The sequence below is a fragment of the Caballeronia sp. LZ024 genome, from assembly GCF_031451455.1.
In the GTDB taxonomy this organism is placed as follows: domain Bacteria; phylum Pseudomonadota; class Gammaproteobacteria; order Burkholderiales; family Burkholderiaceae; genus Caballeronia; species Caballeronia telluris.
Map to the genome: position 1 here is coordinate 54,901 of NZ_JARUXL010000004.1, position 230,008 is coordinate 284,908.

Annotated in this window: 205 protein-coding genes and 1 pseudogene (2 of these 206 running past the window's edge); 124 read left to right on the plus strand and 82 right to left on the minus strand. The window is 65.2% G+C overall.

Annotation, left to right across the window (positions count from 1 at the left end; all coding sequences use genetic code 11):
* Positions 1-16: the 3' end of an IclR family transcriptional regulator gene (locus tag QCE48_RS22435; protein WP_309782217.1), read on the plus strand. Its footprint begins 767 nt before the window's first position; 16 of the gene's 783 nt are visible here — the last part of the coding sequence; its start codon lies beyond the left edge, outside the window; its stop codon occupies positions 14-16.
* On the opposite strand, the gene QCE48_RS22440 is transcribed toward QCE48_RS22435, so the two are convergent.
* Positions 1-856 carry the 5' portion of a LysR family transcriptional regulator gene (locus tag QCE48_RS22440; protein WP_309782219.1) on the minus strand. The gene continues 5 nt to the left of window position 1, outside the view, so 856 of the gene's 861 nt are visible here — the first part of the coding sequence; the start codon lies at positions 854-856; its stop codon lies beyond the left edge, outside the window. The two genes, QCE48_RS22435 and QCE48_RS22440, sit on opposite strands and share 21 nt — an antisense overlap.
* Positions 857-970: 114 nt before the next feature.
* On the opposite strand from QCE48_RS22440, the gene QCE48_RS22445 reads away from it, so the two are divergent.
* Together QCE48_RS22445 and QCE48_RS22450 are read left to right on the plus strand one after the other, a co-directional pair.
* On the plus strand, positions 971-1,675 hold the full coding sequence (locus QCE48_RS22445) for a haloacid dehalogenase type II (protein ID WP_309782222.1): 705 nt from the start codon (positions 971-973) through the stop codon (positions 1,673-1,675).
* An 18-nt stretch (positions 1,676-1,693) separates the two neighbouring features.
* Positions 1,694-2,482, plus strand: coding sequence for an aldolase (locus tag QCE48_RS22450; RefSeq protein ID WP_309782224.1), 789 nt, complete (start codon positions 1,694-1,696; stop codon positions 2,480-2,482).
* Positions 2,483-2,491: 9 nt separating this feature from the next.
* On the opposite strand, the gene QCE48_RS22455 is transcribed toward QCE48_RS22450, so the two are convergent.
* From QCE48_RS22455 to QCE48_RS22465, 3 genes are all read right to left on the minus strand, one after another.
* Positions 2,492-3,790: an SUMF1/EgtB/PvdO family nonheme iron enzyme gene (locus tag QCE48_RS22455; protein ID WP_309782226.1), complete on the minus strand. Its 1,299-nt coding sequence runs from the start codon at positions 3,788-3,790 to the stop codon at positions 2,492-2,494.
* 142 nt (positions 3,791-3,932) lie between these two features.
* The gene (gene fnr / locus QCE48_RS22460; protein WP_309782227.1) at positions 3,933-4,643 is read right to left on the minus strand and encodes a fumarate/nitrate reduction transcriptional regulator Fnr; all 711 of its coding nucleotides are present in this window, start codon (positions 4,641-4,643) and stop codon (positions 3,933-3,935) included.
* A gap of 87 nt (positions 4,644-4,730) precedes the next feature.
* The gene (locus QCE48_RS22465) at positions 4,731-5,201 is read right to left on the minus strand and encodes a universal stress protein (RefSeq protein ID WP_309782229.1); all 471 of its coding nucleotides are present in this window, start codon (positions 5,199-5,201) and stop codon (positions 4,731-4,733) included.
* A gap of 246 nt (positions 5,202-5,447) precedes the next feature.
* Here QCE48_RS22465 and QCE48_RS22470 point away from each other — a divergent pair, with 246 nt between their 5' ends.
* The 3 genes from QCE48_RS22470 (at position 5,448) to QCE48_RS22480 (ending at position 9,881) form a co-directional block, all read left to right on the plus strand.
* A complete protein-coding gene (locus QCE48_RS22470) occupies positions 5,448-6,998 on the plus strand; it encodes an MFS transporter (protein WP_309783753.1) in 1,551 nt (516 codons plus the stop codon).
* A 306-nt stretch (positions 6,999-7,304) separates the two neighbouring features.
* The gene (locus tag QCE48_RS22475; protein ID WP_309782230.1) at positions 7,305-8,882 is read left to right on the plus strand and encodes an aldehyde dehydrogenase (NADP(+)); all 1,578 of its coding nucleotides are present in this window, start codon (positions 7,305-7,307) and stop codon (positions 8,880-8,882) included.
* Positions 8,883-8,942: 60 nt separating this feature from the next.
* Positions 8,943-9,881: an SMP-30/gluconolactonase/LRE family protein gene (locus QCE48_RS22480; RefSeq protein WP_309783755.1), complete on the plus strand. Its 939-nt coding sequence runs from the start codon at positions 8,943-8,945 to the stop codon at positions 9,879-9,881.
* A gap of 6 nt (positions 9,882-9,887) precedes the next feature.
* Here the strand turns inward: QCE48_RS22480 and QCE48_RS22485 are convergent, their stop codons facing one another.
* Complete coding sequence (locus QCE48_RS22485; protein WP_309782232.1) at positions 9,888-10,910, minus strand: DUF2891 domain-containing protein; 1,023 nt, start codon at positions 10,908-10,910, stop codon at positions 9,888-9,890.
* Between the two features lie 263 nt (positions 10,911-11,173).
* Here QCE48_RS22485 and QCE48_RS22490 point away from each other — a divergent pair, with 263 nt between their 5' ends.
* Positions 11,174-12,469 (plus strand): MFS family transporter, encoded by a 1,296-nt coding sequence (locus QCE48_RS22490; RefSeq protein WP_309782234.1) that lies wholly within the window; start codon positions 11,174-11,176, stop codon positions 12,467-12,469.
* A 290-nt stretch (positions 12,470-12,759) separates the two neighbouring features.
* Positions 12,760-13,419 (plus strand): hypothetical protein, encoded by a 660-nt coding sequence (locus tag QCE48_RS22495; protein WP_309782235.1) that lies wholly within the window; start codon positions 12,760-12,762, stop codon positions 13,417-13,419.
* A gap of 7 nt (positions 13,420-13,426) precedes the next feature.
* On the opposite strand, the gene QCE48_RS22500 is transcribed toward QCE48_RS22495, so the two are convergent.
* Together QCE48_RS22500 and QCE48_RS22505 are read right to left on the minus strand one after the other, a co-directional pair.
* Complete coding sequence (locus QCE48_RS22500) at positions 13,427-13,588, minus strand: hypothetical protein (RefSeq protein WP_309782238.1); 162 nt, start codon at positions 13,586-13,588, stop codon at positions 13,427-13,429.
* Positions 13,589-13,663: 75 nt separating this feature from the next.
* Complete coding sequence (locus QCE48_RS22505; protein ID WP_309782240.1) at positions 13,664-14,686, minus strand: AraC family transcriptional regulator; 1,023 nt, start codon at positions 14,684-14,686, stop codon at positions 13,664-13,666.
* Between the two features lie 179 nt (positions 14,687-14,865).
* On the opposite strand from QCE48_RS22505, the gene QCE48_RS22510 reads away from it, so the two are divergent.
* The 4 genes from QCE48_RS22510 (at position 14,866) to QCE48_RS22525 (ending at position 19,688) form a co-directional block, all read left to right on the plus strand.
* Positions 14,866-15,999, plus strand: coding sequence for an acyl-CoA dehydrogenase family protein (locus tag QCE48_RS22510; protein ID WP_309783757.1), 1,134 nt, complete (start codon positions 14,866-14,868; stop codon positions 15,997-15,999).
* A 25-nt stretch (positions 16,000-16,024) separates the two neighbouring features.
* The gene (locus QCE48_RS22515) at positions 16,025-17,731 is read left to right on the plus strand and encodes an AMP-binding protein (RefSeq protein ID WP_309782242.1); all 1,707 of its coding nucleotides are present in this window, start codon (positions 16,025-16,027) and stop codon (positions 17,729-17,731) included.
* 14 nt (positions 17,732-17,745) lie between these two features.
* The gene (locus QCE48_RS22520; RefSeq protein ID WP_309782244.1) at positions 17,746-18,867 is read left to right on the plus strand and encodes an enoyl-CoA hydratase/isomerase family protein; all 1,122 of its coding nucleotides are present in this window, start codon (positions 17,746-17,748) and stop codon (positions 18,865-18,867) included.
* Positions 18,868-18,968: 101 nt separating this feature from the next.
* A complete protein-coding gene (locus QCE48_RS22525) occupies positions 18,969-19,688 on the plus strand; it encodes a hypothetical protein (protein WP_309782247.1) in 720 nt (239 codons plus the stop codon).
* A gap of 95 nt (positions 19,689-19,783) precedes the next feature.
* Here QCE48_RS22525 and QCE48_RS22530 read toward each other — a convergent pair whose 3' ends face one another.
* Both QCE48_RS22530 and ydiK read right to left on the minus strand, forming a co-directional pair.
* Positions 19,784-20,359 (minus strand): DUF6572 domain-containing protein, encoded by a 576-nt coding sequence (locus tag QCE48_RS22530; protein ID WP_309782249.1) that lies wholly within the window; start codon positions 20,357-20,359, stop codon positions 19,784-19,786.
* Positions 20,360-20,577: 218 nt separating this feature from the next.
* Positions 20,578-21,729, minus strand: a complete 1,152-nt coding sequence (gene ydiK / locus QCE48_RS22535) for an AI-2E family transporter YdiK (RefSeq protein ID WP_309782251.1) — start codon at positions 21,727-21,729, stop codon at positions 20,578-20,580.
* Between the two features lie 401 nt (positions 21,730-22,130).
* On the opposite strand from ydiK, the gene QCE48_RS22540 reads away from it, so the two are divergent.
* The 3 genes from QCE48_RS22540 (at position 22,131) to QCE48_RS22550 (ending at position 25,090) form a co-directional block, all read left to right on the plus strand.
* Positions 22,131-23,807, plus strand: coding sequence for a PQQ-dependent dehydrogenase, methanol/ethanol family (locus QCE48_RS22540; protein ID WP_309783758.1), 1,677 nt, complete (start codon positions 22,131-22,133; stop codon positions 23,805-23,807).
* Positions 23,808-23,868: 61 nt separating this feature from the next.
* On the plus strand, positions 23,869-24,426 hold the full coding sequence (locus QCE48_RS22545; RefSeq protein WP_309783759.1) for a c-type cytochrome: 558 nt from the start codon (positions 23,869-23,871) through the stop codon (positions 24,424-24,426).
* A 7-nt stretch (positions 24,427-24,433) separates the two neighbouring features.
* The gene (locus QCE48_RS22550) at positions 24,434-25,090 is read left to right on the plus strand and encodes an ankyrin repeat domain-containing protein (protein ID WP_309782252.1); all 657 of its coding nucleotides are present in this window, start codon (positions 24,434-24,436) and stop codon (positions 25,088-25,090) included.
* A gap of 30 nt (positions 25,091-25,120) precedes the next feature.
* Here QCE48_RS22550 and QCE48_RS22555 read toward each other — a convergent pair whose 3' ends face one another.
* From QCE48_RS22555 to QCE48_RS22575, 5 genes are all read right to left on the minus strand, one after another.
* Positions 25,121-26,026 carry a DMT family transporter gene (locus tag QCE48_RS22555; RefSeq protein WP_309782255.1) on the minus strand — a complete coding sequence of 302 codons (906 nt, stop codon included), beginning with the start codon at positions 26,024-26,026 and terminating at the stop codon, positions 25,121-25,123.
* A gap of 210 nt (positions 26,027-26,236) precedes the next feature.
* Positions 26,237-27,154 (minus strand): LysR family transcriptional regulator, encoded by a 918-nt coding sequence (locus QCE48_RS22560; RefSeq protein WP_309782256.1) that lies wholly within the window; start codon positions 27,152-27,154, stop codon positions 26,237-26,239.
* A gap of 71 nt (positions 27,155-27,225) precedes the next feature.
* Complete coding sequence (locus QCE48_RS22565; RefSeq protein ID WP_309782259.1) at positions 27,226-28,518, minus strand: FAD-binding oxidoreductase; 1,293 nt, start codon at positions 28,516-28,518, stop codon at positions 27,226-27,228.
* 6 nt (positions 28,519-28,524) lie between these two features.
* A complete protein-coding gene (locus QCE48_RS22570; protein WP_309782262.1) occupies positions 28,525-29,376 on the minus strand; it encodes a 3-hydroxybutyryl-CoA dehydrogenase in 852 nt (283 codons plus the stop codon).
* Between the two features lie 71 nt (positions 29,377-29,447).
* Entirely contained in the window at positions 29,448-31,238 is a 1,791-nt protein-coding gene (locus tag QCE48_RS22575) for an acyl-CoA dehydrogenase (protein WP_309782263.1), read from the minus strand.
* A gap of 306 nt (positions 31,239-31,544) precedes the next feature.
* Here QCE48_RS22575 and QCE48_RS22580 point away from each other — a divergent pair, with 306 nt between their 5' ends.
* Entirely contained in the window at positions 31,545-33,164 is a 1,620-nt protein-coding gene (locus QCE48_RS22580) for a 3-(methylthio)propionyl-CoA ligase (protein ID WP_309782264.1), read from the plus strand.
* A gap of 16 nt (positions 33,165-33,180) precedes the next feature.
* On the opposite strand, the gene QCE48_RS22585 is transcribed toward QCE48_RS22580, so the two are convergent.
* Positions 33,181-34,152 carry an AraC family transcriptional regulator gene (locus tag QCE48_RS22585; protein WP_404982292.1) on the minus strand — a complete coding sequence of 324 codons (972 nt, stop codon included), beginning with the start codon at positions 34,150-34,152 and terminating at the stop codon, positions 33,181-33,183.
* Positions 34,153-34,242: 90 nt separating this feature from the next.
* The gene (locus tag QCE48_RS22590; RefSeq protein WP_309782268.1) at positions 34,243-34,713 is read right to left on the minus strand and encodes a 2,4'-dihydroxyacetophenone dioxygenase family protein; all 471 of its coding nucleotides are present in this window, start codon (positions 34,711-34,713) and stop codon (positions 34,243-34,245) included.
* Between the two features lie 104 nt (positions 34,714-34,817).
* Here QCE48_RS22590 and QCE48_RS22595 point away from each other — a divergent pair, with 104 nt between their 5' ends.
* From QCE48_RS22595 to QCE48_RS22610, 4 genes are all read left to right on the plus strand, one after another.
* The gene (locus QCE48_RS22595) at positions 34,818-35,744 is read left to right on the plus strand and encodes an ABC transporter ATP-binding protein (protein ID WP_309782269.1); all 927 of its coding nucleotides are present in this window, start codon (positions 34,818-34,820) and stop codon (positions 35,742-35,744) included.
* Positions 35,741-36,502 (plus strand): ABC transporter permease, encoded by a 762-nt coding sequence (locus tag QCE48_RS22600; protein ID WP_116562170.1) that lies wholly within the window; start codon positions 35,741-35,743, stop codon positions 36,500-36,502. Before QCE48_RS22595 ends, QCE48_RS22600 begins: the two co-directional genes overlap by 4 nt.
* A gap of 76 nt (positions 36,503-36,578) precedes the next feature.
* A complete protein-coding gene (gene msrB, locus QCE48_RS22605) occupies positions 36,579-37,088 on the plus strand; it encodes a peptide-methionine (R)-S-oxide reductase MsrB (RefSeq protein WP_309782271.1) in 510 nt (169 codons plus the stop codon).
* A 38-nt stretch (positions 37,089-37,126) separates the two neighbouring features.
* Complete coding sequence (locus QCE48_RS22610; RefSeq protein ID WP_309782273.1) at positions 37,127-37,708, plus strand: hydrolase; 582 nt, start codon at positions 37,127-37,129, stop codon at positions 37,706-37,708.
* Between the two features lie 24 nt (positions 37,709-37,732).
* On the opposite strand, the gene QCE48_RS22615 is transcribed toward QCE48_RS22610, so the two are convergent.
* From QCE48_RS22615 to QCE48_RS22630, 4 genes are all read right to left on the minus strand, one after another.
* Positions 37,733-39,076, minus strand: a complete 1,344-nt coding sequence (locus tag QCE48_RS22615) for an MFS transporter (RefSeq protein ID WP_309782274.1) — start codon at positions 39,074-39,076, stop codon at positions 37,733-37,735.
* A 148-nt stretch (positions 39,077-39,224) separates the two neighbouring features.
* Positions 39,225-40,157: a 3-keto-5-aminohexanoate cleavage protein gene (locus QCE48_RS22620; protein WP_309782275.1), complete on the minus strand. Its 933-nt coding sequence runs from the start codon at positions 40,155-40,157 to the stop codon at positions 39,225-39,227.
* Between the two features lie 21 nt (positions 40,158-40,178).
* The gene (locus QCE48_RS22625; RefSeq protein WP_309782277.1) at positions 40,179-40,970 is read right to left on the minus strand and encodes an SDR family oxidoreductase; all 792 of its coding nucleotides are present in this window, start codon (positions 40,968-40,970) and stop codon (positions 40,179-40,181) included.
* An 81-nt stretch (positions 40,971-41,051) separates the two neighbouring features.
* Positions 41,052-41,771: a GntR family transcriptional regulator gene (locus QCE48_RS22630; protein ID WP_309782279.1), complete on the minus strand. Its 720-nt coding sequence runs from the start codon at positions 41,769-41,771 to the stop codon at positions 41,052-41,054.
* Positions 41,772-42,078: 307 nt separating this feature from the next.
* Between QCE48_RS22630 and QCE48_RS22635 the strand changes: the two genes are divergently transcribed.
* Positions 42,079-42,552 carry a hypothetical protein gene (locus QCE48_RS22635; protein ID WP_309782280.1) on the plus strand — a complete coding sequence of 158 codons (474 nt, stop codon included), beginning with the start codon at positions 42,079-42,081 and terminating at the stop codon, positions 42,550-42,552.
* A 264-nt stretch (positions 42,553-42,816) separates the two neighbouring features.
* Here the strand turns inward: QCE48_RS22635 and QCE48_RS22640 are convergent, their stop codons facing one another.
* Positions 42,817-43,983 (minus strand): metallophosphoesterase, encoded by a 1,167-nt coding sequence (locus tag QCE48_RS22640; protein WP_309782282.1) that lies wholly within the window; start codon positions 43,981-43,983, stop codon positions 42,817-42,819.
* A 294-nt stretch (positions 43,984-44,277) separates the two neighbouring features.
* Here QCE48_RS22640 and QCE48_RS22645 point away from each other — a divergent pair, with 294 nt between their 5' ends.
* Positions 44,278-44,850, plus strand: coding sequence for a hypothetical protein (locus tag QCE48_RS22645; protein ID WP_309794326.1), 573 nt, complete (start codon positions 44,278-44,280; stop codon positions 44,848-44,850).
* Positions 44,851-44,901: 51 nt separating this feature from the next.
* On the opposite strand, the gene QCE48_RS22650 is transcribed toward QCE48_RS22645, so the two are convergent.
* A complete protein-coding gene (locus QCE48_RS22650; RefSeq protein ID WP_309782285.1) occupies positions 44,902-46,356 on the minus strand; it encodes an NAD-dependent succinate-semialdehyde dehydrogenase in 1,455 nt (484 codons plus the stop codon).
* A 16-nt stretch (positions 46,357-46,372) separates the two neighbouring features.
* A complete protein-coding gene (locus QCE48_RS22655) occupies positions 46,373-47,656 on the minus strand; it encodes a 4-aminobutyrate--2-oxoglutarate transaminase (protein WP_309783760.1) in 1,284 nt (427 codons plus the stop codon).
* Positions 47,657-47,785: 129 nt separating this feature from the next.
* Between QCE48_RS22655 and QCE48_RS22660 the strand changes: the two genes are divergently transcribed.
* Together QCE48_RS22660 and QCE48_RS22665 are read left to right on the plus strand one after the other, a co-directional pair.
* Positions 47,786-49,258 (plus strand): PLP-dependent aminotransferase family protein, encoded by a 1,473-nt coding sequence (locus tag QCE48_RS22660; RefSeq protein WP_309782286.1) that lies wholly within the window; start codon positions 47,786-47,788, stop codon positions 49,256-49,258.
* A gap of 92 nt (positions 49,259-49,350) precedes the next feature.
* Positions 49,351-50,541, plus strand: a complete 1,191-nt coding sequence (locus QCE48_RS22665; RefSeq protein ID WP_309782287.1) for a M20 aminoacylase family protein — start codon at positions 49,351-49,353, stop codon at positions 50,539-50,541.
* A gap of 61 nt (positions 50,542-50,602) precedes the next feature.
* On the opposite strand, the gene QCE48_RS22670 is transcribed toward QCE48_RS22665, so the two are convergent.
* From QCE48_RS22670 to QCE48_RS22695, 6 genes are all read right to left on the minus strand, one after another.
* On the minus strand, positions 50,603-52,144 hold the full coding sequence (locus QCE48_RS22670) for a methyl-accepting chemotaxis protein (RefSeq protein ID WP_309783761.1): 1,542 nt from the start codon (positions 52,142-52,144) through the stop codon (positions 50,603-50,605).
* Positions 52,145-52,304: 160 nt separating this feature from the next.
* Complete coding sequence (locus QCE48_RS22675) at positions 52,305-52,457, minus strand: hypothetical protein (RefSeq protein ID WP_165829924.1); 153 nt, start codon at positions 52,455-52,457, stop codon at positions 52,305-52,307.
* A 39-nt stretch (positions 52,458-52,496) separates the two neighbouring features.
* Entirely contained in the window at positions 52,497-53,087 is a 591-nt protein-coding gene (locus QCE48_RS22680; RefSeq protein ID WP_309782289.1) for a glycosyltransferase family 9 protein, read from the minus strand.
* Positions 53,088-53,207: 120 nt separating this feature from the next.
* Positions 53,208-55,511, minus strand: coding sequence for an FdhF/YdeP family oxidoreductase (locus QCE48_RS22685; protein WP_309782290.1), 2,304 nt, complete (start codon positions 55,509-55,511; stop codon positions 53,208-53,210).
* Between the two features lie 155 nt (positions 55,512-55,666).
* Entirely contained in the window at positions 55,667-56,161 is a 495-nt protein-coding gene (locus tag QCE48_RS22690) for a hypothetical protein (protein ID WP_309782291.1), read from the minus strand.
* Positions 56,162-56,268: 107 nt separating this feature from the next.
* A complete protein-coding gene (locus QCE48_RS22695; RefSeq protein WP_309782292.1) occupies positions 56,269-57,735 on the minus strand; it encodes a UdgX family uracil-DNA binding protein in 1,467 nt (488 codons plus the stop codon).
* A 234-nt stretch (positions 57,736-57,969) separates the two neighbouring features.
* Here QCE48_RS22695 and QCE48_RS22700 point away from each other — a divergent pair, with 234 nt between their 5' ends.
* Positions 57,970-58,677, plus strand: coding sequence for a glycosyltransferase (locus tag QCE48_RS22700; RefSeq protein ID WP_309782293.1), 708 nt, complete (start codon positions 57,970-57,972; stop codon positions 58,675-58,677).
* Positions 58,678-58,681: 4 nt separating this feature from the next.
* Here QCE48_RS22700 and QCE48_RS22705 read toward each other — a convergent pair whose 3' ends face one another.
* From QCE48_RS22705 to QCE48_RS22740, 8 genes are all read right to left on the minus strand, one after another.
* Positions 58,682-59,269, minus strand: coding sequence for a nucleotidyltransferase family protein (locus QCE48_RS22705; protein WP_309782295.1), 588 nt, complete (start codon positions 59,267-59,269; stop codon positions 58,682-58,684).
* Between the two features lie 81 nt (positions 59,270-59,350).
* Positions 59,351-61,573 carry a xanthine dehydrogenase family protein molybdopterin-binding subunit gene (locus QCE48_RS22710; RefSeq protein WP_309782297.1) on the minus strand — a complete coding sequence of 741 codons (2,223 nt, stop codon included), beginning with the start codon at positions 61,571-61,573 and terminating at the stop codon, positions 59,351-59,353.
* Complete coding sequence (locus QCE48_RS22715; RefSeq protein WP_309782298.1) at positions 61,570-62,568, minus strand: xanthine dehydrogenase family protein subunit M; 999 nt, start codon at positions 62,566-62,568, stop codon at positions 61,570-61,572. Before QCE48_RS22715 ends, QCE48_RS22710 begins: the two co-directional genes overlap by 4 nt.
* An 8-nt stretch (positions 62,569-62,576) precedes the next feature.
* Positions 62,577-63,269 carry a 2Fe-2S iron-sulfur cluster-binding protein gene (locus tag QCE48_RS22720; RefSeq protein ID WP_309782299.1) on the minus strand — a complete coding sequence of 231 codons (693 nt, stop codon included), beginning with the start codon at positions 63,267-63,269 and terminating at the stop codon, positions 62,577-62,579.
* A gap of 352 nt (positions 63,270-63,621) precedes the next feature.
* Complete coding sequence (locus QCE48_RS22725) at positions 63,622-63,915, minus strand: DUF4148 domain-containing protein (RefSeq protein ID WP_309782301.1); 294 nt, start codon at positions 63,913-63,915, stop codon at positions 63,622-63,624.
* A 221-nt stretch (positions 63,916-64,136) separates the two neighbouring features.
* Positions 64,137-64,937: a transporter substrate-binding domain-containing protein gene (locus QCE48_RS22730; protein WP_309782303.1), complete on the minus strand. Its 801-nt coding sequence runs from the start codon at positions 64,935-64,937 to the stop codon at positions 64,137-64,139.
* A gap of 111 nt (positions 64,938-65,048) precedes the next feature.
* On the minus strand, positions 65,049-65,576 hold the full coding sequence (locus QCE48_RS22735; RefSeq protein WP_309782306.1) for an isochorismatase family protein: 528 nt from the start codon (positions 65,574-65,576) through the stop codon (positions 65,049-65,051).
* Entirely contained in the window at positions 65,566-66,855 is a 1,290-nt protein-coding gene (locus QCE48_RS22740) for an inositol monophosphatase (RefSeq protein WP_309782307.1), read from the minus strand. Before QCE48_RS22740 ends, QCE48_RS22735 begins: the two co-directional genes overlap by 11 nt.
* 148 nt (positions 66,856-67,003) lie before the next feature.
* On the opposite strand from QCE48_RS22740, the gene QCE48_RS22745 reads away from it, so the two are divergent.
* The 13 genes from QCE48_RS22745 to QCE48_RS22805 all read left to right on the plus strand — a co-directional run bounded on the left by QCE48_RS22745 (position 67,004) and on the right by QCE48_RS22805 (position 81,700).
* Positions 67,004-67,396: a GFA family protein gene (locus QCE48_RS22745; protein WP_309783763.1), complete on the plus strand. Its 393-nt coding sequence runs from the start codon at positions 67,004-67,006 to the stop codon at positions 67,394-67,396.
* Between the two features lie 16 nt (positions 67,397-67,412).
* On the plus strand, positions 67,413-68,291 hold the full coding sequence (locus tag QCE48_RS22750) for a DUF72 domain-containing protein (RefSeq protein ID WP_309782309.1): 879 nt from the start codon (positions 67,413-67,415) through the stop codon (positions 68,289-68,291).
* A 219-nt stretch (positions 68,292-68,510) separates the two neighbouring features.
* On the plus strand, positions 68,511-70,070 hold the full coding sequence (locus QCE48_RS22755; RefSeq protein WP_309782311.1) for a S53 family peptidase: 1,560 nt from the start codon (positions 68,511-68,513) through the stop codon (positions 70,068-70,070).
* A 79-nt stretch (positions 70,071-70,149) separates the two neighbouring features.
* Positions 70,150-71,832: a S10 family serine carboxypeptidase-like protein gene (locus QCE48_RS22760; RefSeq protein ID WP_309782313.1), complete on the plus strand. Its 1,683-nt coding sequence runs from the start codon at positions 70,150-70,152 to the stop codon at positions 71,830-71,832.
* 83 nt (positions 71,833-71,915) lie between these two features.
* Complete coding sequence (gene katE / locus QCE48_RS22765) at positions 71,916-74,039, plus strand: catalase HPII (RefSeq protein ID WP_309782315.1); 2,124 nt, start codon at positions 71,916-71,918, stop codon at positions 74,037-74,039.
* 334 nt (positions 74,040-74,373) lie between these two features.
* Positions 74,374-75,405, plus strand: coding sequence for a fimbrial protein (locus tag QCE48_RS22770; RefSeq protein WP_309782317.1), 1,032 nt, complete (start codon positions 74,374-74,376; stop codon positions 75,403-75,405).
* An 80-nt stretch (positions 75,406-75,485) separates the two neighbouring features.
* Positions 75,486-76,922 (plus strand): transporter substrate-binding domain-containing protein, encoded by a 1,437-nt coding sequence (locus QCE48_RS22775; protein WP_409014737.1) that lies wholly within the window; start codon positions 75,486-75,488, stop codon positions 76,920-76,922.
* Between the two features lie 304 nt (positions 76,923-77,226).
* The gene (locus tag QCE48_RS22780) at positions 77,227-78,744 is read left to right on the plus strand and encodes an ATP-binding protein (protein WP_404982295.1); all 1,518 of its coding nucleotides are present in this window, start codon (positions 77,227-77,229) and stop codon (positions 78,742-78,744) included.
* A gap of 106 nt (positions 78,745-78,850) precedes the next feature.
* Entirely contained in the window at positions 78,851-79,366 is a 516-nt protein-coding gene (locus QCE48_RS22785) for a hypothetical protein (RefSeq protein ID WP_309782320.1), read from the plus strand.
* Positions 79,367-79,394: 28 nt separating this feature from the next.
* Positions 79,395-79,802: a hypothetical protein gene (locus QCE48_RS22790; protein ID WP_309782324.1), complete on the plus strand. Its 408-nt coding sequence runs from the start codon at positions 79,395-79,397 to the stop codon at positions 79,800-79,802.
* A gap of 129 nt (positions 79,803-79,931) precedes the next feature.
* On the plus strand, positions 79,932-80,057 hold the full coding sequence (locus QCE48_RS22795) for a hypothetical protein (protein WP_309782325.1): 126 nt from the start codon (positions 79,932-79,934) through the stop codon (positions 80,055-80,057).
* A gap of 5 nt (positions 80,058-80,062) precedes the next feature.
* Positions 80,063-80,329: an RNA-binding protein gene (locus QCE48_RS22800; protein ID WP_309782327.1), complete on the plus strand. Its 267-nt coding sequence runs from the start codon at positions 80,063-80,065 to the stop codon at positions 80,327-80,329.
* A gap of 204 nt (positions 80,330-80,533) precedes the next feature.
* On the plus strand, positions 80,534-81,700 hold the full coding sequence (locus tag QCE48_RS22805; RefSeq protein ID WP_309782330.1) for a L,D-transpeptidase: 1,167 nt from the start codon (positions 80,534-80,536) through the stop codon (positions 81,698-81,700).
* Between the two features lie 13 nt (positions 81,701-81,713).
* On the opposite strand, the gene QCE48_RS22810 is transcribed toward QCE48_RS22805, so the two are convergent.
* Positions 81,714-81,899, minus strand: a complete 186-nt coding sequence (locus QCE48_RS22810) for a hypothetical protein (RefSeq protein ID WP_309782332.1) — start codon at positions 81,897-81,899, stop codon at positions 81,714-81,716.
* A 224-nt stretch (positions 81,900-82,123) separates the two neighbouring features.
* On the opposite strand from QCE48_RS22810, the gene phnS reads away from it, so the two are divergent.
* The 5 genes from phnS (at position 82,124) to QCE48_RS22835 (ending at position 88,721) form a co-directional block, all read left to right on the plus strand.
* Positions 82,124-83,197: a 2-aminoethylphosphonate ABC transporter substrate-binding protein gene (gene phnS, locus QCE48_RS22815; RefSeq protein ID WP_309782333.1), complete on the plus strand. Its 1,074-nt coding sequence runs from the start codon at positions 82,124-82,126 to the stop codon at positions 83,195-83,197.
* 68 nt (positions 83,198-83,265) lie between these two features.
* On the plus strand, positions 83,266-84,279 hold the full coding sequence (gene phnT, locus QCE48_RS22820) for a 2-aminoethylphosphonate ABC transport system ATP-binding subunit PhnT (protein ID WP_309783764.1): 1,014 nt from the start codon (positions 83,266-83,268) through the stop codon (positions 84,277-84,279).
* Positions 84,257-85,177, plus strand: a complete 921-nt coding sequence (gene phnU / locus QCE48_RS22825) for a 2-aminoethylphosphonate ABC transporter permease subunit (RefSeq protein ID WP_309782334.1) — start codon at positions 84,257-84,259, stop codon at positions 85,175-85,177. Before phnT ends, phnU begins: the two co-directional genes overlap by 23 nt.
* Positions 85,167-85,988: a 2-aminoethylphosphonate ABC transport system, membrane component PhnV gene (phnV, locus tag QCE48_RS22830; RefSeq protein ID WP_309782337.1), complete on the plus strand. Its 822-nt coding sequence runs from the start codon at positions 85,167-85,169 to the stop codon at positions 85,986-85,988. Before phnU ends, phnV begins: the two co-directional genes overlap by 11 nt.
* Before the next feature lie 279 nt (positions 85,989-86,267).
* On the plus strand, positions 86,268-88,721 hold the full coding sequence (locus QCE48_RS22835) for a glycogen/starch/alpha-glucan phosphorylase (RefSeq protein ID WP_309782339.1): 2,454 nt from the start codon (positions 86,268-86,270) through the stop codon (positions 88,719-88,721).
* Between the two features lie 27 nt (positions 88,722-88,748).
* Here the strand turns inward: QCE48_RS22835 and QCE48_RS22840 are convergent, their stop codons facing one another.
* Complete coding sequence (locus tag QCE48_RS22840; protein WP_309782340.1) at positions 88,749-89,156, minus strand: DUF6232 family protein; 408 nt, start codon at positions 89,154-89,156, stop codon at positions 88,749-88,751.
* Between the two features lie 185 nt (positions 89,157-89,341).
* Here QCE48_RS22840 and QCE48_RS22845 point away from each other — a divergent pair, with 185 nt between their 5' ends.
* Both QCE48_RS22845 and QCE48_RS22850 read left to right on the plus strand, forming a co-directional pair.
* The gene (locus QCE48_RS22845; RefSeq protein WP_309782342.1) at positions 89,342-89,710 is read left to right on the plus strand and encodes a YciI family protein; all 369 of its coding nucleotides are present in this window, start codon (positions 89,342-89,344) and stop codon (positions 89,708-89,710) included.
* 51 nt (positions 89,711-89,761) lie between these two features.
* Entirely contained in the window at positions 89,762-90,154 is a 393-nt protein-coding gene (locus QCE48_RS22850) for a VOC family protein (RefSeq protein ID WP_309782344.1), read from the plus strand.
* 66 nt (positions 90,155-90,220) lie between these two features.
* On the opposite strand, the gene QCE48_RS22855 is transcribed toward QCE48_RS22850, so the two are convergent.
* The gene (locus QCE48_RS22855) at positions 90,221-90,478 is read right to left on the minus strand and encodes a hypothetical protein (RefSeq protein WP_309782345.1); all 258 of its coding nucleotides are present in this window, start codon (positions 90,476-90,478) and stop codon (positions 90,221-90,223) included.
* A gap of 442 nt (positions 90,479-90,920) precedes the next feature.
* Here QCE48_RS22855 and QCE48_RS22860 point away from each other — a divergent pair, with 442 nt between their 5' ends.
* Positions 90,921-91,217, plus strand: coding sequence for a metalloregulator ArsR/SmtB family transcription factor (locus QCE48_RS22860; RefSeq protein WP_309782346.1), 297 nt, complete (start codon positions 90,921-90,923; stop codon positions 91,215-91,217).
* A gap of 71 nt (positions 91,218-91,288) precedes the next feature.
* Positions 91,289-92,350: an alkene reductase gene (locus QCE48_RS22865; RefSeq protein WP_309782348.1), complete on the plus strand. Its 1,062-nt coding sequence runs from the start codon at positions 91,289-91,291 to the stop codon at positions 92,348-92,350.
* Positions 92,351-92,393: 43 nt separating this feature from the next.
* Here the strand turns inward: QCE48_RS22865 and QCE48_RS22870 are convergent, their stop codons facing one another.
* The gene (locus QCE48_RS22870) at positions 92,394-95,036 is read right to left on the minus strand and encodes an excinuclease ABC subunit UvrA (RefSeq protein WP_309782350.1); all 2,643 of its coding nucleotides are present in this window, start codon (positions 95,034-95,036) and stop codon (positions 92,394-92,396) included.
* Positions 95,037-95,203: 167 nt separating this feature from the next.
* Here QCE48_RS22870 and QCE48_RS22875 point away from each other — a divergent pair, with 167 nt between their 5' ends.
* Positions 95,204-95,866 carry a MarC family protein gene (locus QCE48_RS22875; RefSeq protein ID WP_309782352.1) on the plus strand — a complete coding sequence of 221 codons (663 nt, stop codon included), beginning with the start codon at positions 95,204-95,206 and terminating at the stop codon, positions 95,864-95,866.
* Positions 95,867-95,926: 60 nt separating this feature from the next.
* On the opposite strand, the gene QCE48_RS22880 is transcribed toward QCE48_RS22875, so the two are convergent.
* Entirely contained in the window at positions 95,927-97,099 is a 1,173-nt protein-coding gene (locus tag QCE48_RS22880) for a porin (protein WP_309782354.1), read from the minus strand.
* A 210-nt stretch (positions 97,100-97,309) separates the two neighbouring features.
* Here QCE48_RS22880 and QCE48_RS22885 point away from each other — a divergent pair, with 210 nt between their 5' ends.
* Positions 97,310-97,678: a nuclear transport factor 2 family protein gene (locus QCE48_RS22885; RefSeq protein WP_309782356.1), complete on the plus strand. Its 369-nt coding sequence runs from the start codon at positions 97,310-97,312 to the stop codon at positions 97,676-97,678.
* Positions 97,679-97,696: 18 nt separating this feature from the next.
* Here QCE48_RS22885 and QCE48_RS22890 read toward each other — a convergent pair whose 3' ends face one another.
* The 4 genes from QCE48_RS22890 to QCE48_RS22905 form a co-directional block, all read right to left on the minus strand.
* On the minus strand, positions 97,697-98,911 hold the full coding sequence (locus QCE48_RS22890; RefSeq protein WP_309782358.1) for an NAD(P)/FAD-dependent oxidoreductase: 1,215 nt from the start codon (positions 98,909-98,911) through the stop codon (positions 97,697-97,699).
* Positions 98,912-98,992: 81 nt separating this feature from the next.
* A complete protein-coding gene (locus QCE48_RS22895; protein WP_309782360.1) occupies positions 98,993-100,108 on the minus strand; it encodes a M14 family metallopeptidase in 1,116 nt (371 codons plus the stop codon).
* Between the two features lie 226 nt (positions 100,109-100,334).
* Positions 100,335-101,129 (minus strand): ABC transporter substrate-binding protein, encoded by a 795-nt coding sequence (locus tag QCE48_RS22900; protein WP_309782362.1) that lies wholly within the window; start codon positions 101,127-101,129, stop codon positions 100,335-100,337.
* A 243-nt stretch (positions 101,130-101,372) separates the two neighbouring features.
* A complete protein-coding gene (locus QCE48_RS22905; RefSeq protein ID WP_309782364.1) occupies positions 101,373-102,848 on the minus strand; it encodes a mannitol dehydrogenase family protein in 1,476 nt (491 codons plus the stop codon).
* Between the two features lie 95 nt (positions 102,849-102,943).
* Between QCE48_RS22905 and manD the strand changes: the two genes are divergently transcribed.
* From manD to QCE48_RS22935, 6 genes are all read left to right on the plus strand, one after another.
* Entirely contained in the window at positions 102,944-104,152 is a 1,209-nt protein-coding gene (manD, locus tag QCE48_RS22910; protein ID WP_309782366.1) for a D-mannonate dehydratase ManD, read from the plus strand.
* 34 nt (positions 104,153-104,186) lie between these two features.
* On the plus strand, positions 104,187-105,224 hold the full coding sequence (locus QCE48_RS22915) for an L-idonate 5-dehydrogenase (protein WP_309782367.1): 1,038 nt from the start codon (positions 104,187-104,189) through the stop codon (positions 105,222-105,224).
* 49 nt (positions 105,225-105,273) lie between these two features.
* Entirely contained in the window at positions 105,274-106,572 is a 1,299-nt protein-coding gene (locus QCE48_RS22920; protein ID WP_309782369.1) for an MFS transporter, read from the plus strand.
* A gap of 25 nt (positions 106,573-106,597) precedes the next feature.
* Positions 106,598-107,434 carry a GntR family transcriptional regulator gene (locus QCE48_RS22925; protein WP_309782370.1) on the plus strand — a complete coding sequence of 279 codons (837 nt, stop codon included), beginning with the start codon at positions 106,598-106,600 and terminating at the stop codon, positions 107,432-107,434.
* A 215-nt stretch (positions 107,435-107,649) separates the two neighbouring features.
* Entirely contained in the window at positions 107,650-108,027 is a 378-nt protein-coding gene (locus QCE48_RS22930; protein ID WP_309782371.1) for a type II toxin-antitoxin system RelE/ParE family toxin, read from the plus strand.
* Positions 108,008-108,343, plus strand: coding sequence for a helix-turn-helix transcriptional regulator (locus QCE48_RS22935; protein ID WP_309782372.1), 336 nt, complete (start codon positions 108,008-108,010; stop codon positions 108,341-108,343). Before QCE48_RS22930 ends, QCE48_RS22935 begins: the two co-directional genes overlap by 20 nt.
* Positions 108,344-108,346: 3 nt before the next feature.
* On the opposite strand, the gene QCE48_RS22940 is transcribed toward QCE48_RS22935, so the two are convergent.
* Positions 108,347-108,571 (minus strand): hypothetical protein, encoded by a 225-nt coding sequence (locus QCE48_RS22940; protein ID WP_309782373.1) that lies wholly within the window; start codon positions 108,569-108,571, stop codon positions 108,347-108,349.
* Between the two features lie 68 nt (positions 108,572-108,639).
* Positions 108,640-110,160: an MDR family MFS transporter gene (locus QCE48_RS22945; RefSeq protein ID WP_309782375.1), complete on the minus strand. Its 1,521-nt coding sequence runs from the start codon at positions 110,158-110,160 to the stop codon at positions 108,640-108,642.
* Between the two features lie 74 nt (positions 110,161-110,234).
* Between QCE48_RS22945 and QCE48_RS22950 the strand changes: the two genes are divergently transcribed.
* Positions 110,235-110,900, plus strand: coding sequence for a TetR/AcrR family transcriptional regulator (locus tag QCE48_RS22950; protein WP_404982001.1), 666 nt, complete (start codon positions 110,235-110,237; stop codon positions 110,898-110,900).
* A gap of 69 nt (positions 110,901-110,969) precedes the next feature.
* On the opposite strand, the gene QCE48_RS22955 is transcribed toward QCE48_RS22950, so the two are convergent.
* The gene (locus QCE48_RS22955) at positions 110,970-111,695 is read right to left on the minus strand and encodes a TetR/AcrR family transcriptional regulator (protein WP_309782377.1); all 726 of its coding nucleotides are present in this window, start codon (positions 111,693-111,695) and stop codon (positions 110,970-110,972) included.
* Between the two features lie 159 nt (positions 111,696-111,854).
* Here QCE48_RS22955 and QCE48_RS22960 point away from each other — a divergent pair, with 159 nt between their 5' ends.
* The 3 genes from QCE48_RS22960 to QCE48_RS22970 are packed head-to-tail and all read left to right on the plus strand — an operon-like array spanning position 111,855 to position 116,691.
* Entirely contained in the window at positions 111,855-113,036 is a 1,182-nt protein-coding gene (locus QCE48_RS22960) for an isovaleryl-CoA dehydrogenase (RefSeq protein WP_309782378.1), read from the plus strand.
* 9 nt (positions 113,037-113,045) lie between these two features.
* The gene (locus tag QCE48_RS22965) at positions 113,046-114,653 is read left to right on the plus strand and encodes a carboxyl transferase domain-containing protein (protein ID WP_309782380.1); all 1,608 of its coding nucleotides are present in this window, start codon (positions 113,046-113,048) and stop codon (positions 114,651-114,653) included.
* A 28-nt stretch (positions 114,654-114,681) separates the two neighbouring features.
* Positions 114,682-116,691 carry an acetyl/propionyl/methylcrotonyl-CoA carboxylase subunit alpha gene (locus tag QCE48_RS22970; protein WP_309782381.1) on the plus strand — a complete coding sequence of 670 codons (2,010 nt, stop codon included), beginning with the start codon at positions 114,682-114,684 and terminating at the stop codon, positions 116,689-116,691.
* Here QCE48_RS22970 and QCE48_RS22975 read toward each other — a convergent pair.
* Positions 116,675-117,055, minus strand: coding sequence for an OmpA family protein (locus QCE48_RS22975; RefSeq protein ID WP_309794328.1), 381 nt, complete (start codon positions 117,053-117,055; stop codon positions 116,675-116,677). The two genes, QCE48_RS22970 and QCE48_RS22975, sit on opposite strands and share 17 nt — an antisense overlap.
* Before the next feature lie 356 nt (positions 117,056-117,411).
* Here QCE48_RS22975 and QCE48_RS22980 point away from each other — a divergent pair, with 356 nt between their 5' ends.
* Both QCE48_RS22980 and QCE48_RS22985 read left to right on the plus strand, forming a co-directional pair.
* Positions 117,412-118,485: an AI-2E family transporter gene (locus tag QCE48_RS22980; protein ID WP_309782385.1), complete on the plus strand. Its 1,074-nt coding sequence runs from the start codon at positions 117,412-117,414 to the stop codon at positions 118,483-118,485.
* Positions 118,486-118,607: 122 nt separating this feature from the next.
* Positions 118,608-119,654: a potassium channel family protein gene (locus QCE48_RS22985; RefSeq protein ID WP_309782386.1), complete on the plus strand. Its 1,047-nt coding sequence runs from the start codon at positions 118,608-118,610 to the stop codon at positions 119,652-119,654.
* Here the strand turns inward: QCE48_RS22985 and QCE48_RS22990 are convergent.
* From QCE48_RS22990 to pcaH, 3 genes are all read right to left on the minus strand, one after another.
* Positions 119,651-119,980: a DUF2288 domain-containing protein gene (locus QCE48_RS22990; RefSeq protein WP_309782388.1), complete on the minus strand. Its 330-nt coding sequence runs from the start codon at positions 119,978-119,980 to the stop codon at positions 119,651-119,653. The genes QCE48_RS22985 and QCE48_RS22990 overlap by 4 nt on opposite strands.
* Positions 119,981-120,072: 92 nt before the next feature.
* The gene (gene pcaG, locus QCE48_RS22995) at positions 120,073-120,663 is read right to left on the minus strand and encodes a protocatechuate 3,4-dioxygenase subunit alpha (RefSeq protein ID WP_309782390.1); all 591 of its coding nucleotides are present in this window, start codon (positions 120,661-120,663) and stop codon (positions 120,073-120,075) included.
* A 3-nt stretch (positions 120,664-120,666) separates the two neighbouring features.
* Positions 120,667-121,371 (minus strand): protocatechuate 3,4-dioxygenase subunit beta, encoded by a 705-nt coding sequence (gene pcaH / locus QCE48_RS23000; protein ID WP_309782391.1) that lies wholly within the window; start codon positions 121,369-121,371, stop codon positions 120,667-120,669.
* 112 nt (positions 121,372-121,483) lie between these two features.
* On the opposite strand from pcaH, the gene pcaQ reads away from it, so the two are divergent.
* Together pcaQ and QCE48_RS23010 are read left to right on the plus strand one after the other, a co-directional pair.
* A complete protein-coding gene (gene pcaQ / locus QCE48_RS23005) occupies positions 121,484-122,422 on the plus strand; it encodes a pca operon transcription factor PcaQ (RefSeq protein WP_309782393.1) in 939 nt (312 codons plus the stop codon).
* 202 nt (positions 122,423-122,624) lie between these two features.
* Entirely contained in the window at positions 122,625-122,993 is a 369-nt protein-coding gene (locus QCE48_RS23010) for a response regulator (protein ID WP_309782395.1), read from the plus strand.
* Between the two features lie 11 nt (positions 122,994-123,004).
* Here QCE48_RS23010 and QCE48_RS23015 read toward each other — a convergent pair whose 3' ends face one another.
* The gene (locus tag QCE48_RS23015) at positions 123,005-123,718 is read right to left on the minus strand and encodes a lysophospholipid acyltransferase family protein (protein WP_309782398.1); all 714 of its coding nucleotides are present in this window, start codon (positions 123,716-123,718) and stop codon (positions 123,005-123,007) included.
* Between the two features lie 142 nt (positions 123,719-123,860).
* Between QCE48_RS23015 and pip the strand changes: the two genes are divergently transcribed.
* Positions 123,861-124,841, plus strand: coding sequence for a prolyl aminopeptidase (gene pip / locus QCE48_RS23020; RefSeq protein WP_309794331.1), 981 nt, complete (start codon positions 123,861-123,863; stop codon positions 124,839-124,841).
* On the opposite strand, the gene QCE48_RS23025 is transcribed toward pip, so the two are convergent.
* Positions 124,838-126,052, minus strand: a complete 1,215-nt coding sequence (locus QCE48_RS23025) for an EAL domain-containing protein (RefSeq protein WP_309782402.1) — start codon at positions 126,050-126,052, stop codon at positions 124,838-124,840. The two genes, pip and QCE48_RS23025, sit on opposite strands and share 4 nt — an antisense overlap.
* 353 nt (positions 126,053-126,405) lie before the next feature.
* On the opposite strand from QCE48_RS23025, the gene QCE48_RS23030 reads away from it, so the two are divergent.
* From QCE48_RS23030 to QCE48_RS23040, 3 genes are all read left to right on the plus strand, one after another.
* Positions 126,406-126,828 carry a hypothetical protein gene (locus QCE48_RS23030; RefSeq protein ID WP_062633005.1) on the plus strand — a complete coding sequence of 141 codons (423 nt, stop codon included), beginning with the start codon at positions 126,406-126,408 and terminating at the stop codon, positions 126,826-126,828.
* 517 nt (positions 126,829-127,345) lie between these two features.
* Positions 127,346-128,125, plus strand: a complete 780-nt coding sequence (locus tag QCE48_RS23035) for an N-acyl amino acid synthase FeeM domain-containing protein (RefSeq protein ID WP_309782406.1) — start codon at positions 127,346-127,348, stop codon at positions 128,123-128,125.
* A gap of 118 nt (positions 128,126-128,243) precedes the next feature.
* Positions 128,244-131,213, plus strand: coding sequence for an EAL domain-containing protein (locus QCE48_RS23040; RefSeq protein WP_309782408.1), 2,970 nt, complete (start codon positions 128,244-128,246; stop codon positions 131,211-131,213).
* 21 nt (positions 131,214-131,234) lie between these two features.
* Here the strand turns inward: QCE48_RS23040 and QCE48_RS23045 are convergent, their stop codons facing one another.
* The gene (locus QCE48_RS23045) at positions 131,235-131,444 is read right to left on the minus strand and encodes a hypothetical protein (RefSeq protein ID WP_309782410.1); all 210 of its coding nucleotides are present in this window, start codon (positions 131,442-131,444) and stop codon (positions 131,235-131,237) included.
* Positions 131,445-131,705: 261 nt separating this feature from the next.
* On the opposite strand from QCE48_RS23045, the gene hutU reads away from it, so the two are divergent.
* Together hutU and hutI are read left to right on the plus strand one after the other, a co-directional pair.
* Positions 131,706-133,406: a urocanate hydratase gene (gene hutU / locus QCE48_RS23050; RefSeq protein WP_309782411.1), complete on the plus strand. Its 1,701-nt coding sequence runs from the start codon at positions 131,706-131,708 to the stop codon at positions 133,404-133,406.
* A gap of 3 nt (positions 133,407-133,409) precedes the next feature.
* Positions 133,410-134,615, plus strand: coding sequence for an imidazolonepropionase (gene hutI, locus QCE48_RS23055; RefSeq protein ID WP_309782413.1), 1,206 nt, complete (start codon positions 133,410-133,412; stop codon positions 134,613-134,615).
* An 88-nt stretch (positions 134,616-134,703) separates the two neighbouring features.
* On the opposite strand, the gene QCE48_RS23060 is transcribed toward hutI, so the two are convergent.
* Positions 134,704-134,958, minus strand: a complete 255-nt coding sequence (locus tag QCE48_RS23060) for a GlsB/YeaQ/YmgE family stress response membrane protein (RefSeq protein ID WP_309782414.1) — start codon at positions 134,956-134,958, stop codon at positions 134,704-134,706.
* A gap of 204 nt (positions 134,959-135,162) precedes the next feature.
* Between QCE48_RS23060 and QCE48_RS23065 the strand changes: the two genes are divergently transcribed.
* Together QCE48_RS23065 and QCE48_RS23070 are read left to right on the plus strand one after the other, a co-directional pair.
* On the plus strand, positions 135,163-135,651 hold the full coding sequence (locus tag QCE48_RS23065; protein ID WP_309782415.1) for a hypothetical protein: 489 nt from the start codon (positions 135,163-135,165) through the stop codon (positions 135,649-135,651).
* 78 nt (positions 135,652-135,729) lie between these two features.
* The gene (locus QCE48_RS23070; protein ID WP_309782417.1) at positions 135,730-136,026 is read left to right on the plus strand and encodes a YciI-like protein; all 297 of its coding nucleotides are present in this window, start codon (positions 135,730-135,732) and stop codon (positions 136,024-136,026) included.
* Here QCE48_RS23070 and QCE48_RS23075 read toward each other — a convergent pair whose 3' ends face one another.
* Together QCE48_RS23075 and QCE48_RS23080 are read right to left on the minus strand one after the other, a co-directional pair.
* A complete protein-coding gene (locus QCE48_RS23075) occupies positions 136,027-137,022 on the minus strand; it encodes a LysR substrate-binding domain-containing protein (protein ID WP_309782419.1) in 996 nt (331 codons plus the stop codon). It lies immediately after the preceding gene.
* Positions 137,023-137,201: 179 nt separating this feature from the next.
* On the minus strand, positions 137,202-138,467 hold the full coding sequence (locus tag QCE48_RS23080; RefSeq protein WP_309782421.1) for a mechanosensitive ion channel domain-containing protein: 1,266 nt from the start codon (positions 138,465-138,467) through the stop codon (positions 137,202-137,204).
* 195 nt (positions 138,468-138,662) lie between these two features.
* Here QCE48_RS23080 and QCE48_RS23085 point away from each other — a divergent pair, with 195 nt between their 5' ends.
* Genes QCE48_RS23085 through QCE48_RS23135 form a run of 11 tightly spaced genes read left to right on the plus strand, consistent with a single transcriptional unit; the run spans position 138,663 to position 148,988 of the window.
* On the plus strand, positions 138,663-139,598 hold the full coding sequence (locus QCE48_RS23085; protein ID WP_309782423.1) for a MurR/RpiR family transcriptional regulator: 936 nt from the start codon (positions 138,663-138,665) through the stop codon (positions 139,596-139,598).
* Positions 139,595-140,569, plus strand: coding sequence for an isoaspartyl peptidase/L-asparaginase (locus QCE48_RS23090; protein ID WP_309782425.1), 975 nt, complete (start codon positions 139,595-139,597; stop codon positions 140,567-140,569). Before QCE48_RS23085 ends, QCE48_RS23090 begins: the two co-directional genes overlap by 4 nt.
* 11 nt (positions 140,570-140,580) lie before the next feature.
* Entirely contained in the window at positions 140,581-142,482 is a 1,902-nt protein-coding gene (locus QCE48_RS23095) for a dipeptide ABC transporter ATP-binding protein (RefSeq protein ID WP_309782427.1), read from the plus strand.
* A gap of 56 nt (positions 142,483-142,538) precedes the next feature.
* Positions 142,539-144,116, plus strand: coding sequence for a glutathione ABC transporter substrate-binding protein GsiB (gene gsiB, locus QCE48_RS23100; protein ID WP_309782429.1), 1,578 nt, complete (start codon positions 142,539-142,541; stop codon positions 144,114-144,116).
* Positions 144,117-144,171: 55 nt separating this feature from the next.
* Positions 144,172-145,092 (plus strand): glutathione ABC transporter permease GsiC, encoded by a 921-nt coding sequence (gene gsiC / locus QCE48_RS23105; protein WP_309782430.1) that lies wholly within the window; start codon positions 144,172-144,174, stop codon positions 145,090-145,092.
* A 7-nt stretch (positions 145,093-145,099) separates the two neighbouring features.
* Positions 145,100-145,999: a glutathione ABC transporter permease GsiD gene (gene gsiD / locus QCE48_RS23110; RefSeq protein ID WP_309782431.1), complete on the plus strand. Its 900-nt coding sequence runs from the start codon at positions 145,100-145,102 to the stop codon at positions 145,997-145,999.
* Positions 145,996-147,006 carry a P1 family peptidase gene (locus QCE48_RS23115; RefSeq protein ID WP_309782432.1) on the plus strand — a complete coding sequence of 337 codons (1,011 nt, stop codon included), beginning with the start codon at positions 145,996-145,998 and terminating at the stop codon, positions 147,004-147,006. The genes gsiD and QCE48_RS23115 overlap by 4 nt, the downstream gene beginning before the upstream one ends.
* Complete coding sequence (locus QCE48_RS23120; RefSeq protein ID WP_309782433.1) at positions 147,003-147,821, plus strand: M55 family metallopeptidase; 819 nt, start codon at positions 147,003-147,005, stop codon at positions 147,819-147,821. Before QCE48_RS23115 ends, QCE48_RS23120 begins: the two co-directional genes overlap by 4 nt.
* 59 nt (positions 147,822-147,880) lie before the next feature.
* Positions 147,881-148,099, plus strand: a complete 219-nt coding sequence (locus QCE48_RS23125; protein ID WP_309782435.1) for a hypothetical protein — start codon at positions 147,881-147,883, stop codon at positions 148,097-148,099.
* 28 nt (positions 148,100-148,127) lie between these two features.
* Positions 148,128-148,505 (plus strand): fluoride efflux transporter CrcB, encoded by a 378-nt coding sequence (gene crcB, locus QCE48_RS23130; protein ID WP_309782437.1) that lies wholly within the window; start codon positions 148,128-148,130, stop codon positions 148,503-148,505.
* Positions 148,506-148,508: 3 nt separating this feature from the next.
* A complete protein-coding gene (locus tag QCE48_RS23135; protein ID WP_309782439.1) occupies positions 148,509-148,988 on the plus strand; it encodes a GNAT family N-acetyltransferase in 480 nt (159 codons plus the stop codon).
* Here the strand turns inward: QCE48_RS23135 and QCE48_RS23140 are convergent.
* Both QCE48_RS23140 and QCE48_RS23145 read right to left on the minus strand, forming a co-directional pair.
* On the minus strand, positions 148,963-150,351 hold the full coding sequence (locus QCE48_RS23140) for a sensor histidine kinase N-terminal domain-containing protein (RefSeq protein WP_309782441.1): 1,389 nt from the start codon (positions 150,349-150,351) through the stop codon (positions 148,963-148,965). The two genes, QCE48_RS23135 and QCE48_RS23140, sit on opposite strands and share 26 nt — an antisense overlap.
* Entirely contained in the window at positions 150,344-151,021 is a 678-nt protein-coding gene (locus QCE48_RS23145; protein ID WP_309782443.1) for a response regulator, read from the minus strand. Before QCE48_RS23145 ends, QCE48_RS23140 begins: the two co-directional genes overlap by 8 nt.
* Positions 151,022-151,167: 146 nt before the next feature.
* Here QCE48_RS23145 and QCE48_RS23150 point away from each other — a divergent pair, with 146 nt between their 5' ends.
* From QCE48_RS23150 to QCE48_RS23190, 9 genes are all read left to right on the plus strand, one after another.
* Positions 151,168-152,268 (plus strand): ABC transporter substrate-binding protein, encoded by a 1,101-nt coding sequence (locus QCE48_RS23150; protein WP_309782445.1) that lies wholly within the window; start codon positions 151,168-151,170, stop codon positions 152,266-152,268.
* 80 nt (positions 152,269-152,348) lie between these two features.
* The gene (locus QCE48_RS23155; protein ID WP_309782446.1) at positions 152,349-154,115 is read left to right on the plus strand and encodes an iron ABC transporter permease; all 1,767 of its coding nucleotides are present in this window, start codon (positions 152,349-152,351) and stop codon (positions 154,113-154,115) included.
* Positions 154,108-155,175, plus strand: a complete 1,068-nt coding sequence (locus QCE48_RS23160) for an ABC transporter ATP-binding protein (RefSeq protein ID WP_309782448.1) — start codon at positions 154,108-154,110, stop codon at positions 155,173-155,175. Before QCE48_RS23155 ends, QCE48_RS23160 begins: the two co-directional genes overlap by 8 nt.
* Positions 155,176-155,330: 155 nt before the next feature.
* Positions 155,331-156,860, plus strand: a complete 1,530-nt coding sequence (hutH, locus tag QCE48_RS23165) for a histidine ammonia-lyase (protein WP_309782449.1) — start codon at positions 155,331-155,333, stop codon at positions 156,858-156,860.
* Positions 156,857-157,552 (plus strand): histidine utilization repressor, encoded by a 696-nt coding sequence (gene hutC, locus QCE48_RS23170; protein ID WP_309782451.1) that lies wholly within the window; start codon positions 156,857-156,859, stop codon positions 157,550-157,552. Before hutH ends, hutC begins: the two co-directional genes overlap by 4 nt.
* The gene (locus QCE48_RS23175; protein ID WP_309782453.1) at positions 157,552-158,145 is read left to right on the plus strand and encodes a HutD family protein; all 594 of its coding nucleotides are present in this window, start codon (positions 157,552-157,554) and stop codon (positions 158,143-158,145) included. The genes hutC and QCE48_RS23175 overlap by 1 nt, the downstream gene beginning before the upstream one ends.
* Positions 158,142-159,521 carry a formimidoylglutamate deiminase gene (locus tag QCE48_RS23180; RefSeq protein WP_309782454.1) on the plus strand — a complete coding sequence of 460 codons (1,380 nt, stop codon included), beginning with the start codon at positions 158,142-158,144 and terminating at the stop codon, positions 159,519-159,521. Before QCE48_RS23175 ends, QCE48_RS23180 begins: the two co-directional genes overlap by 4 nt.
* Before the next feature lie 29 nt (positions 159,522-159,550).
* Complete coding sequence (hutG, locus tag QCE48_RS23185) at positions 159,551-160,354, plus strand: N-formylglutamate deformylase (protein ID WP_309782456.1); 804 nt, start codon at positions 159,551-159,553, stop codon at positions 160,352-160,354.
* A 188-nt stretch (positions 160,355-160,542) separates the two neighbouring features.
* Positions 160,543-160,854: a DUF4148 domain-containing protein gene (locus tag QCE48_RS23190; RefSeq protein ID WP_087631279.1), complete on the plus strand. Its 312-nt coding sequence runs from the start codon at positions 160,543-160,545 to the stop codon at positions 160,852-160,854.
* An 85-nt stretch (positions 160,855-160,939) separates the two neighbouring features.
* Here the strand turns inward: QCE48_RS23190 and QCE48_RS23195 are convergent, their stop codons facing one another.
* Positions 160,940-161,644, minus strand: coding sequence for a TetR/AcrR family transcriptional regulator (locus QCE48_RS23195; protein ID WP_309782459.1), 705 nt, complete (start codon positions 161,642-161,644; stop codon positions 160,940-160,942).
* 349 nt (positions 161,645-161,993) lie between these two features.
* Here QCE48_RS23195 and QCE48_RS23200 point away from each other — a divergent pair, with 349 nt between their 5' ends.
* The 5 genes from QCE48_RS23200 to hydA all read left to right on the plus strand — a co-directional run bounded on the left by QCE48_RS23200 (position 161,994) and on the right by hydA (position 169,093).
* Positions 161,994-163,286 carry a Zn-dependent hydrolase gene (locus tag QCE48_RS23200; RefSeq protein WP_309782460.1) on the plus strand — a complete coding sequence of 431 codons (1,293 nt, stop codon included), beginning with the start codon at positions 161,994-161,996 and terminating at the stop codon, positions 163,284-163,286.
* A 97-nt stretch (positions 163,287-163,383) separates the two neighbouring features.
* Positions 163,384-164,718 carry an NAD(P)-dependent oxidoreductase gene (locus tag QCE48_RS23205; RefSeq protein WP_309782462.1) on the plus strand — a complete coding sequence of 445 codons (1,335 nt, stop codon included), beginning with the start codon at positions 163,384-163,386 and terminating at the stop codon, positions 164,716-164,718.
* Between the two features lie 38 nt (positions 164,719-164,756).
* Positions 164,757-166,043, plus strand: coding sequence for an NAD-dependent dihydropyrimidine dehydrogenase subunit PreA (gene preA, locus QCE48_RS23210; protein ID WP_309782465.1), 1,287 nt, complete (start codon positions 164,757-164,759; stop codon positions 166,041-166,043).
* 42 nt (positions 166,044-166,085) lie between these two features.
* Complete coding sequence (locus tag QCE48_RS23215; RefSeq protein ID WP_309782466.1) at positions 166,086-167,597, plus strand: NCS1 family nucleobase:cation symporter-1; 1,512 nt, start codon at positions 166,086-166,088, stop codon at positions 167,595-167,597.
* A 20-nt stretch (positions 167,598-167,617) separates the two neighbouring features.
* The gene (hydA, locus tag QCE48_RS23220) at positions 167,618-169,093 is read left to right on the plus strand and encodes a dihydropyrimidinase (RefSeq protein WP_309782469.1); all 1,476 of its coding nucleotides are present in this window, start codon (positions 167,618-167,620) and stop codon (positions 169,091-169,093) included.
* A gap of 52 nt (positions 169,094-169,145) precedes the next feature.
* Here hydA and QCE48_RS23225 read toward each other — a convergent pair whose 3' ends face one another.
* From QCE48_RS23225 to QCE48_RS23240, 4 genes are all read right to left on the minus strand, one after another.
* The gene (locus tag QCE48_RS23225; protein ID WP_309782470.1) at positions 169,146-171,464 is read right to left on the minus strand and encodes an EAL domain-containing protein; all 2,319 of its coding nucleotides are present in this window, start codon (positions 171,462-171,464) and stop codon (positions 169,146-169,148) included.
* A gap of 8 nt (positions 171,465-171,472) precedes the next feature.
* Complete coding sequence (locus tag QCE48_RS23230; protein WP_309782472.1) at positions 171,473-172,039, minus strand: methylamine utilization protein; 567 nt, start codon at positions 172,037-172,039, stop codon at positions 171,473-171,475.
* A gap of 146 nt (positions 172,040-172,185) precedes the next feature.
* Positions 172,186-172,620 carry a group 1 truncated hemoglobin gene (locus tag QCE48_RS23235; RefSeq protein ID WP_309782473.1) on the minus strand — a complete coding sequence of 145 codons (435 nt, stop codon included), beginning with the start codon at positions 172,618-172,620 and terminating at the stop codon, positions 172,186-172,188.
* A 2-nt stretch (positions 172,621-172,622) separates the two neighbouring features.
* Positions 172,623-173,459, minus strand: a complete 837-nt coding sequence (locus QCE48_RS23240; RefSeq protein ID WP_309782475.1) for a DUF3034 family protein — start codon at positions 173,457-173,459, stop codon at positions 172,623-172,625.
* 246 nt (positions 173,460-173,705) lie between these two features.
* On the opposite strand from QCE48_RS23240, the gene QCE48_RS23245 reads away from it, so the two are divergent.
* Positions 173,706-174,485, plus strand: coding sequence for a CDP-diacylglycerol diphosphatase (locus QCE48_RS23245; RefSeq protein ID WP_309782477.1), 780 nt, complete (start codon positions 173,706-173,708; stop codon positions 174,483-174,485).
* 58 nt (positions 174,486-174,543) lie between these two features.
* On the opposite strand, the gene QCE48_RS23250 is transcribed toward QCE48_RS23245, so the two are convergent.
* On the minus strand, positions 174,544-175,824 hold the full coding sequence (locus QCE48_RS23250) for an aspartate carbamoyltransferase (RefSeq protein WP_309782479.1): 1,281 nt from the start codon (positions 175,822-175,824) through the stop codon (positions 174,544-174,546).
* A 37-nt stretch (positions 175,825-175,861) separates the two neighbouring features.
* Positions 175,862-176,281: a secondary thiamine-phosphate synthase enzyme YjbQ gene (locus QCE48_RS23255; RefSeq protein ID WP_309782481.1), complete on the minus strand. Its 420-nt coding sequence runs from the start codon at positions 176,279-176,281 to the stop codon at positions 175,862-175,864.
* A gap of 126 nt (positions 176,282-176,407) precedes the next feature.
* Here QCE48_RS23255 and QCE48_RS23260 point away from each other — a divergent pair, with 126 nt between their 5' ends.
* From QCE48_RS23260 to QCE48_RS23270, 3 genes are all read left to right on the plus strand, one after another.
* A complete protein-coding gene (locus tag QCE48_RS23260) occupies positions 176,408-176,878 on the plus strand; it encodes a BON domain-containing protein (RefSeq protein ID WP_309782483.1) in 471 nt (156 codons plus the stop codon).
* A 127-nt stretch (positions 176,879-177,005) separates the two neighbouring features.
* Positions 177,006-178,457 carry a nodulation protein NfeD gene (locus QCE48_RS23265; RefSeq protein WP_309782485.1) on the plus strand — a complete coding sequence of 484 codons (1,452 nt, stop codon included), beginning with the start codon at positions 177,006-177,008 and terminating at the stop codon, positions 178,455-178,457.
* Positions 178,454-179,218, plus strand: a complete 765-nt coding sequence (locus tag QCE48_RS23270) for a slipin family protein (RefSeq protein WP_309782487.1) — start codon at positions 178,454-178,456, stop codon at positions 179,216-179,218. The genes QCE48_RS23265 and QCE48_RS23270 overlap by 4 nt, the downstream gene beginning before the upstream one ends.
* A 1-nt stretch (position 179,219) precedes the next feature.
* On the opposite strand, the gene QCE48_RS23275 is transcribed toward QCE48_RS23270, so the two are convergent.
* Positions 179,220-179,756 carry a carboxymuconolactone decarboxylase family protein gene (locus QCE48_RS23275; RefSeq protein ID WP_309782489.1) on the minus strand — a complete coding sequence of 179 codons (537 nt, stop codon included), beginning with the start codon at positions 179,754-179,756 and terminating at the stop codon, positions 179,220-179,222.
* A gap of 150 nt (positions 179,757-179,906) precedes the next feature.
* On the opposite strand from QCE48_RS23275, the gene QCE48_RS23280 reads away from it, so the two are divergent.
* The 5 genes from QCE48_RS23280 to QCE48_RS23300 all read left to right on the plus strand — a co-directional run bounded on the left by QCE48_RS23280 (position 179,907) and on the right by QCE48_RS23300 (position 185,607).
* Positions 179,907-180,812 (plus strand): LysR family transcriptional regulator, encoded by a 906-nt coding sequence (locus tag QCE48_RS23280; protein WP_309782491.1) that lies wholly within the window; start codon positions 179,907-179,909, stop codon positions 180,810-180,812.
* A 178-nt stretch (positions 180,813-180,990) separates the two neighbouring features.
* Positions 180,991-182,076, plus strand: coding sequence for an HlyD family secretion protein (locus QCE48_RS23285; RefSeq protein ID WP_309782494.1), 1,086 nt, complete (start codon positions 180,991-180,993; stop codon positions 182,074-182,076).
* 1 nt (position 182,077) lies between these two features.
* Positions 182,078-183,652 (plus strand): DHA2 family efflux MFS transporter permease subunit, encoded by a 1,575-nt coding sequence (locus QCE48_RS23290; protein ID WP_309782496.1) that lies wholly within the window; start codon positions 182,078-182,080, stop codon positions 183,650-183,652.
* A gap of 23 nt (positions 183,653-183,675) precedes the next feature.
* Positions 183,676-185,145, plus strand: a complete 1,470-nt coding sequence (locus tag QCE48_RS23295) for an efflux transporter outer membrane subunit (protein WP_309782497.1) — start codon at positions 183,676-183,678, stop codon at positions 185,143-185,145.
* A 12-nt stretch (positions 185,146-185,157) separates the two neighbouring features.
* Positions 185,158-185,607 carry a PaaI family thioesterase gene (locus tag QCE48_RS23300; RefSeq protein WP_309782499.1) on the plus strand — a complete coding sequence of 150 codons (450 nt, stop codon included), beginning with the start codon at positions 185,158-185,160 and terminating at the stop codon, positions 185,605-185,607.
* A gap of 54 nt (positions 185,608-185,661) precedes the next feature.
* On the opposite strand, the gene QCE48_RS23305 is transcribed toward QCE48_RS23300, so the two are convergent.
* Together QCE48_RS23305 and QCE48_RS23310 are read right to left on the minus strand one after the other, a co-directional pair.
* Entirely contained in the window at positions 185,662-185,970 is a 309-nt protein-coding gene (locus QCE48_RS23305; RefSeq protein WP_309782501.1) for a HigA family addiction module antitoxin, read from the minus strand.
* A 12-nt stretch (positions 185,971-185,982) separates the two neighbouring features.
* Entirely contained in the window at positions 185,983-186,261 is a 279-nt protein-coding gene (locus tag QCE48_RS23310; RefSeq protein WP_309782503.1) for a type II toxin-antitoxin system RelE/ParE family toxin, read from the minus strand.
* 230 nt (positions 186,262-186,491) lie between these two features.
* Between QCE48_RS23310 and uvrA the strand changes: the two genes are divergently transcribed.
* From uvrA to QCE48_RS23345, 7 genes are all read left to right on the plus strand, one after another.
* Positions 186,492-192,308: an excinuclease ABC subunit UvrA gene (gene uvrA / locus QCE48_RS23315; protein ID WP_309782505.1), complete on the plus strand. Its 5,817-nt coding sequence runs from the start codon at positions 186,492-186,494 to the stop codon at positions 192,306-192,308.
* A 123-nt stretch (positions 192,309-192,431) separates the two neighbouring features.
* A complete protein-coding gene (locus QCE48_RS23320) occupies positions 192,432-193,676 on the plus strand; it encodes a DUF445 domain-containing protein (protein WP_309794367.1) in 1,245 nt (414 codons plus the stop codon).
* Positions 193,677-193,769: 93 nt separating this feature from the next.
* Positions 193,770-194,246, plus strand: coding sequence for a nuclear transport factor 2 family protein (locus tag QCE48_RS23325; RefSeq protein WP_309782509.1), 477 nt, complete (start codon positions 193,770-193,772; stop codon positions 194,244-194,246).
* Positions 194,243-196,171 (plus strand): amylo-alpha-1,6-glucosidase, encoded by a 1,929-nt coding sequence (locus QCE48_RS23330; protein ID WP_309782511.1) that lies wholly within the window; start codon positions 194,243-194,245, stop codon positions 196,169-196,171. Before QCE48_RS23325 ends, QCE48_RS23330 begins: the two co-directional genes overlap by 4 nt.
* A 299-nt stretch (positions 196,172-196,470) precedes the next feature.
* Positions 196,471-199,197, plus strand: a complete 2,727-nt coding sequence (locus QCE48_RS23335) for an MGH1-like glycoside hydrolase domain-containing protein (protein ID WP_309782514.1) — start codon at positions 196,471-196,473, stop codon at positions 199,195-199,197.
* A gap of 160 nt (positions 199,198-199,357) precedes the next feature.
* Positions 199,358-199,561, plus strand: a complete 204-nt coding sequence (locus tag QCE48_RS23340; RefSeq protein WP_087631265.1) for a cold-shock protein — start codon at positions 199,358-199,360, stop codon at positions 199,559-199,561.
* Positions 199,562-199,751: 190 nt separating this feature from the next.
* Complete coding sequence (locus tag QCE48_RS23345) at positions 199,752-200,006, plus strand: hypothetical protein (RefSeq protein ID WP_309782516.1); 255 nt, start codon at positions 199,752-199,754, stop codon at positions 200,004-200,006.
* Here QCE48_RS23345 and QCE48_RS23350 read toward each other — a convergent pair.
* The 5 genes from QCE48_RS23350 to QCE48_RS23370 form a co-directional block, all read right to left on the minus strand.
* Positions 200,003-200,206 (minus strand): hypothetical protein, encoded by a 204-nt coding sequence (locus tag QCE48_RS23350; protein WP_116562047.1) that lies wholly within the window; start codon positions 200,204-200,206, stop codon positions 200,003-200,005. The genes QCE48_RS23345 and QCE48_RS23350 overlap by 4 nt on opposite strands.
* A 50-nt stretch (positions 200,207-200,256) precedes the next feature.
* Positions 200,257-200,859, minus strand: coding sequence for a ParB/Srx family N-terminal domain-containing protein (locus QCE48_RS23355; protein WP_309782518.1), 603 nt, complete (start codon positions 200,857-200,859; stop codon positions 200,257-200,259).
* A 30-nt stretch (positions 200,860-200,889) separates the two neighbouring features.
* The gene (locus tag QCE48_RS23360; RefSeq protein WP_309782520.1) at positions 200,890-201,390 is read right to left on the minus strand and encodes a YetF domain-containing protein; all 501 of its coding nucleotides are present in this window, start codon (positions 201,388-201,390) and stop codon (positions 200,890-200,892) included.
* Between the two features lie 186 nt (positions 201,391-201,576).
* Positions 201,577-201,945: a hypothetical protein gene (locus QCE48_RS23365; protein WP_309782522.1), complete on the minus strand. Its 369-nt coding sequence runs from the start codon at positions 201,943-201,945 to the stop codon at positions 201,577-201,579.
* A 156-nt stretch (positions 201,946-202,101) separates the two neighbouring features.
* Positions 202,102-204,414: an FdhF/YdeP family oxidoreductase gene (locus QCE48_RS23370; protein WP_309782523.1), complete on the minus strand. Its 2,313-nt coding sequence runs from the start codon at positions 204,412-204,414 to the stop codon at positions 202,102-202,104.
* Positions 204,415-204,565: 151 nt separating this feature from the next.
* On the opposite strand from QCE48_RS23370, the gene QCE48_RS23375 reads away from it, so the two are divergent.
* The 7 genes and pseudogenes from QCE48_RS23375 to QCE48_RS23405 all read left to right on the plus strand — a co-directional run bounded on the left by QCE48_RS23375 (position 204,566) and on the right by QCE48_RS23405 (position 213,028).
* Entirely contained in the window at positions 204,566-205,975 is a 1,410-nt protein-coding gene (locus QCE48_RS23375) for a PLP-dependent aminotransferase family protein (RefSeq protein ID WP_309782525.1), read from the plus strand.
* Between the two features lie 13 nt (positions 205,976-205,988).
* Positions 205,989-206,273 carry a helix-turn-helix domain-containing protein gene (locus tag QCE48_RS23380; protein ID WP_309782527.1) on the plus strand — a complete coding sequence of 95 codons (285 nt, stop codon included), beginning with the start codon at positions 205,989-205,991 and terminating at the stop codon, positions 206,271-206,273.
* A gap of 504 nt (positions 206,274-206,777) precedes the next feature.
* Positions 206,778-209,187 (plus strand): annotated as a pseudogene (locus QCE48_RS23385) (type VI secretion system Vgr family protein).
* Positions 209,187-209,945, plus strand: a complete 759-nt coding sequence (locus QCE48_RS23390; RefSeq protein WP_309782529.1) for a hypothetical protein — start codon at positions 209,187-209,189, stop codon at positions 209,943-209,945. Before QCE48_RS23385 ends, QCE48_RS23390 begins: the two are co-directional and overlap by 1 nt.
* Positions 209,942-210,385 carry a hypothetical protein gene (locus QCE48_RS23395; protein WP_309782530.1) on the plus strand — a complete coding sequence of 148 codons (444 nt, stop codon included), beginning with the start codon at positions 209,942-209,944 and terminating at the stop codon, positions 210,383-210,385. Before QCE48_RS23390 ends, QCE48_RS23395 begins: the two co-directional genes overlap by 4 nt.
* Positions 210,386-210,785: 400 nt before the next feature.
* Complete coding sequence (locus QCE48_RS23400) at positions 210,786-211,370, plus strand: Imm52 family immunity protein (protein WP_309794333.1); 585 nt, start codon at positions 210,786-210,788, stop codon at positions 211,368-211,370.
* 206 nt (positions 211,371-211,576) lie between these two features.
* Complete coding sequence (locus QCE48_RS23405; RefSeq protein WP_309782534.1) at positions 211,577-213,028, plus strand: PLP-dependent aminotransferase family protein; 1,452 nt, start codon at positions 211,577-211,579, stop codon at positions 213,026-213,028.
* Between the two features lie 24 nt (positions 213,029-213,052).
* Here QCE48_RS23405 and QCE48_RS23410 read toward each other — a convergent pair whose 3' ends face one another.
* Both QCE48_RS23410 and QCE48_RS23415 read right to left on the minus strand, forming a co-directional pair.
* Entirely contained in the window at positions 213,053-214,171 is a 1,119-nt protein-coding gene (locus QCE48_RS23410; protein WP_309782537.1) for a TAXI family TRAP transporter solute-binding subunit, read from the minus strand.
* A gap of 108 nt (positions 214,172-214,279) precedes the next feature.
* Positions 214,280-216,097, minus strand: coding sequence for a zinc ribbon domain-containing protein (locus QCE48_RS23415; RefSeq protein WP_309782540.1), 1,818 nt, complete (start codon positions 216,095-216,097; stop codon positions 214,280-214,282).
* A 432-nt stretch (positions 216,098-216,529) separates the two neighbouring features.
* Here QCE48_RS23415 and QCE48_RS23420 point away from each other — a divergent pair, with 432 nt between their 5' ends.
* Together QCE48_RS23420 and QCE48_RS23425 are read left to right on the plus strand one after the other, a co-directional pair.
* On the plus strand, positions 216,530-218,065 hold the full coding sequence (locus tag QCE48_RS23420) for a sensor domain-containing diguanylate cyclase (protein WP_309782542.1): 1,536 nt from the start codon (positions 216,530-216,532) through the stop codon (positions 218,063-218,065).
* Between the two features lie 272 nt (positions 218,066-218,337).
* The gene (locus QCE48_RS23425; protein WP_309782544.1) at positions 218,338-220,770 is read left to right on the plus strand and encodes an EAL domain-containing protein; all 2,433 of its coding nucleotides are present in this window, start codon (positions 218,338-218,340) and stop codon (positions 220,768-220,770) included.
* 36 nt (positions 220,771-220,806) lie between these two features.
* Here QCE48_RS23425 and QCE48_RS23430 read toward each other — a convergent pair whose 3' ends face one another.
* Positions 220,807-221,727, minus strand: coding sequence for a dihydrodipicolinate synthase family protein (locus QCE48_RS23430; protein WP_309782546.1), 921 nt, complete (start codon positions 221,725-221,727; stop codon positions 220,807-220,809).
* Positions 221,728-221,836: 109 nt separating this feature from the next.
* On the opposite strand from QCE48_RS23430, the gene QCE48_RS23435 reads away from it, so the two are divergent.
* The 3 genes from QCE48_RS23435 (at position 221,837) to QCE48_RS23445 (ending at position 225,913) form a co-directional block, all read left to right on the plus strand.
* A complete protein-coding gene (locus QCE48_RS23435; protein ID WP_309782548.1) occupies positions 221,837-222,790 on the plus strand; it encodes a LysR family transcriptional regulator in 954 nt (317 codons plus the stop codon).
* 181 nt (positions 222,791-222,971) lie between these two features.
* Positions 222,972-224,225: a HAMP domain-containing sensor histidine kinase gene (locus tag QCE48_RS23440; protein WP_309782550.1), complete on the plus strand. Its 1,254-nt coding sequence runs from the start codon at positions 222,972-222,974 to the stop codon at positions 224,223-224,225.
* A 71-nt stretch (positions 224,226-224,296) separates the two neighbouring features.
* Positions 224,297-225,913, plus strand: a complete 1,617-nt coding sequence (locus QCE48_RS23445; RefSeq protein ID WP_309782552.1) for an alkaline phosphatase D family protein — start codon at positions 224,297-224,299, stop codon at positions 225,911-225,913.
* Between the two features lie 7 nt (positions 225,914-225,920).
* On the opposite strand, the gene QCE48_RS23450 is transcribed toward QCE48_RS23445, so the two are convergent.
* The 3 genes from QCE48_RS23450 to ahpC all read right to left on the minus strand — a co-directional run bounded on the left by QCE48_RS23450 (position 225,921) and on the right by ahpC (position 228,815).
* Positions 225,921-226,166: a hypothetical protein gene (locus tag QCE48_RS23450; RefSeq protein ID WP_309782554.1), complete on the minus strand. Its 246-nt coding sequence runs from the start codon at positions 226,164-226,166 to the stop codon at positions 225,921-225,923.
* A 416-nt stretch (positions 226,167-226,582) separates the two neighbouring features.
* Positions 226,583-228,166, minus strand: a complete 1,584-nt coding sequence (gene ahpF / locus QCE48_RS23455) for an alkyl hydroperoxide reductase subunit F (RefSeq protein WP_309782556.1) — start codon at positions 228,164-228,166, stop codon at positions 226,583-226,585.
* An 85-nt stretch (positions 228,167-228,251) separates the two neighbouring features.
* Positions 228,252-228,815 (minus strand): alkyl hydroperoxide reductase subunit C, encoded by a 564-nt coding sequence (gene ahpC, locus QCE48_RS23460; RefSeq protein ID WP_116562034.1) that lies wholly within the window; start codon positions 228,813-228,815, stop codon positions 228,252-228,254.
* Positions 228,816-230,008: the final 1,193 nt, after the last annotated feature.

Here is a 230,008-nt window from a genome sequence, read left to right on the forward strand (position 1 = left end):
CAACGGAAGTCGCTAGTTCCGCGCGCAGGAAATCGACGAGCGCCTTCTGCAGCGCGTTGAGCACGCCGCCTGAGGTCACGAGCGCGAGTTCCGTCGGCGGAAGAGGCGGCAATCCGGTGCACACGCGATGCTCGGGCAGCACCGCGGTGGTGGGCAGTACGGAAATCCCCAGTCCCGACGACACCGCCGCCTGAATCCCGGTGAGACTCTGGCTCCCGAACGCAATGCGCCAGCGCCGCCCGGCCTTGTCGAGGCTGCGGATCGCGCGTTGCCTGTACACGCAGCCCTGCGGAAACAGCGCCAGCGGGATGGGGTCGTCCGCCGGTTCGTCGGGCGGTTCCGCACGGTCGCCTCCCACCCAGACAAGCGATTCCGGCCAGGACGCGAGGCATTCGCCGCTGCCCGGCTCGCGTTTGACCAGCGCGATCTCGATTTCGCCGCCAGCAAGTTTGCGTTGCAGATCGACGCTCATTCCCGCGACCGTCTCCAGCCGCACGCCGGGTTTCGCCCTGACGAAGCCCGACAGCATCGCCGACATGCGCCGCGCGTCGAAATCCTCCGGCACGCCGATGCGCACTGGCGTCAGTTTGACCTCGCTCGCGAGCGCGTCCTGCGCTTCCTGTGACAGCGCCAGCAGCCGCCGCGCGTAATGCGCGAGCATCTCGCCGTGCTCGGTCGCCGTGACCTGGTTGCCGGTGCGGTCGCGCAGAAGCAGCGTGCGCCCGACGGACGCCTCAAGCTTGCGCACCTGTTGGCTGACCGTTGACTGCGTGCGGTGCACGCGCTCGCCCGCGCGCGTAAAGCTGCCTTCGTCGACGACGCAGATCAGCGTGTTCAGGAGTTCGAGATCCAGCATGGTCGGCTCGCTTCGATATTTGCGTTTCAACTGATGCCGAGAGTTTAATTTAATTTTCAAATGCTGGCTGATTTCCGTACGCTTCAGGCCTACGACACCTCAACGGAGTACGCCATGTCCTTGAACAACACGAGCCGTCCGCTGTGGCTCACCTTCGATTGCTACGGAACGCTGATCCAGTGGGACGAAGGTTTGCAGTCGGCGGTGCGCGACATTCTGCGCACCAAGCCCGGCCACGATGTCGATCCGGCGAGGCTCATCGAGGTCTATGACCGTCACGAGCACGCGTTGGAACAGACGCCGCCTCATCGCTCGTTTCGCGAAGTGGCTGGCGACGGCCTGCGTCTCGCGCTGGAGGAACTCGGCCTGCCGGGCAGCGAAGACGACGCGGGCGTGCTCACGCGCCGCATTTCCGCGATGCCGCCGTTTCCCGAAGTGGTCGACACGTTGCGCCGGCTGAAGGAAGACGGCTATCGTCTGTGCATCGTGTCGAATACCGACGACGACATCATCGCGGGCAACGTCGCGCAGCTCGGCGGCTTCATCGACCGCGTGATTACCGCGCAGCAGGCGGGGGCGTACAAGCCGGCGCGAAAATTGTTCGATTACGCTCACGAACAACTCGGCGTGACGAAGGACGACGTCGTGCACATCTGCGCGAGTCCGCATCTGGATCACGCGGCGGCGCGCGATATCGGCTTTCGCTGCGTCTGGATCGATCGCGGCACGGGCCGCACGCTGCTCCCCGACTACACGCCCGACGCGACGCTCGCCACACTCAACCCGGTGCCGGCGCTTTTCGCATCGCTCGGCTGGTAACTTTCAGGAACCACGATCATGGCGCATACGTTTTTGTCCGGCCGTTCGACTGCGTCGCCGCGCGGCGTGAGCCTCGATTCCGACGCCGTGAGCGAGGCGCGTGCCGAACTGGCGGCGTGCTTTCAGCTTGCGGCGCAGAAGGGCTTCGAGGAAGGCGTCTGCAATCACTTCTCGGCGGTCGTTCCGGGGCACGACGATCTGTTCTTCGTCAATCCGTACGGTTACGCGTTCTCCGAGATCACCGCGTCGCGGCTCTTGATCTGCGATTTCGACGGGCACGTGATCGAAGGCGAGGGCCAGCCCGAAGCGACGGCTTTCTATATCCACGCGCGGCTGCATCGCCTGATGCCGCGCGTGAAGGCCGCGTTTCACACGCACATGCCGAACGCGACGGCGCTCTGTCTGCTGGAAGGGCCGCCGCTCTTGTGGCTCGGGCAGACGGCGTTGAAGTTCTATGGACGCACCGCCGTCGATGAGAACTACAACGGCTTGGCGCTGGATGCATCGGAAGGCGACCGGATCGCGCAGGCAATGGGCGATGCCGACATCCTGTTCCTGAAGAACCACGGCGTGATGGTCGCGGGCGCGAGCATCGCGGAGGCGTGGGACGATCTTTACTACCTGGAGCGGGCGGCGGAAGTCCAGTTGAAGGCGATGAGCAGGAACCGGCCGCTCAAGCCGGTGCCGCACGACATCGCGCAGCGTGCCTACGAGCAAATGCGTCTCGGCGACAAGGAGAGCGCCCGCGCGCACCTCGACAGCGCGATGCGGGAACTGCACAGGCAAGGCGTGCCGTTCGACGTTTGAGCGGCCGCTTCACGCGCCGCGTTCCACGCACCGAAATCCCGCGTACACGTACTGATAGTGCGCCTGAAACCAGTTGCGAAAGCTCGGCCGCAGCATGCACGCGGCCGTGCGCGGCGATCCGCCTTTCAGCACGAAGTGCTTGTCGTCGTAGAAATTCGCGGAATAGCCGAGATAGAACGGAAACGGCTCGAAGCCCGGCAGCGGTCCGAACGTCGTCGACGTCCATTCCCAGCCGTTGCCGTATTGCCCCTGCACGCCGAACGCGCTGCGATTGCCGGGATGCGCGCGCACCGACGAGGGCTCCCAGCGACGGAAGTCGAAATTTCCGTCCGCCGCGAGCGGCGCGCCCTCGGCGGCGCGTTGCCATTGCGCTTCGCTCGGCAGCGCCTTGCCTGCCCAGCGCGCGTACGCGCTTGCTTCCGCGTGGCTCACGTACACCGGCCAGTCGAGCGGCAGCGCGACTTCGTCGAACATCGTGCGCAGCGTCCAGGCGCCGCGCGCTTCGTCGCGCACCCAGAACGCCGGATGCGCGATGCCTTCGCTTTCCTTCCACGCCCAGTCGGCGTCGTTCCAGTACGCGCGATTCGCATAACCGCCCGCATCGACGAACGCAAGGTATTCGCCGTTCGTCACCATGTAGCGGTCGATCGCGAACGCGGGCACTTCGATGCGCTGTTGACCGAACTCGTTGTCCCAGCCGAACGCGCCCGACGCGCGATCGAGACCGAGCGTCACGGTTCCGGCGGGCACGCGCACCATGTCCGGCTCGGCTGCGGCCGGCGGCACGGCTTCCTCGGTCGGCGACGGCCCGGTCTTATGATCGAGCGGCAACTGATGCAGCATGTAGGCGAGCGTCTCGGCGTGCATCAGCCGATGTTCGATCGCGACTTCGAGCAGCGTCGCCGGATCGGCTTCCGCGCTCGACGCCGCGGTTTTCGCCAGTTCCGCAGGATCGAGCCGCGAATCGATTTCGTCGCGGATGCGCTTCGTGTACGCGCGCACCTCATCGAGCGACGGCCACTCGTGCGGCTGATCGGTCGGCAGGCCGCCGTCGACCGGATCGATCCCGAACGCGAACAGCCGGTCGTACTCGAGATTCGCGCTCGGCAGGTCGAACAGGCGCTGGTCGAAGAGGTTGTGGTCGAACGCTTCGAGATGCCCGATGTAGAACACGATCCGATGCCGCTCGGCAATCGGACGCTCATAGAGATACTCGGGCTTGACGGTATCGAAGAGGGAATCGGTGATGCGGCGCGCGTCGGCGAGGCGGGCCAGCAGCGGATGGCGCGGGGCGGGGTCGCGATTCATGTCGCCTTGTCTCCGTGGCGGGACGATCGAAAGATTGTCGAGTAGCAGACGCTGTGCCACCGATAATCCGAGTATCCCGCCATGATCCCACGCTCCGGCGAATTCGTCAGAACGCGCCGCCACCGTGCGGCGCGAGCGGCGTTCAGACTGCGCGCAGCCCGTCGAAGTCGCGGATGCGGATGAACTTGCCGTGGGCGTCGATCAGGCCGCGCTGCTGGAAGCGCGAGAGCGTGCGGCTCACGGTTTCGAGCGTGATGCCGAGATAGCTGCCGATGTCGTCGCGCGTCATGCGCAGCGTGAATTCCGCCGCCGCGTAGCCGCGCCGCGTGAAGCGCGCGGACAAATCGAGCAACAGGCGCGCGACGCGCTCGTCGGCGCGCAGCGTGCCGAGCGTCGTCAACTGATTGGTTTCGCGGATGATTTCGCGGCTCATCATCTGATGCAGGCGCCGCTGGATCGAACTGGTTTCGCGGCACACACGCTCGAAACGCGCATACGGCACGATGCACACGGAACTGTCTTCGAGCGCGATCGCCGTGGACATGTGCCGGTTTTCGCCGATGCCGTCGAGCCCGAGCGCATCGCCGCCGAGATAGAGGCCCGTGACCTGTTCGCGTCCGCCGTCACGCGACACGACCGACTTGATCGAGCCCGAGCGGATCGCATAGAGCGAGTCGAACGGATCGCCGGTGCGAAAGAGCGCCTCGCCGCGCCGCACGGCGCGCGTCGCGGAGATGACGTCTTCGACCTTCTCCGTTTCCTCGGGCGTCAGGCCTTCGGGCATGCACAAATGACGCATCGCGCAGTTCGAGCAATGGGCAGCGTGGCGACGGGGATGGATGGCGGTTTGCATGGCGCGCTCGGTTTGACAAATGACAAACGATTGTCCCATCGAACGCGCGCGAGCCAGTGTGACGCAATGTCACATCTACCGACTGGATCAGTCTTCGGTCATTTTTCCCTCGCGGGCCGCCGAAGGAATTAACAGCACGGGCAAGGTCGCCTGCCTGAGACAGCGTTCCGCGACGCTGCCCAGAATCAGCCGTTGAAAACCTTTCCGGCCGTGCGTGCCCATCACGAGCAGGTCGGCGTTGAACGCGCGGGCGGCGTCGAGCACGAGCGACGAGACGTCGTCGAGCGAAGACGCCTCGGCGGTCGCCACCTCGCCCTCGACGCCGCGCGCCTTCATCGCGTCGAGCGCGTCGCGCCCGAGCGTCGTGCCTTCCTCGACGAGCTTCGTGCGCAGCGACGACGGATCGTAGCCCGGTACGTCGAAGTAGAGCGGCGTGCTTTCCACCACGTAGAACGGCTGAAGGACGGCGCGGTGCGTCGCGGCGAGTTCGAGCGCGGCTTCGAACGCACGGCGGGACGTCTGGCTTCCGTCGATCGCGACGACGATTCGTTGGAACATGCGAACCTCCTTTTTCGGCGTGGAAATAAGGACAAGGTGAATCAATCTGACCGGTGCCGTATTGACGAGTGCCATGTTTCGGAGATTTTGGCGCGGACCGGCGCGCGGAAAAGTTGCCTTACAATTCAGGCTGAGTCATTTGCGGCGAGCGCTTAAACGCGCGGTCCGCAAGCGGCGCCCACAGCCTCCCTCCCGACCGTGACCCAGCCCAATCCCGCCCTGCCGTTCCGGAACGCCCTTTTCGCGATGCTCGGCATCGGTTTGGTCAACATGCTGGTCGCGCTCGATCAGACGGTCGTCAGCACGGCGCTGCCCTCGATCGTCGCCGAACTGCACGGATTCGAGTACTACGCGTGGATCGCGAGCGCGTATCTGCTGGCGTCGGTGGTCACGGTGCCGGTGTTCGGGCGGCTTGGCGACTACTTCGGCCGCAAGCGCTTCGTGATCGCGGCCGTGATCACGTTCACGGTGGCGTCGGTGCTGTGCGGCGTCGCGAACGACATGCTCTTTCTCGTGATCGCGCGCGGCCTGCAGGGCGTCGGCGGCGGGATGATGGTCGGCACCGCGTTCGCGTCGATTCCCGATCTCTTTCCCGATCCGCGCGCCCGCGTGCGCTGGCAGGTCGTGATGGCGGCGGCCTACGGCATCGGCACAGCGGCGGGGCCGTCGCTCGGCGGCTGGATGAGCCAGCACTGGGGCTGGCGTTCGACGTTTCTCGTCAACCTGCCGGTCGGCGTCGCGGCGCTGTATTTCATCTGGGCGCATCTGCCGACTTTCCAGCGGCCGCGTCAGGGTGAGGTGCGCATCGACTGGCTCGGCGCCGCGCTCGTCGCTGTGACGCTCGGCTGTCTGCAGGCGCTGATCGAAGCGGTGCCGAAGGACGGCCTGACGACGGGCAATCTCGCGCTTGGCGCGTGCGTGATCGCGGGCGCAGCGGCGCTCTTCGTCTGCGAAAAGCGCGCAACGCATCCGATCATCCCGCTCGACATCTTCCGCGACTCGCAGCTCGTGACGCTCTTCACGCTGTCGTTCCTCGCTGGTTTCGTGATGTTCTCGCTGATCTTCTTCGCGCCGCTCTTGCTGCAAGGCGGTTTCGGCCTGACGCCGCAGGAGGCCGGCCTGCTCGCGACGCCGATCGCCGCCTGCATCGCGCTCGGCAGCGTGATCAACACGCGCATCGTGATCCATCTGCCGAAACCGACGCTGATCCTGTCGATCGGTTTCACGCTGCTCTTCGCGGCCTCGGTCGCGCTGTCGTTCGCGCGCGCCTCGACGCCGCACGTCTGGATCGAGATTCCGATGGCGGGCATCGGCATCGGGCTCGGTTTCATCCTGAACAATCTGAACGTGTTCGGGCAGGAGATCGCGGGCCGCGAGCGCTTTGGGATCACGACCGCGCTGCTGCAATCGACGCGCATGGTCGGCGGCATGCTGGGAACGAGCATCGTCGCGACGATCGTGGCGCATCATTACGCGAACGTCGTCGCGCGCACGATCCGCGTGATCGGCGAGCCGGCGGCCTCGACCTGGCTGCCGCGCGTGGCCGACCCGCGCATCCTGATCGACGACGGCCTGCGGCAACGCCTTATCGCCGATTTGCGTCCGACCGGGCTCGACGCGCAGGCGATCGTCGATGCCGCGCGCGACGCGCTCGTGCAGTCGATCCACATCGGCGTGATGCTGACGGCGGTCGCCGCGCTCGCCGCCGCGCTGATCGTGCGGCGGATCGCTCATATCACTTTCCGCCGGGCGGGAACCGTGCCGGCCGCGGCGGCCGCGCCCGCATCGACGGAATGAAGTTGCTCGTCGACTGCGCTTAGTTGTTTGACAAGTCATTAAAGAGCATGCTCCGGCCGATGCCCTTGTCGGACACCGCGCATCGACCTTGCTTGCGTTCGCGGGATCGGCTCGCCGGACCAGCCGATCGCGCCGCGGCATGAAAGCGAGCGGAACGCTTCGGCGCCGCGCGAGTCACTCGAAGGGACGGCGGCCTCGAAACATCCGGCCGCGCAATGCCGAGGCGGCGGGCAAACGGTCCAGCCATCCACTCATAGAAGCTCGCGGGCGCTTTAGCGTCACGCCGGCGCCTTGAAGGAGCAAGAGATGAAGATCACCGGAGAAATGCTGATCGGCGCGAGCGCGCTGCGAGGCTCCGACGCCACGCTCCGGGCGTTCGACCCGGCCCGCAACACCGAACTCGAGCCCGCGTTCGGCGGCGGCGGCGCGGCGGAAGTCGCGCGCGCCTGCGAACTGGCGGAGGAAGCGTTCGATCCGTTTCGCCGCGCGTCGCTCGAAACCCGCGCGGAGTTTCTCGAAGCCATCGCGGACAACCTCCTCGCGCTCGGCGACGCGCTGATCGAGCGCGCGAGCGCCGAGTCCGCGCTGCCGAAGGCGCGCATCGAAGGCGAGCGCGCCCGCACGATCGGCCAGTTGAAGCTGTTTGCGTCGCTCGTGCGCGAGGGGCGCTGGATCGGCGCGACGCTCGATTCCGCGCAACCGGATCGCAAGCCGCTGCCGCGTCCCGATCTGCGTCTGCAGAAGATTCCGGTCGGGCCGGTCGCCGTGTTCGGCGCGAGCAACTTTCCGCTCGCGTTTTCGGTGGCGGGGGGCGACACGGCGTCGGCGTTCGCGGCGGGCTGTCCCGTCGTCGTGAAGGCGCATCCGGCGCATCTCGGCACTTCCGAACTCGTCGGGCGCGCGATCCAGAAAGCGGTCGCCGACAGCGGCCTGCACGAAGGCGTGTTCTCGCTCGTCGTCGGCGCGGGCAACGCGATCGGCGAGGCGCTCGTCGCGCATCCGGCGATCCGCGCGGTCGGTTTCACCGGCTCGCGGCGCGGCGGCCTGGCGCTCGTCGACATCGCCGCGAAACGCGCCGAGCCGATTCCCGTGTTCGCCGAAATGAGCAGCGTCAATCCGCTCTTCGCGCTGCCGGGCGCGCTCGCCGCGCGCGCGGACACGCTCGCCACCGGTTTCGTCGATTCCGTGACGCTCGGCGTCGGCCAGTTCTGCACGAATCCGGGTCTCGTGATCGCGCTGGAAGGGCCGCATTTGCAAGAATTCATCGACGCCGCGTCGGCCGCGCTGGAGAAAAAGGGCGCGCAGACGATGCTCACGGCGGGCATCGCCGCCGCCTACGCGGACGGCGTGAAAGCGCGCGACAAGACGGGCGTCGAGCGCGTGGCGACGGGCGCCAAGACCGACGCGTCGTGCGGCGCGCTGCCCGCGCTCTATCAGGCGAGCGCCGAGCAGTTTCTCGCGACGCCGCCGCTCGAAGACGAGATTTTCGGGCCGACTTCGCTGATCGTCGTGTGTGCGGACGAGGACGAGATGCTCGCGGTCGCACGCCATCTCGAAGGCCAGTTGACGGCGACGCTGCATCTCGAAAGCGACGACTTCGAGTTCGCGAAGCGCCTTTTGCCGATCCTCGAACGCAAGGTAGGGCGGATTCTCGCGAATGGCTTTCCGACGGGCGTCGAGGTGTCGTACGCGATGGTCCACGGCGGGCCGTTTCCCGCGACCTCCGACAGCCGCTCGACCTCGGTCGGCGCGCTGGCGATCGAGCGGTTCCTGCGGCCGGTCTGCTATCAGGACCTGCCGGCGGCCTTGCTGCCGCAAGCGCTTTCCGACGACAATCCGCTCAACCTGTGGCGCCTGCGGGACGGCGAACTCGGGCCGAACTGAAGTTCATAACAGCAAAGAGCGGGCGCACGGCGCCCGCTTTTCATTTGAGGAGACGACATGATGATGGGCCAGGAACGCCGCTATCCCGATCCCGCCGTGCGCGTGCTCGATCCGCGCTTCAAGGCGCTCACGATCGCGTCGGCGTCGGTGGAATGCCTGTATCAGGGCGCACGCTGGTCGGAAGGGCCGGTCTGGTTCGGCGATGGGCGCTATCTTTTGTGGAGCGACATCCCGAACAACCGCATCCTGCGCTGGGACGAAGCGACGGGCGAAACCGGCACGTTCCGGCAGCCGTCGAACAACGCGAACGGCCACACGCGCGACCGCGAAGGCCGGCTCGTTTCCTGCGAGCATCTGACGCGGCGCGTCACGCGCACCGAATACGACGGGTCGATCACCGTGCTCGCCGACCGCTTCGACGGCAAGCCGCTCAATTCGCCGAACGACGTGGTCGTGAAATCCGACGGCTCGATCTGGTTCAGCGATCCGACCTTTGGCATCGACGGCTTTTACGAGGGCGAACAGGCGGAGCCGCAACTGAGGCCGGGCGTGTATCGCGTCGATGGGCAGAATGGCGAGGTGAGCCTGATGATTGACGACTTCGTCGGGCCGAACGGCCTCGCGTTTTCGCCGGACGAGTCGGTGCTGTACGTGGTCGAGTCCCGTTCGGTGCCGCGCAAGATCTACGCGTTCGATGTCGTCGACGGCGGACGGCGGCTCGCGAACCGGCGCGAGGCGATCGATGCCGGGCCGGGCACGCCGGACGGCTTTCGTGTCGATGTGCACGGCAATCTCTGGTGCGGCTGGGGCATGGGCACCGAGGAACTCGACGGCGTGCGGGTCTTCACGCCGCAAGGCGAGCCGATCGGACATATCGCGCTGCCCGAGCGGTGCGCGAACGTGTGCTTCGGCGGGCGGCATCGGAATCGGTTGTTCATGGCCGCGAGCCACGGACTCTACGCGCTCTATGTCAATACGCAGGGCGTTCGGGGCGGGTAAGACGCTTCACGCTTCCAGCGCCAGCAGCGCAAACGTCGCGAGCCAATGCTCGCCCATGTAGTCCCCCGCGACGTGCGCGATGCCCGACGCCAGATGCTCGTCGGCGGCGGCGTCGAGCAGCGCGATGCGCGCGTCGCCCGCCGGCAGCGCCCGCGCAATCGACCGCTGGCACCACGCGCGGCTCAGGTTCAGCCCGTCGAGATGCGCGAGCTTGCCGTCGCTGCGATCGGTGACGGTCGCCGGCACGAAGAGCGTCGCGGGCTCGCGCGCGGCGAGCTTCGGCAGGAACCGGTCGAACCAGCCGACGAATTCGTCCGCCGGCAGCACGCGCCGCATCAGTTCCGCCTCCATCAGCGCGGGCGACAGGAATTCGTCGCCGGCCGGCTCCCACGCCTGGCATGCCTCATCGTGCAGATACCAGCGCTTCGCCGTATCGACGAGCAGCGTCTCGAATGCGGTATCGCGCATCTGCCGCGCATAGCCGATCGCCAGCGACAGCGCAAACGCCATGTTGAAATGCGTCCCGACCCGCAGCGGATAGGTCGATTTCGGCAGGAATTCGGTGAAGCGCGCGACGAACGCGTCGGCGAGCGGCTGCATCGTCGATGCCCAGCGCTTGCCCTCCGCCGACGACATCGACTGCAACTGGCCGGCAAGCGCGAGCAGCCACGCCCAGCCGTAGGGCCGCTCGAAGCCGCGCGCGGCCGGGCGCTCCAGATACGCGACTTCCCGCGCGACGTTGGCCTCGGTGAAGTGTTCGTCGATGACCGCGCGGATCGACGGCGCCTCGGGCAAGTGCGCAAAGCGCGCATGAAGCCGGGCGATCAGCCAGTAGCCGTGCACGCAGGAATGCCAGTCGTAGCTGCCATAGAAGACGGGATGCAGCGCGCGCGGGCTCTCGACGTCGGCGGCGCTCGCCATCACGTGATCGAGCTTGTTCGGATATTCGCGCGTCAGGTGTCCGAGCGCGACGCGCGCGAATTTCGACGCGAGCGCTTCGTCCAGTGCGATGGGGGATCGGGTGTTCATGGCGTCTCGTCGTTCCGGTGAAAAAGGAAGTGTCGCGCAAAATCTAAAGCCAACACTTTATCGATAAGAAGTCGATAAATAAGCAATAAATCGCTTGAATAGGGGTAATCACCTATCAATGCTTTCAATGCCCTTTGCCTCTGTCGTCGTAAACTTCCGCCCGAACGCCAAGAGAGCGCCCGACCCGGTCCTTTTCCGTCAACGACCGGCAACGATCGCGGCCCAACCCGCTATTCCAACAAGCGACAAGGAACGACTACAGCATGACCGACCTTACCGTTTCACAGGCAGCAGACACCCGGCGGCGCGTCTTCGCGATCGTCGGCGCTTCGTCGGGGAATCTCGTCGAATGGTTCGACTTCTATATCTACTCGTTCCTCGCGCTGTACTTCTCGGCCGCGTTCTTCCCGAGCGGCAATGCCACCACGCAGTTGCTCAATACCGCCGGCGTGTTCGCGGCGGGCTTCCTGATGCGCCCGATCGGCGGCTGGCTCTTCGGCCGCATCGCCGACAAGCACGGCCGCCGCAACGCGATGATGATCTCCGTGCTGATGATGTGCGGCGGCTCGCTCGTGATCTGTTTCCTGCCGACCTACGCGACGATCGGCGCATGGGCGCCGTTCTTCCTCCTGCTCGCGCGTCTGTTCCAGGGTCTTTCCGTGGGCGGCGAATACGGCACGAGCGCGACCTACATGAGTGAAGTCGCGCTCAAGGGCCGCCGGGGCTTCTTCGCGTCGTTCCAGTACGTGACGCTGATCGGCGGCCAGCTCGCCGCGCTGCTCGTGCTGGTCGTGCTGCAACTGTTCCTCTCGACGGAAGAGCTGAAGGCGTGGGGCTGGCGCATTCCATTCTTCATCGGCGCGTGCGCGGCGCTCGTCTCGCTCTACTTGCGCAAGTCGCTCGACGAGACGACGACCGCCGAGACGCGCCAGCGCAAGGAAGCCGGCACGCTGCGCGGCCTGATGATGCACAAGCGCGCGTTCCTGACCGTGGTCGGCTTCACGGCGGGCGGCTCGCTCATCTTCTATACGTTCACGACCTACATGCAGAAGTACCTCGTGAACACGGCCGGCATGCCCGCGAAGACGGCCAGCAACGTGATGACCGCGGCGCTCTTCGTCTACATGATCATGCAGCCGCTGTTCGGCGCGCTGTCGGACCGCATCGGGCGCCGCACCTCGATGCTCTTCTTCGGCGGCCTGGCGACCATTGGCACGGTGCCGCTCCTGCACGCGCTCAAGGACGTGAAGAGCCCGGTGACGGCGTTCGTGCTCGTGATCGTCGCGCTCGCGATCGTCAGCTTCTATACGTCGATCAGCGGCCTCATCAAGGCGGAAATGTTCCCGCCGGAAGTGCGCGCGCTGGGCGTGGGGCTGTCGTATGCGGTGGCGAACGCGGTGTTCGGCGGATCGGCGGAATACGTGGCGCTCTACATGAAATCGATCGGCAGCGAATCGACGTTCTACTGGTACGTCACGGTTTTGTGCTTCATCTCCTTCCTCGTGTCGTTCCGAATGCGCGATCCGAGCAAGGAAGGGTATCTGCGTAACGAACCCTGATGACGGATTCGTCCGCTTGCATCGACGACGCACGGCCTTCGCGCCGTGCGTTGTCGTTTTTATGCGGTGCGCACGGGGCTTCGCGCCACGCGGACGTTGTTGCGACGGCAGGAAAGGCGGATGATCTCCGCAACATCGTGAGCGGGCGCGTGCGCGATGACGGTAAGATTGTGTCGCAGGGCCCGCCAGCGGCGCGCGGGCCCGACCTGGACACGGATGTGCGCGGCTTCGCCCATCGTGCGAGCCTGCGGAGTGCACCTGCAAGTGTCCGTCTGCTTGGAGACTAGCCCATGGAAGATTTCGACGAATCGCTGTATCACGTGTGGCAGGCGAACCTGGACGTGCTGACCGGATCGGCGGGCGGCGCGTCGCGGCTTGCGCGGATGATGACCTTTTCGCCGTCGCACATGAAGCTGATTGTGGCGGGCCGGCGGGATTTCAGCGAGGAATTCGTGCGCGGCGTGGAAACGGTCACGGGCTTGCCGCCGCACTGGATGGACCAGCGCCACGGCCCCGCCGACATTCCCGCCGCCGCCCAGCGCGCCCTGGACGAGGAAACGCCCGTCGCGGTGTTTCGCGGCACCGCTCACCCGGCGCCGAAGCGCCCGGTGCTGCGCGGCCCGGAGCCGCTCCTGTCGCAGACGGAAGCGACGCGCCGTATCGCGGATCAGGCTTTGCAGCAGGCGGAAACGCATCGAAGGGATCTGGTGTTCCGGCGCAATCGCGAACTGCTCGTGCAGGATTTGCGGCGCGTGGAACGGCAACTGACGCTCGTCCAGCTGGACAACATGACGCCCAAGGCAGAAGAACTGCTCGCCTCGGAGCGCCTTTCCGATGCCGCCCGGGCCGATCTCTCCGGCCGTCTCGAACAGATCGACAAACACAAGAAACTGCTGCTTCAGCACGTCGAGAAACTGGCGGCGCTGCTCTCCGGTCTCGACGACGGCTGAAAGCGGCTTATCGCTCGGCGGGTTTGTCTTTGCGCTCCGGATGAACCGCGATCGGATCGCTTGCCGGAAAGGTTTCTTCCAGCGCTTCGTCGAGCAGATCGTCGTCGGTGGGCGGCGCGTCGGATGCGGGCGCCTCGTTCGTTGGGCTAGCACGATTCGGCTTCGTCATGATGCGCTCCTGACTGAAAAGTGACGATTCACTATAGCAGCGCGTTCCAGCGCCCGCAGTCGCCGCGCGTGCGCGCTATCCCGCGCGCCGGTAGTCGGCGGGCCGCACGCCCGTCCACTTGCGAAACGCGCGGCGAAACGCGCTCGGTTCGGCGAAGCCGAGCGCATCGGCGATCTCGGCGATGGTTTCGCTCGTATCCGCGAGACGCGAGATCGCGAGGTCGCGTCGCAAGCCGTCCTTGATCGCCTGATAAGTCACGCCTTCCTGCTTCAGATGACGCCTGAGCGTCGCCTCGGCCATGTTCAGCGCGGCCGCGACGCGGTCGCTGTCGGGCCAGTCGGCGGGCGGAAGCTGGCGCAGGCGGCGCCGCACGCGCGCCGCGAGCGAATCCGGATTGCGGTACTTGACGAGAAAGTTCGCGGGCGCTTCGCGCAGGAACGTCTTCAGCGACGCCACCGTCTGCACCACCGGCAGCCCGGCGCATTCCGGCGCGAGGTCGACATAGGATCGCGGCTCGTCGAAGACGAGATCGTCGCAGAACATCAGGCGGTATTCGTCGCTCGCGGCCGGCTCCGGGCAGCGCAGATGCGCCGAAAGCACCGGAATGCGCCGCCCGACCAGCCAGCACAACAGACCATAGATCAGGATGAACGCCGTCGCATACGCGAACATGCTTTTCGGCTCGTCGCGGTCGATCAGGCGAATGCGCACGCGCGTCGCGTCGATGTCGGGTTCGAAGGCGAGGTCGTCGAGCACGAGGCGCAGGAAGTTCGCGATGCGCGAAAGCGCCTGCGCGCCGTCGCGCGAACTGAGCGCCGCGTGGCACAGCAGCACGAAGCTGCCGCGGCGCATCGGGTGGGGGTCCTGGCCGAAGAATTCGTCGTCGAGCGCATCGGCGATGGCGTTCCACAGCTTGGCGTACTGTGCCGGCGACACCCGCGCGCGCGGCGACGCCAGCGTGGCCGGCGCGATGTCGGCGGCCGCGAGCAGCGACTCGCGCGAGACGCCGCGCGCCTCGGCGCATCGCAACGCTTCGGCGACGAGGCTCACCGAAATCGATCCGCGTTCGCGCGCGGGCGTGTGGGTTGGGGTTGTCACTAGGTGGCGAAAGGGTGGCGAAAGCGCTCAGATAGCATGATCGTTTTGGGCATCGGCTAATGCGCCGCGATTGCCTAGACTCGTTCGCACGAGCGTCGCCGCGCGGTCGCGCCGACATTGGGGCAAAAGTGTAAACCATCGACCTCCGGCGCCTTCATCCTCTCAGCGAGCCATCCATGATCGACAGTTTTCTCACCGAAGAGCAGCGCATGATCCGCGACGCCGCTCGCGAATTCGCGAGCGATGTGCTCGCGCCGAACGCGGCTCAATGGGATCGCGATAAGAAGATTCCCGATTCGGTCATCCGCCAGATGGGCGAACTCGGCCTGCTCGGCATGATCGTGCCGGCGGAACTCGGCGGCACTTACAGCGACTACACCGCCTACGCGCTCGCGATGGAAGAGATCGCGGCGGGCTGCGCCTCCTGCGCGACGCTGATGAGCGTGCACAACTCGGTCGGCTGCGGGCCGATCCTCAAATTCGGCACCGACGCGCAAAAAGCCGAGTATCTGCCGACACTCGCGAGCGGCGAGGTGATCGGCGCGTTCTGCCTGACCGAGCCGCAGGCGGGATCGGAGGCGAACAATCTGCGCACGCGCGCGATCGAGCGCGACGGCAAGTGGGTCATCTCCGGCAGCAAGCAGTTCGTGACGAACGGCGCGCGTGCGGGGCTGGCGATCGTGTTCGCCGTCACCGATCCGGAACTCGGCAAGAAGGGGATTTCGGCGTTCATCGTGCCGACCGGCACGCCAGGGTTCAACGTCGGCCCGCCGGAGCACAAGCTCGGCATCCGCGCATCGGATACGTGCCCGATCACCTTCGACGACTGCGCGATTCCCGCCGGGAACCTGCTCGGCGCACGCGGCGAGGGCTTGAAGATCGCGCTGTCGAATCTGGAAGGCGGGCGCATCGGCATCGCGGCGCAGGCGCTCGGCATCGCGCGCGCGGCGTTCGACGCGGCGCGCGCTTATTCGCACGAGCGCGTGCAGTTCGGGCGGCCGATCCACGAGCATCAGTCGGTGGCGAACATGCTCGCCGACATGCACACGCAACTGAACGCCGCGCGCCTGCTCGTGCTGCACGCGGCGCGCATGCGCACCGAGGGCATCGCGTGTCTGTCGGAGGCGTCGCAGGCGAAGCTCTATGCGTCGGAGATGGCCGAGCGCGTCTGTTCGGACGCCATCCAGATCCACGGTGGATATGGCTTTCTGGAGGACTATCCGGTCGCGCGGCATTATCGCGATGCGCGCATCACGCAGATTTATGAAGGCACGAGCGAAGTGCAAAGGATGGTGATCGCGCGGCAGCTGTAAGGGTTTTACAAATAATGGAGACAAGATGACTTCGGCCGACGCCTTTATCGACGCAAGAGACTTCCTGCTGCGCCACCGCACCGACTACGACACCGCGTACCGCGACTTCCGCTGGCCGGTGCTCGACCGCTTCAACTGGGCACTCGACTACTTCGACCCGATGGCGCAGCGCAACGACGCGCCCGCACTCGCGATCGTCGACGAAAGCGGCGGCGAGACGCGCTATTCGTTCGCGCAGATGAGCGAGCGCTCGGCGCGCGTCGCGAATCATCTGCGCGGCCTGGGCGTCGCGCGCGGCGACCGGATTCTGCTGATGCTGCCGAACCGCGTCGAACTGTGGGACACGATGCTCGGCGCGATGAAGCTCGGCGCGGTCGTGTTGCCCGCGACCACGCAACTCGCGAGCGCCGATCTGCGCGACCGGATCGCGCTCGGACGCGTGCAGCACGTGATCGTCGATGGCAACGAATTGCCGAAATTCGACGATGTCGACGTGCCCGCGCTGCGCATCGCCGTGGGCGTAACACGCGAAGGATGGCTTGACTTCGACGCAGCGTATGAAGCGTCGCCCACGTTCGTTGCGGATGCCGAAACGAACGCCGCCGATCCCTATCTGCTGTACTTCACCTCGGGCACGACGTCGAAGCCGAAGCTCGTCGCGCATACGCATCAGAGCTATCCGGCCGGCCACTTGTCGACGATGTACTGGATCGGCCTGCAACCCGGCGACGTCCACTGGAACATCAGTTCCCCCGGCTGGGCGAAGCACGCGTGGAGCTGCTTTTTCGCGCCGTGGAACGCGCGCGCGTGCGTGTTCATCTATAACTTCGCGCGCTTCGACGCCGCGAAGACGCTCGACGTTCTCGTGCGCCACGAAGTCAGCACGCTCTGCGCGCCGCCGACCGTCTGGCGCATGCTCGTGCAAGAACCGCTCGCGTCGTACAAAGTGAAGCTGCGCGAGATCGTCGGCGCGGGCGAGCCGCTGAACCCCGAGGTGGTCGAGCGCGTGCAGGCGGCGTGGGGCGTGCCGATCCGCGACGGCTACGGCCAGACCGAAACCACCGCGCAGATCGCGAATTCGCCGGGACAGCGCCTCGTGCCCGGGTCGATGGGACGGCCGCTGCCGGGTTATCGCGTGACGCTCCTCGATCCTGACGGCCATCCCGCCGACGAAGGCGAAATCGCGCTGCCCGTCGACGAACCGCCGCTCGGCCTGATGACGGGTTACGCCGACAATCCCGCCGCCACCGCGAACGCGATGCGCGACGGCCACTACCGCACGTCGGACGTTGCCGCGCGCACGCCGGACGGCTATTTCACCTACATCGGCCGCGCGGACGACGTGTTCAAGTCGTCCGATTACCGGCTGAGTCCGTTCGAACTCGAAAGCGTGCTGATCGAGCACGAAGCGATCGCGGAAGCGGCGGTCGTGCCGAGTCCCGACACGCTGCGCCTCTCGGTGCCGAAGGCGTTCGTCACGGTGCGGCACGGCTTCACGATCGGACCGGACGTGGCGCGCAGCGTCTTCGCGTTTTCGCGCGAACGGCTCGCGCCCTACAAGCGCATTCGGCGCATCGAGTTCGCGGAATTGCCCAAGACGATTTCCGGGAAAATCCGCCGCGTGGAACTGCGGCGCCAGGAAGCGGCGCGCGTCGAAGGCGCGGCGCGGGGCGAATTCGAATTCTGGGAAGAAGACTTCCCCGAACTGCGTCAGAACGCAAAAGCAGAATAAGGAATCTTGAACGCATGAGCACACAGAGCGTGGTGCAGGACGAGCCGGAAATCGGCTTCGAGATCGTCAATCGCGTGGCCGTCGTCACGCTGAACCGGCCGCGCGCGCTGAACGCGCTGTCGCACGACATGATCCGGTTGCTGACCGAAGCCTTCGAACGCTGCCGGAGCGACGACGCGATCGCCGCCGTCGTGCTGCGCGGCGCGGGCGAAAAGGCATTTTGCGCGGGCGGCGACATCCGCGCGCTCTACGATTCGGCGCGCAACGACACCGCGCACGACACGCCGTGGCTGCGCTTTTTCGTCGACGAATACCGGCTTGATTACGCGATTCATCATTTTACGAAGCCGGTCGTCGCGCTGATGGACGGCATCGTGATGGGCGGCGGCATGGGGCTCGCGCAGGGCGCGGCGTTGCGCGTCGTCACCGAGCGCACGAAGATGGCGATGCCCGAGACGCGCATCGGCATGCTGCCCGACGTCGGCGCGACGCATTTCATGCGCCGGATGCCGCTCGACGTCGAACTGTACGCGGGCCTGACGAGTGCGATGCTCGCGGGTGCGGACGCGCTCGCGTATGGTCTCGCGGATGTCTGCGTGCCGTCGGCGTGGCTGCACGGGTTCGCCGCGCGGCTCGACGCGCTGCGCTGGGACGCATCGGAAAGCGCGCTCGACGGATTGCGCCGCGTGTTCGTGCCGCCCGCGAACGTCGAACGCGACGCGCCGCTCGAAGCGCATCGCGCGCAGATCAGGCGCTATTTCGGCGCGGCGGGTGGCGTCGAGCAAATCGTTGCCGCTTTGCGGCAGGCGAGCGCGTCGGAGTGGACGGACGCTGCGCTCGGCGCGCTCGCGAGCCACTCGCCGACGATGCTCGAAGTCACGTATCACGCGCTGTTGCGCGGCCGCCAGATGACGCTCGCCGACTGCTTCCGGATGGAACTTGGCATCGTGTACCGCACGATCCGCGACGGCGATTTTTGCGAAGGCGTGCGCGCGCTGATCGTCGACCGTGACCAGCGGCCGCGCTGGGCGCCCGCGACGCTCGCCGAAGTCCGCGCCGAACGCGTGCAGCAGGTTCTCGCTTCGCCGTGGCGGCGCGACGCGCATCCGCTTGCGGACTTAGGCGCAATCGACTAAAGGAATTCGCAAGCAAATGTAAACGGGACGAACCGCGGATTGGTCCTCCGGTCGAACGGGCACTCAATCGATCATCGGACAAATCAAGGGAGATTCCGAACATGGCGAAGCGTTCATCCTGGGTCGCAATGCTGGTCGCTGGCGCGCTGATCGCGCCCGCAGCCTCGCAGGCGCAACTCAACCTCCAGCAGTTCGGCTTCGGCGGCAACAAGGCCGAGCCGGCCGCGAACGGGGCGAACGGGACGGCGCAACCGTCCGCGCTCAACTCGCTCGTGCAGAACTATCTGGGCGCGAACCAGCAGGTGCTCGCGGGCCAGTCGGGCCTGGCTTCGTCGATGGGCATGACGGGCGTTGCGAGCCAGGCGCAATCGGCCGCGGGCATGCTCGCGAACGCGACGGGCGGTTCAGGCGCCACGGGCGCGCTGCCGAGCGCGAGCGTGCTGTCGCAACTCGGCGGGACGCAGCAGACCGTGTCGCAGTCGCTGATGCAGGCGTTCGCGGGCGGATCGGCGGCGCCTGCGGCCGGCAGCGTGAACAAGCAGGCGTTCAGCGACGGCCTCGCGTCGCTTGGCAAGGGCGTGAGCCAGTACGCGGGGCTGCAATCCGATCTCGGCGCAGTGAGCAATACGATGAACCTCTCGTCGCTCGTGCAGGCGGGTTCGAATCCGGCGACGGCGCAGGCCGCGACCTATATCGCGCAATCGGCGCCGGGGCAATTGCAGTCGCTCGTCGCGACGCTGTCGCAGGCCGTGCAGTACGCGAAGGCGAATGGCATCGCGGTGCCGGGCAGCGCGGCCTCGGCGCTTAGCGCGGTGCGATAAGCGCCGGCCGCGGGCCGTCGAATGTGCGCGGACGTAAAAAAACGGCGAAACCCGCAGGGTTTCGCCGTTTTTCGTGCTTCGCTTCCCGGAAACGCTCACCTGCGCATCGATGCCAGCAGGGGCAGCGACATCGGCGCGCGGCCGAGCCCGGTGGGCCCGGCGATCGCCGGCGCCGGCAACGACAGCAACGGCGCAATGCGCGGCATCGCGGTGACTTCGGCGTCGACTTTGGCTACATCAAGCGATTCGGCCGTCTCTTCTTCCGCGTCCGGCTGCGTCGGCGTGTCGCGCGACGCTTCGCCGCGCAGCACCGGCCGGACGTCGACGGTGCGGCTGCGCACCTCGTAACCGGCGCTGCGAATGATCTGTTCGCGCGATGTCCAGAACCGCTTGGCCGATGCCGTCATGGGCCACGTCGCGACGTATTCGAAGACGATGCCGTAGCCGCGCACTCCCGGGTAGGCGGCCAACAGCTGGCCGGAGCGAATGTACTGTGTGTACCGATCGATTTTCTTCGTCAGCAACGCGAAATGCGTGCTTTCGTCGTCCCAGTCAAGATCGTCGAAAATCCCGACGTAGACGCGCTTGAAAAGAATATTGACGCCGATGTAATCGATGGAGTCCACGTCGTGCAAAGACATGGCGATTCTCCCGCGCCCGCGAACGGGCAAATAAGCAAGGCGCGTATTGTAATGGACTACGCCATCCTAAATATGCCGCGCGGGCGTGAATGCGACATCTCGTTAAGCACTTGAATCGATGCGGGAAACGATCCATGGGACAACTCTTAAATCGGCCCGGTAGATTGCAAAATCTTGATATCGGGTTTGCGATTCGTTCCCTTGTTTCGCGCCGATTCGCCTGTTAGCGATCGGCGCTTCATGCGTCGTCACGCGTCGCGCGGATGACGGGGCGGACTCGCGGTGTCGTTCGCCCCGAGCGCTGTAGGAGAAGAAACCGGGCCGATCGCCGGCTCGACTTGCGCGAGCGGCGGTTGCTCGTTGATCCACGCGTTGAGGATCGTCGAGGTGACCGCGAGAATCACCGGCCCGATGAACAGCCCGACGATGCCGAACGCGAACATGCCGCCGAGCACGCCCGAAAGGATCAGCAGCATCGAGAGGTTCACGCCGCGCTTGATGAGCAGCGGGCGCAGCACGTTGTCGAGCATCGCGATCATGATCGACCAGATCAGCAGCAGGATCGCGGCCACGTGCGCGTCGTGCCAGAAGAGCCACGCGACGCTGCCGAGCAGCGGCAGGAGTGGCCCGATCTGCGCGAGGCAGAACATCAGCATCAGGGCCGTCAGGATGCCCGCCGCCGGCACGCCCGCGATCCACAGCCCGATGCCGCCGAGCGCCGACTGCGTCACCGCCGTCACGACGATGCCGAGCGCCACCGCGCGGATCGACAGCCCGGCGAGCTTGACGGCTTCGGCGCCGCGCTGCGCGGCAATGCGCATGGCGAAACGCGTGATGAAGTGGCCGGCGTGTTCGCCCTGCATATACAGAATGCCCGCGATGATCACGGTTATGAACATGTGAATGACGAACACGCCGACGACGGCCGCATGCTGCAGCATCCAGCGCGCGGCGATCGTCACGTAGGGTTCGACCTTGGCGAGCAGGCCGCCGGGGCCGGCGTCGGAGAGCGTCTGCCATTCTCGCGCGATGCGCGCGCCCGCGAGCGGCACTTCGTGGATCCAGCCGGGCGGCGGCGGCAACGCGTAGGAGGGCAGGCCCTTGATGGCCGCCATGATCTCGCCGCCATGCAGCGCGAGTGTCGAGATCGCCTGATAGAGCGGCAGCACGATCACGATCAGCAGCATCAACAGCATGACCGTGGTGGCGATCCAGCGGCGGTTGCCGCAGCGGCGCTGGATCGCTTTCATCATCGGCCAGGTGGCGACGACGATGGTGGTCGCCCAGATGAGGCCCGGCAGGAACGGCCGCAGGACGTAGAGGCTGCCGATCGTCAGCGCGGAGAGGATCACGATGACGAGCAGGATGCGGGCGATGTCGACGGGCTGGCGTGGATTCAATTTGGATACCTTCAAGGACAGCGCTGCATTGTGCCGTACCCGATGTGCGCTTTGCGTGAAATGCGGCGAATCAGGCGTCGGCGCTTCCAATCCATACTACTAAAAATCGGGGGAAATGCATGACAACCAACAGGTGGCTTACGCTTGCGTGCTTTTTTGCCGGGTATAGGTCCGAGCATTAACTACGTCTGGAAAAGCCGGTTCAAATTGCCTATTCTCTAACGCGAGTCTCGCGCGAGCCTGGAAAATTGCCGCGCACTCGACACACCGCCGCACCGCCGTCGCATACCGTCGTCAGACCGATGTAAAACAATAGCGATCGGGAGACTGTCATGGCCGGGTTCCGCACTACACTTTTCCCCCTGTTCCTCTGCGGCGCTTGCGCTGGCGCCGGCAGCCTGATGTGGACCACGCCCGCGCGGGCGGCCGACGAAATTCAGAACACGGCGACCACGCAAGCCGCGCCGATGCCCGACATGCTACGCCCGATCACGCAGCGGCAACTCGATGCCGCAGCCGGCGACGCGTCGTCGTGGCTGCACTCGAACGGCTCCTACGCCGAGACGCGCTATGCACCCGCCTCGCAGATCAACACGACGAACGTCGCGAAGCTGCGGCCCGCTTTCATCTTCCAGACCGCGGTGATGGAATCGATGGAGACGGCGCCGATCGTTTCGAACGGCGTGATGTTCCTCACGACGTCTTACAACCACGTCTACGCGATCGATGCCGTCACCGGCAAGGAGTTCTGGCATTACAAGCACAAGATGGGGCCCGTCACGACCTTCTGCTGCGGCCCGAACAACCGCGGCGTCGCGATTCTCGGCGACCGCCTCTTCATGGGCACGCTGGATTCAAAGCTCGTCGCGCTCGATGCGAAGACGGGCAAGGTGCTCTGGCAGACGCAGATCGCGGACCCCGAACTCGGCTACTCGGAGACGATGGCGCCGGTCGTCGTCGACGACAAGGTGCTGATCGGCACGAACGGCGGCGAGTACGGCATTCGCGGCTTCGTGAAGGCGTTCGATGCGAACTCCGGCCAGTTGCTCTGGACCTTCTACACGATCCCGGAAACGGGCCACGAAGGCGTCTGGGCCGAAAACGACGCCGTCGGCCGCAACATGAAGCGCGACATCGCGGCGGAGAAACAGCAGCTCGCCTCGAAGGGCGGCGACTTCTACAAGACGCTCGGCGGCGGCGTGTGGATGGCGCCCGCAGTCGACCGGCAGACGCACACCGTGTACTTCGTGGTCGGCAATCCATCGCCGGACCTGCATGGCGCGATTCGTCCCGGCGACAATCTCTATACCGATTCGCTCGTCGCCATCGATCTCGACAGCGGCAAGTACAAGTGGCACTACCAGTACATCGCGCACGACGTGTGGGACCTCGACGCGGTGAGCCCGCCGATCCTGGTCGACGTGCGCGACAAGAACGGCCAGACGATTCCCGGCATCATCCACGGCGGCAAAACGGGTTTCGTCTACGTCCACGACCGCCGCGACGGGCGGCTGATCCGCGTGTCGGAGGCGATGATTCCGCAGGAGGGCGTCTGGACCCTGCCGACGGCGAACGGCGCGCGGATGCTGCCGGGCGCGAACGGCGGCGTCGAATGGTCGCCGATGGCGTTCAGCCCGAAGACGCGCATGGCTTACGCGGCGAACCTGCATCAGCCGATGACGTATCAGGTCGAAAGCGTCGACTATCCCGGCGGCAAGCTGTGGCTCGGCGGCGCGTTCAAGACGATTCCGTCCGAAGAGCAGTGGGGCCGGCTCGTTGCCGTGAACGTCGATACGGGCAAGATCGCGTGGGGATTCAAGACGGACCAGCCGCTGATCGGCGGCGTGCTCGCGACCGCGGGCGGGCTCGTGTTCAACGGCGAGGGCAACGGTCTCTTTCGCGCCTTCGATGCCGCGACCGGCAAGATGCTCTGGGAGTACCAGTGCGGCGCGGGCGTGAACGCGCCGGCGGTGTCCTACACCGTGCGCGGCAAGCAGTACATCGCGGTGGCGGCGGGCGGCAACACCCAGCTCGACTTCAAGCGCGGCAACGCGCTCGTCGTGTTTGCGCTGCCCTGAGCCTGCGTTGACCTTGCGTCCGAAGCGATTGCCTTCCGCCGGTGCGCGCGCGCTCGCGTGCGTGCTCGCCGCCGCGTGCCTCGCGCTGCCGGCCGCCGCACGTGCCGATGCCGAGGCGGGCAAGGCGAAGGCCGTCGTCTGCGCGGCGTGCCACGGTCCCGAGGGCCATTCGACGAATCCCGAATATCCGGTCCTCGCCGGGCAGACCGCGCGCTATCTCTACCTCGAATTGCGCGACTTCAAGGCCGGACGGCGTAGCGATCCGCGCATGAGCCCGATGGCCGCGAACCTCTCGCCCGACGACATGCACGATCTCGCCGATTACTTCGCCGCGCAACCGCCCGCAGCGATCGCGTTCAAGGCCGATCCGGTGAAAGTCGACGCGGGGCGGAAGAAGTCGGAGGAAGTGCTGTGCACGATGTGCCATCTCGGCGGCTTCTCGGGGCAGAACGAGATTCCGCGTATCGCGGGCCAGCACTATCAGTACATCGTCAAGCAACTGGAGGACTTCCGCGCGCGGCGGCGCACCAACGACGCGGGCAGCATGACGAGCGTCACCAAGACGCTTTCGGACAGCGACATCGAAAATCTGGCGAACTACATTGCCAATATTCAGTGACTTCGACATGAGCCTTCGACATAGCGGGTGCGTCGCCGTTTTGCTGCTGGCGGCGTGGAGCGCGAGCGGCGCGTCGGCGGCGCAGGATGCGTACAGCCTGAACGAGCAGTTGCTCGGCGCGGTCCGCGCGGGCGACCAGACGGGCGTCGCGCGGGCGCTGGAGCAGGGCGCGTCGATCGATTCGCGTAACCGCATCGGCGATACGGCGCTCATCAGCGCGTGCAAGAAGGGACTCACGCCGATGGCGCGGATGCTGATCGAACGCGGCGCGAACGTGAGCCAGGCCGACGTGCAGGGCATCACGCCGCTGATGGCCGCCGCCTTCGACGGCAACGAGGAAATCGTCCGCTTGCTGCTTGCGCGTCACGCGGAAGTGAGCGCGACCGACCGGGTCGGCAAGACGGCGATCGAGTATGCGTCGGGGAAGGGGCATACCGCAGTGGTGCAGCAACTGCTCGATGCGGGCATCGACGTGAACGCGGCCTATCACAATCATCTGACCGCGCTGATGTGGGCCGCGGGTTACGACCAGGCGCAGACGGTGTCGATGCTGCTTGCGCGCGGTGCCAATCGCGACCTGCGCGACGATCGCGGGATGACCGCGAAGGACATCGCCGTGCAGACGGGGTCGGCGCATGCGGCGGTGGTCCTGTCCGACCGATGATGGCGCCCGGGCGATGTGTCAGCGGCCCGCTCACGCACGCCTGACGCCGCTTCGCATCACGAGCAAAATTCCGAGCGCAGCGAGCGCCATGCCGGCCCACGCGAGCGGTGGAATCGGCTCGCCGAGCACGAGAAACGCGATGACAGCCGTCGAAGGCGGCACGAGAAAGAACAGCGCCGACACGCGCGACGCCTCGCCGTGGCGGATCATCGCGAGAAAGAGCGAGATCGCGACGATCGAATTCGCCAGCACGAGATACGCCAGCGAGCCGAACAGTCCCGGGCTCCACTCGATGCGCATCGGTTCGAGCAAAAAGGCCAGCGGTGCCGACACCGCCAGCCCGACCGAATACTGCACGAGGTTGGCCGTCACCGGATGCGTCGCCTGGCCGAAGCGCTTTTCGTAGAGCGTGCCGGCCGCCATCGAGAGCAGGGCCAGCACGGCGAACAGGACGCCGAGCGGTGCGCTTGCATGCACCGACGAGCGCGACAGAATCACGATGGCCGCGCCCGCGACGCCCAGCGCGAGGCCCGTCCAGCGCACCGCATCGACGCGCTCGCCGGCAATCGCGGGCGCCAGCAGGCCGATCAGGATCGGCTGCTGCGACGTGATGAGCGCCACTTCGGCGGCCGAACTGCCTGCCTTCAGGCTCAGGTACGTGAACGCGAAATAGGCCGCCTGGATCAGCAGCCCGACCATCGCCAGATGCAGCCACGCCGCGCGGGTGGCGGGCAGCGGCGCCTTCATCGCGATGAACGGCACCACAAGAATCGCGACCACGCACGCGTAGCGCAGCGCGAGAAACGTCAGCGGATCGGCGTAGGCGAGTCCGAGCTTGAGGAACACGAACCCGCTCGACCACAGCAGCAGGAACAGGGCGGGCGCGATCTTCAGCCATGGCGGGGCGGCGCTGGCGGGCGCGGTGCTCGGAGACATGTCGGCGGCGGGGAGGAACGGACGCCTACTATAAGGGCCACGGCGGGCGCGTGTCTGGTTCGCGCTGACATCGAGCAGTCGACGGTTGCTGTTCGCGCGCCGTCGAAGCGACAGCCGCGCGTTAGAATCGCCGACAAAACGTCTTTGCGCGCAAGAAGATTCTAGCGCCAGACGGAAACGCCGTATTTTTAGCAGGGTGGCGCGCCCGGCTCAGGCAAACATGTCGAGTCCCTGCACGAGCAACTTCGCGAGCCGCGGTTGCCGCAACTGTTCGAGCCACCATTGAAGCGCCCGGCCCTCGTGGTCGCCGCGCCACGCGACGTACAGCACGTTGGGCTCGCGCGGATCGGCCGTCGGTTTTTCGACGAGTTCGCCGCTTGCAAGGAGCGACGCCACGCGCTGTTTCGGCAGCCACCCGACACCAAGCCCGGTGCGCTGCGCAAGCGCCTTCGCGCGCATGCTCGGCACGGCGAGCGCCGCCTGTCCGCCGAGCAGTCCGTAGGCGCGCCCGGCCGACAGACGCGACGAATCCGCGACCACGACCGCCCGGTGCGCCGAAATCTGCTCGCGCCTGAGCGCGCCCGCGACGCCGGCGAGCGGATGACGCGGCGACACCGCGAACACCCATTCCATCACGCCGAGTTCGAACCAGCGCAGCCCGGGAATGGCGGGCGGCTCGTTGGTCGCGCCGACGATCAGGTCCGCGCGGCCATCGCGCAACGCTTCCCAGGTGCCGCTCAGGACTTCGTGCGTGAAGCGCAGCGTGACGCCCGAATCGAGCGCGTCAAACGCCCGGATCACCGGCAGCAGCGAGTCGAATTCGAGGATTTCGTCGGAGACGATCCACAGGCGGTCCTCCCAGCCGCTCGCGATCTGGCGCACGCGCTGCGTCATCCGCGACACGTCGAGCATCAGCCGCGACGCCTCGTCCGCGAGCAGTTGCCCGGCCGGTGTCAGTTGCAGACGGTAGCGACGGCGGTCGAAGAGCAGCGCGTCGAAGCGCGTCTCCAGTTGCCGCGCGGCATGGGAAATCGTCGACGGCGCCTTGCCGAGACGCGCCGCCGCGCGCGACAGGCTCCCCGTTTCGCGGATGGCATCGAGTAACGCGAGTTCGTCCTCGGACAACATGTTCGACTCCATCGAACGAGATCATCGGGCGATCGTATCGCAAGGCGGAGTGGCTTAGGCGCGCGTTGCGCTCAAAAGAGCGCTTCGATGAACTCGCTGTAGCGGTCCTTGAATTGCGCGCGTGAATAGCTCAACTGCGCGGCGATCAATCCGGCCGGTTTGAACGCCGATACGAGCCCGTAGCGGCTGAACGCTTTCCAGCCGGCATCGCCTTGTGCGATGGCCGAGGCGAGCGTTTCGCCCGCGAGGGTCGTCGGCGCGACGCCGTGCCCGCCGAAGCCCTGAGCGAACCAGAGGTTCGTGTCGCTCTGGCCGATCTGCGGCATCTGATGCCGTGCGTAGCTCATGAGTCCGGACCACGCATAGTCGATGCGCACGTCGCGTAACGCCGGAAACACCTTCAGCAGGTCCGCCGTCAGCAGCGATTTGACCTGCGCCGGCGAGCGGTCGCGCACCGAGATGCGTCCGCCCCAGAGAATGCGCGTGTCGGCGAGCGGGCGATAGTAGTCGAAGGCGAAGCGCGTGTCGTACACCGCCGCGCGCGTGCCGAAGCAGTCGCGCAGCCGGTCGCCGAGCGGCTCCGTGACGAGGATGTACGTGGCGATCGGCAAGATGCTCGCGTCGATCTCGCGGCGCAGTCCGGCGAGATAGCCGCCGCACGACAGCACCACGTGTTCCGCGCGAACGCTGCCGCCCGCCGTGCGCACGATCCAGCCGGCGCCGTCGCGTGCGAGCGAAACGACCGGCGACGTATCGTGCAATCGCACGCCGCGCGCTTCTGCGGCGCGCGCCAGTCCGCGCAGATAATCGAGCGGATGAAAATGCAGCGCGTTGGGTTCGAAAAGGCCCGAGTGATAGCGTTCGCTGCGAATGCGTTCGCGCATTTCGCCGCGGCTCAGATAGTCCCACTCGATGCCGAACTGTTCTTTCAGCACGCGCTGACGGCGCAGCATCGCGGATTCGTCGCGAAACCAGTTCGCGAGGATCACGCCGCTGTCCTCCACGCCGCATTCGATGCCGTAGCGCGCGATCCGCTCGCGGATCAGTTCGACCGATGCCACCGTGCCCGCATAGAGCGCGCGCGCTTTGTCGGCGCCGAGTTCGTCGATCAGCGTCTCTTCGCCGAGCGAAAAGCCGCCGAACACGAAGCCGCCGTTCCTGCCCGACGCGCCGCGCCCCACGTCATGCGATTCCAGCAGCACGACATCGCCGACGCCGCGCTCGGCCAGTCCGAGCGCGGTGTTGATGCCCGCGAACCCGCCGCCGACGATGCACACTTTCGCATCGACACGGCCCGCAAGCGGCGGCCGCGCGGTCCGGTCGCGCGCGGTGGCGTGATAGTAGTTGTGCGGCTCGGCGAGCATCGGGCGTTAGTCGTACTGATACACGCCGCGTTTGGTCTTGCGTCCGAGATGCCCCGCCGCGACGAGCTCGCGCAACAGCGGACACGCGCGATATTTCGAGTCGCCGAAGTCCTTGAGGAACACGTCCATCACCGAGAGACACACGTCCAGTCCGATCAGATCCGCGAGCGCGAGCGGCCCGATTGGATGATTGGCGCCGAGGCGCATGCCCGCGTCGATTTCCTCGGGCGTCGCGATGCCTTCCGCGAGCACGAAGAACGCTTCGTTGATCATCGGCACGAGAATGCGGTTGACGACGAAGCCCGGCGCGTTCTTCACGCCGATCGGCGACTTGCCGAGCTGTTCGGTCAGTTCGCGCACGGCATTGGCGGTAGCTTCGCTCGTCTGCACGCCGCGAATCACCTCGACGAGCGGCAAAAGCGGCACCGGATTGAAGAAGTGCATGCCGATGAAGCGCTCGGGATGGTCGAGCGTCGCGGCGAGCGCCGTGATCGAAATCGACGACGTGTTCGACGCGATGATCGCATCGGGCCGCGCGACGTCCTGAATCTGCCGAAGGATGCGTATCTTGAGATCGGTGTTTTCGGTGGCCGCTTCGATCACGATGTCGGCGCCGGCGAGGCGCTGATAGTCCGTCGACGTTTCGATGCGCGCGAGCGCGGCGTCGCGCGTCGCCGCATCGAGCTTGTCCTTCGAGACGAGGCGATCGAGGCTGCCGGTCAGCGTGGCGACGCCCTTGGCGAGCGCCGCGTCGGTGACGTCGATCATGATGGTCTTCAGGCCCGCGACGGCCGCGATCTGCGCGATGCCGTTGCCCATCGTCCCGGCGCCGACGATGCCGACTGTTTCGATTTTCATGCGTTGCTCCTTTGCGGATGCCTGTGAATGTGGCTGGTCATTGTACCCAGCGAAATTCACGCAGCGCGGCTTCAGAACTGGTCGACGTCGAGCGCGAGCATGCCCTGATCGCCCTTCGCGCTGACGATCGACGCTTCGAGCGCGACGGCTTGCGGCAGGATGTGGTCGGCGAAGAAATGCGCGGTCGCGATCTTCGCGCCGTAGAACGCTTCGTCTTCACTGCGCTTCTCGCTTGCGACGATCAACGCGCGCGCCATCTGCCAGCCCGACAGCACGATGCCCGCGAGTTTCAGATACGGCACGCTGCCGGCGAACACGGCGTTCGGATCGCGCTTCGTGTTCTGAACCATGAACTCGACCACGTTCGCGAACGCTTCGCGGCCCGCTTTCAGGTGCCGGTGCATCGCATCGAATGCGGCGCCGTCGTGGCGTTCGAGCGCCGCGATCGTCTGATCGACCTGCGCGAGCAACGCCTGCGCGGTCGCGCCGCCGTCGCGAACCGTCTTGCGGCCGATCAGGTCGTTGGCCTGGATCGCGGTCGTGCCCTCGTAGATCGTCAGGATGCGCGCGTCGCGGTAGTACTGCGCGGCGCCCGTTTCCTCGATGAAGCCCATGCCGCCATGCACCTGCACGCCGAGACTCGCGACGTCGATCGACATCTCCGTGCTCCAGCCCTTCACGATCGGCACCAGGAATTCGTAGAGCGCCTGATGGCTTGCGCGGACCTGCTCGTCGGGATGATGGTGTGCGAAGTCGCTGTGCGCGGCGGCGACGTAAGCGAGCGCGCGGGCGCCTTCGGTCAGCGAGCGCATCGTCGCGAGCATGCGGCGCACGTCCGGATGCTGGATGATCGCGACCGACTGCTTCGCCGAACCATCGACGGGGCGGCTTTGCACGCGATCCTTCGCGTAAGCGACCGCCTTCTGATACGCCTGATCGGCGATCGCGACGCCCTGCATGCCGACCGCGAACCGCGCCGCGTTCATCATGATGAACATGTATTCGAGGCCGCGATTCTCCTCGCCGATCAGATAGCCGATCGCGCCGCCGTGGTCGCCGTATTGCAGCACGGCAGTCGGGCTCGCCTTGATGCCGAGCTTGTGCTCGATCGACACGCAGTGCACGTCGTTGCGGTCGCCGAGCGAGCCGTCTTCGTTCACCATGAACTTCGGCACGAGGAAGAGCGAGATGCCCTTGACGCCTTCGGGCGCGCTCGGCGTGCGCGCGAGCACGAGATGGACGATGTTGTCCGCCATGTCGTGTTCGCCATAAGTGATGAAGATCTTCGTGCCGAAGACCTTGAACGTGCCGTCGCCCTGCGGCTCGGCGCGCGTGCGAACGAGCGCGAGATCGGAGCCTGCTTGCGGCTCGGTGAGGTTCATCGTGCCGGTCCATTCGCCTGAAATCAGCTTCGGCACGTAGCGTTGCTTTTGCGCGTCCGTGCCGGCCGTCAACAGCGCTTCGATCGCGCCATCGGTCAGCAGCGGACACAACGCAAACGACATGTTCGCCGCGTTCATCATCTCGATGCAGGGCGTCGCGATCAGCTTCGGCAGGCCTTGTCCGTCGTATTCGACAGGATGCATCACGCCTTGCCAGCCGCCTTCGCCGAACTGACGAAACGCGTCCTTGAAACCGGGCGTCGTCGTGACTTCGCCGTTTGCCCACGTGCTCGGATGCCTGTCGCCTTCGATATTGAGCGGGGACAGCACTTCGCCGTTGAACTTCGCGGCTTCGTCGAGGACGGCCTGGGCGGTGTCTAGGTTTGCGTCTTCGAAACCCGGAAGCGTGGCGACTTTTGTCATGTCGGCGAGGTCGCGCATGACGAACAACATTTCTTTCAGCGGGGCGGTATAGCTCATTGTGTGTCTCCAATTGGGGGCTGCCGCACGACTCCTGACCCATGTCATGCGATGCGGATATCCCATCCTAGCCTCATACGGCGCGATCCCGGATATCCGAACCTGCCCATTGATTGACAAAACCTGCCGCGCGCCATTTCCCTAGGGGATCACCCGGATGTGCCAACGGCGTGCGGCGTCGCTTGGCTGGTTTTGTCAATCAATCGGCCGGGACTGCAACTTCGGTTTGCGTCGCGTTCCTTAGAATCGGCACGCACAAGTCATGCACACAAGGGCGGTCGCCGCCCGAGAGAACGGAGACGAGCCATGGAACTGCTGGGCCAGATGATGAATACGCCGATGCTGCTGTCGTCGATACTCGAACAGGCGGCGCGCCACTCCGCCGACGTTGAGATCGTGTCGCGGCGTGTCGAAGGCGACATTCACCGCTATACGTACCGCGATTGCCACGCGCGCTCGATGCAGCTCGCGCACGCGCTGCTCGCAAGCGGTATCGAAGCGGGCGACCGTATCGGTACGCTCGCCTGGAACGGCTATCGGCACATGGAGCTGTACTACGGCGCGAGCGGGATCGGCGCGGTGTGCCACACGATCAACCCGCGGCTCTTTCCCGAGCAGATCGTCTTCATCGTCAATCATGCGCGCGACCGCTTCGTGTTCTTCGACGCCTCGTTCCTGCCGCTCGTCGAGCAGATCGCCGCGCTTTGTCCGCATGTCGAAAAGTGGATCATGCTGTGCGACGAAACGGCGCTGCCGCGCGACGGTGCCGTGCCGCTCGCGAGCTACGAGACGCTGATCGCGCCGTCTGCGGACGGCTTCGCGTGGCCGCGTTTCAGCGAAGATCGCGCTGCGCTCCTGTGCTACACGTCGGGCACGACGGGCGAGCCCAAAGGCGTGCTCTATTCGCACCGTTCGATCACGCTGATGTGCTACGGATCGGCGCTGCCCGATTCGCTCGCGCTCTCGGCCACCGAAACCATCTCGCCTGTCGTGCCGATGTTCCATGTGAACGCGTGGGGCATTCCGTTCTCGGCGACGCTCGTCGGCGCGAAGCTCGTGCTGCCCGGCGCGAAGCTCGACGGCGAGTCGCTGGCGACGCTCTTCGAAGAGGAAGGCGTGACGATGTCGGCGGGCGTTCCGACGGTATGGCTCGGCTTCGTCGACTACATGCGGCGCGCGGGCAGGACGAGCACGACGTTCAGGCGCGCGGTCGTCGGCGGCGCGGCGTGTCCGCCGCATCTCGCGGGGGCGCTGCGCGAAGTCGGCGTCCAGGCGGTGCATGCGTGGGGCATGACGGAACTGTCGCCGCTCGGCACCGTGTGCGCGCCGTCGCGCGGCTACGGCGCGAAGAGCGAGGCGGCGCGCGCCGCGATCGACATTAAGCAGGGCCGCGCGGTGCCTGGCATCGACCTGAAGATCGTCGGCGGCGACGGCGCCGAGCTGCCGTGGGACGGCACGTCGGCGGGCGATCTGATGGCGCGCGGCCACTGGGTCGCCGAGCGCTATTTCGGCCGCGACGAGTCGCCGCTCGTGGACGGCTGGTTCCCGACCGGCGACGTCGCCACCATCGACCCCGACGGCTACATGCACATCACGGACCGCAGCAAGGACGTGATCAAGTCGGGCGGCGAATGGATCTCGTCGATCGAGCTGGAGAACATCGCGATGTCCCATCCGGAGATCGCGAAGGCGGCGTGCATCGCGTGCGCGCATCCGAAGTGGGACGAGCGGCCGCTGATCGTCGCCGTGCGCCGCGAGGGTAGCGCGGTGGATGCGCGGCAGTTCCTCGATTTCTATGCGGGGAAGGTGGCGAAGTGGTGCATTCCGGACGATGTCGTGTTCGTCGATGACCTGCCGCTCACCGCGACGGGCAAGCTGCAAAAGATGGCGCTGCGGCGGCGCTTCGGCAGCCATTTCACGGCGTGACGGGCCGGCGCGCCGCTTAAGCCGTCCGGCGATACGTATTCGGCGTGCTCCCGGTCCAGTGCCGGAACGCGCGATGAAACGCGGTCGGGTTATCGAACCCGACGTCGTAAGCGATCTCCGCGATCGCGTCGCCGGAGCGCGTGAGCCGCTGGATCGCGATGTCGCGCCGCACTTCGTCCTTGATCGCCTGAAAGGTCGTGGCTTCGGCAGCCAGCCGCCGGCACAGCGTGCGCACCGAAAAGTGCAGATGCTGCGCGACGTCGTCGATGGTCGGCGAGCCCGGCAGGCAGTCCGCCACATATTGCCGCACGCGATGGCAGACGAGCTGCTCCGCGAACGACACGAAGATCCAGTCCTCCGGCGCGCGCGCGAGGAACTTCTTCAGGTCGGGCTTGCGCTGGCGGATCGGCATGTCGAGCCAGGCGGCGTCGAAGCCGATGCGCGTCGCTCCGCAGCCGAAGCGGATCGGCCCCGGAAAGAGATAGAGGTGATCGCTCGCCTGCGCCGGCCGCGCGAAATGGAAGTTCACTTCGACGAGCGGAATCTTCTGTCCGATGAGCCACGACGCGACGCCATGCACGAGCTTGAGCATCAGTTCGTGCCCGAGCGCGCTGACGGCCGGACCCTGCGGATTCGCCGCCATCTCCACGTAGCCAAGCGCGCCGTCGCGGTCCGACTGCAGCCGGAAGTCGTCGAGGATCAGATGGAAGAACTGGCCGAAGCGGTGCAGCGCGATCTCCAGCTTCGATGCATCGAGCAGGCTCAGGCACAGATATTTCAGCGTGCCATTGCGTAAGGGGCGGCTGAAGATGCCGGGCATTTCGTCGTCGAGTTCCATCGCGAGCAGGCGATAGAGCGTCGAGAACTGCTCCTGCGTCACGCGCGCAGCCGGCTCGCGCAGCAACTCGTGAGCAATGCCCGAGCGCTCGGCGAGCCGCGCGACGGCGTTGGGGTCGGCGCCGGACAGAAAGCCGTTGACGACCGAGATCGGGACAGTGGCGGATAGCGGGTTCAAGCGCGCGACAGGGTGGCGGAAGGTGGCCTATTTTGTCACAGTCGCGGCGTGAGAAACGCGCGCTCAGGCAAACGCGGTCAGGTCGCGCGGCGCGATGCCGCTCGCCTCGCAATGCGCGGCATAGCGGTCCCAGCCGCTCTTCCAGCTTTCGATGGCGATCACCTGCGCGCGCTCGTTCATGAACAGCAGGTCGCCCTGGATGATGTTGAGCGTCACGATATCCTCGTCGCCGGGAAGCGCCTGCGGCGTATGCGTCGATCCCGCCGTCTCGTAGACGACGCTTCCGCGCTCGGCGATCCAGTCGTGCTCGCGGTATTTCCAGCGCCCCTGAACCGTATAGACGATCACGGTGCCCGTGTGGCGATGGATCGGCATCTGTCCGGCGGCGGGCGCCTTGAGGAGCGCGATGACCTCGCCGCGTACCGGATCGAGCTTGAAGTACTTGACGAGCACCTTCTCGCTATACGGCGTGAACGGCACCCACGGAACGTCGGCATCGTTGATGCAGGCGGTTTCGATCTGTTCGAACAGCATGGTTGTGACTCCCTCGTCGAGCCGGTTTTGGGTGTTGCAACGCGTCATTACGACAGCGGCAGCGGCTTGAGCCGGTTTCGGCGGTATCTGATATTGTCCACGCCATGCAAACAATCATCACCGTATCGAAGCTCGGCAAGACCTATGCGGGCGGCTTTCAGGCGCTGAAAGGGATCGATCTCGCGATTCGCCGTGGCGAGATCTTCGCGTTGCTCGGCCCGAACGGAGCGGGCAAGACGACGCTCATCAGCACGATCTGCGGCATCGTCAATCCGAGCGAAGGCAGCATTCACGTCGACGGACACGACATCATTACCGATTACCGCGCCGCACGCTCGCGCATCGGGCTCGTGCCGCAGGAACTGACCACCGACGCCTTCGAAACCGTCTGGGCGACCGTCTCGTTCAGCCGTGGCCTTTTCGGCAAGCCGCCGAATCCGGCGCATATCGAGAAAGTTCTGAAGTCGCTCTCGCTCTGGAGCAAGAAGGACAACAAGATCATTACGCTGTCGGGCGGCATGAAGCGGCGCGTGCTGATCGCGAAGGCGCTTTCGCACGAGCCGGACATCCTCTTTCTCGACGAACCCACCGCCGGCGTCGACGTCGAATTGCGGCGCGACATGTGGCAACTCGTGCGCTCGCTGAAGGCGAACGGCGTGACCATCATCCTGACGACGCACTATATCGACGAAGCCGAGGAGATGGCCGACCGCATCGGCGTGATCAGCCGCGGCGAGATCATTCTCGTCGAGGAGAAGGCGGAACTGATGAGGAAGCTCGGCAAGAAGAAGCTCACGCTGCAACTCGATCATCCGCTGGAACGCGTGCCCGACGCGCTCGAACGTTATGGCATGGAACTGTCGGCGCAGAAGTCGGAGCTGATCTATACCTACGACGCGCACGACGAACCCGGCCGCATCATCGCGCTCCTGCGCCACATCGACGAGGCGGGCGTCAAGTTCAAGGACCTTCAGACGACGCAGAGTTCGCTCGAAGACATTTTTGTGAGCCTGGTCAAGGAAACACGATGAATCTCCACGCAGTGCGCGCGATCTATCGCTTCGAAATGGCACGCACGGCGCGCACGCTGATGCAAAGCATCGTGTCGCCGGTCATTTCGACGTCGCTTTACTTCGTCGTCTTCGGCGCCGCGATCGGCTCGCGCATTCCGCAGGTCGACGGCATCAGCTACGGCGCGTTCATCGTGCCGGGGCTCGTGATGCTGTCGCTGCTCACGCAGAGCATCTCGAACGCGTCGTTCGGCATCTATTTCCCGAAATTCACCGGGACCATCTACGAGCTGCTGTCCGCGCCCATTTCCTATCTGGAGATCGTCGTGAGCTACGTCGGCGCGGCGGCGACCAAATCGGTCATTCTGGGCCTCATCATCCTCGTGACCGCGCGGCTTTTCGTGCCGCTCAGGATCGACCATCCGGTCTGGATGATCGTGTTCCTGCTGCTGACTTCGGTGACGTTCAGCCTGCTCGGGTTCATCATCGGCATCTGGGCCGACGGCTTCGAGAAACTTCAGGTGATTCCGCTTCTGATCGTGACGCCGCTCACGTTCCTCGGCGGCAGCTTCTATTCGATCGAGATCCTGCCGCCGTTCTGGAAGACAGTCGCGCTGTTCAATCCGGTCGTGTATCTGATCAGCGGCTTCCGGTGGAGCTTCTACGGACTCGCGGACGTCTCCGTCGGCGTGAGCCTTGCGATGACGCTCGTATTCCTCGGATTATTCACGGTGATCGTCGCGTGGATCTTTCGCACGGGCTATCGACTCAAAACGTAGGCGCGGCCGCTTTGCGGGCAAGTATCTTGAGGGCGGCACTAATGACAGCAGCCGGCCAGCATAGCGGGGTGGCACCATGAAAGGCACGAAACGCAGTTTTCTCGGCGCGCTGGCCGCGACGGTCGCGGGCGGCGTCGACGCGTGGCGCGGGAAGGGCGCGGGCAGCGCGCGGGCGGCGGACGCCGCGCCTGTCTACGAGGTCAGCCGCAGCGACGCCGAATGGCGCAAGCAACTGACGCCCGCACAGTTCAAGGTGATGCGCCAGGAAGGCACCGAGCGGCCGTTCACGAGCGCGCTCAACGACGAGCATCGCGCGGGCGTGTTTGCCTGCGCCGGTTGCCGGCTCGATCTGTTTTCATCGAAGACGAAATTCGACAGCGGGACCGGCTGGCCGAGCTTCTGGCAGCCGCTCGACGGCGCCGTGTCGACGCGCACGGATACCTCGTTCGGCATGGAGCGCAACGAGGTGCACTGCCGGCGCTGCGGCGGCCATCTCGGCCACGTTTTCGACGACGGCCCCAAACCCACCGGACTGCGCTACTGCATGAACGGCGTCGCGCTGGTCTTCACGCCGACGGCGGTCTGAGCGGCGCCGTCACGGCCCCAACGCGAGGCAGTTTCCCAATGACCATCGGCGAATTCAAGCTGCAAAGCCATACCACCGCGCTCGTGCTGATCGATTTGCAGGCGGGCATCGCCGCGCTGCCGGTGCAGCCGAACAGCGCCGCCGACGTGCTCGCCAACGCACGCCTGCTCGCCGACCGTTTCCGCGCGCTCGACGCGCCCGTGGTGCTCGTGAAGGTCGCGTTCCCGGCCGCGCCCGGCGGCCTGCGTCCGATCACCGATTCGGGTCAGGCCGCGCCCGCCGCCGAACCCGCCGGATGGAGCGAGTTGTGTCCCGAGGTCGGCGTGGCGGCGTCGGATATCGTCATCACGAAGCGGCAATGGGGCGCGTTCTACGGCACCGAACTCGACTTGCAACTGCGCCGGCGCGGTATCGACACGATCGTGCTCGGCGGCATCGCGACGCACGTCGGCGTGGAATCGACGGCGCGGTCCGCGTTCGAGCACGGCTATCAGCAAATCTTCGTCGAGGACGCGATGAGCGATCTGCACGCCGACACGCACGAATCCACCTTCCGCTATGTGTTTCCGCGCATCGGGCGGATTCGCTCGACCGCAGAGGTGCTGGCGGCGCTGGCGTGACATCCCGACCGGCGCCGCCCGCGCTCACACCGTCTTGTGAGCCGGCGACGCGACGGTCTGCGCGCGCTCTTCCGCGCCGTGCCGCAGCCGCACGCTGACGAGCGCCGCGACCACCAGCGCGGCGGCGAGCAGGATCAGGCCGTTCATCGCGCGGCCGGTCGACTGCTCGATCATGCCCATGACCGTCGGTCCGACGAATCCGCCGAGCAGCCCGCACGAATTGACGAGCCCGAGGCCGCCCGCGAGCGCGCTGCCCGAGAGCCGCGACGACGGAAACGTGAAGATGATCGACTGCACGACGAAGAACATCGACGCCGAGAGGCACACGCCGAGCAGTCCGATCGCGGGCGTCGCATAGGCTGCGAGCAAAAGGCCCGAGGCCATCACCACCAGTCCGCCGATCAGGATGCGCCGGCTTCGCACGGAATTGCTCGCGAAGCGCGGCAGCGTCGCGGCGCCGGCGGCCGCCGCAATCCAGGGCGTCGCGGAAAGCAGGCCGATCGTGAACGGCGAGAATTTCCCCGACGCGCCGATGATCCCCGGCAGGAAGAAGATCACCGTGTAGATCGTGAGCTGGTGGCAGAAGTAGACGAAGATCGCGAGCCAGACCTGCCGGTCGCGCAGGCAGGCGCCGAACGAATGCGCGCCGCGGCCCGGCGCATGGCTGTCCTGTTCGGCGGCGAGACGCCGTTCGAGCGCCTCGGCTTCGTCGCGCGCGAGCCACGACGCCTTGGTCGGCCGGTCGGGCAGCTTCTTCCAGACGACCCACGCGAGCAGCACCGCCGGCAGTCCTTCGATCACGAAGAGCCACTGCCAGCCGTGAAAGCCGAGCGCGCCGTCGAGTTCGAGCAGCGCGCCGCCGAGCGGTCCGCCGACGATATTCGCAATGCAAACGCCGAGCAGGAAATAGCCCGTCGCCCGCGCGCGTTCTTCACGGCCGAACCAGTACGTGAGATACAGCATCACGCCCGGAAACAGCCCCGCCTCGGCCGCGCCGAGCAGCAGCCGCATCACGTAGAACGAGGTCTCGCCGCGCACGAACGCCATGCCGATCGACAGCAGTCCCCACGTGATCATGATGCGCGTGATCCAGAACCGCGCGCCGACCTTGTGCATCACGAGATTGCTCGGAATCTCGAAGGCGGCGTAGGTCAGGAAGAAGAGGCCCGCGCCGAGGCCATAGGCCGCCGCGGACATGCCGAGGTCGATGCCCATCGAATGCTTCGCGAGCGCGATGTTCGTGCGGTCGAGAAAGCTGATCACGTAGACGATCACGAGCAGCGGCATCAGCTTGCGGATCAGCAGCTTGTTGAGCGACGACTGCGCCGGTGACGACGCGCGTGGCGCGGATGAATGATGAATCGACATGGATACTCCCGAATTGGATCGGCGATGCGGTTCTTGAGCGACAGCCTTAACGATGGGCCGGAAGCCGGCCCGCCCGTGCGGTTCATCGCGCCTGCGTGTCTTCGGTCTGCATGTGTTTTGTCTCCGGTTTTCTAATAGTGTCGGCTGATCAGAACGCGACGTTGTCGCCGCCCTTCAGCTTCAGCATCGCGCGGGCTTCCTGCGGCGTCGCGACGTCGAGCGACAGGCCTTCGATCACTTGCCGGATCTTCCGGACCTGCGCCGCGCTCGATTCCGCCAGTTGGCCCGGCGCGATCCACAGCGAATCTTCGAGCCCGACGCGCACGTTGGAACCCTGTGCGGCGCCCATCGTCGCAAGCGGAATCTGATGGCGGCCGGCGCCGAGGATCGACCAGACGTAGTCGTTGCCGAACAGGCGGTCGGCGGTGCGCTTCATGTGCGCGAGATCCTCGGGATGCGGCCCGATCCCGCCGAGCAGCCCGAACACGCTCTGCACGAAGAACGGCGCCTTGGCGAGCCCGCGATCGACGAAATGCGCGAGGTTGTACAGATGCGAGATGTCGTAGCACTCGAATTCGAAGCGCGTGCCGTTCGCGCCGCACGACGTCAGGATGTACTCGATGTCGGCGAACGTGTTCTTGAAGACCAGATCGCGGCTCTTCGCGAGATGCTCGCGTTCCCAGTCGTGCTTGAGGTCCTTGAAGCGGTCGAGCATCGGATAGAGACCGAAGTTCATCGATCCCATGTTGAGCGACGCCAGTTCCGGCTGGAACCGGTGCGCGGGCTTTAGCCGCTCCGCGACCGTCATGTGCGGGCTGCCGCCCGTCGTCAGGTTGATGACGGCGTCGGTTTGTTCCTTCACGCGCGGCAGGAAGCGCTCGAAGACCGCCGGGTCCTGCGTCGGGCGGCCGTCCTCGGGATCGCGCGCGTGCAGATGCAGGATCGCCGCGCCTTCGCGGGCGGCCGCGAGCGCGGCGTTCGCGATTTCGTCGGGCGTCACGGGCAGATGCGGCGACATCGAAGGCGTATGGATCGCGCCCGTCGGCGCGCAGGTGATGATGACTTTGCGAGTGGTAGCCATGTCGTGTTTCCGGGTCGGTGATCAGAGTGTTTCGACGTTGCCGCAGACGGAAAGCGCCTGCCCGGAGATCGCGCTGCCGGCGGGCGAACTGAGGAAGAGCACGCTCGCCGCGATTTCTTCCTGTGTCACCATGCGGCGCAGCGAGATCTTCTCCAGATAGCGCGCTTCCATCTCTTCGTAGCTCAGGCCGAGTTGCTTCGCGCGCGCGGCGATCACGCCTTCCATGCGCGGCCCCTTCACGATGCCGGGCTGCACCGCATTCACGCGGATGTTGTCCGGACCGAGTTCGATCGCGAGGCTCTTCGACAGGCCGACGAGCGCCCATTTGGTCGCGGAATAGGGCGTGCGAAAGCCGTACCCGAGCCGTCCCGCCACCGACGACATGAACACCATCACGCCGCCGTCCGGCGCCTGGCGCAACAGGGGCACCGCACGGCGGGCGAACTGGAAATGGCTGTTGAGATTGACGTCGACGGTCTTCTCCCAGTCCGCCGGATCGATCTCGTCGATGCCGCCCGTCGGGCCCGCGATACCCGCGTTGTTGATCAGCACGTCGAGGCCGCCGAGTTCGCGCTCCACGTCGTCGAAGACGCGCGCGACATCGTCGGCTTCGGCGACATTCGCCCACGTGCCGGTGACGGCGGGCAGGGCGCTCGCGAGGGCGTCGATCGCCTTGCCGTCGATATCGCAGACGTGCACGCGCGCCCCCGTCGACACGAACGCCTTCGCGATCGCAAGACCGATACCCGACGCGCCGCCCGTGATCAGCACGCGCAAGCCGGCGCGCGGCGTGAGCAGTTGAAGTGCTTCCATCGATGTTTCTCCTTTTTCAGACTAATTAGTCATGCAAATCGTTTGTTCAAAAGCACGGCGCCTCGGGGCGCGTGCTGCCTGCTAGCGGACCGCGTGCCGGGGCATGTCGGCGGATTGCGCGCGCAGGCGCTCGCTGAGGTTGTCGGCTGCATCGCCGATGTCGCGCGCGATGCCCGCCCGGGCGAGCGCGCCGTCGCGTTGCCAGAGCGCTTCGATGATCTGCCGATGCGCGGCCATCGAACGGCGCATGTGCGCAATGTCCGGCGCGACCATGTTCAGGAACGGCCCGATGCGCATCCACATGTTCTGGATCGTCGCGAGCGTGATGTCGCTCGCGCCATGCCGGTAGATGCTCGTGTGAAACGCGAAATTGCTGCGCAGATACGCGGCGGCGTCGCCGGCCTCGACGTGTGCATCCATCGAGTCGAAGATCGCCTGGACGGCCGCGAGATGCGCGTCGTTCATGCGCGAAGCGGCGCGCTCGGCGACGCAGCCTTCCAGCGCGATGCGCACGTCGCGCAATTCGTCGATCAACTCGAAGGTCATCGGCGGGACCATCATCGCGCGGCCGGGACCGTCGACGAGCGCACCTTCGGCCCGCAGCCGCGTGAGCGCGCCGCGCACCGGCATCGTCGACGAACCGACGGCTTCCGCGACGCCGCGCAGGCTGAGTGGCTGGCCGGGCGCGAAGCGGCCGCTCATGATCGCTTCGCGGAGTTGCTGATACACCTTGCCCGCCATCGTTTCATGCGCGATGGCTTCGAGCGCGGGGACGGCCTGCGGGACGGAACGGGTTGCCACTGCCAACATGCCTCCAGATTCTGCGATGTGTGACCTGTGATCACACTTCTGCGAAGTTTGAGCGGCTCGGGTCTTCAAGTCAATGCGCGTGGTCTAGGGGAAAACACGGGGGCACGCGATCGACGCACGACTCGCCGTCGCCTCGGAGCGATTTATCTCGAAATTAAAAATCGCCGTGAATCGGATTTTCCACATTGACAGGAAACATCCCGAAAAACAGACTCGTGGCCTTTTCTTCGCTTTCTTCTTCTTTTGCTGGCCGAATGGATTCGCCACGCAAACCATTTTCCAGTCAACGGAGCCATTCATGAAACCCACATTCCCCTCGATTATTGCCGCCGCTTGTTTCGCCTCCGCGTCCGTCGCTTCGGTGGCCGCGCCCGGGGCCGCGACGCTCGACGGCGTCGCTTCGATGCAGGTCGCGGGCAGGGTGAAGGCGGTCGATCTGGCGACGCGCGTCGTGACCGTCGTCGATGCGCAAGGCATCGCGTCGGCGTTGCAGGTCGGGCCCGGCGTGCAGAATCTCGACGCGCTCAAGGCCGGCACGCCCGTCACGGGCACGACGTCGCGTCGCATCGTGCTGACGGCGCTCGCGAGCGGCGAGCAGGCGCCGCGCATGGCGCAGGTCGTGAGCGCCGACAGCCACTCGGGCGTGGTCGTGCTGAAGGACGCGCAGGGCGCGCAACTGGCGGTGCAGGCGCGCGAACCGGCGCGCGCTGCGTCGTTTGCCGCCGGATCGCACGTGGCCGTCGACGTGCAGGGCGCCGCGCCCGTCAACTGAGCTGCGCTCTCATCGGATTTGTCGGAGTTTTCCAGTATCGAACGGCATCGCGCGTCGGTAATGTGGCGGTTCCGTCGCACGGCGAGTCCCCGCTTGGCGTCCGGCGGCCGTCGTTCAGTCCCGGGCCTCGGGGCCGGTCGACGAGGCGCTCTCCCCGAGCGCAAAGACGCGGGAGCAAGTCGTACCTCGGCGCTTTCCCGTCGTCGTTCGCCGTCCATCCGGCGCGAGCCGGATGGACTCTTTTTTCTCCTTGTACTTTCCGGCCTACGCGCCGGAAGCACCCGCGACGAGTCGCAGACGCGTGATCTCCGAAGGCGCGCCCAGCCGCTTCGGCGGTCCCCAGTAACCGGTGCCGCGGCTCGTGTAGACCCACAGTCCGTCGAGGCGTGCGAGGCCTGAAACGAACGGCTGCTGCAAGCGCACGAAAAAATTCCACGGGAAAAACTGTCCGCCGTGCGTGTGTCCCGAGAGTTGCAGCGTGTAGCCCGCCGCCGCGGCCGCCGGCGCGCTGCGCGGCTGGTGCGCGAGCAGTAGTCGCACAATCACGTCCGTTGGCGCACCCCGCAATGCGGCGGCCGGATCGCTCTTGTGCGCCGGATCGAAACTCCCCGCGTTGTAGTCGGTCACGCCGGCCACCACTGCGCGCGCGCCGTCGTGATTCAGCACGACGTGCTGGTTCATCAGCACGATCAGGCCGAGCCGGCGAAATTCGGCGACCCATTTGTCCGCGCCCGAGTAGTACTCGTGATTGCCCGTGACGAGAAACGCCCCGTGCCGCGCGCTCAATTCGCCGAGCGGACGCGTGTGGTCGGCGAGATGCGATACCGCGCCATCGACGACATCGCCCGTCACCGCGATCAGGTCCGGCTTGAGCCCGTTGACCGCCGCGACGATCCGCTCGACGTAATGCCGCTTGATGGTCGGCCCGACGTGGATGTCGCTGATCTGCACGATCGTGAAGCCGTTCAGCGCGGCCGGCAGGCCGTCGATGGGGACATCGACCGTGACGATCGGCGCTCGCCGCCGCGCGTTGTAGAACCCCACCGCCGACGACAGCACCGCCAGTGCGGGCACGGCGAGCGCGCTCTCGGCGGTGAAGGCGGGAGAGCCGATCGGCACGCCGCGCGCCCAGTCGACGAGATGGATCCCGAGCAGCACGACGTCGCGCGCAAAGGTCAGCACGAGCAGCGATGAGAAAAATCCCATCGCGAGGAGCCCGATCCACGCGAGGCGGTCGGAAAGCGGCTGCTGTTCGATCGTGCGCGCGGCCATGCCGAGCGGAATCAGCAGCACGGAAGCCACGAGCACGAGCACCGCGAGCCAGCGCAGCGGAGCGCCGACGGGTGCCGCCGGAATCAGCCGCACGCCGACGTAGAGATGAAACAGGATGCCGATACCAATGACGCGAAAAAAGAACGCTGAGCGTCGCATAGAGCGCCTGAGAGGGGAGAAAAACGGGCGACGGCCGGTCGTGCCCCGAATGGAACCGATTCTACCGGTTCGCCCGAAACCTTGGCGGCGGCACGGCGGGCCTGTCCATTCGAGACGCGTATTGCAATCCATTGAAACACGCATCGTGAAACGATTTATTCGGAAATTGAAATTCCATGTATCGATGGACATTCGCACGGCGTGCGCTGTATAAATACCGATCGTTCAACGTCCCGGATATATTTTGATGCGCGCCATTTCAGTGGAGAAAGCCGAATGAATGCAAAATGGAATATGGCCTGGATTATCGCGGCCGCGTCGATTGCCGCGCCGGTTTATGCGCAGGACACGTCGCTTGCCAATGCCGCGCAACAAGTCGTGAGCGCGGCAAAGCCGGACCACAGGCAGGCGGAAATCATCGGCATCGACGCCGCCACGCGCACGCTCACGTTGCGCGGCTCGAAAGGCGCGACGACCACGGCGGTCGTGAGCGATCAGGTCACGAATTTCAACCAGCTGAAAATCGGCGATCAGGTCGACGTGCTTTATAAAAATGCGCTGCTCGTCACGGCCACCAAGGCGACGGGCGCGGACAAAGGCGTTCGAAAGCGGGTCGATACCGCGGTTTATGCGCCGGCGTCCGGCGCGAACGGATTCGCATCATCGCGGCAAGTGGAGATTCTCGCGACGGTCGAAAGCATCAATCGCAAGAACGGAACGATTACGCTGCGCGGCCCGTGGCGCACGGATACTTTCGATATTCCACACGATCTGGATACCAAAAATCTTAAACCCGGCGATTCCGTGCATGCGGTTTTTCTTTCGGCCACAGCGGTGGACGTCACACCGAAAAGCGCGGCGAAATAACAAAAGGCCTGGCAAAAACGCCAGGCCTTTTTTCATCGCTTCAACGGCGAATCAAACTGCCATGCACAAATACTTGATCACGACATAATCGTCGATGCCGTAATGCGAGCCTTCGCGGCCGAGTCCCGATTGCTTCACGCCGCCGAACGGCGCGACTTCGTTTGAAATCAGCCCCGTATTGATGCCGACCATGCCGTATTCCAGCGCTTCCGCGACGCGCCATACCCGCCCGATGTCGCGGCTGTAGAAATACGCCGCCAGGCCGAATTCGGTGTCGTTTGCCATGCGCACGACTTCTTCGTCCGACGAAAAGCGGAAGATCGGCGCGAGCGGACCGAACGTTTCTTCCCTCGCGACTTTCATGTCGGGCGTGACGCCCGTCAGCACGGTCGGCTCGAAAAAGCCGTGGCCGAGCGCGTGACGCTTGCCGCCGGTGACGATCGACGCGCCTTTCGTCAGCGCGTCCTCGATGTGCGATTCCACCTTCAGCACCGCCGCCTCGTTGATCAGCGGCCCGAGCGCGACGCCGCTTTCCGTGCCGCGTCCGACCTTGAGCTTGCCGACCGCTTCGGCGAGCTTGGCCGCGAACGCATCGTAGACGCGCTCGTGCACGTAAAACCGGTTCGTGCAGACGCAAGTCTGCCCGCTGTTTCGATACTTCGATGCAATCGCGCCTTCCACGGCGGCGTCGATGTCGGCGTCATCGAACACGATGAACGGCGCGTTGCCGCCCAGTTCCAGCGACACTTTCTTGATCGTCGGCGCGCTCTGGGCCGCGAGCAGCCGGCCGACCGCCGTCGATCCCGTGAACGAGAGTTTGCGCACGACCGGATTGCCCGTCATCTCGCCGCCGATCGCTTTCGGGTCGCCGGTGACGATGTTCAGCACGCCCTTCGGCACGCCCGCGCGCTCGGCGAGAACCGCCATCGCGAACGCGGAAAACGGCGTCGCTTCCGCCGGTTTCACGACGATCGGACAGCCCGCCGCGAGCGCCGGCCCAACCTTGCGCGTGATCATCGCGGCCGGGAAGTTCCACGGCGTGATCGCGGCGCACACGCCGATCGGCTCCTTCGTCACGACGATGCGCTTGTCGGCGGCGGGTGTCGCGAGCGTGTCGCCCGCGACGCGTTTGCCTTCCTCCGCGAACCACTCGATGAACGACGCCGCGTACACGATCTCGCCCTTCGCCTCGGCGAGCGGCTTGCCTTGCTCGGTCGTGAGGATGAGCGCGAGGTCGTCGGCGTGGGCGAGCATCAGGTCGTACCAGCGGCGCATGATTGCCGCGCGTTCCTTCGCCGTCTTCTTGCGCCAGGCGGGCCACGCGGCGTTCGCGGCGTCGATGGCGCGGCGCGTTTCGGCCGCGCCCATCATCGGCACGCGGCCGAGCGACGCACCATTCGACGGATCGACGACGTCGAAGGTCGCGCCGCTGTCCGCGCCTTGCCATTCGCCGTCGATATAGGCTTCGTGCCGCAGCAGTGCCGGATCTTTCAGATTCATTGTCATTGCGAAGGCCCCTGGATCAGACCGTTGCGCCGATCGTTTCGGTCAGCACGTCTTCGAGGATGGCGAGTGCTTCGTCGAACACGGCTTCCTGAATGGTGAGCGGGAACAGGAAGCGCACGACGTTGCCGTACACGCCGCACACGAGCAGCAGCAGGCCGCGTTCGAGCGCGCGCGTCTGCACGCGTTTCGTGAATTCCTGATCCGGTTCGTCCGAGCCGGGCTGGCAGAATTCCACGGCGACCATGCCGCCGGGGCCGCGCACGTCGGCGATCTGCGGCACTTCCTGCTTCAGCGCGTTGAGCTTCGCCTTCAGCTTGTCGCCGAGCACGTTGGCGCGCTCGCACAGCTTTTCATCGTCGATGATGTCGAGCACCGCAAGCGCCGACGCCACCGCGAGCGGATTGCCCGCATACGTGCCGCCGAGGCCACCGGGCGCGGCGGCGTCCATGATGTCCGCGCGTCCGACGACGCCCGACAGCGGCATGCCGCCCGCGAGGCTCTTCGCCATCGTCATGAGATCGGGCACGACGTCGTAATGCTGCATCGCGAACAGCTTGCCAGTGCGCGCGAAACCGGTCTGCACTTCGTCCGCGATCAGAAGAATGCCGTGCTCATTACAGATTTTTCTCAACGCGCGCACGAAGTCGAGCGGCGCCTGATAGAAACCGCCTTCGCCCTGAACCGGTTCGAAGATGATCGCCGCGACGCGCTTCGCTTCGATATCGGCCTTGAAGAGATGCTCGATGGCGCGCAGCGAATCGGCGACCGAGACGCCGTGCAGCGGATTCGGGAACGGCGCGTGGAAGACGTCCGACGGGAACGGCCCGAAGCCGATCTTGTACGGCGCGACCTTGCCGGTCAGCGCCATGCCCATCAGCGTGCGGCCGTGAAAACCGCCCGTGAAGGCGATCACGCCCGGACGGCCGGTCGCGACGCGCGCGATCTTGATCGCGTTTTCGACGGCTTCCGCGCCCGTCGTGAAGAACGCGGTCTTTTTCGGATGATCGCCGGGCGCACGGGCGCTGATTTTCTCGGCGAGAGAAACGTAAGACTCGTAGGGAACGATCTGATAAGCCGTGTGCGTGAAGCAGTCGAGCTGCGCGCGGATCGCCTCGACGATCTTCGGGTGACGATGACCCGTGTTGCACACCGCGATGCCGGCCGCGAAGTCGATGAAACGGCGGCCTTCGACGTCCCACAGCTCGGCGTTTTCGGCGCGCGCCGCGTAGAAATCGCACATCACGCCGACGCCGCGCGGCGTCGCGGCGTTCTTGCGGGCTTGCAGGTCGGCGTTTTGCAGAGTGTTGCTCACGGTGTGGTTCTCCTTCGCGCGGCGCGCGTTGTGGTCGGTCGAGTCGATGTGTGGACTATAGTAAGATTTGGCTCTTGAGTTCAGAGCCATTTCAATAAATCTATAGGAGCCAATCCGATGCGGGCGAGCGTGCTGTCCGACTGGCTGGCGCAACGGCTCGACCGCGGCAACGGTCAGCCGATTTATCGGCAACTGCACCGGCTGTTACAGCAGGCGATCCTGTCACGCGAACTGCCGGCCGGGACCAAGGTGCCGTCGTCGCGGCTGCTCGCGGCGGAACTGGGCGTCGGGCGCAATACTGTCACGCAGGTGTACGAGCAACTGGCGCTCGAAGGCTACGTGTCGTCGGCGACGGGGCGCGGCACGTTCGTCGCCGACAGCGCGCCCGACGAGATCGTCTTCGATGAAAGGCCGTCGCCCATCGAGATCGCGCCGGCCGCGCTCTCGACGCGCGGCGAACGGCTGATCGCGGGCGCGGGCGTCTCGAAGCGACAGGGCGGCGCGTTCATGCCGGGCGTGCCCGACGTGTCGCGCTTTCCGGCGCGCGTCTGGAGCCGGCTGCACGCGAAATACTGGCGGCGGCCGCGCCCCGATCTGCTGACTTACGCGCCGGGCGGCGGGCTCGCTTCGCTGCGTCACGCGCTCGCGGATTACCTGCGCACGTCGCGCTCGGTGCAGTGCTCGCCAGAACAGATCGTCGTGACGACGGGCATCCATCAGTCGATCGACCTCGCGGTGCGCCTGCTCTCCGACGCCGGCGACACCATTTGGACCGAGGACCCGTGCTATTGGGGCGTGAGAAGCGTCTTGCAGGTGTCCGGCCTCGATTTGAGAGCGATCCGCGTGGATTCTGAAGGCATCGACCCGTCGCCGGAAGATCTCGCGAATCCGCCTAAACTGATGCTCGTGACGCCCTCGCATCAATATCCGCTCGGGATGGTGATGAGCCTCGCGCGGCGCCGGATGCTGCTCGAATTCGCGCGCCAGCATCGCTGCTGGATCATCGAAGACGATTACGACAGCGAGTTCCGCTACGGCAGCCGGCCGCTCGCGTCGCTGCAGGGGCTCGACACGGCGGGGCAGGTGATCTATGTCGGCAGCTTCGGCAAGACGCTGTTTCCGGGCTTGCGGATCGGCTATATCGTCGTGCCGGAGGCGCTGGCGGCGAGTTTCGCGACGGCGTCGGCCGAGTTGTATCGCGAAGGGCAACTGCTCCAGCAGGCGGTGCTCGCGGAGTTCATCGCGGAAGGGCATTTCACCTCGCATATCCGGCGCATGCGCGCGCTGTACGGCCAGCGGCGCGAACTGATGCTCGCGACGATCGCGAAGCGTTACGGCGGAACGCTCGATATCGTCGGCGGCGACGCGGGGCTGCATCTGGTGCTGCGCCTGCCCGATCACGTCGACGATCGCGCGGTCGCGGCCCGGGCGCTGGCGGAAAACATCGTCGTGCGGCCGCTGTCGGGGTATTTCGCGCGACGCGACAATGCGCAGTCGGGGCTTCTGATCGGCTATGCGTGCGTGCCGGACGAAGAAATCGAGCCGGCGTTCGAGACACTGGCGGGGGTGATCGACGGGTTTATCGGCTGAGTGTGACGACTGGCGCAGAAATTCCGTCTGTTGGATCATGTGCGCTTCGGCCGACAAGCCGCCGCACCGACTCCGACAAAAAGGTTTCCCCGATGACTCTCGCTTCCCGCTTCACCGAAATCGCCGATCTCGCCGACGACGTCCCCTCGCTGCGCGACATCCGCCATCACATCCACCAGCATCCCGAACTCGCCTACGAAGAACTGCAAACCGCGGCGCTCGTCGCGGAGAAGCTCGAGCAATGGGGCTGGCAGGTGACGCGCGGTGTCGGCGAGACGGGCGTCGTCGGCACGCTGAAGGTGGGCGAGGGCACGCGCAGCATCGGCCTGCGCGCGGACATGGACGCGCTGCCGATCGTCGAGCAGACCGGCAAGCCATACGCGAGCATGACCCACGGCAAGATGCACGCATGCGGCCACGACGGCCACACGACGATGCTGCTCGGCGCCGCCCGCCACCTCGCGCGCACGCGGCGTTTCAGCGGCACGGTGCATCTCTATTTCCAGCCGGCGGAAGAATACGGCGTGCCGAGCGGCGCGCAGAAGATGATCGCGGACGGCCTCTTCGACCGCTTTCCCTGCGACGCCGTATTCGGCGTGCACAACCATCCGGGCATGCCGCCGGGCACGTTCCTGTTCCGCAAGGGCGCGTTCATGGCGGCGGGCGACAAGGTGACGATCACGATCGAAGGCGTCGGCGGCCATGCGGCGCGCCCGCATCTGACGGTCGATCCGGTCGTGGTGGCGTCGAGCGTCGTGATGGCATTGCAGACGGTCGTCGCGCGCAATGTCGATCCGTCGCAGCCGGCCGTGGTGACGGTCGGCTCGATGCACGCCGGCACGGCGAACAACGTCATCTCGAATTCAGCGAAGCTGGAACTGAGCGTGCGCTCGTTCAGCGAAGAAGTGCGCGCGCTGCTCAAGCGCCGCATCGCGGAACTGGTGCAGGCGCAGGCCGCGAGCTACGGCGCGACGGCCGTGGTGGCCTACGAAGAGGGCTATCCGGTCGTCGTGAACACGGACGCGGAGACCGAATTCGCCACGCAGGTGGCGCGCGAACTGGTCGGGGAGGAGAACGTCGTCGCGAACGCGGACATCCTGATGGGCAGCGAAGACTTCGCGTTCATGCTGCACGAGCGTCCGGGCTCGTTCCTGCGCATCGGCAACGGCGCGGGCGAGGACGGCTGCATGGTCCACAACCCGCACTACGACTTCAACGATGCCAACCTGCCGATCGGCGCGGCCTACTGGACCCGTCTCGTCGAAAAGTTTCTCGCGCAATAATTTTTATAAAACTTTATGCGCATAACGCTCGAAGGCGTCATGCGCATGTTCCGCGCGGCGCTCAGGCTGGCAGCGAGAAGCTTTCGATCGCGTCGCGCAGCACGTCGACCTGATCCTTCAGCGAGTGAGCGGCGGCCGCCGCTTCTTCGACGAGCGCGGCGTTCTGCTGCGTGACCTGATCCATCTCGACCACCGCGCGGTTCACCTGCTCGATTCCGGCGCTCTGCTCACGCGACGCGTGGCTGATCTCGTCGAGAATCTCGTTGACGCGGCGCACCGACTGCACGATTTCGCCCATCGTCGAGCCGGCGTTCGTCACGAGCGAGGCGCCTTCCTCGACCGTCTGCGTCGAGGTTTCGATCAGTGCCTTGATTTCCTTCGCCGCCGTCGCCGAACGTTGCGCGAGGCTGCGCACTTCAGCCGCAACCACCGCGAAGCCGCGTCCCTGTTCGCCGGCGCGCGCCGCTTCGACCGCCGCGTTGAGCGCCAGGATGTTCGTCTGGAACGCAATGCCGTCGATCACGCCGATAATATCGCCGATCTGCTTCGAACTGTCGGTAATGCGCGTCATCGTGTGGATGACGTCGGCGACCACGCTGCTGCCGCGCGTCGCGACGTCCGCCGCCTGTTCGGCGAGGCGCGCGGCCTGCGTGGCGCTGTCGGCATTCTGTTTCACGTTCGCCGTCATCTCGTCCATGCTCGACGCGGTTTCGACCAGCGCGGCGGCTTGTTGCTCGGTGCGCTGCGACAGGTCCGTGTTGCCCGCCGCGATTTCCGACGCGCCGACGTTGATGTTTTCCGTGCCGTTGCGAACGCGCGAAACCGTCTCGACCAGGCCGCTTTGCATCGACGAAAGCGCGTAGAGCAGGCTCGACGTGTCCTTCTCGTGGACGTGGACCGGCGTCGTCAGGTCGCCGCGCGCGATGCGGTGCGCCGCGCTCACCGCGAGTTCCAGATCGCCGCCGAGATTGCGCTTGATGCTCTTCAGCACCAGCAGCATCGCGACGGTCGCGAGCACGCCGAGCAGCGCCGTGATCCCGAGCCAGCGCAGCGCGCTCGCGTAGAACGCGGCCTGCACGTCGTCCATGTACATGCCGGTGACGAGATACCAGTCCCACGGCGCGAAGCGCTGCGAATAGCTCATCTTTGCGACCGGTTTGTCGTAGCCCGGCTTCGGCCAGAGGTAGTTCACGAAGCCGCCTTTCTCGTGATTGCCCGCCTTGACGATCTCGACGAAGAGCTTCGTGCCTTGCGGATCGGCGAAATTGGAGACGTCCTGGCCGTTCATTGCCGACTTGATCGGATGCATCACGATGGTCGGATGCGAATCGTTGATCGAGATATAGCCGTCGGTGCCGTAGCGCATCGAGGCGATCACTTCGAGGGCCTTCTTCTTCGCTTCGTCCTCGGTGATCGTGCGGTTCGCCGCGAGCGTCTGGAAATGCGAGGCCACGCTGTGCGCCTGGCCGATCAGCGTCGTCAACTGGTCGCGCCGGTCTTCGATCATCGACGCGCGGTTCTGCCACGCGCCGATGATCCCGATGGCGATCAGGCCGATCCACAGCACGGCGATCATCGAGCCGAGCTTTTGATTCAACGTCAGTTTGTTCATGTTCCGCGAGCCGCCTCATTGTCCGGGCGCGGCGAAATGCCGCCGCGCATGAGGGCATTACGGCAAACGGCGGCGCGGATGTAGGGGCGGGGAAACCCCTAGCGGGCGTTGCGGCAGATTCTTTCGTCCGATTCGGCGCTACATCGCGCGGCTAGATCGGATCCTTGTCGGGCGGGGCGTCCGGGTGCTGCGGCTCGTCCGGGCGATGGCCGGGCGAAGGCGGCGTGAGCGGATCGGCTTCAGGGTCGCGGTTCGGATCGGCGATAGGGTCCGGAACGGGCGTAGTCTGCATCTCGAAGTTCATGGTCTCGCACTCGTTGGGTGGGAAAGGCGCTGGCCGGCGCTAGGCCGCGTCGTGCAGCGCCGGGGTGTGCAGCGTGAAAGGGTCGCCCGGATGCGCGCTGTCCTCGCGCGCGAGCGCGGCGCGGGCTTCGATCGCGACCGCTTCGCTCGTCGCGTCGCCGTGATGTTCCTCCAGCGCGATCAGCGGCGTGCCGAGCGCGCGTGCCGCCGCCACGGGCGAGGGCGTCGCGGCGTCGTCGGAGAGGACGAGGCGCGCATCGCCGATCAGCCGCGTCAGCGTTTCCGGCGACATCGTGCCGGCCAGAAAGAGCGCCGCCGTCTGCATCGCGCCGAGCACGGCGCCGGTGCGCTCGGGTTCGAGCGCATCGCCGACGATCGCGATCTGCCAGCCGTCGGCGCCGAGCTGGTCCGCGACTTCCGCATAGCGCTCGACGGGCCACGCGGGCGTGGCGCCGTGACTGCCCGGATGAATCAGGACGAGCCGCTGTCGCTCGAGGCCGTGGAACGTCACGAGTTCGTCGTAATCGGCATCGGGCCGCGCGGGCGGGGGCGCGCTGGCGCGGGGGGCGGCGGGGGCGTCGGGCATCAGGGCGAGATTGTCGGACAGCGCGTTGAGGGAACGGGATCGCATCGTGGCTCCTGCTCTGGAGTGACGGTTGGGACCGCCCGGGGACGTCGCGCGTCGCCTCGGGCAGCCGATTGCCTCAGCACGTGTCGTGCCCGCGCCTGTTTCGAGCGCGCGGGCGTCTGACTACGATGACGACCGCGCCATCGCCCGGACAGTCACCGGGACCGCCTTGCCCGCCGGCACCTTGGCGCGCTTCGCGTGATGCGCGAGCGGAATCAGCGGATTGCACTCCGGGTAGTAGCTCATCGCACAGCCCGCCGGGATGTCGAACGCGTGAACCCGCAAGCCGTCGACCTTTCGTTCGACGCCGTCGTTCGAGACCGTCTCGACCGTCACGGCTTCGTCTTCCGTCAGGCCGAGGCGCGTCATGTCGTCGCGATTCATCAGCAACACCTGTCGGGTATTGAAGACACCGCGAAAGCGATCGTCAAGGGAATAAACCGTCGTGTTGAACTGGCTATCGCCGCGCGTGCTCATGAGGCGCAGCGTGCGCTCGCCGTCGAACGACATGTCGGGGTCCTCACTCGTGTCCGGCGGCGTGATGAAATTCGCCTTGCCGGTCTTCGTCTTCCATTCGCGCCGGGACGCGGCGAGCGGCCGGTGAAAGCCGCCCGGCTGCGACATGCGCTGGTTGAAGTCCTTGAACTGATCGGGATAAGTGCGCTCGATGGCATCGCGCACGAGCGAATAGTCGCCCAGCCACGCGTCCCAGTCGACCGAACCGCTTTGCGGCGTGAGCGTCGCCTTCGCGAGTCCCGCGACGATCGCCGGCTCCGACAGCAAATGCTCGCTCGCGGGCGCGGCGAAACCGCGCGACGCGTGGATGCAGGCGGTGCTGTCCTCGACGGTGACGATCTGCGCGCCGCTTGCCTGCTGGTCGACTTCGATGCGCCCGAGACACGGCAGCAGGTACGCCGCGCGCCCGTGCAGCAGATGGCTGCGGTTCAGGTGCGTCGCGATCTGCACAGTGAGCGGCAGCTTCCTCCACGCGGGTTCGAGTACGCCGTGGTCGGGCGTCGCGCGCGCGAAGTTGCCGCCGAGGCCGATGAACGCATCGACGGTGCCGTCGCGCACGCCTTCGCACGCATCGACGGTGCTCATGCCTTCGTCGCGCGGCGGGTCGAAACGGTACATCTCGGCGAGCTTGTCGAGCGGCACGAGCGACGGCTTTTCCGTGATGCCGACCGTGCGCTGTCCCTGCACGTTCGAGTGTCCGCGAATCGGGCAGATGCCCGCGCCCGGCTTGCCGATGTTGCCGCCGAGCAGCATCAGGTTGGTGAGCATCTGCACGGCGAGCACGCCTTCGCGATGCTGCGTGATGCCCATACCGTATAGGATCATGACGGCTTTCGACTTCGCGTATTCGGTGGCGGCGGCTTCGAGCGCGGAGCGCGTGAGGCCGCTTTCCACTTCGATGTCGCGCCAGTTCGCGGCGCGCATCGCGTCGGCGAAGGTGTCGAAGCCGTGCGTGTGTTCCGCGATGAACGCGGCGTCGAGCACGCGCGGCGCGCCTTCTTGTTGCGCGCGGTCGTCGGCGTCGATCAGCGCCTTGCAGATGCCGGTGACGGCCGCGATGTCGCCGCCGATTTTCACCTGATGGTATTGCGTGCTGATACAGGTTTCGTCGGGCGTCAGCATCTGTCCGGGTGACTGCGGATTCGCGAACGACACGAGCCCGCGCTCCTTGATCGGATTGAACGTGACGATACGCGCGTGGCGTTCGCGCGCGTCCTGGAGCGGATGCAGCATGCGCGGCGCGTTGGTGCCGGTGTTGTGGCCGAAGAAGAAAAAGCAGTCGGTATGCTGGAAGTCGTCGAGCGTGACGGTGCCGACCGGCACGCCGATCGTCTCCGGCAGCGCCACCGACGTGCTCTCGTGACACATGTTCGAGCTGTCCGGCAGGTTGTTGGTGCCGTACATGCGCGCGAAGAGCTGGTACATGTACGACGTTTCGAGCGACGCGCGCCCCGATGTGTAGAACACGACGCGCTTCGGATCGAAGCCGCGCAACTGCGCGCCGATTTCGTCGAAGGCCCGCTGCCACGGGATCGGCAGATAGCGGTCGGTGGCGGCGTCGTAGCGCATCGGTTCGGTGAGACGCCCTTGCGATTCGAGTTCGAAGTCGGTCCAGGCTTCGAGCGCGGCGAGCGTGTGATGCTGGAAGAATTCAGGCGTCACGCGCTTGCTCGTCACTTCCCAGGCGGTCGCCTTCGCGCCGTTTTCGCAGAACTCGAAGAGATGGGGATCGGCGGGCTTGGCCCACGAGCAACTGACGCATGCGAAGCCGTCGGGCTTGTTCTGATGCATCAGGATGCGCGAGCCGTTCACGGCGACGTGCTCCTTCAGCAGGATCGACGCGACCGCTTTCGCGGAGCCCCAGCCGCCGGCCGGATGACTGTACTTCTCGATGCGCGGGAGCTTGCTCATTGCGGTTTTCTCCACGTGGATGCAGGTTATTCGTGGATTAGCAATAAACAGGCTCGCCGGACGGCGCACGCGGCGGTCAGGAAAACGAAAGCCGCCGGCCCTCAGGAGCAGGGCGGCGGCTTTCAATGGGTGAAAGGTGGCGTCCGATTCGGCGCTCAGGTCTCCCCATTCCCCTCGTCCACCGGCAACATCTTCGGCACGAACGCTTCGGCGCGCTCACGGATCGCGTCGATTTCGCCGGTCACGAAGGTCCGGTTGTCGGCGGCGAGCGCGCTCTGATACGACGCGCCCTCCGGCACGCGATGCAACAGCGCGCGCAGTTCGCCTTGCGTCGTCTGCTCGACGGGTTCGAAGTTGTAGAGCTTGAGCATCAGTTCCGCGCGCTCGTGGAGCACGAACAGGCACCCGGCGAACACCGCGACGCCCAGCACTTCCTGCGCGCCGAAGCGGAAATCGCCCGGCACCGGCGAGAACGGCAGCCACAGGATCACGGCGAGGCCGGCGAGCGCCAGCGCGATCGTCGCGTTGAGCAGGAAACCGGTGCGCGCGACGATGCGGTCGCGTTCGGCGCGAAGCTGTCCCGCCGATTTCGGCACGAGCGCGGCGCGAGGTTTCTGTTGACGGAGTTCGGAGAACGGAAGGGCGGCCATGTGAGCGGTATGCCTCGGTAGCGGACGGTAACGATCGTATTAACGCCTCGCTTACAGGAACGTTGACGCGGGTTACGTCCTGTTGCACCTGAAGCATCCGGAAAAACTCACGCCTTGAAAGGCGTCCTCACGCTGGCCGTCCCTTCGGCGATCTGGTTCGCGAACACGAGCGCCTCGACGATCGTCCCGAGCACTTCGTCGCGCATCTTCGGGTCCATCACGCGCAGCGCGTAGGTCGGATGATAGGTCGGCACGATGAGCCGTCCGCGATGCTCGATCGTCTTGCCGAGATACTCCGAGAGCGCCGTGCGATGGCCCGTCAGCGACTTGAGCGCCGTCGCCCCGAGCGCGACGACGACCTTCGGCGCGATCCGCGTCAGTTCTTCGTCGAGCCAGTAGCGGCAGGCTTCGCGCTCGCGCTGCGCGGGCTGCTGCGGCAGGCGCTCCTTGCCCTGCGATTCCCATTTGAAGTGCTTGAGCGCGTTGGTCAGATAAAGCGACTCGCGGACAAGCCCCGCTTCCTCGATCGCCTGATCGAGCAGCTTGCCCGCCGGCCCGACGAACGGCCGGCCCGCCAAATCCTCCTGATCGCCTGGCTGCTCGCCGACCAGCATGATGCGCGCATCGGCGGGACCGGCGCCCGGCACCGGCTGCGTCGCGTTGCGCCAGAGCGCGCAGCGCTTGCAGCCGTCGAGCGAGGCGGGCTTCGTTTTCAGCGACGGCCCGTCGAGCGGCTCCATGTCGATCGCGACTTCCATCTCCGGCGGCACGTTGCGCGCGCGGCGATCGCGGCGCGCGACGGGATCGGCGCGCGCGATCAGCGTGGGATCGCTTTTCGCGTCCGGGCGGCTCTTCCAGTAGCGCACCGGCATGTGCGACGCCATTTCCGCCGCGTGCGCGACGGCCGGCGCGAACGTGCTTTCGTAGTACGCGAGCCAGAGCGCTTCGATCGCGTCGCCGCTGACCGCCTCGCCCGGCGACGCCAGTTCGGTCGGTTTCGGCTCCGGCTCGCTCGTGCGGTCGACGCGCAAGAGGGCGCCGTCCCAGAACGCCGCGCCGTGCGGGGTCGCGATCATCCAGGTGGCGCTGCCCATGCGCGTCGCGAAATCGAGCGCGGCGTGCTCCAGCAGGTCGTGCACCGGCTCGAACCAGCTGATGAACTCGGGCGGCCCGAGCGACGGATCGCGATGCCGGAAGCGCAGGAACTTGTGCATGCGCTCTTCTTCGGCGCGCACGTCTTCGATCATCCGGTTGAAACGCCGGCCGTCGGGATCGTCGGGGGAAACGACCGCGCGATCGCCCTGCGTCCAGCGCCAGAGCACCTTGTAGAGGAACGGCCAGCGGTCGCGCACGCGACAGCACGCGGCCGTCTCCAGCCGCTCCAGAAAGCCGCGCGCGATCTTCACGGGCGGCGGCGCGCCCGGTTCGGCGGATTCGTCGAGCGTGCCGAACACCGTCGCCGATGCCGACGCCTCCCGCCACAGCAGCCCCTCCGGCGACACGCCGCGCGCGAGCAGATCGCGCGCGGCGCTGCGCCAGGAGGCAAACGAAGGTTCGATGACGACGCTGTTCATCGGCAGGTCACAGGCGGGTTGACCGGATTGAAGTACTGTATATGCATACAGTTATTCTAGCGATGCCAGCGCCGTCGCCGCAACTTTTTTGAGAGGGATCCGGCCCCGTTGACGCTTTTGTCCGCACACCGTCCCGACTATTTTGCGACAGGAAACAGTGGGAATGGCCTTTGCTGTAAGCCGTGCATCGCGGCCGCCGGGGCGGCTCGCCGGACCATACGAACGGAGTCAACAATGCTCGGCATCATTATTCCGGCCCACGACGAGGCGTCGCACATCGGGGAATGCGTGACAAGCGCACGGCGCGCTGCGAATCACCATCAATTGCTCGGGGAGGAAGTGCGCGTGATCGTCGTGCTCGATGCCTGCACCGACGACACGGGCGCCATCGCCGGGTCGCTCGGCGCGGACGTGACGCAGATCGACGCGCGCAACGTCGGCATCGCGCGGGCGCACGGGGCCGAGCGGGCGCTCGCGCTCGGCGCGCGCTGGCTCGCGTTCACCGACGCCGACAGCATCGTCGCGGACGACTGGCTCGTGCAGCAGCTCGATTGCTGCGCCGATGCGGTGTGCGGCGTGATCGGCGTGCACGACTGGTCGCCGCATATCGCCGCGGTGCGCGAGCATTTCGGCAAGACCTATACCGACGCGGATGGGCATCGGCATATTCACGGCGCGAATCTCGGCGTGTCGGCGCATGCGTATGTGCGCGCGGGCGGATTTCCGCCGCTGGAATCGAGCGAGGATGTCGCGCTGGTGGAGGCGCTGATCGCGAGCGGGGCGTGCATCGAATGGAGCGCGGCGCCGCGCGTGGTCACGAGCGCACGCACGGATTTCCGGGCGAAAAAGGGCTTCGGCGCGACGCTGGTGGAAGTCGGCCGGCGGTATTTCGGGGCGGGGGCCGCGCCGGTCGTGGATGGTTCGGGGGTGCTGGCGGCTTAGGTCTTCAGCTTGCCGACAAATCGCCGGGCACATCCACGTCCCGCAGGATGTTCGGATCGTCGACGTCGATCCGACGCACCGGATTGAGCGCAAGCAGCGAGCGCGCGCCCGCGTCGCCGTCGAGCGTACTCAGCGCCTCGCGGTGCGCGCGGCCAAAACCGACCGGATGCCCGCGCTCGCCGCGATGATACGGCGCGACCAGCGTCGTCCCGCCATCGAGCGCGCGCGCGACGGCTTCGATCGTCCGCGGCGCGATCCACGGCATGTCGCCGAGCGCGACGATCCAGCCTTCCGAGTCGGATCGCGCCCTGACGCCGGCCGCGAGCGTCGCGCCCATGCCGCGTTCGGCATCGATCACGAAGATTACGGCGCAGCCGGCATCGTTGAGGACATCGGCGAGTTTTTCCGCGCCGGGCCGCACCACCGCGACCACCCGTTCGACCACCGAAAGCAGGCGCCGCGCGGACTGGAACACGACCGGCGTGCCGTCGGGAAGCGGCGCGAGCAACTTGTTCTGGATGCCGGACGGATCGAAGCGCGTGCCGAGACCGGCGGCGAGCAGGATGCCGGTCGCATTCGATGAATAAGTCATGGCCGGTCGTCCGCGTGGAAGGATGCGTCGATTGTGCAGTGCGTCGAAGGGCCTCGCAAGGGGGCGCGCGCCCCCTTGCGGTTACACCGTCGGCTTCGGCAAGACTTTGTCGAGCGTCACGGGCAGATCGCGCACGCGCACGCCGGTCGCGTGATAGACCGCGTTCGCGATCGCCCCCGACACGCCCGTGATCCCGATCTCGCCGATCCCCCGCGCGCCGAGCGGATTGATGTGCGGATCGGGCGGCCCGACGAACGAGATGTCGAGTTCGCCGATATCGGCATTCACCGGCACGTGATATTCGGCGAGGTTCGCGTTCGTATAGCGGCCGTAGCGCGCGTCGAGATCGCTTTTTTCCAGCAGCGCCGAGCCAATCCCCCACACGATGCCGCCCATCAACTGGCTGTGCGCCGTCTTCGCGTTGAGCAGCGTGCCGACGTCGTACACGCCGACGATGCGCGCCACGCGGATCGTGCCGAGGTCTTCGTCGACGTGCACTTCCGCGAACACCGCGCCGAACGAGTGAAACGAATACTGCTGTTTCTCGCTGCCCGGCTTGACGGTCGCCGTCGCCTCGATCGGCCGGCCGCCGTTGCGCGCGATGACCGCCGCCGCCGGATCGCGCTTCGAAGGCGTCGAGCGGCTGACGACCCAGCCGTTGTCGACCGTCACGTCGTCGCGCGGCGCGCCCGCGAGCGGCGAGCCGGCATCCGCGAGCGCCATCGCGATCAACTGGTCGCGGGCCTGCGTCGCCGCCGCCTGCACCGCCGGCGACACGCTCGCGGCCGACTGCGATCCTCCCGACACCGGCGCCTTCGGCAACGACGAATCGCCGAGCGCGAAGCGCACGTTCTCGGGCGCGAAGCCGAGCGAGTCGGCGGCGACCTGCGTCATGATCGTGTAGGTGCCGGTGCCGAGATCCTGCGTGCCGGAGGCGACCATCGCGGTGCCGTCGGGCAGGATGCGCGCGATCGCGGACGCCTCGCTGCGGTTCGCCGGATAGGTCGCGCTGGCGACGCCCATGCCGATCAGCGTGTGGCCGTCGCGCATCGAACGCGGCTTGGGGTTGCGCCGCGCCCAGCCGAACTTCCCGGCGCCCGTCTCGTAGCACTCACGCAACGCCTTGCTCGACCACGGCTTCTTTTCCTGCGGCTCGTTTTCCGCGTAGTTCTTCAGTCGAAACGCGAGCGGGTCCATGCGCAGCTGATACGCCATCTCGTCCATCGCGGATTCGAGCGCGAACGAGCCGCTCGTCTCGCCGGGCGCGCGCGTGAAAGTCGGCGTGCCGATGTCGAGCTTGACGAGCTTGTGCGACGTCGATTGGTTCGGCACCGCGTACATCATCCGCGTGACGATCGCCGAGGTTTCGGTCCAATCTTCGAAGGTCGAGGTGGTCGAGATGACGTCGTGGCGCATGCCGGTGAGCGTGCCGTCCTCGCGCGCGGCCACCTGGATGCGCTGCTCGGTGAACGGCCGGTTGCCAATGATGCCCCACATCTGCGGACGTTCGAGCACGAGCCGCACGGGGCGCCCGGTCTGCTTCGCGGCCATCGCGGCGAGCACGACGTGCGACCACACCGAGCCCTTGCAGCCGAACCCGCCGCCGACGAACGGGCAGATCACGCGCACGTTCGCTTCGGGAATGCCAAGGATCTTTGACACCGCGCCCTTCGCGCCCGACACGCCTTGCGTGGCGTCGTAGAGCGTGAGATTCGGGCCGTCCCAGCGCGCGAGCGTCGCGTGCGGCTCCATCGGATTGTGATGTTCGTAGGGCGTCGTATAGACGGCGTCCAGCCGCGTCGGACCTTGCCGCAAACCGGCTTCGGCGTCGCCGCGCGCGGTGTTCACCGGACGGTTGTTCATCTTCTGCGGCGGATAGGCCGACGCCTTCGCGCGCTGGAAATCCGCGTTCGGCGCGGCGGCTTCGTAGCGCACCTGCACCTGGCGCGCGGCATCGACGGCGCGTTCCAGCGTATCCGCGACCACCACCGCCACCGGCTCGCCGCTGTAGCGCACCTCGTTGGTCTGCAAGAGCGTGAGCTTGCGCACGGCGGGCGGTTGCGCGTCGGGATTGCCGCCGTTCGGCAGGCGCATCGCCGTCTGGTAGGTCATGACGAGCAGCACGCCGGGCAGCGCCTCCGCCCCCGCGGTCTGGATCGACGCGATCCGGCCTTTCGCGATCGTGCTCGTCACGATGACCGCGTGCGCGAGCATTGATTCGGGGTTGTCGGCCGAATAGCGTGCCTGGCCGGTGACTTTCAGCACGCCGTCGGTGCGGTCGAGCGGTTTTCCGATGACGCTCATGCTGCACCTCCTTGCGCTGCGGCTTGTTCGACCGCGCGCACGATCGCCCGCTGCGCGAGTTCGACCTTGAACGCGTTGTCGCGATACGGCTTCGCCTCGCGCACCGCGAGCGCGGCCGCGCTGTGCAGCGTCGCGCGCGAGAGCGGCTTGCCGGCGAGCATCTGTTCCGTCTCGCTCGCGCGCCACGGCTTGTGCGCGACGCCGCCGAGCGCGATGCGCGCCGTCTTCACGGTGTCGCCTTCCATGTCGAGCGCGGCCGCGACGGAAACCAGCGCGAACGCGTAGCTCGCGCGGTCGCGTACTTTCAGGTACTTCGCGTGCTGCGCGAAGCGCGGCGGCGGCAAATCGACGGCGGTGATGAGTTCGCCCGCTTGCAGCGTCGTGTCGAGATCGGGCCGCTCGCCCGGCAGACGATGGAATTCGGCGATCGGAATCGCGCGCTCGCCTCGCGGACCGGACACGCGCACGACAGCTTCGAGCGCCGCGAGCGCGACGCTCATGTCGGACGGATTGGTCGCGATGCACTGCGCGCTCGCGCCGAGGATCGCGTGGATGCGGTTGTTGCCTTCCAGCGCCGCGCAGCCGCTGCCCGGCGTGCGCTTGTTGCACTGGGGAAAGCCGGTGTCGTAGAAGTAATAGCAGCGCGTGCGCTGCATCAGGTTGCCGCCGACCGTCGCCATGTTGCGCAGTTGCGCCGACGCGCCCGCCAGAAACGCCTGCGAAAGCAGCGGATAGCGCTCGCGCACCCACGCGTGGTTGGCGGCGTCGCTGTTGCGGGCGAGCGCGCCGATGCGCAGTCCGCCGTCGGGCAGCGGCGTGATGCGGTCCAGGCCGTCGATATGCGTGATGTCGACGAGCTTCACCGGCCGCGCGACGCCGCCTTTCATCAGGTCGAGCAGGTTGGTCCCGCCGCCGATAAACACGACGCCCGGCTGGCTCGCCGAGCGGATTGCCGCGGCCGCGTCGGGCGCGCGTTCGTAGGAGATCGCGTCCATGTCGTCTCCTAGGCTTTGTTCGACGCCACGGCCGACACCGCCGCGACGATGTTGGTGTACGCGCCGCAGCGGCAGAGGTTGCCGCTCATGCGCTCGCGGATTTCGTCGGCGGAAAGCTGCGGCGGACGCGCGCGGACGTTCGCGGTCACCGCGCTCGCATCGCCCGCGCGGTATTCGTCGAGGAGAGCGGTTGCCGAACACAACTGCCCGGGCGTGCAGAAGCCGCACTGGAACGCGTCGTGTTCGATGAAGGCGCGCTGGACGGCGCTCAGGTTCTCGCCGGATGCGAGGCCTTCGACCGTCGTCACCGATTCGCCGCCGTGCATCACCGCGAGCGTCAGGCACGAGTTGATCCGCTTGCCGTTTGCGATGACCGTGCACGCGCCGCACTGGCCGCGGTCGCAGCCTTTTTTCGTGCCGGTGAGGCCGGCGTATTCGCGCAGGGCGTCGAGGAGCGTCGTGCGCGCTTCGAGCTGCAGCGCGTAAGGACGGCCGTTGATCGTGAGATGCACCGGCATCAGTGGCGCGGCGGCGGGCGGGGGCGCGACCGCTGGCGTCGCGGCCGCCTGCTGCTGGGCGCGCGCGAGCGGCGCGGCGCTGACGGCTACCGTCGCGGCCGCGGATTGCAGAAAACGTCGGCGGGACGGTTTCTGCGCGTGCTCTTCGTTGCGTGGGGGATTCTTCTCTTTGCTGTCGGACATGGCGATACGACGCTCCTCGCTCGGTCGAATGGGCGCTGCGCTGGCTGGCTCGTCGGGCGCGAATGCGGAGCGTGCGTCGGGCGCGCTGGCTGATGGCGGCGCTGATGCGGCGCGCCTTGGAGACGGGCGCGCCGCGACTTACGGCAGCGAGCAAGTCCGATGCCATGCGCGCGCATGCAGCGTGCGCGTCGACCGCGACTATTTGTTCGCAGGTAAATGCTGCATCGAGCGGTAAATTCGCACAACGGGCGAAGGATTCGCATGTCGGCGGCGAAAGTGGCGCGACCGGCTGTTGTTGGTCTGTTGCCGGGCGGCGGTTTGCTGCGCGTCAGGTTCGCGTCATTCTCGTCGGTTAGTTCATCTGACGGTACACAGGCGCACCGCGCGCCATGCGCGCCGGTCCGTATGGATCGGGATTGCCGTAGCGCGGAATGGTGCCGTCGGAGCGGGCGCGCGCGAGGTCGGCGCGAACCTGCGCACGGGTGGCCGGAGCGTTGGCGGTCGCCGTGCCGCCGGTCGCCGGTGTGCCGACCATGTCCTCGTAAGTGTTCATCTGGGCGTAGCGCTTCGGGTCCTGGTTCTGTGCGGCTGCGGCCGTCGAACCGGCGGCGAGCACGCAGACCGTGAGCCATGTCGTCAACTTCATGATCGTCCTCCTTCGATGGCGGCGAGGGTCGTCGCTCCTTCGTTATACGCGCCTAAAGGACAAACGGATGTGTCTAATATTGCAACTAACGGTCAATGCCATCGGCATCCGCGAATGGCTGGCGATCCGAAGCATCGAGGATCAACTGGGTCGAGCAGAAGGGCCACAGAAAAACGGGGCGACCCGCGCCCCGTACTAGATTGTTTACACGCCGGTAGAACTCAAAGAGCCGCCGGATAGGGCGCCTTCAGCCATTTCGTCGACAGCGTGTTCAGCGTGCCGTCCTTCTTCGCCTGCGCGATGGCCGCATCGACTTCCTTCAGCAGGCGTGGCTCGTTCTTGTTCAACCCGACGTGATCCGGCGAGCTGAACAGCGAGAACTTCTGCTCCGGCTGGATCGGCGGATTGCGCGCGATGATCGTCGCGCCGACGTCGTTGCCGACCACCATCAGTTGCGCCTGTCCCGACAAAAACGCGGAAATCGCGCCGTTCGGATCGTCGAAGCGCTTGATCGTCGCGCTCGGCGGCGCGACCTTGCTCACGCTCAGGTCCTCCAGCGTGCCGCGCGCGACCGCGATCGTCTTGCCCGCGAGATCGGCCGTGCTCTTCACCGGCAGCGACTTCGGCCCGAACACCGCGAGGTAATAGGGCGCATAGGGCCGCGAAAAATCGAGGATCTTCTCGCGCTCGGGCGTCTGGCCGACGGAGAGCAGCATGTCGGCCTTGTGCGTCGCGAGATACGCCATGCGGTTTTCGCCCGTGATCGCCACCAGTTCGACCTTCGCCTTCAGCGCGCGGCCGAGGTAGTCGGCCATTTCGATGTCGTAGCCTTGCGGCTTCATGTCCGGTCCGATCGAGCCGAACGGCGGATAGTCCATGAACACGCCGATTCGCACGACGCCGTTCTTCTGGATCGTATCGAGCGCGTCGGCGTGAGCGGGCGACGTGAACGCGGCGAACGAGGTGGCAAGGGCGAGCGTCGCGCACAACTGGGCGGCGAGGCGGGAAACGCGTTTCGTCATGGTGAAGACCTGAAGTGTGAGCAAGAAGGGAAGGTCGATGCACTCTAGGCACGCAAAAATCGCGTCACAATCGAATTGTGCGCATGCCAGCCATGCGCCGCGCGCATGGCTCTACTTGATGAGGCCGAGCGCCTCGCGGAACTCCGGACGCCGGCAGGTGCCGAGCCAATTGAAGATCGCGGTTTCGGTCGTCGTCAGGCGCGCGCCCTCCTGCGCCGCGCGCGTCAGCGCGATCGCCCGGTTGGCTGGATCGCGCGAGCCGACGGCATCCGCGACGAGTTCCACGCGGTAATCGAGCCGCAGCAGGCCGAGCGTCGTGAGCAGCACGCAGACGTGCGTCTCCGCGCCCGCGACGACGATCACGCACTCGTCCGGCGAAGGCAACGCGGCGACGAAGGCGTCGTTGAGCGTGGCGTCGAAGGTATGTTTTTCGATCACGCGCTGATTGGGCACGAAGAGTCCTTCGACGCTCGCGCCGAGTCCGCGCGGATTCTGCTCGGTCGCGAGCACCGGCACGCCGAGCAGGCCGGCGGCGCGCACGAGCGCGTGGCAATGGCGCGAGAGCGTCTCGCCGGCGTCGATATGCGGCAGCAGGCGCTGCTGCATATCGATCACGAGCAGCATCGCTTCAGGTTTCACTTTCCATGATCCGGTCGATGAGCCGCGCGTTTTCGCCCGCCGAACCGATGCCCGCGTGCTTTGCCATCGGCACGAAGAAATGCATCGCGACCGGCAGCTTCGAGCGTTCGAGCCAGCCCGTCAGGTGCGCGTTCAGGCGATGCGCCGGCGCCTTCAGTTCTTCGCGCAGCACGGCGGGCAGCGTTTCGAGGTGCTTCATTTCCGTCTGATACGGCTCGGGCGCGACGCAGAGCGCGTTCGGCCGGCCGTCGACATCGACGGGAAGTCGCTCCAGCGCCTGATGCAGGAGCGCCACGCCGAGCCCTTCGCCGCGCCACGGCTTTCTCACTTCCCACATGCTGATATAGACCACGCGATGCTCGTTGAACACGCGGCACAGGTCCGGCCCGAGCGCTTCGGCCGCGGCGAGCGCGAGCGAGAGCATCTCGCCGGAATAGGTGTCGAGCACGTAGACGAGGTCCGCGCTGCTGTGGATCGGCGGCACTTTCACGAGCTTCAGTTCGACCGCCGCCGCGACGATGTCCGTGCCCGCCTCGTGGAACACGGCGAACGCGGTGCCGAGCCGTTCGTCGTCGACTTGCGGATATTCGTGGCGATAGGTCATCGTGAAGAGAAACGGGCCGATCTTCTCCCGGTACGCGAGCGGCCGGTCGACGTCGTAATCGCTCGTGCCTTCGAGGCCGTAAGGATCGTAGTCGCGCTTCTCGCGGTTTTCGCCGGGCTCGCCCGATTTCAGCGCCACCAAGGGCCGCCGCGATTCGGGCACGAGGTCCTCCGGCAAGCCTTCCCAGGCGAGGCGCAGGAACTCGCGGCCGCCGCGATAATGCGTTTCGAAGAGCGCGATGACCTGCTGCGCCGCCACCGGATCGACGATTTTTTGCACGCAGTCGAGCGCGCGGTCGAGCAACTGGTCGGCTTCTTCCGGATCGGGCGCGGGATGCGGCTCGCCGGGTCCGGGCGTCGCCGGCAGTCCTTCTGCCGCGCGCGCCCGGCGCGTGAGGTCGAGCCATTCGTCGGCGGCGCGTTCGGCGAGAAAGCCCGCCGCGATGCGGTAGCCGGCAAGCACGATCGACTGGCCGGTGTCGCCGAGAGGGAACACGTACTCGTCGGAGAGCGCATCGTCGACGGTGACCGCGCGGAAGGTTTCGCGCGGCGATACCGCGTTCGCCGCGGAATCGAAGCGGTCGTGCGACAGCACATGGGCGACGAGATCGGATGCCGTCGGACCGAAATCGGACTCTACGCCGGGAAGCAGCTTCAGCAAGGACAGGTTGCTCATGTAGGCCATCTCCGTGACGTGGGTGTACATCGTAACAAACCGTCAGGCGGACCGCCGCGCCACGTTCGGCGGCATTCAGGCGCCTCGCTCGCGGGTCGCGGCGCGCGGGTTGCTAGCGGAACAGTCGATCCTGCATGGGGGACGAGGCATGGTTACGGTTCAGGAAGGAGGGTGCGCGTGCGGCGCGGTACGGTTTCGCGTCGGCGCGGCGCCGCGCCGCGTCGGCATGTGCCACTGCATGACGTGCCGCCGAATTCACGGCTCGGCGTTTGGAGTCTATGCGGTTTTCGAGCGCGGCGACGTGGAGTTTTTCGGCCGCACCGAGGCGTGGCGAAGTTCCGACGAGGCGCGGCGGCATTTTTGTCCCGTCTGCGGATCGGTGGCGTACATGGAGTATCTGGCGACGCCGGAAATCGACTTGCCGCTCGGCGCCTTCGATGAAACCGGTATCTACGAGCCCGGCTACGAACTCTGGTGCCGCCGTCGCGAGCCGTGGCTGCCGCAAGGCGTGCGCACGGAATTCGAAGAGGACCGGCCGTGACCCGGTGTCGTCTGCGATGACCGCCGGGCGCGTGCGGATCGGCCTCTCGGGCTGGCGTTACGATGGCTGGCGCGGCGTGTTCTATCCGCCGAAGCTCGCGCAGGCGCGAGAACTGGAATTCGCGTCGCGACAGGTGCAAACCGTAGAGATCAACGGCTCGCATTATTCGCTGCAAAGCGTGAAAAGCTATCGCGCATGGCACGACGCGACGCCGGACGGCTTTATCTTCAGCGTCAAGGGACCGCGCTATCTCACCCACATGCTGCGATTTCGCGACGAAACCGCGACGCCCGCGCTGGCGAACTTCCTCGCGTCGGGCGTGCTGGCGCTCGAACGCAAGCTCGGTCCGTTTCTCTGGCAGTTTCCACCGAACTTCGCGTTCGACCCCGACGCGTTCGAACGCTTCCTCGGTCTGCTTCCGAAAGACACAGTGTCGGCCGCTCAATTCGCCGCCCGGCACGATGCCCGCGTGAAAGCGCCGTGGTTCGACGTTCGCACGAAGCGCGCGCTGCGTCACGCCATCGAAATACGCCATCCGAGCTTTTGCTGCGAGGCATTCGTGCGTCTTCTGCGACGGTACCGGGCGGCGCTCGTGGTATCGGATTCGGTCGCGGACTGGCCTTACGCCGAAGATCTGACTGCCGACTTCGTCTATGTGCGGCTGCATGGCACCGAAACGCTCTACGGCGGCGCCTACACCGACGCCGCGCTCGACGGCTGGGCGTCGCGCATCGGATGTTGGGCGAGCGGCGGCCAGCGCGCCGACGCCCGGCTGATTTCATCGGTGGCGCCTCGTCGCCGCGCGGGCCGCGACGTATTCTGCTACTTCGACAACGACAAGAAAGTCCAGGCGCCTTTCGACGCCCGCCGGCTGATCGAGCGGCTGCAACCGTGACGCGCCCGGCGCGCGGCAGTAACGCCCCGTGACGAGACCGCGGCCGGCGCGCAGGAACCGGCCTCGCCGTGAAGAGTCCGAAGAATTGCATTCGGCGCGGGAAAATACGACGATACATCCGCGCGGTCGCTGAGCGCGTTGCCTTCGCGGGCAATCTGAATGCGTGGCATGGCAACTCGGGCAGCCTTCTACTCCAGTACCAGCGAGGAGCATCGAACTATGGCGAAGCAACCGGTGAGCGGCAGCGACAAGAACCATCCCGAAGGCGCGACCTGCGTGGGCGCGTGCAACCCGGCCGACGAAATCGAAGTGGTCGTGATGCTGCGGCGTCAGGACGAAAGCGGCTTCAAACAGTTGATGGCGAAGATCGACGCGGGCGAAGCCGAACCCGTCGCGCGCGAGGCGTTCGAAAAACGCTTCGGCGCATCGAAGGAAGACGTCGAGAAGGTCGAGAAATTCGCCGCGCAGTACGGTCTGAAAGTCGCGCGCTCCGATCCGGGCTCGCGCAGCGTCGTGCTGAAGGGGACGATCGAGCAGTTCCAGAAAGCGTTCGACGTCAAGCTCGAACGCTTCGAACATCACAATATCGGCGAATTTCGCGGGCGCACCGGGCCTGTCAACGTGCCCGACGACATGCACGACGCCGTCACCGCCGTGCTCGGCCTCGACAGCCGTCCGCAGGCGCGTCCGCACTTTCGCTTTCGCCCGCCTTTCAAGCCCGCACGCGGCCTTGCGCCCGCGTCGTTCACGCCAGTCGATCTCGCGCGCCTCTACGACTTCCCCGACGGCGACGGCGCCGGCCAGTGCATCGCGATCATCGAACTCGGCGGCGGCTATCGCACGAGCGACCTCACCGCGTATTTCTCGAAGCTCGGCGTGAAGGCGCCGAAGGTCGTCGCGGTCAGCGTCGATGAGGCGAAGAACGCGCCCACCGGCAATCCGAACGGTCCGGACAGCGAAGTGACGCTCGACATCGAGATCGCCGGGGCGATCGCGCCGGGCGCCGTGATCGCCGTCTACTTCGCGCCGAACAGCGACTCCGGTTTCGTCGATGCCGTGAACCGCGCGATCCACGATGCGACGCACAAGCCGTCGGTCGTGTCGATCAGCTGGGGCGGCCCGGAGTCGATGTGGACCTCGCAATCGCTCAGCGCCTTCAACGACGTGCTGCAAACGGCCGCCGCGCTCGGCGTGACCGTCTGCGCGGCGTCGGGCGACAGCGGATCGAGCGACGGCGTCGGCGACGGCCAGGATCACGTCGATTTCCCCGCGTCGAGCCCGTACACGCTCGCGTGCGGCGGCACGAGCCTGTCGGCGTCGGCGAGCGGCATCGAGCAGGAAGTCGTCTGGAACGACGGCGATCAGGGCGGCGCGGGCGGCGGCGGCGTGAGCGGCGCGTTCGCGCTGCCGGTCTGGCAGAAAGGGCTCACGCTCGCGCGCACGGGCGGCGGCCACACGCCGCTCGCGAAACGCGGCGTGCCCGATGTCGCCGGCGATGCCTCGCCGCAGACCGGCTACGAAGTGCTGATCGGCGGCAACGAGACGGTGGTCGGCGGCACCAGCGCCGTAGCGCCGCTGTGGGCCGCGCTTCTCGCCCGCATCAACGCGATCAACGGGAAACCGGCCGGCTTCGTCAATCCGAAGCTGTATCGCGCGAAGACGGCCTGCCGCGACATCACGGAGGGCAACAACGGCAGTTTCGCGGCCGTGGCGGGCTGGGACGCCTGCACGGGACTCGGCAGCCCGGACGGGGCGAAAGTGGCGGCCGCGCTGAAATGACCGCGCTGGATTAACGGCAGCGTGACGAGCACGATTCATCCACGGCAATAACAACGACGACGAACCAGGAGCGACGACGATGAACTCCGATCCAACAATAGAAAAACCCGCCGACGGGGCGCCGGAAACGGCCGCGAAGACGCCTGCCGCGAAGACGCCGAAAAAGCCTGCCAAGCCGACGGCGAAGCGCGATCAGCCGTACTTCGATCCGGTCGCCTACGGCAACGGTCCGGACGATTCGGTCTCCGCGACCGAAGCAGACGAAAACGCCGCCGTCACGCATCACACGGTCGCGATCGGCGGCGCGAAGATCGCCTACACGGCGACGGTCGGGCATCTCGTCACGGTCGATCCGAGCAGTTCGAAGCCGGACGCGAAGATGTTCTACGTCGCCTTCACGAAGGACAACCAGACGGAGGAACAGCGCCCGCTCACGTTCTTCTATAACGGCGGGCCGGGGTCGTCGTCGGTGTTCGTGCTGCTCGGTTCGTTCGCGCCGCGCCGCATCAAGACCGCGATGCCGAGCTTCACGCCGCCCGCGCCGTACCAGATGGAGGACAACCCGGACAGCCTCATCGACAAGAGCGACCTGATCTTCATCAATCCGGTCGGCACCGGCTATTCGGCGGCTATCGCGCCGAACAAGAACCGCGATTTCTGGGGCGTCGATCAGGACGCGGATTCCATCAAGCAGTTCATCAAACGCTATCTGACGAAGAACAATCGCTGGAATTCGCCGAAATTCCTGTTCGGCGAGTCGTATGGCACCGCGCGCAGCTGCGTGCTCGCGTACAAGCTGCACGAAGATGGCGTCGATTTGAACGGCATCACGCTGCAATCGTCGATTCTCGATTACCGGCAGGCGGGCAACCCGGTGGGCGCGCTGCCGACCGCCGCCGCCGATGCCTGGTATCACAAGAAGCTCGGTGTGCATCCGACGCCGACCAATCTGGAGGCGTTCGCGGAGGAAGTCGCGGAATTCGCGCGCTCGGATTACCTGAACGCGCTGCGCAAATTCCCGCAAACCGACGACGAAGTCGTGCAGAAGCTCGCCGACTACACCGGCATCGACAAGGTGACGCTGCTCGCGTGGAGTCTCGACATCGCCGCCTACGACAGCCGCGGCAATTCGCTCTTTCTCACGACGCTGTTGAAATCGAAGGGGCAGTCGCTCGGTTCCTACGACGGGCGCGTGATGGGCGTGTCGAGCGGCATCGCGGGCAAGATCGATCCGAATTCCGGCGGCAACGATCCGACGATGACGGCGGTGAGCGGCGTCTACACGTCGATGTGGAACAGCTATCTCAACGAGCAGTTGAAATTTACCTCGACGTCCTCGTTCACCGATCTCAACGACCAGGCGTTCCTGAACTGGGATTTCAAGCACACGGACCCGACGGGCGAGGAGAAGGGCGTCGATTCGAAAGGCAACATCATCCTGTACACGGCGGGCGATCTGGCGGCGGTGATGGCGCTGAATGTCGACCTGAAGGTGCTCTCCGCGAACGGCATGTACGATTTCGTCACGCCGTTCTATCAGACCGTGATCGACTTGCAGCAAATGCCGCTCATCGACAAGACCGTGCGCCAGAATCTTTCGGCGACGTTTTATCCGTCGGGACACATGGTCTATCTCGACGGCGGTTCGCGCACGCAGTTGAAAAAAGATCTGGCGACAATGTACGACGCGGCGACGTCGAATCATGTGGCGATGAGCCGGATCATCACACTGCAGCGCACGACGGCGTCGAAGATCGCGTAGCTTCTTCCGGGAACGCCGTTTGCGGCATGAAAGGCCTGGCGCTATCGAAAGTGCCGGGCCAATTGTCAAACGGAGTCCTCCCAATGCCGACCCAGAAGAAGACGGCAAGCGCCGTCGCTCGTACCCCGTCGCAAAGCAACACGAACCAGAAAGTCGAGAGCCTGGAAAAATTCCGCTCCGACGCCACCGATCAGGCGTTGACGACCAATCAGGGCGTCAAGGTCGCCGATAACCAGAACACGCTGAGCGCCGGCCCGCGCGGCCCGTCGCTGCTCGAAGATTTCATCATGCGTGAAAAAATCACGCATTTCGACCATGAGCGCATCCCGGAGCGGATCGTGCATGCGCGCGGATCCGCCGCGCATGGCGTCTTCAAGGTCTACGAATCGCAGGCCGCGCTGACCAAGGCCGCGTTTCTGCAAGATCCTTCCAAGGAAACGCCGGTCTACGTGCGCTTTTCCACCGTGCAGGGTTCGCGCGGCTCGGCCGACACCGTGCGCGACGTGCGCGGCTTCGCCGTCAAGTTCTACACCGAGGAAGGCAATTTCGACCTGGTCGGCAACAATATGCCGGTCTTTTTCATCCAGGACGCGATCAAGTTCCCCGACTTCGTCCACGCCGTGAAGCCCGAGCCGCACAACGAGATGCCGCAAGGCGGCTCGGCGCACGACACCTTCTGGGACTTCGTCTCGCTCGTGCCCGAATCGGCGCACATGGTGCTCTGGACCATGTCCGACCGCGCGATCCCGAAAAGCCTGCGCACGATGGAAGGCTTCGGCATCCACACGTTCCGCTTCGTCAATGCCGAGGGCAAAGGGCGCTTCGTGAAGTTCCACTGGCGCCCGACGATCGGCTCGGCGTCGCTTTTATGGGACGAGGCGCAGAAGCTCGCGGGCAAGGACAGCGACTACCATCGCCGCGACCTGTGGGACGCGATCGACATGGGCGACTATCCGGAGTGGGAACTGGGCGTGCAGATCGTCGAGGAAGAAGATGAGCACAAGTTCCCGTTCGACCTGCTTGATCCGACCAAGATCATTCCCGAGGAGCTCGTGCCGCTGAAGATGATCGGCAAGCTCACGCTCAATCGCAATCCCGACAACTTTTTCGCGGAAACGGAGCAGGTCGCGTTCTGCCCGGGCCATATCGTGCCGGGCCTCGATTTCACGAACGATCCGCTGTTGCAGGGACGCCTCTTTTCCTACACCGATACGCAGATCAGCCGGCTCGGCGGCCCGAACTTCCATGAGATCCCGATCAACCGGCCGCTTGCGCCGCTGCACAACGGTCAGCGCGACGCGATGCATCGCCAGACGATCGACAAGGGTCAAGCGTCCTACGAGCCGAATTCCATCGACAGCGGATGGCCGAAGGAAACGCCGCCGGCCGCGGCGGGCGGCGGGTTCGAGAGCTACACGGAGCGCGTCGAGGGCTCCAAGATTCGCGTGCGCAGCCCGTCGTTCATCGACCACTACTCGCAGGCGACGCTCTTCTGGAACAGCATGACGCCGCCGGAGAAGGATCACATCGTCGGCGCGTATTCGTTCGAGTTGAGCAAGGTAGGGAGGAAGCCGATCCGCGAGCGGCAACTCGGCATTCTGGCGAATATCGACGGCGAACTGGCGTCGCGCGTCGCCGCGAATCTCGGCTTGCCGGTGCCGAACAAGAGCGCGAGCGCGGAGGAACTCGGCAAGCCGTCGGTGAACGAATCGCCGGCGCTGTCGATCATCGCGAAGACGCCGCCCTCGGTGAAAACGCGCAAGGTCGCGATTCTGGCCGCGAAGGGCGCCGACGCCGCGAGCATCAAGGCGGTCAAGGACGCGCTCGCCGCCGAGGGCGCGCACGCGAAGGTGATCGCGCCGGTGCTCGGGACGCTCGACGGCGGCATCGAAGTCGACGCGACGATTCTCGCGATGCCGTCGATCATGTTCGACGGCGTCGTGGTCGCGGGCGGCAAGGAGAGCGCGAAGGCGCTCTCGGAGTCGGGCGACGCGCGGCATTACGTGCTGGAAGCGTTCAAGCACCTCAAGGCGATCGGCGCGGTCGGCGACGGCGAGGACGTGCTCGCGGCCGCGCATCTGCCGACGGGCGATGACGGCGTGTCTGTCGGCGGCGACGCGAAGGCGGTGATGAAGGCGTTCATCGAGGCGCTCGGCAAGCATCGCGTGTGGGCGAGGGCGCAGAAGGCGGAGAGTGTGCCGGCTTGATGCCTGGACGTGCGTTCGTGCAATAAGACAATCCCCCGACTGGCTCGGGGGTTTTTTTGTCTTCATTTTCTGCTCAGAGCCGTCGCGCCCCGTTCAGGCTAATTTTTGAGATTGGGAACAATCTCATTCTCTTCCATACAGTGTCGAATTTATCCTCTGGATGCTTGTCGAGACTGACCTACTTCGCGCGTTCTCCGCTAATTCGTCATCCGACACGGTCAATTATCTTGAGGATGGAATGACTTTGGTGACTGTAAATAGCTCGACGCAACGCCTCTTGATGGCACCTGGCGCGAGCCGGGGTTCGGTCCCGACCCGTAGCACGGCATGGAACGTGTTCAAGGTGGCCGCGTGGATCTTTACCGTTGTCCTGACGCTGTTATGGGGCTCGACGGCGCACGCGACGCTTAACTGCGGCGTTCAGAACGGCAACCAGACGCTGAACGTGGGATACATCTCCGTACCGCGAAACGCAAGTCCAGGACAGACCGTCACCACGCTGGCGCCGCAACCGTTTGTCATGAGTTGCAGTTTCGACACGCGATCGCCGCAGATTCTGTCCGGCACCCTGATCGCTACCTTCAAGACCAATACCGCACCTGTCGCGGGGATGCCGGATGTTTATCCGACCAGCATTGCGGGCCTTGGCGTCCGGTATCGAATCAGTTCGGCCGCATGCACGGAACAGAGCGTCGTGATCACCAACCAATCGGGAACGCTCAATTGTCCTCGATCCGGCTCGGCGATCGGCGATTCCGTGCCTATCGCCGCAACCTTCACGGCGGAGTTCGTCGTTACCGGCACACTGGCGGGCGGAGCGGTCCCCCTCACGTCGGTCCCCTCAATACCCTTGAACTATCAGACCAGCGTCGAGTCAGGTAGCTGGAGCCAGACTCCCATACTGAGCGGCACCGCCACCGGCACGATCCGCCAGCAATCCTGCTCCGTGATGAATTCCGCGCAGGCGATCACGCTGCCTACGGTCACGACGCGTTCGCTGACGGGCGTGGCGGGCACCGTCGCCGGAGCGACGCCGCTCTCGCTCAACCTGTCGTGTGCGGCGGGGGCGCAGGTTTCCATCACCTTCACGGACGCGACCAGTCCAGCCAACACGACCACCGTGCTCAGTCTCGCCGCCGGATCGACGGCGACTGGCGTCGGCATCGAACTGCGCCGGGCGGGCGACGTGAAAATCGGCTATGGCCCGGATTCCGCCGCGCCGGGCACGACCAATCAATGGCTCGTCGGCGCGGCGCCGAATGGTGCACTGAGCATTCCGCTGTTCGTGCGCTACGTGCGCTCGACCGGTCCGCTCGCCTCTGGCCTCGTCAAAGCGCTCGCCACGTTCACGATGTCCTATAACTGACCCTTGAGCGGGCCGCATCCGCCCATTCCCTACGTCCCATATTTTTGAGACACTCCCGGATTAATCTTAAGGTATCCGGCGTGTCTCGTTTCACGATAGAAGCATGGCGCACGGCGCGTTTCATTTTTTGTGCGCTGTTGCTGACAATCTCCCTCCCGCCGACGGCCGCGGCCCAACCCGGCCAGTTTGTCGTGGGCGCGGTGCTCGGAATCGCTCCGCCGCTCGAACTGAGCACACCGGCGACGACGTTGCCGGATGTGAACCCTCAGAGCACCGTGCGCGGCATCTCGGCCGATTACGCCCGCGAAGTCGCGCGGGCAATGGGTAGCGCGCTGCAATGGCGCGTCTATCCCGACCGCGCCGCGATGATCCAGGCGCTGGCGCGCGGAGAGATCGACGCCGCGACCAGCGCCACGGGCAACGACACCGGCACGCCGCTTCTGCTGAGCCGCCCATACACACCGACCAAGCAGGTCTACGTCGCGCGACGCGCGCCTCGCCCGAGCACGGGGCGCATCGCGTATGTCGAGTCACAGACCGCGCCGGCCCGCATCCAGTCGGCTTACCCGCGAGCCACCCCGGTTGGTTACCGCAACGCCGGCGCGGCGCTCGTGGCCGTGTCGGTCGGCGACGCCGATGCCTTTGTCGGCGACTTCGTGTCCTCGGCCTACATCCTCGATCACCTCGACCTGATCCAGCTCCGGATCACGGATTTCGCGCCATTCGACGAAGGCGGTTACAGCTTCGCGTTCGCCGCCGGCCGCCCGGGCGCGGCGCAGTTGCGCAAACGCGTCGACGCCGCGCTGGCCGCGCTGCCGCCCGGTTTCCTGCTCGAAGTTCGTGCGCGCTGGGGCGCGACGACCAACTCGATCAGCTTCGACGACCCGATCCCGCTCACCGAAGCCGACCGCGCCTGGATCGCGGCGCATCCCGTCGTGCATTATTCGATGCTCGGCTCCGCCGCGCCGCTCGCTTTCCGTGATGCGAACGGAAACCTTGCGGGATTCGCAGTCGACATCCTCGGGGCCATCGCGCGCGTCACGGGTCTGCGCTTCGAGGCGCGCGTGCGCGATTCGATGCGCGAGATCGACCGGGATCTGCACGACGGCACAGCGGCGCTGACGCCATTCCGCCACGCACCGGAAACACGCGACGGCTTCCTGCGCAGCCGGCCCTATGGCGAGGGTCTCCTCGTGATCGTCACGCGCGTGGGTGCCGCGCCGCGCCGCAATGCCGCGGCGCTGGCGCGCGCGCGTCGTCGTGCCCGCCAACGACTTCGTCAGCTCGTTCGTGAAGACGCACGCGCCATCCGCGCAGCGGGTCATGGCTACCGATTACAACACGCTCTTCGACATGCTCGCGCAAGGCCACGCCGACGCAGCCGTCGCCGACATGGGGTTCGCGAGCTACGCCGTCGCGAACCGGTATCTGGGCAGGCTCGAAACCACCGGCGTGCTGTCGAGCGAGCCGGTGCCGTACCGCTTCGTCATTTCGCCGCGCGACCCGCAGCTCGCTGACATCATGAGCCGCGCGCTCGATCACCTGCAGCCCGCCGAACTCGACACGATCCGCCGGCGCTGGTCGCTCGGCGAACATCCCGAGACGGTCTGGGAACGGCGCCGCCCGCAGGTCGCGCTCGGCGCGACGCTCGGGCTGGGCGGACTTTTGCTGCTCGCGGCCTGGGCGGTGTCGCTGCGCGCGCAGATCGCGCGCCGGATCGCGGCGGAGGCGGCGATGCGCGCGGCCAAGGAGGAAGCGGAGACCGCGAATCGCGCCAAGTCGACCTTCCTCGCGACGATGAGCCACGAAATCCGCACGCCGATGAGCGCCGTGCTCGGCCTGATCGAACTCGAATTGCGCAGCCCGGGCGACCGCGCGTCGAGCGAACGGTCGCTCGCGACGGCGCATCGGGCGGCGCGCGATCTGCTCGGCCTGATCGACGATATTCTCGACGTCGCGAAGATGGAGGCGGAGCGGCTCGTGCTCGCGCCCGCGCCGCTGGAACTGAACGCGTGGGCGGCGAGCGTCGCGGCGATCTACGACCAGGCCGCGCGCAGCAAGGGCGTGCCGCTCGCGCTCGAGGGCGGCGACGGGCCAGTTTCCGCGTGGGTCGAAGCCGATGCGCTGCGTCTGCGGCAGGTCGTCGGCAACCTGCTGTCGAACGCGATCAAGTTCACCGCGCAAGGCAGCGTGACGCTCGCGTACCGTGCCGGTGAAATCGCGGACGGCAGGCGCGAAGTGGTACTGACCGTGTCGGATAGCGGCATCGGCATGACGCCGCAGCAGCAGGCGCAACTCTTCGCGCCGTTCGTGCAGGTGCACGACGTCCGCACCGAGCGCTTCGGCGGCACGGGGCTCGGGCTCTCGATCTGCCGGCGTCTCGTCACGATGATGGGCGGAACCATCGAGGTCGCGAGCGAGCCGGGGCGCGGCAGCCGGTTCACGGTGCGGCTCGTGCTGCCCGCGGCCGACCCCGCGGAGCCGCCCGGCGTCACGGCGGATGCAACGAGTCCGGCGGGCGCGCAGGCGGATGCGGAGCGCGCGCGGCTCGCGGGCCTGCACGTGCTCGTCGTCGACGATCACCTGGCGAACCGCATCGTCCTCGGCAGCCAGCTCGTGGAACTGGGCTGCACGGTCGACTGCGCCAACGACGGCGGCGCGGGCCTGTCGCGATGGCAGGCGAATCCCGCATCGTTCGACCTGATCCTGCTCGACTGTTCGATGCCGGTGATGCGCGGCGAGGAAGTCGCGCGCAGGATCCGTGCGATAGAAGCGCGGACGAAGCCGGGCGGCGCGGTGCCGATCGTCGGTGTGACGGCCGACGCTCAGGCCGAGGCGGCCGCGCTGGCGATCGAGGCGGGCATGAACTTGTGTCTCGTCAAGCCCGTCGGACTGGACGACTTGCGGACCGCGCTGGCATCGATCGTGGGCAGCGAGGCGTCGCGGCGGGAGCCACCAGCGAAACCGGCGCCGACGCCCGCCGCGGCTCACCGGGAGGCCTACGACCGCGCGCTGATCGACGGTTTCGGCGCGCAGGCCGGCTCGCTTGCCGAGGCGCTTCGGGAGGCGAATGCGCACGACTTCGAGCAGGCCCGCGAGGCGATGGAAGCCTGCGACTACGCGCGGCTCTACGAGACGGCGCACCGCATGAAGGGCGCGGCGGTGGTCGTCGGCGCGAAGCCTTTTTCCGAGGCTTGTCTCGCGCTGCAAGTCGCCTGCGAGCGCGCGCTCGACGAAGACCGCAACGGCGCGGACGACGAGCACATCGCGGCGGCATTTCGCGCGTTCATCGACGCAGGCGACGCGCTCGACGCGGCACTGGCGCTTCGGGTGGCGTGACGACGGCGCCGCGCCCGCCGATCAGCGTGTGTTTTAATGGACCTTTCACTTGTCTCAATAACAGGTCCGCGCATTTGCCGCGCATCGCACGCGCCCCAACCGACGCATGAATCGAAGGCATTTCCTGGCTTGCCCGCAGCGCCCGGGCCGCGCGTTGCGCGCCGCGGCGACGCTCGCGCTCCTCGCGACCGCGCTCGTCGCCGCGCCGTCGTTCGCGCAGCGGGGCGACTGGCTCGATCCGCACGTCACGCAGAGAACCATCGTCGACACGATCTGCGTGCCGGGCTATGCCGACCGGGTGTCGCCGTCGTTCGACGTCCAGATGCGCCAGAAGCAGCGTCTGCTAAAGCAGCGCGGCATCGACGAGGCTTTCGCGTCCGAATACGCGCTCGATCACCGGATTCCCGTGCTGCTCGGCGGCCTCGCGAGCGCGCCGGCGAATCTCGACCTGCGGCCCTGGGAAGGACGCAGCGGCCAGCGCCGCAAGGAACGGCTCGCGGTGTTCCTGAAACGCTGCGTCTGCACCGGCGACATCACGCTCGCCGTGGCGCAGGCAGCCATCGCGGGCGACTGGTCGAATCGCTACCCGAATCTGTCGAGCCTGACGTGTGCGGGCTCATGAACGAAACCACCGAACTTGGAGAAATTTCATGCACCCAATGCTCGATCACGCGCAGAAGCGCATCGCGGCTGTCCGGTTCACGCTGACCGCGCTCGGCGTGGCGGCGCTCGCCCTCGCGAGCCACGGCGCGGCGGCGCAGCCCGGCGTCAAACACGACACGGCGTCGCCCGAGTGCGGAAAAGGGCAGGCGATGACGATCGTCGGCGATACGCCCGGCGCGATCAGCTTCGACGTCTATCGGCAGTTGCATCCGGTCACGGCGCAGCATCTCGCGCTGTTCGCCGACAGCGGGCAGGTCAAAATGCTGCGCGACGGCCTGCGCGTGTGCACGGTCCACGACGATGGCGTCGACGATCCGAGCGCCGTTCTCGTGCGCCCGCCGAGCGACAGGATGAGCTACAGGGTCAGCGCGGCCGACCTCGCGACAGCGCGCTGAATCCGGCGTCAAGCGGCGATGTCCGCTTGACGCGGCTTTCCGACGATTAAAAAGTCAAAATGTCGCACGGCAACACGTGTTCCCGTGACTACCATGTATTTGTCTTGAAAATAGTCCTGTGGAGCCCCGATGATCGTCCTGTCATTCTGCGTCCTGCTCGCTGGCGCGAGCCTCTTCCATGCCGCGATGAGCCGCCGCGCGCGCCTGCAGCCCGTGCGCATCGCGCCGCGCTCCGGTGCGTATCGCGAGCGGTGAGCGCCATGCATCTGTTGATCTGGAACCTTCCGCTCCGGTGCGCCGCTTCCGAGGTGCGGTGCTTTCTGGAGAACGAGTTGGGCAACTATGTGTCCGAGATCGAGGTCTACGGCGCGGGTACGCCCGACGCCTACGCCGATGCCACGCTCACCACCGAGTTGCCGTATATCGGCGAAGTGATCGCGCAGCGTCTGTCCCGGCGGCGTCTGCGCGACACGCCGTTGCGCGCCCGGGCGTCCGCATCCGGCGACGCATCGACGCGGCTGCATTAGCGGGCGTCGTCGGCGGGGCGGCGGCGCGTTGAACTTTGCGGGCCAGAACGCGACGAACCCGATGTGCGGTGCGTCGAACCATTCCGATCCTTCGATTCGTTTCAGGAAACCGGTGCAGTCGAATGCACCGGTTTTTTTGTGACCGCGCATCGCGCGTGAAAAAGGCGCGACAGGTCGACCGAACGGAAGGCACCCAGGAGTTCGATGCTTCACGCAGGTTCGAAGGACACAAGGCGCGGGACACTATGCCTCGCGATCGTCGCGGCGCTCGCCTCGGCCGTGACGGCCGTGCCCGCGCTCGGTCAGGACGGGCGGAGCGCGCCGGCCTCGGCATCGACGGCGCAGCAGCCGCGTGAATGGCCGCCCTTGCTGCCGACGCCCGGCGCGCCCCCGCCGGTGAACGGCGGTCCGGTGCAATTGCCGCGTCCACGCGAAGAGAGCCGGCCGCTGCCCGCGATGCCCGTGCCGCCCACGTCGCCCGTTCCGTCCGTGCCCGCGAGCGGGGCGCAGGAAGCGCCGCCGCCAGCCGGCGCGTCGGAGGTCGAAGCCGAGGTCGCGCCGCCGCCGCCCGCGCCGAACGTCGCGCAGCAGTCCGGGCTCGATCCCGCCGGGGCGTTCGCGCTGCGGCAGGTCTTCGTCAGCGAGGTGAAGCGCCGGCTCGCCGTGCCCGTCGCGGATCAGCAGGCTTACGGCCGCCTGCTTCAACAGACGCTCGCCGCCCACGGCCACGGCGATCTGGCGAACGAATACGTCGTGCTCGTCGATCGCAGTCAGAACGCGCAGGCGCTCTTCATCTACTTCCGCGCGAAACCGGGCGACGCCTGGTCGATGATCGGCGCGACGCCGGTTGCCACCGGACGCCCGGGCACCTACGACCACTTCCTGACGCCGCTCGGCGTCTTCGCTCATACGCCGCTCAACATGGACTATCGCGCGGAGGGCACGGAAAACGAGTTCGGCATCCGCGGCTACGGCGCGCGCGACATGCGCATCTACGATTTCGGCTGGGCGGACAGCGAGCGCGGCTGGGGCAAGGGCGGCATCTCGCCGATGCGCTTCCAGATGCACGCGACCGATCCCGACAAGCTCGAACCGGTGCTCGGCATCCGCCATTCGAAGGGCTGCGTGCGGATTCCGGCGGCGCTGAACGTGTTTCTCGACCATCGCGGCATCCTCGACGCCGACTACGAAGCGCGCGCGGCCGAAGGCGAATCGCTGTGGATCCTGAAGAACAAGCGCGAGGCGACGCCGTGGGCGGGGCGCTATCTGGTCGTCGTCGATACGGCGCGCAAGGTGCGCCCGGCGTGGTCGCCCGCGCCGGGCGGCGCGGTCCGCGCGAAAGTCCCGGCGAACGCGGATTCGGCGGACTGACGGACCGGGCGCGTCACTCGATGGAGAACGTGTCGAGCGGCTGGTTCGCGCGCGCGTCGCGGGTGAAGCGCGCGGCGAGCTGGTCGTGGAGCCTGCGCGCTTCGTCGAGCGTCAGGTCGATCCAGTACGGGTCGCCGGCCGCGTCGTTCAGACGCCCGGGCGGAAACTGGATCTCGATCACGACACCTTTTTTATACATCTGAAAGCCCTGTCTGGAAGTGGAACGTCAGGCGTCCAGTCTAGCAACCGAACGCGCGCCGATTGGTCACGCTCGGGAAAGAATACGTTGAACGCGCGCGGGTTGACGCGGCGTTCCGATGAACGTCACGGCGATGTCACGAAGTTCGGCGATGCTTCCGTCGATCGACATCCGGCGCCACGCCGGTGTCCGTTTTCATCGACCCCGCTTCGACCAGAGAGACCATGACCCGGATCCCATCCTTCGCGCGCGGCCTGTTGCCGGCGCTCGCCGTCACTGCGCTGTCGGTAGCCGCCATGCCCGTTCAAGCCGCAGACGCCGTCGTTCTGTATACCGCCGACGGCCTCGAAAATCTCTACAAGGACGTGCTGCCCGCGTTCGAGAAGAAGGAGGGCGTGAAGGTCAACATCGTCACGGCGGGCAGCGGGGAAGTCGTGAACCGCGCGACGGTCGAGAAGGATTCGCCGAAGGCCGACGTGATCGTCACGTTGCCGCCGTTCATCCAGCAGGCGTCGCAGTCCGGCCTTTTGCAGCCGTACCAGAGCGTGAACTACAAGAACGTGCCGGCGATCGCGAAGGCGCCCGACGGCGCGTGGGCGACCTTCGTCAACAACTATTTCTCGTTCGCGATCAATCCCGAAGTCACGAAGACGGCGCCGACGACCTTCGCCGATCTGCTGCATCCGGATTACAGCGGCAAGATCGCGTATTCGAATCCGGCGACGGCCGGCGACGGCATGGCGGTCATCATCCTGACTTCGGCGCTGATGGGCGAGGACAAGGCGTTCGACTACCTGAAGACGCTGGAGCAGAGCGCCAAATTCCACACGAAGGGCACGGGCTACCTCGATGTGCTGCTTTCGCGCAACGAGATCGCGTTCGCGAACGGCGACCTCCAGATGGACCTCGACGATGCCGCCAACGGCGGTCTGTCGATCAGGCCGCTGTTCCTTTCGCACAAGGCCGGCGAAGCGCCAACCACGTTCCAGTTGCCATACGGCATCGGCCTCATCAAGAGCGGGCCGAACCAGGCGGCGGGCAAGAAGCTGATCGACTATCTGATGTCGACGGACGTGCAATCGAAGGTGCCGGACATCTACGGCATTCCGGGCCGTAACGACGTGCCGCTCGCTGGCAAGAACGGCGAGGCCGTCAAGCAGGCGATCGCGGGCGTGAAGCTGATTCCGGTCGACTGGAATCAGGTGATGGAGAAGAAAGCAGGCTGGACGGCGCGTTGGAAGAACGAGGTGATCGGCAATTCCGGCAAGCAGGTCGAAGTCGTCAAGCCGAAGTCGTGAACACGCTCGCGCTTGCGCCCGTCGTCCGCGAGGACGGCGCGGCCAGCCGCACGCGCGGCGCCGCGGGCGTGCACATCGACCGGCTCACAGTGCGTTTCGACACGCGCACCGTGCTCGACGATCTGTCGCTCACGATCCAGCGCGGCGAACTGCTGACCGTGCTCGGCAAGAGCGGCTGCGGCAAGACCACGCTTTTGCGCTTCATCGCGGGCTTCGTCGCCGCCGACGGCCTCGCGGGCACGCTGACCGTCGCGGGCCGCGATCTGACGCACGTCGCGCCGCATCGGCGCAATCTCGGGCTGCTGTTCCAGAGCTACGCGCTTTTTCCGCATCTGTCCGTGTTCGAGAACGTCGCGTTCGGGCTGCGCGCGCGGCGCCTGAAGGCGTGCGAGATCGCGCGGCGCGTCGCCGATGCGCTCAAGCTCGTGCAACTCGGCGACGCCGGGCACGTGATGCCCGCGCAACTGTCGGGCGGCATGCAGCAGCGCGTGGCGCTGGCGCGCGCGCTCGTGATCGAGCCGGACGTGCTGCTGCTCGACGAGCCGCTTTCCGCGCTCGATGCCAACCTGCGCGCCTCCGTGCGCTCGGAGCTGAAGGCGTTGCACGAGCGCCTGCCGAACCTGACGATCGTCTGCGTGACGCACGATCAGGACGACGCGCTCGTTCTCTCCGACCGCACGCTCCTGATGCGCGACGGCCGCATTGCGCAACTGGGCACGCCGCGCGAGCTGTACGACGCGCCCATCGACGGCTTCGTCGCGCGCTATCTCGGTGCGGCGAATTTGCTGCCGCCGCGCGTGGTGTTCCCGGTCGGCGACGCGCGGCATGCGGAACGCGAGCGCGTGGCGTGCGTGCGGCCCGAGCGGCTGGCGATCGTGCCGCTGGGCGACGGGCAACTGCACGGCGCGATCGCGTCGGTCGAATGGTATGGCGCGGTGCTTTCGGTGTCCGTCGTGCTCGATGCTTATCCCGAAGCGCCCGTGCTCGTCACGATGCAGCGCAATCACGCCGCGATGCCCGAAAAGGGCGCGCGGGTTTCCCTTCGCTACGAGGCAGACGATGTCGTCCTTGTTCGTCCCTGACGACGCCGCCGCCGATCCGCGTCTTGCCGCGCAGTTCGCCGCGCACGCGTCCGAAGTCCGGCGCCGCGAGCGCTACGCGCAGTGGCAACTGCTCTTCATCCTGATCGTGATGCTGGGGCCGCTCGTCGCGTATCCGCTCGCACGGCTCGTGATCCTGAGCGTGAGCGCGCCCGGCGGCTTCAGTCTGCACGCGTACACGGCGTTCTTCGCGAATCCGGAGACGCGCGGCGTGATCGGCACGACGCTCGGCATTTTGTTCGCGAGCGCGGGCCTCGCGTCGCTGCTGGGCGTCGCGCTCGCGTCGATGCTGTTCTTCCGGCCGTTTCCCGGCACGAAGCTCCTGACGCGGTTTCTCGAACTGTTCGTGGCGTTTCCGTCGTTTCTGGTCGCGTTCACGCTGATTTTTCTGTATGGATCGCAGGGATCCGTGAGTATCGGCTTGAAGCACCTCTTTCAGCTCGATGCGCCGCCGCTCGACTTCCTGTTCGGCATCGGCGGCGTGATTCTCGCGGAAGTCGTGTTCTACGCGCCGTTCGTCGTCCGGCCGACGCTCGCCTCTTACGCGACGCTCGACATGCGGCTCGTCGAAGCCGCGAAAAGCCTCGGCGCGAATGGTTGGCGCGTTGCGTTCAAGGTGGTGCTGCCGCTCGCGTGGCCGGGCATCGCGGCGGGCACGATCCTCTGCTTCCTCCTGACGCTCAACGAGTTCGGCATCCTGCTCGTGCTCGGCAGCGCGCACCTGATCACGCTGCCGATCGCGATCTACAGCGCCGCCACCGTCGATCTCGACCTCGCGACGGCCGCCGCCGGCTCGGTCGTGATGCTGGCGATGTCGTTGTCGCTTTATGCGCTGTATCGCTGGGTGAATCGCCGCACGGGAGGCCGCGATGGCCGCTGAATGGCCGCTCGTTGCAGCGAAGCCGCGCAAGCTGGCGGGCGCTCTGTTCACGATTTTCGTCGCGTTGCTGTGTTTCTGGCTCTTCGTGCTGCCGGTGCTGGTGGTGGCGATGTCGAGCGTGGCGGCGCACTGGTCCGGCACGATCCTGCCCGACGGTTTCAGCATGCGCTGGTTCGAGCGTCTCGGTTCGAGCGACTTCGACGCGCTGACGACGAGCCTCGGAATCGGGTTCGGCGTCGCGGTGCTCGGCACGCTGCTCGGGCTGTGGCTTGCGCTCGCGCTGGAGGGCCGCGACCGGCGCGGTCTCGGCGCGCTCGTCGATGCCGTCGCGATGATGCCGAACGGCGTGCCGAGCGTCGTGCTCGGCCTGTCGGTGCTGATCGCTTATCACAAGAAGCCGGTGGATTTGTCGGGATCGGCGGCGATCGTCGTGTTGGTGCAACTCGCGCTCGTGCTGCCGTTCTGTTATCGAAGTGCCGCCGCCGCGCTGCGCCCCGAGCTGACCGTGCTGCGCGAAGCGGCGGCGAGCCTCGGCGCACCGCCGCGCATGGTGCTCGCGCGGATCGTCTTGCCGCAACTCGTGCCCGCGATCCGCGCGAGTCTCGCGCTCGGTTTCGCGCTCTCGCTCGGCGAACTCGGCGCGACGCTGACCGTCTATCCGCCAGGTTTCGCGACGGTGCCGATCGTCGTGGTGGGGCAGGTGAATCGCGGATATTACTTGCCGGCTTCGGCGTTGTCGCTCATTTTGCTCGGCGTGTCGCTGGCGGCGCTCCTGTTGATCGCCGCGCGCGTGCCACGGCGACGCGGCTGAACGCATCGTGCATGGAAGTAAGAACATCAGGATCGCGAATCATTTTGATGCAGCATCGAACGCTCTCCAGACGTTGAAAATGTTACAGAATCAAGCACATTTCGCGTGAGCGGTGTCGAAAAATCATCAATCGTGCGGTCATACCAAAAAAAATAAAACTAGCGTAACCTGCACCTTCACCCATGCCACGGGCGCCTGGCGTCGACCGGCTGCCTTTCGTTTCGGATGCGCGGCACGCGCCTTGCCCCGTTGCATACGCTGCAAACACCGGAGGCTTCGATGACATCCGTCGATCTGGAATTCGACCAGCTCAACAGTACTGTCGACGCGCTGCGGCGCTCCATTTCAAACCGCCTGATGTACGGCGTCGGCAAGGATGCGGTGACCGCGCAGCCGCGCGACTGGCTGCACGCGGTCGAACTGGCGGTGCGCGACCGGCTCGTCGCGCGCTGGATGCGCACCACGCGCCAGCAATACGAACAGGACGTCAAGCGCGTCTATTACCTGTCGATGGAGTTCCTGATCGGCAGAACCTTCACGAACGCGCTGCTCGCGCTCGGCATCCACGACGAGGTGCGCGACGCGCTCTCGGGTCTGGGCGTCGACATCAACACGCTGGAGGATCTGGAACCGGATGCCGCGCTCGGCAACGGCGGCCTCGGGCGGCTGGCGGCGTGTTTCCTCGACTCGATGGCGACGGTCGGCATTCCGGGTTTCGGCTACGGAATCCGGTACGAATACGGCATGTTCCGGCAGACGATCGTCGACGGCAATCAGGTCGAGACGCCCGATTACTGGCTGCGCGCGGGCAATCCGTGGGAGTTTCCGCGTCCCGAAGTGGTCTATCTGGTTCATTTCGGCGGCCGCACCGTGCAGTACGACGACCGCACCGAGTGGATCGAGACCGAGCATGTGAACGCGATGGCGTATGACACGGTCATCCCCGGATTCGCGACCACGGCGACCAACACGCTGCGGCTCTGGTCGGCGCGCGCCACCGACGAATTCGATCTCTCCGCGTTCAACCAGGGCGACTACCGGCGCGCGGTGGAGGCGAAGAACACGTCGGAGCACGTCTCGCGCCTGCTCTATCCGGACGACTCGACGCAGGCCGGCCGCGAACTGCGTCTGCGCCAGGAATATTTCTTCGTCTCGGCGACGATGCAGGACCTGATCCGCCGCTATCAGCGCACGCATTCGCACTTCGGGCGCCTCGCGGAGAAGGTGGCCGTGCACCTGAACGACACGCATCCGGTGCTCGCCATTCCCGAACTGATGCGCCTTCTGGTCGACACGCATCGTGTGCCGTGGGACAAGGCATGGAAGCTCGTGCAGCAGATGTTCTCGTACACGAATCACACGCTGATGCCCGAGGCGCTCGAAACGTGGGACGTCGAGATGCTTGCGCGCCTCTTGCCGCGCCATCTCGAAATCATCTTCGAGATCAACGCGCAGTTCTTGAAGCAGGTCACCGAGAAATTCGGCCGCGACGTCGATCTGATCCGCCGCATCTCGCTCGTCGACGAATACGGCCAGCGCCGCGTGCGCATGGCGCATCTCGCGATCGTCGCGAGCCATAAGGTGAATGGCGTGTCGAAGCTGCATTCGCAGTTGATGACGCAGAACATTTTCTCCGACTTCGCGCGCATGTATCCCGAGCGCTTCACCAACGTGACGAACGGCATCACGCCGCGCCGCTGGCTCGCGCAGGCGAGTCCGTCGCTGTCGTCGCTGATCGACGAGCGGCTCGGGCCGCGCTGGCGCACCGATCTCTTCGAACTCGGACGCCTGCGCGAATGGCGCGACGATCCCGACTTCCGCCGCGCTTTCCACGAAGCGAAGTTCGCGAACAAGTTGCGGCTCGTCGAGCGCGCGAAGCGCGAAACGGGCGCGATCATCGACCCGAACGCGCTCTTCGATCTGCAGGTCAAGCGCATCCACGAATACAAGCGGCAGTTGCTCAACATCCTGCATGTGATCGTGCGCTACAACCGCATCCGCGAGGAGCCGGAGCGCGACTGGACGCCGCGCGTCGTGATGTTCGCGGGCAAGGCGGCGTCGGCGTACAAGATGGCGAAGAACATCATCAAGCTCATCAACGACGTCGCGAAGAAGATCAACGCCGATCCGCTCATCGGCGACCGGCTGAAGGTGGGCTTCATTCCGAACTACGGCGTGAGCGTCGCGGAACTGATCATTCCCGCAGCCGATCTTTCACAACAGATTTCGATGGCGGGCACGGAAGCGTCCGGCACCGGCAACATGAAGCTCGCGCTGAACGGCGCGCTGACGATCGGCACGCTGGATGGCGCGAACATCGAAATCTGCGATGCCGTCGGCCGCGAAAACATGTTCGTGTTCGGCCATTCGACCGACGAGATCGAGTCGCTGCGCGCGGCAGGCTATCGGCCGCGCCAGATCTACGAGAGCAATCCGGAGTTGAAGGTCGCGCTCGACCAGATCCGGCTCGGGCATTTTTCGCCCGACGAGCCGCATCGCTTCTACGACATCTTTCACACGCTCGTGGACTGGGGCGATCACTACATGGTGCTCGCCGATTTCGACAGCTTCGACAAGACCCAGGCCGAAGTCGACGCGAAATTTCTCGACAAGGACGCGTGGACGAGAAGCGCGATCGAGAACGTCGCCGGGATGGGCATTTTCTCGTCGGACCGGACGATTGCGGAATACGCGCATGAAATCTGGCACGTCGAGCCGCTCGACCTCGGCTGACGACGGACGGCGCGGCTCAACCGCGCGTCAGCTTGCAGACGGCGTTGCGCTCTGCGCGTGCTTCTCGATCGCCTGATGGACGAGCGCGGCGACGCGCTCGGCGAACGCCTCGTCGGTCGTGATGAGCACCTCGCGCTCGCCATCGGGCGTCGTCACGAGCAACTGATAGATGACGTCCTGCGTGATCCACGAGAGATAACCGACCACCGCAATCATCACGCCGAGCACCAGCGCGGGCCCCGAGCCCGTGATCGCGCCGGCGACGAGCGTTGCGAATCCGATCGCCGCGATGGCGATCGGCAGCGGCTTCTTGCGTGCAATGCGCACGACGCGCGCCGAACGCAGGTCGCGCAGCGGAAACATCTGACCGGCGGCGGAAAGACCGGCGCGCGAAAGCGTGACGCCGCGTTCGTTGAATGGAGGTTCCGTTTGCATCGAATGAGAGAAAGCGGCTGAAGGAAGCGCGCAGATTACCAGACGCCACGCCGCTCTGTATGGCGCGGGTTGCCACAGGCGGCGTGCGGAACGTTCACGCCGAAATTTTTCTGCGCGGCGTGTCGATTTTCGCGTTCCTCAAACGACGATCCAGTGAGCCCCTTCCTGGAGACCCGGAGACGCCGATGAAATACCTTTGTCTGATCTATTACGACGAACGCACGCTCGACGCGCTGTCGCCGCCGGAATTCGACGCGCTTGTCCGGGAGTCGGTCGCCTACGACGAAACGATGCGAGGAAGCGGCCATTACGTCACGTCGAACGCGCTTCAGCCGGCTCAGACGGCGAAGTCGCTGCGCGCGCGGGACGGCCGCGTTTTCGTGACGGATGGCCCTTTCGCCGAAACGAAGGAGCAGCTGGGCGGTTTCATCCTGATCGAAGCGCAGGATTTGGACGACGCGATTCGCGTGGCATCGGATATTCCGCCGGCGCGCCTCGGTTGCGTGGAAGTGCGGCCAATCAGGGACCTGAGCGGCTGGGGCGGACCGGCTTGAGCGCGCAATAGCGCTTTCGTGGCGGAAACTTCTTTGTGCAGGAGACAAACGATGCAACACGATCTTCTAAAAACCAGCCGTGCCTTCAGCGGCTATTCGGTGAACGACATCTCGAAGGCGCGGGCCTTCTACGGCGATACGCTCGGACTGACGGTTTCCGAGTCGAACGGACTGCTGACGTTGAGTCTCGCGGACGGCAACAATGTGCTGCTGTACCCGAAGCCGAACCACACGCCGGCGACGTTTACGGTGCTCAATTTCCCGGTGGATAGTGTTGACGATGCCGTCGATACGCTCACGAAACGCGGCGTGCAGTTCGAGCACTACGACGAGCCCGATCTAAAGACGGACGCCAGCGGCATCTGCCGGGCGAGCGGCGGCCCAGTGATCGCGTGGTTCAGGGATCCGGCGGGAAATGTGCTTTCGGTGCTGGAAGCGGATTGACGGGGGCGATCGGCGAGCCGTTATGCGGCACCGTGGCGACAACGGTGGCGCACCACCGACCATGCATCAAAGACCGAACTTCTTGAGAAAGCCGGGGAGCAGTTGCGCGATAAAAACAGCAGAAACGACCCAGACGATGACCGAGTTTTTGGCTTCGAGTACGTCCGCCCTGGTGGCGTAGTCGGACTTCACGACGGCCATATCAATCGTCAAGGCGGCCACATCGGTCTTCAAGACGGACATATCCGTTTTCAAGACAGACACATCGGATCTCATTGCTGTGAGATCCGACTCGAGATGCGATACGCGTTCTACCAGTTTCATATTCGATTGCTCCTGCCATGATCCGTCGAACGAGGCGCCTGCAGCGCGAGCGTTAATTCTTTGTGGCATTCCATTTCCGACCTCATTCAACGTTTCTCATCATAGCAAGTTTGCGGCGTCTCACAATGCGATTCGACGCAATATTCGTTCGGACTGCTGTGTCTTTCCGGCACCCGGATTCAACTCTGTATCGTGTCGCGCTGACGTCTCATTCGCGAGCACGCGAGACTCGGAAATTTGCAACAGACTGGGCTCCAGTCTGCGACAAATCCGTTTCCTCTTTATACCTGCGGTGCGCACTTCCGAGACACTCTGCCAAACGGCCAGTTCAGTTTGGCGTCCGGGAATACCCTTAAGCCGAACAATGTCAATCCTTGCATATCGGACTTTGCCGATATATAGTTCGATTCAAGGCGATTCATCAGGTCCCATCGGCAAACATATGGACATCGACGCGATTCACAAAGCCCTGGCTAATCCGGTCCGGCGGGAGATTCTCGCCTGGCTGAAGGAGCCGGAGGTGTATTTCAGTCAGCAGGAACTGCCGCTGGCGAATGGCGTCTGCGCGGGTCAGATCGACGAGCGTTGTGCGATGTCCCAATCGACCGTTTCGGCGCATCTCGCCACGCTTCACAAGGCAGGGCTCGTGACGTCGAAGCGGATCGGCCAGTGGGTCTTTTTTAAACGCGACGAGGCCGTCATCCAGGCGTTCCTCGATCACATCAACACGGGTCTGTAGGACGTTCGTGCAGGCGCTGAAAGTCGTCGAAGCCTTCCAAGTCCTTTCAAATTCATTAAGGATCACTATTCATGGCAACTCTTTTTGACCCGCTCAAAGTGGGCGCGCTCACCCTGCGCAACCGCATCGTCATGGCTCCGCTCACGCGTCAGCGCGCGGGCGTCGAGCGCGTGCCCAACGCGCTGATGGCGAAGTACTACGCCGACCGCGCCGCGGCCGGCCTGATCCTGAGCGAAGCGACGTCGGTCACGCCGCAGGGCGTCGGCTACGCGGATACGCCGGGCATCTGGTCCGACGAACAAGTCGAAGGCTGGAAGCTCGTGACGAAGGCCGTGCACGACGCAGGCGGCAAGATCTTCCTGCAGTTGTGGCACGTCGGCCGCGTCTCGGACCCGGTTTTCCTCGATGGCGAACTGCCCGTCGCGCCGAGCGCGATCGCGGCGGGCGGTCACGTGAGCCTCGTGCGTCCGAAGCGCGAATACGTGACGCCGCGCGCACTCGAACTCGACGAAATTCCGGGCATCGTCGCGGCTTATCGCAAGGGCGCCGAGAACGCGAAGCGCGCGGGCTTCGACGGCGTCGAAGTGCACGGCGCGAACGGCTATCTGCTCGACCAGTTCCTGCAGGACAGCACGAACAAGCGCACCGACATCTACGGCGGCCCGATCGAAAATCGTGCGCGTTTGCTGCTCGAAGTGACGGACGCATGTATCGACGTGTGGGGTGCGGATCGCGTCGGCGTGCATCTAGCGCCGCGTGCGGACTCGCACACGATGGGCGACAGCGACCGCGCGGCCACCTTCGGCTACGTGGCGCGCGAGCTTGGCAAGCGCAAGATCGCATTCATCGCGGCGCGCGAGCACGAAGCCGCCGACAGCCTCGGACCGCAACTGAAGAAGGCATTCGGTGGCGTGTACATCGCGAACGAGAAGTTCACGAAGGAAAGCGCGCAGGCGGCCATCGCGCGCGGCGACGCCGATGCGGTGGCTTGGGGCCAGACCTTCATCGCGAACCCGGACCTCGTGCGCCGCTTCGAAGTGGATGCGTCGCTCAATGCGCCGGACGCCTCGACGTTCTACGCGGCGGGCGCGGAAGGCTATACCGACTATCCGATGCTGGAAACGGCAGAGTAAGCGGATTAGGAGAAAACAGCGGCTTCGGCCGCTGTTTTTGCGTTTACAGCCGCCTTTTCAGGTATTTCGCCGTATGGCTGCCCGCGACCTTCGCGACTTCGCGCGGCGTGCCGCAGGCCACCATCGTGCCGCCCTCGTCGCCGGCGCCGGGTCCGATGTCGATCACCCAGTCGCTGTTCGCCGCGACGCGCATGTCGTGCTCCACCACGATCACCGTGTTGCCCGCGTCGACGAGCCCTTGCAGTTGTGTCATCAGCCGGTCGACGTCGGCGGGATGCAGGCCGGTGGTCGGCTCGTCGAGGATATAGAGCGAATCGCCGCGTTGCGCACGCTGCAGTTCGGTGGCGAGCTTGATGCGCTGCGCCTCGCCGCCGGAGAGTTCGGTCGCGGGCTGGCCGAGCCGCAGATAACCGAGCCCGATGTCTCGCAACACGTTCAGCGCGCGCATCACCTGCGGCTCGCCGGCGAAAAATTCGCAGGCGGTGTCGACGGTCATTCCGAGCACCTGCGCGATATTCCTGCCGCCCCATTCGATGCCGAGCGTCTCTGCGTTGTAGCGCGTGCCGTGGCAAGTGGAGCAGGGTGCATACACCATCGGCAGGAACAGCAGTTCGACGCTCACGAAGCCTTCGCCCTCGCAGGTCGGGCAGCGTCCCTTCGCGACGTTGAACGAGAAGCGGCCCGCGTCGTAGCGGCGCTTGCGCGCGGCGGGCGTGGCGGCGAAAAGCTTGCGCACATGGTCGAAAAGGCCGGTGTAGGTGGCGAGATTCGAGCGCGGCGTGCGGCCGATCGGCTTCTGGTCGACCCGCACGAGCCGCCGTATCGACGCCATGCCCTCGACGATGTCGCCGCCGGTCGGCTGCGTGGGCGCGGCGAGGAGCGGGTCGAGTTCGTCGTCGGGGTCCGCCGCGATGGTGCGCCCCAGATGGCTCGCGACGAGTTCCGGCAGCGCCTGGCTCACGAGGCTCGACTTGCCCGAACCGGAAACGCCCGTCACGGTCGTGAAGCAGCCGAGCGGAAACGCGGCGTCGAGTTCGTGCAGATTGTTGCGCGTGATCTTCGAGAGCCGCAGCCAGCCCGAAGGCGCGCGCGGCGCATGCGTCGCGCGCTCGTGCGTGGCGAAGAGATGCTTGCGCGTCTCGGACGCCTCCACCTTCGCGAGCCCCGGCGGCGGTCCGCTGTAGACGACATGTCCGCCGTGCTCGCCTGCCGCCGGCCCGACATCGACGAGCCAGTCGGCGCGCCGCATCATGCCGAGGTCGTGCTCGACGACGAAAAGCGAATTGCCCGCCGCCTTCAGGCGTTCCAGTGCCGCGAACAGCGCTTCGCCGTCGGCGGGATGGAGGCCGGCGGAGGGCTCGTCGAGCACATACACGACGCCGAACAGTTGCGACGACAATTGCGTCGCGAGCCGCAGGCGTTGCAGCTCGCCCGACGACAGCGTCGGCGTCGCGCGATCGAGCGCGAGGTAGCCGAGGCCGAGATCGGTGAGCGTCGTGAGGCGTTCGAGCAGTTCTTCCGCGATACGCTGCGCCGCGACGCGCTTCTCGTCGGACATGTTCGGCGTGCGTCGCACGTCGGGCGAGGCCTTGTGCGCCGAGCCGCCCGCCGCGACGCGCCGCTCGGTCGCCTCGCGCATCGCGCGGCGGCTGAGAATGGCGTCGTCGTTCGCGACGGCGTGCGCGGGCACTTCACCGCGCGCGATCGGCGCGAGCAAATCGGCGACGCGCGCGAGCGGCATCTGCGAGAACTCGGCGATGTCGAGTCCGGCAAACGTCACCGACAACGCCTCGCGCTTCAAGCGCTTGCCGTCGCACGTCGGGCAGGCGCTGCCGACCATATATTGCGACACGCGCTTTTTCATCAGCGCGCTTTGCGTGTTCGCGAACGTGTGCAGCACGTAGCGGCGCGCGCCGGTGAACGTGCCCTGATAGCTCGGCTCCAGCTTGCGCTTAAGCGCTGCGCGCGTTTCTGCGGGCGTGAGCCCGGCATAGACGGGAACCGTCGGCGTTTCGTCGGTGAAGAGAATCCACTCGCGATCTTTTTTCGGCAGATCGCGCCACGGCGTGTCGACGTCATAGCCGAGCGTCACCAGGATGTCGCGCAGATTCTGGCCGTGCCACGCGGGCGGCCACGCGGCGATCGCGCGCTCGCGGATCGTCAGCGAATCGTCGGGCACCATCGATTTTTCGGTCACCTCGTAGATGCGCCCGAGGCCGTGGCACGTCGGGCACGCGCCCTGAATCGTGTTCGGCGAGAAGTCCTCGGCGTAGAGCATCGGCTGCTTCGGCGGATAGTGGCCGGTGCGCGAGTAGAGCATGCGCACGAGGCTCGAAAGCGTCGTCACGCTGCCGACCGACGAACGCGTGCTCGGCGTGCCGCGTTGCTGCTGAAGCGCGACGGCGGGCGGGAGCCCTTCGATCGCATCGACTTCGGGCACGCCGACCTGCTCGATCAGCCTCCGCGCGTAGGGCGCGACCGACTCGAAATAGCGCCGCTGCGCTTCGGCATAGAGCGTGCCGAACGCGAGCGACGACTTGCCCGAGCCGGACACGCCGGTGAATACGACGAGCGCGTCGCGCGGAATATCGACATCGACGTTCTTGAGATTGTGTTCGCGCGCGCCTCGCACACGCACGAAGCCGCGCAGGGTCGGCGCGGTTTTATCGGCGGGAAGGGTGTTCATACGTTGCGACGCCAGCAAGTCCCGCGCCCGAACCGCCGCCGGGTCGTTTGCGGATATCGACGGGAAGCCCCTATGATTCGACCACGCGTGCATGGTGCGTGCCTAAACCGCCGCCGATGGTGTATTGATGGGAAGCACCGTCGCACCGGCATAGAGCGAGGAGCTTCATGGTAGGCAGCCTGATCTCGGACATTCTGTTCGGCTTCACCGGATTGATCAGCATCATCAACCCGCTCGGGGTCGCGTTCGTGTTTCTCGACCGCACGGAAGGGCTCGCGGGCGACGAGCGCGACGCGCTCGCGAAGAAGGTCGCGATCAATTCGGCGTGCGTGCTGCTGGTCGCGTTCTTCCTCGGCACGCCGATCCTGCATTTGTTCGGCATTTCGATGGAGGCGCTGCGCATCGGCGGTGGGCTCGCGGTCGCGGTGAGCGGCTGGCAGATGCTCAATGCGCCCGACGTGCGCACCAAAGAGGCGACGGCGCGCAATGTCGACGCCGACAACGCGATGTCGAAGGCATTCTTTCCGCTGACCGTTCCACTCACCACCGGGCCGGGCTCCATCGCGACCGCCATTGCGCTCAACGCGAACCGGACGCACAAGCTCTCGGAGTTTCTGGTGTCGGCGGTGGCGTCGATCGCGATCTCGGCGCTGATCGCGCTCGCGGTCTATATGACGCTCAGCCACTCGGCGCGGTTCGCGCGCTATCTCGGCATCGACGGCACCAAGGTGGCGATGCGGATTTCGTCGTTCCTGCTTTTGTGCGTCGGCGTGCAGATCATGCTGACCGGCATCTCCGAATTCCTGATCCCGCTTGCGAAGCTGCATTAGCGCAAAAAAAACGGGCCGCACGACATCGTGCGGCCCGCTTCGGACGCTGCGGCGAACGCCTTAGAACTTGTGGCGCATGCCGATCCGCACGGCGACCTGGTTGTTCGAGCCGGTGCCCGACGTGCCGAAGTAGCTCGTGCTCGAACCGATCTGCGCCTGGACGTCGACGCCATTGTTCGAACCCGACGCATGCTGATAGATGCCGAGCAGATAGACATCGGTGCGCTTGCTGAGCGCGTAGTCGACGCTTGCATCGACTTGCTGCCACTTGCCGTCTGCGGCGTCCGTCAGCTTCATGTACGTGTAGCCCAGACCGCCCGTGATCGCTGGCGTGAACGCGTACTTGCCGCCCGCTTCATACGCGTTGAGCTTCGACGTCGCGCCCGTGGTCGACTCGAAACGGGTGTTGGTCCAGAGGCCGAACACCGTCGCGCCGCCGAACGCATAGTTCGCGCCGATGCCGAACGTGCGCAGGTCCTTGTTGCCGCCCGTCGCGACGTTCGCCATCGCCGTGCTGAACGCGGGCGTGGACGAGCCGGGGAAACGGATGTCGGTGTAGGCCGCGCCGATGCCGAAGCTGCCGAGCTTGTAGTTCAGGCCGAAGCTGTAGGCACGCGACGAACCTTGCGTCGTGACGCCGCCCGCCGTCGTGGTCGGCGAGCCGGCGAACGCGCCCGCCTGGTTCGAGAAGCCGTACATGCCGCCGAACGTCACGCCGTAGAAGCTCGCGCTGCTGAACTTCACCGCGTTGTTGATGCGGCTCGACGTCAGCTGGTCGACATCGTTGATGTGGTACGCGTAGTTGCCCGCGACGGTCTGGCCGCCGATCGAGTAGTTCGAGCCGAGATAGTCGGTCGAGAACGAATACTGACGGCCGAACGTGAGCGAGCCGGCGTCGTTCTTCGCGAGACCCACGTAGGCCTGGCGTCCGAACAGCGCGCCGCCCTGGCCGAGCGTGCCATTGCCGCTGTTGAAGCCGTTCTCCAGCACGAAAATCGCCTTCAGGCCGCCGCCCAGGTCTTCCGTGCCGCGCAGGCCCCAGCGGCTGCCTTGTGCGACGCCGTCGTCGTACTTGAAGAGGTGGTCGCTGCCGGTGCGCGTCGCGCTGTTGTTCACGTAGCTGATACCCGCGTCGATGATGCCGTAGAGCGTCACGCTGCTTTGCGCGTGCGCGGTCGATGCGAAAGCGGCGAAGGAGGCGAGCGCGGCGGTCGCCAGCAAATTCTTGTTCAAGACTTTCTCCGATGAGCGGTGGTTAGCGATGTGGTTGGTGTCGTCGGCGGCGCGCCGGGCTCTTCGGCCCGTGGCGGCGACGGGCGCAATGTAGCGGACGCTCAAGAAAGGAATGTGACAACGCTTTCGACGCGTCCGCGTGTCTCGCGGATGCGACAGCGGGCTTCGCGTTATGCTCGCGGCTCGACTTCATGCAAGGAGAGCACGGAGATGGACGAAAACGGAATCCGCGAACTGGAAGGGCGCCTGCAAAAGGCGATGCTGTCCTCCGACGCCGACGCGCTCGACGCGCTGCTCGCCGACGACCTGAGCTTCGTCGATGCAACGGGCAAGGTGTGGACCAAGGCCGACGACCTGAACGGGCATCGCTATGGACTTCAGCGCATCGAGCAACTGGACGTGGAAGAGCAGACCGTCCGCGTCTACGAAAAGTGCGCGGTGACGGTCACGCGGGTGGCGTTGCGCGGGTCGTTCGGCGGCGCCCCCTTCGCCGGCAGCCTGCGCTATACGCGCACGTGGTGCGAGACGGGTGGCGCATGGCGCGTCGTGGCGGCGCAGTGCGGTCTCGTGCCGTTCTGAGCGGCGCGTCGATCGCGTTCAATCCGCGTCTTCGCCGAAAAAACGCTGGCGCGTGGCGTCGTCGCTCGGCGATTCCGGACCGAGGCCCTGCAGATCGACCGCCCGCGACGGATCGGTGGCGAGGCGCACAAACGCGCGGGCGCGGCGTGCATCGGCGGCCGGGCCGGTCTCGTACATCAGAAGCGTGAGCCAGCCGTGCAGGCGATGCAGCGCGCCGTAATACGCATCGTGTTCGGCTGCGTAGGCGTGCGCGGCCGCGTCCCAGTCGTCGGATGCCAGCAGGCGATCGCGCAGCACGCGCGCATCGCGCAGCGTGAGCGCGAGGCCGCAGCCCCACGCGGGATTGCTGGCCGCCGCGGCATCGCCGATCAATACGACGCCTTCGCGATACGGATGCTCGACCCACGCGTCCGCGCCCGGATACGCCGCGAGCGGTCCGATGGCTTCGGCTGCCTCGAACCACTCGGGCGGCGCGCCCGCTTCGATGCACGACGTCACGAAGTCGCCGGCATGACCGTTGCCGCTCATCGTGCGCGGTGCATTCGCCGACGAATAGACGAAGTACGACCGAAAGCGCCCCTGACCGAGCGGGAAGACGAGCGCCGCGCGCGCTTCGGAAGGCTTCTGCACGTATTGCACGGTGTCGTCCGGCAACTGCACGCCTTCGTGCAGCACGCCCGCGATCATCAGCGCGTGTTCGTCGCGGCGCACCGTGAAGCCGGCCGCGCCGCGCACCTTCGAGCTTCTTCCATCGGCGCCGACGACGAGCCGCGCCTTCACGCGTTCATCGCCGTGAGCCGTGTGTATCCGAATATACGGCGGAGCGCCGGGCTCGATCGCCGTGACTTCGACGCCGCGCCGCACGTGCGCGCCCGCCGACTCGGCGGCGTCGAGCAGCGCGCGCTGCATGTCGGGATGATAGAAGTCGAGGCAGCCGTGGCGGCCGGGCGTGGTCGCGACGAGATCGCGGCAGTCGCGCGGCGCGCCGCCCAGATAGCGCTTCCAGTAGCGCACGTCGATCGCGCCGGCGCGCTTCAGAAGCGGCTCGATGCCGAGTTTCGCTGCCTCGACGCGTCCCCACGGCAGGAGACCTTCGCCGCGCACGCGATCCTTGAACGCATGCGCACGCTCGACGACGAGCGTGCGCATGCCGCTGCCGGCGAGCGAACGCGCGAGCGTCGCTCCGGCCAGTCCGCCGCCGACGATGGCGACGTCATAGTCGGACGGTGTCAATCGGACGCTCCTTCGGCAGACATGGCTCGCGCCATGCTATGCCGGGGCGTCTTCGCTATGCAACTACCGCGAAGATTGCGCTCACGCCGACAGCAGCGAGCCCGTGCGGAACGCCTTCGCGCCGGCGATGCGCGCGATTTCGAGCCCGGCGGTCGCAAAACGCGTGATGTGCCGCGCGTACATCACGCCGGAGGTCGTGCAATTGAGCGTGGTGACGGTATCGGTGATCGGATCGACGACGTCCGCGATCGCTTCGCCCGCCTCGATGAACGCGCCGACCTTCGCGCGGAACACGAGCACGCCCGACACGGGTGCGACGATCGGCTCGGCGCCCGCGAGCGGCGTCGCCGGGAAGGCGAGCGGTGGCATGGGCGCGGCGGGCGCGTCGATCACGCCGCGATGAATCAGGTAATTGACGATGCCTTGCGAGTCGGCGTTGGCGAAGTCGTAGGAAACGTCGTGCTGGCTGCGCAATTCGACCGTGACCGAGATGCCGCCGTTCGGAATCGGAAAACGCTCGCCGAAACGCGTGCGCAGGTCGGACCAGCAGAAGCTGTGAATCTCGTCGAACGGATTGCCGACCGAATTCAGCGCGAGCAGTTGCGCCTTCGAATCGAGATGGCGCGCGAGCGGTTCGACTTCTTCCCAGATGTCCGGATTCGTGTAGAGATGCAAGGCGGCGTCGAGGTCGCAGTGCAGGTCGAGCACGACGTCGGCGTCGAACGAGAGTTTTTGCAGCGCGAGGCGCAGCGATTCGAGTTCGGTGGCGGGCGTCTGCTCGTCGAGCGCTTCGCGCATCGCGGCGCGCACGGCGCGCTTGTTGGCGTCGATGTCGGCGGTGAGCCGCGCTTCGATACGCGGCGCGACGAGCGCGGCGAGATCGTGGAAATTGCGGTTGAAGTTGTGGCCGCTGTTCGCCTCGAAGCGGCCGAGCAGCTGGCCGTGCAGCAACTGGTTCAAGCCGATCGGGTTCGGCACCGGCACGATCACCACTTCGCCGCGAAGCTTGCCCGCGGCTTCGAATTCGGCAAGCTGCCGGCGCAGCCGCCACGCGACGAGCATGCCGGGCAGCTCGTCCGCGTGCAGCGACGACTGGATGTAGATTTTCTGACCGTCGGCGGGACCGTAATGGAAGCTCGTGATCGAGCGGGCGGTGCCGAGCGTCGGCGAAATCAGCTGATGGGTTCTGGTCTGCATGGTCTTCTGCGCGCGACGCACGCGCGGTCGCGCTCTGGATGGTTGCAAGGTGCGGAAGGCGATTGCGCCGGTGTCTCGGGCCGGCCACGCGCTTCCGACGTTCGATCTTAGCTGAAAAAGGCCGCTGACAAGCCCGAAAGGCGTCGCGCCCCAAGCAAAAACGGGCTCCGCGCCAAGCGCGGAGCCCGTTGCCGTGAAGCTTCAGCCGCGTTGGGCGGCGTCGGCCCTAGCCGCCGTAGACGTCGAAGTCGAAGTATTTCTTTTCGAGCTTCTTGTACGTGCCGTCCTTGATGATCTCGGCGATAGCCTTGTCGATGCCCTTCTTCAGGTCGGTGTCTTCCTTGCGCAGACCGATGCCGGCGCCGTTGCCGAGCGTCTTCGGATCGTCGATGTTCGCGCCTGCGAAGTCGAAGCCCGCGCCGCGCGGCGTCTTCAGGAAGCCGATTTCGGCCTGCACCGCGTCTTGCAGCGCGGCGTCGAGACGGCCCGCGATCAGGTCGGCGTAGACCTGGTCCTGGTTCTGGTACGGCGTGACCGTCACGCCCTTCGAGGCCCAGTAGGTCTTCGCGTAGGTTTCCTGGATCGTGCCCTGTTCGACGCCGACCGTCTTGCCGGCGAGGCCTTCAGCCGTCGGCTTGACGTTGCTGCCCTTCTTCGCGACGAGGCGCGTCGGGGTGTTGAAGAGCTTGCTCGAAAACGCGATCTGTTCGGCGCGTTGCGGCGTCATCGACATCGACGAGAGCACGCCGTCGAACTTCTTCGCCTTCAGTGCCGGGATCATGCCGTCGAAATCGTTTTCGACCCACACGCACTTTGCCTTCATGCGGGCGCAGATTTCGTTGCCGAGATCGATGTCGAAGCCGACCAGCTTGCCGTCCGGACCCTTCGATTCGAACGGGGGATAACTTGCGTCGACGCCGAAGCGGATCGTCGAATAATCCTTGGCTTGTGCTGCGGTGACGGCGGTGAGCGACGTGACTGCGATGAGGGACATCGACAGGGCGGCAAGCAGTTTTTTCACTGTTTTAAACTCCAGAGGGTGGTCTTTACATCCCGGCAGGTCTCGTTTCCGGGTCGGCGGCGCGAGTTGCGCCGCACGGTTGCTATTCCGAGGATCGTGTCCTGTCAGAATCCGCAGCAGATTAACATCCCAAAATAGTTGCGGAGTTAGTGAAAGCCCCGATGGCGCAGGTTTAGAGGCAATCCTCGCGTGGCCTCCGCAGAATGTAGCGTTTTGACGCCCGGTTGCGCCGCGCGCGGCCCGTCATGCAAGCGCGGCGTAATGTTCGATGGCCGCGCGCGCACCGCCCTGCAAGCGGACGACGGCCGCCTGAAGCGGACGCCGGAAGTCGTCGCGGCGGGCGAGTTCCGGCGGGAAGACTTCGTTGATCGCGAGCATCGTTTCGACGCGTTGCGCCGGCTCGTCGGTGACGCTCGCCGTCAGCCGCGCGGCCATCGGATCGCTGATCTCATAGCGCGTGCCGTCGTCGGCGCGGCCGCGCAGGAACACGAGCCACGCGGCGACCGCGAGCGCGAGCCGTTCGATCGATCGACCCGCGTTCAGGCGCGCTTCGATCGTCGCGAGCAGACGCGGCGGGATCTTCTGGCTGCCGTCCATCGCGATCTGCGCCGTGCGGTGTTTGAGCGCCGCGTTCGCGTAGCGCGCGAGCAGGGCGTCGCGGTACGCGAGCACATCGAAGGAAGGCGGCACGTCGAGCGTCGGCGCGATTTCCTGCGTCATCATCGCGTGGATCAGCTTTTTCAACGGCGCATGCGCGATCGCTTCGTCGATGGTGGCAAAGCCCGCGAGCATCGAGAGATAGGCGAGCGTCGAATGCGTGCCGTTGAGCATGCGCAACTTGGCGATCTCGAACGGCATCACGTCGTCGACGAGTTGTGCTCCGGCTTTTTCCCACGCGGGGCGTCCCGTTGGAAAGCGGTCTTCGAGCACCCATTGGCGGAACGGCTCGCACGGGACGGGCGCGGCGTCCTTCATATGCAGCGCGTCGAATGCGGCTTCGCGGTCGGCATCGGTGGTCGAGGGCACGATGCGATCGACCATCGTCGAGGGAAACGCGACGTGGGCGTCGATCGAGTCGGCGAGCGCGGTGTCGCGGGCTCGCGCGAACGAGACGACCGCCTGCTTCAAAGCCGCGCCGTTGTGCGAGAGGTTGTCGCAGGACAGCACGGTGAACGGCGGCGTGCCGGCGTCACGCCTTTGCCGAAGCGCGGCGGTGAGAATGCCGGGCACGGTCGAGGGTGCGTCCGGATTCGCCAGGTCCCGCGCGATGCCTTCATGCCGAAGGTCCGCATCGCCGGTTTTCGTATCGCGGCAGTAGCCTTTCTCTGTGACCGTCAGCGAAACGATGCGCACGGTCTCGTCGGCGAGGAGCGCGAAGAGGCGGGCGCGGTCGTGCGGCATCGCGAGCACTTCCTTTAGCGCGCGAATCACGGTGACGCGCACGCCGTCCGGCCCGCGCTCGACCACGCTGTACAAGCCATCCTGCGCCATGAGTGCGTCTCGTTTGGCGACGTCGCCTTGCAGCGTCACGCCGCAGATTCCCCAGTCGCCGCCCGCCGCGAGCATCGCCTCTTCCGTAAAGACCGCTTCGTGCGCGCGATGAAAGTTGCCGATCCCAAGATGCACGATGCCAATCCGCGGTTCACGCCATTCCGGCGAAAGCGTGTGCGACTTCAATGAAGCCAGCGCAGCGCGGCAAAGCCTTGATTTTTCGGTCATTTTCGAGCTCGAAGGGCGGGAAAACCCGCGGTTGACGATTTAATATACTTGTATGGTAGCATCCGTTCCAACGACTGCCACTCAAGGAAATCCCCATGAAAATCGTCCGCGCCGATGTGATCGTCACGTGTCCGGGCCGCAACTTCGTCACGCTGAAAGTGGTGACGGACGAGGGCGTCTACGGCATCGGCGACGCCACGCTCAATGGCCGCGAACTCGCGGTCGCTTCGTATCTGACGGACCACGTGTGTCCGCTCCTGATCGGGCGCGATCCGGGACGCATCGAGGACATCTGGCAGTTTCTTTACAAGGGCGCGTACTGGCGTCGCGGCCCGGTGACGATGAGCGCCATCGCCGCCGTCGACATGGCGCTCTGGGACATTCTCGGCAAGGTCGCGAATCTGCCGCTGTACCGGCTTCTGGGCGGCGCGTCGCGCGAAGGCGTGATGGTCTACGGTCACGCGACGGGCCGCGACATTCCCGAAGCGCTCGACCGCTATGAAGAGCATCTCGAACAAGGCTACAAGGCGATCCGCATCCAGTGCGGCGTGCCGAACATGCGCTCGGTGTATGGCGTGTCGAAAGGCAGCGGCATGTACGAGCCCGCGACGAAAGGCGCGGTGGAAGAGCAGAGCTGGTCGTCGGAGAAGTATCTCGACTTCGTGCCGAAACTCTTCGAAGCCGTGCGCGACAAGTTCGGTTTCGATTCGCATCTGCTGCACGACGTCCATCACCGCCTGACACCGATCGAAGCGGCGCGACTCGGCAAATCGGTCGAGCCGTATCGCCTCTTCTGGATGGAAGATCCGACGCCCGCCGAGAATCAGGCCGGCTTCCGCCTGATCCGCGAGCACACGGTCACGCCGATCGCGGTGGGCGAAGTGTTCAACAGCATCTGGGACTGCAAGCAGCTGATCGAAGAGCAGTTGATCGACTACATCCGCGCGACGCTCACGCACGCGGGCGGCATCACGCATCTGAAGCGCATCGCCGATTTCGCTTCGCTGTATCAGGTGCGCACGGGATGTCACGGGCCGTCCGATCTGTCGCCGGTGTGCATGGGCGCGGCGCTGCACTTCGACCTGTGGGTGCCGAATTTCGGCGTGCAGGAATACATGGGATTTCCGAAGGAAGCGCTCGACGTCTTCCCGCATGCGTGGAGTTTCGATCGCGGAACGATGCATCCGGGCGAGGCGCCGGGCCACGGCGTCGATATCGACGACGAAGCGGCCGCGCGCTATCCATACGACCCGGCGTATCTGCCGGTCGCGCGGCTCGAAGACGGCACGCTCTGGAACTGGTAAGCACTCGCACGTCAAGCATATAAGGAGCATCACGATGTTTGCAGCCGTTCTTCACGAACCGAAAAAACTTCTCATCGACGAACTCGACGCGCCCGAGCCGCAGCCCGGCCAGGTGCAGATCCGCGTGCGCGCGGGCGGCATCTGCGGGTCGGATCTCTCTTACTACTTCAAGGGCAAGAGCGGCGACTTCGCGGTGCGCGAGCCGTTCGTGCTCGGCCATGAGGTCGCGGGCGAAGTCGCCGCGCTCGGCGAGGGCGTTAGCGGTCTTGCCGTCGGCCAGCGCGTCGCGGTGAATCCGGGACTCAACTGCGGCGTGTGCCGATATTGCGTCAAAGGCATGCCGAATCACTGCCTGAACATGCGCTTCATGGGCAGCGCATCGACGTTTCCGCACATGCAGGGCATGTTCCGACAGTACATCGCAGTGAACGCGCATCAGTGCGTGCCGGTGCCGGATGGCCTGGACTTCGCGCAGGCATCGATGGCCGAGCCGCTCGCCGTCGCCTTGCACGCGCTGCGGCAGGCCGGCACGCTCGTCGGCGCGAAGGTGTTGCTGGTCGGGTGCGGACCGATCGGCTGCATTTTGCTGGCGGTGGCAAAGCGGGCGGGCGCGCATCGCATCGTCGCGCTCGATCTCGCGGAGAAGGCGCTCCAGATGGCGACGACGCTCGGCGCCGACGAAACCGTACTCGCCAGCGATCAGGCGCGCATCGACCAGTGGGCGCAGCAGCGCGGGACGTTCGATGTCGTGCTCGAAGCGTCGGGCAGCACCGCCGGCCTCGACACTGCATTGCGCGCCGCTCGCGCCGGCGGCACGGTGATCCAGGTCGGCAACCTGCCGGCGGGACAGTCGCCGGTGGCGGCGAATCTCGTGATGTCGAAGGAGCTGTGCTATCGCGGCTCGTTTCGTTTCACCGACGAATACGCGGTCGCCGCCGAAGAACTCGGCGCGCACAAGATCGACTTGCGCCCGCTTATGACGCACGCGTTTCCGCTCGAAGAAGCGAATCGCGCGTTCGAAGTCGCGCATGACCGCAACCAGTCGATGAAAGTCCATCTGCATTTCGACTAACCTCTCGCACTAACCGCCCGGCAAGAGGCGGCGCAACCGGAGACTCACCATGATCAAGAGCCAGCGATGGTTCGTCGTCGGCCTGCTGTTTTTGGCGGGCATCATCAATTACCTCGATCGCGCCGCGCTTTCGATCGCCGCGCCGCTCATCCAGAAAGACCTGAACTTTTCGCATGCGCAGATGGGCATCGTGTTCAGCAGCTTTTTCGTCGGCTATGCGCTGTTCAACTTCATCGGCGGCGTGGCCTCGGACAAGTATGGCGCGAAGAAAGTGTTCGGCGGCGCGATGGGCATCTGGTCGATCTTCTGCGGCGCGACCGCGCTCGCGGGTGGACTCGTCTCGCTGATCGTGCTGCGCGTGCTGTTCGGCATGGGCGAAGGCCCGTTCAGCTCGTCGAACAGCAAGATGGTGAACAACTGGTTCCCGCGCCGCGAAGTGGCGAGCGCGATCGGCGTCATCAGTTCGGGTACGCCGCTCGGCGGGGCGCTCGCGGGGCCGGTCGTCGGCTATATGGCGATTCAGTTCGGCTGGCGCTGGGCGTTCGTCGTCATCATGCTGTTCGGGCTCGCGTGGCTCGTGCTGTGGACGCTCACGACCACCGAACACCCGCAGCAGAACAAGCACGTGAAGGCCGATGAACTCGACCTGATCGTCGAGGGGCAGCAGCAGGCATCGTCGATGGAACAGGCGCCCGCGGGTCAGAAGACGGGTCTCGGCTTCTACCTGAAGCAGCCGATCATCCTCGCCACGGCGTTCGCGTTCTTCGCATACAACTACGTGCTGTTCTTCTTCCTCTCGTGGTTCCCGACCTACCTGACCGAAGCGCACCACATGTCGCTGCACGACATGAGCATCGCGACGGTCATTCCGTGGGTGCTCGGCAGCATCGGGCTGGCGGCGGGCGGTTTCATCACCGACTTCATCCTGCGTCTCACCGGCAAGCCGCTGCTCTCGCGACGCATCGTGCTTTCCGTGTGTCTCGGCGCGGCGGCGGTGTGCGTCGGCTTCGCGGGACGCGTCGCGAGCATGCAGGGCGCGGTCGCGCTGATGTCGGTGTCGATCTTCTTCCTGTACGTGACGGGCTCGGTCTACTGGGCCGTCATCCAGGACACGGTGCGGCGCGAGAACGTCGGCGGCGTGGGCGGCTTCGTGCACCTGCTTGCGAACCTCGCGGGCATCATCGGACCGGCGGTGACGGGCTTCATCGTGCAGGCGACGAACGGTCACTACGGCAGCGCGTTCGTGCTGGCCGGAGCGATCGCGGTGCTCGGCGCGTTGTGTGCGCTGGTGTTCATCCGCGAGCCGCGCACGCTGAAAACCGCAGCGGGGCGCGTGATAGTATCGTGATAGACAGCGTTCCGAAAGACTGCCCATGACAAGCGTTTCTCCAGCCGTACCGCTCGACAGTGTGGGTGCGCCCGACACTGCCGCTCCGATAAAGCGTGGACGCGCGCGCCGCGCACTCACGGCTCAACCGAAGACGCCGCTTCCCGATCTCACGGAGAAGGTATCGTTCGATTCGCACGAGCCCATCGGCAAGCAGATTTTCCGTGCGCTGCGCCAGGCGATTTTCGCGGGCGAGATGGCGCCGGGCACGCCGCTCTCGGAGAAGGAAGTGTCGGAGATGTTCAACGTCTCGCGGCAGCCGGTGCGCGAGGCGTTCATCAAGCTCGTCGAGGCAGGCGTGCTGCAGGTGCTGCCGCAGCGCGGCACGTTCGTCAAGAAGATCTCGCCGCGTCAGGTGCGGGAAGGTCGCTTCATTCGCGAGGCAATCGAGACGGCGGTGGCGCGCAAGGCCGCGATCGCGATCACCGAGGCGCAGCTCGACGAACTCGCCGCCAACCTGCGCGAGCAAAAGGCGGCGGCGAAGGCAAACGATACCGCTGCGTTCCTCGCGCTCGACGAGCAGTTCCACTTCCTGATCGCGCAGTCGATCGATTGCGTGGCCGCGTGGAACACGATTCAGGACATCAAGGCACAGATGGATCGCGTGCGTTATCTGAGCCTTCCCGACGTTTCGCCGCTCGACTTGTTGATTCGGCAGCATGCGCGGATCGTCAGCGCGCTGAAGGCGCACGATCCGTCGCTCGCCGAAGAAGCGATGCGCGCGCATCTGCGCGAGATCCTAATTTCCTTGCACCCGATCGCCGCGCGCAATCCCGACTGGTTCGAAGCCGACGAACCCGAACGCGTGCCGCTCGCCACCTGAGCGCTCATCCTCACTGAGCTTCACCTCGACGCCTTGCGGCTTGCGCCGCAAGGCGTTTTGTTTTGCGTAGGCCATTCGGCCGAATTGTTCCATTCCTGCCGACGCGCGATGCTCGACCCGGCGCCATGACTTTGCATTCCTGTTGTTTTTCGTGGCGCGTTCGGGAGTCGCGAAAAAAGCGACTTGCATGCTCATACCAGTTCGAGTATAAATACATGCAGTCGGATGAAAGGCCGCTCATCTGGGTCGGCAGCAGCAAAAAGGATCTGTGCGCGCTTCCTGCGGAAGTGCGGCAGTTTTTCGGTCACGCGCTCGACGTCGCGCAGCGCGGCGGGCGCCACCAGTCAGTACAGACAATGCGCGGCTTCAGCGGCGCGGGCGTGCTGGAAGTTGTGGAAGACGAGGCCAGCGGGACGTATCGCGCGGTCTATACCGTGCGTGATCGCGAGGCCGTGTTCGTGCTGCATTGTTTCCAGAAGAAGAGTAAATGCGGCACGGCCACGCCTGTCGAAGAAATGGACATCGTCCATGCGCGGCTGAAACTGGCGGAAACCCTGGCGAAGGAGCTAAGAAGTGGGAAAACGTATCATTGAAGGCGTCGAATTCGAGATCGGTTCGGGCAACGTCTTTGCCGACCTCGGTTTGCCCGACGCGGAAAAACTCAAGATCAAGTCCGGGCTCGTGTTCGAGATCGCCAAGGCGATCCGGCGTCTCGAATTCACGCAGGAACAAGCGGCGCGCCGCATGGGCATCGCGCAGCCGAAGGTGTCGGGCTTGCTGCGCGGCGATTTCGCCAATTTCTCCGAGCGCAAGCTGATGGATTGCCTCACGCGCCTTGGTTACGACATCGAAATCTCGGTCAAACCGGCCGCCGCAGAAACCGGACACCTCGTGCTTGCGGTGGCCTGAATTTCACGGATGCCCGTAAAGCGCCTTGTCGGTTTGCGAGGCACGGTGACGCTGGCTTGTGTGCTTCTTCCCGGTGTGTGTGCTTTGAGCCTTCGGATGAGCGGTCGAATGTCGGACCGGCATCGAAGACTCGTCTTCCGCGAAGTGATAGGTCTCGGCCTGCGCGAGCGTCGAAAATGAGACCAGCGCAAAGAATGCCGGCACGATCAGCCATTTGCCATGACACATGAAGCGTCCTCCTGAATTCGGGAGCGCAAGCATACACCGGCGCTCCCGCAGGAGAATCGCGCGCGGCCTTAACGCTTGCGCAGCGGCTGATCCTTCAGAAACCACGCGAGCACGAACGCAATCAATACGACGCCCGCCGCAACGAGATACACGGTATGCATCGAGGCGGCGAAGGCATTCAGATAGTCGTCGTGGAGCGCGGCGGGCAGGTGCTGGATCGCCTGCGGCCCGAGCGAGCGCGGCAGTTCGACGCCCGCCGGGATCGCTGCTTCGAGCCGCGAGCGCAGTCCGTTCGAGAAGATCGCGCCGAAAGCCGCAACGCCTACCGAACCGCCGATCGAGCGAAACAGCGTCGCGCCGGAAGTCGCCACGCCGATCAGGCGAAATTCCACGGCGTTTTGCACGGCAAGCACCAGCACCTGCATCACCATGCCGAGGCCGAGGCCGAGCAGCGCCATGTAGCCATACATCACATGCACCGGCGTCGCGATCTGCAGGGTCGAGAGCAAGAGCATCGCGCAGGCGACGAGCGCGGTGCCGGCAATCGGAAACGCGCGGTATTTGCCGATGCGGCTGATCAGCCGCCCGCTCACGATCGACGAGAAGAGCACGCCGGCCATCATCGGCGTGACTTGCAGGCCGGCTTGCGACGGCGTCGAACCTTTCACCACCTGCAGATAAAGCGGCAGGAACGTGACCGAGCCGAACAGCGAAAAGCCGATGATAAAGCCGATCAGCCCGCTCAGCACGAAGGTGCGATCCGTGAAAAGCGACAGCGGCATGATCGGTTCGGCGGCGAGCCGTTCTTCGTAGACGAAGCCGCCAATCGAAATCAGCCCGAGCAGGAGCGTGCACCACAACTGCGGCGAACTCCACGGCAGCAGCGTGCCGCCCTGACTCGTAAACAGGATGATGCAGGTAAGGGCGGACGCGAGAAACGCCGCGCCCATGTAGTCGACCTTGTGGCGCACATGCGCCGTGTGCGGCTTGAAAACGAGCCCGATCACGACGAGCGCGATCACGCCGAGCGGTACGTTGATGTAAAAAATCCACCGCCACGACAGATGCTCGACCAGAAAGCCGCCCACGAGCGGACCGACCACGGTCGCGAGTCCGAAGACGCCGCCGAAGAGGCCCTGATAGCGGCCGCGTTCGGCGGGCGGGATCACGTCGGCGATGGCGGCCATCGTGATGACCATCAGTCCGCCGCCGCCGAGGCCCTGCAACGCGCGCAGCACGATCAACTGCGTCATGTCCTGCGCGACGCCGCACAGAATGGAGCCGGCGAGAAAGATCAGAATCGACGCCTGCAACACGACTTTGCGGCCGAACAGGTCGCCGAACTTGCCATAAAGCGGCACAACGATCGTCGAGGTAAGCAGATACGACGTCACCACCCAGGACAGATTCTCAAGCCCGCCGAGTTCGCCGACGATGGTCGGCAGGGCGGTGGAGACAATCGTCTGGTCGAGCGCGCCGAGCAGCATGACGAGCAACAGCGCCGTGAAAAGCAGGCGGATCGGCGGCCGTTCAGCGGGTTGCGCAGCGGCGGGCGAGGCGTCCGCTGCGGTTTGGTGCAAAGATGCCATCGAATGACTCGATTGAAATTAATTAATGTGGAAGTTAATATTAGGCTTCGTCTTCTGTCCGGTCAATGGATCTCATGACAAAAGTTGTTACCGAAACTGACAAAGCCGCGCCGCCCAAGGCCGGACGGCGCCCCGGGCGGCCGAGCGGTGCGCACGGCGCCGACGCGCGCGAGCGTCTGCTGGACCTCGCGCTCGGGATGTTCGCTAAACAGGGCATCGTCGAGACGACGCTCGGCGCGATCGCGCGCGAGGCGGGCGTGACGCCCGCGATGTTTCACTATTACTTCAAGACGCGCGATCAGTTGCTGGACGTGCTGATCGACGAACGTTTTATCCCCTTGCGCACCGAACTGGGCCGCGCGTTCGCCGATCCCGAGGCCGAGCCCGCCGACGCGTTGCGCGCTTTTGCGGAAGCGCTCGTCGCCACGGTCGACAAGCATCCGTGGTTCGCGGCGCTGTGGGTGCGCGAAGTCATCAGCGATGGCGGCTTGCTCAGACAGCGCATGGCCGAGCGCTTCGGCGACGAGAAAGAGTCGACCATCGCGCGCATCGAGCAATGGCAGAAGGAGGGAAAGCTGAATCCGCAATTGGAGCCGTCGCTGGTGTTCGTGTCGCTGTTCGGCCTGACGGTGTTTCCGCTTGCGACCTGGAAATGGCGCGAAGCCGGCCGGCATCTGACGAGCGAGCAGATTGCGCGACACGCGGTCGCGCTGCTGACGCACGGGGTTGGGCCGGTATAACCGTCGCGGCGACGGATCGCGACTGGCCGAGGCTCGTGCCGAAGCTCCCGCGCCTTGCGCGGCGCTTCATCAAGTAGCGCGCCTGGTTTCCTCTTCGAAGCGCCGCGAGGCGTCTTCCACGTCCTGCCGGAATTGCACGAGCGCCGCTGCGTTCGCGTCCGGCGGTTGCAGCGCGGCCCACAGCACGTCGATCAGTTCGTTCGCCGTCGTGTCGATCTGAGTCTGACTCAGACGACGCTTCGCGAGCGTGGCATCCCACAGCACATGCTCCATCGGCCCGAAGACGAGCGAGCGCATCAGCCTCAGCGGAATGTCGCCTCGCACGTGCCCGAGTTCCTGACCGCGCGCGAGGACATTCATAAGCGGCGCGGTGTAGCGGCGCTGCAATTCCGTGAGCGTGTCGCTGAGATCGTGCTGCTTCGTGCGCCCTTCCGACAGCACCAGCGAGCACAGCCCCGTTCCGTTCACGAGCATCAAGCGCAAATGCGTCCTCACGATGAAAGCGAACTGCTGACGCACGGAGCCGTCGCGCGGCAGGCCCGTTTCGAACGCCTGGATGATTTCGTCGTACCAGTCCGCGATCACCCGGGCGCACAGTTCGCGCTTGCCGCTGAAATAGCTGAACACCGTCGCTTCGGAAATGCCCGCGCGCTGCGCAATCTCGGCGCTGGTGGCGGCGTCGTAGCCTTTTTCGGCGAAGACGTCGCGTCCCGCCTGAAGGATGTCCTTCACGCGTTGCTGCGATTTGACGCCCGACGGCGTGCGTCGGCTGGATACGGAGGTAGGGGCGGACATGGCGCGGGAAAACACGGGAACAAATGTGAGCGTAGCTCAAAAATGTGTTGACGGCCAGCGCAATTGAGCGTGAAATTGCTCAATACGCTTGCGGCGCGCACGGTGTGAGCAGCACTCATATTTACGTGCGCCGAAAACATGAATCTGGAGGAGACACCCATGACTGACATTCCGGGCCTGAACTTCGCGCTGGGCGAAGACATCGATATGCTGCGCGATTCGCTCGCGAACTTCTGCGCGAAGGAAATCGCGCCGCGCGCCGGCGAAATCGACCGTACCGACCAGTTTCCGATGGATCTGTGGAAGAAGTTCGGCGATCTCGGCGTGCTCGGCATGACGGTCTCCGAGGAATACGGCGGCGCGAACATGGGCTACACCGCGCACATGGTCGCGATGGAGGAGATTTCGCGGGCGTCGGCGTCGGTCGGGTTGTCGTATGGCGCGCATTCGAACCTGTGCGTGAACCAGCTTCACCGCAACGGCACCGAGGCGCAGAAGCGCAAGTACCTGCCGAAGCTCGTTTCCGGCGAGCACGTCGGCGCACTCGCGATGAGCGAGCCAAATGCGGGCTCGGACGTCGTCAGCATGAAGCTGCGCGCCGACGAAAAGGGCGACCACTACGTGCTCAACGGCACCAAGATGTGGATCACCAACGGCCCAGACTGCGACACGCTCGTCGTCTACGCGAAAACGGACATCGAAGCGGGCGCGAAGGGCATCACGGCGTTCATCGTCGAAAAGGGCATGAAGGGCTTTTCGGTCGCGCAGAAGCTCGACAAGCTCGGCATGCGCGGCTCGCATACGGGCGAACTCGTGTTCGAGAATGTCGAAGTGCCGAAGGAAAATATCCTCGGCCAACTGAACGGCGGCGCGAAGGTGCTGATGAGCGGGCTCGACTACGAGCGCGCCGTGCTGGCCGGCGGGCCGACCGGCATCATGCTCGCGTGCATGGACGCGGTCGTGCCGTATATCCACGATCGCAAGCAGTTCGGGCAAGCCATCGGCGAATTCCAGCTGATTCAGGGCAAGGTCGCCGATCTTTATACGACGCTGCAGGCGTGCCGCGCCTATTTGTACGCGGTCGGCCGCCAGCTCGATACGCTCGGCTCGGGCCACGTCCGCCAAGTGCGCAAGGACTGCGCGGGCGTGATTCTCTACACCGCCGAAAAGGCGACGTGGATGGCCGGCGAAGCGATCCAGATTCTCGGCGGCAACGGCTATATCAACGAATATCCGGTTGGGCGTTTGTGGCGCGATGCGAAGCTCTATGAAATCGGCGCGGGCACGAGCGAAATCCGCCGGATGCTGATCGGGCGCGAACTCTTCGCTGAAACGGCATAAGAGCGCACCATGCCGATCATCGAAACCAAACTGAATCCGCGCGGAGAAGAGTTCCGCACGAACGCGGCGGCGCTCGAAGCGCTCGTCGCAGATTTGAAAGAGAAAGTCGCGAAACTCTCGCTCGGTGGCGGACAGGCGGCCCGCGACAAGCACGTTTCGCGTAACAAGCTGCTGCCGCGCGACCGCATCGCGCAACTGTTCGATCCGGGCACGCCGTTTCTGGAACTGTCGCAACTCGCGGCCTACGGCATGTACAACGACGACGCGCCGGGTGCGGGCGTCATCACGGGCATCGGGCGCATCGCGGGGCAGGAATGCGTGATCGTCTGCAACGACGCCACGGTCAAGGGCGGCACCTACTATCCGGTCACGGTCAAGAAGCATCTGCGCGCGCAGGAAATCGCGGAGCAGAACCGTCTGCCGTGTGTCTATCTCGTGGATTCTGGCGGCGCGAATCTGCCAAATCAGGACGACGTGTTCCCCGATCGCGACCACTTCGGGCGCATCTTCTATAACCAGGCGAACATGTCGGCGCAGGGCATCGCGCAGATCGCGGTCGTGATGGGTTCGTGCACGGCGGGCGGCGCCTATGTCCCGGCGATGAGCGACGAATCGATCATCGTGAAGAATCAGGGGACGATTTTCCTCGGCGGCCCGCCGTTGGTGAAAGCCGCGACCGGCGAGGAAGTCAGCGCCGAAGACCTCGGCGGCGGCGACGTGCACACGCGTCTGTCCGGTGTCGTCGATCATCTCGCGCAGAACGACGCGCATGCTTTGGGCATCGCGCGCAGTATCGTCGGGAATCTGAATCGCGTGAAGACGCCACCGCTCGCGCTGAAAGAACCGCTGCCGCCGCGCTACGACCCGCAAAGCGTCTACGGCGTGATCCCCGTCGATACCCGCAAGCCCTTCGACGTGCGCGAAGTGATCGCGCGCATCGTCGACGATTCTGCCTTCGACGAATTCAAGGCCCGCTACGGCACGACGCTCGTCTGCGGTTTCGCGCATATCTGGGGCCATCCCGTCGGGGTCGTCGCGAACAACGGCATTCTGTTCTCGGAGTCGGCGTTGAAGGGCGCGCATTTCATCGAACTATGCTGTCAGCGCAAGATTCCGCTCGTGTTCCTGCAGAACATCACGGGCTTCATGGTCGGGCGCAAGTACGAGAACGAAGGCATCGCGCGCAACGGCGCGAAGATGGTCACGGCAGTGGCGACGGCGAAGGTGCCGAAGTTCACGGTGATCATCGGCGGGTCGTTCGGCGCGGGCAACTACGGCATGTGCGGCCGCGCGTATTCGCCGCGCTTCCTGTGGATGTGGCCGAACGCGCGCATCTCGGTGATGGGCGGCGAACAGGCGGCATCGGTGCTTGCGACCGTGCGGCGCGACGGCATCGAAGGCAAGGGCGGAAGCTGGTCGAAGGAAGGGGAGGAGGCGTTCAAGGCGCCGATCCGCGAGCAGTATGAGGTTCAGGGGCATCCGTATTACGCGAGCGCGCGTCTATGGGACGACGGCGTGATCGATCCCGCGCAGACGCGCGACGTCCTCGGTCTCGGGCTCGCCGCGACGATGAACGCGCCCATCGAGGACACGCGTTTCGGCGTGTTCCGGATGTGATGCTCCCTCTCTTACTCAAGGCTCCGCCATGTTCAACAAAATTCTGATCGCGAATCGCGGCGAGATCGCGTGCCGCGTCGCCGCGACGGCAAAGCGCATGGGTATCGCGAGCGTCGCCGTCTATTCCGATGCCGATGCCAAAGCGAAGCACGTCGCCGTGTGCGACGAGGCGGTGCACGTCGGCGGTGCGGCGGCGGGCGAAAGCTACCTGCGCATCGAGCGCATCATCGACGCCGCGCTGAAAACGGGCGCGCAGGCGATCCATCCCGGCTACGGTTTCCTGTCGGAGAACGAGGACTTCGCGCGTGCCTGCGACAAGGCGGGGCTGGTGTTCATCGGCCCGCCGGTCGAGGCGATCTCCGCGATGGGATCGAAGGCGGCGGCGAAGGCGCTGATGCAGACGGCGTCGGTGCCTTTGGTGCCTGGGTATCACGGCGACGACCAGGACGCAGCGCTTTTGCAGAAGGAAGCCGACCGCATCGGCTATCCGGTGCTGCTGAAAGCGAGCGCGGGCGGTGGCGGCAAGGGCATGCGCGTCGTCGAAAAGAGTGCGGATTTCGCGGCGGCGCTTGCTTCGTGCAAGCGCGAGGCGGCGTCGAGTTTCGGCAACGATCGCGTGCTGATCGAGAAGTATCTGCTGCGTCCGCGCCACGTCGAAGTGCAGGTTTTCGCGGACAAACTAGGCGGCATCGTCTATTTGTTCGATCGGGATTGCTCGGTGCAGCGCCGGCATCAGAAGGTGCTGGAAGAAGCGCCCGCGCCGGGCCTCACTGATGAAGTGCGCCGCGCGATGGGCGAAGCCGCCGTCGCCGCGGCGCGCGCGGTAAATTACGTGGGCGCGGGCACCGTCGAATTCATCATGACGCAGGACGGCCAGTTCTACTTCATGGAGATGAACACGCGCTTGCAGGTCGAGCATCCAGTGACCGAGATGGTCACGAATCTCGATCTCGTCGAATGGCAACTGAAGGTCGCGTCGGGCGAACCGCTGCCATTGAAACAGCAGGAACTCGAAGTCGACGGACATGCGATCGAAGCGCGCATCTACGCGGAAAATCCGTCGCGCGGATTTTTACCGTCGACGGGTACGCTCAGGCATCTGCGCATGCCGCAGTCGGATCAGTTCACGATAAACGGCAAAGTTCGGATCGACAGCGGTGTGCGCGAAGGCGACACCATCACGCCGTTCTACGATCCGATGATCGCCAAGCTGATCGTGCACGGCCGCGATCGCGCCGATGCGCTCGCGTTGATGGCGCGCGCGTTGCGTGAATTCGAAGTGGTCGGGCCGCACACGAACGTGGAGTTTTTGCAGCGAATCGTCGCAAGCGAGCCGTTCTCGACGGGCGATCTCGATACCGGCCTGATCGAGCGACATCACGACACGCTGTTCGCGCCTTCCACCGTGCCGCAAAAAGAAGCGCTTGCGCTGGCCTGTGCCGCCTTGCTGACGCGCGAAGGCGGCGAGGCGCACGGCAATTCCCCGTGGGACGCGCTGTCGCACTGGCGCATGGCGGGCGGCTACGCGCAGGACCTGAACTGGCGCGCAATCGCCACCGATGAAACGCTGCAAGCGGTCTTCACGCGCGACTCGACGGCGATGCACGTCAACGACAAGCGCCTCGAACTGCTCGGCGAGAACGTGCGCTTCGACTGGTCGCATGGCGACGAGCCGCATACGTTCGCGGTGCTGCTCGACGACACGCTCATCAAGGGCCGCGTGTTCATCGACGGCGATGTGTTTCACGTGTTCTATCAGGGCGCATCGCTCGCGTTCGAATGGCAGAACCTGATGGCCCACGCCGCCGACGCGGAACACGAAGGGCGTCTGACCGCGCCGATGCCGGGCAAGGTCATCGCGGTGCTTGTGGAAACGGGGGCTTCGGTGGAAAAGGGCGCGCCGCTGCTCGTGATGGAGGCGATGAAGATGGAGCACACGATCGTGGCGCCTTCGGGCGGCAAGGTCGGCGAGATTCTCTTCAGCGTCGGCGATCAGGTTGCCGACGGTGCCCAACTGCTCGTCATGGAAGCCAGCTAAGCGTCCGCTTGCGCGGACCGACCAGCGTTTCCGTCGTCTCGGCCTTGACCAGAATCTCCACGCGCCGGTTCAACGCACGCCCCTCGGGCGTGTTGTTGCTGGCGATCGGCTGGAGGTAGGCCATTCCCTTTGTCCGGATGCGCGCGGCAGGCACGCCGCGTGCGACGAGCGCATCGGCGACCGCCTCGGCGCGTGCCGCGGAAAGCGAGTCGTTATACGCACGCGTGCCTTCGTTGTCGGTGTGGCCTTCGACCAGAATCGGCCGCGAACTGCGTTTGAGGAGCGCCGCGGCGCGGTCGAGCATCGGCGCGCTGGCGGGGCGGATGGACGCGTCGTCGGTTTCGAAGAGCGTCGCTTCGGACATGCGAATTTCCACGCCATCCTTCCCCGGATGCAGGACGACGCCGTATCGGGCATTCAGGGCGTCTTCGCGCGACCGGTCGAGACCGGACGAACAGCCGGCGACGAAAACGGAGAGCACACACAAGCTGCTGATGGTTCGAATGGCTGTCACAGCGACCTTACGTAGCGGATTGCCCGAAGCAAGTTAGGTCTGATTATATGTAATGGACCGCCGCACTTTGTAAAAGAACATAGGCGCATGGCCGACCGGCCAACGACGCGCGATCCATCCTTGCAAGCGTGAGCATACAATGCAGCGCGCGCCGGACCTGGCCGGCGCGCCGTTCGTCCCGAACCACGCGCACCCGAACCCACGCAATGATCCAACACGAGCACATTTCCACCGACGAGGAAGTCCGCGCGAAGCGCCTGCAACGGTCGGCATCGGCGGTGCTGTACGCCGCGCTGGTCGCGCTGGCGCTCTGGACGATGAGTTCGTTCATCCCCGCGGTCGTCTGGGCCGCCGTGATCGCGATCGCGCTGTGGCCCGCCTTCGGCTGGCTCACGCGCCGGCCGTGGCTCGGCCGGCACACGTCGCTGGTCGCCATCGGCCTGACGGCGGCCGTCGGGCTGTTGTTCGTCGTGCCGTTCGTGATCGTCGCGACGCAGGCGGCGAGCGAAGCGCGCGATACGCTGCACTGGCTCCACGACGTGCTGCGCTCCGGCATCGCGCTGCCCGAGTGGGTCGAGCGCCTGCCGATGGGCTCGCAGCAGGTCGCGTCGTGGTGGTCGGCAAATCTGGCGACGCCGCTCGAATCGTCGCCGGCGGTGCAGAAGCTGCACAGCGCGAGCTTCGTCGAAATGACGCGCCACTTCGGCGGACGGCTCGCGCACGGCCTCATTATCTTCGGGTTCATGCTCGTCACGCTGTTCTTCATTTTCCAGGCGGGATCGAGGCTCGGCGAGCAACTGTTCGCGGCATCGCGGCGCGCGTTCGGCGCCGACGGCGCAATGCTCGCGCGGCGCATGGCCGACTCGGTGCGCAGCACGGTCGTGGGTCTCGTCGTCGTGGGGCTGGGCGAGGGCGCGCTCCTCGGCATCGCCTACGCGATCACCGGCGTGCCGCACGCGACGCTGCTCGGCATGCTGACCGCCGTCGCCGCGATGCTGCCGTTCTGCGCGCCGATCGTCTTCCTCGGCTCGGCGCTGTGGCTGCTCGCGCAAGGCGCGACGGGCGCGGCGATCGGCGTCGCGGCGTTCGGGCTCGTCGTGGTGTTCATCGCGGAGCATTTCGTGCGGCCGGTGCTGATCGGCGGATCGACGCGCCTGCCGTTCCTGCTCGTGCTGTTCGGGATTCTCGGCGGCGCCGAGACCTTCGGGCTGATCGGGCTTTTCATCGGCCCGGCGCTGATGACGATCCTCGTCGTGCTCTGGACCGACTGGGTGCGATGAAGCGCCGGTCGGACGGCTTTCAGGCGGTAGAATCTCCCGATCCCGGAACCCTTCGAGCGACTGACTTGTCTTCTCCGCGACCCTCGCCGAAACCGCGCCCGCGTTTGCCGCGCAGCGCGCGCATGCCGTGGCAGCCGCGGCACGCGCGCACGCTCTTCACGCGCCCGGCCGTCTCGCCGCAACGCCTGCTGCTGCGGCGCATCTACCTTGTGTTCGCGCTGTGCCTGCTTGCGTTCGCCATTCTCTACATCGACCGGGACGGGTTGCGCGACGCATCGAAGCAGCCCAACGAATCGATGAATTTCGTCGATGTCGTCTATTTCACGATGGTGACGGTCGCGACCGTCGGCTATGGCGACATCGTGCCGGTGACGGCGCGGGCGCGTCTCGTCGATGCGCTGCTCATCATGCCGATCCGCGTCATCATCTGGTTCATCTTCCTGGGCACCGCGTATCAACTGGTGATCCAGCGCATCGTCGAGGAATATCGCATGAAGCGTCTGCAACGAAACCTGCGCGAACACATTCTCGTGTGCGGCTACGGGCTTGCCGGGTCGATCGCGGTGCGCGAACTGCTGGAAAGCGGCACCGACGCGCGCCGCATCATCGTGATCGATACCAGCGAGGCCGCGCTGGAGGCGGCGACGTCGGCCGGCGTGACGGGCCTGCTCGGCGATCCGTCGCGCGAGGACATCCTGCGCGAGGCGCAGGTCGCGCGGGCGCATGCGGTGATCGTCGCCGTCACCGACGACCCGACCGCGATCCTCGTCACGCTCTCGGTGCGCAGCTTCGCGCCGAAGGTGAAGATCGTCGTGCGGGTTCAGGAGCACGTGTTCCAGCGGCAGTTGCGGCAGGCGGGCGCCGACGTGATCGTTTCGTCGACGAAGATCGGCGGCCTGCTGCTCGCCGACGCGGTGGAAACGCGCTATGTCGTCCCGTTCGTCTCCGACATGCTGCAGGCGCGCGGACGCGTCACGCTGCTCGAACGCGTGGCGTTGCCCGCGGAGATCGGGCAGATGACCAACGAGGTGAAAGGCGCGATCGTCGTCGGACTGGCGCGCGACGGGAAGGTGATGGAGTTCTACGAAGACCCGCACGTCGCGATCGAGGCGGGCGATACGCTCGTGATGATCCGCTCCTCGCGGGGCGAAGGGAAGCCGGTGGCCTAGTTCGCCGCTTGCGACGGCTTGCCGGCGCGCTCCTGCACGCACACCCACGGCGACACTACGACGGCCCACAATTCCGGATCGCGCGCGGCGAAATCGGCGGCTGTTTCGGCCTGAACGCGTTCGATCAGCCCGGCCGACAGCCATTGCGCGACCTGTTTCGTATCGTCGCTGGCGACGCTTTCGGCAACACTGACGAGGTCGAGATCGCGCGCCACCTTGATGAGCACGCCGCGCGCGAAAAAGCGTTCGAGTTCGGACCAGCCGATCTGCGCGGTTTCGCCGAGGAGCTTGGCGTAGAGCGGGGAGGGGGAAGGTGCTTCGGACATGGCGGCGGGGCGTCGAAATGAGTCGGATTTGATGCGTCCGACACTATAAACCATGTGCCGGACGCCCCGCATTCGCGCGCCCCGATGCAGCATCAGAGATCGAAGAAAACGGTCTCTTGCGGGCCTTGCAGATAAATGTCGAAACGGTAGATCGTGCTCGACGTGCCCGGCTCGCGCTTCGCGATCAGCGTGGCGCGCCGTTCTTCGGGAACGCTCGCGAGCACGGTGTCCTTCGCGTTGGCTTCGCTTTCGTCGTCGAAGTAGATGCGCGTGTACGCGTGCAGCAGCATGCCGCGCATCAGCACGATGACGTCGATGTGCGGCGCAGCGTCGTCGCCGGTCTTGCCGGGCTTCACCGTGTCCACGACGAAACGCAGCTTCGGGTCGGTGCCGGTGCCCACGCGCGCGAATCCGCGAAAGCCCGACTCGCGCGCTTCCTCGACGGTCTGGACGTAATGCCCGGTCGAATCGGCCTGCGCCATTTCGATGACGGCATCGCCGACCACCTTGCCTTCGCCGTCGTAGACGTTGCCGACGACCGAAATGTGCTCGCCCTTCGCTTCGCGGTCCGCGATCGACGGCGTGAAAAGGCTCTTCAGGTCGAAGTTGTACTGCTCGGGGCACAGGCCGTAGGCGAAGTACGGTCCGACCGTCTGCGAGGGGGTCTGTTTCAGTGCGGTCATGGTTCAGGCCTCGGTCGGGGTTTGGTCAGGGCCGCGCAGCACGATGTCGAATTCGTAGCCGAGCGCATAGGCTTCTTCCGTCGTGTCGATCGAAAAGCGCGAGACCAGGCGTTCGCGCGATTGCTCCGGAATGCCCTGGTAGATCGGGTCGAGCGCGAGCAGCGGGTCGCCGGGGAAGTACATCTGCGTGACGAGCCGCGAGCCGAAGTACTCGCCGAAAAGCGAGAAGTGGATGTGGTTCGGCCGCCAGGCGTTCGGATGATTGCCCCACGGATACGCACCCGGCTTGATGGTCAGGAAGCGGTAGCGGCCTTCGTTGTCGGTGATGCAGCGGCCCGCGCCGAGGAAGTTCGGATCGAGCGGGGCGTCGTGCTGGTCGGCCTTGTGGACGTAGCGTCCGGCGGCGTTCGCCTGCCAGATCTCGACCAGCGTGTTGCGCACCGGGCGGCCGCCTTCGTCCAGCACACGGCCCGTCACGATGATGCGTTCGCCGAGCGGATCGCCGTTCTTCGCCGCGTTCTTCGTGAGGTCGTTGTCGAGCGCGCCGAGGTCTTCCGCGCCGTACACCGGCACGCGACGGTCGCGCAGGTTTTCCTTCAGCGGGATGAGCGGACGCGACGGGCTGCGCAGCACTGAAGAGCGGTATCCGGGCGAGCAGTAGGGCGGATGCGATTCCCAGTCGCGCGGTGTGAGGATCGGTGAAGTCATTCGACTGTCTCCTGTTATTTGTGGGTCAATGGGATATTTCTGAAGCCTACTTTAACGAAGCTTCGAAGTTATGGAAAATGATGTTTTATGCTTCTTGCCATAACGATTCGTCATGGATAACGACTTCACCAATACGCGCGTTAAATTCCGGCATCTTCAGTGTTTCCTGGCCGTGACGCAGCTAGGCAGCGTCCAGCGAGCCGCCGACAGTCTGTCGATCACCCAGCCGGCGGTGTCGAAGACGATCGGCGAACTCGAATCCATTCTAGGCGTCCGGCTCTTCGAGCGTGGTCGCCGCGGTGCCGTGCCGACGCGCGAGGGGCGTCTGTTTGCGCCGCATGCGAGCGCGTGCGTGGCGGCGCTGCGCGAGGGCGTCGATGTGCTGCTGCGCGAAAGCGGCGATGTGCCGGGGACGGTCGCGATCGGCATCCTGCCGACCGTGGCGACCGCGCTCCTGCCGCGCGCGCTGGCGGAGTTCCGGGCGCAATGGCCGGCGGTGTCGGTGAGCGTATGGACCGATGCCAACGCGCAACTGCTCGCGCGGCTGAAGGCCGGCGAAGTGGATTTCGTGATCGGGCGCGTGTCCGATCCGGAGGGCATGCACGGGCTTTCGTTCGAGCAGGTGTATCGCGAGCCGCTCGCGGTCGTCGTGCGGCGCGAGCATCCGCTCACCCTGGAGGCGCCGCTCACGCCGGCGCTGCTCGCGCGCTTTCCGGTCGTCGTGCCGCCGTTCGGCACGCTGATCCGGCAGTCGGCGGAGAGCGTGCTGACGGCCTTCGGCGCACACGCGCTGACGGCGTTCGTGGAGACGCTGTCGGTCTCGCTCGGGCGCGCGCTCGCGCTCAACAACGATGCGGTCTGGTTCGTGCCGGCGGGCGCCGTCGAGCGCGACATCGCTTTCGGGCTGCTCGCCGCGCTCGCGATGCCGTTCGCGGGCACCGACGAACCCATCGGCCTGATCCGCCGCACCGACGCCGCGCGCACGCCCGTCGAGGAAAGTTTGATCGATGCGATTCGCGACGCGGGCCGCGCGCGCATCGGTACGAAATAGCCGGTGCGGCGTGCGGCGCGACGGCGTTGCTGGGCACAAGTTACCGGGTGCGTTCAATGCTACGAGGAAACCGGCGCGTATGGCGTTTTCGGGCGATACTGGTGCAACAAACGACGTGTCCCGCGGTCAGATGGCAGAGCATGCCGCCGGCCGCTTTCGCGCAGTGAATCTCGTTGTCAACCTGCCGCCAACTTTAAGGAAGATGAAGACCGTACTGCTCGTCGACGACGACCCCGCCACCATCGAAGCCTGGACGATCTGCATGCAGGACGCGGATTGCACGGTGCTCTGCGCCTACGACGGCAATGCGGCACTCGCGCTTCTCGCGGAGCATCCCGTCGACATCGTCGTCTCCGACTGGATGATGCCCGGCCTAGGCGGCGCGCTGCTCTGCCAGACGATGAAAAACGACACGGCGTTTGCAAGGATTCCCTTCCTGATGATCTCGGGTCATCCGAATCCGCCGGCCTTCGTGAGCTACGACGGCTATCTGCAAAAGCCCGTCGACATGGAGACGCTGCTCTCGGCGGTCAACCGGCTTTGCGCCGCGAAAGTGCGGCCGCTTTACTGAACGCTTGCGGCTTATCGCAGCTCGGCGAGCGCCTCGTCCATCTGCGCTTGCGCGAGCTTGTTCAATTCCTGCGGGATCGTGCAGTCGAGCGGCAGCGTCGGCGTGACGATCACGCGGATGTGCCCCGGTCCCTCGGGCCAGCCCTTCGCCGGCCAGACCTTGCCGGCATCGTGAACGACCGGCACCACCGGCACCCGCGTCGCGCACGCGAGCCGCACGCCACCGGACGCAAGCTTGAGCGGCGTGTCGTGCGCCACGCGCGTGCCTTCGGGAAAGATCACCACGGCGTCGCCTTTCGCGAGCTTGTCGGCGCATTCGCGCGTGACGGCCTGATGCGCCTGGCGCAGCGATCCGCGATCGAGACTCACCATGTCGAGTCCGACCAGCACCCAGCCGAAGAACGGCACGCGCTTGAGTTCGCGCTTGAAGACGAAGCTGATCCGGCGCGGGAAGAGCGCCATGAACGCGAGCGTTTCCCAGGTCGATTCATGGCGGCACAGCATGATGAACGGCCCGTCCGGCAGATGTTCGAGCCCTTCGACCGAACACGTGATGCCGCAGATCACGCGCAGCATCGCGACCATCGCGCGGCACCAGAGCCTCGCGAGCCAGTAGCGGCCGCGCCGCCCGACGAACGGAAACAGAGGCAGAATCAGGATCGACCAGACGATGCCGCTGCCGAGAAGATAAGTGGAGAAAAGCCGCTTGACGAATGTTCGGTGCATCGAAACGCTTTGAAAGAAAGGAAGGGGTAAGGATCGCGGGTCGCGCGGACCACCCGAAGCATAGCCCGACATGCGGCGCGTGTCTGGCCCGATGGCTTATGCTGCGGCACATACGCTTGTTTCGATCGAAGGAGAATTTATGGTGCAAGAGTCGACAGCACAACCCGTCGATTTCGAAGAAGGCATGCTCGATGTCGGTGAGGGCCACACGATCTACTGGCGCGCGCAGGGTCCGCGCGACATGCCGCCGATGCTCGTCGTGCACGGCGGCCCGGGCGGCGCGATGAACGTCAAGTGGGCCGAGGTGCTCGATGCATCGAAGTGGCGGATCGTCTTCTTCGACCAGCGAGGCTGCGGCAAGTCCACGCCGTTCGGCAAGCTCGAACACAATGGCATCGACGCGCTCGTCGGCGACATGGAGAAGCTGCGCGTCGCGCTCGGCATCGACAAGTGGGCGCTCTTCGGCGGCTCGTGGGGCACGACGCTCGGTCTCGCCTACGGCATCGCGCATCCGGGACGCTGTCTCGGCTTCCTGCTGCGCGGCGTGTTCCTCGCGCGGCGCGAAGACATCGACTGGTTCCTGTGGGACGTGCGCCGCGTGTTCCCGGACGCGCACCGCCGCTTTCTCGATGCGATCGAAGCGGCGTGCGGCCGGCGTCCGCGCAGCGCCGCGGAGATCCTGACGCTCGCAGAAGCGCCGCTCGCGCGCTTCGACGATGCCGGCGCCCGGCTCGCGCGCGCGTGGACGGCGTATGAGACGACGCTGTCGGTCGTGAACAAGCCGGCGCCGGCGCCCGAAAAACCGGCGGAAGAGAAAAAGGAGACGGGGGAATCCAACGCGCCGGCTATCTCGATGGCGCTGCTCGAACGTCACTACATGGCAAACGAGTTGCCGCCCGAGCCCTTGCTGCCGCGCGTGCCGGCGATCGCGCATCTGCCGTGTCATATCGTGCATGGCCGCTTCGACATGGTCTGCCCGGCCGATCAGGCGCTCGAACTCGCGGAGCATTGGCCGGGCGCCGAGCTTTCCATCGTCGATGCCGCCGGCCACTGGACCTTCGAGCCGGGCAACGTCGCCGCGCTGCGCGCGAGCGCCGAAGCGCTGTCGAAGGCGCTTGCCTAGAGAATCGCGTCGGCCTGCGCGGAGAGCTTCTGCCAGTCGATATCCGTGCCCACGACGATCCACACGTCGCGATAGCGCACGGCGACCGTCAGGGTCACGCACAGCGACGCGCCCGTCACCGACAGATACGGCGCGCTCGCGATCAGCTGTTCGCGCGAGGCGAGGGCGTCGGCGAAATAGCCGCGGTTGTCCCAGCGTCCCGTCGACGGATCGGCGATCGGCGCGAACCGCTCGCCGGGTGACCGCGCCGCCGCGCCGGGCAGTGCGGGCGTGAACTCGCGGCCGCGCTCATCGAGAAAGAAGCAGCTCGACGTGCAAGGCAACGCGAGCAGCGCGGCGCATGCGGCCTCGGTCGACGCGCCGCCCGAGAGGCGCGCGATGGCGTCCTTCAGTTGCGAGCGGTACGGCATCAGAAGGAGATCGCTCGCGAGGCGCTCGGCGTCGCGCATCTGCGTGAGCGTATCGAAGACGGTCTCGAAGAGCATCGCCGCCGACGCCGTCTGGACCAGCTCCGGCGCGGGCCGGCCGAACAGATAGCCCTGCACGAAATCCACATTCGAACGCGCCGCGAGCAGCAGGTCCTGCTCCGTCTCGATGCCTTCGGCCACCACGAACATGCCCGACTCGTGCAGAAGGCCGACGAGCTTCGGCAGCAGCGCGTCGCGCAGATGGGCGGCCTGCGTGCGCACGAGGCTGCGGTCCAGCTTGACGATATCGGGCCGAAGCGTCAGCAGCCGGTCGATGTTCGAATGGCCGGCGCCGAAGTCGTCGACGGCGACGAGAAAGCCCTGCGAGCGGAACGCGTGCGTCGCGTGGGCGATCCGGGCAAGTTCGGTGCCGCCCGATTCCAGCACTTCGATCACGATGCGCTCCGGCGCGAGCCCGCACTCGCGCGCGAGCGCGGCGAGCGCGCCGGCGTAGGCTGCGTCCGTGAACGTCGACGGATTGATGTTCAGAAAGAGCCAGGTCGCGGCGGGCAGGCGCGTTGCCGCACTGGCGAGGTGCGTCGCGTGGCTCGTGCGGTCGAGCAGCGCGACCGAGCCTTCGACGATCGCCTTGCCGAACAGGTCGAACGGCTCGATGAGCGGCCCGGACGGCGCGATCCCGCGCAGCAGCGCCTCGTAGCCGACCGCGCGCTGGTGCGGCAGGCTGAAGATCGGCTGCAGGTGCGAGGCGAGCGCGATGCCGTCGAAGGTATGCGCTGTGTGCATCACGCCGGACGCCCGCGACGCGTGGTCGGGCGGCGACGGAACAGCGAGGGCAGAAGCCGCATGCGAGGAAGCTCGAACATGATGAATGGCCGCATGGCCCGGCGCGTGCGGCGCGAGCCCAGCCTGATCCGGAGATATCGATACACACGTTATCGGTCGGACGGGCGCGGACTTGAGCGCGCGGTGCCCGTCGCGGGTTTTCGTCCCGCTGAACGGGCGAGGCCGGCACGCACAAAAAATTGCCCCGGCGTGGCGCGCATCCTATCTTTGAGAGGGCAAATGGTAGGATCGCGCCTGCAACCAAGACGGGCGAGGCCCGTCGAACGGACAATACAAGAGAGCGAGGCGATTCGATGGCGCAACAAAAAACCAATCCGAAACTCGAACAGGCGCTCACGCGCGGCGACCTCGCCATCCGGCAGGCCAACTCGGCGCGCGCGACCGCGGTGCTGCGCGCACTCGGCAAGATGATCGTCGAGGCATCGTCGACGATCGGCGTGGAAGCGTTCGTCGTGATTCACGACGGCGACAAGATCTACGATCCGGTCGACGGCATGTGGCCGCAGCAACTGCTGATATCGCTCGACGGCCCGGTCGAGGACACCGATCCGGACGAAGTGCGCACCATTACCTTGTTGGCCGACACGCCGGCGACGATCTTCCGCTGCGAGTGGCAGCGCGCGGATGGCAAGATCGGGCGCCAGGAAGGGCGGCCGCTCGCGATGGTCGCGTTCATCACCGACGTCGATATTCCCTGGCTCGACGACGAAGACTGACTCCGTCCCACTTTGTGCACACTGAACGGCTCCCTTCGCGGAGCCGTTTTTTATTTTTCGCATTTTTCTTCCGTATTCCTCCCGTAAATCCTCACCTTTCGCGTATGCACCGTTACGGATATCCGCGAATCATTTTCTTTGCGGGCGATAGCGCAATCGTTTGCTTTTCTATTTAGACGAACGGATTTCGAATTTTAATTTCCATTTCGTGCGCCGATAACCTTTTTACCCCCTTGCGAGCCGGTAATTCGTGAAATTCGCAGTTGTCGTCGAGCCTGCTCCCGCTCTGATTACCGCCGGAAATTTTCGCCATTGCTCAATATCGGGGACGAGGTGCCGCTATCGGCAACTAGAGCGAATTCTCCATGTGTTTACCCCGGATTTTGTCCAGAAACATTTGCCACCGCTCACGCCGAAATAACGAGTCATGAGACGCTCTTTCCGCCGCGCTTGGGCGCCACCTTTTCTCCTGACTCGGGCCGGCACCTTCCTAAATGCCAACAAAATGGGGTTACAAATGGAACGTCTCAGCCTTGCTAATGCAGCCGCCGAAATCAGCCGTGAAGAAAATGCCGCTCGTCCCGAGCTTTTTGCGCTCCGCGCCCTCCAGAAACCCGAACGGATGCCGTTTACTATCCGTATCGTCTCGAACGAACGCGACCTGCAGAAAGCGGTGAATATCCGGCGCTCCGCGTATGGGCGGCATCTGCCGGAATTTGCCGAGACGATGTCCGTCGAGGACTGCGATCGCGCGCCGGGCACGGCCATTCTGCTCGCGCAATCGAAGCTCGACGGTGCGCCGCTCGGCACAATGCGGATTCAGACCAACGAATTCGAGCCGCTCGGCGTGCAGCATTCCGTGCAGTTGCCGGAGCGATTGAACGGCCGGCTCGCGGAAGCGACCCGCCTCGGGGTTGCGGGCGGCTCGGTGGGTCGCGTGGTGAAAATGATGCTTTTCAAGGCTTTGTTTTTATATTGCGAGCAACAGAACATCGACTGGATGGTAATTACGGCGCGCTCGCCCATCGACAGGGAATATGAAGCGATGCTTTTTGAAGACGTTTTCGGCGATAAACAATTCATTCCCATGGCGCATGTCGGCGGTTTGCCGCATCGTGTGCTGGCGGGGGAAGTCGGCGTCGCCCGGCAGCGCTGGGAGGAAGCGGGACATCCGTTATTCCAGTTCGTGTTCCAGACGAACCATCCGGATATCGATTTGCGGACGGCCGATTTATCTTTCGAGCGGGAAACGGTACGATGCCCGGAGGCCTCACAGCAAGTTGCTTATGGCCGGTAACCAACAATAACCGGGCTGCCCGACGGCCCGGGTAACAGATTTGGCGATGGCGGGCAGGCATTTTCGGCCCCGCCGTCGTCCGCGCGGCACGTGTCGTGCACCACGGGGATTTTCCAGCATGGCGTCGGTTACGTTATTTTCGCTTTCGAAATACCGGCACACGGGGTCGTGGCTCGACCGCGCGCTTTATATTTTTTCCGTATATATCGTTCCCTTTTTGATTGCGGCCGGCACAATCGCCACGCTTTTGCTGTTGCCGCATCAGTTTCAATCCGCCGGCGCGGTGACGCTGCCGCTGCACGTCATCGACGAGCGCGGTGCCGCCGTCACGCCCGCAGCCGCGCTCGCCCGTCTGCGCGACGCGCCCACAACGGCGCGCTACAGCACGCAACTTTCCGAGACGCCCGTCTGGTTCACGTTCACCGTGCCGGCGTCGGCGTCGATCCACCCGACGCTCATCGAATTTCCGTCGCGGCATGCGCAAACCCTCTCATGCTGGATCGCCGCGACGATGCAGTCGCTCGGCACCGCCGACCGCGAGTCGGTCACGGGCGAGATGCGCGCCGTCAAGGCCGGCTTCTCCGTCTATCTCGGTCATCTGGCGCAACCGGTGCCGATTGTGTGCAGCGGCACGTTCTCGGGCCCCGCGCAGTTGAGCGTGCAGGCGTGGGATGCGCTGGGCCTGCGCAATTCCTCGCTCGATTTCCAGGAAAGCGCGGGTCTGATCGGCGGCGGGCTGCTCACGCTCGCCGTGTTCGTCTTCGTCACGGCGATCATCAATCGCGAGTGGACCTATGTGATTTTCGCGGTGTGGCTCGTCGGCAATCTGCGGCTGTGTGCGAACGCGATGGGCTGGGACACGCAATGGCTCGACCGCGTGATTCCGCCCGACTGGATTCCGGTGCTGCGGCAAGTCACGTTCGCCGCGTACTACCTGCTGACGGGCGCGCTCTTCAGTCAACTGTTCCGGCGCGAATTGCGCGCAATCGGCTACCGATGGCTCCTGCGCGCCGGACAGTACGTCGGACTGGTGCTGTTGGCGTTGTCGGTCGTGCTGCCGTATTCGCGCTTCATTCCGGCGCTGTGGGTGCTGGGCGGCTTCGGGATGAGCGTGCTGATCTTCCTGCTCGCGCGGCTCGTCTGGCTCGCCCGCTCGCGCACGGTGATGTGGTATGTCGCATCGCTCGCGATCGTGCTCTTCGCCACGTTTTCCGAAGTGCTCGGCGCGGCCTTCGGGCTGAAGCTGCTGTTCGGCGGCGTCAACACGGTGACGGCGGCGCTTTCGTCGAGCATGATGGCGGCGTTCGCGATCGCCGAGCAGATGCGCGCCGAGCGCGAGCACCGCCGGCAGGCGCAGACGGAACTGCGCAACACCTACGAAGTCACGCCGATCGGCCTTTTCACGCTCGATTCCGACGGTCATTTCGTGCGCGCGAACCCGGCGTTGCGCGCGATGCTCGATCTGCACAAGGCCGAATACAAGGCGCGTCACTGGAACGATTATTTCGAAGCGGGCGCCTGGGGCGCGCTGCAGGCGCTGGCGTCGAAGGGCAGCGACGGCGAGCTGGAAATGGGCGGCGCCGCCGCGCGCGGCACGGGCGAGCGGCGCTATCTGCTGAAGGCGATCGAATCGAACGGCTGGGTCGAAGGGTCGTTGCAGGACGTCACCGAGCGCTCGAAAGCCATCGAGCGCCTGCGCTTTCTGGCGGAGCACGATCCGCTGACGGGCTCGCTCAACCGCCGCGGCGTGGAAAAGGCGATCGCGGTGGAAAGCGACGAAGCGCTGCCCTGGGCGCTCGCCTACGTCGACCTCGACCGCTTCAAGCTCGTGAACGACCTGTTCGGCCACCGCGCCGGCGACGAAGTGCTGAAGCAGGTCGCTTCCCGCATGCGCGCGCATTTCGAGCGCGAATATCCGCTCGGGCGCATCGGCGGGGACGAGTTCGTCTGCGTGATGAGCGACACCTCCATCGACGACGCCATCGCGCAATGTCACGAACTGATTTCCGTGCTCTCCGACGCGCCGTATCAGGTCGGCAATCGCGCGTTCCAGGTGAAGGCGTCGATCGGGCTCGTCGAGTGTTCGCGCGGCGTGCGCGTGCAGGACGCGGTGTCGAACGCCGACCGCGCGTGCCGCGAGGCGAAGAAGGTCGCGCACACGCGCCTCGTCACGTACCGCAAGGGCGCGGCCGCGTTCGAGGAGCGCGCGGAAGAACTGCGGCTCGTCGAGACGCTCGGACGCAACCGGCTGCCGGCCGGCCTTTTCCTCGTGATGCAGCCGATCATGTCGCTCTCGGCGCCGACCGAGTCGCTCAACTTCGAGGTGCTCCTGCGCATGCGTGCCCCCGACGGCACGACGCTGCCCGCGGGCAAGGTGATCGTCGCGGCGGAGGAGTCGGGCAATATCGCGGCGATCGACCGCTGGGTCATGACGACGCTGCTCACGTGGATCGAAAAGCATCAGCACATGCTGCCGAACACGCAGTTCATCTGCGTGAATCTGTCGGGCGGGTCGCTCAACGACGAGCAGTTCATGGAAGACATCTTCGCGCTCTTCGCGCAGCACCGGTCGATCGTCCATTACCTGTGCCTCGAAATCACGGAAAGCGTCGCGCTGCACGATCTGGAGAACACACAGCGTTTCATTTCGCGTGTCCACGACATGGGCGGCAAGATCGCGCTCGACGACTTCGGCGCGGGCTACACGTCGTTCAAATACCTGAAGGCGCTATCCGCCGACGCGCTTAAGATCGACGGCGAGTTCGTCCGCACGATGTGCGCGCATCCGGCCGACATCGCGATCGTCGAGGCGATCGTGGCGCTCGCGCGCAATCTCGGCATGCGCAGCGTGGCGGAATGGGTCGAGGACGCCGATACGCTGCGCGCGTTGCAGGAAATCGGCGTGGACTATGTGCAGGGTTATCTGATCGCGAAGCCGCAGGAAAGCGCGGCGATTCTCGCGGCGTCGTCGGCGGCGAGCTTCGTGCGGGATGCGGAAGTCGTGAATTTCATCGAATGCCTGTCGGAACCCGAACAGGCGATGTCCTACGGCTACGAGTGGCGCGCGCGGGTCGCCTCGCGCCACTGAGCTTTTGCTTCCGGCGGCCGCTCAGGCCGTCTTCAACTCGGCCAGCACCTTCGTGGCCGCAATCGGAATACGTGTGTCGTTCCACTCGGCGAGCCACTGCACTTCCTTCGTCGTGAAATAGCCCGGGTAATTGCGCAGCGCGAACTGCAGCGAATCGACGACATGGTCGCGGATGATTTGCGGCGCGGCTTCGTCGTTGACGATAGCGTGGAGGGCTTCGAGTGTGCTCATGGCGCGGGCTGGATCGAATGAAGTTGCGCCCACCATAACCGGAGAAAATTCCGGAAAATTATTCGATGCGGCGTTCGCTCGCATCGCCCGCACGCTGTTTTGGCTGTCTATACAAGCTATGGTGCTTGCTTGCGTAAGCCCGGCGCGAAAGACCAAGGGAATTCCCTAATACAACCGAAGTTGTATATACAAGACCATCTGCCTTATCGGATCTGTCTGAATGCAGGCGGATCGTCCCACCCTCAAAGCGCAGGAGTTCTCGTGGACCCATCTTCCCGGCAGTCTTCCCGTTTTCGCGATGTCGAGATCCGCGCGCCGCGCGGCACGACGCTCAACGCCAAGAGCTGGCTGACCGAAGCGCCGCTGCGCATGCTGATGAACAATCTCGATCCCGAAGTGGCCGAGAATCCGAAGGAACTGGTGGTTTACGGCGGGATCGGCCGGGCGGCGCGCGACTGGGCGTGCTTCGACAAGATCGTCGAGACGCTCAAGCGCCTCGGAGCCGACGAGACGCTGCTCGTGCAGTCGGGCAAGCCGGTCGGCGTGTTCAAGACGCACGAGAATGCGCCGCGCGTGCTGATCGCGAATTCGAACCTCGTGCCGCACTGGGGCACCTGGGAGCACTTCAACGAACTCGACGCGAAGGGCCTCGCGATGTACGGCCAGATGACGGCCGGAAGCTGGATCTACATCGGCAGCCAGGGAATCGTGCAGGGCACCTACGAGACGTTCGTCGAAGCCGGGCGCCAGCACTATGGCGGCGACCTGAAGGGCCGCTGGGTGCTGACCGCGGGCCTCGGCGGCATGGGCGGCGCGCAGCCGCTCGCGGCGACGCTCGCGGGCGCCTGTTCGCTCAACATCGAATGCCAGCAGAGCCGTATCGACTTCCGCCTGAAGACGCGCTACGTCGACGAACAGGCGACCGATCTCGACGACGCGCTCGCCCGCATCGAGCGCTACACGTCCGAGGGCCGCGCGATGTCGGTCGCGCTGTGTGCGAACGCCGCCGACGTGCTGCCCGAACTCGTGCGGCGCGGCGTGCGCCCGGACATGGTCACCGACCAGACGAGCGCGCACGATCCGCTGAACGGCTATCTGCCGAAGGGCTGGACCTGGGCGCAATACCGCGACCGCGCGCAGAGCGACGCGGCGGGCACGGTGAAGGCGGCGAAGCAGTCGATGGCGGAGCATGTCCGCGCGATGCTCGCGTTCCAGCAGCAGGGCATCCCGACCTTCGACTACGGCAACAACATCCGTCAGATGGCGAAGGACGAAGGCGTTGCGAACGCGTTCGATTTCCCGGGCTTCGTGCCGGCGTATATCCGGCCGCTCTTTTGCCGTGGCGTCGGGCCGTTCCGCTGGGCGGCGCTTTCCGGCGATCCGCAAGACATCTACAAGACCGACGCGAAGGTCAAGGAACTGATTCCCGACGACGAACACCTGCACCGCTGGCTCGACATGGCGCGCGAGCGCATCAGCTTCCAGGGGCTGCCCGCGCGGATCTGCTGGGTCGGCCTCGGGCAGCGCGCGAAACTCGGCCTCGCGTTCAACGAGATGGTGCGCTCGGGCGAACTGTCGGCGCCGGTCGTGATTGGCCGCGATCACCTCGATTCCGGCTCGGTCGCGAGCCCGAATCGCGAAACCGAATCGATGCAGGACGGCTCGGACGCCGTCTCCGACTGGCCGCTGCTCAATGCGCTCCTGAACACCGCGAGCGGCGCGACGTGGGTGTCGATCCATCACGGCGGCGGCGTCGGCATGGGCTTTTCGCAGCACGCGGGCGTCGTGATCGTCTGCGATGGCACCGACGAAGCCGCCGCGCGCATCGCCCGTGTGCTGCACAACGACCCGGCGACGGGCGTCATGCGCCACGCCGATGCAGGCTACGACGACGCGATCGAATGCGCGCGCGAAAAGGGCCTCGATCTGCCGATGATCGAAGGCGCCGTGCCGAAGAAGTAAGCGATGAAACGACTCTGGCAAACCTGTCACGCGGCGACGATGAAAGGCGGCGCGTACTCGATCATCGAGGACGCGGCGATCATCACGGATGGCGCGCGCATCGAGTGGATCGGGCCGCGCGCGTCGCTGCCCGCGCACGGCGCCTGCGAAGTCGTCGATCTGGACGGCGCGTGGGTCACGCCCGGTTTCGTCGATTGCCATACGCATCTCGTCTTCGGCGGCGATCGCAGCAGCGAATTCGAAAAGCGTCTGCAAGGCGTGAGCTATGCGCAGATCGCGGCGGAGGGCGGCGGCATCGCGAGCACCGTGCGCGCGACGCGCGAGGCGAGCGAGGACGCGCTTTTCGCGAGCGCGAAGCGCCGCGCGAGCGGTTTCCTGCGCGAAGGCGTGACGACGATCGAAGTGAAATCGGGCTACGGCCTCGATCTCGCGAACGAGCGCAAGATGCTGCGGGTGGCGCGCCGCCTCGGCGCGGAACTGCCGCTGACCGTGCGCACGACCTGTCTCGCCGCGCACGCGCTGCCGCCGGAATACGCGAATTGTCCGGACGACTACATCGACGCCGTCTGCGCGCGGATGCTGCCGGCGCTGGCCGCGGAAGGTCTCGTCGATGCCGTCGATGCCTTTTGCGAGCATCTCGCGTTTTCGCCGGCGCAAGTGGAGCGCGTGTTCCGGACCGCGCGCGAACTCCGGTTGCCGGTGAAGCTGCACGCCGAACAGTTGTCGTCGCTGCACGGTTCGAGTCTCGCGGCGCGCTACGAGGCGCTATCGGCGGATCATCTCGAATTCATGACCGAGGACGACGCAATCGCGATGGCGCGCTCGGGCACTGTCGCCGTGCTGCTGCCGGGCGCGTTCTACATGCTGCGCGAGACGCAGTTGCCGCCGATCGACGCGCTGCGCCGCCACGGCGTGCCGATCGCGCTCGCGAGCGACCTGAACCCCGGCACGTCGCCGGCGCTCTCGGTGCGGCTGATGCTGAACATGGGCTGCACGCTCTTTCGGATGACGCCCGAGGAAACGCTCGCGGGCGTGACGATCCACGCGGCGCGGGCGCTCGGCTTGCAGGAGACGCACGGATCGCTCGAAGCGGGCAAGACGGCGGATTTCGTCGCCTGGCAGATCGGCCGGCCGGCGGAACTGGCGTACTGGCTCGGCGGCGATCTGCCCAAACGCGTGGTGCGGCATGGAATCGAGGTGAGCGTCTGAACTGGCGGACCGCATGAGCTAAAAAAGAACCCCGCCCGGATGAAAATCGAGCGGGGTTTTTTCTATCGCGTGCCGGTTTCGCGAACGATCAGGCGCGTCGTTTCGTAAACAGGCCCCACAGCACGAGCAGAATGATCGCGCCGATGACCGAGGCGATCCAGCCCGCCGGCTGCCCCGGCTGATACCAGCCCATCGCGCGGCCGACGTAGCCCGCGATCAGCGATCCGGCGATGCCGAGCACGATGGTCAAGATCCAGCCCATGCTGTCGTTGCCCGGTTTGATCGCGCGCGCGATCAGTCCCACGATCAAGCCGACGATCAAAGTCCCGATGAATGCAAGCATGCGTTTGCTCCCTGGCAGAGTTTGGCTGCGGCCGGGCATCGCCCGGTATGTGCAAATTAGCACGGCAACCCGGATTTGGGTATGACGGCAGAGGCACGCTTCGTGCCCGGTCCCTCGGCCGTTTGGCCGGGCACGGGCGCGATGGCGTGGCTCGGCCGGCCGGCGGGTTAAAATCGCGTCCCGAATGCAACAACGATCACCGCCATGACCGATTCAGAACTCCACCAGACCGACGACGCCATCCACGAAGACCGCCTGTGGCGCGACGACGGCTGGACCGCGCGCGTCATCAAGAACGAGGACGACGACGGCTGGGCCGTCGAGATGATCCGCGACGGTGAGGCGGAGCCCGCGCTCGTCGGCCCGTGGACGATGGGCCGCGACAAGAAGAACCCGAAGCCGCTCGATGCGGCGGCGTTCCGCACGCTGGTGAAGACGGCGTCGGAGGTGCGGCGCCGGCACGAACAGCAGCGTCACGCGATGCTGCACAAGAATGTCACAGTGAGCGTGCAAGGTGACGACGTGACCGTGACGCTCGACATCGTTCCGGACGAGGACGATCCCTACGCCGACCTGAAGGCGTTCGATGCGTTCGGCGCACAGCTCGCGCAGGTGCGCGTGTCGGCGGGATTCAAGCTCACGAAGGCGAGCGCCGAGGCCTGGGCCGCGAACGAGTTCCAGAAGCCGGGTTGAGCGCGGGCGCGTGCCGGCCGCCTTGCTGAAAAGCGGCGAGCGCCACGATAATCGGCTCTTGTTCCAAGGAGACGCGCCATGCACTACGTTCTCACCTATGACCTTTGCTCCGACTACATGGAGCGCCGCGTGCAGTTTCGCGACGATCACCTGACGCTCGCGTGGGCCGCCGTCGAGCGCGGGGAAATCGTGCTGGCGGGCGCGCTCGACGAGCCCGTCGATCGCGCGATGCTGCTTTTTCACATCGATTCTCCGCAGGCCGCCGAGGAATTCGCGCGCAACGATCCGTATGTGATCAACGGGCTCGTCACGCACTGGCAGGTGCGCAAGTGGAATACGGTCGTCGGCAATTCGGCCGCGACGCCGGTGCGCTGATCAGCCTTCGTCGGCGGTTGCTGGCTGCGCGTTTTCCTTGCGCGGCGCACGACCTCGACCCGCCGTGCGAAAGATCCGGCTCATGGCGTCGTCGACCTGCTGCGAACGCTCGAACAGATCCGCGAGCCAGTCGACGAAGACAGACACGCGCGGCGTCGCCTGCCGGCTCTTGAGAAACGCGACCGAGACGTTCATCGGCATCGACCGCCACGCCGGCAGCACTTCGCGCAACTGACCCGAGCGCAGGTACGGGAGCGCCGCGATCCGCGCTGGCTGGATGAGCCCGAGCCCTTCGATCCCGCACGCGAGATACGCGTGTTCGTCCGCCACCTGGACGAATCCCGGCATCTTGACCGTCAGCGCCTTGCCGTCGACTTCGAAGTCGAAATCGCACGGCCGCCCGGTCTTCTCCGACACGCAATTCACGGCGACATGGCGCGCCAGATCGTCGAGCGTTTCGGGCATGCTGTGGCGCTCCAGATAGGCCGGGCTCGCGCACGTCACGTGCTCGAACGTGCCGAGCCGGCGCGCGATCAGGCCGGAATCGGGCAGCTCGCCGAGTTGCACGCTGCAATCGACCCCTTCGCCGACCAGATCGACCGCGCGGTTGCCGATGCCGATCGACAGGTCAATATGCGGATAGCGCGCGTGAAAGTCCGGCAGCGCGGGCACGACAATGGACGTCGCGACCGTATCCGGCATCTCGACGCGCAGGCGGCCGCGCAGGCGGTCTTCGCCCGCGTGAAAGCCGGATTCGAGGTCGTCGATATCGGCGAGGATTTGCGCGCAGCGCTCGTAGTACGCGGCGCCGTCGACGGTGAGATTCAGGCGGCGCGTCGTGCGGGCGAGCAGTTGCACGCCGACCAGCGCCTCCAGTTGCTGGATGGTGGTGGAGACGGTCGCGCGCGGCATGGCGAGCGATTCGGCTGCGCGCGAAAAGCTGTTCGTATCGACGACGCGCGTGAACACACGCATTGCATGGATGCGATCGAGCACGGTGTTTTCCTTTGACGATGAGGGAGCGGGCCCCGTGCGCGGTGTGGGTTCTTGCTTGCGCTCTCGCGGGAAGGGCCGGCGATGATGACATCGTAAGCAGACACGTCGTCGGGGTGAATACCCAAAAATCGCGGATTATTGCCCGATTCTGTGGAGGCTCGTGCGTGGGAGTTCGCGCGTCAGAGCACCGGCATCTCGCCCCGAAGCCGCCCCGACAGCCCGGTCATGTCCGCGCCCGACGGCGCCTGATAGAGCCGCAGCCCCATCTCCGGCAGGATCGACAGCAGATGATCGAACACGTCGCCCTGAATGCGTTCGTACTGTGTCCACGCGGTCGTCGCGGTAAAGCAGTACACCTCGACCGGAATGCCCTGCGACTCCGGTTCCATCATGCGCACCATCATCGCCATGTCCTGGCGGATCTCGGGATGCCGCTGCAAATAAGCCAGCCCATACGCGCGAAACGTGCCGATGTTGGTGAGCCGCCGCCGGTTCGCCGGCTCGCTCGCCAGTTCGCCCAGGTTGCGGTTCGCCTGCTCGACTTCGGTCTTCTTCTCCGCCAGATAGTCGTGCAGGAAGCGAAAGCGCGTGAGGCGCTCGGTTTCCTCTTCGGTAAGAAAACGCACGCAGGTCGCGTCGATGCGCAAGGTGCGCTTGATCCGCCGTCCGCCCGATTCGAACATGTGGCGGTAATTGCGGTAGCTTTCGGAGAAGAGCTTGTAGGTCGGCACGGTCGTCACCGTGTTGTCCCAGTTCTGCACCTTGACCGTATGCAGCGCGATGTCCTTTACGAAGCCGTCCGCGTTCGACTGCGGCATCTCGATCCAGTCGCCGATGCGCAGCATGTCGTTCGACGTCAGCTGCGTGCTCGCGACGAGCGACAGCAACGTGTCCTTGAAAACGAGCAGCACCACGGCCGACAGCGCGCCCAAGCCGGAGAGCATCCAGAGCGGCGAGCGGTCGATCAGGATCGACAGCACCAGCACGACGCAGACGAGCGCGAGCGCCAGCTTGCCGATCTGGATGTAGCCCTTGATCGAGCGCGTCTTCGCTTCCTTGCTCGACGCGTAGACGTCCTGCCACGCGGAGAGCGCGCTGCCCGCCGCGAAGAACACGCAGACCCACGCGAGCGCATGCGCGAGCCGCTCGGCGATGCCCGCCGCCTGCGCGATGTGCGGCACCTCGCCGATCCCGAGCGCGACCGTCGCGAAGGGCACCGCGTACCAGAGCCGGTGATACGCGCGATGCCGCGCGAGCGCTTCGTCCCAGGCGCCGTGGCCCGCCAGCACGAGCAGCCGGTGCGCGAAATACAGCACGATCCGCGCGACCACCCACTGCGCAAACAGCGCGACCGCGACGAGCGCCAGCAGGCCGACGGCGAACTGCGCCCAGGGATGCGTGGGAAGGTGCTGCTGCAACTGATCGGCGAGGACGTCGAGGTTCATGCGGACGAAGTCGTGAAAGGGCGAGCCGTATTGTGCATCAAGCGGGTGCATCGGGCGTCGCATCGTCGGTGCGGGGCCGCATTGCTGCAGAGCGTCTCATCGGAAACCCGCAGTTGATGAAAATGAATTTTTTTTGGCGGGCGTTTTGGGTAAACATAGTTTCATTACATTTTCCCCAAGGGCGCTCTTGCGCGTATGGCCCGTCCGTCGTCCACCCTCGCGCCGCCTTCGGGCGACGAGTTGATCTCCGTGCGCATCGCCTCCGCCATGCCCACGCTTACGCCGATTCACCGGCGCATGGGCGCGTTCGTGCTGGCGAACCTGTTCCGCTCGGCGACGATGCGCATCGACGAACTGGCGAGCGCCGTGGGCGCGTCGGTGGCGACGGCGAACCGCTTCGCGCGCGCGCTCGGCTTCGACGGCTATCCGGCATTTCGCGAGGCGCTCGTGCGCGGCTTCGAGGCGACCATCGCGCCGGTCGAGCGGCTGCGCACCGCGCTGGAGTCGCCCGCGAGCGGCTCGCAGGTGTTCGATGCGTCGCTCGAACAGGCGGCGTCCAACTTGCAGATGACGCGCGCGGCGATCGACGGCGGCATCGCGGAGGCTCTGGTCGACGCGATTCTGGAGGCGCGGCGCGTCTTCGTGCTCGGCTACGGCGCGAGCGCGTTTCTCGCCGGGCTGATGGAGCATGGCCTCACGCCGTATTGCGCCAACGTGCAGTCGCTTGCGTTGATGGGCGGGCCGTCGCACGCGGCCCGGCGGCTCTTCAACGCGTCGCCGGGCGATTTGCTGATCGCGATTGCCTTCCCGCGCTACGTCGACGATACGATCGAACTCGCGCGTCTCGCCGCCGGCCACGGCGTGCGCGTGGTCGCGCTGACCGACGGCGCGGCGTCGCCGCTCGCGCAGGTCGCGGATCTCGTGCTGACGATCCGCACCGAGCGGCGCCTCGCCGCGAATTGCGACACGGCGGTGCTGGCCGTCATCGAAGCGCTGTGCGACGCGGTCGCGCAGCGGGCGAAGCGCTCCGTCGAAGCGGCTTCGGGCCTGACCGAATTCGTGCTGCCGTGGCTCGTGAAGCCCGCGATGCACATCCCGGCGTCACCTAAAACCGAAGACACCAAGACATGACTTCAAAAGCCGTCATCGCGATCCACGGCGGCGCGGGCACGATCCTGCGTTCGGCGTTGAGCATCGAAGCTGAGTCGGCGTATCACGCCGCGCTGGAAGGCATCCTCGAAGCGGGGCAGCGCATTCTCGCCGATGGCGGCAGCGCACTCGACGCGGTCACCGAAGCGGTGCGCCTGCTCGAGAACTGTCCGCTCTTCAACGCGGGCCACGGCGCCGTTTTCACGTCGGCGGGCACGCACGAACTCGACGCCTCCGTGATGGACGGCGCGACGCTCGAAGCCGGCGCCGTGTGCTGCGTGACGCGCGTGAAAAACCCCGTGCTCGCCGCGCGCCGCGTGCTCGACAAGAGCGAACACGTGCTCTTCACGGGCGAGGGCGCGGAAGCGTTTGCGGCGGCGCAGGGGCTCGAATTCGTCGATCCAGCGTACTTTCATACCGAAGCGCGGCACCGGCAATGGCTTAACGCGCGCGGCATGCAGGGCACGATGCTCGACCACGACGCGGCTTCGATGGACGCCCGCGATGAAGGCCCGAACGAACCCATCGATCCCGACAAGAAGTTCGGCACGGTCGGCGCCGTCGCACTGGATGCGCACGGCCACGTCGCGGCGGCGACCTCGACGGGCGGCATCACCAACAAGCAGCCGGGGCGCGTCGGCGATGCGCCGCTGATCGGCGCGGGCTGCTACGCGAACGATGCGACCTGCGCCGTCTCGACCACCGGCACCGGCGAGATGTTCATGCGCATGCTGGCCGCCTACGACGTGTCGGCGCGCATGGAGTATCGCGGCGCGACGCTCGAACAGGCGGCGGCCGAAGTCGTGACGGAACGGCTGCCGCGCATTGAGGGACGCGGCGGCCTGATCGCCGTCGATGCGAAGGGCAACGTGACGCTGCCGTTCAATACGGAAGGCATGTACCGCGGATTCGCGCGCGTGGGCGAAACGCCCGTGACCGCGATCTATCGCTGAAGGAACATACGATGCCTGCCATCCAGACGCTGCCGCCGTCGCGCGTGATCGAAGTGAACGACCTCTCGGTGACATTTCGCGCGGGCGCGAAGCTCGTCGAAGCGGTGAAGCATCTTTCGTTCACCGTGGACCGTGGCGAAACGCTTGCTATCGTCGGCGAGTCGGGTTCGGGCAAGTCGGTGACATCGCTTGCGCTGATGCGGCTCGTCGAACATGGCGGCGGCAAGATCGCGTCGGGCAGCATCGCGTTCAGGCGGCGCAACGATCAGATGCTCGACCTCGCGAGCGTCTCGAACGCGACGATGCGCTCGATTCGCGGCGCCGACATCGCGATGATCTTCCAGGAGCCGATGACCTCGCTGAACCCGGTGTTCACGGTCGGCGACCAGATCGCCGAAGCGATCGCGCTGCATCAGCACAAGAGCCGCAGCGAGGCGCGCACCGAAGCGCTGCACCTGCTCGATCTCGTGCGCATCCCCGAGTCGAAGCGCGTGTTCGCGCGCTATCCGCATCAGTTGTCGGGCGGCATGCGCCAGCGCGTGATGATCGCGATGGCGCTCTCGTGCAAGCCCGCGCTTTTGATCGCCGACGAACCGACCACCGCGCTCGACGTCACGATTCAGGCGCAGATCCTGCAACTGATCCGCGGCCTGCAGGACGAAATGAACATGGGCGTGATCTTCATCACGCACGACATGGGCGTGGTGGCGGAAGTCGCGGACCGCGTGCTCGTGATGTATCGCGGCGAGAAGGTCGAGGAGGGCGCATCGGACACGCTCTTTGCCGCGCCGAAGCATCCGTACACGAAGGCGCTGCTCGCCGCCGTGCCGAGGCTGGGCGCGATGCACGGCACCGATCGTCCCGCGAAGTTTCCGATCGTCGAAGTGGAAGCGCCTGACGTCGCGCCCGACGATGCGAGCGCGCTGCGTCCTTCCGCGGCGGTGGAAGCGCAGCATCAGCCGGCCGTCGATACCGCGGCCGCGCCGATCCTGCGCGTGCGCGATCTCGTCACGCGCTTTCCGGTCAAGAGCGGTCTCTTTGGCCGCGTGACGGGCGCGGTGCATGCGGTCGAACGCGTGAGCTTCGACCTGCGTCCGGGCGAAACGCTGGCGCTGGTCGGCGAATCGGGCTGCGGAAAGTCGACGACAGGCCGCTCGCTTCTCAAGCTCGTGGAAAGCCAGAGCGGCTCGATCGAATTCGATGGACGCGACATCAGCACGCTCGCCGGTCCGGCGTTGCAGGCGTTGCGCCGCAATATCCAGTTCATCTTCCAGGACCCGTTCGCGTCGCTCAATCCGCGTCTAACGGTCGGGTTCTCGATCATGGAGCCGCTCCTCGTGCACAACGTCGCAAAGGGCAAGGAAGCCGAGGCGCGCGTCGAGTGGCTGCTGGACAAGGTCGGCTTGCCGGCGGAAGCGGCGCAGCGCTATCCGCATGAATTCTCGGGCGGCCAGCGTCAGCGCATCGCGATTGCGCGCGCGCTCGCGTTGAACCCGAAGGTCGTGATCGCCGATGAATCCGTGTCCGCGCTCGATGTCTCGGTGCAGGCGCAGATCGTCAACCTGATGCTCGATTTGCAGCGCGAACTCGGTGTCGCGTATCTCTTCATCTCGCACGACATGGCGGTGGTCGAGCGCGTCAGCCATCGCGTCGCGGTGATGTATCTCGGACAGATCGTCGAGATCGGTCCGCGTCAGGCGGTGTTCGAAGCACCGCGTCATCCATACACGCGAAAGCTGATGAGCGCGGTGCCCGTCGCCGATCCCGCGCGCCGGCACGCAAAACGCATGCTCGCCGCCGACGAGATTCCGAGCCCCATCCGCAAGCTCGGCGACGAGCCCGTCGTCGCGAAGCTGGTCGCGGTCGCGCCGGATCATTACGTTGCCGAGCATCATGTCGGCGGGGCTTATTGATAACAAGCTTGCAGTGCACCTCCAGCGAACCATAACGTCAAGCCAAGGAGTCCACGATGTCGCTCTCGAAGTCAGGTCCGAAGTTCAAGCTGTTGCGCTTGCGTGCGCTGGTCGCCGCGAGCGCGAGCGCCTGCGTCCTCACGACGCTCACCGCGATGCCCGCTCACGCCCAAACCACGGCGGTGATGGCGGTCGCCTCGACCTTCACGACGCTCGATCCCTACGACGCGAACGACACGCTGTCGCAAGCGGTGGCGAAGTCCTTCTATCAGGGCCTGTTCGGCTTCGACAAGGACATGAAGATCGTCAACGTGCTTGCCACGAGCTACGAAGCGAGCCCCGATGCGAAGGTCTACACGATCAAGCTGCGCACCGGCGTGAAGTTCCATGACGGCACCGACTTCAACGCCGAGGCGGTGAAGGCCGTCTTCGACCGCGTGACCGATCCGGCGAACAAGCTCAAGCGCTACAACCTCTTCAACAAGATCGAGAAGACCGAGGTGATCGACCCGCAGACGGTGAGGATCACGCTGAAGATTCCGTTCTCGGCGTTCATCAACGTGCTTGCGCATCCGTCGGCGGTGATGATCTCGCCCGAGGCGCTGAAGAAGTACGGCAAGGACATCGCGATGCATCCGGTCGGTACGGGTCCGTTCGAATTCGTCGAATGGAAGCAGACCGACGACCTGAAGGTGAAGAAGTTCGCGGGCTACTGGAAGAAGGGCTATCCGAAGATCGACATGATCGACTGGAAGCCGGTGGTCGACAACAACACGCGCGCGGCGCTCATGCAGACGGGCGAAGCGGACTTCGCGTTCCAGGTGCCGTTCGAGCAGGCGGCGGCGCTCAAGTCGAGCCCGAAGGTCGATCTGATCGCGGCGCCATCGATCATCCAGCGCTACATCAGCATGAACATGCTGCAGAAGCCCTTCGACAACCCGAAGGTGCGCGAGGCGATGAACTACGCGATCAACAAGGAAGCGCTCGTGAAGGTGGCGTTCTCGGGCTATGCGATGCCGGCTGAAGGCGTCGTGCCGCAGGGCGTCGACTACGCGGTGAAGACGGGGCCGTGGAAATACGATCCGGCGAAGGCGCGCGCACTCCTGAAGGAAGCGGGCTATCCGAACGGCTTCGTAACGGAACTGTGGTCGGGTTATAACCACTCGACCGCGCAGAAGATCATCCAGTTCGTGCAGCAGCAGCTGGCGCAGGTCGGCGTGAAGGCTTCGGTGCAGGCGCTCGAAGCGGGCCAGCGCGTGGCGAAGGTCGAGAGCGCGCCGGACCCGGCCACCGCGCCGATCCGCATGTATTACATCGGCTGGTCGTCGTCGACGGGTGAAGCCGACTGGGCCATCTCGCCGCTGCTCGCGAGCGCATCGTTCCCGCCGAAGCTGTCCAACACGGCGTACTACAAGAACGAAACGGTCGATTCCGACCTGGCGAAGGCGCTCGCAACGACCGACCGCAACGAGAAATCCGCGCTCTACGCCGATGCGCAAAAGCGCATCTGGGCCGATGCGCCGTGGGTCTTCCTCGTCACGGAGAAGGTCGTGTACGCGCGCAGCAAACGCCTTTCGGGCGCGTATGTGATGCCCGACGGCTCGTTCAGCTTCGACGAAATCGCCATCAAGTAACTGCCGATGGCCGGGCGTCATGTGTCGATGACGCCCGGCCAAACCGACCCGACTCATGCTGACCTTTCTCGCCAAACGCCTGCTCGGATTGCTGCCGACGCTCCTGATCGTCGCGGTGCTGGTGTTCCTGTTCGTGCACATGCTGCCGGGCGATCCGGCGCGTCTTGCCGCCGGCGCCGAAGCCGACGAAGCGACGGTCGCGCTCGTGCGCGCGGACCTCGGTCTCGACAAGCCGCTGCCGCAGCAGTTCGTCAACTTCTTCAAGAAGGTCGTGCAGTTCGACTTCGGCACGTCGACGCGCAGCAAGCGCGCCGTCAGTACCGAGATCGCTGAACGTTTCATGCCGACGCTCTGGCTCACCCTCGCGAGCATGGTGTGGGCGGTGATCTTCGGCATGACGATCGGCATCGTCTCGGCGGTGTGGCGCAATCAGTGGCCCGATCGAATCGGCATGACGCTCGCGGTGTCGGGCATCTCGTTTCCCGCGTTCGCGCTCGGCATGCTGCTGATGGAGATCTTTTCGGTGAAGCTCGGCTGGCTGCCGATTGTTGGCGACGGCTCGTGGCAGAGCTATATCCTGCCTTCGATCACGCTCGGCGCGGCCGTCGCTGCGGTGATGGCGCGCTTCACGCGGGCGTCGTTCGTCGAAGTGATGAACGAGGATTTCGTGCGTACCGCGCGCGCGAAGGGCGTGCACGAACCGGTCGTCATCATCAAGCATTGCCTGCGCAACGCGATGATTCCCGTCGTCACGATGATGGGCTTGCAGTTCGGCTTTCTGCTCGGCGGCTCGATCGTCGTCGAGAAGGTGTTCAACTGGCCGGGGCTCGGGCGCCTGCTCGTCGATGCCGTCGAGATGCGCGACTATCCGGTGATCCAGGCGGAGGTGCTGCTGTTTTCGCTGGAGTTCATCGTGATCAACCTGATCGTGGACGTGCTGTACGCCGTGATCAATCCGACCATCCGCTTCAAGTGAGGCCCGCATGAGCGTGACCGCCAACACAGCCAAGGCCGCCGCGATAGCGAGCCACGAGATCCGCACGCCGTGGAGCGAGTTCTGGCGCAAGTTCAAAAAGCAGCCGGTCGCGCTTGCCGCGGGCGTGTTCGTGCTGCTGCTGATCCTGATCGCGATCATCGCGCCGTACATCGTGCCGTACGACCCGGAAAATTTCTTCGACTACGACGCACTCAACGCAGGACCGTCGGCGGCGCACTGGTTCGGCGTCGATTCGCTCGGGCGCGACATCTTCAGCCGTATCCTCGCGGGCAGCCGCATTTCGTTGTCGGCGGGGCTGCTGTCGGTCGTGATCGGCGCGATCATCGGCACGTTCTTCGGGCTGCTCGCGGGCTACTACGAAGGATGGTGGGACCGCATCGTGATGCGCGTCGCCGACGTGCTGTTCGCGTTCCCCGGCATTCTGCTTGCCATCGGCGTGGTCGCGATTCTCGGCAACGGCATGATCAACGTGATCTGCGCGGTCGCGATCTTCAGCATTCCGGCGTTCGCGCGACTCGTGCGCGGCAACACGCTCTCGCTCAAACATCTCACGTATATCGAAGCCGCGCGCAGCATCGGCGCGTCGGACTGGACCATCATCGTGCGGCACATTCTGCCGGGCACGATCTCGTCGGTGGTCGTGTACTTCACGATGCGCATCGGCACCTCCATCATCACCGCTGCGAGCCTCTCGTTCCTCGGACTCGGCGCGCAGCCGCCGACGCCCGAGTGGGGCGCGATGCTCAACGAGGCGCGCGCCGACATGGCGATGGCGCCGCATATCGCCGTGTTTCCGAGCCTCGCGATCTTCTTCACGGTGCTTGCGTTCAACCTGCTCGGCGACGGTTTGCGCGATGCGCTCGATCCGAAGCTGGACCGGCCATGATCGCCGGGCCTCATATCGGATCGCTGACCGCCGGGCCGCTCGGCACGATCGCGGACGTGGCGGGTGTGACGGTCGGGCATTGCACGCTCGATGAAGGCGCGGTGCAGACGGGCGTCACGGTCGTGCGGCCGCATGACGGCGACCTCTATCGCAGCAAGGTGCCGGCCGCCGCGAGCGTGATCAACGGCTTCGGCAAAAGTATCGGACTACTACAGATTAATGAACTGGGCGTGCTCGAAAGCCCGGTTGCGCTGACCAACACGTTCGGCGTCGGCACGGTGGCAAACGCGCAGATTCGCGATGCCATCGAAGCCAATCCGTCGATCGGACGAGACTGGCCGACCGTCAATCCGCTCGTGTTCGAATGCAACGACGGTTATCTCAACGACATTCAGGCGCTGGCGGTTCAGGAGTCGCATTACCGCCAGGCGCTGCATGCGTGCGATGCAGGTTTCGAGCGCGGTTCGGTCGGTGCAGGTCGCGGAATGTCGTGCTTCGGCATGAAGGGCGGTATCGGATCGGCATCGCGCGCAGTGCGTATCGCCGGCCGCGAATTCATGACCGGCGCGCTCGTGCTCGCGAACTTCGGCCGTCTGCCGATGCTTGCGCTCGGCGGTGTCGCGCTCGGGCGGAGCATGACGGCCTCTGACGCGCAACAGCCCGAGCAAGGCTCGATCATCATGATCGTCGCCACCGACGCGCCGCTCGACGCACGCCAGTTGCGCCGCATTTCACTGCGCGCTGCCGCCGGCCTCGCGCGCACGGGTTCGGTGTACGGCCACGGCAGCGGCGACATCGCGCTGGCATTCACCACGGCCTGGACGGTCCCGCATCTCGCGGACTTCGTTCCGGTGCCCGCGTTCGTTGCCGACGCGCGACTCGATCCGCTCTTTCAGGCCGCGGCAGACAGCATCGAGCAGGCCATCGTCGATGCGCTCTTCAGCGCTGAACCGGTGACCGGCCGCGACGGCAACCGCCGCCTTTCGCTCAAAGACATGCAACCATGAAAGTACTGATCTCGGCGGACATCGAGGGCGTCGCGGGCGTGTTTCATCCCGAGCAGACGCGCGCGGGCAACGCGGAATACGAACGCGCGCGCCGCTGGATGACGCTCGAAGCGAACGCGGCTGTCGAAGGCGCTTTCGCGGGCGGTGCGACGCAGGTATGGGTCAACGATTCGCACGGCGGCTTTCGCAACCTGCTGCCCGATCTGATCGACGCGCGCGCGGGCATCGTGCTCGGCAAGCCGCGCACGCTCGGCATGATGGCCGGACTCGAAGACGAACCCGAACTCGTGTTCATGATCGGCTATCACGCGCGAGCGCAAAGTCGCGGCACCCTCGCGCATACCATCAACAGCTTCGCGTTCGCGCGCGTTTCGCTCGATGGCGAGGAAGTCGGCGAGGCAGCGCTCTATGGCGCGCTCGCCGAGGAACGCGGCGCGCGCGTGGCGCTCCTGAGCGGCGACGACGTATTCGTCGAAGAGACACGGCCCGCGTTTGCCGATGCGCGCTTCGTGACGGTCAAGACCGCGCACGGCTATTCGAGCGGCGTCACGCAATCGCCTGCCAGCGCCTGCGAGACGATCCGGCGCGCGGCGGCCGAGGTCGTCGAGCAAGCGCCGCACGCGCGCCTTCACAAGCTCCCTAAGCCTGTGCACTGCGAACTGCGCGTGCAGACCACTGCGCTTGCCGATCTCTTCTGTCAGTGGCCGACGCTCGAACGCATCGACGGCGTCACGCTTGCGTTCGATACGCCGTCGGTCGAACATGCGGTGCGCGTGCTCAACAGCCTCTCGGCGATGTCGTTCATGTTGAGGTGAAGACGCGCGCCTTCGTCTATCATGGAGTCGTGCATCGGATCAATGGTGCGAGGTACGCCATGCGCAAGATCAAACTCGAACACAACGACGATACCGCACTCGATCCCGCTTGCCCTGAACTCGTGACGCGCGGATCGCTTTTCATCGACGGCCGCGATGCCGGATGGTGGGAACAGCGGCACGACGGGACGTGGATCGCGCATGTCAGGCATACTGCGCACGACGTCGTCGAGACGAGCAAGGAGCGCCTCATCGCACGCCTTGCATGCGACGCATAGTCCTTCCACATCACTTTCGTTTTCGTTCATGTATCTGTCGATCATCGCCGTGGGTCTTGGCGGCGCGCTCGGCTCCCTGCTTCGCTGGGTGCTCGGGCTGCGCCTCAATGCGCTGTTTCCCAACCTGCCGCTTGGCACACTCGCCGCCAACGTGATCGCCGGCTATGTGATCGGCATTGCGGTCGCATGGTTTGCGCGCTTTCCGGACATTTCGATCGAATGGCGCCTCTTTGTGATCACCGGCCTGATGGGCGGCCTGTCCACGTTCTCGACCTTCTCGGCCGAAGTAGTCGCGCATCTTCAGCAAGGGCGCTTCGTCTGGGCAGCGGGCGAGATCGCGATCCACGTGACAGCTTCGGTCGTGATGACCGTGCTCGGCATTGCGACCGTTTCACTTGTGCGCTAAGCCGTGATCGAAGTCAGACCATATCGGCCATCGGATCTCGACGCGATCATCGACCTGTTCCTGCGCTCGGTTCGTGAGGTCGCCGCGCGTGACTACGACCGGTGGCAGGTCGATGCGTGGGCGCAGGCGGATCGCGATGAATGGTCCGTCAAACGCATGAGCCGGCCGACCTGGGTCGCGATGAGCGGCACATCGCTTGCCGGCTTCGCCGACCTCGAAAGCGACGGCCATCTCGACATGATGTTCGTGCATCCCGCGCATCAGGGCGCGGGTGTCGCGAGCGCGCTCTTGGCGCAAGTCGAAGCGAGCGCGCGTGAACGGGGCATCGCGCGACTGCACGCGGAGGCGAGCATCACGGCGCGGCCGTTCTTCGAGCGGCGCGGCTTTCGTGTGATCGCGGCGCAAGTGGTTCACGTTCGAGGCGCGGACTTCAAGAACTTCCGCATGGAGAAGACGCTTAGTCCTTCCCGAACTGCACGCTGACGATCAGTCCGCCGCCCGGCGCTTCGTCCAGCGATATACGCGCGTGATGCACGCGCGCGATCTCGCGCACGATCGAGAGGCCGAGCCCGCTGCCTTCTACGTTCTGCGTCGCCGAACTGCGGTAAAAGCGTTCGAAGACCGCATCGCGTTCTTGTGGCGCGATGCCGGGACCGTTGTCGATCACTTGCAGCAACGGCCCTTCGGCCGCATGCGTCACGCGCACCGTGATGACCGATCCATCGCCCGCATAGCGGATCGCGTTGTCGATCAGATTGCCGCAGAGTTCGCCGAGCAGATCGCGTTGACCAGTCACGTCCACTTTCTCTTCCTGCTCGAAGCCCAGGTCGATGTTGCGGGCGCGAGCGACCGGCGACCAGTCGAGCGTCATGCTGCGCGCGACCTTGTCGAGCGAAACCGGCGCGAGCTTCACCAGATGGCCGCTGTCCGCATCGAGCCGCGACAACGAAAGCAACTGCTGCACGCCTTTGCCCGCCTGCCGCACCGCACCGTTCAGACGCTTCAGATGCAGCCTCGCACGCTCCTCGCGCGCCTCGCGCAGCGCGAGTTCCGATTCGGCCTGGATCACGGCGAGCGGCGTCTTCAACTGATGCGCGGCGTCGGTGAAGAACCGTCGCCGCGATTCCTGCATGCGCCGCAAGCGGCCAATGTATTGATTGATCGATTCGACGAGCGGTTCGACTTCGCTTGGCAGGCCGGTCTGATCGAGCGGGGCGGGATCGTCGTCGGCGCGGGCCGCGACGGTCGCCGACAAACGGCTGAGCGGACGCAGGCCGCGCCCGACCCCGAGCCACACGATGCCGAGCGCAAGGACGATCAGCAACGCTTCCTGCGTGAGCGAGCCGATCAGGATGTCGCGCGCGAGGGCCTGCCTCGGCTCGATCGTCTCGCCGACCATGATCCACACGACACGCGTCTGCGCAGTCGGAACGTCGTGGACTGGCAAGCGCAACGCGCCCATGCGCAGTGGCTCGCCACGGTAGGTCGCGTCGTAGAAGCGCGTCTGATACGGCTCGGGCATCGCGCGCTTCGGCGGCAGCGGCAGGTCCGCATAGCCCGTCACGGCGCGTCCGCTGTCTTCGCGAATCAGATAGTAGATCTTGCCGCCGGCATCGGATTCGAACAGCTCCAGCGCGAGGTACGGCAGATCGACTTCAACCTGGCCGTCGCTGAGGCGGGTGCCTTCGCGGATCGACTTCAGCGAGAACGCGAGCGAGCGGTCGAACGCGACGTGCGCGGCGTTCATCGCGCGCTGGTAGGTGAGCCACGAATCGAGCGCGAGCAGCGCGACGAGCGGCAGCAAGAGCCACAGCGACACCTGCCGCCGCAAGTTCGGTTTAGGCATCCTCGCGCTTCGCTTCGAGCAGATAGCCGAGACCGCGCAGCGTCACGATGGCGACGGTGCACTTTTCCAGCTTCTTGCGCAGCCGGTACACATAGATTTCGATGGCATCGGGATTCACGGATTCGTCGATGCCGAAGATCTTCTCCGAGAGCGTGTCCTTGTTGATCGCGCGGCCGTTGCGCAGGATCAGCACTTCGAGCACGGCACGTTCGCGCGGCGTCAGCGCGAGCGGCTCGCCATCGAGCCGGAAGCTTCGATCGACGCTGTCATACGCGAGCGGCCCGCATTCCACGCGCGTGTGCTCGTGGCCGTGGCTGCGGCGGATCAGCGCGCGGGCGCGCGCTTCCAGTTCGGTGAGTTCGAACGGCTTGGCAAGATAGTCGTCGGCGCCGAGGTCGAGGCCCTTCACGCGGTCCTCGACCGAGCCGTGCGCGGTCAGGATCAGCACGGGCACCGGATTGCGCCGTTGACGCAAACGCCGCAGCACTTCGAGGCCGTCGAGCCGGGGCAGGCCGAGATCGAGGATCACGAGCGCATAGTCCTGCGTGCGTAACACGTGATCGGCGGCTTCGCCGTCATGCATGCAATCGACAGCGAAGCGGGCTTGCGTCAGCGCGTCCGTCAACGACTTCGAGAGGATGGGATTGTCTTCGACTAACAGAACGCGCATGACGGTGACCTAGGGAAATCCATGAGACTAAAACGGCCTGGATAAGCGAAAACCCACGACGAATGAAAGCGGTCAGAAAGCGCTCGCAACTTAACATGCGACTACTCGAACACATAACCATTACAAAGCGAATTCTGGAGGAAGACATGAAAAAATTGAATCCCGTGTTGCGCGCGGCCGCGCTGTCCGCCGCCCTGTTCGCCGCTCATGCGGCTAACGCGCAAGTCCCTGCGGGTTATCCCGGATCGTATCAGTCGGTCATCGACGCCGCGAAGAAAGAGGGCAAGGTGCTCGTCTATTCGGTCACCGACACGGCGCTCGTGCGCCCGCTGATCAAGGACTTCGAGTCGCTCTACGGCGTGAAGGTCGAATACAACGACATGAACAGCACGGAGCTCTACAACCGCTATATCAGCGAGAACGCGGCGAGCAGCACGAGCGCGGACGTGCTGTGGAGTTCGGCGATGGACCTGCAGGTGAAGCTCGTCAATGACGGCCTGATGGCGAGCTACGATTCGCCCGAGACGGCCCAGTTGCCGCAATGGGCGCAGTATCAGAAGCAGGCGTATGGCACGACCTACGAGCCGCTCGCGATCGTCTACAACAAGCGCCTCGTGCCCGCGAACGAAGTGCCGCAGACGCGTGCCGACCTCATCAAGCTCTTGCAGACGCAGGCCGCGAAATTCAAGGGCAAGGTCACGACCTACGACATCGAGAAGTCGGGCGTCGGCTTCAACTATCTCACGCAGGATGCCCGCGTGAACCCGCAGGTGACGTGGCAGCTCGTCGATGCAATCGGCGCGTCGAATCCCAAGCTCCAGTCGAGCACGGGCGCGATGATGGAGCGCATTTCGTCGGGCGAGAACCTGATCGGGTACAACATCCTCGGCTCGTATGCGTTCGCGAAGGCGAAGAAGGACCCGTCGATCGGTTATGTCTATCCGAAGGATTACACGCTGGTGGTGAGCCGCCTCGTGACGATCTCGAAGAAGGCGAAGAACCCCAACGCGGCGAAGTTGTGGGTCGACTATCTGCTGTCCAAGCGCGGCCAGACGCTGCTCGCCAATCAGGCCGACCTGTTCTCGATCCGCTCGGATGTCGAGGGCGAAACGTCGATGGCGGGTCTCACGAAGCAACTCGGCGATTCGCTCAAGCCGATCCCGATCGGCACGGGTCTGCTCGTCTATCTCGACCAGAGCAAGCGGCTTGAATTCCTGAAGAAGTGGCAGCAGGCGATCAAGCGCTAGAGCCTTTACGAGCCCGCGCGTAAAGCGCGGGCCACTCCCGTATTTTCTTCGATGCGCTTGCAAGGCGCAGGGGGACACTCATGCTTACATCCAGCACAAACGACCCGGGCACGGTCTTGTCGACCAACGGCGAGGGCAAGGTGCCGAAGCTGCCCGAGGGCGGCTTTCGCGGCCTCGCCGCGATGTTCCGCTGGATCGTGATTGCGGTGTTGACGGTTGCGGTGTTGCTGCCGCTTTCGTTCATCGTGTTCCAGAGCCTCTTGAACGCGCCGTTCTTCGATGTCAACAAGACGCTCGGCATCACGGGCTTCAAGTTCATTTTCGACGATCCCGATTTCTGGTCGGCGGTAAAGAACTCCTTCATTATCGCGGGCGGCATGCTGTTCATCTCGATCCCGCTCGGCGGCATTCTCGCGTTCCTGATGGTGCGCACCGACCTGCCGGGTCGCCGCTGGCTCGAACCGCTTCTGCTTACGCCGGTGTTCGTCTCGCCGATGGTGCTCGCGTTCGGCTATGTGGTTGCCGCTGGTCCGGTCGGCTTCTATTCGGTGTGGTTCAAGGAAGTGTTCGGGGTTGAAAATGCGCCTTGGTCCATCTATTCGATCTTCGCGATCACGATCATCGTCGGCTTGACGCATGTGCCGCACGTGTACCTGTATTCGTCGGCGGCGTTGCGCAATCTCGGCTCGGATGTCGAGGAAGCGGCGCGCGTCGCGGGCGCACGGCCGTTTCGCGTCGCGCTCGACGTCAGCCTGCCGATGACGATGCCCGCGCTGCTCTTCGCAGGCGTGCTTGTGTTCTTCCTCGGCTTCGAAGTGTTCGGCCTGCCGCTCGTGCTCGGCGATCCCGAAGGGCACCTCGTGCTCGCCACGTACCTCTACAAGCTCACCAACAAGCTCGGCGTGCCTTCGTATCACCTGATGGCGGCGGTCGCCGTGTGCATCATCGCGATCACGTTCCCGCTCGTGCTGCTGCAACGACGCCTGCTCAAGAGCGCGAGCAAGTTCGTCACGGTGAAGGGCAAGGCGGGGCGCCAGACCGTACTACCGCTTGGCGCATGGCGCTGGGTCGCACTCGCGATCGTCACGCTGTGGCTCTTTCTCACCGTGTTCGTGCCGCTCTCGGGCATCGTGCTGCGCGCGTTCGTGACGAACTGGGGCGAGGGCGTCGCGTTGCGCGAAGTGCTCACGGTCGCCAACTTCGTCGATCTCTTCGAGCAGGACAACCTCGTGCGCGCGATCCTCAACACGCTCGGCATCGGCGTGATTGGCGGAGCGCTCGCGGTCGGCTTCTATTCGCTCGTGGCGTTCGCGGGACATCGTCGCAACGACTGGGGCACGAAGCTCCTCGACTATCTCGTGCTGCTGCCGCGCGCCGTGCCCGGCCTGCTCGCCGGTCTCGCGTTCCTCTGGATCTTCCTCTTCGTGCCCGGCATCAAGGAACTGAAGAACTCGATGTGGAGCATCTGGATCGCGTACACGGTCGTGTGGCTCGCTTACGGCATGCGCCTGATTCAAAGCGCCTTATTGCAAGTCGGCCCCGAGCTGGAAGAAGCGGGACGCAGCGTCGGCGGCACGCGCGCCCGCGTGAGCCTCGACGTGACGCTGCCGCTCGTGCGGTTCGGTTTGCTTGCCGCGTGGCTTTTGATCTTCATGATCTTCGAGCGTGAATATTCGACGGCGGTCTACCTGCTGTCTCCCGGCACCGAAGTGATCGGCGCGCTGCTCGTCTCGCTGTGGGCGACGGGTGCAGTCGATCAGGTCGCGGCCCTTTCAGTCATCAACATCGCGATGGTCGGCGTCGGTCTTGCCGTGGCATTGCGCTTCGGAGTGAAACTTCATGGATAAGCTCATCGTCGACAATCTGTTCCTGAGCTACGGCACCAATCCGATTCTGAAGGGCGTGTCGTTCGAACTGAAGGCAGGCGAGGTGGTGTGCCTGCTCGGTGCGTCGGGCAGCGGCAAGACCACGCTCCTGCGCGCGGTGGCGGGCCTCGAACAGCCGTCGGAAGGCCGCATCAGCCTCGACAAGCAAGTCTTCTTCGATGGCGCGAAGCACATCGATTGTCCCGTCGAGCAGCGCTCGCTCGGGCTCGTGTTCCAGTCGTATGCGCTGTGGCCGCACAAGACGGTCGCGGACAACGTCGGCTATGGACTCAAGCTGCGCAAGGTGTCGGGCGCGGAGCAGAAGCGCCGCGTGCAGAGCGCGCTCGATCAGCTCGGCCTCGGCCATCTCGCCGCGCGCTTCCCGTATCAACTGTCGGGCGGGCAGCAACAGCGCGTGGCGATTGCGCGCGCGCTCGTCTATAACCCGCCCGTCATCCTGCTCGACGAGCCGCTCTCGAACCTCGATGCCAAGCTACGCGAAGAAGCGCGTGCGTGGCTGCGTGAACTGATCGTGTCGCTGGGATTGTCGGCGCTTTGCGTCACGCACGACCAGACCGAAGCGATGGCGATGTCGGACCGCATCCTGCTGCTGCGCAACGGCCGCATCGAACAGGAAGGCACGCCCGCGGAACTCTACGGCTCACCACGTTCGCTCTACACCGCGGAATTCATGGGCAGCAATAATCGCATCGACGCGAAAGTGAAGTCGATCGACGGCGAACGCGTGATGCTCGCGGGCGACGGCTTTCAGCTCGAAGCACGCGCACGCGAAGCGTTGCAGCCGGGACAGGACGCGCAGGCTGTGATCCGCCTGGAACGCGTGCAGGTCGCGGACGGCCCCGGCGCGAACCGCGTACAAGCGAATCTCGTGACGTCGATGTATCTCGGCGACCGCTGGGAATACGTGTTCCATTGCGGCGACCTGCGCTTTCGCGCATTCGGTCACACGCCGCGCGGCCCGGGCAACCATTGGGTCGAGTTTCCCGCCAACGACTGCTGGGCGTTCGCTCAAGCCAGCTAGATCCAGACCCGTTCTGTCACATCCAGCATCGCTTTTAGACGTCGAATCTGTATAGACAACGGCTCGCAAAGCGTCAGTGAATTCCCTAATGACCTCTTGTCTATAAGATTAGGGCCGTTTAGACTTGGCTCTAACTTGTATAGACAGGATGAGCCATGATCAAGCTGACGCCCGGTTTTCTGACGCTGCCGCAATTGCGCCGCATCGCACGCGGTTCCGACTCGCTGGAACTCGATCCGGCGAACTTCGCCGCCATCGACGCGAGCGCTAAGGCCGTCGCCGACATCGCCGCGAAAGGCGAGCCGGCCTACGGCATCAACACGGGCTTCGGGCGGCTCGCGAGCACGCACATTCCCGCGGACCAGCTCGAACTCCTGCAACGCAATCTGGTGTTGTCGCACGCAGTGGGCGTCGGCGAGCCGATGTCGCGACCGGTCGTTCGCCTTCTGATCGCGCTCAAGCTGTCGAGCCTCGGGCGCGGTCATTCGGGCATCCGCCGCGAAGTCATCGACGCGCTCATCACGCTCTTCAATGCCGACGTTTTGCCGGTCATCCCGGTCAAGGGCTCGGTCGGCGCGTCGGGCGATCTCGCGCCGCTCGCACACATGTCGACGGTGCTGCTCGGCATCGGCGAAGTGATGATTCGCGGCGAACGCGCGAGCGCGCTCGACGGCCTGAGCGTCGCCGGTCTCAAGCCGCTGAACCTGCAGGCCAAGGAAGGCCTCGCGCTGCTCAACGGCACGCAGGCGTCGACGGCGCTCGCGCTCTACAACATGTTCGCGATCGAAGACCTGTTCCGCACCGGGCTCGTCGCGGGCGCGCTGTCCGTCGATGCGGCGGCCGGTTCGGTCGTGCCCTTCGATGCGCGCATCCACGACTTGCGCGGTCATCGCGGACAGATGGACGCGGCCTCCGCCTATCGCACGCTGCTCGAAGGCTCGGGCATCAATCTCTCGCACGCCGATTGCGACAAGGTGCAGGACCCGTACAGCCTGCGCTGCCAGCCGCAGGTGATGGGCGCGTGTCTAGACCAGATGCGCCACGCGGCCGACGTGCTGCTGATCGAATCGAACGCGGTTTCAGACAATCCGCTGATCTTCCCCGATACCGGCGAAGTGCTCTCGGGCGGCAACTTCCATGCGGAACCCGTCGCGTTCGCGGCCGACAACCTCGCGCTCGCCGCCGCCGAAATTGGCGCGCTGGCGGAGCGCCGCATTGCGTTGCTGATCGACGCCACGCTGTCCGGTTTGCCTCCGTTCCTCGTGCGCGATGGCGGCGTCAATTCCGGCTTCATGATCGCGCACGTCACGGCGGCCGCGCTCGCCTCGGAGAACAAGACGCTTGCGCATCCGGCTTCCGTCGATTCGCTGCCGACCTCGGCGAACCAGGAAGATCATGTGTCGATGGCGACGTTCGCGGCGCGCAAGCTCGGCGACATCGCGAGCAACACGGCCAACATTCTCGCGATCGAACTGCTCGCGGCGGCGCAGGGCGTCGACTTGCGCGCGCCGCACGAGACCAGCCCGCGCCTCGTCGACGTGATGAAGACGCTGCGCGCGCAGGTCGCGCACTACGATATCGATCACTACTTCGCGCCGGACATCGCGGCGATCGCGAAGCTCGTCGAAGGCGGCGAGATCGCGAAGCACAGCCCGTTCGAGTTCGCGTCGGAACAGACTGCATGAATACGCCTGCCTATCGGGAGATCAAGGACTACATCCTGACGCGCATTCATATCGGCGAGTGGCGGGAGGGCGATCAGGTGCCCTCCGAAAACGAACTGGCGCGCGAGTTCAAGGTCGCGCGCATGACGGTCAACCGCGCGCTGCGCGAACTGACCGCCGAACAGGTGCTCACGCGCGTGCAGGGCGCGGGCACCTTCGTCGCAACACCGAAATATGCATCGACGCTCGTCGAAATCCGCAGCATCTCCGATGAGATCGTCGCGCGCGGACATACGTATCGCGCCGACGTGCTGCATCTGGGCGCATCGATCGTCGACGAACTGCTCGCCGATGAAATGCAGCTTGCGGTAGGCAGTCCCGTGTTTCATTCGCGCGTGCTGCACTTCGAAAACGGTGAGCCGGTGCAGATCGAGGAACGGCACGTGAACCCCGTGCTCGCGCCCGAATATGCGCGGCAGGACTTCACGACGATCACGCCGAACCAGTACCTGATGGCGGCGGCGCCGTTGCAGCGCGTCGAGTACCGCATCGAGGCCGCGATTCCTTCCGACGACACGCGCCGATCGCTCGCGATGAAAGAGCACGAGCCCTGTCTTTTGCTGCATCGGCGCACGTGGTCGCGCGACGCGGTGGCATCGGTCGCGAACCTGTGGCATCCCGGCGATCGCTATCAGTTCACCGGACACTTTTGATGAACCTGATCCGTGGCAAATCGCTCGTGCCGGCGCCCTGGAAGAACGGCGGCGGCGTGACGCGCGAAATCGACGCCGAGCCGAAAGGCGCGGCGCTCGATGCGTTCGTGTGGCGCCTGAGCATCGCGAACGTCGATGCGCCGGGCGCGTTTTCGACGTTTGCGGGCATCGACCGCACGCTGGTGCTGCTCGAAGGCGCGGGCATGCGGCTGCATGAAGCGGACGGCCGCACGCATGTGCTGGACATGCCGCTCGCGATGGCGTCGTTCGCGGGCGAAACACCGATCGACGCGACGCTCGTCGACGGCCCGACACGCGACTTCAACGTGATGGTGCGGCGCGATCGCGCGCGGGCGACGGTGCAGCCGCATCGTCGCGAGTCGCGCACCGTGCTCGCCGATGACGTCACGATCATCTTCTGCGTGCAAGGCGAAATTGCGGTCGCGCTGGACGGCGAAACGCGCTTAACGCTCCAGCCCGACGACACGCTTCGCCTCGATGCATCGACTGCGCGCGAGTGCGTCGTGACTTGCGTACAGCGTGAAGCGTCGTGGCTGCAGATCGGTATCGTCATAACGGACCCTTCACGATGACTTCACTTTTCGCGGATCACGCGCGTCTTCCCGATGGCTGGCAGCGCGACGTGCTGCTCGAATGGAACGACGAAGGTACGCTCGTCGCGGTCACGCCGGACAGTCCGATTCCGCCCGGTACGCCGCGCGCCGCGGGGCCGTTGATCGCCGGCATGCCGAACCTTCATTCGCACGCGTTCCAGCGCGCGATGGCGGGGCTCACCGAATATCGTGCGAGCGTCACCGATACCTTCTGGAGCTGGCGCGACCTGATGTACCGCTTTGCCGCGAAGGTCGATCCGGAGACGCTTGCACCGATCGCCCGCTGGCTCTACATCGAAATGCTGAAGGCCGGTTATACGTCGGTGTGTGAGTTCCACTACGTGCATCACGCGAGCGACGGCACGCCCTATGCGAATCGGGCGGAGCTCGCGCAGTGTGTCGTGGACGCGGCCGGGCACGCGGGTATCGGCATGACGATGTTGCCGGTGCTCTATCAATACAGCGGCTTTAGCAAGAGCGCACCACGCGACGATCAGCGGCGCTTTCTCAACACGCCGGAACAGTTGCTCGACCTGCTCGATGTAATGCGGCGCGCGCGGCCGGAGAGCGGCTCGCGACGTTATGGCGTCGCGCCTCATTCGTTGCGGGCGGTATCGGATGATTCGCTTCGCACGTTGATCGAAGGACTCGATGCGCGGTTCGACCGCGCGCCCGTGCACATCCATATCGCGGAGCAGACGGCCGAAGTCGACGCATGCCTCGCGGCGAGCGGACAACGCCCCGTGCAATGGCTGCTGGATCGCTTCGACCTCGACGATCGCTGGTGCCTCGTCCACGCGACTCACATGGATGCCGACGAAACCGCGCGACTGGCCGCGAGCGGCGCGGTCGCGGGACTGTGCCTCACCACCGAGGCGAATCTCGGCGACGGGCTCTTTCCCGCGCGTGATTATCTCGCGGCGGGCGGCCGTATCGGCGTGGGCTCGGACAGCCATATCGGGGTCGACTGGCGCGCGGAATTGCGGCTTCTGGAATACGGCCAGCGTCTTTTGCGGCACGAGCGTAACGTGCTCGCATCGGCGACGCAGAGCCGTCCGGCGGACCGTCTCTTCGACGCCTCGCTCGACGGCGGCGCGCGTGCGAGCGGCCGCGCGACGGGCGCGCTGATCGCAGGCAAGCGCGCGGACTGGATCGTGCTCGATGCGGATCATCCGGGCATCGCGGGGCACGATCGCGAGACGTGGCTGTCGAGCATCGTATTCGGCGAGCATGGGAACACGCCGGTTCGCGATGTCTACGTGGGCGGGCGTAAAGTGGTCGATGACCGCCGTCATGCGGATGAGGAAGACGCGTTTGCGCGCTACCGCGCGGCGCTGGCGTCGCTCTTGCGATGAGCGCGCCACGAACCTGAGAGACCACGAACATGAACGACTCGACCATTTACACGCTGGAACGCGGCACCGCGCCGCTCCTGATCTCCATTCCGCATCGGGGCACGCGCATTCCCGAAGCGCTCGCCGCCGACATGACGCCCGAAGCGCTGCGCGTCGACGATTGCGACTGGCATCTCGAACGTCTATATGCGTTCGCGAAGGGCCTGGGCGCATCGATCCTGCTGCCTGAATACGCACGCTATGTGATCGACCTGAACCGCCCGCCCGACGATGCGAATCTCTATCCCGGCCGCGATACGACGGGCCTGTGCCCCGTCGATACGTTCGACAAGGCGCCGCTTTATCGACCCGGACGCGCGCCGGATCGCACCCAGATCGACGCGCGGCGCGCGACTTACTGGCAGCCTTATCACGATGCGTTGACGCAGGAACTCGCCGATCTGCGAGCGAAACACGACCGCGTGCTGCTGTGGGAAGCGCATTCGATCCGCTCGGTCGTGCCGCGCTTTTTCGATGGACGCCTGCCGGACTTCAACTTCGGCACCGCGGACGGCACGACCGCCGTCGCGGGGTTGGCGGACATGCTGGCCGAGATCGTGAAGGAGGACGGACGCTACACGGCGATAGCGAACGGTCGCTTCAAAGGCGGCTACATTACGCGACGTTATGGTCAGCCGGACGAGGGCGTGCACTCGGTGCAGCTCGAATTGACGCAAGTGACGTACATGGAAGAGACGCTGCCCTTCGCCTACGATGAGGCGCGCGCCTCGCAAGTCCAGCCTCTGCTCGAACGGCTTGCCAGCGCCGCACTGGAGCGCGTGACCGCCTCATAGCGCGCGCCGATCGCCCCGATAGGCGCAGTAGCACTATTGTGAAACAGACAATAATGTATCGCGCAAATCGGGGTTTCCCCTAGATGAGCCGACGCCTAAACTTGTTTTCAAGCAAAGCGAATCAGAAACTTAATAAAAGCTTCCGGTTACTTGCACTTCTCAAAACAAGATATTGGAGGTTCATCATGATCAAGGCATTCGTTCCCGCACTCGTCATCGCTTCGGCTCTGGCTGCTCCGACGTTCGCGTTCGCTCAAAACAACGCACCCGTCACGCGCGCCGAAGTTCGCGCCGAACTGGTTCAACTTGAACGCGCTGGCTACAACCCCTCGACGGATCGCGTGAATTACCCGCAGAACATTCAGGCAGCGCAAGCTCGCGTGAACGCCGAACAAGGCAACGCGGCGACCGGCTACGGTCCTTCGACCGCCGGTAGCTCGGCTTCGGGTTTGCGCGTTGCACCGACGTCCGGCCCTGACTCGATCTACTTCGGTCACTAAGCCAAAGTGGTTCGACGCGAAGCCCTGGCGGCCTCGCGACGCCTAAAGAAAATCGCCTGACGCTTCCAAGCGTCAGGCGATTTTTTCATGCTCGCGTCGCTTGGACGTCTGTTGGCGACACCGCTCCGCATGCGCGAATCACGAGGCGCACGACTTCTTCCGTCGCGGTATCGAAAGCCTTTTGCGTCAGCGCGCGCTTGCCCTTTAGCGCGCGGATCTGCGCGTCAAAGTCGGCGTAGTGCTGCGTCGTTGCCCAGATCAGAAACATCAACGTCCGCGCGTCGACCGGCGCGAGCAGTCCGCGCGCGACCCAATGTTCGATCACGCTCACCCGCGAATCGAGCCAGGGCTTTACGCGTTCCCCCAGAATGTCCTGCATGTGCTGCGCGCCGTGGATGATCTCGCTCGCCCACACCTTCGAGCCGAGCGGCCGGCGTCTCGACAACTCCATCTTCGCGCGCACATAACCGCCGATCGCCTCGACCGGGTCGTCGCTGCATTCGAACGTATCTGCCGCGCGATGCCAGTCTTCGAAGACGTCTTCGAGCACACGCCGATAGAGCGCGAGCTTGGTCGGAAAGTAGTAATGCAAGTTGGCTTTAGGCAAACCCGCGCGCTCGGCGATCATCGCGGTGCTCGCGCCCTCCAGTCCGCGCTCGGCGAAGACCGCCTCCGCACAGGCCAGCAGGTGGGCTTCGTTCGATTCGCGAATGTGTGCCTTGCGGCGCCGCAAAGGCGCAGCCTCGGTGTCGCTTTCTAAAGTGTTGGCTGCTGCTTCGTCGTGTTTCATCGTTCGGCCTCGCGCGCCTTGCAAGCCCTGTCGCGCTTGCTTCATTCATATCGGTCCATTCGCTTAGAGCGGCTTCATCCAGCGAAGGGGCTTGTCCAAAAACGCCATGTTGCGTTGCAATGGCACGTTTCTCGCTCTGTATTGCAGCACACGAAACACATTGATTTGCTTATTTTAATCGGCTACAACCTGTCCAACCGGACAGGATTCGCCAAGCAGCGAAACGTAGCATCAGGATCATCCCTTAGAAAGAAAAAACGTGCACCGGCTACGTGCGGCTGCGCCCCACGATGCTACGCGGATGCACCAGTTTCATGTCCCCTCATTCATGATTGAAGGAGCGAGTCGAATGAACGCGGTAACGGATGCAACCACGAATGCAAACGAAGCGGCTGGTCTCGATACATCGCTCAAAGTGAACGGTCAGCGCTTGTGGGACAGTCTGATGACGATGGCTAAAATCGGCGCGACGCCTAAAGGCGGTGTCTGCCGTCTCGCCCTGACTGATCTAGACCGCGAGGGCCGCGATCTCATCGTGAGCTGGGCGAAGGAGGCGGGCTGCACGATCAGCGTCGATCAGATGGGTAACGTCTTCATACGCCGCGCGGGACGCAACCTCGATGCGCTGCCGGTCATTACGGGCTCGCACGCGGATTCGCAGCCGACGGGCGGCCGTTTCGACGGCATCTATGGCGTACTTGGTGGCCTCGAAGTGATCCGCACGCTCAACGACCACGCGATCGAAACCGAACATCCTGTCGAAGTGGTGATCTGGACCAATGAGGAAGGCTCGCGCTTCGCACCGGCGATGGTCGCTTCGGGCGTGTTCGCGGGCGTCTTCACGCTGGACTATGGCCTCTCGCGCAAGGACGTGGACGGCAAGACGATCGGCGAGGAATTGAGGCGCATCGGCTATGCGGGCGATGTGCCGTGCGGCGGACGTCGACTGCATGCGGCTTTCGAGCTTCACATCGAACAGGGGCCGATTCTCGAAGCGGAGAACAAGACGATCGGTGTAGTGACCGATGCGCAGGGCCAGCGCTGGTACGAGATCACGCTGACGGGCCAGGAAGCGCATGCAGGCCCGACGCCGATGCCGCGCCGCAAGGACGCGTTGCTCGGCGCGTCGCGCGTGGTCGATCTCGTCAACCGCATCGGCCTCGATCATGCGCCGCTCGCCTGCGCGACGGTCGGCATGATGCAGGTCCATCCGAACTCGCGCAACGTGATTCCGGGCCGCGTGTTCTTCACCGTCGACTTCCGTCATCCCGACGATGCCGTGCTCGCGCAGATGGATGCCGAGCTGCGCGAAGGCGTTGCGCGCATCGCGGACGGCATCGGCCTGCAGACCGAGCTCGAACAGATCTTCTACTACGCGCCCGTCGCGTTCGACGCAGCCTGCGTGAAGTCCGTGCGCGCGGCTGCGGAACGCTTCGGCTATTCGCATCGCGATATGGTGTCGGGTGCGGGACACGACGCGTGCTATCTGTCGCAGGTTGCGCCCACGTCGATGGTCTTCGTGCCTTGCGTCGACGGCATCAGTCACAACGAGATCGAGGACGCATCGCAGGAATGGATCGAGGCGGGCGCCAACGTCCTGCTTCACGCGATGCTCGGACGCGCATCCGAACCGGCCTCGTAAAGCCTGATCGACTTCGCTGTTGCAGGGCCGTGCCGGGTTCGCGCTTGCGCGAGGCCGGCGGGCACGGCTACGTCTTCATCTTGACGAAGGAACGCGTATGACCATGAAGCAAACCGGCGATATCGCGGCGCATCGCCTCTCGCAGGAACAGCTCGCCTGCGAGTTCTCCGACGTCGCGCCCTTGCTCGACGCGACCGCCGCCGCAGCGGCATCGAGCCGTTGTCATTATTGCTACGACGCGCCGTGCATTCAGGCATGCCCGACGTCGATCGACATCCCGAGCTTCATCCGCAAGATCGGCAACGGCAACCTGAAGGGCGCGGCGACCGACATTCTCTCGGCCAATCCGCTCGGCGGCATGTGCGCGCGGGTCTGCCCGACCGAGATCCTTTGCGAAGGCGCATGCGTGCGCAATCACCCGGGCGACAAGCCGGTCACGATCGGCGCACTGCAGCGGCACGCCACCGACTGGGCGATGGCGCGCGGCGAACATCTGTTCAAACGCGCCGCGGATACGGGCCGGCATATCGCGGTCGTCGGCGCGGGACCAGCGGGCCTCGCATGCGCACATCGCCTTGCGCTTGCCGGCCATCGCGCGACGATTTTCGATTCGCGCGCTAAGCCCGGCGGTCTGAACGAATACGGCATCGCGGCGTATAAGACCGTCGAGGACTTTGCGCAGCGCGAAGTCGAATGGCTTTACTCGATTGGCGGCATCGAACTGAAGCAGGGCATGACGCTAGGCCGCGATGTGACGCTCGACGATCTTCGCAAGCAATATGATGCGGTGTTCCTCGCGATCGGACTTGGCGGCGTGCGTGCGCTTGCGCTCGATGGCGAAGCGCTCGAGGGCGTGATGAACGCGGTCGATTTCATTGAGCAAGTACGGCAGGCCGACGATCTCGCGACCGTGCCCGTTGGGCGGCGCATAGTGGTGATCGGCGGCGGCAACACGGCAGTCGACGCGGCGGTGCAAAGCCGCAAGCTCGGCGCGGCATCGGTGACGATGGTGTACCGGCAGGGCGTCGAACAGATGAGCGCAACCTGGGCCGAGCGCGAGTTCGCGCAGATGAACGGCGTCACGCTCGTCACGCATGCGCGGCCGGTACGCATGATCGGCGCCGATGGTCGCGTGAGCGCCGTGGAGTTCGAGCGCGAGGGCGAGCGCTTCACCATCGAAGCCGACATGGTGTTGAAGGCGATCGGCCAGACGCTTGTCGCTATCGGACTGAATAACGAACTGCTGACCTTCGACGGCAACCGCATCGCCACCGATGAAAACCGTCAAACGACGCTCGCAAAAGTATGGGCCGGCGGCGACTGCGCGACGCACGAAGGACTCGACCTCACGGTGCAGGCGGTGCAGGACGGCAAGCTCGCGGCAGCGTCGATCGATGCTTCGTTCGCGCTGACCGCGATCAAGGCCGCCTGACCGGCAACATACACGAACACAATACGGAGCCCATCGACATGGCCGACCTGCGTTGCACGATTGCCGGCATCACTTCGCCGAATCCTTTCTGGCTTGCGTCCGCGCCGCCCACCGACAAGGCCTACAACGTCAACCGTGCCTTCGAGTCGGGTTGGGGCGGCGTCGTGTGGAAGACGCTCGGACTCGATCCGCATGTGGTGAACGTCAGCTCGCGCTATGGCGCGGTGCAGTGGAACGGCCAGCGCATGGCGGGGCTGAACAACATCGAGCTGATCACGGACCGCCCGCTCGACGTGAACCTGCGTGAGATCGCGCAAGTGAAGCGCGACTGGCCCGACCGCGCGCTGATCGTCTCGCTGATGGTGCCGTGCAACGAGCGCGACTGGAAATGGATCCTGCCGCTCGTCGAAGACACGGGCGCCGACGCCGTCGAACTCAACTTCGGCTGTCCACATGGCATGAGCGAGCGCGGCATGGGCGCCGCAGTCGGCCAGGTGCCGGAGTATGTGGAGATGGTTACGCGTTGGGTCAAGGAGGGCACGAAGCTGCCGTGTCTCGTGAAGCTCACGCCGAACATCACCGACATTCGCGTCGGTTCGCGCGCCGCGTACAAGGGCGGCGCGGACGGCGTGTCGCTCATCAACACGATCAACTCGATCGTCGCGGTTGATCTCGACGAGATGGCGCCGATGCCGACCGTCGACGGCAAGGGCACGCACGGCGGCTATTGCGGACCGGCCGTCAAGCCGATCGCGCTCAACATGGTCGCGGAAATCGCACGCGACATCGAAACGCCGAACCTGCCGATCTCGGGCATCGGCGGCATCACGAACTGGCGCGACGCCGCCGAGTTCATCGTGCTGGGCGCGGGCAGCGTACAGGTGTGCACGGCGGCGATGCACTACGGCTTTCGGATCGTCTCCGATCTCGCCGACGGCCTCTCAAACTGGATGGACGAGAAGGGCTACGCAACGCTCGACGACATCCGCGGCCGCGCGGTGCCCAACGTCACGGACTGGAAGTACCTGAACCTCAAGTACGACATCAAGGCGCGCATCGACCAGGACAAATGCATCAAGTGCGGCCTGTGCCACATCGCGTGCGAAGACACGTCGCACCAGGCGATCACGCGCGAGAAAGACGGCGTGCGTCACTTCGACGTGGTGGATGCCGAATGCGTCGGGTGCAATTTGTGCATGCATGTTTGCCCGGTCGAGCAATGCATCACGATGGAGCGCGTGGACGCGGGTGAATACGCGAACTGGACCACGCATCCGAACAACCCGGCGCGCATCGATGATGAAGAGCCCGCCAAGGCGGCTTGACATTGAAAGTCCAATCACAACGATTCGAGTGGAGATGCATCGATGAACCAGACTGCGCATGACGTCGATCCGGCCTTCGCGGCCAGCGCGCAAGGCAGCAGCCTCTATAACGACGACCTCGCGCCGACCGGTCCCGCGCAACGCACGTGGAAGTGGTATCACTTCGCCGCGCTGTGGGTCGGCATGGTGATGAACATCGCGTCGTACATGCTTGCAGCGGGTCTCACGGAAGAGGGCATGTCGCCGTGGCAGGCGGTCGCGACCGTGCTGCTCGGCAACCTGATCGTGCTCGTGCCGATGCTGTTGATCGGCCATGCAGGCGCTAAACACGGCATTCCGTATGCGGTGCTCGTGCGCTCATCGTTCGGCACGCAGGGCGCGAAGCTGCCCGCGATGTTGCGTGCGATCGTCGCGTGCGGATGGTACGGCATCCAGACCTGGCTCGGCGGCAGCGCGATCTACACGCTCGCGAACATTCTCACGGGCAACGCGTTGCACGGCGCGGCGCTGCCGTTCATCGACATCTCCATCGGCCAGCTCGCGTGCTTCCTCGTGTTCTGGGCGTTGCAGATCTACTTCATCGTGCATGGCACCGATTCGATCCGTTGGCTCGAAAGCTGGTCCGCGCCGATCAAGGTCGTGATGTGCATCGCGCTCGTGTGGTGGGCCACGTCGAAGGCGGGCGGCATCGGCTCGATGCTCTCGGCGCCTTCGCAGTTCGTCGCGGGCGGCAAGAAGGAGGGGCTCTTCTGGGCCACCTTCTGGCCGGGCCTCACCGCGATGGTCGGCTTCTGGGCCACGCTCGCGCTCAACATTCCCGACTTCACGCGCTTTGCCCGTTCGCAGCGCGATCAGGTGATCGGACAGTCGATCGGCTTGCCCGGACCGATGGCGCTTCTCTCGGTGATCTCGGTCGTCGTGACCTCGGCGACGGTCGTCATCTATGGCAAGGCCATCTGGGACCCGATCGACCTGACGAGCCGCATGACGGGCATCGGCGTGGGGATCGCGCTCGTCATCCTCACGCTCGATACGATGTGCTGCAATCTGGCGGCGAACCTCGTCGGTCCCGCCTATGATTTTTCGAGCCTCTGGCCGAAGGGCATTTCGTATCGCGCGGGCGGCATGATTACCGCGACCATCGCCATCGTGATGATGCCGTGGAAGATTCTCGCGACGACGCAGGGTTATATCTTCACGTGGCTCGTCGGCTACTCGGCGCTGCTCGGCCCGGTCGCGGGCATCCTGATGGTCGATTACTTCCTGATTCGCGGAACGAGGCTCGATCAGCGCGAACTCTTCGACGAGAACGGCGAATACAGCTATACCGGCGGCTGGAACATCGCGGCGGTCGTGGCACTCGTGATCGGCGTGCTGCCGAACTTGCCCGGCTTTTTGCATACCGCCTTTCCGGCATCGTTTCCGAACGTGCCGGCGTTCTTCAACACGCTCTACACCTATGCGTGGTTCGTGGGGCTCGCGCTTGCGTCGATCGTTTATGGCACATGGATGAAGCTGCGCAAGAGCCCTGCCACGCGCGTCGCGAGCGCATGACTTCCCGAGGAGACAGTAACATGACGATCCTGATACGCGGCGGCACGGTGATCGATGCCGATCGCACCTACCGCGCCGACGTGCTCTGTGCCGATCCCAAAGACGGCGGCACCATTCTCGCGATCGGCCTCGATCTCGACGTGCCCGCGGGTACGCAGATCGTCGACGCGGGCGGTCAGTATGTGATGCCGGGCGGCATCGATCCGCATACGCACATGGAACTGCCCTTCATGGGCACGACCGCGAGCGACGACTTCTACACCGGCACGGCGGCGGGGCTGTCGGGCGGCACGACGAGCATCATCGACTTCGTGATCCCGAGCCCGAAGCAACCACTGATGGACGCGTTCAGGGAATGGCGCGGCTGGGCGGAGAAGGCATCGGCGGATTATGGCTTTCACGTCGCGGTGACGTGGTGGGACGAATCGGTGCATCGCGACATGGGAACGCTCGTGCACGATCACGGCGTGTCGAGCTTCAAGCACTTCATGGCCTACAAGAACGCGATCATGGCCGACGACGAAGTGCTCGTGAACAGCTTCACGCGCTCGCTTGAACTCGGCGCGCTGCCGACCGTGCATGCCGAAAACGGAGAACTTGTCTTCCAGTTGCAGAAGCAACTACTTGCGCGCGGCTTCACGGGACCCGAAGCGCATCCGTTGTCGCGTCCGCCGGAAGTCGAAGGCGAAGCCGCGAATCGCGCGATTCGCATCGCGCAGGTGCTCGGCGTGCCGATCTATATCGTGCACGTCTCGGCGAAGGACGCCGTCGACGTGATCGCGCGGGCGCGCAATGAAGGACAGCGCGTGTTCGGCGAAGTGCTGCCGGGGCATCTGGTGATCGACGAATCGGTGTATCGCGATCCGGACTGGACGCGCGCCGCCGCTCACGTGATGAGCCCGCCGTTTCGCGCGGCCGAACATCGCGAGGCGCTATGGAGAGGCCTGCAGTCGGGCCAGCTTCACACCACGGCCACCGATCATTGCGTCTTCTGCGCGTCGCAAAAGGCGATGGGCCGCGAGGACTTCACGAAGATCCCGAACGGCTGCGGCGGCGTGGAGGATCGCATGTCGGTGCTCTGGCATCACGGCGTGAACAAGGGACGCCTGACGCCGAACGAGTTCGTGCGCGTCACCTCGACCAACGCAGCGCAGATCTTCAATCTCTTTCCGCGCAAGGGCGCGGTGCAGGTCGGCGCGGATGCGGACCTGGTCGTCTGGGACCCGGCTGCAAGCAAGACGATGTCGGTGAACACGCATCATCAGAAGGTCGATTTCAACGTGTTCGAAGGAATGACGGTGCAAGGCGTCGCGACGCACACGCTCACGCGCGGTGCACTTGCGTGGGCCGACGGCGACCTGCGCGCGGTCCGCGGTGCGGGCCAGTACCTGAAGCGGCCGCCGAACCCCGGCTATTTCGAAGCGACCCGCGTCGCCAACAAGCTGAAGGAACCGCATCCGGTCGAGCGCGAAGGCGACAAGGCGAGAACCGCCTGAGCCTCGCGTCTTGTCGGATGGCAAGCCCGCGTTCTCACGAACGCGGGCTTTTTCATGCGGCCTCGGCGGATTCCTGCCACTCTTGCAGCCACGCCTCCAGCTTCGCGGGCGGCAACGGCCGGCTCAGATGAAAGCCCTGCGCGAGGTCGCAGCGCAGGTCCTTCAGGCGCATCAACATCGCTTCGTTCTCGACACCCTCCGCCACCACCTTCAGACCCATGTTGTGACCGAGGTCGATCGTGGATCGAACGATGGTCTCGTCGTCCTTGTGGTCGAACATGCCCATCACGAAGGACTTGTCGATCTTCAGCTCGTCGACGGGCATGCGCTTCAGATACGACAGCGACGAATAGCCGGTGCCGAAGTCGTCGATCGACAGGCGAATGCCGAGCGCATGCAGGCGGTCCAGCGTTTCGATGGCGTGATTCGGATCGTCCATGATCGCGCTCTCCGTGATCTCGATCCAGATCCATTCCGGCGCCACGCGGTACTTGCTCAATAGCGCGCTGAACGTGTCGGGCAGCGACGACTGGATCAGCTCGCGCGCCGAGACGTTCACCGACACGGCCAGTTCGATGCCTTGCGCGTGCCACAGCGAACACTGCTGGATGGCTTTTTCGGCAACCCAGCGCGAGATGCTCTTGATATAGCCTGTCTGCTCGGCAAACGGAATGAACTGGTCCGGCGAGACGAAGCCGCGCGTCGGATGGTCCCAGCGAACCAGCGCCTCGACGTACTTCACCTTGTGCGTGCTCAGGTCCACCTTCGGCTGGTAGTAGAGCGTCAGCTGATCGTGCTCGACCGCCTGGCGCAACTCGCTCATCAGCGAAAGCCGTTCTGCGCTGTTCTGGTCGTGACGTTCGTCGTAGAGCGCATAACCGGCATTCGCGCGTTTCGCCACATACATCGCGATGTCGGCGCGGCGCAGCAGCACGTTCATGTCGGCACCGTTATGCGGGCACGTGACGATGCCGATGCTCGCGCCCACATCGACGAGTTGCCCTTCGATCGTGATCGGTTCTTCCAGCGCCTTCAGCATCCGGTTGGCAATCAGCTTCGCGGCGTCGATGTCGTCGGTGGGGAGCAGAACGGCGAACTCGTCGCCGCCCAGACGCGCGACCGTGTCAGTGTTGCGCTGAAGGGCGGAGCGCAGGCGCTTCGCGACTTCACACAGCAGCAGATCGCCGATGGGATGCCCGAGCGTGTCGTTGACATACTTGAAGCGGTCGAGGTCCATCATCATCACCGAGAGCGGATGCCCGGCGCGCAGCGCGACGCCGATCGCCTGCTGCAGGCGGTCGTTGAAGAGCGCGCGGTTCGGCAGCCCCGTCAGGCGATCCATGTACGCGAGTTCGGTAATGCGCCGCTCGCGTTCCGCGATGCCGTGCTGCATCTGATTGAACGCGTTCGCGAGTTCGCCCATTTCGTCGTGGTGCTTCACGTCGATCGGCTCGGCGTAATTGCCCTGGCCGATGCGTCGCGAGAACTGCGTGAGTGCCGCGATCGGCCGCGTGACGCTGCGCGCCGTGAACATGCTGCCGACGATCGACACGAGCACGCCCGCGAGCGTGATGAGCAAGAGCGTCGTTTGCAGACGACGGAACGGTGCGAGCGCTTCGGCAAGCGAACGTTGCAGCATGACGGCAACGGGCTCGCCTTCGGACTTCAGGAGCACGAGCCGCGTCGCGTAGTTTTCTTCGGACAGATTGGACGGGTCTTGCAGCGCACGGCGCTCCGCCGCGGGCAACGAACTCGCGAGCGCGGTCCAGTGGCCGTCGGCGCGCTGGTCGATGAACGACACGTCGAGCGAGGTCAGGCTGCTCATCTCGCGCGCCATGTCGTCGTCGATGACGAAGCCCATCGCGACCCACGCGATCGGCAACGGCGCCTTGATCGGCACCGCGACGAGCTGGTACGGCCGTCCGTCGATCATGCCGATCGCCGAGGCGTCGCCGTTGCGCTCCACGGCGCGCAGCAGTTTGGGGAACGGAAAGGGCATGCCTTCGTGCGCGGGTCCGCTGCTGTCGGCGATCAGCTTGCCGTCGAGATCCGCGAGCATCACGATGTCCGCGTGAATGCGGTCGCCGTGATTCTGGAGCGCCGAAGCCACGGTTTTCTCGTCATGCGACGCGATGGCCTGCCGGAAACCGAAGTCCGCCGCGACGACGCTCGCCGCCTGCGTGAGCTTTTCGCTGTTGCTTCGAAGGACCTGCTTGAACACGCGCTCGGCGACCGCCAACTGCTCGTTCGCGTTGCGGTGCGCGTTCGACGTGATCACCGAATTGATAACGACGAACGCGGCCGCCTGCACGGCCAGCATCAGCAGGACGAAGACCAGCGCAATCCGCGCACGCAGGCTGTGGAGTCGCATCGGCTCGCCTAATCGGCCTTCTGTTCGGGCTTTAACTGCAAGGTGAACTTCGCCGTGTCGCCGGTGCCTGCGCCGAGCTTCTGCGTGGGCTGCGCGTTCGGATCGCTCATGCGAGGGTGCCACGCGGTGACGCGGTAGGTGTCGGCGGGCAGATTGTCGATGGAGGCCTGGCCGTTAGCATCGGTCTTCGCGAACCACGGCGTATCCACGATCAGCAGATACGCGATCATCGAGTCGTGGATGTTGCAGCCCATCACGACGAGACCGGGTTTCTCGAAGACGACCGGCGTCGCGGGAATGCCGTGATACAGGTTGAGCTCGAAGCGCTTGGCGGGCGAGAACGAGTAGACGTCGTGCTCGATGTTGTCCTTGTTGGGAAACGTGATCGCGGCGCCCGTCTGCGCGACGGAGACGAGCGGCACGAAGCGGCGCTTCACCTGGTCGATCACCGCGCCTGCGGGCTTCGTCGCCGGTATCTTGCCGTTGACGGGCATCGCATAGACGATGGCGTCGGGCACGACGGCGCCCGCCTGGTCGATGATCTGCACGCGAACGCTCGCGGCCTGCGCGGCCATCGCGGCGAGTCCTGCTGCGCAGCAAGCGAGTGCCGCAGATAACCGTGTGCTGAATCGCATCTGAATGTCTTCGTTGATTGCTGTGCGCGAAAAAGACGCGCGCTTAGCGGGATAACGGCGCGCCCGCTAGGAACTTGAGGCGCGGTTCAGTCGCGATCCTGGACGTCGCGATACATCGGCGCGAGCTTCGCAAGCAGCTTGTTCTGCGCATGAAAGGGCACGCCGTTCTTGTCCATCGCGTCCTGCAGATCCTCGACGAGCGCATTGAACGCGGCACGGTCGATGTTCTGCCCTTCGTGAGTGCGCTTCATCGTGCGGCCCGTGTATTCGCAAGGGCCGCCGAGCAGCACGCAGAGTTGCTCGACGAGCTTCTGCTTGATGCGCTTGATCGGCGCGTCCTCGAAATAGGGTTGCGTGCGCGGATCGGCGAGAAGGTTGTCGTAGAGATCGTCGGTAATCTTGACGAGCCCCGGCTTTTTGCCGAACTCGCGATAGAGCGAATCGTCGGCGTGAGCATTAACGCTCGCGAGCGCCGCTAGCGCGATGAGCGCCGTGGCGGCGAAACGGAAGACGCGCATCATGATCAGAACCCTGCCTGCAAGGAGAGATAGACGCCGCGCTGATTCTTGATCGTCGCGATGTCGCCTAGTGCGACATAGGCGGCGGTCAGCGCGACATGCTTGGTCGGTGCCCACGCGACGAACGCGTCGTAGGCGTTCTGCTCGCGGGCGAAGCTCAGGTTGTCCGGCTTAGTGCGGTACTCGGCGCCGATCACGACGCTTCTCGACAGCATGTAGGCCACGGAAGACTCGAACTCGGCGTGGTAATCGTTCGATTTGTCGCCGCCGAATCCGAGCAGGCCGAACTGGTTCGCCTTGGTGAAGCGCAGCGTGCCGTTCAGAAGCAGGCTTTGCGCGAGCAGCAGCTTTGTCGCGGAGACGTAGAAATCGGTGCCGGAATTGCTGGCCGCGCCCACCGCCCTGAGGACGTCGCCTTGCTCGTTGTGCTTGAACTGGATGCCCGCGGCGACTTGCGGGAGCCATGTGTCCTGATCGAGCACCGCATCGCCGAAGAGCCGGACCTTCACGCCGAAGATGTTCTGATTGAACTTGTAGTTCGAACCGAGGCCTAGTTGCGCGCCGATATCGCGTGTATCGAAGGTCTGCCGCGCCAGTGAAAACTCGACGCGGTTCGCGACCCCGACCATCACGCCATAAGTCGACAGCGCGTAGTCCTGGGTTCTGACGTAGGTGCCGTGCCCGTTGCCGCCCAACTGGCCGGCCGTGCCATAGCCGCCGATCACGGCCCACGGTGTCAGGCCGCCGCCCGCGGCGCCTTCGACTTCGGAGACGCCGCCGGTCAGGAGAAGCTTCCCGCCGGTTGCGGGGACGTCGGCGTGGGCGGCGGTCGAGATGGACATCAATGCTGCGATGGCGATGCCTAGCTGTCGGGCTTTTGTTCTTGCGTGCATTGCGATGGTGGTCGGACGAGGCTGATGGAGCGGCTGCGGTCCGGTGCGGACGAGCGTGCCTTTCCTTTCGTATACGGCAGGCGAGGGCGGGACTTGAGGCGCTGGAAGCGCTGCGCATGATCGCCGACTACTTGCATTCGCCGGTGATGCGATCTGCGCAGGCCGTCACAAAACGCGGCTACGATGCAAGTCGCCATGATCAAACGACCGACTTCGCTCGCCGCACTCTGCGTCTCCATCGCGCTCGCCTGCGCCGCGCCGTGCGCGCGTGCCCACAATCCGAACGCGCTCTGGGAGATCGTCCACGATTCGTGTGTCCCCGCGGCCGAAGGCGCCGACGTCGCGCAGAAATGCATCGACGTGAATCTCGCGGGCGGCTATGCGGTGCTGAAGGATATCGTCGGCGTCGCGCAATATCTGCTGATTCCGACGACGCGCATCGGCGGCATCGAAAGCGCCGATCTGCTCGTGCCCGGAACGCCCAACTACTTTCGCGCGGCGTGGCAGGCGCGGCGCTTCGTCGACGAGGCGCTCGATCGCGACATGCCGCGCGAGACGCTCTCGCTTGCGATCAATTCGGCATACGGGCGCACGCAGAATCAACTGCATATTCATATCGACTGCCTCGCGCCGGATGTCGTCGCGGCGCTGCGCGAATACGGACCGCGCGCGAGCACCGACTGGTCGCCGTTTCCGGTTCTGCTGCGCGGCCATGCGTATCGCATCCGCCGCATCGACGACGCCGATCTCACATACACCGATCCGTTCAAGCTGCTGGCGCCCGACGTCGCGCGAGAAGGCCAGGTGATGGCCGAGCAGACGCTGCTGCTCGCGGGCGCCACGCTGCGCGACGGCACGCCTGCGTTCTATCTGCTCAACGATCATGTCAAGCCGGGCGACTGGGCTTCGTCGGAGGAGTTGCAGGATCACACGTGCGCGGTGGCGCAAGAGCCGGGTCGCAGCGACAAAAAGTGACAACGGGCGGCGACGGCGATCGGCCAAGCGAAACGCCAGCGGCTTTTTTCCTCCTGCGCTAGTCGATCCCGTGAAACACCGCGTCGTCCGGACCGACATACGCGGGCGAGCGCCAGGCGGCATCGCGCATCGAATGCTGCACCTGATGCTCGACGCCCAGCAGCATCGCGAAGATCGCCATGCGCACCGGAATGCCGTTGTCGGTCTGGCGAAAGATCGCGAGCCGCGCATCGTGATTCAGGTCCGTGCTCAGGTCGTTGGCGCCCGGGCGGCCGTCGCGCGGCAGCGGATGCATGATGAGCGTGTCGGGGCCGCACACCGCGTCCACGAGCGCCTGGTTGATCTGGAAGTCCGGCGTATAGCCTTCGATCGACTCGTCGGCGAAACGCTCCTTTTGAATGCGCGTCGCGTACACGACGTCGGCGCCTTTCAGCCCGGCGTGCAGGTCGGCCGTCTGCTCGATCACGTGATCGCCGCGCGCGATCTGCTCGACGATGTAGTCGGGCATTTCCAGCGAACGCGGCGAGACCAGCGTGAACTTTAGTCCGCGATAGAGCGCGAGCAGCTTCGCGAGCGAATGCACGGTGCGGCCGTACTTGAGGTCGCCGACCATCGCGATATGCGCGCCATCGACGATCTTCCCGATACGCGAAAATTCGCGCTGGATCGTGTACAGATCGAGCAGCGCCTGGCTCGGATGCTCGCCGGGGCCGTCGCCGGCATTGATGACGGGAATATTGGTCGCGCGCGCGAATTCGGCCACCGATCCCTGCTCGGGATGCCGAACGACGAGCGCATCGGCGTAACCGCTGATGACGCGGCTCGTGTCGTAGATGGACTCGCCCTTCGCCATCGACGAAAACGTGAAGCCGGTCGTGTCGCAAACCGAGCCGCCGAGCCGGCAGAACGCCGCGCCGAAGCTCACGCGCGTGCGCGTGCTGGCTTCGAAAAACAGGTTCGCGAGCACCGCGCCTTCGAGCACGCGCGTGATCTTCTGGCGGCGCGCGATGGGCTGCATCGTATCGGCGACGCGAAAGAGCGCCTCGACGGAATCGCGCGAAAACTGGTCAACGGACAGCAGATGCGCTCGCCCTTCGAAGGCGATCGCCGGATATGCGCTCTGCGTATATTCGTGCTCGCTCGGGGCGCGTTCGAGAATCTCGCTGACATAGCGGCCGGCGATTTCCGGCATCGCACGCGATTCGGGCGATCCGTCGGGCAACAGCCAGGTGTCGAGCGCCCGCCGGGTCACGCCGACGCGGTTCGCGAACGCGTCGCGGGTCATGTTGAGACGGCGCATTGCGTCGCGCAGGACGGTTTGCTGCTGAATGGCTGCCATGTTCGCTCCGGGTGATATACGCGGAGCGTATATTAGGTTACTCGCCGATCAGATGCAAGACGACTTCCCGCCGATGCGCCGCGCGCCGGTGTTCGAACAGATAAATGCCTTGCCACGTGCCGAGCAGCATGCGTCCGGCTTCGACCGGCACCGACAGTTGCACCGTCGTGAGCGCGGTGCGCAGGTGCGCGGGCATGTCGTCGGGGCCTTCGGCGTCGTGCACATAGCGATCCGGCGACTCGGGCGCGATCGTCTCGAAAAAGCGTTCGAGGTCGGTGCGCACGTCGGGATCGGCGTTTTCCTGGATCAGCAGCGACGCCGACGTATGCCGGCAGAACACCGTCAAAAGCCCGGTGCGGATGTCCTGGTGGTCGATCCACGTGTCGATTTCGGCGGTGAATTCGTGCAGACCGCGCGTGCGCGTCGCGACCGTCAGATGATGCAGTGCCTGTTTCATGTCGGTATCTCCGCTCGAGCGCGGTCATCGGGCCGGTGCTTCAAGTGTATCGGCTGCAAGGCGTTTGGACAGGGCGCGAGTCGCGACTATCCTTGGGCTGTCATTCGCGTTTTCCGGTCTGCCGCCATGTCCTTTGCAAGCCGCGTGTTGCTGTCATTCCTGTGGCTGCCCGCCGCGCTCGCGCTCGCCGACGAACCGCGCGCCAACCGTGGCGACGATCCTTTCATGCACATTTCGTCGGCGATTGCCGGCTGCGCGGCGCCGCCCGGCCCCTTCGAAACGCTGCAGGAATGGAACGACGAGGCGCACTACCGCATCGAGCGCGGCAACAGTTGCTGGATCGCCGGGCGTTGCCGGCTGTCGAACAGCTATCTCTACGACAAGGAAATCGCCGAGAGCGTGACGCGGCGCCTTGCCTTGCTGAACGCATCGACCCAATGGCGCGAGAAAACCAGCCTGTGGCTCACACTGCAGCGCCGGTTCATCTACGTGGACGGCTGCATCGCGCGCGATTTCGACCGCGCGCGCTTCATGTCCGGACTCGGCGAAACCGCCGACGTCGACAAGGTGATCGACCGGACCGCCGTGCGTCCGTGAGCGTGACGGTTTCGGGCAAGCGGGCGAATTTGGCCTAAGCTTGAGGTGAGACCCGCATCGTTGGACAGCACAAGCGAGGGACCGGGGCAACGGGCTCACGACGCCCGCGCGCCGCCGGTTTTCATCGATGAGAACGAATCCGTTTGGCCTGCTTTGCCGTTGCGCCGCGCTGTTCGCGACGCTTCTGTTCGGCGTGGCGTCCATTGCCGGGGCGGCCGGCGCCGCGAATGCGCCTGTCGTCGTGATCGCGGTGTCGGGCGCGATCGGGCCGGCAAGCGCCGACTTCATCGTCCGGTCGCTCGCGCGCGCCGCCGACGACCGCGCGCAGGCCGCCATCCTCGAACTCGATACACCCGGCGGCCTCGATCTCTCGATGCGTTCGATCATCAAGGCGATCCTCGCGTCGCCGGTGCCGGTTGTGTCGTTCATCGCGCCGGGCGGCGCGCGCGCGGCGAGCGCGGGCACCTACATCGTCTACGCGAGCCACGTCGCCGCGATGGCGCCCGGCACCAATCTCGGTGCCGCGACGCCGATCCAGGTCGGCACGAGCGGCGCGCCGAAGCCGGAGGCGGCCGCGTCGGGCGCATCGGCTGCCGAATCGACGGAAACCCGCAAGCAAGTCCACGACGCCGCCGCCTACATCCGCGGACTCGCGCAGCTGCGCGGCCGCAACGCCGAATGGGCCGAGCGCGCGGTGCGCGAAGCGGTCAGCCTGTCGGCGAGCGAGGCGCTCGCGCAGCGCGTGATCGACCTCACCGCCGCCGACATCCCCGATCTCCTCGCGAAACTCGACGGCCGCCGCGTGCGCACGCAGACAGGCGAGCACGTCCTCGCGACGAAAGGCGCGCCCGTCATCACCTTGCTGCCCGACTGGCGCAGCCGCTTCCTCGCGACGATCACCGACCCGAGCGTCGCGCTGATTCTCGTGATGATCGGTATGTACGGGCTCTTCTTCGAATTCTCGAATCCCGGCTTCATGCTGCCGGGCGTCGCGGGCGCGATTTGCCTGCTCGTCGGGCTGTTCGCGCTTCAGTTGCTGCCGATCAGCTTTGTCGGGCTGGGACTGATCGTGCTCGGCATCGGCTTTCTCGTCGCGGAAATGTTCCTGCCGACCTTCGGGACGCTCGGCATCGGCGGCGTCGTCGCGTTTTCGATCGGCGCGCTGATGCTCATCGATACCGACGTGCCGGGCTTCGGCATTCCGGTGGGCGTCGTGGCGGGGCTTGCCATCGTGACCGCGCTGTTCATCTTTTCGGTGTCGGCGGTGGCGTTGAAGGCGAGCCGGCGGCCGGTCGTGAGCGGGTCGGAGGCGATGCTGGGCAGCGTCGGCGTCATGCTCGGCGACGAATTACACGCGGCGGGCGAGAGCGGCTGGGCCACGGTTCGCGGCGAGCGCTGGCGCGTGCAGAGCGCGGGCGCGCACGCGTTGCCCGCGCGCGGCGGCAAGGTGCGCGTGACCGCGCGCCACGGCCTCATGCTGACCGTCGAAGCCGTGAACGAAGTTAAGAGTGCAACAAGTTGCATGGGGTCAGAGATAAGCGCTAAAGCGCCAACTCTGACCGACAGGAGAAAAAAATGATGGGCATCACATTCGGCTTCACCGGCGTGCTGGTCGCGCTGATCGTCCTCGTGCTCTTTTCGGCGATCCGCATCTTTCGCGAATACGAGCGCGGCGTCGTGTTCATGCTCGGGCGCTTCTGGAAGGTGAAGGGGCCGGGCCTCGTGCTGATCATCCCGGCCGTACAGCAGGTCGTGCGCATGGACCTGCGTACCGTCGTCTTCGACGTGCCGCCGCAGGACGTCATCACGCGCGATAACGTGTCGGTGAAGGTGAACGCGGTGGTGTACTTCCGGGTCGTCGATCCGGAGAAGGCCGTGATCCAGGTCGCGCGCTTTCTCGACGCCACGAGCCAGCTTTCGCAGACGACCCTGCGCGCGATCCTCGGCAAGCACGAACTCGACGAGTTGCTCGCCGAGCGCGAGCGCCTGAATGCCGATATCCAGCGCGTGCTCGACTTGCAGACCGACGCCTGGGGCATCAAGGTGTCGAACGTGGAAATCAAGGATGTCGACATCAACGAGACGATGATCCGCGCGATCGCCCGCCAGGCCGAAGCCGAGCGCGAGCGTCGCGCGAAGATCATTCATGCCGAAGGCGAGCTGCAGGCGTCCGAAAAGCTGTTGCAGGCCGCGCAGATGCTCGCGCAGGCGCCGCAGGCGATGCAGTTGCGCTACCTGCAGACGCTGACCACCATCGCCGGCGACAAGAATTCGACCATCGTCTTTCCGATGCCGATCGACCTGATCACGTCGCTGCTCGACCGGCTGAAGAAAGACTAGCTTACTGAACGGCGGGGAAGTCGAGGTCGGTATCGTTCACGCGGTTCAACAGATTCGTGAACCCGATCACGCTGATTGCGAAGAGGGCGTCGACCACTTGCGCCTCGCTGTAGCCCGCCGCGCGCACGTCGTCGAGATGCGACCGCTCGACCGTGCCCGAGCTCGACACGACATGGCGCACGAAGCGCACGAGCGCGTCGCGCTCTGCGTTGCCGGTCGGGATGCCGGCGCGAACCTGCTTCGTTTCTTCGAGCGACAATCCCACCATCTTGCCGATCGCCGTATGCGCGGCGACACAATAGTCACAACCGGCGATCTCGCTGACGGCGAGCTTGATCGCTTCGAGGTCGCGCTTGTCGAGGCTGCTCTTGGCGAGCACGGCGTCGCCGTTGAGCGCGGCGGCGAGCACCGCCGGGTTGTGCGTGCCGACGGTCGCGTAGGCGTTCGGCACGCGGCCCGCGGCGCGCTTGATGTTGGCGAACAGGTCGGCGGCGGCGCCGGTTGCTTCGTTGACGTTGATTTGCGAAAGACGTGACATGGTGAGCTCCTGAGTGATGTGAACAGCCATCCGTATGGCGTGAGTGAACTTTATGGCAACGCGATGAGCGTGTTAATGCCGATAAGACTCTAAAACATGCTCGATCGGCTCACGATGCCGGTCATCTCAAGAAAAAAACGAAGGAAGCCGATGGACTATCTGACGACCCTGAAGGTGTTCTGCACGGTGGTGGAGGCGAAGAGCTTCACGCGCGCGGCCGATATTCTCGGCGTGACGCCGCCCGTCGTGTCGCGCGCGATTTCGACGCTGGAGCAACGGCTCGGCAGCCGGCTCTTCAACCGCACGACGCGCCAGATTTCGCTGACCGAAACCGCCGAGCAGTTTTTCGCGGGCTGCTCGCGACTGCTCGACGAACTCGAAGCGCTCGAACGAAGCGCGTCGACGAATGCCAGCGAGGCGACCGGCGTCCTGCGGCTCGTCGCGCACACGACCGCGACCGTCAACCGGCTGGTGCCGCTGATCGCGTCGTTCAGGCAGCGGCATCGCCAGGTCCGGCTCGACGTGACGCTGACCGAGCGGCCGGTCGATCTCGTCGCCGAGGGTTACGACCTCGCGCTCGTGCTGCCCTTCATGCTGACGAGCGACACGGTCATCACGCGCCTGCTCGAACGCATTCCGCTCGCGCTTGTCGCGACGCCCGGCTATCTCGCGACGCACCCAGCGCCGCGCCATCCGTCGGAACTCGTCGATCACGAATTCGTGCCGATGTCGGCGTCGATCCGCAAGCCCGAACTCACGTTTCGCATCGGCGGCGACGAGGCGACGGTCCCGATGCGCTTCGACATCGCGTCGAATAGCGCCGATTTCAACCGTCAGATGGTGTTGCAGGGCTGCGGCATCGGCGTTTTGCCGGTCGGGCTGGTGCAGCGCGAGATCGAATCGGGGCAACTGGTGACGCTGCTCGATCGCTTCGAACTCGTCAGCGGGGCGATCGAAATCCGGCTCGCCTACAGCACGCGCGCGCTGCTTCCGGCGAAAGTGCGCGCATTTGTCGATCACGCGGCGGAATTCTTCGGCGACAGCGCAGCCGCGTGAGCTGCGCGAACGTCCGCCCGGCAAGCCTTCCGGCCGATTGTTGCTGCGCGCGTCATTCACTCATGTGCGCAATGCGCCTTGACTTGGTGCATATGCACAATTAGCCTTTCGCGTAATCACAAGCGCCTTTCCGGGCGCTTTCTCCACTCTCTACGGTGCATATGCACTTTCAACGACAATGTCCAGCCCTTCTACCGATGTTTCCCCTGCCGCCGCGCCCACGCTGCAAAATCCGGCGCGGCGCATTCCGTGGATGCTGCTCGCGCTCGGTCTCGTCGGCGCGGTCGTGATCGCGGCCATCGCCTACTGGGCGCTGGTGCTGCGCTTCGTGCAGTCCACCGACGATGCCTACGTCGGCGGCAACGTCACGGTGATGGCGCCGAAGGTGAACGGCTTCGTTACGGAGTTGCTCGTGCAGGACAACCAGCGCGTCTCGGCGGGACAGGTGCTCGTGCAACTCGACTCGCGCGACTACGATGCCCGCCTCGCGCAGGCGAGCGCCGAAGTGTCGAGCGCGCGCGCGGCCGTCGTCGAATGGCAGGCGAAGCGCGAATTGCAGGCCGCCGTGATCAACCAGCAGCAGGCGGAAGTGCGCGCGTCGTCGGCGGAAATGACGAGAAGCAAGCAGGATCGCTCGCGCTATCGCGAACTGGTGAAGGACGACGCGGTCTCGAGCCAGATCGTCGAGCGCGCCGACGCAGACTACACCAAGGCGAGCGCGGCGGTGGACAAGAGCGGCGCGTCGCTCGTCGCGGCGAAGCGCGAACTTGCCGTGATCGAGGCGCAGATCGCCGATGCGAACGCGCGTGTCGCGACGGTCGAAGCCGCGCGGCGCGTCGCTGAACTGAACGTCGAGTACACGACGATCCGCTCGCCCGTCGACGGCTACGTCGGCAACCGGACGGCGCGCGTCGGGATGCTCGCGAACACGGGCGTGCCGCTCTTGACGATCGTGCCGTCGACGGGATTGTGGATCGACGCGAACTTCAAGGAAGACCAGTTGAAGAAGATGCGCGTCGGCGATGAAGTCGATGTCGACCTGGACGCGTCGAGCGTGCCGATCCACGGCCGCGTCGAGAGCCTCGCGCCGGCGACGGGCGCGACCTTCAGCGTCCTGCCTGCCGAAAACGCGACCGGCAACTTCACGAAGATCGTGCAGCGCGTGCCGGTGCGCGTGCGGCTCGACGTGCCGAAGGAGATGCAGGCGGTGCTGCGCCCGGGCCTCTCGGCGACGGTCAAGGTCCATCTCGGCGGCGCGAACTGACATGAGCGCGGCCCATTTACTCGATCCCGCCAGCCAGCCGGTGAAGCAGCGCGTGTTGGCGTTCGCGCTAATGTGCCTCGGCTTTTTCATGGCGACGCTCGATATCCAGATCGTCGCGTCATCGCTGAAGGATATTGGCGGCGGATTGTCGGCGAGCCAGGACGAGCTGTCGTGGGTCCAGACGTCCTACCTGATCGCGGAAATCATCGTGATCCCGGTGTCCGGCTGGCTCTCGAAGGTGTTCTCGACGCGCTGGCTGTTCGTCGCGTCGGCGGTCGGCTTCACGGTCACGAGCATGCTGTGCGGCATGGCGTGGGACATCAATTCGATGATCCTCTTTCGCGGCCTGCAGGGCGCGCTCGGCGCCGCGATGATCCCGACCGTCTTCACGACCGCCTTCGTGCTCTTTCCCGGCAAGCAGCGCCTGATCGCCTCGACGACGATCGGCGCGCTCGCGTCGCTTGCGCCCGCGATCGGGCCGGTGATCGGCGGCTGGATCACGTCGCAATGGTCCTGGCACTGGCTGTTCTACCTGAACGTGGTGCCGGGCATCGCGGTTGCGGCGCTGGTGCCGAAGTACGTCCATATCGACGAACCCGATCTCAAGCTGCTGAAAAAGGGCGATTACCTCGGCATCCTGCTGATGTCGGGCTTTCTCGGCTGCCTGGAATACGTGCTCGAAGAGGGGCCGCGCAAGAACTGGTTCGGCGACGACGTGATCGTCCTGTGCGCGTGGGTTTCCGGCATCTGCGGCTTTCTCTTCCTCGTGCACGCGTTCACGGCGAAGGAACCGGTCGTCGACCTGAAGGCGCTCGCCGTGCGCAACTTCGCGATCGGCAGCCTGTTGTCGTTCGTGACGGGGATCGGCATCTTCGTGTCGGTGTTTCTCACGCCCGTGTTCCTGAGTCGCGTGCGAGGTTTCGATTCGCTGGAAATCGGCATCGCGCTCTTGTCGGTGGGCTGTTTCCAGTTGATCGCGCTCGTCGCGTATGGCTTTGCGACGCGGTTCGTCGACATGCGCATCCTGCTCGTGTTCGGTCTCGTCTGTTTCGGCGCCGGCTGCTATTTCTACACGCCGCTCACGCACGACTGGGGCTGGCAGGAACTGCTGCTGCCGCAGGCGCTGCGCGGCATCGGCCAGCAGTTCGCCGTGCCGCCGATCGTCACGATGGCGCTCGGTTCGCTGCCGCAGTCGCGCCTCAAGTCGGCGAGCGGGCTTTTCAACCTGATGCGCAATCTCGGCGGCGCGATCGGCATCGCCGTCAGCGCGACGATGCTCAACGACCGCCTGAATCTCCACTATCTGCGGCTGAACGAGAACGTGACGGTCGGGCGTCCCGAGGTCGCGGGCTTTCTCGCGCGCAGCTCGGACCATCTGGCATCGGTCGCGGGCGATGCGCTCGATGCGTCGCAGGCGGGTCTCGCGAGCCTGCATGCGCTCGTGATGCGCGAGGCGCTGGTGCTCACCTTCGCCGATTGTTTCTACGTGCTGGCGCTGTGCTTCCTCGTCGGGATCGTCAGCGTGATTTTCTCGCGGCCGATCGCGAGCGCGCCGCCTTCTTCCGATGCGCACTGAGTCTTTCGAGCCTGGAATCGATCATGAAAAAGCTTCTCGTTGAAATCCTGGCGTGTCTGTCGCTCGCGGCGTGCGCGGTGCAGCCGGGCACGCACGCCGATCTGCCCGCCACGGTCGCGACGACCGCGCCCGCCGGCTGGAGCGTCGACGTGCCGCGCGATCCCGCCGATCCGGCCGCGTGGTGGAATCAGTTCGGCGATCCGGTCCTGCACGAACTGGTGGCGTCGGTGCTGAATGACAATCTCGATGTGCAGGCCGCCGTCGAGCGCGTGAAACAGGCAGAGGCGCTCACGACGCAGCGTCGCGCGGCGCTCCTGCCGCAACTCGATGCGAACGCCGGCGCGTCGAATACGCGTCAGAACACGCCGCCGCCGCTCGGCTACGTGCGGCAGGCGGGCATCGGGCTGGCGCTCAGCTGGACGCCCGATGTGTTCGGCGGCGAGCGGCTCGAACTGCTGGCGTCGCAGGCGCAGCTCGTCGGCCGGGAACATGCCGCCGACCAGCTGCGGCTCGCGCTGGCGGCCGATACGGCTTCCGCTTACGTCGATCTGCGCTGGGCGCAATCGGAACTCAAGATCCTGCAGGACAACGTCGCGATCCGCGAGCGCGCGTTGCGGCTCACGCAACGTCGCCTGCAATACGGGCTTTCGACGCAACTCGACGTCTCGCGCGCGCAGAATCAGTTGAGCGACTTGCAGGCGCGCATTCCCCGCGCGCAGTCGACGATCCAGCATCAGTTGAGCCTGATCGCGGTGTATTCGGGACGCACGCCGGAATCCGTCGACCGGCTGATGCTCGCGAACGCCGGCGATTCGCCCGTGATTCCCGCGCCGACGAACGCCGTGCCGCAGATGCTGCCGTCCGACGCGCTGCTGCGCCGCCCCGACGTGCTCGCGGCCTACGCGGGCGTGCAGCAGCGCGCGGCGGAAGTGGGCGTATCGAGGGCGGAGCGCTATCCGAAATTTTCGCTGCGACTGACGGACGGCTTGCTGGCATCGTCGTATCTCGGCTTGCCGACGCTCACGGACAACCTGTTCAGCGCCGCGCTCAACGCGACCAGCCCGATTTTCAACGCGGGCCGCATCACCGCCGAGATCGAACAGAGCGAGAGCCGGATGCGCGAATCGGAACTGCATCTGCGACAAACGATGCTGCAGGCGCTGAAGGAAGTGGAGGACACGCGCAGCGATCTCGTCAGCACGACGGAATCGGCCGCGCGCCTGACCGATGCGCTCGCCTCCTCCGGCAAGTCGCTCACGCTGTCGACGCAGTTGTACAAGGGCGGCGCGGCGAGCTTCCTCGATGTGCTGGCGGCGCAGGAGTCGTTTCTGCAGGACGCGGATTCGCTGAATCTCGCGAAACGCGAGCACGCGCTGGCGGCAGTCGCGTTGTACCGATCGCTCGGCGGCGGCTGGAGCCAGACGCCCGCAGGCGACGACGTCGCCGTGAACAGCACGCCCACGCTCGCGCAAGCAGTGAAGACATCGAACTGAGGGGACGAAAAGATGAGCCTGATCGACGAAACTGCGGCGGGGTTGGACGGCCTGTCGCAATTGCGCGCGCTGATCGCCTCGGGGCGCAAGCCGGGGATTCTGGTGTCGCTGGATTTCGACTTCGTGGAAGTGGAAGCCGGCAAGGCGGTGTTCGCGGGCATCGCCGGCGATCACGCGTACAACCCGATCGGCACCGTGCACGGCGGCTACGCGGCGACGCTGCTCGATTCGGCGTGCGGCTGCGCGGTCCACTCATGCCTCAACGCCAGCCAGGCGTACACGACGCTCGAACTGAAGGTGGCGTATCACAAGGCCGTCACGCGCGACTCCGGGCTCTTGCGCGCGGAAGGCCGCGTGCTGTCGATCGGCCGGCGCACGGCGTTCGCTGAGGCAACGCTCAAGGACGCGAGCGGCCGCCTGCACGCCTCGGCGACGTCGACGTTGCTCGTGATCGATCGCTGAGTCGCTCGCTGAGTCGGGCGTCGAGCGCCGCGCTTGCACACGCTCGGGCGGCGCTCACGCCGCTTCGCGCGGCAAAACGGTCCGCGCGATTTCTTCCGCGTGCTCCCGTTCCGCGATCTTCAGGTCGTAGGTCATCTGCAGGTTGAGCCAGGTCTGCGCGTCGCCGCCGAAATAGCGGGCGAGCCGGAGCGCCGTTTCGGGCGTCACGCCGCGACGCTCGAGCACGATGTCGTTGATGCGGTTCGCGGTGACGCCGAGCGCGCGGGCGAGCGCATTCGCGGTCATGCCGAGCGGTTCGAGGTAATCCTCCCGCAGAATCTCGCCCGGGTGCACGGGACGCATGCCGTTCGTAAATTTGCCCATTCGTAGTCTCGTTCAGTGATAGTCGATGATCCGCACGTTGGCGGGTCCGTCCAGCGTCCATGAAAAGCACAGCCGCCACTGATTGTTCACGCGGATGCTGTACGTATCCGAGAGCTCGCCGCGCAATATTTCCAGCCGGTTTCCCGGCGGCGCCCGCAACGCGCTCAGCGTGACAGCTTCGTCGAGCAGCGTGAGCTTGCGTTCTGCCGCGGCGAGGATATTCGCGAAACGCCGGGACCGGCCGGTTTCAAACAGCGCCTTCGTTTCGGCGCAAGCGAAAGACACAATCATTGGAATTCATTCTATGTCGTTTGCCGGCAAACGGCAAACATTTTTTTTGCGGGACCCCGGAGGATGCGGAACGGCATCTGCTGCTCAACTGGGCACTCGTGCTTTTTGCGACAACCACTGTATGAGTGTACAGTGGCGTGCTTGTCGGCAAGAGTCATGCAAATGGCATAGGCCAGCGCGTGTCGCGTGTGGCTCGTAGGCTCTCCAACCCATTGAACCGGTTAGCAAAAGTGGCATCGAACAACGCAATCCGCATTCGCGGCGCCCGTCAGCACAACCTCAAGAATCTCGACCTCGACCTGCATACGGGCCAGATGACGGTCGTGACCGGTCCGTCCGGCTCGGGCAAGTCGAGCCTCGTCTTCGACACGCTCTACGCCGAGGGCCAGCGCCGCTACGTCGAAACGTTCAGCGCCTACGCGCGCCAGTTTCTCGACCGCATGGACCGGCCGCAGGTGGATCGTGTGGACGGCGTGCCGCCCGCCATCGCCATCGACCAGACCAACCCGGTGCGCAGTTCGCGCTCGACGGTCGGCACGATGACCGAGCTCAACGACCATCTGAAGCTCTTCTACGCGCGCGCGGCCGAACTGTTTGACCGGAAGACGTCGCATCAGGTGCGCCACGACACGCCCGAGACGATCTACGCCGAGCTGCTAGAACGCACGCGCGCGGCCGATCCGCGCATCGCGATCACGTTTCCGGTCGAGCTGCCCGACACCGCGAGCGACGACGAAGTCACGCAATGGCTCTCGGCGAGCGGCTACACGCGCGTGCAGGCGAAGCGCCACGTCGAGACCGAGAGCGGGCCGCGCCGGTTGCTCGACGTCGTCGCGGACCGTTTCCGCCTGCACAACACCGAGCGCTCGCGTGCGCTCGAAGCGATCGAAAGCGCGCTTTTGCGCGGGACGGGCCGCGTGAACGTCTACGTGCTCGCGGACGAAGGCGAGCCCGACATCTGGCGCTTTTCCACCGGCCTGCACAGCCCGGAAAGCGACATCCGCTACGCCGATCCGCAGCCCGCGCTGTTCTCGTTCAATTCGGCCTACGGCGCGTGCGAAACGTGCCGCGGCTTCGGCCGGGTGATCGGCGTGGACCTGGGCCTCGTGATTCCCGACGAGCGCAAGACGCTCAAGGAAGGCGCGATCAAGACGCTTCAGACGCCCGCCTGGCGCGAGAATCACGACGATTTGATCCGCTACGGCGCGAAAGCGGGCATTCGTCTCGGCATTCCCTGGAGCGAGCTCGCGCAGAAGGAACGCGACTGGGTCATCAAGGGCTCGCCGGACTGGACAGGCAAGTGGGGCAATCAGTGGTACGGCGTGCAGCGCTTTTTCGATTATCTGGAATCGAAGGCGTACAAGATGCACATTCGCGTGCTGCTGTCGAAATATCGCAGCTACACGAAATGCCCGGCGTGCGACGGCGCGCGCCTCAAGACCGAAGCGCTCCTGTGGCGCCTCGGCACGAAGGAGCAGGCCGACGCCGTGCTGAGTCCCGCCGACCGCTTCCTGCCGACCGGCGTCGACTGGACCCGCGCGCAGCTCGAAGCGCTGCCCGGCCTCACGCTGCACGATCTGATGCTGATGCCGATCGAGCGCATCCGCCGCTTCTTCGATTCGCTGGCGCTGCCGAGCACGCTGCTCGACGAAGCGCTGAAGCTGCTCCACGCCGAGGTGCGCACGCGCCTGAAATATCTCTGCGACGTCGGACTCGGCTATCTGACGCTCGATCGCCAGAGCCGCACGCTATCGGGCGGCGAGGTCCAGCGCATCAACCTGACGACGGCGCTCGGCACGTCGCTCGTCAACACGCTGTTCGTGCTGGATGAACCGAGCATCGGCCTGCATCCGCGCGACCTGAACCGCATCGTCGAGGCGATGCACCGGCTGCGTGACGCGGGCAACACGCTCGTCGTGGTGGAGCACGATCCGTCCGTGATGCTCGCCGCCGATCGCCTGATCGACATGGGGCCGGGCCCCGGCGAGCGCGGCGGCGACATCGTCTACGATGGCACGCCGAACGACATCCAGCATAGCGACACGCTCACGGGCGCCTATCTCGGCGGCCGCAAGCACGTCGCGCATGCGTCGAACTGGCTGCGGCGCGTCGTGGACAAGAGCACGCCGCGTCTCGTGCTCGAAGGCGCGAGCGAACACAACCTGCGCGACGTGACGGTCGAGATTCCGTTGCAGCGGCTCGTCTGCGTGACGGGTGTTTCGGGCTCGGGCAAATCGACGCTGATCCAGGACGTGCTCGCGCCCGCGCTCGCCCGCCATTTCGGCAAGGCGACGGAAGCGCCCGGCGCGTTCCGCTCGCTGACGGGCGCGGATCAACTGAGCGACGTGATCTTCGTCGACCAGTCGCCGATCGGGCGCACGGCGCGCTCGAATCCGGCGAGCTATGTCGGCGCGTTCGACGAAATCCGCAAGCTGTTCGCGAAAGCGCCGCTCGCGTTGCAGCGCGGTTACAGCGCGAGCATGTTCAGCTTCAATTCGGGCGACGGCCGCTGCCCGACCTGCGGCGGTTCGGGCTTCGAGCACGTCGAAATGCAGTTCCTGAGCGACGTCTATCTGCGTTGCCCGGATTGCGACGGCCGGCGTTATCGCGCGGAAATTCTCGAAGTGAAGATCGAGCGCGGCGCGCGCAGCCTAAGCGTCGCGGACGTGCTGGAAGTGACAGTGAGCGAAGCCGTCGCGCTGTTCGCCGACGACGCCGAAGTGCTGCGTGTCCTTCAGCCGATCGTCGATGTCGGGCTGGAATACGTGAAGCTCGGCCAGCCTGTGCCGACGCTCTCGGGCGGCGAAGCGCAGCGTCTGAAACTGGCGGGCTTCCTTGCGGAAACGTCTCAAGTGAAGGGCGGAAAACACGGACGCCTCTTCATGTTCGACGAACCGACCACCGGCCTCCATTTCGACGATATCGCCAAGCTGATGCAGGCGCTGCGTCGATTGCTGGAGCGCGGCCATTCGCTGATCGTGATCGAGCACAACCTCGACGTGATCCGCGCCGCCGACTGGATCGTCGATCTCGGCCCCGAAGGCGGCGATGGCGGCGGGCAGGTCGTGTGCGTCGGCACGCCGGACGACGTCGCTTCGTGCGAGCAGTCGCACACCGGCCGCGCGCTCCTCGACTACGAGGAAGCGATGGCGCCGGGCGCCGCCGAAAAGCGCAGCGCGGGCGTGCCGCTGCAACTCGCGGCGGAAGTGGCGAGCGCGCGCCGTGCATTGCAGGGCGAGGACGTGGTGCGCATCGTGAATGCGCGCGAACACAACCTGAAGTCGCTCGACGTGGACATTCCGCACGGCAAGTTCAACGTCATCACGGGCGTGTCCGGCTCGGGCAAGTCGACGCTCGCGTTCGACATCCTGTTCCACGAAGGTCAGCGGCGCTATCTGGAGTCGCTGAACGCGTATGCGCGCTCGATCGTGCAGCCGGCCGGCCGCCCGGAAGTGGACGCGGTCTACGGCATTCCGCCGACCGTCGCCATCGAGCAGCGTTTGTCGCGCGGCGGCCGCAAGAGCACGGTCGCGACGACCTCCGAAGTCTGGCACTTCCTGCGCCTGCTTTACGTGAAACTCGGCATTCAGCATTGCGTCCACGACGGCGCGCCGGTTCAGGCGCAGAGCGCCGAATCGATCGCCGCGCAAATCCTGCGCGACTACAAGGGCCAGCACGTCGGGCTGCTGGCGCCGCTCGTCGTGAACCGGAAGGGCGTCTATACCGACATCGCGAAGTGGGCGAAGGCGCGCGGCAATACGCATTTGCGCGTCGATGGCGAATTCCTGCCGGTGAGTCCGTGGCCGAAGCTCGACCGTTTTCGCGAGCATACGATCGAACTGCCGGTCGGCGACCTGATCGTGTCGGCGGACGGCGAAGGCGAATTGCGCAGACTGCTCGACGAGACGCTCGAAGTCGGCAAGGGCGTGATGCACCTGCTCGCGCCGCTCGACGGGCTGCACGGCGCGCTGTCCAACGGACATCGGCGCGGTAAGGAAGAAACGCGCGTCTTTTCGACCAAGCGCGCGTGTCCGGTCTGCGGCACGAGCTATCCGGAACTCGATCCGCGCATGTTCTCCTACAACAGCAAGCACGGCTGGTGCAACACCTGCGTCGGCACGGGCCTGAAACTCACGCGCGAACAACGCGCCGTCTACGACGACACGATCCTCGCCGGCGACGACCGTGGCCGCGAACAGACCATCGGTTCGGTCGAGCAGGAACCGGACGACGTGGTGGACGTGCCGTGCCCGGACTGCGAAGGCACACGCCTGAACGACGTGGCGCGCGCGGTGACGTTCGGCAACTACCCGATCACGGAAGTCGGCCGCTGGACGGTGAGCGACACGCGCGAGTGGGTGTCGAAGCTTGCGCTGAAAGGCCGCGAAGCCGACATCGCGCGCGACGTCGTCAGCGAAATCGAAGGGCGGCTGCAGTTTCTGGAGGAAGTGGGGCTCGGCTATCTGAGCCTCGAGCGCGCCGCGCCGACGCTTTCCGGCGGCGAAGCGCAGCGCATCCGGCTCGCGGCGCAGCTCGGCAGCAATCTGCAGGGCGTCTGCTACGTGCTCGACGAGCCGACCATCGGCCTTCATCCGCGCGACAACCAGATCCTGCTCGACGCGCTCAAGAAACTCGGCGACAAGGGCAACACGCTCGTGGTCGTCGAGCACGACGAAGACACGATCCGCCGCGCGGATCACATCATCGATATCGGGCCGGGTGCGGGCAAGCGCGGCGGAACGGTGGTGGCGCAGGGCGGTGTCGGCGATCTGGCGGCGCACAAGGAATCGCTGACCGGCCAGTTTCTCGCGAACCCGATCGTGCATCCGCTCAAGCCGCGCCGCGACGTGCGCACGGCCACGGCGAAGCGCGCGGCGACGCCCGAACAGTGGCTGACGGTGCAAGGCGCGACCCTGCACAATCTGCGCAACGTGACGGCGAGCCTGCCGCTCGGACGGCTCGTCGCGATCACGGGAGTCTCCGGCTCCGGCAAATCGACGCTCGCGCGCGACGTGCTGATGACCAATCTGCTCGACGCGGTGGGCCGCTCGGTGCTGTCGTCGCCGGCGACGCGACGCGCGCGCAAGGTGGCGCAAGCCGACGCGCCCGCCCGCAACCGCGCGAGCGTGCTGTCGCGCGAGGCGCCGCGTCCGAAGTTCGAGGTCGCCCACAACTGGCAGGGCTGCGCGGGCGTGACGGGCTGGGAGTCGATCGATCGCGTGCTGGAAGTCGACCAGACGCCGATCGGCAAGACGCCGCGCTCGTGTCCGGCGACGTATATCGGCATGTGGGACACCATCCGCAAGCTCTTCGCCGACACGCTCGAAGCCCGCGCGCGCGGCTACACGCCGTCGCGCTTCTCGTTCAACACCGGCGACGGCCGTTGCCCGGCGTGCGAGGGCCAGGGCGTTCGCACCATCGCGATGAGTTTCCTGCCGGACGTCAAGGTGCCGTGCGATGTCTGCCACGGCCAGCGCTTCAATCCGGAAACGCTCGCGGTGACGTGGCGCGGCAAGAACATCGGCGAAGTGCTGACGATGGAGATCGACGAAGCGGTCGAATTTTTCGGCTCGATGACGAGCATCGCCCATCCGCTTCAGTTGATGAAAGACGTCGGGCTGGGTTATCTGACGCTCGGGCAGCCTTCGCCGACGCTTTCCGGCGGCGAGGCGCAGCGCATCAAGCTGGTGACGGAACTGTCGAAAGTGCGCGACGACGTGACGCGGCGCGGGCAGAAGGTGCCGCATACGCTTTACGTGCTCGACGAGCCGACCGTCGGGCTGCACATGGCCGACGTCGCGAAGCTGATTCGCGTGCTGCATCGGCTGGTCGACGGCGGGCACAGCGTGGTGGTGATCGAGCATGATCTCGACGTGATCGCGGAAGCCGACTGGGTGATCGATCTCGGTCCCGAAGGCGGCGTGAACGGCGGGATGATCGTCGCGGCCGCCGATCCCGAGACGCTTGCACGGAACACGCGCAGTCATACGGGCGCGGCGCTGGTGCCGGTTCTGGCGCGGGTCCCGGCGCAAGTGGACGCGGCCTGACCGCCGGCGGGCAGGCCAGCCGCCGGCGAAACCCAAACCCGCGGTATGCTTGCCTCCTCGATCAATCAGGACCAGAACAAAACCAAGATGGAAACGCAGGATAAATCGGCAGCATTGAACAGGATGAAGTGGTTCGCGGCGGGTCTGCTCGTCGCGGCGGGGGCGTTGTTCGCGCTCGCGAAAAGCCAGCACGACGCGGGTCTGTGGGCATGGGTCGCGGCATTCGCGGAGGCCGCCATGGTCGGCGCGCTCGCCGACTGGTTCGCCGTCGTCGCGCTGTTTCGGCACCCGCTCGGCGTGCCGATCCCGCACACGGCCATCCTGCCCGCCAACAAAGCGCGCGTCGCGGACAACCTTGCCGCGTTCGTGCGCGACCGCTTTCTCAGCACCGATGCGCTCGTCGATCGCGTGAGTGCATTCGATCCGGCGAGCCGGCTCTCGATGTGGCTCGCCGAGCCGAAAAACGCCGAGTTGCTCGGCAAGAAGGCGGTGGCGTCCGCGAGTCAGCTGCTGAGTTTCATCGACGACGAGCGCATCAAGTCGATGCTCCATGACGCGTTGCGCCGTCGCGCCGACAAGTTCGACCTGGCGGGTGCGGCCGGCGGACTGCTGTCGACGCTCACCGCCGACCAGCGCCATCAGCTGCTGCTCGACGAAGGCCTGCGCGAACTCGCGCAATGGCTCGATCGCGGCGAAGTGCAGCAGATGCTCGCCGACAAGATCGTCCAGGTGGCGGGGGAGGAGTACCCGAAGCTTGTCGGCGCGCTCGGTTTCATCGGCCTGAACGCCGAAGAACTGGGCGCCAAGTTCGCCGCCGGCCTCGTGCGCGGCGCGAATACGTGGCTGCACGACATCAGCAGCGATCCCGAACACGAGCGCCGCAAGGCGTTCGACCGCACGGTGGAAGGATTCGTCGAGCGCCTCAAGTCCGATCCGGCGTTCAAGGCGCGCATCGACGAACACAAGCGACAGTGGCTCGAACGCCCGGAACTGCGTGCCTACATCAACGGTCTGTGGGATGAATTCACCGCCTGGCTGCATGCCGATCTCGTCAAGCCGGATTCGACGCTGCACGCGAAGGTGGTGAGCGTCGCGGCGACGTTCGCGCAGGCGCTCGGCGGCGATCCCGCGTTGCGCGATTCCATCAACGAGCACATGCGCGACGCGCTGAAGGCGATGGCGCCGGAATTGCGCGAGGGCATCGCCAAGCACATCGCGACGACCGTGCGCCAGTGGGACGACGCAACGCTCGTGCGCGACGTCGAACTGAACATCGGACGCGACCTGCAGTTCATCCGGGTGAACGGCACGCTGGTGGGCGGCGCGGTCGGCCTGCTGATTCACGCGGTGACGATCATGACCGTGTGACGTGCGCGTCGATGCATGAGTCATCGACCGACGCCGTTCATGCGATGTTTTCGGCGTTGTTTTCAGAAGCCTCACCTGACGAGCTAAAGGAACATGGCAAATCCGAACGCCGAACTGATCGAGCGCTTCTATCGCGCGTTTCAGAATCTCGACGCCGAGGCGATGGCCGCGTGCTACGCGCATGACATCCGCTTCGAAGACCCGGTGTTCGGCATGCTGAATGGGCGCGAAGCGGGCGACATGTGGCGCATGCTGCTGGCGCGCGCGGAAGACTTTTCCCTGACATACAGCGACATCAAGGCGACCGGCCAAACGGTGACTGCGAACAGCGTCGCGACGTACCGGTTCTCCCGCACGGGGCGCAAGGTGGCGAACGAGATTCGCTCCAAGTTCGCGATCCGCGACGGCGAGATCGTCGAACAGACCGATAGCTTCGATCTCTGGCGCTGGAGCCGGCAGGCACTCGGATTGAAGGGCTGGCTGCTGGGCGGGACTTCGATCATGCAAAACCGGATTCGCGGGGATGCGCGCAAGGGACTCGCGGAATTTCGCCGGAAGTCGGAATCGTGACGCGCCTCGAAGCGCCTTTCGAGCGGCCGCGCCTCGAAGACGAATGGCTCGAAGCGGATGGCTTCGGAGGCTTCGCATCGGGCACGGTCGGCACGATGCGAACGCGCCGTTATCACGCACTCTTGCTCACGGCGACGCAACCGCCGGCGGGGCGCGTCGTGCTCGTGAACGGCGTCGAGGCGTGGCTCGAGATGGACGGCACCCGCGTTCCGCTGACGATGCAGCACTACGCGCCCGATGTGCTGTATCCGGACGCAACGGCGAATTTGCTTTCCTTCGACACCGCGCCGTGGCCGACCTGGCGCTACCGCATTGGCGAGGGTGCGGTGCTGATCGCCGAGGTGTTCGTCGCGAAGGAGAGCCGTGAGACGGTCCTGCGCTGGCGATTCGAAGGCGCCGACGTGCCCCGCAATGCGACGCTGAGCGTGCGTCCGCTGCTCTCGGGCCGCGACTATCACGCGCTGCATCACGAGAATCCTGCGCTGGATTTTTCTGCGCATATCGACGGCGAGCGCGTGAGCTGGCAGCCCTATGGCGACTTGCCGGCAATCGTCGTCGCGACGAACGGCGTTTACGTGCGCGCGCCCGACTGGTATCGCAATTTCTGCTACGCGCGCGAACGCGAGCGCGGTCTCGATTTCATCGAAGACCTCGCCGCACCGGGCGTGTTTTCCTTCGATTCCGCGCGCCATGAAGCGGTGATGATCCTCAGCGCGGGCGCGGATTCGTCGGCGGCGCCGATACCCGCTCACGAGCGCGCCGCCGCGCTCGCCGCCATCGAACAGCAGCGCCGCACGGCGCTCGGCTCGCGCCTGCAGCGTTCCGCCGACGCCTATGTGATCGCGCGTCGTGACGGGCACACCATCCTCGCGGGCTTTCCGTGGTTTACCGACTGGGGTCGCGACACGTTCATCGCGATGCGCGGCTTGCTGATCGCGCAGGGGCGGCTTCAATACGCCGAGTCGATCCTTCTGGAATGGGCCGACATGCTGTCCGAGGGCATGCTGCCGAACCGTTTTCCCGATCGCGGCGGCATACCCGAGTACAACGCCGTTGACGCCTCGCTCTGGTTTGTTGTTGCAGCGCACGACTATCTCGCGACCGGCCACGCGCTCGTGGCGACGAGAAGCCGGTTGCAGCGCGCCATCGACGCGATTCTCGAAGGCTACTCGCAAGGCACGCGGTTCGGCATAGCCGTCGACGAAGACGGCCTCGTTCGCGCCGGCGTGCCGGGCGTCCAGTTGACATGGATGGACGCGAAAGTCGGCGACTTCGTGGTCACGCCACGCATCGGCAAGCCGGTGGAAGTGCAGGCGTTGTGGATCAACGCGCTGCACATCGCGGCCGAGTGGAACCCGCGCTGGTCCGAAGCCGAAGCGCGTGCGCGCCGCGCTTTCCTGCAACGCTTCGTCGATGCATCGACAGGCGCGCTGTTCGATCTCGTCGACGTCGGTCACGTGCCGGGCACAATCGACCGCTCCATCCGGCCGAACCAGATCTTCGCTGCTGGCGGGCTGCCGTTTGCGCTCGTGGAGGACGCGACGGCCGAGGCGGTGCTCTCGCAGGTCGAGGCGCACCTGCTGACGCCGCTCGGCCTGCGCACGCTCGCGCCTTCCGATCCGGCGTATCGCGGGACCTACGCAGGCGGCATTTTCGAACGCGACTCGGCGTATCACCAGGGCACCGTGTGGCCGTGGCTGATCGGGCCGTTCATTCAGGCGTGGGTGCGCCTGCGTGGCGTGGAAGGCGTGCGCGAGCGCTTCCTCGCGCCACTTTACGCGCATTTGGAGCATGGCGGGCTCGACCACATCTGCGAAGTGGCCGACGGCGACGCACCGCATGCGCCCGGCGGAACGCCCTGTCAGGCGTGGTCGCTCGGCGAATTGCTGCGCATCGAAACGCTGCTCGGCGAGCACGGCGGCTGATGCGCCTGCCACGCGCACACTGCGTTCAACACACTCCGCGATCCTTCCTGTTCCGGACATCACCATCCACCTGTCGCTCAATCGATGGATCGATGTTAGCAATACCGAGCTTTTGCCTGTCCAGCGATTTTTTCATCGTTGGCCGTTTGGCCGAGTTGCGGACCCGGCGGCCGCATCGATAGGCTTCGCTTCACCGCCAGCCGAACACAGCATTCGCCAAACGCGCTAAATTGTGGGGCGTTTCGCCGGCGGCGAAGTGTCGAACGAAATGCCGACCGTTCAGAGAAGAGGAGAAGGTCATGCCGCCCCTGCGCGCCACCAATGTGCTCGAGACCATCGAGGGAGCCCGGCTCCATTCTTCCGAATGCGGCCGCTGGCAGCGCTGGGGCCCGTATCTGAGCGAGCGCCAGTGGGGCACCGTGCGCGAGGATTACAGCGAAAACGGCACCGCCTGGGACTATTTCCCGCATGATCACGCGCGCAGCCGGGCATACCGCTGGGGCGAGGACGGCATCGCCGGTTTCGGCGACGACAAGCTCAGCTGGTGCGTCTCGCTCGCGCTCTGGAACGGCCGCGATCCGATCCTCAAGGAGCGCCTCTTCGGCCTCACGAACGAGCAGGGCAATCACGGCGAGGACGTGAAGGAACTGTATTTCTACCTCGACGGCACGCCCACGCATTCCTATATGCGCATGCTGTACAAGTACCCGCAGGCCGCGTATCCGTATGACGACCTCGTCCGCGAGAATGGCGCGCGCGGTCCGGACCGGCCGGAGTACGAAGTCCTCGATACCGGCGTGTTCGACGACAACCGCTACTTCGACGTGCAAGTGGAGTACGCGAAACACACCGCCGATGACATCGTGATGCGCGTGACCGTTGAGAATCGTGCATCGGACGCGGCCGCGCTCGACGTCCTGCTGTTGTTCTGGGCGCGCAACACGTGGTCGTGGAAACCGGCGCAGAAGAAGCCGTCGCTCACGCTCGCGACGAACGCGGGCGAGCCGCACGTCGTCGCCCGCCATGACGGGCATGAGCCGATGGTCGTCACCGCATCGGCGCGGGGCGCGAAGCTCGACTGGCTCTTCTGCGAGAACGAAACCAACGTCAGGCGCATGTTCGACATGGACGGTCCCGGCCCGTTCAAGGACGGCTTCAACGATTACATCGTGCATCGCGATGAACAGGCGGTCAGCCGCGCGTCGGGCACGCGCGCGGCGCCCCACGTGCATCTGGAGCTGGAAGCGCACGGCCGCGCGGTCGTGACGATGCGCTGGCGGCCCGAGTCGGCGCCGGACGTCGTGCCGCTCGACATCGACGCGCTGTTTGCGCGCCGCATCGCCGAGGCCGACGCGTTCTACGCCGCGCTGCAAGGCGATATCGAGAGCGCCGATGCGCGCCTCGTGCAGCGGCAGGCGCTCGCGGGCATGCTGTGGTCGAAGCAGTATTACCAGTTCGACGTCACGCGCTGGATGGACGGCGACCCCGCGCAGCCGAAGCCGCCGAAGGGCCGCCGGCACGGCCGGAATGCCGACTGGCGGCACCTGTGCAATGCGGACATCGTCTCGATGCCGGACAAGTGGGAATACCCGTGGTACGCGTCGTGGGATCTCGCGTTTCACGCGGCGGCCTTCGCGCTGATCGATCCGGCGTTCGCCAAGCGTCAGTTGCTGCTGCTCGTGAAGGACCGCTACCAGCATCCAAACGGCCAGTTGCCAGCCTACGAATGGGCTTTCGGCGACGCGAATCCGCCGGTGCACGCGTGGGCGACGTGGCGCGTCTATGAGATCGACCGCGCGATCACCGGCAAGGGCGATCGCGACTTTCTCGAACTCGTGTTTCACAAGCTGCTGCTGAATTTTTCGTGGTGGGTGAACCGCAAGGACGCCGACGGCCACAACATTTTCCAGGGCGGCTTTCTCGGGCTGGACAACGTGGGCATCTTCGACCGCTCGTCTGCGCTGCCCACCGGCGGCCATATCGACCAGGCCGACGGGACCGCTTGGATGGCCGCATATGCGCTCGACCTGATGCGCATCGCGCTGGAACTGGCGTACGCGAATCACGTGTTCGTCGACATCGCGGTGAAGTTCTTCGAGCACTTCCTGTATATCGCGGAGGCCGTGAGTTGCGAGGACGGCTGCGACACGGGGCTCTGGGACACCCCCGACGAATTCTTCTACGACAAGCTGCGTCTGCCCGACGGCACCAACGTGCCGATGCGCATCCGCTCGATCGTCGGACTGATTCCGCTCTTCGCCGTGCACGTGCTGGAGCAGAGCGTCCACGGCGATTTGCCCGGTCTGCGGGACAGGCTCGTGTGGTTCCTCGAACATCGGCCGGATCTGGCGCGGCTCGTGTCGCGCTGGAACGAACCGGGCAAGGGCAATAGCCTGCTGCTGTCGCTATTGCGCGGCCACCGGATGAAGGCGCTCCTCAAGCGCATGCTCGACGAATCCGAGTTCCTTTCCGATCATGGCGTGCGGGCGCTGTCGCGCGTGCATCGCGACGAGCCGTTCGTGTTTCATCACAACGGCGACAGCTTTTGCGTGCGGTATTTGCCGGCGGAATCAAATTCGCGGGTGTTCGGCGGCAATTCGAACTGGCGCGGGCCGGTGTGGATGCCGGTCAATTATCTGCTGATCGAATCGCTGTACGAGTTTCATCGTTATTACGGCGACGAGTTTCGCGTCGAATATCCGACGGGTTCGGGACACTGTTTGTCGCTTTCCGAAATCGCGGACGAGCTTGCACGCCGCGTGACGACGCTGTTTCTCCTCGACAAAAACGGCGAACGGCCCGTGATGGCCGCGTATCCGCTGCTTCAGGCCGACCCGAGATCGCGCGATCTCGTGCTGTTTCATGAGTATTTTCATGGCGACAACGGACGCGGAGTGGGGGCGTCGCATCAGACCGGATGGACCGGACTCGTTGCGCTGCTGCTTCAGCCTCGGGCGATGGGACCGTCCGGCGTCGTGCCGGTGGCAGGCGATGCAGTGGAGGAAGAACTTGCCGCAGTCAAGTGATTTTGTCGCCCGACAATCGTATTAGTCATCTGATTCAGTGAAATTGCCCATTGAGAAAGCGGGCGTCGGCGTGCTAAAACGTAAGCACGATGATTCCCATGCGGGCGCAGTCGTAAAAACTTATTTGGCGTGATTTGTTATTTGATGAGGCATAGCGAGAATGGCAACAGGTACGGTGAAGTGGTTCAATGACGCAAAGGGATTTGGCTTTATTACGCCGGATGGCGGCGGAGAAGATCTGTTTGCGCATTTTTCCGAAATCCAGGGCAGCGGCTTCAAATCGCTGCAGGAAAACCAGAAAGTAAGCTTCGAGATCAAGCAGGGACCGAAGGGAAAGCAGGCAGCGACCATTCAGCCGCTGTAAGCGGTCACAGTCGGCAACCGACAAGAGCGGCCCCCAGGGGCCGCTTTTTTCGTTTTTGTCGGAGGACTCGCCCGGACTTTCGACCGTCAAAAAGTCCTGACCGACTGCTTCTTATGAACGACTGGCTAAGGGCTGGTAGTATCGCGTCCCACGTCGGTGTCCGAAGCGGAAAAATGTAAAAGGAGCAAGGGTGAGAAGGAATGCCACAAACAAGCTGAAAGTGGTTGCCGTGCGAGTCGATCCGGAAATCGAGCAAAGGCTGAGACTCTTGGCCGAGACGACCGGACGCAAGCAGTCTTTTTTCTTGCAACAGTTGATCGAGAAAGGGATTGGCGCGATTGAAGAGATCTGGCTGCCGCCCGCCGTTCTGGCGCAGGTGCGGGAAGGCGTTTTGCCGGCGGCGGAGCCGACGCAATCCCCGACTGCCGACCTCTTCGGCGACTAAGCCCTGCCGAGCACCGTCGCGAGCGGTTGGGCAATCTGCGTGTAGTCGTGCCACACTTTGGTCTCGAGTTCCATCAGGACCTGTTTTTCACCGCGACATGCGGGGTCGTGGAACCGCTTCATGAAGCAGGCTCGAAACTCGTCGCGGGTGATGCACTCGCCGGTACTCAGCAGCGTCAAGGTTTGAGGCTTGTCGGTCATTTGGCTCCTCCATCGGTCCGTGAGCCGGCAGCAAGCGACGTACCCGGCAGCTACGCGCTCGACTTCTCTCCGAGAAAACCGGGCATGCCAATCGCCAGCTTGCTCCTCGCTATGTCGACGCCACGCTGCAAGGCGGCGTCGAAATCGGCTTCGATCGCCGGCGGCGCGGCCATCTTGGCCCGAAACAGGTCCGCCCAGCGGAACTCCTCCAGCGGCACAGTCGTTTTCTCGTAGCCCCCGGCTTCGCGCACAAGGCCTGCCAGACTCCGGTAGGGATCGTCTTCCAGTTCGTACACGTGTCGCGGCATCGCCCCGAACGCGATGCGCCGCCCCTGCGCGTCATAAGGCCAGGTCCAGCTCCGATTTTCCAGCGTGAGCCAGAATTGCGATTCATCGAGCGAGGAAAGGTCCGCGACGAGCACCACCGGCGCCTTCTTGATGGCCGCCGCCCACAACGCCGCCGCGACATGGTGATGATCGATGGCGAACGCGTCGCCGCCGGGTCCGAGCACGACCGGGATCGGCTTCTCGGCAATCGCCATCTGGAGACTTCGACCCGACAGGCCGGCAAAATCGCGCGTTTTCTTCTCGACCTCGATGCGACCATGCGAGGCTTGTGTAGGCCGCAGTCTGTCAATGGCGATCTCTTTCATTTGCGTGTGTGCTCCGTCGATTGACGCGCTTCAATGATTGCCGGCTTCGCGCCGGATCAGGCTGATCTCGCCATTGCGTTCGAGGAACACCATCTCGACGCGCGAGAGATCGAGTGAGCCGAGCTGGCGCCGCGCGCTTTCGAGCACGTCGGTTTCGGCGATCAGTGCCGCGGACATCTGTTCATGATCGAAGCGTCCGTCGCGATAGAGTACGCGCGGCGTGCCGCCGATCAGCTTTTCAAGCCACCGCGAGTGAACGCAGGCCCACGCCAGCACACGATGCAGCAGCACGAGAACCAGCGAGGCGGCGATCGTAGGCAGCGCGGGAGACGCACCGACGATCACCCGCGAGAGCGTCGCGCCGAGGAGAATCGTGATGACATAGTCGAAAGCCGAGCGCTGCCCGAACGAGCGCCGCCCGGATATGCGCATGAAGACGAGCGCCGTCACGAAGACGACCACTGCGCGTGAGCCCATTTGCAGGGCGTCGAGGTCCCGGCCGGTTCCGAACAGCCTGTCGATGAGGTCCATCCTCGCTCTCCTTTTGTCATGTCCGGAATGGGCAAACATGGAGCGAAGCACGAAGCGATCCGCGCCGCGCGAAAGCGGGCGGGGAAAATCGTGCGAAACGATTCAGGAGCAGCGGAGGGCGCCTAGCGGGACCCGGGTTGCCGGGCCGCGATGCGCCGCACGCTCGGCATGCTTCCAGGCGAACACTCACTCCGCATGCGGATCGATGGCGATCGCACGCCGGCAATCGTCGTAGATCACCTTGACGAGCTCGCAGTCGTAGTTCAGATCGTGTTCGGTGAAGAGGTCGTTGACGGCGTCGCCGACCCACTCGCGGTCGACGATCCCCTGATGCACCTGCGCGATCCGTCGTGCCGCGAACGTGAGCTGCGCCGTAGCCAGCCAGTCGCCGTGGCGCCGATGGCGGTGCAGCCATTTGCGCGCAGCTTCGACATGAAAGTCACTCTCGGGCCACGTGCCATCCAGATAGTACGCAGCAAGGGATCCGCACGCGAGCCAGCACAGCAGTTGCGTGCGATCGTACCGATCGAGGTGTTGATAAGCATCGTCCATCATCGTCCCCTCGCGCCTTGACCGCCTGACGATAGCACGCCGATGCACCTTCGTAACGCCCTGAATCCAGCAAAAGCGTTCAGGAAAATCCCTAGGTGAGCAGAATACTTCCTTAATTTACCGAACCGTCGCGGCGGCATTACGGTGCCCCGCGCGCGCTCAAGCCGCCATGACCTGCTCGGAGGCCCTCAGCAGCACGGGAATGGATTTGGACGTCGGCGTCCCGGCGCCATCGGCGACGGATTCCAGCGGCACCAGCGGATTCGTCTCCGGATAGTAGGCGCCAAGACAGCCGCGCGGAATGTCGTACTCGACGAGCAGGAAGCCATCCACGCGCCGCGCGACCCCGTCGTCCCAGACGCTCGTGATGTCGACCCGTTCGCCCGGCTCGAACCCGAGCATGTCGATATCCTCGCGATTCGCGAACAGCACGCGCCGTTGCCCGTACACGCCGCGGTAGCGGTCGTCGAGGCCATAGATGGTTGTGTTGTACTGGTCGTGCGAGCGTGTCGTCATCAGCGTCATCAGGCGCTCGCCGTGTCGCTGGCGGGCGCGGTGAATCGGCGTGTCGAAGGCGATCGCGTGCACGAGGAACTGCGCCTTGCCGCTCGGCGTTTTCCAGATGCGCTCGCGCGACGCCACGCCCAGATGAAAGCCGCCCGGATGGCCGAGCCGCGCGTTGTAGTCCTCGAAGCCGTCGATCACCTTCGCGATGCCGTCGCGGATCAGCGCGTAATCGTTCGCATGCGCGAGCCAGTCGACCTTGCCGCTGCCGAGCGTCGCCGCGGCCATCCGCGCGACGATCGCGATCTCCGAAAGCAGATTCGGCGACGCCGGCTTGTTCATGCCATATGAGATGTGCACCATGCTCATCGAATCTTCGACGCTCACACCTTGAGCCACGCCGTTCTGCATGTCGATCTCGGTGCGCCCGAGCGTCGGCAGGATCAGCGCGTCGCCGCCGTGCACGAGATGGCTGCGGTTCAGCTTCGTCGTGATGTGCACGGTCAGGTCGCACGCGCGCATCGCCTGCCATGTACGCGGCGTGTCGGGTGTCGCGATCGAGAAATTCCCGCCGAGGCCGATGAACACCTTCACGCGCCCATCGAGCATCGCCTGGATCGTGTTCACGACGTCGAGCCCGTGTTCGCGCGGCGGCTCGAAATCGTAAGCCGCGCCGAGGCGGTCGAGGAATTCCTGCGTCGGCTGTTCCTCGATGCCCACGGTGCGGTCGCCCTGCACGTTCGAGTGGCCGCGCACCGGGCACAGTCCCGCGCCGCGCCGGCCGATATTGCCGCGCATCATCATCAGGTTCGACAGGATCTGCACCGTCGGCACCGAGTTCTTGTGTTGCGTGAGGCCCATGCCCCACGTCGCGATGACGGCGCGTCCCTTCGCGTAGATGTCGGCGAGTTGGAGCACGTCCTCCATCGGCACGCCCGATTCCGCGACGATCGCCTCCCAGCTTTCGGCACGCAGGTCGGCGGCGAAGTCCTCGAAGCCGACCGTATGCGCGGCGATGAAATCGACATCCAGCACGCGCTCCCCGCCATTTGCGAGCGCCGCGTCGTCCAGTTCGATCACGCGCTTCGCGACGCCCTTGATGAGCGCGAAGTCGCCGCCGAGCTTCGGCCGGATGAAGACCGAACTGATTTTCGTGCTGCCCATCGTGAGCATCTCGACCGGATGTTGCGGGCTCGCGAAGCGTTCCAGCCCGCGCTCCTTCAGCGGATTGATCGACACGATCGTGGCGCCGCGCTTCGCGCACTCGCGCAGTTCGCCGAGCATGCGCGGATGGTTGGTCGCGGGATTCTGGCCGAAGAGGAGCAGGGTGTCGGCGTGCTCGAAGTCGTCGAGCGTGACCGTTCCCTTGCCGATGCCGACCGTATGCGGCAGGCCGCGGCTCGTCGCTTCGTGGCACATGTTCGAGCAGTCGGGGAAATTGTTGGTGCCGTACAGGCGCACGAACAACTGGTACAGGAACGCGGCCTCGTTGCTCGCGCGGCCCGAGGTGTAGAAGGCGGCGCGGTCCGGGTCGTCGAGCGCGTTCAGATGGCGGGCGATCAGCGCGAAGGCGTCGTCCCAGGCGATCGGCACGTAGCGGTCGAGCGCGGCATCGTAGACGAGCGGATCGGTCAGGCGGCCGTGCTGCTCCAGTTCGAAATCCGATTGCGCCATCAGTTGCGCGACCGTGTGCTGCGCGAAGAACGCCGGCGTCACGCGCTTGCTGGTCGCTTCGGCGGCGACGGCCTTCACGCCGTTCTCGCAGAATTCGAACGTCGACGCGTGCTCGCGATCCGGCCACGCGCAGCCCGGGCAGTCGAAGCCGTTTGGCTGGTTCTGCGAAAGCAGCGTGCGGTAGTTGCCGCCCGTCACCTTTTCCTTGATGAGATTGATCGCGACGTATTTCAGCGCGCCCCAGCCGGCGGCGGGGTGCGTGTACGGTTCGATGCGGGCTTCGGATTTTTTCATGACTGGGCGGGTCGATTCAAGGCGGTTTTGCCGATAGACTTAAGCGTACTGTGTTCCGAAAACGCGACGGCGCACAGAAAACGGCAAAGTCAAGGGATACAGTTGCGGCGAATTGTCATAGACTTCCTCAACTGGACTCGAAAGCTGTCATTTGAAGCTCTACGAAAAACTCGCCGACGAAATCGAGCAGGCCGTGCGGCGCGGCGTGTTCGCGCCCGGCGAGCGGATCGCGTCGGTGCGGCACGCGAGCCAGCAGCACGGCGTCAGCATCAAGACCGTGCTGCATGCGTATGCGCTGCTCGAAAGCCGCGGCGTGGTCGAGACGCGGCCGCAGTCGGGTTATTTCGTGCGGGAAGCGGCGCCGGCGCAGGCGGCGTCTAAGCAGGCGCCGGTGCTCACCGTGGCCTCGGAAGTGGATGTGAGCCGGCTCGTGCTGTCGACGTTGCGCAGCATCCGCGCGAACGACGCCGTGCCGCTCGGCTCACCGTATCCGGACCCGACGCTCTTTCCGTGGCGCCGCATCAACCAGTACGCGAACGCCATCGCGCGGCGCCATGCGAGCTGGAACCTGATCGACGACCTGCCGCCCGGCAATCCCGAGCTGATTCGCCAGATCGCGCGCCGCTACGCGGAGAACGGCGTGCCGGTCGATCCCGACGAGATCATCATCACGGTCGGCGCGACCGAGGCGATCAACCTGAGCCTGCAGGCGGTCGCGAAGCCGGGCGACACGGTCGCGGTCGAATCGCCGACCTACTACGCGATGCTCCACGCGATCGAGCGGCTCGGCATGCGCGCGATCGAAGTGCCGACCCATCCGGCGGACGGCATCGACCTCGACGTCCTCGCGCAGATCGTTGCGACGCAGCCGGTCGCGGCCTGCATGGTGATGCCGAACTTCCAGAATCCGCTCGGCTTCCAGATGCCCGACGCGAAGAAACGGCAACTGGTCGCGCTGCTCGCGGCGCACGAAATTCCCGTGATCGAGAACGACGTCTATCACGAGTTGTATTTCGGCGAGACGCGTCCGTCGACGCTCAAGAATTTCGATACCAAAGGGCTTGTTTTGCACTGCGCATCGTTTTCGAAGAGCCTTACGGCGTCGTACCGGATCGGCTGGGCGATGCCCGGACGCTATCGCGCGCAGGTCGAGAAGCTCAAGTTCCTCAACACGCTCACGACGCCTTCGGTGCCGCAGGTCGCCGTCGCGGACTATCTGCGGCAGGACGGCTACGACCGGCATCTGCGGCAGGTGAGAAAGGCGTACCGGCAGCAGGCGCGCATCATGAGCGCGATGGTGCAGCGCTTCTTTCCGGCGGGGACGCGGGTGTCGTCGCCGCAGGGCGGATATGTGCTGTGGGTGGAACTGCCGCCGAGCGTCGATTCGATGCAGCTTTATCAGGCCGCGCTCGCGCATGGCATCACGATCGGCCCCGGCTACATGTTTTCGACGAAGAACGATTTTCGCCACTTCATCCGGCTGAACTACAGCTATCCGTGGACGTCGCAGACGGAAGGCGCGTTGCGCACGCTCGGAGAGCTGGCCGGAAAAATGACCTGAACGAGGGACTTTTATGAACGATGCCGATGCCGCAGACGGTGCAATCGATCCCGCGCTCGCCGCCGTGCTTGCGCAACTGTGGCGCGCGGAAGAAGAGACGCCGGGCGCCGCGTGGTCGCTCGCGAAGCTTTCGAAGCAGTCCGGCCTGCCGATGAGCGCGCTCAGACGCCAGTTGACCGCGCTCTCGGACGGCGGGATCGTCGAGACGACTTTCGACGAGACGGGCACCGGCACGGCGTGTTTGTCCGATGCGGGCAAGATATTGTGCGGTCAGCTGTTCGGCGGGCCGTTGCATTGACGTAAGCGAATACGCTGGACATGATTTCGGGCAACTGACGCGCAAGGCGACAAGCCTTCAGCCGGTTTCAGGCGCATCTCACCTTTGGCGTTGAAGGAGCAGGCGCAATGGCGCGCGACGCTCGGAGGACTGGGCGAAATCAAGAACCCGCGCCCGGTCGTGTTCGTGAGACAAGCTATGTAGGCAGACCACAACGCGGCTAGTGACTCCAGTACGCAGGGAATCGGTTCCCATTGCTGTACGTATGGCGACGTGCCTGACGCCACTGGATACCGGTACAGGCACGCGGAAAATGTGTCGGGAGAAGGTTGGCGCGGGTTTTTGTCAAGCTTTGTTAATCCCTGCTTATCCAATATTTATTTCGTTGACCTGATAGGTTATAAGTGTTCATTTAACAGCTTCGGCAGCTAACGCTGCGTCGTTGGCCTTTCGGGGGAGTACGAAGTGGGCGAGTTTGATCTATTGCGTAAGGGCGTCACGGGACGTCAGGCGTATTTTCTCGACGTGCCTGGCACGGACAGCGCGGCGGCGCTCTCCGTCGTGTCCTTCGAGGCGATCGAAAAGATGGGCGCACCCACCGAATTGCGCATTGAGTTGACTCATCCGCAGCAGCTTGCCCGTGCCGACTATTTGAACTGCGACGCGGCGTTTCCATCGTGCCCGACAATGGGCCGCCCCGAAAATTCTCCGGTTTCATTGAGCGCTTTTCCACAATCCAGACGACGAAGGACTTTGTCAGGTACGAAGTCGTACTCAAGTCGCATTTCGCTCGGCTGGCAGCGGTGACCCGCAGAAAAATCTTTCAGCACGCGAGCACACCCGACATCATCGCGGCGATTCTGCGCAGTCATGGTTTCCGACCCGAACAAATGTCGTTTCGGCTGCGCGCGCAATATCGCAAACACCTGTTTCGGATGCAGCACCAGATGAGCGATCTGGCCTATATCCACATGCTGATGGAAAAGGCTGGCATTTACTGTTACATCTTGGAGACGAAATACGGCGATCAGGTGATATTCGCCGATGACATCGACCATTACCTTTACGACCCGCGCCTGATCGTGCCGTATCGTGAGGCGGCGGGTCTGGAGGCTAACGGCGTCGAAGCCGTGACGGCGATCAAAACCCACGCCGTGACGGTGCCGCAATCGTTCACGGTCGCGGATTACAACCCGGAGCAAGCCTGGGAGCGTTTTCGCGACACGTCCAACGTCGCGCCTGGCGATCCACGACTTACGGTCAGCCGTACATCTACGGCACAAATCACCTGGACCAGGCCGGTGCGAAGTGGGAGGCACAGCTTCGCCATGAAGCGGCCATTGCCTGGCAAGTCGTCTATGAAGGCGAGAGCAGTGTGCTCGCGTTGCAGCCCGGCCGCGTGCTGGAAATGGACACCGCTTTGCCCGATGCGCCAAAAGGCCAGCTAATCATAGAAGTGACACACAGCGGCGCGCGCGATGTGTCCTATTCGAACACCTACAAGGCGATCCCCGCCGACCGCCGTTTCCGCCTCGAACTGGAGCCGGAAAACTGGGCCAAGGTGACCGGCACACTGAGCGCACGCGTCACCAGTCCGGACAAGTACACCTATGCGTACATCACCGCAGCCGGTCATTACACGGTTCGCTTCGATTCGGATTTCGAGACGTGGCCCAACGGCGGCGAAAGCGTCCCGCTGCGTCTCGCGAAACCGTTCGCGGGCAAGCAGCAAACCGGGATGCACTTCCCCGCGCTGGACAACGATGAAGCGATGATTACCTGCCGTGACGGCGATCCGGACAAGCCCGAAATCGTCAGGTTCCATCATCACAGCCAGGCGCGCGACCTGGTGACGAACGACCGTCGATGGCTCTCGCGCAACGTGATCCGCACGCAGGCGAACAACAAGCTGCGCATGGAGGACTGGGCGGGCCAGGAAGGTATCAAGGTCAGCACGGAGCACTCGGGCAAGTCGCAACTCAATCTCGGCCATTTGGTTGACAACAAGCTGGAAAAGCGCGGCGAAGGCTATGAGCTTCGCACGTCCGGTTACGGCGTGGAGCGCGCGGGCAAGGGTCTGCACCTGACGGCCTACGACCGCCCCGGCGCGAGCGGTAAGCAACTGGACATGCAGGGGACCATCGCGCAACTCGAGAGCGCACTGGCGACTGCGAAGGCGCTGGCGGCGTCCGCCACGAGCGCGAAGGCCGAGCCTGTCGATACCGACGCGCAACAGCAGATGAAGGAGGATTTCGACGGCCTGAAGCAACCGGCCCTGCTGATGAGCACGCCCGCATCGGCGGGCATCGTCGCGGGCGGCGGTGTGCAGCTTTCGGCGCAGGACAGTATCAATAGCGTCGCGGGGAATAACGCCGACTGGAGCGTGCTGAAGCGCTTCACGGTCGCGGCGGGCGAGAAGATTTCGCTGTTCGCGCAGAAGCTCGGACTGAAAATATTTGCCGCGAAAGGGCCCCTCGAAATTCAGGCCCAAGGTGGACCGATGTCGTTCATCGCGGACAAAGATGTCAACCTTGCCAGTGTCGACGGAAAAGTCAGTCTTGCGGCGGCTAGAGAAATCATTCTCGAATGCGGTGGTGCGTTCATTCAGATCAAGGACGGCAGCATTACACTCGGCGGTCCATTCGACCTGTTCATCAAGACCATCACCGTCCAGAAGCAAGGTAAAGCGTCGATGAATACGCCCATGCCATCAATGCCAGTTGTGCAGCCATATGACGAGCAGGTGCGAGCTATAGATGAAAAAACGGGTGAGTTCATTCCCGGGTTAGCCTATTACATCAAGACTCAGAGTGGTGCTATTTACACAGGCAATACAAATGCCGTTGGGTTATGTGAACGTATAGCTACCTGCGAGGCTGAGGAGTTGACAGTGTTATTTGGTGACGATGCCGAGAAAATGATGGGGATCATGTAATGCCACACAAGAAACAGGTCAAGACCAATTCCAAAAAGAATTCCATCGCTCAGGTGCCCCACAAGCGTAAAGTGCGTCTGCTGTTGTGGGGGGGCGCCGCCACACCGGGCGATAACGGTGCGTTTCAATGGGCTGCCCGGAACGTCATTAAAGATTACAACGCGGCCGACCGGGGAAACTTAAGAATCGGCGACCATCAAATTTTCGTCGCCAAGGATATTGTCAGCCACATCAACCAGCAGGAAGATGACAGCATCAGATCGCTAGACATATTCACGCATGGCGGCTCGCAGGCGCTGTACTTGACCACAGCCAGCCCGGATACAGAAAAGGTGCTGCGCTACGTTTTGCACAACTCAAGCCTTTATCGGAGCCGCGCGCGGATGATCGTGAACGCCGCCGGCTGGACTGAAGGCTCGGCGCTGATCAAAGAGATCGATTTCGGGAAGTTCGCAACGAACGCGAAGATTGAACTGCACGGGTGCAAGACGGCCGACGCCGAGTCGGACACAGACAACATCGCAGCGGACTTCTCCACCCGACTTTATGAAGCTGGCAAGACCAACTCTATCGTCATCGGCCACGCCGACAAGGCGACTCCCAACATTAAGGGAGGTGGAGAGAAAGACGATGAGCAGGATTACCGACACGGCCAGCGTGTCGTGTTCAGCAACGGAAAGGTCGTCAAGGTAACGAGCCAGAAGGGGTTCTTGGCTGAGCACGAGCTAGAGGCTCTGGCCGGGAAGGGTGGGTCATGAAAATCGCATCGGTCCTCCGCCTCCTGTCCGTAACCTTCCTCACTCTGGCCGTCGCACTGGTAGCCTATGGTCTCTTCGGCCTGTCGCACTTTGCCCGGTATACGGGTGAATACTCCGACGAGCGCTTGGTCCTGTTCGACAATGGTGTCTATCCGTTCATGTGGGGTGTCATGCTGCTAATAATCGGCCAACTCGCGTGCCTGCGGCATCGCCGACCGGCCATGCTCCTTGCAGCCGGCACAGCGTTCGCACTCTTCGTGTGGATGCATGTGTCGGTTCCATTGCCGCTTGCTGGTCAAGCGTTTTTCCCGGATGTCGGCTTGCTGGATTCGTTGATAGCAATCTGCGTCGTGGTGCTCTGCCTTGCCCTAGCGGATCGTCCAATTCAAAGTCTGTTGGGCTTGGTATTCAGACGTTCCTCGCCTAGACATCCCCGATAGACATGACTTAGCCTCTAGCGGGCTGCTGAAATTGACCGTGACAGAAGCAGCCTTTCCGCGCTTACGCAGAGTTCGACGTGAGGTTTATCGCATTCTGCATTTCAACGGCAAAGTTTTACGCATGCTCGCGGGTTGAGCCCAATTTCTGGCCTCATTCCCTTGTTTGGCCTACGGACGTACTCGTGCCAGTGAGCGCATGCGCACAAGGTGTAGGTTGCCATATTCGACCCGAACATCTGGTCGACTTTCTTCAATCTGCGTACCACTTGCAATGGGAAAAATATTCGTCAATTTCGATGTTACCTTCAGGTTGGATAACACAGAGTCGGTTCGATCCTATCAGCAACATTGGGAACGACTCAGGCGATTCGCGGACCTGCTGACAGTAGTCGGATTTCCGATGGAGAATTGGTTTATGCCTGGCGACAGTGAAGCAGAGTCACGCATACATCCGGCGTTCACTCCGTCAGGTCCGATAGACGCTGCCTTAGAGTGGTCGCAAAATAGAAGTCAGAATTCGGACACGCGCTCATTCGTTGGTGTTTGGAATGGAATACAAGGAGATGGCGGCGCGGCATTCAACACTAGCTACGCACTCAATGGGCCTTGCCTGACGCATTTTCAATCTCGAGGTGTTACTTCTCTAGCGCACTACACTACGATTGCAAATTTGCTGCAAGGGATTCTACAAATCTGGCCTGCGCAAGCTATTCAAGTAGCGCCGACCAAATATGAGTCCGTCTTTCCCGACCGACTTGCAGTCGGCTGGATGGTCTACCTGCCACACGCTCTCACAGCGGCAGAAGTTCCTGAAGCTCGCGCCTTGATTCCGGTTGCGCGCGACGGGCAGCAGCAAGGCACTATTATCGTCAGCGTGACGGATGCGGTGTTCGACGCGGATAACCGCGATCACGTCAAGGTGGCAAACGATATTGAAATCCGCTTGGCAGACCAGGACCTGCTACCGCGCTTCGCTGATCTATGATGCTCTTGTCCCGGCTACCGCTTGCGACGCCGGACTGCCAATCAGCCATTTTCGCACACATGCTTTGCTCGCGCGTTCATAAGCGGGCGACGCTGTCCCAGCAGGAAAGAAGATTCGCGGCTTACTTACTAAATATAAATAGCTTATCCAGATCGTAGAGGAATATAGCGGTATCGAATTTGGCAGACCCGCCCCCGACCCTAACCGTGGAAATCCATATCACACTCGAAGGCCGTCGCGACCTGACGGGCCAGATCTATCGCCAGTTGCGCTCGGGCATCGTCGAAGGACGGCTCGCCGCGAACGCGCGCCTGCCGTCCACGCGCGACCTCGCCGCGCAACTCAACGTGTCGAGAAAGACGACGCTCGATGTCTTCGAACGTCTGATCGCGGAAGGCTTTCTGCGCACGCGTGCCGGCGACGGCACCTTCGTCGCGGAAGGACTCGCGCGGCTGCCGGCGGCGCCGCGCGCGCCGTCGCCGGCGAGCGCGCGGGCGGCTGGCATCTGGGGCGCCATGCCGACCGGCATGGCGATCCCGATGCTGCCCGCCGACGCGCGCCTCGACTTCGATTTCAAGGGCGGCGTGACCGACAAGCGCCTCTTTCCGTGGGACGTCTGGCGCCGCTGCGTCAATCAGGCGCTCAGGACGCAGCAGCGCGCGGGCGGCGGCGTGGCGGCCTATCGCGATCCGGGCGGCGAGCAGGAGTTGCGGCTCGGCGTCTCGCGCTATCTGGCGTTCAGCCGCGCGGTGGTGTGCAACTGGCAGGACGTCGTCGTGACGCAGGGCGCGCAGCAGGCGCTCGATCTCGTCGGACGCGTCGTGATCCAGCCGGGCGATGTCGTCGCGGTGGAGGAGCCGGGCTATCCGCCCGCGCGCGCGCTCTTCGCCGCGCTCGGCGCGACACTCGCGCATGTGCCGGTGGATCGCGAGGGCTTGATCGTCGATCGGCTGCCGAAGCACGCGCGGCTTATCTACGTGACGCCTTCGCACCAGTTCCCGCTCGGCATGCCGATGAGTCTGGCGCGTCGCGTCGAGTTGCTGGAGTGGGCGAAGCGGCACGGCGCGGTAATCGTGGAGGACGACTACGACGGCGAATTCCGCTTCGAGGGGCGGCCGGTGGAGTCGCTGAAGAGCCTGGACCGCGCGGGGCTCGTGGCCTATGTCGGCACGTTTTCGAAGACGCTCTTTCCGGACTTGCGGATGGGCTACGTGGTGCCGCCCGAGTCGCTGCGCGAGCCGCTCTGGACAGCCAAGCGCGCCGGCGACTGGCACAGCTGCATGCTCACGCAGACGGCGCTCGGCACCTTCATGCTGAACGGCGAATTCGCGAAACACCTGCGGCGCATGCACAAGGCCTACGCGGCGCGGCGCGCGGCGCTGATCGGCCTCCTCGCCAGCGAACTCGGCGACGCGTTCGAGCCGATGCCCGCGACGGCCGGCATCCATCTCGTCGCGCGGCTCGCGTCCGGGTGGAACGAAGACGAAGTGGTGAAGGCCGCGCTCGATGCGTCGATCGGCGTGTACGGCATCGGCCCGTTTTACGCGGACGAGCGACGCGAGCAGGGCGTGCTGATCGGTTACGGCGGTGCGAGCGTCGAGGCGATCGAAGGCGGTTTTCGCCGCCTCGCCACGCTGATGCCCGGACTCAGAGGCTGAGCCCGGCGCGCGCCGCCAGCGGCCTCACTCGCAGAGCATCAGCACCTTTTCCTGCGCCGTGCACGCAGGCTTTCGCGCCGCCTGCGCCGCCGGCTCGCGGCGTGTCGCGGCGCGCTCGGGCTTGGGCGGCGCATCGGCGGCGGCCGTTCTTCGCGCGATGCACGCGCGCAAGTGCTTCTCGATCGGTGGATAGTATTTCCAGCCGCGGCTAAGCGGCGGCAGTTCGAGGTGAACCTGCTTCCACTTCGGATGGCCGTTCGCCTGGAGACTGTCGAAGTTCGTGCACAGCGAATCCGCGAACTTCGTCATCGTGCCGACCGTGCCCTTCAGGCCGTAGTCATAGGTGACGAGAAACGCCTTGACGGTGAGCGTCGGCGTTTCTTCCTGGATCCAGTTCGGATAGCTCGACGTGCGGATCGTCGCGGGGAAGTAGGTCTGCTTGGCGCGCGCGGTTTCGGGCGCGCTCGGGTCGAGGCGCAGCAGCTTGATCTGTTGCAGCAATTCGGGATTCATGTCCTGAAAGAGCTTGGCAGGCTGCCCCGCGACGATGATCGCCACGTCGATCTTGCGCACGATCAGCTTCGCGAGCGCGTCCTCGTTGCTGTAGTGCTGCGCGTTCTGGTCGGGAATCGGTTCACCGAACATCAGGCGATAGAGCGTCGCCGACGACTGCGCCGTGCCGCTGCCGATCAGCCCCACGCTGATGTTCTTGTCCTTGATTTCGTGGATATATTTGAGCGGCGAGTCCGAGCGCACGACGAAATAGATCTCCTCGTCATAGAGCGGCATGATGAGCCTGAGCGGCTGGATGATCTTGCCGGCATCGGCGTTGCCCGAGGTCGCCATGTCCACATACGCCTGATACACGTCCGACTGCACCAGCGCGAATTTCACGTTGGGCTCGTAGCGCATGCGCTGGACGTTCTCCGCCGATCCCTTCGACGCCAGCACTTCGAGGTCGATGCCGACCGGATCGGCGACGATCTTCGAGAGATCCTGTCCGATCTGGATATAGGTGCCGCGCTCGGGGCCGGTCACGATCTTGTACGGGACGTCGGCGGCGAGCGCGCGGGTCGCGGCACCGTAAAGCCCGCACAGGACAAGGAAGGCGAGTCCCCAGCGCATGAATTTCGACGAGTGCATGTTTTACCCTTTGTATCGGAGTTGGACGGGTGCTGCGAAACTCGCGTCTCGCCGGAACGGCGCCGCCAGCGGGCGACGCGTCCGGCGATCGGCGACCGTGTGCCGGACTCAGCGCGATGGCTTGGGCATCGAGTCGCCGCCGCTCCAGCCGAACTGCTTGATCGCACGTTCGAGTTCGTCGGCGCTCTCGCCATCGGGAAGCGGCGCACGCGGGGCGGGCCGGGTCTCCGTCGCGCCCGTGCTGCCCGGTGTGTTGCCCGTGACGGCGGCCGTGCGGGTGGCGGTCGCGGCTATCGGCACCGGGGTGGGCGCTGTCGTTGTCGTCGTGTTGGCCGGCGCGGTCGTCGTCACGACGGCGGCGCTCGAGGGAATCGCCGTCGCGACTCGCGCGGCAGGCACGGGCGTCGGCGCGGCGTAGGAGGGCGCGGCGCTCGGGGCTGTGGTCGTCGCGGTTGCGGTCGTCGTGGGGACGGTGCTGCGCGTCGTCGCGGTCGTGGCCGGCGTGGCGTGCTCCGCCGTCGCTGTCGCCGTCGCGGTCGTTCCCGTGCCGTGCGCGGCCGTTGGCGACGCCGCCGTGGTCGGCGTGTTTCGTGTGGCCGTCGACGACGACGTGGCAGGTGTGGTCGGCAGGAGCGGCGGCGAGATGGCCGGGGCCGGGATCACGGTGACATCGGCCATCGCGGATGATGGCGCGCTGCGCCCATAACTGGACGAACGCCGGCTTTCGCGCGCGGGCGACGGCGTGGGGCTCGCGCGCGTCTCGGCGGGCGGCGCTGCCGGTGTGCGCGCAGCGGCGACGGCCTGTTTCTGCGGTGTCGCGGTCGGCGGCGTTTGCGCCGGTGCCGGGGTCGCTGCGGCGACATGGGCAGGCGGCGTCGCGGCCTGCACGGCAACGGTCGCGGCGGGCGGCACGGCGCCCGCGTTGTCCGGCGCCGCTTTCTTCTTGGCGAGCGGCGGCGTCCCCGCGAGCCAGCCCGCGTGCGTGATGACGCGTTCGAGCATCGCCTGCGATTCGGTATTGCTGCCGTCGAGCGCGAGCGCCTCGCCCGCGTTCTGCTGGACGCAAGCCCACGCCGATGTCTTCTCGCATGCCCGCGCGAGTTGCAGCGCGGCGTCGCGTTCCAGTTCGCGCTGCGCCAGATCGTCCTTCAGGCGCTGCACGTCGGGCCTCGATTGCTGCGCCGTTGCGATGCTCTTCAGCCGGTTGCGCGCGGCGCTCAGGTCGTGCTGCTCCATCGCGCGGCGCGCGGCCAGCACGGTATCGCCGATGGACATCGGCCGGTCGTCGGCTGAAGGCCGTCTTTCGATCGCCGCCGATACCGACGGCGCAGTCGTGGTCGCGGGCAGGGCGCCGGTTTGCGTGCGGCCGCCAGGCTTCGCGTCGATCGTGCCGGAAGCGCTGTGCTGGGTGCTCGGCGGCGCGTCCTCGTCGTCGGCGCTGCCGTCGTGCAGCAGGTACGCGGTGCCGCCCGCGAGCAGCGCCAGCGCGCACACGCTCGCGATCATCGTCTTGCGGCGATTCCATCCTTCGGAGTCGGGGAGAACGTCCGGATCGGCTTCGAGTGAACCCGGCGGCGAATTCGAGAGCGGCGGCGACGCCGCGCCGGAAGCCGCATTTGAAGACGCGGGCGCAACGGGTTCGGGCGTCCGCGCGACCGATGGCGGCACGGCGCCGGCGACGGGCGCCGCCGCTGCGAGCGCCGGTCCTGCGGCTGCTCCCGCTGCGGCCGCGCCTGCCGGCTTGAAGAGCCCGCCGCGCTCCTTTGTCTGTTCCGCGCCGCGTGTCCTGGCGCGCCCTTCGCCGAATGCGGCGGCGCGGTCGGCGCCGCAGTTCGGGCAACTGTCCGCGCTTTTGCGCAGCGTGCTGCCGCAGCGCTGGCAAACCACGGAGAACATCGATGCAGGAAAGGTCAGACGGGTAGTCATGCTGAATCCCTCGAAGGACATGTGCGTGTTTCCATGCCGCCATTCATGCGGACTTCGCGCGCAACGCTGCGAGGTCTCGCGAGCAGCAATCCTTCGTTCTCCCTATGCGGGCAATGCTCATATATAGGGAAGCGACAGGTCAAATATGTGTCAACTCATCAAGCGCGTCAATCGCCGTTCGCCCCTACGAACCGGCCGGCGCGGGTTAAGGAACACCATCAAATCAGGTACTTGACACCGCATTCGAACCCGGCGTCCGGTCGTGCGCGGTGCGTGAAACGATTGCCGCCGACGCATCGGAAAGCGGGCCGCTTGCTTCCGGTGCGCAGTTTCTGACATATTGAGCGTCCGCGGGCGGCTTTGAACCGCCAATTTCCAGCTAAAAAAAGACAAGGCCACATTGCAAGTCAGCGCCAACCCAGACGACTCGCCATGCCCAAGCCGTTCGAGCGCGTAACTCACCTGTTCGTGTCGCCTCGCTGGGTGCTGGGAGGCGGCGCGCTGCTGTTGATCGCGATGTTTTCCATTTGCGGGGCGATCCTGTGGGACGCCCGCCAGGACGCGTTCGACCGCGCCCAGGACGCCGCGCGCAACACGATGCTCGTCATCGAGCGCGACATCGCCCGCAACATCCAGTTGTATGACCTTTCTCTGCAGGCGGTGGTCGACGGCGTGCACGATCCGCGGCTCGCTTCCTTGCCGCAGGACATCCGGCGCGGCTATCTGTTCGACCGTGCGGCGGACGCCGAGTATCTCGGCGCCGTGTTCGTGCTCGATGCGCGCGGCGACGTCGTGATGGATTCGCGCGTGAACGAGCCCGCGCCCGCCAACTTCGCCGATCGCGACTACTTCCAGGCTCATGTCACGACGCGCAACGCGGGGCTCTATGTCAGCCATCCGTATCGCTCGCGCATGCGCAAGCTCGATCCGAGCATCGCGCTGTCGCGGCGCATCGACAATCCGGACGGCTCGTTCGGCGGGATTGTCGTGATCGCCGTGCAGCTGGAATATTTCCATCGCCTGATGGCGGGGCTCGCGCTCGGACCGCACGGCACGATGGCGCTGATCCGCGAGGACGGCACGCTCCTCATGCGCTCGCCGTACAGCGAACAGATGATCGGCCGCGACCTGCGCGGCACGGGGCCGTTCACGAAGATGTCGCAGGCGGCAGAAGGGCAGTTTCCCGACGTGGCGTCGATCGACGGCGTGAAGCGCATCTATTCGTACCGGCATCTGCCGGGCTTGCCGCTGATCGTCGAGATCGCGGCGGCCGAGACCGACATCTATGCGAACTGGCGCACGCGCGCGTGGCACATCGGCATCGTGATGGGCGCGTTCGGGCTCGCGTTCGCGGTGCTGAACCTGATGTTCGCGTATTCGCTGCGGCAGCGCGCGCGGGCCGAATCGGCGCTGATGATGCTCGCGCGTCTCGACAGCCTGACGGGCCTTTCCAACCGCCGCACGCTCGACGAACTGCTGGAGCGCGAATGGCGCCGCGCGAACCGCAGCGGCCAGTCGCTCTCGATCCTCTTCGTCGATATCGACCGCTTCAAGAACTACAACGATACTTACGGCCATCAGGCCGGCGACGACGTGCTCGCGGCCGTGGCGAAGTGCATCGCGGGCCGGCTCTCGCGTGCGGGCGATGTGGCCGCGCGCTACGGCGGCGAAGAGTTCGTCGTGGTGCTGCCGCACACTGCCCGCGAAGGCGCGTTGCAGCACGCGGAGACGATGCGACAGGCGGTGGCGGCGCTCGGCATCGCGCATGCGGGAAGCGAATTGCACAAGGTCACGGTGAGCATCGGCGTGGCGACGTGGCAGGCGGAAGGGCACGCGGAGCACGTGCGGGAACACGCGCCGGCCCAGCCCGGACGGACGCTCGCCGCCGTCCTGCGCGCCGCCGACGAAGCGCTCTATCGCGCGAAGCAGACGGGCCGCAATCGCGTGTTCGGCGTTCAGGTGGCGTGACCACGCGCCGGGTTCGCAAGGCCGCGGCACGGCGACCATCGTCGGGGAAAAATCCGCGCGCGAGGGGGCCCGCAATCGGACGCTTTCTTAATTGAGATAGCGCCGCCGGTTTGCTACGATGCTCGACGATAACCGCGACGGGGCCGCGGCGATCACCCGGCAACGGCAGTTCACCGCGCCTTTACCGGCTGATCGAGAACGACTATAAATTCCAGGGCGCGCGTCCCCTGCGCACACTGTCGCGCCGCGCCCGCGAAGAACGGGGAGAGTGCATGGGAAGTCCGTCGCGGGACCGCAACGCGCAACTCATCGGTGTCATCTGGCCGTTTCTGGCCGTCATCCTGATTCTCGTCGCGCTCGCCATGCTGAGCATCGACATCATGTCTTCGGTGCGCGCCTATATCGGTGGCGAAAGCATCTGGTCGAAAGGCCAGAAAGACGCAGTCTTCCAACTCGATCTCTACGCCGAAACCGGCGAGCCCGCCGCGTATCGGCAGTACCTTGCGGCCGTCGCCGGCCCGCAGAATCTGCGCCGCGCGCGCGAGGCGCTCGAGCGCGATCCACCCGCTGACGCCACGGCCCGCAGCGCGCTGCTCGCGGGCGGCATCTATCCGGCGGACATCGACGACATGATTTGGGCGTCTCGCGTGTTCCGCCGCGTGAGCTATTTCGACGAAGCGCTCGGCTACTGGACGCGCGCCGACGCCAGGCTGGATCAACTCGATGCCGTGGCGCACGCGCTGCACGCGCAACTGCGGGACGGTGCCCGCGACGCCGCGATCGTCGATCCGCTCAAGCGCCAGATCCGCCGGATCAATGCCGATATCGCGCCCGAATCGCTTGGCTTTTCCGTCGTGCTCGGCACGGCGTTCAGGCGCACCGCGTCGCTGCTGCTCGCGGCGGACCTGATCGCGACGCTCACGCTCGTGCTGCTGTGTGCCGTGCACGTGCGGCGACTAATCGGCGAGCGCGGCCGCATCGAAGCGGCGCTCACGCAAAGCGAGGCGCGCGCGAAAGCGACGCTCGGCTCGATCGGCGAGGCGGTCATCGCGACGGGGCCGACGGGCATCGTCGAGTTCGTCAATCCGGCGGCCGAGCGCATTGGCGCCGTGCGCGCGGCGGATTGCCTCGGGCGTCCGCTCGTCGACAGCTTTCTGCTGCTGCACGAAGCGAGCCGCGAGCCGGTCGATCCGCTCGCGCAGGCGCATTTCGGCCGGCACGCCGAATGGGTGCTGCGGTGTCCCAACGGCGACGAAATCTTCGTGCAGGCGGTCAGTTCGCGCATCAGCGACTCGGCCGTGGGCCGGCCGGGCGCGGCCGCGGCTGGGTCGAGCGAGATGGGCTTCGTGCTGATCCTGCGCAACATGACGCGCGAGCACGAATACATCGAGAGCCTCGCGTGGGCCGCGACCCACGACGCGCTCACGGGTCTCGTGAACCGCGCCGAATTCGAAGCGCGCCTCGCGGTGGCGCTCGCCGACGGCGCGCCGGAGGAAGAGCGGGCGTCGGCGCTGCTGTTCCTCGATCTCGACCGCTTCAAGGCCGTGAACGACACCTGCGGCCACGCGGCCGGCGACGCGATGCTGCGCGAAGTCGCGGCGCGTTTCGAGCGCTCGATCGGCCGCGCGGACACGCTCGCGCGGCTCGGCGGCGACGAATTCGCGGTGCTGCTCGCGGGCGGCGATCCGGCGCGCACGGAGGTCGTGGCCGAGCGCCTGCGCGCGAGCCTCGACGACTTCGCGTTCGACTGGGAAGCGCAACTGCTGACGACGAGCGTGAGCGTGGGCGTGGTGGATCTGTGCGGGGCGCGGATGAGCGTCGAGGAAGCGCTGCGCCTCGCCGACATCTCGTGCTACATGGCGAAGGAGCGCGGCCGCGACCGCGTGCAGATGGCGGACCTGCGCGACCGCGAACTCGTCCGGCACGCGAACGAAGTGTCGTGGGGACGGCGGCTGAAGCAGGCGCTCGACCATGAGCATTTCTGTCTCTATGTCCAGCCGATCGTGGCCGTGGGCGAAGGGCGCGCGCAGACGCCGCGCCGGGCCGAACTGCTGCTGCGCATGCAGGAGCCGGGCGCGGGCGTGATCGCGCCGAATCTCTTCGTGCCCGCCGCCGAGCGCTACGGCCTCATGACGCTGATCGACCGCTGGGTGGTCCGCGAGGCGCTCGGCGTGCTCGCGAACGCCGAACGCAAGCACTTCGACGAATATTCGATCAACCTGTCGGGCGCGTCGGTGGGCGACGAGCGCTTTCTCGACTTCGTGCGCGAGCAGTTCGCGTCGAGCGGCGTGGCGCCGGGTTTGATCTGCTTCGAAATCACGGAAACGGCGGCGATTGCCAATCTCGCGTCGGCGGCGCGCTTCATGCGCGAGTTGAATGCGCTCGGCTGCCGCTTCGCGCTCGACGATTTCGGCGCGGGCATGTCGTCGTTCGGCTACCTGAAGCACTTGCCGGTCGAGTATCTGAAGATCGACGGCAGCTTCGTCATGGACATCCAGCACGATTCCGTCAGCCGCGACATGGTCGCCGCGATCAACGAGATGGGCCACTCGATGAAATGCCGGACGATCGCCGAATACGTCGAGAGCGACGGCATTCTCCAGACGCTCGGCGAGATCGGCGTGGACTTCGCGCAGGGTTTTCATATCGGCCGGCCGCTGCCGTGGACGGAAGAAGCCGTCGCGCCGATGGCGGCGTCGGCCTGAGTTGCGCCTTTGCCGCCTTTGCCGCGCTCCCGCCGCTTATTTGCCCCAGCGCAGCACCAGCGGATCGAGCCGGCGCGCGACTTTCAGGAGGCCGTCGCGCACGGCGGGATGCATCGGCGCGAACGGATGACGCACGGCGTCGGAGCCGATGACGCCGCCTTCCTTCATCAGCGTCTTGCACGCGGCGAGCCCGCACTGCCGGTTTTCGTAGTTAATGAGCGGCAGCCATTGCTGATAGAGGTCGGCGGCTTTTTCCGTCTCGCCGGCGAAGTACGCATCGACGATCTGGCGGATGCCGTCCGGATACCCGCCGCCCGTCATCGCGCCGGTCGCGCCCGCATCGAAATCCGGGATTAGCGTGATCGCTTCCTCGCCGTCCCACGGACCGACGATCGCGTCGCCGCCCAGTTCGATCAGTTCACGCAGCTTCGAGGCCGCCTGCGCCGTCTCGATCTTGAAGTACGACACGTGCTCGACTTCCTTCGCCAGCTTCGCGAGAAACGGCGCCGAGAGCGGCGTGCCGGCGACGGGCGCGTCCTGGATCATGATCGGGATGTCGATCGCATCCGACACCTGGCCGTAGAACTCGCGGATGCCGCGCTCGGCCACGCGGATCGTCGCGCCGTGGTACGGCGGCATGATCATCACCATCGCGGCGCCCGCGTCCTGCGCGGCGCGGCTGCGCGCGGCGCAGATGTGGGTGCTGAAGTGCGTCGTCGTGACGATCACCGGCACGCGGCCCGCCACGTGTTCCAGCACGGTCTTCTGGACGGCGCTGCGTTCGTCGTCGGTGAGGGCGAACTGCTCGGAGAAGTTGGCGAGAATGCACAGGCCGTCCGATCCGGCGTCGATCATGAAATCGATCGCGCGCTTCTGGCCTTCGAGGTCGAGGCGGCCGGCGTCGTCGAAGATGGTCGGCGCGACGGGGAACACGCCGCGATAGGGCTGCTGTGCCATGAGACTGTCTCCTTGTGGGTTGTACTGCGCCGACTATACGGCCGCAAAAGCGCGGCTGTATAGTGAAACCTTTCCATCGCATGATCGCTTTTGCGACTCACCTCGCCTCATGAAAAACACGCCCGACGTGCTGATGTCGCGCCTGCGGATGAAGCAGCTCCAGTTGCTGATCGCGCTCGACGACCACAAATCGCTGCACAAGGCCGCGGGCGCGATGGCGATGACGCAGTCCGCGGCCAGCAAGGCGCTCGCGGAACTCGAATCGATGCTGGAGGCGCCGCTCTTCGAGCGCGCGAAGACCGGGTTGATCCCGAACCAGTTCGGCCGCTGCGTGATCCGCCACGCGCGCGTGCTCGCGACCGACCTCGCTTCGCTTTGCCAGGAAGTCGCGCAGATCCGCTCGGGCACGGGCGGGCGGCTCGCGGTCGGCGCGATCATGGGCGCGGTGCCGAAGGTGGTCGCGCCGATCGTCAACGCGCTCAACGCGAGCCATCCCGAACTGTCGATCGAAATCGTCGAGGACACGAGCGTGCGCATGCTCACGCTGCTCGACGACGGTCATCTCGATCTCGTGATCGGGCGCGCGAGCGTGGCCGCGGAGCCGTCGAAGTATCACTATCAGGCGCTCGACGACGAGCCGCTTTCGGTGGTCGTCGCACCGCATCATCCGCCGCTGGCGCAAGACGTCGTGACGCTGGCGGATCTGGCGGGGCATCGCTGGGTCACGTACCCCGGTTCCATGCCGATGAACGCGCTGCTCGCGCGCGAGATGGACCTCGCGGGCGTGGCCCCGCCCGCGAGCCGCATCTCCACGGCCTCCACGTTCGCCACGGTCGCGTTGCTTCAGGAGGGCGCGGATCTCGTCTCGATCCTGCCGACGGACGTTGCCGCGCTGTTCGCCCGCCACGGGATGCTGCGCATCCTGCCCGTCAGGCTGAGGTCGAAGTCGCAGACGTTCGGCATCGTGACACGGAAGGGCGGCGTGCTTTCGCCGCCCGCGAAGCAGTTCGTGCAGTTGCTTCGCGAGCAGAGCCGCGTGCCGAGGCACGTTGCCAGCAATTAAGAAGCCTTTTAACCCGGATTAGTCGACTTTAGGCCGGTCGTGCGCTGCACGGGCCTATACTTTCGACACGTGCCGCAACCGAAATCTGCCTTCGACCATTGCGATCGGCGGCAGCATTCGCTGCGCGAACATCGACGAACGTCCACAGGCGCCAGCGGCGCCACAGCGAGCGGAAGCGGCCATGAGCGACACATCTGCCGGTGAACTGCAAGGGCTTGTCGCCACGCTGCGCGCACAGCAGACGGCGCTCACCGAACGGTGGATGAAGCTCGTCTTCGGCGACGCGGAAGTCGAACACTCGGACCAGCTCACGTATCGCCAGCTCGCGGACCATCTGCCCAGCATCTTCGAGGAAATCTGCATCGTGCTCGAACGGCGCAACCTGCGCGACCAGGAAGGCGCGATCGAGCGCAACGCGCGGCAGCACGGCCAGTGGCGCTGGCAGCAGGGCTACCGCATCGACGAACTGGTGCGCGAACTCGATCTCTTTCGCCAGGTGCTGCTCGCGGCCATCGGCGACTACGCGAGCGCGCATCCGGCGTTCCACCGCGACGCCGAAGAACGCGCGCGGCTGATGACCGACGAGGTGGTGAGCTTCGTCACGCTGGCGTCGATCCGCGAGGCGGTCAGCGAGCGCGATCGCAAGATCGACGAATACACCGGTATGCTCGAACGCGCGAATCACGAACTGACGCTGCGCCAGCGGCTCATCGGCGATCTGTACGAATCGCGCATGCAGGTGACGCGGCGCGTCGCCCACGACCTGCGCAATTTCCTGAACGTGTTCTCCACCGCACTGCAACTGGCCGGCCGTGCGCCCGCGAAGAAGGACGCGGCGCTCGCGCTCGCGAACCGCCAGGTCGCCGACATGACGCTGCTCGTCGACGAAATGGTCGAGTATTCGAAGGTGCTCAACGACGACGCGGTCCTGACCGTCGAGCCGTTCGACCTCACCGGCCTCTTCGACGAACTGATGCAGGCGAGCCGGAGCGCCACCGAGGCAAAGGGTCTCAAACTCAGCGGACATATCGACCCAGGCCTTTCCGTGGTCACGTCGAACCGGCTGAAGCTCAAGCAGGTCGCCTACAACCTGCTGTCGAACGCGATCAAGTACACGTCGTCGGGCGAAGTCTCGCTGACGATGACCGCCGTCGCCGAAGGACAGTGGCGGCTGCGGGTGGCGGACACGGGCGTCGGCATCGGCGCGGACGATCAGGAGCGCGTCTTCGAAGAGTTCGAGCGCGCCGCCTCCGACGACATCCCCGGCACCGGGCTCGGGCTCGCGATCGTCAAGGAACTGTCGCGCGCGCTCAAGGGCGACTTGCGTTTCCAGTCGTTCAAGGGCAGCGGCAGCGTGTTCGAAGTCGTGTTTCCGGTGACGCTCGACGCGGACGGCGACGCGAATTCCCCCAATCCATCCGACCGCGCGCCCTGAAACAAAAACGACATGGTTTGCCTCTACCATCGACAACCTCGTGACATCCCCCATCTCCGAGGAATCGTCTCATGTCAGAGTGTGTCGAAAGGCCGTCGCGCCGTATTCTTCTTAAAACCCTTGCTGGCGGCGCGGGCCTCGCGCTTGCCGGATCGCGTATCGGCGAGGTGCTCGCGCAGGGCGTCGCGCCGGCGGTCGTGACGGCCGACAAGCTGCGTCCGAAATTACCGGGCGGCGTGATGAGCGGCGACGTCACCGCGACGAGCGGCATCGTCTGGAGCCGCACGGACCGTCCGTCGCGGATGATCGTCGAGTATTCGACGAGCGAGCGCTTCCAGACTTTCGAGCGGCGTATCGGGCCGGCGGCGCTCGAAAGCAGCGACTTCACCGCGCGGATCGATCTCACCGGACTTCCGCCGGGCGCCGATCTGCACTATCGCGTGCGCTTTCAGGACCTCGCCAACGAAAAGGCGCTGAGCGAGCCGGTGACGGGCCGCCTGCGCACCGCCGCCGTGAGCGCCGGCAAACCGGTCACGTTCGTCTTTTCCGGCGACGAAGCGGGGCAGGGCTGGGGCATCAACGAACGCTTCGGCGGCTATCGGGTGTACGAAGCGATGCGGCGCGAGTCGCCCGATTTCTTCATCCATTCCGGTGATCAGATTTACGCCGACGGCCCGATCCAGTCCGAAGTGACGCTGCCCGACGGCACGCTGTGGACCAATCTCGTGACGGAAGCGAAGTCGCATGTCGCACAGACGCTCGACGACTATCGCGGCGCGTTCGCCTACAACCAGCTCGATGCGAACAAGCGCCGCTTCATGGCGGAAGTGCCGTTCCTCGTGCAATGGGACGACCACGAAGTGCGCAACAACTGGTATCCGGGCCAGCAAATCGGCGCGGCGGAGAAGCGCTACACGACGCGCGCGGCGTCGCTGCTCGCGGCGCGCGCGAAGCAGGCGATGTTCGAGTACAACCCGTTTCGCATCGACCAGCTCGATCCCGAACAGGTGTATCGCGGCTTTCAGTTCGGGCCGCTGCTCGACGTCTTCATGCTCGACGAGCGTTCGTATCGCGGGCCGAACTCGCCGAACCGGCAGACGCGGCTCGATAGCGAGTCCGCGTTTCTCGGACCGCAGCAGGCCGCGTGGCTGAAGGCATCGCTGAAAAACTCGCGGGCGACCTGGAAGGTGATCGCGAGCGACATGCCGATTTCGCTCGTCGTGCCCGACGCGAATCCCGATGTGCCGAAAGGCATCTTCGAAGCGTGGGCCAACGCGGACGACGGCGCGCCGTCGGGACGCGAACTGGAACTCGCGGACATCCTGCGCTTCATCAAGCGCGAGAACATCGAGAACGTCGTGTGGGTGACGGCCGACGTTCACTACGCGCAGGCGACGCACTACGATCCGTCGCGGGCGAAGTTCACCGAGTTCAAGCCGTTCTGGGAATTCGTCGGCGGCCCGATCAACGCGGGCACGTTCGGCCCGAACGACCTCGATGCCACCTTCGGTCCCGAGCTTCGCTACGTGAGCGTGCCGAAGGACAATCCGCAGAACCGGTCGCCGGCTGCGCGCCAGCAATACTACGGCCGCGCCAAGATCGATCCGGCGAGCCGCGCGATGACCGTGTCGCTGCACGATCTCGACGGCAAGTCGCTCTGGGAAGTCACGCTCGATCCCGAAGCGTGACCGACGCTCATTGTCCGAACGGCACGTCGCATTGCGGGACGACGCCGCACGTCTGCTGCCGGCGCGCGGCCGACACGACGTCGCCCTGTCGGACTGCGCCGTAGGACGTGGCGTCGCTCGCTGGCGTCGCGGCTTCTGCGGCTTCGCGCAAAGCGGCGGCGATGGCGTCGTCCTGTGCTTCCTGCGCGTAGCTCGCGTTCATCGTGGCGAACGTCAGCGCGGCTGCTGCGGCGATCATCAGTCTTGCGTTCATGTGAAGCTCCTTCGTGTGCGCGGTCGTGCGACGGCATTCGTTCGCGACCTCGCCGGCTGGAATCGCGCTGTTTCGATGGCGGCCCCGGTGATCGCCGGCAGACATCCCGCTGCCGGCTATCCGCGCGCATCGACGTAAAGCGGTCGGATGCCGGTTCCGGGCGCAATGTGGCGCGCCGTGCCGGCCTTGGTTGTGTGAGTGCCTTGCGCGATACGGTGCCGTGCGTGCGATGACGAGGATTGATGAAGGCGTCCTGTCGTCGACTTTTTGAGTCCGCATGCACCTTAAAGCGCGTGGGTGAAATTTACGGTGGCGGGCGGGATGCGCATAGTCCTCTTGAGGAGGGCGCGTGATGGGGGGAACAAAAAAGGCCGCGAACCCAAGGTTCGCGGCCTGTCAGGTGAAAGCAGTCAACCTCAACCTACCGCTTCCTCCACCCGATCCTCTTCCTCGACCGACTGCCGGATCAGATGATCGAACGCGCCAAGCGACGCCTTCGCGCCTTCGCCCACCGCGATCACGATCTGCTTGAACGGCACCGTCGTGACGTCGCCGGCGGCGAACACGCCGGGCACGGAGGTCGCGCCCTTCGCGTCGACGACAATCTCCCCGTGGCGCGACAGTTCCACCGTGCCCTTGAGCCATTCCGTATTCGGCACGAGACCGATTTGCACGAATACGCCTTCGAGATCGACGTGTTTTGTGTCGCCCGAACGCAGATCCTTGTACACGAGCCCGTTCACCTTCTTCCCGTCGCCGGTGATTTCGGTGGTCTGCGCTTGCGTCACGATCGTCACGTTCGCGAGGCTCTTGAGCTTCTTCTGCAACACCGCGTCGGCACGCAGTTCCGCGCCGAACTCGATCAGCGTCACCGCGCTCACGATGCCGGCCAGATCGATCGCGGCTTCCACGCCCGAATTGCCGCCGCCGATCACCGCAACGCGCTTGCCCTTGAAGAGCGGCCCATCGCAGTGCGGACAATACGCGACGCCACGATTGCGATACTCGCGCTCACCCGGCACGTTGATCTCGCGCCAGCGCGCGCCGGTCGCGAGCACGACCGTCTTCGCCTTGAGCACTGCGCCGTTCGCGAGACGCACTTCGTTGATGCGCCCGGGAATCAGCGCGTCGGCGCGCTGCACGTCCATGATGTCCACGTCGTAGCTCGTCACATGCTGTTCGAGCGCCGTCGCGAACTTCGGTCCTTCGGTTTCCTGCACGGAGACGAAGTTCTCGATCGCAAGCGTGTCGAGCACCTGCCCGCCGAAGCGTTCGGCGACGACGCCCGTCGCGATGCCCTTGCGCGCCGCGTAGATCGCAGCGGCCGCGCCCGCCGGCCCGCCGCCGACGATCAGCATGTCGAACACCGGCTTCGTTTCGAGTGCCTTCGCGGCGCGCGCGCCGGCGTTGCTGTCGAGCTTCGCGAGGATTTCCTTCACGCCGGTGCGGCCCTGGCCGAACACTTCGCCGTTCATGTAGACGGTCGGCACGGCCATGATCTGCCGCGCTTCGACTTCGCCTTGAAAGAGCGCGCCGTCGATCGTCACCTGACGGATACGCGGATTGATGATGCTCATCACGTTCAGCGCCTGCACGACTTCCGGGCAGTTCTGGCATGAGAGCGAGATGTAGGTTTCGAAGGTGTAGTCGCCGTCGAGATTGCGGATCTGTTCGATCACGGCATCGTCGAGCTTGACCGGGTGGCCGCCGACTTGCAGCAGCGCCAGCACGAGCGACGTGAATTCATGGCCCATCGGAATGCCGGCGAAGCGGATGCCCGCATCCTTGCCCGGTTCGCCGATGGAAAACGACGGTTTGCGCTCGTCGTCGCGATGCGTTTCGATCACCGTGATACGGTCCGACAGCGCCGCGATTTCTTCGAGCAGAGCCTGCAATTCGCGCGACTTGTCGCCGTCGTCGAGTGACGCGACGATTTCGATCGGCCGGCTGACCTTTTGCAGATAGGCTTTCAACTGAGTCTTGAGATTGGCGTCGAGCATGGCGTTCCTGATCTGGCGTGAAATGCGCGGACCGGCTTTCCTGAAACCGGTCCGCGTCGTGCGATGACTAGCTACAACGTGACGCTCAGATCTTGCCGATCAGATCGAGCGACGGGGTCAGCGTCTCCGCGCCCGGCGTCCACTTCGCGGGGCAGACCTCGCCCGGATGCGCCGCGACGTATTGCGCGGCCTGCACCTTGCGCAGCAGCTCGCCCGCATCGCGGCCGATGCCGTTGTCATGGATTTCGCACAGCTTGATCTCGCCTTCCGGATTGATCACGAAGGTGCCGCGCAGCGCCATGCCTTCTTCCTCGATCAGAACGTCGAAGTTGCGCGAGATCGTGAGCGTCGGGTCGCCGATCATCGGGTACTTGATCTTGCCGATCGTGTCCGACGTGTCGTGCCACGCCTTGTGGGTGAAGTGCGTATCGGTCGACACGCCGTAGATCTCGACGCCAAGCTTCTGGAATTCAGCGTAACGGTCGGCCAGATCGCCGAGTTCGGTCGGGCAGACGAACGTGAAGTCGGCCGGATAGAACACGACGACGGACCACTTGCCCTTGAAGTTTTCTTCGGTGACGGGCACGAATTCGCCGTGGTGGTATGCGGTGGCCTTGAAGGGTTTGACTTGGCTGTTGATGATAGGCATTCGGTGGGTCCTTGTGGGGGTGTTGAAGAAGTGAATGAATTATGTTTTTCACTATCAACTTAAGGAAATCAATTAATTTTATTGTTGCGATGCGGAATTGCTATGGCCCCGATTTTACGAGGGGTTCAAGCGCGCACTAGTCGAACCTGACTATCGCAGCCAGAAGGTCGACCGCGCTTCCGGCGGCGATGCCCTGTTCAATAGAAGCAATCTGGCCGGCGCTCATCGATCGCACCGCCACAACCGAGGTGCGACGCTCGAAATGCTGCGGTCCGACGTGCTTGAATCAACGCGAGTCGAGGCGGCTTGGCTTGCGTTTTTACTGCGAAGCGGCACGCGGTTCTGGTGAAGCTCGACCGACCGATGAGATCATTGCAACCTTGAAAGCGAACTCTCATATCGCAATGTGGGCTGAAACTTTTGGTTTAAACGAGACGCTCAATAATTCCAAAATTTATTTCGAATTATAAATTAACTGCCTTAGAGACAAATTGTGACACTAATCGTCTTTAAAGCGTGTACCTTGAATTGCGGCCCGATCGACCGCTCATTTATTGCTCTTCCTTAAGAAAGGAATTTCACTATGAACACGACTCTTAGTACCTCCTTAGTTGCGTCCTCAAAAATCGGCGAGGTACTGCTAATTGCAAACAAAGGGGCAAACGGTAAATCGACGCCCCCACCGGGGTGTGGCGGATGTGGCGGTAGCGGAAGCGGGTTGGGCGGATGCGGCGGAAGCGGCTCCGGCGGAACGGGCGCGGGCTCTGCATAAACATCCACTGTTTTAAATATTGTTTTCCGCCGTTGGCTAGTTAAGTAACGGCGGATGGCGCAGATCGCCGAATGAAATGATTACCGGCGCTTGCGGGGTCAAAAGCAGACGCGGAGACAAGATGAACAAAACATATTTTGTGAGAGGTTACGACATCATCGAGATGGACGCTTTCCATCTTCTGATAGCTGATGCGTCAACCTCCAAAATATCGAGTGGATCCGTACTTAAGCTTCTGGCTGCGCTGAAGCTCTGTGACCAAACGTACGTACCATAGGTACTTTTTGGAATGCAATACGCCAGAGGTGGCGGCACTGATGTGCGGCGGAGATCGTCTTATCTATAACGATCGAGACTTTACAGTGAACTTCCCGGCGGCCGATGTCTGGCGGCATCTGGCGAATTTCGCTCCAGCGTCATA

Bases quoted from the DNA above. Each gene is read 5' to 3' on its own strand.
- gsiB (WP_309782429.1), top strand. From the start codon at position 142,539: ATGTCGCTCTCGAAGTCAGGTCCGAAGTTCAAGCTGTTGCGCTTGCGT.
- QCE48_RS22840 (WP_309782340.1), bottom strand. From the start codon at position 89,156: ATGCAAACGGAACCTCCATTCAACGAACGCGGCGTCACGCTTTCGCGC.
- QCE48_RS23010 (WP_309782395.1), top strand. From the start codon at position 122,625: ATGAAGACCGTACTGCTCGTCGACGACGACCCCGCCACCATCGAAGCC.
- QCE48_RS22665 (WP_309782287.1), top strand. From the start codon at position 49,351: ATGACTCTCGCTTCCCGCTTCACCGAAATCGCCGATCTCGCCGACGAC.
- QCE48_RS22610 (WP_309782273.1), top strand. From the start codon at position 37,127: ATGACCATCGGCGAATTCAAGCTGCAAAGCCATACCACCGCGCTCGTG.
- pcaH (WP_309782391.1), bottom strand. From the start codon at position 121,371: ATGACTTCACCGATCCTCACACCGCGCGACTGGGAATCGCATCCGCCC.
- QCE48_RS23035 (WP_309782406.1), top strand. From the start codon at position 127,346: ATGGAACGTCTCAGCCTTGCTAATGCAGCCGCCGAAATCAGCCGTGAA.
- QCE48_RS23285 (WP_309782494.1), top strand. From the start codon at position 180,991: ATGTCCAGCCCTTCTACCGATGTTTCCCCTGCCGCCGCGCCCACGCTG.
- pcaG (WP_309782390.1), bottom strand. From the start codon at position 120,663: ATGACCGCACTGAAACAGACCCCCTCGCAGACGGTCGGACCGTACTTC.
- QCE48_RS23015 (WP_309782398.1), bottom strand. From the start codon at position 123,718: ATGCACCGAACATTCGTCAAGCGGCTTTTCTCCACTTATCTTCTCGGC.
- QCE48_RS23150 (WP_309782445.1), top strand. From the start codon at position 151,168: ATGAAAAAATTGAATCCCGTGTTGCGCGCGGCCGCGCTGTCCGCCGCC.
- QCE48_RS23200 (WP_309782460.1), top strand. From the start codon at position 161,994: ATGAACGCGGTAACGGATGCAACCACGAATGCAAACGAAGCGGCTGGT.
- QCE48_RS22685 (WP_309782290.1), bottom strand. From the start codon at position 55,511: ATGAGCAAGCTCCCGCGCATCGAGAAGTACAGTCATCCGGCCGGCGGC.
- QCE48_RS23370 (WP_309782523.1), bottom strand. From the start codon at position 204,414: ATGAAAAAATCCGAAGCCCGCATCGAACCGTACACGCACCCCGCCGCC.
- QCE48_RS23420 (WP_309782542.1), top strand. From the start codon at position 216,530: ATGCCCAAGCCGTTCGAGCGCGTAACTCACCTGTTCGTGTCGCCTCGC.
- QCE48_RS22470 (WP_309783753.1), top strand. From the start codon at position 5,448: ATGCTCGGCATCGGTTTGGTCAACATGCTGGTCGCGCTCGATCAGACG.
- QCE48_RS23400 (WP_309794333.1), top strand. From the start codon at position 210,786: ATGGAGAATTGGTTTATGCCTGGCGACAGTGAAGCAGAGTCACGCATA.
- katE (WP_309782315.1), top strand. From the start codon at position 71,916: ATGCCGACCCAGAAGAAGACGGCAAGCGCCGTCGCTCGTACCCCGTCG.
- QCE48_RS23145 (WP_309782443.1), bottom strand. From the start codon at position 151,021: ATGCGCGTTCTGTTAGTCGAAGACAATCCCATCCTCTCGAAGTCGTTG.
- QCE48_RS23275 (WP_309782489.1), bottom strand. From the start codon at position 179,756: ATGTCACGTCTTTCGCAAATCAACGTCAACGAAGCAACCGGCGCCGCC.
- QCE48_RS22445 (WP_309782222.1), top strand. From the start codon at position 971: ATGTCCTTGAACAACACGAGCCGTCCGCTGTGGCTCACCTTCGATTGC.
- QCE48_RS23240 (WP_309782475.1), bottom strand. From the start codon at position 173,459: ATGTCCATCTCGACCGCCGCCCACGCCGACGTCCCCGCAACCGGCGGG.
- QCE48_RS23355 (WP_309782518.1), bottom strand. From the start codon at position 200,859: ATGAAAGAGATCGCCATTGACAGACTGCGGCCTACACAAGCCTCGCAT.
- QCE48_RS22555 (WP_309782255.1), bottom strand. From the start codon at position 26,026: ATGTCTCCGAGCACCGCGCCCGCCAGCGCCGCCCCGCCATGGCTGAAG.
- QCE48_RS22550 (WP_309782252.1), top strand. From the start codon at position 24,434: ATGAGCCTTCGACATAGCGGGTGCGTCGCCGTTTTGCTGCTGGCGGCG.
- QCE48_RS23440 (WP_309782550.1), top strand. From the start codon at position 222,972: ATGAGCGACACATCTGCCGGTGAACTGCAAGGGCTTGTCGCCACGCTG.
- QCE48_RS22575 (WP_309782263.1), bottom strand. From the start codon at position 31,238: ATGAGCTATACCGCCCCGCTGAAAGAAATGTTGTTCGTCATGCGCGAC.
- QCE48_RS22660 (WP_309782286.1), top strand. From the start codon at position 47,786: ATGCGGGCGAGCGTGCTGTCCGACTGGCTGGCGCAACGGCTCGACCGC.
- QCE48_RS22960 (WP_309782378.1), top strand. From the start codon at position 111,855: ATGACTGACATTCCGGGCCTGAACTTCGCGCTGGGCGAAGACATCGAT.
- QCE48_RS22930 (WP_309782371.1), top strand. From the start codon at position 107,650: ATGCAGTCGGATGAAAGGCCGCTCATCTGGGTCGGCAGCAGCAAAAAG.
- QCE48_RS22760 (WP_309782313.1), top strand. From the start codon at position 70,150: ATGAACTCCGATCCAACAATAGAAAAACCCGCCGACGGGGCGCCGGAA.
- QCE48_RS22940 (WP_309782373.1), bottom strand. From the start codon at position 108,571: ATGTGTCATGGCAAATGGCTGATCGTGCCGGCATTCTTTGCGCTGGTC.
- gsiD (WP_309782431.1), top strand. From the start codon at position 145,100: ATGAGCGTGACCGCCAACACAGCCAAGGCCGCCGCGATAGCGAGCCAC.
- QCE48_RS22990 (WP_309782388.1), bottom strand. From the start codon at position 119,980: ATGTCCGAAGCACCTTCCCCCTCCCCGCTCTACGCCAAGCTCCTCGGC.
- QCE48_RS22570 (WP_309782262.1), bottom strand. From the start codon at position 29,376: ATGAAAATCGAAACAGTCGGCATCGTCGGCGCCGGGACGATGGGCAAC.
- QCE48_RS22650 (WP_309782285.1), bottom strand. From the start codon at position 46,356: ATGACAATGAATCTGAAAGATCCGGCACTGCTGCGGCACGAAGCCTAT.
- QCE48_RS22785 (WP_309782320.1), top strand. From the start codon at position 78,851: ATGAATCGAAGGCATTTCCTGGCTTGCCCGCAGCGCCCGGGCCGCGCG.
- QCE48_RS23230 (WP_309782472.1), bottom strand. From the start codon at position 172,039: ATGGCCGCGCAGGCCGCGAGCGTTCGCGTGCAGATCATCGACCAGGCG.
- QCE48_RS22730 (WP_309782303.1), bottom strand. From the start codon at position 64,937: ATGACGAAACGCGTTTCCCGCCTCGCCGCCCAGTTGTGCGCGACGCTC.
- QCE48_RS22790 (WP_309782324.1), top strand. From the start codon at position 79,395: ATGCACCCAATGCTCGATCACGCGCAGAAGCGCATCGCGGCTGTCCGG.
- QCE48_RS22720 (WP_309782299.1), bottom strand. From the start codon at position 63,269: ATGTCCGACAGCAAAGAGAAGAATCCCCCACGCAACGAAGAGCACGCG.
- preA (WP_309782465.1), top strand. From the start codon at position 164,757: ATGGCCGACCTGCGTTGCACGATTGCCGGCATCACTTCGCCGAATCCT.
- ahpC (WP_116562034.1), bottom strand. From the start codon at position 228,815: ATGCCTATCATCAACAGCCAAGTCAAACCCTTCAAGGCCACCGCATAC.
- QCE48_RS23085 (WP_309782423.1), top strand. From the start codon at position 138,663: ATGGCCCGTCCGTCGTCCACCCTCGCGCCGCCTTCGGGCGACGAGTTG.
- QCE48_RS22515 (WP_309782242.1), top strand. From the start codon at position 16,025: ATGACTTCGGCCGACGCCTTTATCGACGCAAGAGACTTCCTGCTGCGC.
- QCE48_RS22455 (WP_309782226.1), bottom strand. From the start codon at position 3,790: ATGAATCGCGACCCCGCCCCGCGCCATCCGCTGCTGGCCCGCCTCGCC.
- QCE48_RS23160 (WP_309782448.1), top strand. From the start codon at position 154,108: ATGGATAAGCTCATCGTCGACAATCTGTTCCTGAGCTACGGCACCAAT.
- pcaQ (WP_309782393.1), top strand. From the start codon at position 121,484: ATGGATAACGACTTCACCAATACGCGCGTTAAATTCCGGCATCTTCAG.
- QCE48_RS22560 (WP_309782256.1), bottom strand. From the start codon at position 27,154: ATGTTGTCCGAGGACGAACTCGCGTTACTCGATGCCATCCGCGAAACG.
- QCE48_RS23340 (WP_087631265.1), top strand. From the start codon at position 199,358: ATGGCAACAGGTACGGTGAAGTGGTTCAATGACGCAAAGGGATTTGGC.
- QCE48_RS23445 (WP_309782552.1), top strand. From the start codon at position 224,297: ATGTCAGAGTGTGTCGAAAGGCCGTCGCGCCGTATTCTTCTTAAAACC.
- QCE48_RS23045 (WP_309782410.1), bottom strand. From the start codon at position 131,444: ATGAGCACACTCGAAGCCCTCCACGCTATCGTCAACGACGAAGCCGCG.
- hutG (WP_309782456.1), top strand. From the start codon at position 159,551: ATGAACGACTCGACCATTTACACGCTGGAACGCGGCACCGCGCCGCTC.
- manD (WP_309782366.1), top strand. From the start codon at position 102,944: ATGAAAATCGTCCGCGCCGATGTGATCGTCACGTGTCCGGGCCGCAAC.
- QCE48_RS22540 (WP_309783758.1), top strand. From the start codon at position 22,131: ATGTGGACCACGCCCGCGCGGGCGGCCGACGAAATTCAGAACACGGCG.
- hutI (WP_309782413.1), top strand. From the start codon at position 133,410: ATGAAACGACTCTGGCAAACCTGTCACGCGGCGACGATGAAAGGCGGC.
- QCE48_RS22525 (WP_309782247.1), top strand. From the start codon at position 18,969: ATGGCGAAGCGTTCATCCTGGGTCGCAATGCTGGTCGCTGGCGCGCTG.
- QCE48_RS23390 (WP_309782529.1), top strand. From the start codon at position 209,187: ATGCCACACAAGAAACAGGTCAAGACCAATTCCAAAAAGAATTCCATC.
- QCE48_RS22590 (WP_309782268.1), bottom strand. From the start codon at position 34,713: ATGCTGTTCGAACAGATCGAAACCGCCTGCATCAACGATGCCGACGTT.
- QCE48_RS23140 (WP_309782441.1), bottom strand. From the start codon at position 150,351: ATGCCTAAACCGAACTTGCGGCGGCAGGTGTCGCTGTGGCTCTTGCTG.
- QCE48_RS23025 (WP_309782402.1), bottom strand. From the start codon at position 126,052: ATGCACACAGCGCATACCTTCGACGGCATCGCGCTCGCCTCGCACCTG.
- QCE48_RS22875 (WP_309782352.1), top strand. From the start codon at position 95,204: ATGGTAGGCAGCCTGATCTCGGACATTCTGTTCGGCTTCACCGGATTG.
- QCE48_RS22615 (WP_309782274.1), bottom strand. From the start codon at position 39,076: ATGTCGATTCATCATTCATCCGCGCCACGCGCGTCGTCACCGGCGCAG.
- QCE48_RS23290 (WP_309782496.1), top strand. From the start codon at position 182,078: ATGAGCGCGGCCCATTTACTCGATCCCGCCAGCCAGCCGGTGAAGCAG.
- QCE48_RS22780 (WP_404982295.1), top strand. From the start codon at position 77,227: ATGAGCGCCGTGCTCGGCCTGATCGAACTCGAATTGCGCAGCCCGGGC.
- QCE48_RS22810 (WP_309782332.1), bottom strand. From the start codon at position 81,899: ATGTATAAAAAAGGTGTCGTGATCGAGATCCAGTTTCCGCCCGGGCGT.
- QCE48_RS23450 (WP_309782554.1), bottom strand. From the start codon at position 226,166: ATGAACGCAAGACTGATGATCGCCGCAGCAGCCGCGCTGACGTTCGCC.
- QCE48_RS22625 (WP_309782277.1), bottom strand. From the start codon at position 40,970: ATGGAAGCACTTCAACTGCTCACGCCGCGCGCCGGCTTGCGCGTGCTG.
- QCE48_RS23060 (WP_309782414.1), bottom strand. From the start codon at position 134,958: ATGCTTGCATTCATCGGGACTTTGATCGTCGGCTTGATCGTGGGACTG.
- QCE48_RS23335 (WP_309782514.1), top strand. From the start codon at position 196,471: ATGCCGCCCCTGCGCGCCACCAATGTGCTCGAGACCATCGAGGGAGCC.
- QCE48_RS23360 (WP_309782520.1), bottom strand. From the start codon at position 201,390: ATGGACCTCATCGACAGGCTGTTCGGAACCGGCCGGGACCTCGACGCC.
- QCE48_RS23395 (WP_309782530.1), top strand. From the start codon at position 209,942: ATGAAAATCGCATCGGTCCTCCGCCTCCTGTCCGTAACCTTCCTCACT.
- QCE48_RS22945 (WP_309782375.1), bottom strand. From the start codon at position 110,160: ATGGCATCTTTGCACCAAACCGCAGCGGACGCCTCGCCCGCCGCTGCG.
- phnV (WP_309782337.1), top strand. From the start codon at position 85,167: ATGGCCGCTGAATGGCCGCTCGTTGCAGCGAAGCCGCGCAAGCTGGCG.
- QCE48_RS23325 (WP_309782509.1), top strand. From the start codon at position 193,770: ATGGCAAATCCGAACGCCGAACTGATCGAGCGCTTCTATCGCGCGTTT.
- QCE48_RS22635 (WP_309782280.1), top strand. From the start codon at position 42,079: ATGAAACCCACATTCCCCTCGATTATTGCCGCCGCTTGTTTCGCCTCC.
- QCE48_RS22680 (WP_309782289.1), bottom strand. From the start codon at position 53,087: ATGCGATCCCGTTCCCTCAACGCGCTGTCCGACAATCTCGCCCTGATG.
- QCE48_RS22500 (WP_309782238.1), bottom strand. From the start codon at position 13,588: ATGACGAAGCCGAATCGTGCTAGCCCAACGAACGAGGCGCCCGCATCC.
- QCE48_RS22640 (WP_309782282.1), bottom strand. From the start codon at position 43,983: ATGCGACGCTCAGCGTTCTTTTTTCGCGTCATTGGTATCGGCATCCTG.
- crcB (WP_309782437.1), top strand. From the start codon at position 148,128: ATGTATCTGTCGATCATCGCCGTGGGTCTTGGCGGCGCGCTCGGCTCC.
- QCE48_RS22970 (WP_309782381.1), top strand. From the start codon at position 114,682: ATGTTCAACAAAATTCTGATCGCGAATCGCGGCGAGATCGCGTGCCGC.
- QCE48_RS22955 (WP_309782377.1), bottom strand. From the start codon at position 111,695: ATGTCCGCCCCTACCTCCGTATCCAGCCGACGCACGCCGTCGGGCGTC.
- QCE48_RS22860 (WP_309782346.1), top strand. From the start codon at position 90,921: ATGGACATCGACGCGATTCACAAAGCCCTGGCTAATCCGGTCCGGCGG.
- QCE48_RS22800 (WP_309782327.1), top strand. From the start codon at position 80,063: ATGCATCTGTTGATCTGGAACCTTCCGCTCCGGTGCGCCGCTTCCGAG.
- QCE48_RS22465 (WP_309782229.1), bottom strand. From the start codon at position 5,201: ATGTTCCAACGAATCGTCGTCGCGATCGACGGAAGCCAGACGTCCCGC.
- QCE48_RS22965 (WP_309782380.1), top strand. From the start codon at position 113,046: ATGCCGATCATCGAAACCAAACTGAATCCGCGCGGAGAAGAGTTCCGC.
- QCE48_RS23365 (WP_309782522.1), bottom strand. From the start codon at position 201,945: ATGATGGACGATGCTTATCAACACCTCGATCGGTACGATCGCACGCAA.
- QCE48_RS22675 (WP_165829924.1), bottom strand. From the start codon at position 52,457: ATGAACTTCGAGATGCAGACTACGCCCGTTCCGGACCCTATCGCCGAT.
- QCE48_RS22895 (WP_309782360.1), bottom strand. From the start codon at position 100,108: ATGCAGACCAGAACCCATCAGCTGATTTCGCCGACGCTCGGCACCGCC.
- QCE48_RS23260 (WP_309782483.1), top strand. From the start codon at position 176,408: ATGTCCTTTGCAAGCCGCGTGTTGCTGTCATTCCTGTGGCTGCCCGCC.
- QCE48_RS23320 (WP_309794367.1), top strand. From the start codon at position 192,432: ATGAAGTGGTTCGCGGCGGGTCTGCTCGTCGCGGCGGGGGCGTTGTTC.
- QCE48_RS23270 (WP_309782487.1), top strand. From the start codon at position 178,454: ATGATGGGCATCACATTCGGCTTCACCGGCGTGCTGGTCGCGCTGATC.
- QCE48_RS23125 (WP_309782435.1), top strand. From the start codon at position 147,881: ATGCGCAAGATCAAACTCGAACACAACGACGATACCGCACTCGATCCC.
- QCE48_RS23080 (WP_309782421.1), bottom strand. From the start codon at position 138,467: ATGAACCTCGACGTCCTCGCCGATCAGTTGCAGCAGCACCTTCCCACG.
- QCE48_RS23435 (WP_309782548.1), top strand. From the start codon at position 221,837: ATGAAAAACACGCCCGACGTGCTGATGTCGCGCCTGCGGATGAAGCAG.
- msrB (WP_309782271.1), top strand. From the start codon at position 36,579: ATGAAAGGCACGAAACGCAGTTTTCTCGGCGCGCTGGCCGCGACGGTC.
- QCE48_RS23425 (WP_309782544.1), top strand. From the start codon at position 218,338: ATGGGAAGTCCGTCGCGGGACCGCAACGCGCAACTCATCGGTGTCATC.
- QCE48_RS23300 (WP_309782499.1), top strand. From the start codon at position 185,158: ATGAGCCTGATCGACGAAACTGCGGCGGGGTTGGACGGCCTGTCGCAA.
- QCE48_RS22715 (WP_309782298.1), bottom strand. From the start codon at position 62,568: ATGGACGCGATCTCCTACGAACGCGCGCCCGACGCGGCCGCGGCAATC.
- QCE48_RS23205 (WP_309782462.1), top strand. From the start codon at position 163,384: ATGACCATGAAGCAAACCGGCGATATCGCGGCGCATCGCCTCTCGCAG.
- QCE48_RS22600 (WP_116562170.1), top strand. From the start codon at position 35,741: ATGAATCTCCACGCAGTGCGCGCGATCTATCGCTTCGAAATGGCACGC.
- QCE48_RS22490 (WP_309782234.1), top strand. From the start codon at position 11,174: ATGACCGACCTTACCGTTTCACAGGCAGCAGACACCCGGCGGCGCGTC.
- hydA (WP_309782469.1), top strand. From the start codon at position 167,618: ATGACGATCCTGATACGCGGCGGCACGGTGATCGATGCCGATCGCACC.
- QCE48_RS22620 (WP_309782275.1), bottom strand. From the start codon at position 40,157: ATGGCTACCACTCGCAAAGTCATCATCACCTGCGCGCCGACGGGCGCG.
- QCE48_RS22725 (WP_309782301.1), bottom strand. From the start codon at position 63,915: ATGAAGTTGACGACATGGCTCACGGTCTGCGTGCTCGCCGCCGGTTCG.
- QCE48_RS23250 (WP_309782479.1), bottom strand. From the start codon at position 175,824: ATGGCAGCCATTCAGCAGCAAACCGTCCTGCGCGACGCAATGCGCCGT.
- QCE48_RS22520 (WP_309782244.1), top strand. From the start codon at position 17,746: ATGAGCACACAGAGCGTGGTGCAGGACGAGCCGGAAATCGGCTTCGAG.
- QCE48_RS22865 (WP_309782348.1), top strand. From the start codon at position 91,289: ATGGCAACTCTTTTTGACCCGCTCAAAGTGGGCGCGCTCACCCTGCGC.
- QCE48_RS22485 (WP_309782232.1), bottom strand. From the start codon at position 10,910: ATGAACACCCGATCCCCCATCGCACTGGACGAAGCGCTCGCGTCGAAA.
- QCE48_RS22870 (WP_309782350.1), bottom strand. From the start codon at position 95,036: ATGAACACCCTTCCCGCCGATAAAACCGCGCCGACCCTGCGCGGCTTC.
- QCE48_RS23090 (WP_309782425.1), top strand. From the start codon at position 139,595: ATGACTTCAAAAGCCGTCATCGCGATCCACGGCGGCGCGGGCACGATC.
- QCE48_RS23215 (WP_309782466.1), top strand. From the start codon at position 166,086: ATGAACCAGACTGCGCATGACGTCGATCCGGCCTTCGCGGCCAGCGCG.
- QCE48_RS23305 (WP_309782501.1), bottom strand. From the start codon at position 185,970: ATGGGCAAATTTACGAACGGCATGCGTCCCGTGCACCCGGGCGAGATT.
- QCE48_RS22750 (WP_309782309.1), top strand. From the start codon at position 67,413: ATGACCGCCGGGCGCGTGCGGATCGGCCTCTCGGGCTGGCGTTACGAT.
- QCE48_RS22495 (WP_309782235.1), top strand. From the start codon at position 12,760: ATGGAAGATTTCGACGAATCGCTGTATCACGTGTGGCAGGCGAACCTG.
- QCE48_RS22690 (WP_309782291.1), bottom strand. From the start codon at position 56,161: ATGGCCGCCCTTCCGTTCTCCGAACTCCGTCAACAGAAACCTCGCGCC.
- QCE48_RS22700 (WP_309782293.1), top strand. From the start codon at position 57,970: ATGCTCGGCATCATTATTCCGGCCCACGACGAGGCGTCGCACATCGGG.
- phnU (WP_309782334.1), top strand. From the start codon at position 84,257: ATGTCGTCCTTGTTCGTCCCTGACGACGCCGCCGCCGATCCGCGTCTT.
- QCE48_RS23180 (WP_309782454.1), top strand. From the start codon at position 158,142: ATGACTTCACTTTTCGCGGATCACGCGCGTCTTCCCGATGGCTGGCAG.
- QCE48_RS23225 (WP_309782470.1), bottom strand. From the start codon at position 171,464: ATGCGACTCCACAGCCTGCGTGCGCGGATTGCGCTGGTCTTCGTCCTG.
- hutH (WP_309782449.1), top strand. From the start codon at position 155,331: ATGATCAAGCTGACGCCCGGTTTTCTGACGCTGCCGCAATTGCGCCGC.
- QCE48_RS23065 (WP_309782415.1), top strand. From the start codon at position 135,163: ATGACCGATTCAGAACTCCACCAGACCGACGACGCCATCCACGAAGAC.
- QCE48_RS22745 (WP_309783763.1), top strand. From the start codon at position 67,004: ATGGTTACGGTTCAGGAAGGAGGGTGCGCGTGCGGCGCGGTACGGTTT.
- QCE48_RS23415 (WP_309782540.1), bottom strand. From the start codon at position 216,097: ATGACTACCCGTCTGACCTTTCCTGCATCGATGTTCTCCGTGGTTTGC.
- QCE48_RS22980 (WP_309782385.1), top strand. From the start codon at position 117,412: ATGATCCAACACGAGCACATTTCCACCGACGAGGAAGTCCGCGCGAAG.
- QCE48_RS22710 (WP_309782297.1), bottom strand. From the start codon at position 61,573: ATGAGCGTCATCGGAAAACCGCTCGACCGCACCGACGGCGTGCTGAAA.
- QCE48_RS22740 (WP_309782307.1), bottom strand. From the start codon at position 66,855: ATGAGCAACCTGTCCTTGCTGAAGCTGCTTCCCGGCGTAGAGTCCGAT.
- QCE48_RS22595 (WP_309782269.1), top strand. From the start codon at position 34,818: ATGCAAACAATCATCACCGTATCGAAGCTCGGCAAGACCTATGCGGGC.
- QCE48_RS22905 (WP_309782364.1), bottom strand. From the start codon at position 102,848: ATGACCGAAAAATCAAGGCTTTGCCGCGCTGCGCTGGCTTCATTGAAG.
- QCE48_RS23195 (WP_309782459.1), bottom strand. From the start codon at position 161,644: ATGAAACACGACGAAGCAGCAGCCAACACTTTAGAAAGCGACACCGAG.
- QCE48_RS22580 (WP_309782264.1), top strand. From the start codon at position 31,545: ATGGAACTGCTGGGCCAGATGATGAATACGCCGATGCTGCTGTCGTCG.
- QCE48_RS22705 (WP_309782295.1), bottom strand. From the start codon at position 59,269: ATGACTTATTCATCGAATGCGACCGGCATCCTGCTCGCCGCCGGTCTC.
- QCE48_RS23350 (WP_116562047.1), bottom strand. From the start codon at position 200,206: ATGACCGACAAGCCTCAAACCTTGACGCTGCTGAGTACCGGCGAGTGC.
- QCE48_RS22565 (WP_309782259.1), bottom strand. From the start codon at position 28,518: ATGCTCGCCGAGCCGCACAACTACTATCACGCCACCGCGCGCGACCGG.
- gsiC (WP_309782430.1), top strand. From the start codon at position 144,172: ATGCTGACCTTTCTCGCCAAACGCCTGCTCGGATTGCTGCCGACGCTC.
- QCE48_RS23235 (WP_309782473.1), bottom strand. From the start codon at position 172,620: ATGATGCGCGTCTTCCGTTTCGCCGCCACGGCGCTCATCGCGCTAGCG.
- QCE48_RS23040 (WP_309782408.1), top strand. From the start codon at position 128,244: ATGGCGTCGGTTACGTTATTTTCGCTTTCGAAATACCGGCACACGGGG.
- QCE48_RS23070 (WP_309782417.1), top strand. From the start codon at position 135,730: ATGCACTACGTTCTCACCTATGACCTTTGCTCCGACTACATGGAGCGC.
- QCE48_RS22835 (WP_309782339.1), top strand. From the start codon at position 86,268: ATGACATCCGTCGATCTGGAATTCGACCAGCTCAACAGTACTGTCGAC.
- QCE48_RS22480 (WP_309783755.1), top strand. From the start codon at position 8,943: ATGATGGGCCAGGAACGCCGCTATCCCGATCCCGCCGTGCGCGTGCTC.
- QCE48_RS23430 (WP_309782546.1), bottom strand. From the start codon at position 221,727: ATGGCACAGCAGCCCTATCGCGGCGTGTTCCCCGTCGCGCCGACCATC.
- QCE48_RS23410 (WP_309782537.1), bottom strand. From the start codon at position 214,171: ATGCACTCGTCGAAATTCATGCGCTGGGGACTCGCCTTCCTTGTCCTG.
- QCE48_RS22975 (WP_309794328.1), bottom strand. From the start codon at position 117,055: ATGTCCGAAGCGACGCTCTTCGAAACCGACGACGCGTCCATCCGCCCC.
- QCE48_RS22925 (WP_309782370.1), top strand. From the start codon at position 106,598: ATGACAAGCGTTTCTCCAGCCGTACCGCTCGACAGTGTGGGTGCGCCC.
- QCE48_RS22855 (WP_309782345.1), bottom strand. From the start codon at position 90,478: ATGAAACTGGTAGAACGCGTATCGCATCTCGAGTCGGATCTCACAGCA.
- QCE48_RS22915 (WP_309782367.1), top strand. From the start codon at position 104,187: ATGTTTGCAGCCGTTCTTCACGAACCGAAAAAACTTCTCATCGACGAA.
- QCE48_RS22920 (WP_309782369.1), top strand. From the start codon at position 105,274: ATGATCAAGAGCCAGCGATGGTTCGTCGTCGGCCTGCTGTTTTTGGCG.
- QCE48_RS22985 (WP_309782386.1), top strand. From the start codon at position 118,608: ATGCCGTGGCAGCCGCGGCACGCGCGCACGCTCTTCACGCGCCCGGCC.
- QCE48_RS22795 (WP_309782325.1), top strand. From the start codon at position 79,932: ATGATCGTCCTGTCATTCTGCGTCCTGCTCGCTGGCGCGAGCCTCTTC.
- QCE48_RS23175 (WP_309782453.1), top strand. From the start codon at position 157,552: ATGAACCTGATCCGTGGCAAATCGCTCGTGCCGGCGCCCTGGAAGAAC.
- QCE48_RS23255 (WP_309782481.1), bottom strand. From the start codon at position 176,281: ATGAAACAGGCACTGCATCATCTGACGGTCGCGACGCGCACGCGCGGT.
- ahpF (WP_309782556.1), bottom strand. From the start codon at position 228,166: ATGCTCGACGCCAATCTCAAGACTCAGTTGAAAGCCTATCTGCAAAAG.
- QCE48_RS23095 (WP_309782427.1), top strand. From the start codon at position 140,581: ATGCCTGCCATCCAGACGCTGCCGCCGTCGCGCGTGATCGAAGTGAAC.
- QCE48_RS23115 (WP_309782432.1), top strand. From the start codon at position 145,996: ATGATCGCCGGGCCTCATATCGGATCGCTGACCGCCGGGCCGCTCGGC.
- QCE48_RS23295 (WP_309782497.1), top strand. From the start codon at position 183,676: ATGAAAAAGCTTCTCGTTGAAATCCTGGCGTGTCTGTCGCTCGCGGCG.
- QCE48_RS23030 (WP_062633005.1), top strand. From the start codon at position 126,406: ATGGCGCAACAAAAAACCAATCCGAAACTCGAACAGGCGCTCACGCGC.
- QCE48_RS22695 (WP_309782292.1), bottom strand. From the start codon at position 57,735: ATGAACAGCGTCGTCATCGAACCTTCGTTTGCCTCCTGGCGCAGCGCC.
- QCE48_RS23310 (WP_309782503.1), bottom strand. From the start codon at position 186,261: ATGATTGTGTCTTTCGCTTGCGCCGAAACGAAGGCGCTGTTTGAAACC.
- QCE48_RS23280 (WP_309782491.1), top strand. From the start codon at position 179,907: ATGGACTATCTGACGACCCTGAAGGTGTTCTGCACGGTGGTGGAGGCG.
- QCE48_RS23380 (WP_309782527.1), top strand. From the start codon at position 205,989: ATGAACGATGCCGATGCCGCAGACGGTGCAATCGATCCCGCGCTCGCC.
- QCE48_RS22645 (WP_309794326.1), top strand. From the start codon at position 44,278: ATGGCCTGGATTATCGCGGCCGCGTCGATTGCCGCGCCGGTTTATGCG.
- QCE48_RS23120 (WP_309782433.1), top strand. From the start codon at position 147,003: ATGAAAGTACTGATCTCGGCGGACATCGAGGGCGTCGCGGGCGTGTTT.
- QCE48_RS22805 (WP_309782330.1), top strand. From the start codon at position 80,534: ATGCTTCACGCAGGTTCGAAGGACACAAGGCGCGGGACACTATGCCTC.
- QCE48_RS23265 (WP_309782485.1), top strand. From the start codon at position 177,006: ATGAGAACGAATCCGTTTGGCCTGCTTTGCCGTTGCGCCGCGCTGTTC.
- hutC (WP_309782451.1), top strand. From the start codon at position 156,857: ATGAATACGCCTGCCTATCGGGAGATCAAGGACTACATCCTGACGCGC.
- phnS (WP_309782333.1), top strand. From the start codon at position 82,124: ATGACCCGGATCCCATCCTTCGCGCGCGGCCTGTTGCCGGCGCTCGCC.
- fnr (WP_309782227.1), bottom strand. From the start codon at position 4,643: ATGCAAACCGCCATCCATCCCCGTCGCCACGCTGCCCATTGCTCGAAC.
- QCE48_RS22755 (WP_309782311.1), top strand. From the start codon at position 68,511: ATGGCGAAGCAACCGGTGAGCGGCAGCGACAAGAACCATCCCGAAGGC.
- QCE48_RS22450 (WP_309782224.1), top strand. From the start codon at position 1,694: ATGGCGCATACGTTTTTGTCCGGCCGTTCGACTGCGTCGCCGCGCGGC.
- QCE48_RS22850 (WP_309782344.1), top strand. From the start codon at position 89,762: ATGCAACACGATCTTCTAAAAACCAGCCGTGCCTTCAGCGGCTATTCG.
- QCE48_RS23155 (WP_309782446.1), top strand. From the start codon at position 152,349: ATGCTTACATCCAGCACAAACGACCCGGGCACGGTCTTGTCGACCAAC.
- QCE48_RS22845 (WP_309782342.1), top strand. From the start codon at position 89,342: ATGAAATACCTTTGTCTGATCTATTACGACGAACGCACGCTCGACGCG.
- QCE48_RS22475 (WP_309782230.1), top strand. From the start codon at position 7,305: ATGAAGATCACCGGAGAAATGCTGATCGGCGCGAGCGCGCTGCGAGGC.
- QCE48_RS23245 (WP_309782477.1), top strand. From the start codon at position 173,706: ATGATCAAACGACCGACTTCGCTCGCCGCACTCTGCGTCTCCATCGCG.
- QCE48_RS22950 (WP_404982001.1), top strand. From the start codon at position 110,235: ATGACAAAAGTTGTTACCGAAACTGACAAAGCCGCGCCGCCCAAGGCC.
- QCE48_RS22885 (WP_309782356.1), top strand. From the start codon at position 97,310: ATGGACGAAAACGGAATCCGCGAACTGGAAGGGCGCCTGCAAAAGGCG.